A 230,686-nucleotide genomic window follows, 5' to 3' on the forward strand; every position below is an offset into this window, starting at 1 on the left:
GGCACGATGCAGTCGATCCGGCGGTCGACGATCGCCGGCGGTGCCGACGAGATCGTCGTTGCGGCCGGCAGCACGGGTTCAGCCGGCTCGGCCGGTTCGGCATGCGTTTCGTGCGCGGAGGCCGGTGCGACTTCTTCGCCGGCAACCGGCTCGACCGATTCGGCCGGTGTATCGACGCCGGTCGCCTCGGCCTGCAGATCGACCGGCATGTCGGCCGGCGCTGCGCCGCCGAACGTCGGCTCGACGCGCGCGACTTCGGCCGGCGTGGCGGCCGCCGCGGCCGGTGCCGTGGGCTCGCGCCGCACCGGCCGACGCACCGGCTCGATGAACGGCAGTTCTTCCTCGCGTTCGGGGCGGTTCATCGCCTCGACCGCTTCCTCCGGCATCGGGCGCGGCATCCTGCGCCGCACCTTCGCGCCCTGCCATGCGTTGTAGACCACGACGCCGCCCACCACGACGGCGCCCGCGCCGATCAAACCGAGTGTCAACTCGTCCATGCACGCTCCATCAGCAATTCTTGTTCGTCGGAACCGCGAACGGGCGCCCATGCGCCGCGCGAACGCGGTCCGGTTTCGTCAAACGTCAATTCTGGGCAAAACCCGCGGCGGTTTCCATGTCCACCGCGACGATCCGCGACACGCCCTGCTCCTGCATCGTCACGCCGATCAGCTGCTGTGCCATTTCCATCGCGATCTTGTTGTGCGAGATGAACAGGAACTGCGTCTTGTCGGACATCGCGCGCACGAGATTCGCGAAACGCTCCGTGTTCGCGTCGTCGAGCGGTGCGTCGACCTCGTCGAGCAGACAGAACGGCGCCGGGTTCAGCTGGAACATCGCGAACACCAGCGCGGTCGCGGTCAGCGCCTTCTCGCCGCCCGACAGCAGGTGGATCGTTGCGTTCTTCTTGCCGGGCGGCTGCGCCATCACCTGCACGCCGGCGTCGAGAATTTCGTCGCCCGTCATGATCAGCTTCGCCTGGCCGCCGCCGAACAGGCGCGGGAACAGGTCGCTGAAGTGGCGGTTGACCTCGTCGAAGGTGCCCTGCAGCAGCGTGCGGGTTTCCTGGTCGATCTTGTGGATCGCGTCCTCGAGCGTCGTGATCGCGTCGATCAGGTCGGCCGACTGCGCGTCGAGGAACACCTTGCGCTCGCTCGCGGCCTTCAACTCGTCGAGCGCGGCCATGTTCACCGGGCCGAGCGCGTTGATTGCGTTGTTCAGGCGCGTGACCTCGCCCTGCAGGTACGACGGCTTCAGATCCGGCGTCAGCTTCTCGCTCAGCGCGGCCTCGTCGACCTCGGCCGTCGCGAGCTGCTCGGCGAACTGCTCGACCGACAGGCGCGCGGCCTGCTCCTTCAACTGCAATTCGGTGATGCGGTCGCGCAGCGGCTGCAGCGAGCGCTCGGCGACGAGCCGCTGCTCGTCCGACGCGCGCAGTTTTGCAGTCAGGTCGTCGAGTTCGATCCGTGCGGCCTGCAGCGCCTCTTCCTTCACCGCACGAATCTCGAGCGCGTCCTGCAGGCCCGTGTGCGCGGTCTGCTCGTTGATCGTCTCGAGCTCGGCGCGTGCGTCTTCCAGCGACGCGGCAACGCGCTCGCTCTGCTCGTGCGCGACCTGGATGCTGCGCTTGAGCTCGTCGATCCGGGTCACCGCGTTGCGCGCGGCGAAGCGCGCATCGTTCGCGCCGCGCTCCAGATCGCGCGCTTCCTGACGCGCCTGCGTCAGCGATTCGTCGAGCGCTTCGAACGCGAGCTGGTTGTCCTCGAAGCGCGCCTGCAGTTCCGCGAGTTCGCCGTCGAAACGCTCGAAATTCGCTTCCGACTCCGCGCGCATCGCGCGCTGCTCTTCGATCTGCGCGCCGATTTCCTCGAGTTCCTCGCGGATCTGCGTGCTGCGCTGCGTGTAACGTTCGTGCGCCTGCGCGAGCTTCAGCACGTCCATCTGCAGCGCGTGCACGCGCTGCGTCGCACGCTCGGCCTGCGCTCGCACGTCGCCGAGCGCCTGCGTGGCCTGCGTGTGCGCGGCTTCCGCACGCACGGCTGCCGTGCGCGCCTCGTCGGCGAGCAGCGCCTGTGCGCGCACCTGGCGCGTCAGGTTTTCGATTTCCTGCTGACGGGCCAGCATCCCGGCCTGCTCCGAATCGGCCGCATACAGCTGCACGCCGACGCGCGTGACGATATGGCCGGCCTTGACGACGAACGCGCCGCCTGCCGGCAGCTGCGCGCGCGTCGCGAGCGCCTGCGCGACGTCGTCGGCGACGTACACGCTGCCGAGCCAGTCGTTCAGCACCGCGCGGATGCCCGCATCGTCGATGCGCACGAGCGACAGCACCGGACGCAGGCCGGCCACGGCCGCAGGCGGTTCGCCGGCCACGGGCGGTGCGTAGAACGCGAGCTTCGCGGGCGGTGCGTCGGTGGCAAAAGCCTTCACCCAGTCGAGATTCGACACCTCGAGCGCGGCGAGGCGCTCGCGCAGCACGGCTTCGAGCGCGGCTTCCCAGCCCGCCTCGACATGCAGCTTCTTCCACAAACGCGGCAGCGCGCCGAGCTCGTGCTTGTCGAGCCACGGCTGCACCTTGCCTTCGGTCTGCACGTTTTCCTGCAACTGCTTCAGCGCGGCGAGACGCGCCTCGAGCTGGTGGATCTGCGCGGCTTCGGCCTGCACGCGCTCCTGCGCGGCACGCCGTTCGCCATCGAGGCGCGGCACCGTTTCCTGCGCGTCGGCGAGACGCGCCTGCGCTTCGGCCAGGATCTCCTCCTGCTCGGCGAGCTGCATGCGCAGTTCTTCGAGCTGGGCTTCGTCCGGCGCGTCGAGCCCGCCCGCTTCGCTCTTCAGGCGCTCATGGCGCTGCTGAAGCTGCTGGAGCTGCTGGTCGGCGTTGCGCTGGTGCGCGGCTTCGAGCTTCAGCGACTGTTCGGTCTGCGCGATCCGCGCGCGCTCGTCGTTGAGCTGCGCCTGCGCGTCGCGCCACTTCGCCTCGAGCGCCGGCAGCGCGTCGTGCTTCGCTGCCGCGTTGTCTTCGGCGAGCGCGGCCTTCTCGTCGGCCATCGCGCGCGCTTCCTCGGCTTCCTCGAGCTCGTCCTGCGCCTTCTCGGCCTGCGCGCGCCATTGCTCGCGTTGCGCATTGAGCGCGGCGATCTGCGCCTGCACGCGATTGCGCGATTCGACGATGAACTTGATCTCGGCTTCGAGGCGGCTCACCTCGGCGTTCGCCTCGTAGAGCGAACCCTGCGCGCCCTGCATCGCGTCGCTTGCCGAGTAATGCGCGACGCGCAGCGTCTCGAGCTGCGCCTCGACCTCGCGCAGCTTCGCCGTTTGCGCCTCGAGGTCGATCTGCGCCTGCTCGATCGCACGCTGCTGCTTCTGCTGTTCGCCGGCGGCCTCGTTCTTGCGCAGCAGCCATAACAGGCGCTGCTTCTCCTCGCCGTCGGCGACGAGTTCCTTGTACTTGGTGGCGACGACGGCCTGTGCCTCGAGCTTCTCGAGGTTCGCGCCGAGTTCGCGGACGATGTCCTCGACGCGCGTCAGGTTCTCGCGCGTGTCGTGCAGGCGGTTCTCGGTTTCGCGGCGGCGCTCCTTGTACTTCGACACGCCCGCGGCTTCCTCGAGGAACACGCGCAGCTCTTCCGGCTTCGCCTCGATGATCCGCGCGATCATGCCCTGCCCGATGATCGCGTACGCACGCGGCCCGAGGCCGGTGCCGAGGAAGATGTCCTGGATGTCGCGGCGGCGCGCCGGCAGGTTGTTGATGTAGTAACTGGACGTGCCGTCGCGCGTGAGCACGCGCTTCACGGCGATCTCGCCGTACTGGCCCCACTGGCCGGCCGCGCGGCCGTCGGAGTTGTCGAAGATCAGTTCGACACTGGCCCGGCTGCCGGGCTTGCGGGCGGTCGAGCCGTTGAAGATCACGTCCTGCATCGACTCGCCGCGCAGCTCGGAAGCGCGCGACTCGCCGAGCACCCAGCGCACGGCGTCGATGATGTTGGACTTGCCGCACCCGTTCGGGCCCACCACGCCGACAAGCTGGCCCGGAACCTGGAAATGCGTGGGATCGACAAAGGATTTGAAGCCAGCGAGTTTGATCGAGCTCAGACGCACGGCGGTATCGGATGTGAAGAAGGTGTGAAACGGACGGAGCCGCACTGCGCGAGGCCGGACGGCCCATGCGCGCGATGCGCCCCGGAATTCAAAAGCGGGGCCGCGCGCATCCAGCGTTGGGCCCCGCAAACGGCTTCCATCATACCATCGCGCGTGCACCGTCCCGACCGTCGCCGGGTTTGTCCGGTGCAGGCGCGGCGCGATGGACCCGGCTCGACAGCAGCGTCGCCAGCACGATGCACGCGCCGCCCGCCCACTCGCGCGCGGTCGGCAGCTCGTTCGCGAACACCCATGCCGACAGCGCGGTGATCACGATCTCGAACAGCATGATGATCGACGCACGGTTCGCCGGCACGCGCGCCAGCCCGTATTGCACGAGCAGGTTGTTCGACGCCATCGTCACGCCGATCGCGACGATGATCAGCGCGGCCGTGCCAAGCTGGCCGCCCGCCGGCGCCGCAGGAATCCCCTCGAACAGCGACGCGATCGCGCCGAACACGGCCGCGCCGCCGAACAGCGTCGCGGTGCGCATCTCGGCGCGCATCTCCGGCAGTTCACGGCTCGCCTTGATCACGAGCACGTTGCTCATCGCGAAGCTCAACCCGGCCGCGAGACCGGCCCATTCGGCCGGGGTGGCCGGCAGCGGCAGGCCGAGCTTCGGCGACCACAGCATCAGCATCGCACCGCCGATCGACAGCGCCGCGAGCCCGGCGCCGGCCCAGGTCAGCCGCTCGCGCAGCAGGAAGTGCGCGTAGATCGCGGTCCACGCGGGGGTCAGGTAGAACAGCAGCATCACGCGCAGCACTTCGCCGTGGATCGTGCCCCACACGAACCCGAGGTTCGTCACGCCGGCCGTCACCGCGATGCCGGGCAGCACCCAGTGCCAGCGGAGCGTCGAGATCGTGCGGTGCCGCGCGAATATCACGAACAGGAAGGCGACGAGGCTCGTCAGCGCGCTCGCCAGCGTGCCCGTCACGCCCAGCGATGCCAGGATCCGCAGCGGATACCAGATCAGGCCCCATACCGATGCGCCGATCAGGATGGCCAGCGTCGGCAGGCTGCCGCGTACCGCGTTATTCATTTGGTTCAATACCCTTTATTCGACTAGCCCGGCCGCCGTTCCGGCGGGCCGCGACCGCATTCCGTCACGCTATAATCGTTCGTTGCGACCCGCGCGCCATCGGCGCCCGTTCGCAGCCGCGCGGCGCGCCCGCCGCTTCTTTCGCTCCAACCGGCCGCGATGGCCGCTTCGCCCGTGAACCCTCGACTCGACTCGCTCCAGCCCTATCCCTTCGAAAAGCTGCGCGCCCTGTTCAAGGACGTGACGCCCTCCCGCGCCCTCAAACCGATCAGCTTCGGCATCGGCGAGCCCAAACATGCGACTCCCGCGCTGATCCGCGACGCCGTGGTGGCCGCGCTCGACGGTCTCGCATCGTACCCGGCCACCGCCGGCTCGGACGCGCTGCGCACGTCGATCGCGCACTGGCTCGAGCGCCGCTACGGGCTGCCGGCCATCGATCCGGCGACGCAGGTGCTGCCCGTGTCGGGGTCGCGCGAAGCACTGTTCTCGCTTGCGCAGACGGTGATCGACGCACGCCCGTCCGAACAGGGCGAGAAAGCGATCGTACTCTGTCCGAATCCTTTCTATCAAATTTACGAAGGCGCGGCGCTGCTGGCCGGTGCCGAACCCTATTTCGCGAACAGCGACCCGGCCCGCAACTTCGCGTGCGACTACGCGTCCGTGCCCGACGAAGTCTGGGCGCGCACGCAACTGCTGTATGTCTGCTCGCCGGGCAACCCGACGGGCGCCGTGCTGACGCTCGACGATTGGCGCGAGCTGTTCGCGCTGTCCGACCGCCACGGTTTCGTGATCGCATCCGACGAGTGCTATTCGGAGATCTATTTCGACGAAGCGGCGCCGCCGCTCGGCGGCCTCGAGGCCGCGCACCGCCTCGGCCGCGGCTTCGAGCGGCTCGTGATGCTGTCGAGCCTGTCGAAGCGCTCGAACGTGCCGGGCATGCGCTCGGGCTTCGTCGCCGGCGACGCGGCGCTGCTGAAGAAATTCCTGCTGTATCGCACGTATCACGGCGCGGCGCTGTCGCCGGTCTGGCAGCACGCGAGCATCGCCGCGTGGAACGACGAGGCGCACGTGCGCGAGAACCGCGCGCTGTACCTGCAGAAGTTCAATACCGTCACGCCGATGCTGGCCGACGTGATCGACGTGAAGCTGCCGGACGCGGCGTTCTACCTGTGGGCCAACGTGTCGCGCACCGGGCTGTCGGACACCGAGTTCGCCCGCCAACTGTACGCCGACTATAATGTGACGGTTCTGCCCGGCTCGTACCTGGCGCGCGATGCGCACGGCACGAATCCGGGCCGCGATTTCATCCGGATCGCGCTCGTCGCGGGCACCCCCGAATGCGTCGAGGGCGCGCAACGCATCGTCGATTTCTGCCGGTCTCTCGCGCGGTAATCGTCCATCCGATCAATTCCATCCATCTCCTGCGAAAACGAACATGTCGCAACAACTTCAGCAAATCATCGATACCGCCTGGGACAACCGCGCCGAGCTGTCGCCGAAGGCCGCACCGGCCGACGTCCGCGAAGCCGTCGCGCATGCGATCGAGCAGCTCGACAAAGGCGCGCTGCGCGTTGCCGAGAAGATCGACGGCAACTGGACCGTGCACCAGTGGCTGAAGAAGGCCGTGCTGCTGTCGTTCCGCCTGGAGGACAACGCACCGATGCCCGCCGGCGGCTACTCGCAGTTCTACGACAAAGTGCCGTCGAAGTTCGCGAACTACACCGCTGAAGATTTCGCCGCAGGCGGCTTCCGCGTCGTCCCGCCGGCCATCGCGCGCCGCGGCTCGTTCATCGCGAAGAACGTCGTGCTGATGCCGTCGTATACCAACATCGGCGCGTACGTCGACGAAGGCACGATGGTCGACACCTGGGCAACGGTCGGTTCGTGCGCGCAGATCGGCAAGAACGTGCACCTGTCGGGCGGCGTCGGCATCGGCGGTGTGCTCGAGCCGCTGCAGGCGAACCCGGTCATCATCGAAGACAACTGCTTCATCGGCGCGCGCTCGGAAGTCGTCGAAGGCGTGATCGTCGAGGAAAACTCGGTGATCTCGATGGGCGTGTACCTCGGCCAGAGCACCAAGATCTACGATCGCGAAACGGGCGAAGTCAGCTACGGCCGCATCCCAGCCGGCTCGGTCGTCGTCGCAGGCAACCTGCCGTCGAAGGATGGCTCGCACAGCCTGTACTGCGCGGTAATCGTCAAGAAGGTCGACGCCAAGACGCGCGCGAAGGTCGGCCTGAACGAGCTGCTGCGAGGCGACTGATGGCAAAGCCGCACACCGTGGTCGTCTACGGCATTCCGAACTGCGACACCGTGAAGAAGGCCCGCGTGTGGCTCGACGATCACGGCGTCGAATTCGAGTTTCACGACTTCAAGAAGCTCGGTGTCAGCGCGCCGCTCGTCGAGGACTGGCTGAAGGACGTGTCGCTCGACGCGCTCGTCAACAAGCGCGGCACGACGTGGCGCGGCCTGGACGACGCGATGAAGGCGGCCGCCGAAACGAAGGCCGGCGCGGTCGCGCTGATGATCCACAAGCCGTCGGTCATCAAGCGCCCCGTGCTGGTGGTCAACGGCCGGGTGAAATCGCTCGGCTTCACCGCCGATCAATACGCGGCGCTGTTTGCCGCATAGGGTTGCCCGCGCTGCGCGGCGCCCGTTCGCGCAGCGCACGACGTCTCATCGCTGCCGGCCACCGCGCCGGCATTTTTTATCGAAAGTGGTCCGAACCATGTCCGCCACCCTAGCCCTTACCGAACAGCTGATCGCCCGCGCGTCCGTGACGCCCGACGACCAGCATTGCCAGCAGATCATGACCGAGCGCCTCGCCGCGCTCGGCTTCGAATGCGAGACCATCGCGTCGCACGGCGTCACCAACCTGTGGGCCGTCAAGCGCGGCACCGACGGCCGCGACGGCAAGCTGCTCGCGTTCGCGGGCCACACCGACGTCGTGCCGACCGGCCCGCTCGAGCAGTGGAGCTCGCCGCCGTTCATCCCCGCCCATCGCGACGGCAAGCTGTACGGCCGCGGCGCGGCCGACATGAAGACGTCGCTCGCGGCGTTCGTCGTCGCGTCCGAGGAATTCGTCGCAGCCCATCCCGACCACCGCGGCGCGATCGCGTTCCTGATCACGAGCGACGAGGAAGGCCCCGCCACCGACGGCACCGTGAAGGTCGTCGAGCTGCTCGAAGCACGCGGCGAACGCATGGACTACTGCATCGTCGGCGAGCCGACGTCGACCACCGAGCTCGGCGACGTCGTCAAGAACGGCCGCCGCGGCTCGATGTCGGGCGAACTCGTCGTCAAGGGCGTACAGGGCCACATCGCGTATCCGCACCTCGCGAAGAACCCGATCCACCTGCTCGCGCCGGCGCTCGCGGAGCTCGCCGCCGAGCAGTGGGACGCAGGCAACGAGTACTTCCCGCCGACCACCTGGCAGGTGTCGAACCTGCACGCCGGTACCGGCGCGACCAACGTGATTCCCGGCCACGCCGACCTGCTGTTCAACTTCCGCTTCTCGACCGCGAGCACGGTCGAGGGCCTGCAGGCGCGCGTGCACGCGATCCTCGACAAGCACGGCCTCGAATACACGCTGAAATGGTCGGTAAGCGGCCTGCCGTTCCTCACGCCGCGCGGCGAGCTGTCGGGCGCGCTGGAAAACGCGATCCGCACCGAGACCGGCATCGCGACCGAACTGTCGACGACCGGCGGCACGTCGGACGGCCGTTTCATCGCGCGCATCTGCCCGCAGGTGATCGAGTTCGGCCCGCCGAACGGCAGCATCCACAAGATCGACGAGCACATCGAAGTGCGCTTCGTCGACCCGCTGAAGAACGTGTACCGCCGCGTGCTCGAACAACTGATCGCCTGATGGAGCCTCGCATGACGACACCTTTTGCCACTGTTCGCGACCTGCTTCGCTACGCGGTCACGCGCTTCTCGAAAGCGAAGCTCGCGTTCGGCCACGGCTCCGACAATGCGTACGACGAAGCGGCCTACCTCGTGCTGCGCACGCTCGACCTGCCGCTCGACACGCTCGAGCCGTTCCTCGACGCGCGGCTGCTGCCCGACGAAATCGCGGCCGTGCTCGCGGTGATCGAACGGCGCGCGACCGACCGCGTGCCGGCCGCGTACCTCACGCATGAAGCGTGGATGCACGGCCACCGCTTCTACGTCGACGAACGTGTGATCGTGCCGCGCTCGTTCATCGGCGAGCTGCTCGACGACGGGCTGCAGCCGTACGTCGCCGATCCCGAGCAGGTCGGCGCGGTGCTCGAGCTGTGCACGGGCTCCGGCTGCCTCGCGATCCTCGCGGCGAGCGCGTTCCCGAACGCCGAGATCGACGCGGTCGACCTGTCCGACAAGGCACTCGAAGTCGCCGAGATCAACGTGCGCGACTACGGCCTCGAAGACCGCATCGCGCTGCATCGCGGCGACCTCTACGCGCCGCTGCCCGCGTTCCGCACCGACCCGGGCTCACGCTATGACGTGATCCTGACGAACCCGCCGTACGTGAACGCGTCGTCGATGGCCGCGCTGCCGCCCGAGTACCGGCACGAGCCGGAGATGGCGCTCGCGGGTGGCGATGACGGGATGGACATCGTGCGACGCATCGTCGCCGAGGCCCATCGCTGGCTGCACGACGACGGCGTGCTCGTCGTCGAGATCGGCAACGAGCGCGAAAACGTCGAAGCCGCGTTCGGTGGCCTCGAACTCACGTGGCTGCCCACCAGCGCTGGAGACGACGCCGTGTTCCTGATCCAGGCGTCGGACCTGCCGCGCAAGGGCTGAACCTTTCCGGCTTGCCCACCGTGCGGTGCACCGTTGCGCCGCACGGTTGGGTAAGATGCGCGTAGGCGGCCGCCCGGCCGCGCGACCTCAGGAGTCCGTCACGCGCCCATGACCCTCGACTGGCTACATCTCGGTACCCTGATCCTGACCATCCACGTGCTCGGGATCGTCGCGGCGTGCCACGCGATCATGAATACGCGTACGTCGCAAGGCGCGATCGCGTGGGCCGTCTCGCTCGCCGCGATGCCGTACCTGACGCTCGTTCCGTACCTGTTCCTCGGCCGCAGCAAGTTCTCCGGCTATGTCGACGCACGGCGCCACGAGCTGGAATTGTTGCGCACGCACACACCGCGCTCGCCGTGGCTCAGCACCGACGCGGCAGACGCGACCGACGGGCCGGCCGCCGACGCGCTCGGCCAGGCCGCCGTGCTCGCGCTCACGCGGCTCGGCGGCATGCCGTTCCTCGGCGGCAACTCGGTACGCACGCTCGTGAACGGCGACGCGACGTTCTCGGCGATCCTGGCGGCTATCGACGCCGCGCGTGACTACGTGGTGGTGCAGTTCTTCATCGTGCGCGACGATGCGCTCGGCCGGATGCTGCGCGACTCGCTGCTCGCGCGTGCGGCAGCCGGCGTGCGCTGCTGCCTGCTGTACGACAGCATCGGCAGCTTCGACCTGCCGCACAGCTACGTCGACACGCTGCGCCAGGGTGGCGTCGAAGTGCATCCGTTCGCGACCAACCGGAAGTTCGTCAACCGTTTCCAGCTCAACTTCCGCAACCATCGCAAGATCGTCGTCGTCGACGGCAATCGCGCGTTCGTCGGCGGCCACAACGTCGGCGTCGAGTATCTCGGCGCGAAGCCGCGCCTGTCGCCGTGGCGCGACACGCACATCGAGATCCGCGGCCCGGTGGTCGCGAGCATCCAGTACGTGTTCGCCGAAGACTGGCACTGGGCGACGCAGAAACTGCCGCCCCTCGCGCTGCCGCCGCCCGCGCAGCCCGGCGACAACATGCATTGCCTCGCGGTGCCGATGGGGCCGGCCGACAAGCAGGAGACGGGCTCGCTGTTCTTCGTCGAGGCGATCAACGCCGCGCGCGAGCGGGTCTGGATCACCACGCCGTACCTCGTCCCCGACGAAGCCGTGATCTCCGCGTTGAAGCTCGCCGTGATGCGCGGCGTCGACGTGCGCATCCTGATCCCGAGCCGGCGCGATCACTACGTGGTGTTCGAAGCGTCGAAGCTGTATGCACGCGACCTGGTCGATGCGGGCGTCAAGGTGTTCCGCTACCGGCCCGGCTTCCTGCACCAGAAGGTCGTGCTGATCGACCGCATCGCGGCGGCGATCGGCAGCGCGAATCTCGACAACCGCTCGTTCCGCCTCAATTTCGAGATCATGGTGCTGACCGTCGACCGCACGTTCGCCGATGAGGTCGAGACGATGCTGGATGCCGATTTCGCGCAGGCGTACGAGGTCGATGCGAACGAATACCGCCGGTCGCCCGCCTGGCGGCGCATCGCGATGCACGTCGCGCGGCTGTTCGCACCGATCCTCTGACGGCCGGGACGGTGGCGGCGCCCGTGCGATCCGCACCGGCACCGCGAACGCCGCCGGCAGCCGTCACAGCAGCTTGTCGATATCCGCGGCGATTTCGTCGGGCTTGGTCGACGGCGCGTAGCGCTTGACGATGCGCCCTTCGCGATCGATCAGGAACTTCGTGAAATTCCACTTGATCGCCTTGAGGCCGAGGATGCCGGGCGCCTCGTCGGTCAGGTAGCGGTACAGCGGATGCGCATGGTCGCCCTTCACGTCGATCTTCGCGAACATCGGGAAGGTGACGCCGTAATTGCGCTCGCAGAACGCGCCGATCTGCGCGGCGTCGCCGGGCTCCTGCTTGCCGAACTGGTTACACGGAAAACCGAGCACATAGAAGCCGCGTGCCGCGTACTGGTCGTACAGCTTCTGCAGGCCCGCGTACTGCGGCGTGAAACCACACTCGCTCGCGGTGTTGACGATCAGCAGCACCTTGCCGCGATACGCGTCGAGCGAGGCCGGCGCGCCGGCAAGCGTCTCTGCGCTGAACGAATACAGGGTGGACATCGGGCACTCCTCTTACGAAACCGGATCGACGTGAAGTCTAGGCGAAATTGCCCCGTTGCGGCATCCGCCGAACGGCCAATGCCCGGCGCGAGCGGCGCGCAGTCTAGAATAGCGGTTTTGGCCAGTCATCTCCGCCGTGATCCGTTTCAATCAGTTCAGCCTTGCGCGCGGCACCAAGCCGCTGTTCGAGTCGACCTCCTTCGTACTCAATCCCGGCGAGAAAGCCGGCCTGATCGGCGCGAACGGCGCCGGCAAGTCGACCCTGTTCTCGGTCCTGCGCGGCGAGCTGCACTCGGACGGCGGCGATTTCTCGATGCCGCCGTCGTGGCGGATCGCCCATGTGTCGCAGGAAACGCCCGCCGTCGACCGCTCGGCGCTCGACTACACGCTCGACGGCGACGCCGCGCTGCGCGAGATCGAAGCGCGCATCGCCGCCGCGTCCGCCGCGCATGACGGCGCCGCCGAAGCCGATGCGCACGCGGCGTTCGCCGACGCCGACGGCTACACCGCACCCGCCCGTGCCGAGGCGCTGCTGCTCGGGCTCGGCTTCACGCTCGCGCAGACGCGCGAATCCGTCGCCAGCTTCTCCGGCGGCTGGCGCATGCGCCTGAACCTCGCGCAGGCGCTGATGTGCCGTTCCGACCTGCTGCTGCTCGACGAACCGACGAACCACCTCGACCTCGACGCGATCGTCTGGCTCGAAGACTGGCTGCACCGCTACCCCGGCACGCTCGTCGTGATTTCGCACGACCGCGAATTCCTCGATTCGATCTGCAATGTCACGCTGCATCTGGAAAACCGCCAGGTGAAGCGCTACGGCGGCAACTACTCGCAGTTCGAAGTGCTGCGCGCACAGCAACTGGCGTTGCAGCAAAGTGCCTACGAAAAGCAGCAGAAGACGATCGAACACCTGCAGAGCTTCGTCGACCGCTTCAAGGCCAAGGCGACCAAGGCCAAGCAGGCCCAGAGCCGGATGAAGGCGCTCGAGAAGATGGAGTTGATCGCGCCCGCGCACATCGCGTCGCCGTTCACGTTCGAATTCCGTACGCCCGACGCCGCGCCGAATCCGATGATGGTGATGGAAGACGTCCGCTGCGGCTACCGCGCCGACGGCGGAGCAGAGATTCCGATCGTCGAGCGGGTCGCGCTGTCGATCCAGAACGGCCAGCGCATCGGCCTGCTCGGCGCGAACGGCCAGGGCAAGTCGACGCTGATCAAGACGCTGGCCGGCACGCTCGCGCCGCTGTCGGGGCACGTCCGAGACGGCAAGGGGCTGACGATCGGCTATTTCGCCCAGCACCAGCTCGAAACGCTGCGCGAGGACGATTCGCCGCTCGCGCATCTGGCGCGGCTCGCGCCCGACACGCGCGAGCAGGAACTGCGCGACTTCCTCGGCGGCTTCAACTTCTCGGGCGACATGGCGACCACCCCGGTCGGGCCGTTCTCGGGCGGCGAAAAGGCACGCCTCGCGCTCGCGCTGATCATCTGGCAGAAGCCGAACCTGCTGCTGCTCGACGAACCCACCAACCACCTCGACCTCGAAACGCGTCATGCGCTGACGATGGCGCTCGCGCAGTTCGAAGGCACGCTGATCCTCGTCTCGCACGACCGCCACCTGCTGCGCGCAACGACCGACCAGTTCATGCTGGTGGCGAAGCACCGGCTGCAGCCGTTCGACGGCGACCTCGACGACTACCGCGACTGGCTGCTGCAGCACGCGGCCGAGCAGCGTGCCGCCGCGAAGGCCGACAGCGCGGCTTCGCCAGGCGCGGGCGCCGCGACCAACCGCAAGGACCAGAAGCGTCAGGCCGCCGAGGAGCGGCAACGCCTGTCGGTGTTGAAGAAGCCGCTGCAGACGCGCATCACGAAGCTCGAGAAGGAGATGGAGACGCTGCACGCGGAGAAGGCGCGCCTCGACGCATTCGTCGCCGACCCGGCGAGCTACGAAGCCGAGCGCAAGGCGGAACTGACCGATGCGATCCGCAAGCTCGGCGACGTCAACACGCGTCTCGAAACGGTTGAGGCCGACTGGCTCGCCGCGCACGAAGAACTCGAACAGATCGGCTGAACGCGGCCGCTGTACCGCCGGCCGGTGCCGCCAGCCCGGCACGCCGGCGAACGGGTTCTTCGACAAACCATCAGGCCCGCACAGGGCCCGGATGCAACAAGGCCGGACACATTGGCCCGGCCTTGTTATTACCGTCGTTTGCCGGCCGCTCGCCGCGCTGCCAGCTCAGCGTCGCGGCAACGTGTCGCGCGGCGTCTGCTCGTCGTCACTCATCAGGTACCGGCGCCCTTCGGTCGGCCGCCTGATCGCCGCGGCCACTTCTGCTTCCGTCACGTCCTCGGACACGACCTTGCGCGCCAGGCGCCCCTCTTCGTCGATCCATTCGACGATCCGGCATCCGCCGCCCCAGGGTTGGCGAATCGGCTCCGACACGCGACAGCCACGCAGGTTGTAAAGGCGTCCGCTCGGCGCTTCCCCATACGACTTCAACATAGGTTCCCTTCGCATTGCGCGGTTCGACAATCCGGCAAAGGATAGGGAAAAGCGATGTCCGTCGGGTTACAGAACCCTACATCTTCTTTACAGAGAATTACGCGACAGATCGCCCGCACGGATGGTCCGGGCGCCTGCCGGGCCGGTCACTCGAGATCGCGAACGCGGTCGATCGCCTGTTCGAGCCGATCGACGGCCATCACGTTCAGCCCTTCGATCGGCTGCTTCGGCGCATTCGCCTTCGGGATCAGCGCGGACGTGAAGCCGAGCTTCGCGGCTTCGCGCAACCGCTCCTGCCCGCGCGGCGACGGCCGGATCTCGCCTGCCAGCCCCACTTCGCCGAACACGATCAGCCCTTTCGGCAACGCCTTGTTGCGCATCGACGAATGGATCGCGAGCAGCACCGCGAGGTCGGCGGCCGGCTCGGTGATCTTCACGCCGCCAACCGCATTGAGAAAGACATCCTGGTCAAAGCACGCGATACCCGCATGCCGGTGCAGCACCGCGAGCAGCATCGCGAGCCGGTTCTGCTCGAGGCCGACCGCGAGCCGGCGCGGGTTCGGCACGTGCGCCGTATCGACGAGCGCCTGGATTTCGACGAGCAGCGGGCGCGTACCTTCCTGCGTGACGAGCACGCACGAGCCGGGTACGACCTGCTCGTGCTGCGACAGGAACAGCGCGGACGGATTCGTGACGCCGCGCAGGCCGCGCTCGGTCATCGCGAACACGCCGAGTTCGTTGACCGCACCGAAGCGGTTCTTGAACGCGCGCACGAGCCGGAACGACGAATGCGTGTCGCCTTCGAAATACAGCACCGTGTCGACGATGTGCTCGAGCACGCGCGGGCCGGCCAGGTTGCCCTCCTTCGTCACGTGCCCGACCATGATGATCGCGGTGCCCGACTGCTTCGCGATGCGCGTGAGCTGCGCCGCACACTCGCGGACCTGCGCGACCGAGCCCGGCGCCGACGTGAGCGCTTCCGAATAGACGGTCTGGATCGAGTCGATCACGGCCACATCCGGCCGTTCCGTGTCGATCGCGGCCTGGATCTTCTCGAGCTGGATCTCGGCGAGCAGCTTCAGTTCATCCGCCGGCGCGCCGCCGTCGAGCAGCGCAAGCCGTTGCGCGCGCAACGCGATCTGCGCGGCCGATTCCTCGCCGCTGATATAGAGCGCGCGCCGCTCGCTCGCGATGTCCGCGAGCGACTGCAGCAGCAGCGTCGACTTGCCGATGCCCGGGTCGCCGCCGATCAGCACGACGCCGCCGGCAACCAGCCCGCCGCCGAGCACGCGGTCGAATTCGCCGATGCCGGTCGAGAAGCGCGGCACGTCGGCCGCTTCGATGTCGACGAGACGCTGGACGGGCGCCCGCTTCGCGAGCGACTGGAAACGATGGGCCGACGGCGCCTCGGCAACCGATTCAACCAGCGTGTTCCAGGCCTGGCACGACGGGCATTGGCCCTGCCACTTGGGGGTCTGTCCGCCGCACTCGCTGCAGACGTATACCGTTTTCTGTTTGGCCACGCGCGACGCCCTTATTCCGCTCGCACGGGCACGCGGCCGGCGACCGCGCACATCAGCTCGTAACCGATCGTCCCGCAATGGCGGGCGACGTCGTCGATCGGCAGCGCATTGCCCCACAGCTCGACGCGCGCGCCGACACCGGCCTGCGGGCACGGGGTCAGGTCGACGGTGATCATGTCCATCGATACGCGACCGACGATCCGCGTGCGGATGCCGTCGACGATCACGGGCGTGCCTTCGGGCGCGACCCGCGGATAGCCGTCCGCGTAACCGCACGCGACCACGCCGATCCGCATCGGTGCCTGCGCGGAGAACGTCGAACCATAGCCGATGGCCTGGCCCTTCCCGATCGTCTGCACCGCGATCAGCTCGGACGCGAGCGTCATCGCAGGCTTCAGCCCGGTATCGGCGATGTCGGACGACGACCCGGACGGCGACGCGCCGTACAGCACGATCCCCGGGCGCACCCAGTCGAAGTGCGTGTCCGGATGCCACAGCACCGCCGCGGAGTTCGCGAGGCTGCGCGCACCGGCGATGTTTTCCGCGCCGCGCTCGAACGTCGCGAGCTGCTCGGCGACGCCGCGCTCGTTGTCCGCATCCGAAAAATGGGTCATTAACGTGATCTGGCCGATGCCCGGGCACGCGCGGGCGCGCTCCCATGCGGCGCGGTATTTTTCCGGCAGGTAGCCGAGCCGGTTCATCCCGCTGTTCATCTTGAGCTGCACGTTGACGGGCTTCGACAGCCGCGCCGTTTCCAGCATCCGCATCTGCTCGTCGTTGTGGACGGTCGTCGTCAGGCTGTAGCGGTCGATCACGTCGATGTCGGTCGAGCGGAAGAACCCTTCGAGCAGCAGGATCGGGCCGGCCCAGCCGAGCTCGCGCAGCTTGACGGCCTCGTCGAGGTCGAGCAGGCCGAAGCCATCGGTGCCGCGCAGGCCGGGAAACGCACGCGCGAGACCGTGACCGTACGCGTTGGCCTTGACGACCGCCCAGACCTTGGACGGGCCGGCAAAGCGGCGGACGACGGAGAGATTGTTCGCGAGAGCGGCGGTATGGATGGTGGCGGAGATCGGGCGCGGCATGGGAAATTTACGTAAAGACGCTTGCGAATCATCAGCTTACCGCGCCTTTTGAGCACTGAAGCCGACAATTTGCGGAACGATCGGGGAATCTTGCTAGTCCGAACTGGCGTATTTTCATGTTATAAAGCCGTGCGCACAACCCATTTCGAACGGAATAAGCCGATCGCATACCAGGCGGCCTACGCGGCCCTGCCGCAGCGACGAAAGCATCGCATCAGATGAAAAAAGGTTTTTACACCATCATGGCCGCGCAGTTTTTCTCGTCGCTGGCCGACAATGCGCTCCTCATCGCCGCCATCGCCCTGCTGAAAGACCTCCACGCCCCCAACTGGATGACACCGCTGTTGAAGCTGTTCTTCGTGTTGTCCTATGTGGTGCTGGCGGCCTATGTCGGCGCCTTCGCGGATTCGCGTCCGAAGGGCCGCGTGATGTTCATCACCAACTCGATCAAGGTCGTCGGCTGCATGATCATGCTGTTCGGCGCCCACCCGCTGATCGCGTACGGGATCGTCGGTTTCGGTGCGGCGGCCTACTCGCCTGCGAAATACGGCATCCTCACCGAGCTGCTGCCGGCCGACCGGCTGGTCGCCGCGAACGGCTGGATCGAAGGCACGACCGTCAGCTCGATCATTCTGGGCACCGTGCTGGGCGGTGCGCTGATCAGCCCGCACATCGCATCGCACGTGATCGCGCACACGCCCGCCTGGATCAGCACGCCCGCCGAAGCGGCGATGGCGATCATCATGGCGATCTACGTGATCGCCGCGCTGTTCAACCTGCGCATCCCCGATACGGGCGCCCGCTACCCGAAGCAGGAACGCGGCCCGGTCAAGCTCCTCACGGATTTCGCCGACTGCTTCATGGTGCTGTGGCGCGACAAGCTCGGCCAGATCTCGCTGGCGGTCACGACGCTGTTCTGGGGCGCGGGCGCGACGCTGCAGTTCATCGTGCTGAAGTGGGCTGAAGTCTCGCTCGGCATGTCGCTGTCGGAAGGCGCGATCCTGCAGGCCGTGGTCGCCGTCGGCGTCGCGGCAGGCGCAATCGCCGCTGCGGCGCGGATCCCGTTGAAGAAATCGCTGACAGTACTGCCCGTCGGCATCATCATGGGCATCGCGGTGATGCTGATGGCGTTCTACACGCGCGACCTGTTCCCGTCGCACTGGGCCGTGCACTTCGGCCACTTGCGCATGCCCGTGTACCTGATCATCGCTTACATCTTCCTGATCTGCGTCGGGGCGTTGTCCGGCTACTTCGTCGTTCCGATGAATGCGCTGCTGCAGCATCGCGGCCACGTGCTGCTGTCGGCCGGCCACTCGATCGCGGTGCAGAACTTCAACGAGAACCTGTCGGTGCTCGTGATGCTGTGCCTGTATGCGGTGCTCGTGTGGCTCGACGTGCCGGTCGGCGTCGTGATCGTGCTGTTCGGCACGTTCGTCTGCCTGACGATGTGGCTCGTGATGCGCCGTCACCAGGCGAACCAGCGCCAGTTCGACTCGGTCGCGCTGATCGGCGAATCGCGGCACTGACGCTACACTTCCCGTTTCCGTCCGCCGGCGCCGGTCCTCGAACCGGCGCGTTGCCCTCATGACGCACCCGATACCCAACATCCTGACGATCGCCGGCTCCGATTCGGGTGGCGGCGCAGGCATCCAGGCCGACCTGAAGACCTTTTCCGCGCTCGGCGCATATGGCGCGAGCGTGATCACCGCGCTGACCGCTCAGAACACGCGCAGCGTGACGGGTGTGCATGCGCCGGACGCTGCGTTCGTGGCCGCACAACTCGACGCGGTGTTCGGCGATATCCGCATCGATGCGGTCAAGATCGGGATGCTCGCGAATGCCGCGATCGTGCACGCGGTGGCCGACGCGCTGCGCCGTTACGCGCCACGCTTCGTCGTGCTCGACACGGTGATGATCTCGAAGAGCTCGCACGCGCTGCTCGCGCCCGATGCCGTCGACGCGTTGCGCGATGCGCTGCTGCCGCTCGCGACGGTCGTGACGCCGAACCTGCCCGAAGCGGCCGCCCTGCTGAACGATGCGCCCGCAACCACCGAAGACGAGATGGTCCGGCAAGGTCAGGCGTTGTTACAGACGGGCGCGCGCGCCGTGCTGATGAAAGGCGGCCACCTGCCCGACGCGTCCGCGAGCCCCGACTGGCTCGTCGAAGCAGCGCGCACCGTGCGGCTCGACGGCGCACGCGTACCGGTCAGCAACACGCACGGCACCGGCTGCACGCTGTCGTCGGCGATCGCCGCGCTGCTGCCGCAGCAGCCGGACCTCGAAAGCGCGGTGCGCGAGGCCAAGATCTACCTGACCGGCGCGATCGCCGCGAGTGGCCGCCTCGACGTCGGGCACGGCGTCGGCCCCGTCCATCACTTCCATCGCTGGTGGTAAGCGCCGGCTAGCGCGGCGTCAGTGATCCTGCGCCGCGAACGCCTGCGCGCGCGCCGGCCAGTCGTCCGGCACGACGAAGCCGCGCGCCGTCTCGCGCCATGTGCCATCGCCCCCCTTCTCATGGATGCCGATCAGGTCGGGAGCCTGACGCTTCGCCAGCACGGGCGGCAGCTCGAGTGCGGCCGCGAGCGGTTGAGGTTCGAAGCCGGCGTCGGCGGCAGCACGTCGCGGTGCAAGCCACGCCAGCCGCGGCAGCACACCCCACGCAACGCCGGCACGCTGCGCGGCCGCCCAGGCCGGCCACTGCGCGTGCGTGAGCCAGAAACCGCGCGGGTGATCCGGCGCGATTTCGGCGGACACGGGCGGCAAAGGCGCACCGTACGGATAGAACAGCCAGCCCTTGATGAACATCTGCGCATCGGACGGCGCGCCGTAGCCGAGCCGCGCGAACGCGTCGTGATTACCGAGCCGCAACTGGTGCTCAAGTAACCGGCTGCGCTTGCGGTCGAACCGGTCGACGAGATTGGGGCCGACGAAATCGGCGAGCGACGCATCGGCTTGTACCGGCGCGCACAAATAGCACTTCACCGCGAGTTCCCAGTGCAGGCGCTGCCCGTCCGGTGCATCGACGAGAAAATCGACCTCGCCGAGCGTCTTGCCGTTGCTGCGCAGCGGCAGATTGGCCGCGACAAGCCGCAGCGACGGCCCATGCGTCAGGAAATACTCGAGCAGGCATTCGGCGTAGCGGCCGAGCCGGGTCGGCCGGAACCCGTCGAGTGCGCGATGCAGCGGCTCGGGCTGCGCATCGAGCGCGGCGAGCCATGTTTCGACAGCCGATTGCCCGACCGCATCCAGCCACGGGCGCGCAAGCGGCGCGGCCGGCACCGCGGTCAGCAGGCTCGGGCTGGCCAGCAGCCAGCCCAGATCCCGGACCGCGACGTCGTGCAGCGTATCGACGAATGCGACCGCCGCGCCGGTCGTCATTGCCCGGCCGGCCCGTTCGCGTCGCCGCCCTCTGCGCGCCGGAACGTGTCGCGCGCGAGGCACAGGTCGGCCCACGCCTTCGACTTGTCCTGCAGGCTGCGCAACAGGTACGCCGGGTGGTAGGTCACGATCACCGGCACACCTTCGTATGCATGCACGCGGCCGCGCAGCGACGCAATGCTCGCGTCCGTCTTCAGCAGGGTCTGCGCGGCGAAGCGGCCGAGTGCGACGATCAGTTTCGGCTTCACGAGCGCGACCTGGCGCTGCAGATAGGGCTCGCAGCTCGCGACCTCGTCCGGCTCCGGATTGCGGTTGCCGGGCGGCCGGCACTTGATCACGTTCGCGATGTACACGTTGTCGCCGCGCTTGAGCGACAGCGACTGCAGCATGTTGTCGAGGAGCTTGCCGGCCTGGCCGACGAACGGCTCGCCCTGCTTGTCCTCGTTCTCGCCCGGCGCTTCACCGATCAGCATCCAGTCCGCTTCGCGGTCGCCGACGCCGAACACGGTGTTGGTCCGCTTGTCGCACAGCCGGCAAAGTGTGCAGTCCGACACGCGTGCAGCCAGCGCATCCCAGTCGAGCGCGGCAACCGGCGCACCGACGGGACGCGATTCGGCCACCGGCACGGGGTCGCCCGGCGGCGCCGCATCGAACCACGCGAAATCGTCGGGGCCGGCAGGCGGCATGTCGTCGATCGGCGGCATCGTGTCGTTCGACGCGACCGGCGCAACCGGTGCAGGCGCGCGATCGCCATCGTCGACACGCCGCGCCGGAGCGACAGGCTCGCGGGCCAGCGGAGCATCGACGCGCCGCGCCACTGCCGGCGGTGCATCGTCCTGCACCGGCGTACGTGCGGTGCGCGCAGGCCGCTCGGACGCGACGGCCGGCGCCGCGTCCGCCGCACCGGTTTGCGCGGCGGCGTGCGCGTCGATTGCCGCGCCCTCGTCCGCGCCTTCATTCGCGCTTTGCCCGCGCCGCACCCAGATCTGCGCGAGGCCCATTTCCTCAAGCGCCGCTTCAGCCCATGCCATGCGCGTCCCCTTCGTCCTTGTTCAGCGTCAGACGCATCACGATCGCGTCCTCCCGACCGCGATGCTTCGCCGGGTAATAATTCTTGCGCCGGCCGATCGTCAAGAAGCCGAAGCGCTCGTACAGATGAATCGCGCGCGGGTTGGACGGCCGCACCTCGAGCAGCACGCCGCCGAGCCCTTCCGCCCGCGAAATGCGCACGGCCTCGCGCAGCAGCGCCAGGCCCGCGCCTGCGCGCTGCGCGGCCGGCGCGACGCACAGGTTCAGCAGGTGCATTTCGTCGATCACGGGCATCAGCACGCAATAGCCGATCAGCGAACCCGTCACGTGCCGCAGGCACACGCCCAGATAGCCGTTGCGCAACGAATCCTCGAAATTGCCGCGGCTCCACGGAAATTCGTACGCGACGCGTTCGATCGAGACGACCTCGTCGAGATCGGCATCCGTCATCGGCGCCAGATAACGGTCGCTCAACAGTACGCCTGTCATCCCTTCGCTCCGCCCGTCTGCGCGGCCCGTGCCGCGACGCGCTCGGCCGTGGTCTGGGCAACCTTGTCGCGCACGTACTCCGGCGCGGCCTGATCGGCCGGCACCGCGCGGCCGGCGCGAAACGCACGCAAAGCGGCATGGGCGACCGCCAGCGCATGCGGCATCGCGTCACCGTCGATCACGGCCGCGTGCGCCGCGGCCGGCAACTGCGTGCCGAACGCGGCGGCCGCATTGCCCGCGAGCGTGAACGGCGCATCGGGCACGCCGACGGCAGCCGGCGCATCGAGCGAAGCCGGGTGCAGCGTGCGCCAGTCGCCGGCGCTGTCGTCCCACGCGAAATCCGCCCAGTAGGCTTCATCCATCCGCGCATCCAGCGCGGCCAGCACGCGGGTCGTGCCGGGCGCGCGCAGCCGCGCGTGCTCGGCGCACGCGAGCAGCGTGCCGATCGGCACGACCGGCAGCCCGCGCCCGAACGCAAGACCCTGGGTGATGCCCGTCGCGGTGCGCAGGCCGGTGAACGAGCCCGGGCCCGAGCCGAAGGCGATCGCATCGCAATCGGCGAGCGTCAGCCCCGATTCGGCGAAAAGCTCCTGAATCGCCGGCAGCACGCGCGTGCTCGACACGGCGCCCGTCAGTTCGTGGCGGACCCAGGTTTGCGGGGTGGAAACGGCGTCATCGGCATGGGCCGAGCGCAGCAGCGCGACCGAGCAGTATTCGGTCGACGTATCGATGGCGAGGAGCACTGTTTGCGTCATGGGCGACATTGTAATGCGACGCCCCGCTCCCACGGGCGATCGGGCCCGATCCGTGCGTGCACGCGGCACCCGGTGGCGGTTTGGAAGGATCGCTCGACCCCGCGCGGCGGTCCGCTTGTTAAGATCGCCCGACCTGAAACCCTTACGGAGACACCCGATGAGCGAACTCACCGCCCAATTCGACCAGGCCCAGATCGACGTCAAGCAACTGACGGAGCGTCCGGGCAACCTGACCCTGCTGCGCCTTTACGCGCTCTTCAAGCAGGCGACCGACGGCGACGCCCATGGCGACAAGCCGGGTTTCACTGACATCGTCGGCAAATACAAGTACGACGCTTGGGATGCGCTGAAGGGCACGTCGCAGGATGCGGCAAAGCAGCAGTACATCGAACTCGTCGAATCGCTGAAGAACGGCACGGCTTCCTGATCGAACCACGCCCTTCGCAATAGGCAATCAAATCAGTGGCGCAGCGCAGCAAATCTCTTTATAATGCGGCCTGCGTCACCTCCGCGCTCGGCTCGCATGCCGTTCCGGCCCGACGCCTCGTAGCGTTAAGCTCCAATCCGGTTTAGAACCTGTCCCCTCCTGCTTCGACCCTAGCGGTCGTCACTTATCAGGCTGGCGGCCCCGCTCCTGAAGCGCGCCGCACCCAAAACAGCTTCTAATGCCTCATCCGCCGACTGTTCGGCGGATTGCACCCGTTTCCCGATTTGCTCGCTGAATCCGACGACTTGGGTATGCGCGATTGGCGCCGACGTTTCACCCACTGTGTTTCAAGGATTGTTATGACTTCGAGCATCAACTCCAGCCCGCTCAACGCGATCGCCGACCAGGCGCTCGGTCTCGACGACGCCGCCGCACCGGCCGCGGTCGAACCGGCGTCGGACGAGCCGAGCTTCGCGTCGCTCGGGTTGTCGCCGGAGATCGTCTCCGCGCTGCAGGCCGCCGGCTATGTGAAGCCGACGCCGGTCCAGCAGCGCGCGATTCCGGCCGGCATCGCCGGCCGCGACCTGCTGGTGTCGAGCCCGACCGGTTCGGGCAAGACGGCCGCATTCATGCTGCCCGCGATCGAACGTTTCGCGCAGCTCCAGAAGACGCTCGCGCAGCAACCGCGCGCGCCGCGCGAAGCAAGCCAGGGCGACCGCCGCGTGCGCCGCCCGCAACCCGTCGCGCGCCCGGGCCTGCTCGTGCTGACGCCGACCCGCGAACTCGCGATGCAGGTCACCACGGCCGCATCGACCTACGGCAAGCACCTGAAGCGCCTGCGCACGGTCAGCATCCTCGGCGGCGTCGCCTACGGCCAGCAGCTGATGCTGCTCGCGAAGAACCCCGAAATCCTGGTCGCCACGCCGGGCCGCCTGCTCGACCACCTCGAGCGTGGCCGTATCGACCTGTCCGAGCTGAAGATGCTCGTGCTCGACGAAGCCGACCGCATGCTCGACATGGGCTTCATCGACGATATCGAAACGATCGTCGCCGCGACGCCCGCGACGCGCCAGACGATGCTGTTCTCGGCGACGCTCGACGGCAAGATCGGTTCGCTGACGAGCCGCCTGCTGAAGGATCCCGAGCGCATCGAGATCCAGCAGCGCCTCGAGTCGCGCGCGAACATCGCGCAGACCGTGCACTACGTCGACGACCGCGACCACAAGGACCGCCTGCTCGATCACCTGCTGCGCGACGACGCGCTCGACCAGGCGATCATCTTCACGGCGACCAAGATCGACGCCGACCAGCTCGCCGGCCGTCTCGCCGACGCCGGCTTCGAATCGGCCGCGCTGCACGGCGACCTGCCGCAGGGCGCGCGCAACCGCACGATCCGTGCGCTGCGCGAGCGCCGCGTGCGCGTGCTGGTGGCCACCGACGTCGCGGCACGCGGAATCGACATCCCGGGCATCACGCACGTGTTCAACTACGACCTGCCGAAGTTCGCTGAAGACTACGTGCACCGTATCGGCCGCACGGGCCGCGCAGGCCGTTCGGGCATCGCGGTGAGCCTCGTGCACCACGCCGAACAGGGTGCGCTCAAGCGCATCGAACGCTTCGTGCGCGCACCTCTGCCGGTCAACGTGATCGAAGGTTTCGAGCCGCGCAAGGCTCCCCCGCGCAACGGCGGCACCGGCGGCCGTGGCCGTCCGGGCGGCGGTAACAGCGGCGGTCGACGTTTCGGCGGCAAGCCGGGCGGTGGCCATGGCGGCAACGGCCGCAGCTACGGCAGCGGCAATGGCGGCGGCTGGAGCGGCAAGCCGGGCGGCAGCCGTGACGGCGGCCCGCGTCGCGACGGTCAGCGCAGCGGCGGCCCGCGTCGCAGCAACTCCGCGTCGTAAGCACGCACGGGCGGCCACCGGCCGCCCCACGGAGGGCAGACCCGCGGATAGCCGCCCTGCCCATCCAGCCAACCGGCGCATCCGCGCCGGTTTTTTTTCGTCTCGCCCTACATTTCACAATACGGAAAATTTTTTTGTGTCGTAAAAAATCATGCTGCGTGGCACAACCCGAGCGATTGCGGGATGGGAAAGAGCATTTCTTATCCCGAAATAACGATTTCAACACATTGATTTAAAACAACTAAAAATTTACGCCATCCCTCGGAAAGCCCCCTGCCCTGCCTTGGTCGATTTGCCTAGACTCTTATACAAGACATCACGAACCGGAACACACCGCTCCCGGCTTCGAGAACAGCCTCACCACCGTCAGATTCAACCCATCAGGCATCGCACCGCATCAAGGAGCTCATCATGTCGCGTCAGCAACAGGCACAGGAACTGCAAAAGCAATGGGAAACCGATCCGCGCTGGAAAGGCATCAAGCGCAGCTACTCGGCTGAGGACGTGGTCCGCCTGCGTGGTTCGATCCCGATCGAGCACACGCTTGCGAAGCGCGGCGCGGAAAAACTGTGGGGCCTCGTCAACAACGAACCGTTCGTCAACGCACTCGGCGCGCTGACCGGCAACCAGGCGATGCAGCAGGTGAAGGCCGGCCTGAAGGCCATCTACCTGTCCGGCTGGCAAGTGGCCGGCGACGCGAACGTCGCGGGCGAAATGTACCCTGACCAGTCGCTGTACCCGGCAAACTCGGTGCCGCTCGTCGTGAAGCGCATCAACAACACGCTGACGCGCGCCGACCAGATCCAGTGGTCGGAAGGCAAGAACCCGGGCGACGAAGGCTACGTCGATTTCTTCGCACCGATCGTCGCTGACGCGGAAGCCGGTTTCGGCGGCGTGCTGAACGCATTCGAACTGATGAAGGCGATGATCGAAGCCGGCGCGTCGGGCGTCCACTTCGAGGACCAGCTCGCTTCGGTGAAGAAGTGCGGCCACATGGGCGGCAAGGTGCTCGTGCCGACGCGCGAGGCCGTCGCGAAGCTGTCGGCCGCGCGCCTCGCGGCCGACGTGATGGGCACGTCGACCGTGCTGGTCGCCCGCACCGACGCGGAAGCGGCCGACCTGATCACGTCCGACATCGACGACAACGACAAGCCGTTCCTGACGGGCGAGCGCACGGTGGAAGGCTTCTTCCGCACGAAGCCGGGCATCGAACAGGCGATCTCGCGTGGTCTCGCCTACGCGCCGTACGCCGACCTGGTCTGGTGCGAAACGGGCAAACCGGATCTCGAGTACGCGAAGAAGTTCGCGGAAGCGATCCACAAGCAGTTCCCGGGCAAGCTGCTGTCGTACAACTGTTCGCCGTCGTTCAACTGGAAGAAGAACCTCGACGACGCGACGATCGCGAAGTTCCAGAAGGAACTCGGCGCGATGGGCTACAAGTTCCAGTTCATCACGCTGGCCGGCTTCCATGCGCTCAACTACTCGATGTTCAACCTCGCGCACGGCTACGCCCGCACGCAGATGAGCGCGTTCGTCGAACTGCAGCAGGCCGAGTTCGCGGCAGCGGACAAGGGCTTCACGGCGGTCAAGCACCAGCGCGAAGTCGGCACCGGCTACTTCGACGCCGTGACGCAGACGGTCGAGCGCGAAGCATCGACGACCGCGCTGCACGGCTCGACCGAAGACGAGCAGTTCTTCGACGGCAAGAAGGTCGCGTAAGCAGAAAAGCACGACGCGCCACGCGTCATGCCGATGGCCGCCCCGTCTCGCGACGGCGCGGCATCGGCCACCGAACAAAAATCAGGGAGGAGACGGCAGGCGCGCGATACCGATCGCGCGACCGGCCGCGCGGCCTGCGGGCCGCCAGCAACGACGCGCGCCGGCTCCGTCCGGCGCGCCCTTATTCCAGGGCGCCGCCCTACCGATACACGATCACCGGAATTTTCGTATGGGTCAGCACGCGCTGCGTCTCGCTGCCGATCAGCAAGCTGCCGAGCCCGCGGCGTCCGTGGGACGCCATGAAGATCACGTCGCAGCCGCCGCGTTCGGCCGCCTCGATGATGCCGAGATACGGCGACGGATGCACGCTCGTCCAGGTGTCGCAATCGACGCCGGCCGCCTTCGCGGCCGATTCGACCTCGTCGAGGTGCGCGCGCGCCTCGCGCTCGCTGCGCGCCCGGAAATCGGCGGGCGGCTCGATGATCACTTCGGAAAACGGCGAGTACGGATACTGCGGCAGGCACGCGTAGGCGGTGACCCGCGCACCGACCGCGCGCGCCAGGTCGATCGCGCCGTCGATCGCCTTCTGCGACAGTTCGGAACCGTCGGTTGGAACGAGGATGTGCCGGAACATCGCGCCCTCCTTCGTCAATTGCACTCCGCACGTCGCGATCCCGTCCGAGCCAGCCGCGACGCGTCGGACATGCCTGCTACGAGTGTAGTGCGCGAAACCGCCCAACCGGCGCCGTCAGCGGGTTCGCCCTCATATCGGAAACGCGCGGGCACGCGCGGCCTACTCGCCCCAATATCCAGGCTGTTCGTAGGTGTGCTTCAGATAATCGAGAAACAACCGCACGCGCAGCGGCAGATGCCGGCGTTGCGGAAACACCGCGTGGATACCGATCGGCGGTGCGGCGAATGCGTCGAGTACGCTGACGAGCCGGCCGGCCGCGATGTCGTCGCCGACCTCCCACCACGAGCGCCACGCGAGCCCGTGGCCTGCGAGGCACCACTCGTGCAGCACCGCGCCGTCCGAGCACTCCATCGTGCCGTTCACGCGGATCGACACGACCTTGCCGTCTTCCTGGAACGCCCAGCCGCGTTGCTGGTTCGCGTTTGCCGCGAGCGCGAGGCAGTTGTGCCGCGCCAGCTCCGCGAGCGAAGTGGGTGTGCCGCGCCGTGCGAGATACCCGGGAGAGGCGACGCACACGCGGCGATTCTCGCCGAGCTTCAGCGACACGAGCGACGAATCGGGCAGTTCGCCGAGCCGCACCGCGCAATCGAACCCCTCGTTGACGAGATCGACCATCCGGTCGGACAGGTCGAGCGTGACCGACACGTCCGGATGGCCCACGCTGAATTCGGGCACGAGCGGCGCGACGTGCCGCCGGCCGAAACCGGCCGGCGCGGAAATGCGCAGGTGGCCGCTCGCTTTGACGCCGCCGGCGGACACGCTCGCCTCCGCGTTCTGCATATCGTTGATGATGCGCTGGCAATCCTCGAGGAACGCCGAGCCCTCGAACGTCAGCGTGAGCTTGCGCGTCGTGCGCACCAGCAGCTTCACGCCGAGCCGCTCCTCGAGTGCATCGAGGCGGCGGCCGATGATCGCCGGTGCGACGCCTTCCGCGTGTGCGGCCGCCGACAGGCTGCCCTTCGCCGCGACCGCGGCAAACGTTTCGATCTGCTTGAACCGGTCCATCACTCGCAGGGGCGGCGCTGCCGCCCTTCAAATAGCTTGAATCGCTCAAGATTAGGTATATGAAAGTAAAAGATCAAGTGATGTTTAGCGTCTTTTTTAGCACATCCAATCACGAATAGAATTCACCTGACCTCTGAAACTGGAGCGCAAGGCTATGTCGGCCACAACGACACTCTCCTCTCCCGACGCAATCCTCTTCGACGCATTCGGCACGTTGTTCGACGTGCGTGCGGTCCTGGCCGCGGCGGAGCAGATGTTTCCCGGTCACGGGGAACGGTTGTCGCAGCTGTGGCGACGCAAGCAAATCGAATACTCGCAGTTGCGCACGCTCGCCGATCCTGCCGGCGCGCGCTATCGCCCGTTCCGGGACATCACGCTCGACGCGCTGCGGTTCGCCGCGCGCCGGCTCGGGCTCATGCTGAACAGCGCGGCCGAGAAACGGCTGATGGACGAATACGCCTGCCTGTCCACCTATCCCGACACGGTGCCCGCGCTGCGCAAGCTGCGCGCGCTCGATCCGCGCCCGCCGCTCGGGATCCTGTCGAACGGCACGCCGCAGATGCTCGACATCGCGATCAAGAGCGCCGGCATGTCCGGGCTGTTCGATCGCGTGCTGTCGGCCGACACCGTGCGCGCGTACAAGCCGAGCCCGGCTGCCTACGCGCTTGGCACCGACGCGTTCGGACCAAACCGGCGCAGCATCGTGTTCGTGTCGTCGAACGCATGGGACGTCGCCGGCGCCGTCTGGTTCGGCTACACGACGTTCTGGCTCAACCGCACAGGCGCGCCCGCCGAGGAGCTCGGCGCGCCGCCCGACGGCGCCGGCGCCAGCATGGCCGACCTGCTCGCATTCCTCGCCACCCCGGCTCCATCCGGCAGACCCGCAAACCGCACGCGCCCCAGCCCGGGTGCATGACGTTCGCAGCGCTGCCGCCTTCCCCCTTCACCGAAACCGCAACTGACCGACCAAGGAGATGAGACTCATGAGCACCCCGATCACGCTGCCGCAAGGCATGGCGATCACCGGCGAAATCAAGCCGGGTTACGAAGCAATCCTGACGCCCGACGCGCTCGCACTCGTCGCGGCGCTGCACCGCACGTTCGAGCCGCGCCGCCAGGCGCTGCTGCAGGCGCGCGTCGAGCGCACGAAACGCCTCGACGCGGGCGAGCGCCCCGACTTTCTGGCCGAGACGAAGGCGATCCGCGAAGGCGACTGGAAGGTCGCGCCGCTGCCGGCCGACCTGCAATGCCGCCGTGTCGAGATCACTGGCCCCGTCGAGCGCAAAATGATCATCAACGCGCTGAACTCGGGTGCCGATTCGTACATGACGGACTTCGAGGATTCGAACGCGCCGAGCTGGACGAACCAGATCGACGGCCAGATCAACCTGAAGGACGCGGTGCGCCGCACGATCTCGCTCGAGCAGAACGGCAAGTCGTACCAGCTGAACGACAAGGTCGCGACGCTGATCGTGCGTCCGCGCGGCTGGCACCTCGACGAGAAACACGTGACGGTCGACGGCCAGCGCGTGTCCGGCGGCATCTTCGATTTCGCGCTGTTCCTGTTCCACAACGCGAAGGAACTGCTCGCGCGCGGTTCGGGCCCGTACTTCTACCTGCCGAAGATGGAAAGCCATCTCGAGGCGCGCCTGTGGAACGACATCTTCGTCGCCGCGCAGGAAGCCGTCGGCGTGCCGCGCGGCACGATCCGCGCGACGGTGCTGATCGAGACGATCCTCGCCGCGTTCGAGATGGACGAAATCCTGTACGAACTGCGCGAACACAGCTCGGGCCTGAATGCCGGCCGCTGGGACTACATCTTCTCGGCCATCAAGAAGTTCAAGAACGATCGCGACTTCTGCCTCGCCGAGCGTTCGAGGATCACGATGACGGTGCCGTTCATGCGCGCGTACGCGTTGCTGCTGCTGAAGACCTGCCACAAGCGCAACGCGCCGGCGATCGGCGGGATGAGCGCGCTGATCCCGATCAAGAACGATCCGGAAGCGAATGACAAGGCGATGGGCGGCGTGCGCTCGGACAAGCAGCGCGACGCGACCGACGGCTACGACGGCGGCTGGGTGGCGCACCCGGGACTCGTGCCGATCGCGATGGAAGAGTTCGTCAAGGTGCTCGGCGACAAGCCGAACCAGATCGCGAAGCAGCGCGACGACGTGCAGGTCGAAGGCAAGAACCTGCTCGACTTCCAGCCTGAAGCGCCGATCACCGAAGCCGGCCTGCGCAATAACATCAACGTCGGCATCCACTACCTCGGCGCATGGCTCGACGGCAACGGCTGCGTGCCGATCCACAACCTGATGGAAGATGCGGCCACGGCCGAGATCTCCCGTTCGCAGGTGTGGCAATGGATCCGCTCGCCGAAGGGCGTGCTCGATGACGGCCGCAAGGTCACGGCCGAACTCGTGCGTGAATTCACGAAGGCCGAACTGGACAACGTGAAGCGGTCGGTCGGCGGCAACACGCAGCCGTACGAGCGCGCCGCGGCGATCTTCGAGCAGATGTCGACGTCGGAAGGCTTCACCGAATTCCTGACGCTGCCGCTGTACGAGGAAATCTGACGCAGCTGCCCGCCTCGATGAACGCCGGCCCTGCGTCGGCGCCGATCGCAAGCGATCGCGGCATCAAAAAAGCGCCCCTCGGGGCGCTTTTTCATTTGCGTCAGGACCGGCTGCCGCTCATCCGGTCAGACGGCTTCCCGCTCGCGCCGGTGCTGAACCCAGTCGCCCGACGCAATGCGCGGATGCCCGGCGATCGCGTGCGCGGCGACCGGATAGTAAAGGCAGGCGTACTGCCGGCCGCCGAGCTCGACGGTCACGTCTTCCGGCTTGAACAGCGAGTCGACGCCCGGATACACGCGCTCGATCTCGTCGAGCACGGGAACGAGCTGGTCGTCGACCTCGTAGACGTCGCCCCAGACGAGCGACTTGCCGGCCGACCCGGCGATCATCCCCGGATACGTACCGAAATCGTACAGTTCGCCCGGCAGCGCGGCGGCACCGAGCAGCGTCGGCGCGGCAATCCCGTGCCTGGCGGCCGCGTGGCCGATGTCGTTGGCCTCCCCGTTTCTCAAGGTGCCATAGACGAATACGTAACGCATCGTGGTTCTCCTCTTTGATTCGTATGTTGCCGTGTTCGCGCGCAATTCGAGCGAAATCGCCTGAGCATCGATAGACCACGATACCGGCCCGATGGTTCGCACCCGCAAGCGCGCCCGGCCCCCGGGCAGTCCCGAAATCGCCGGGCCCCCACACAAAGTTCATTTGGACGCGGCATGATCGCCCGACAAACCGCCGCATGCGCTTTCGCGGCGCCTTCTACAATAACGGCATCGCCGCCGCGCTGCCCGAATCGTCCATGAACCCGCCGTTCCAAGCCGACGTACCGAACCCGTACGTCATCGACATTCCGCCCGAATTCGCGCCGACCGCCGTCCATCCGATGCGCGTACGCGCAAGGCAGGTCAATACCGGGCACCGCATCCCGCTGCATACGCATGCGTGGGCGCAGCTCGCGTACGCATCGCGCGGTGTGCTGCGCATCGCGACGACCGGCACGACATGGATGGTGCCGCCGTCCCGCGCGATCTGGATACCGCCGCGCGTGACGCACGAGGTCGTGATCGTCGAAGAGGCATATTTGCGCACGCTGTATATCGACGAGTCGATCGTGCCGGGCGGGCTCGACGCGTGCCGCGTCGTGGAAGTGACGGGGCTCCTGCGCGAACTGATCGTCGCGCTCGATGCACGCGACCTGAGCGCCACGCGCGAACGCCTGCTGTGCGGGCTCGTGCTGGACGAGTTGAGCCACGCCGAACCGCTGCCGCTCGCGGTGCCGATGCCCGACGAAAAAAGGCTGCGCATGCTGTGCGAATCGGTCCTCGCACATCCGGCGCACGCGGAGTCGCTCGAGCATTGGGCCGGCGAAGTCGGCGCCAGCACACGCACGATTTCGCGGCTCTTCAAGCAGGAGCTGGGGGTGAGCTTTTCGCAGTGGCGCCAGCAGGCGCTGCTGGCGCGGGCCATTCCGCTGCTGAACCAGGGGCGCCCGCTGTCGCATATCGCGCGCGAACTCGGCTACCAGAGCCAGAGCGCCTTTTCGGCGATGTTTCGGCGCGCATTCGGCGAAAGCCCACGCGCATTCATGCTGCGCGGCTACGAGCACCGCGGCTCGGAAGGCAGCCTCGCGGACGATGAAACCCCGGACGACGATGCGATCGACGCTGTCCGCTGAATATCTGGCTCCGGGTCGTCAGGTCTTCAGACTGGCCTCACCATGTGGCGGATCGAGCCAAGTTGCGCGAGCCGCGACCCGGCAACCTGATAGCCCATGCGCAAGTAGAGACGCGCGGCTGGATTGTCGACGAACACGCGCAGTTGCAGTTCGTGCAGCCCGCGCGCACGTGCCCAGCGGTGCGACATGTCGAGCAGGTAGGTGCCGGCGCCCTGTCCACGATGGCCGGCCGCGATCTGTACGTCGCGGATGTGCAGCGAGTCGTCCTCCTCGGTCACGCGCAGCACGCCGATGCGCTCGCCGTCGGCCTCGAGGATGAAGTTTTCGGATTCGCGCCAGCTCGCGTAGAACAGGTCGCTGCGCCACACGAGCCCATGGCGCTTGTAATAGCCGCCCATGTTGCCGTGCGTCAGCGCTTCGGCAAACGGAAAATCGCCGGCCTCCGCGGGCCGGAGCTGATACAGGAGTCGCAGGTCGGTCGGATCGAGCATCGCACAGGGGTCAAGAACGCATGCCGCCACGATAGCGCAGTCGCGTGCGGATGCAATCGCGGATTTCTCGTAGCGGCCAGATGCCGGATGACCGGAGGTTACGCGCCCGCCAGCGGGCGCAACTGGAAACGAAAATGAAGAAGCCCGCACAAGGCAGGCTTCTTCATTTTTTGGCGGAGCGGACGGGACTCGCCTACATCCCGCAGGCCGCGGATGCGCGTGCACGCGCATCCCTTCGAGTCCCGCCGGAAGCCGCGCAGGCGGCTTCCTCCACTCCACAGCCACGCGCCCGCCAGCGGGCGCAACCGGAAACGCAAATGAAAAAGCCCGCACAAGGCGGGCTTCTTCATTTTTTGGCGGAGCGGACGGGACTCGAACCCGCGACCCCCGGCGTGACAGGCCGGTATTCTAACCGACTGAACTACCGCTCCAGTCTTGCTGCTTGCCTGGCAGGCGTCGGTTGCTTCCTGCCGGCGCATCGTTTGTTCGAACGACGCCGAAATCTGGCGTCCCCTAGGGGATTCGAACCCCTGTACTCACCGTGAAAGGGTGATGTCCTAGGCCTCTAGACGAAGGGGACAACGTACTGCCTACATCCTTAATGCAAAAGCCCGTTCAAAAAACGTTCTTTGAACGGGCTTCGTTCTGGCGGAGCGGACGGGGCTCGAACCCGCGACCCCCGGCGTGACAGGCCGGTATTCTAACCAACTGAACTACCGCTCCAGCTTTCCTACTCCCACCTGCAGGACATCGTCACGTTCCTGCAGGTGATGCGACACTTCTACGAAACGCCGCTGAATCTGGCGTCCCCTAGGGGATTCGAACCCCTGTACTCACCGTGAAAGGGTGATGTCCTAGGCCTCTAGACGAAGGGGACAACGTACTGCCTACATCCTTAATACAAAAGCCCGCTCAAAGACGTCTTGAACGGGCTTCGTTCTGGCGGAGCGGACGGGACTCGAACCCGCGACCCCCGGCGTGACAGGCCGGTATTCTAACCGACTGAACTACCGCTCCAGCTTTCTTACCCTCACCCGCAGGACGTCGGTTACGTTCCTGCAAGCGTTGCGACACTTCTATGAAACGCCGCTGAATCTGGCGTCCCCTAGGGGATTCGAACCCCTGTACTCACCGTGAAAGGGTGATGTCCTAGGCCTCTAGACGAAGGGGACAAAATCTTTTCAGATCTGTCTGACTTTCGCTATTCACTTTTCAGTCAACAGCGAAGGCCGAAATTCTAACTGCTTTGAATCATTTTGTGAAGCATTTATTACTACCACTGCTGCTTCGCAAATCAACTCAGCTTGTTCTGATGGTGGAGGTAAGCGGGATCGAACCGCTGACCTCTTGCATGCCATGCAAGCGCTCTCCCAGCTGAGCTATACCCCCTTGCAGAACAGAAATGAGATTATATGGAGCTACTTTGAACTTGTAAATACCCTTTTTGCGATTCGAGCGAAATTTTTTGCGAAGCTGCCGCGATGTCACGCACGGGCAGCCTCACTCGCCCTCGAGCCTCAGGCCAGCGCGGCCTCGATGCGCGACACCACGACATCGCGACCGAACAGCACGAGCACCGCATCGATCGACGGCGTGTGCGTCGTACCCGCCACCAGCAGACGCACCGGCATCGCGAGTTGCGGCATCTTCAGCTTGTGCGTGCCGAGCGTCGCCTTCAGCGCGGCGGACACGGCCTCCTTCGTCCAGTCGGCCGCCTTCAGCGCAACGACGAGATCGGCCAGCGCCGGACGCACCGCATCGGTCACGTGCTGCGCAAGCGCATCGGCTTCCGGCGCCGGCACACGGTAGAACATCGCGGCGCCTTCCGCGATCTCCTTGACCGTCGTCGCGCGATCCTTCATCAGCCCGACCACCGCTTCGAGCGCGGGGCCCGTCGCGATCGCCGCATCATCGATGCCGAGGGCGGCGAGGAACGGCTTCGCCAGCTCGGCGAGGCGTGCGTTGTCCGCTTCCTTGATGTAATGCGCGTTCAGCCAGCTCAGCTTGCTGTGGTCATACTGCGCGGGCGACTTGCCCAGATGCTCGAGATCGAACCATTCGACGAACTGCTCGCGCGAGAAGATCTCGGCGTCGCCGTGCGACCAGCCGAGGCGCGCGAGATAGTTGACGACGGCTTCAGGCAGGAAGCCCGCGTCGCGGTACGCCATCACGCTCATCGCGCCATGCCGCTTGCTCATCTTCTCGCCCTGCTCGTTCAGCACGGTCGGCAGGTGCGCATAGACGGGCGGCTCGCCGCCGAGCGCGTTCAGGATGTTGATCTGGCGCGGCGTGTTGTTCACGTGATCGTCGCCACGAATCACGTGCGTGATGCCCATGTCCATGTCGTCCACCACCACGCAGAAGTTGTAGATCGGCGTGCCGTCCGGGCGCGCGATCACCAGGTCGTCGAGTTCCTCGTTCGATATCTCGACACGCCCCTTCACGGCGTCGTCCCACACAACCGTGCCCGTCAGCGGATTGCGGAAGCGCAGCACCGGCTTCACGCCAGCCGGCGGCTCCGGCAACACCTTGCCGGGCTCCGGACGCCACGTGCCGTCATAGCGCGGCTTCAGGCCCGCCTCGCGCTGGCGTTCGCGCAGCGCGTCGAGTTCCTCGGCCGACATGTAGCACGGGTACGCGAGCCCCTTCTCCAGCATCTGCGCGAGCACCTCGCGATAGCGGTCCATCCGCTGCATCTGGTAAATCGGGCCTTCGTCGAAATCCAGGCCGAGCCACTGCATCCCTTCAAGGATCGCATCGACCGCTTCCTGCGACGAGCGCTCGACGTCGGTATCCTCGATGCGCAACACGAACGTGCCCTTCATCTTGCGAGCGAACGCCCACGGATAGAGCGCGGAGCGGATGTTGCCGAGGTGGATGAAGCCGGTGGGACTCGGCGCGAAGCGGGTACGGACAGGACGGGTCATAAACGGTAACTCGAACGCCTGGGGCGCATGAATGATTCGACGCGGGATCGACGGCGGCAGCCCGGACAGCAACGGGGCCGGCGACGCCCGGAACGGGAAAGAAGCCGGAATTATACTCGTGCCGGACTGCGCGCCAAGCGCGCCGCTTGCTTTATGATGTGCGCGCCGCGGCCGCCAGCCGGCGCGGCACCGGCCGCCCGGAACCTGCCGCGCGGCCGCTCGGAACCTATCGCCGCCGCGGGCCGTGTAACCCGCCGCCAAGCCGCCGGAGAACCATTCGATGTCGTCCCCTCGCCTGTCGCGCCGCCACTTCACGATCGCCGCCGCGTCCGCCAGCCTCGCCGCCTGCACGTCGTTCGGCGACAAATCCCGCCCGGACAATGCGTCCGGCGCCACGCAGTCGCACGAGAAGCCGGTGAAGATCGGCATCGCGCTCGGCGGCGGCGCCGCGCGCGGCTTCTCGCACATTGGCGTGCTGAAGGCCCTCGAGGCCCGCGGCATCCCGGTCGAAATCGTCGCGGGCACGAGCGCGGGCTCGGTGGTCGGCGCACTCTACGCGTCGGGCATGAGCGCACTGCAGATCAACAAGATCGCGCTCGACATGGACCAGGCGGCGATCAGCGACTGGGCGCTGCCGTTCCGCTCGCGCGGGCTGCTGCAAGGCGTCGCGCTGCAGAACTTCCTGAACAAGACGCTCAACAACCGGCCGATCGAGAAGATGGCGAAGCCGCTCGGCATCGTCGCAACCGATCTGCAGAGCGGTCAGCCGATCCTGTTCCAGCAAGGCAATACGGGACTCGCGGTGCGCGCGTCGTGCAGCGTGCCGTCCGTGTTCGAACCGGTGAAGATCGGCAACCGCGAGTATGTCGACGGCGGCCTCGTGAGCCCGGTGCCCGCGTCGTATGCACGCAAGATGGGCGCGAGCTTCGTGATCGCGGTCGACATCTCGGCCCGGCCGGACGGCGCGGCAACCAACAACCCGATCGAGATGCTGCTGCAGACTTTCACGATCATGGGCCAGACCATCAAGACCTACGAGCTCGACAAGTACGCGGACGTCGTCATCCGCCCGAACCTCAACGCGATGGGGGGCAGCGACTTCAACCAGCGCAACGCGGCAATCCTCGCGGGCGAGGAAGCCGTCGCGCGCATCATGCCCGAACTGCAGCGCAAGCTCGCGGCAGCGCGCGGCGTGGCCGCCGCGTAAGCACGCGATGCGCGCGCCGCCGGCCCGCCAACGGCGGAACGGCTTTCCACTCGCCGCTTGCACCGCCCCAAAACAAAAAACCCTGCCGCCTTTCGGTGACAGGGTTTTTTCGATCCGGCCGGACCGGCCGTCGAACGTCAGTTGTTGCCGTTCGCCGAATCGTCGCCGATCGTCGCGCGCACGCGCTGACGCAGGTCTTCCGGCTTCATCGGAAACTCGGATTCGATCCGGCGCGCGCCGGTGAAACGCTTTTCCCAGTAGCCGCTGTCGAGATCGTCGACGCGGATGGTGCTGCCCGTCGACGGCGAGTGCACGAACTTGTTGTCGCCGATGTAGATGCCGACGTGCGAGAACGTGCGGCGCATCGTGTTGAAGAACACGAGGTCGCCCGGCTTGAGGTTGCTCATGCTCACCTTCTCGCCAACGCGGCTCATCTCTTCCGCACGGCGCGGCAGCGACATGCCGAGCGTGTCCTGGAACACGTAGCGCACGAAGCCGCTGCAATCGAGGCCCGAATCCGGCGAGTTGCCGCCCCAGCGATACCGCACGCCGATCATGTTCAGCGCGCCGACGACCACGTCGCCAGCCTTGCCGGCCATGCCGGCGAGGAACGACTTCGCGCCGCCGCTCGACGGCTGTGCGCTGGTCTGCTGGAGGGAGGAATTCGACGTGTTCTGCGTCGAATTCGTGACATTTTGGTTAAAGCTGCTGACTTCGTCGGCGAACACGCCGGGAGCTGCTGCAAACAGGGCGCCGATGAACAGCCCGGCGATGGTGCGCGCGCATGCCTGGGTCAGGGATCGATGCTGCATTGGTCGATGGAATGTGCTTAAAAATCAGCTGATTGGCGGAAAATTTCGGTCGATACTAGCCAGCGCGTAATCGTTTGTCAAAACAAATTAATAAATACAATCGAGATGGTCAGACCATTGGCGGCCTATCACGCTTTCCAGACCGCTTTCAACAGCTTTTGTGTGTAAGGATGTGACGGCCGGGTGAAGATGTCGGCCACCTCTCCGGACTCGACGACGGCGCCGTCCTGCATCACCGCGACACGGTGAGCCATCGCCCCGATCACCTCCAGGTCGTGGCTGATGAATACGTAGCCGAGGTTGTATTTCTGTTGCAAATTCGCGAGCAGTTTCAGCACCTGCTGCTGGATCGACACGTCGAGCGCCGACGTCGGCTCGTCGAGGATCAGGATGCGCGGCTCCAGCACCAGCGCCCGCGCGATCGCGATCCGCTGGCGCTGGCCGCCCGAGAATTCGTGCGGATAACGGTGCAGCACCGTGCGGTCGAGGCCGACTTCGCGCAGCACCGCGAGCGACTTCGCGCGGCGCGCATCGGGCGTCATGTCCGGGCGATGCAGCTCGAGCCCCTCGCCGACGATCCGCTCGATCGTGTGGCGAGGCGAAAGCGAACTGAATGGATCCTGAAAGACCACCTGCATGTTCGAGCGCAGCGCGGTTTGCTCGCGGCCGCGATAGGTCGACAGTGCGCGCCCCTGGAATTCGATCGTGCCGCCGGCCGTCTTTTGCAGCCCGAGCAGCGCCATCGCGAGCGTCGACTTTCCCGACCCCGATTCGCCGACGATGCCGAGCGTCTCGCCCTGCCGCACCGACACCGACACGTCCGCGACGGCCGTCACCGGCACCGAGCCGAACCAGCCCGCGATGCCCGGCCGCTTGCGCGCGAACTGCACGCTCACGTGGTGCGCGTCGAGCACGACGGGCGCGATCGGCATCACCGGCGTGACCGCGCGGTGCGGCCGGCTGTTCAGCAGCCGCTGCGTATACGGATGCTCGGGTTGCGCGAAGATCCGCTCGACGGACCCGCTCTCGACGAGCCGGCCGTGCTCCATCACCGCGACGCGATCCGCGAAGTGCCGCACGAGATTCAGGTCGTGCGTGATCAGCAGGATCGCCATCCCGCGCTTTTCCGCTTCCTCGCGCTGCAGCTCCAGCAGCAGCTCGACGATCTGCGCGCGGATCGTCACGTCGAGCGCGGTGGTCGGCTCGTCGGCCAGCAGCAGGCGCGGCCGGCAGGCGAGCGCCATCGCGATCATCGCGCGCTGCCGCTGGCCGCCCGACAACTGGTGCGGATAACTGTCGACGCGCCTCTCCGGCTCCGCGATGCCCGTGCGTGCGAGCAGCGCAATCGCACGCTTGCGCGCCTCGACGGCCGATACGCCGTCGTGCAGCACGATCGTCTCGCCGATCTGCACGCCGATCGTATACAGCGGGTTGAGCGCGGTCATCGGTTCCTGGAAGATCATCGCGATGTCCGAGCCGCGCAGCCCGCGCATCTCGCGCTCGCTCTTGGCCGCCAGGTCCTGCCCCGCGAAGCGGATCGCGCCGCTCACGTCGGCGTCGCGCAGCAGCCGCAGGATCGACAGCGCGGTCACGCTCTTGCCCGAACCCGACTCGCCGACCAGTGCGACGCGCTCGCCGCGGCCGATCGCGAGCGTCACGTCGTCCACCGCGACCGTGTCGCCAAAACGTACATGCAGATGCTCGAGCGCCAGCAGCGGCTCTTGCTGCGTCGATACGACCGGTTCGCTCATCGCTGGCCTCCCGCCGCGCGCACCGAATCGGCGATCCGAGTGTCGAGTGCATTGCGCAGCGCGTCCCCCATGAAGGTCAGCAGCAGCAGCGTCGCAACCAGCACGCCGAACGTCGACAGCGAGATCCACCATGCGTCGAGGTTGCCCTTGCCCTGCGCGAGCAGTTCGCCGAGGCTCGGGGTCGGCGGCGGCACGCCGAGCCCGAGGAAATCGAGGCTCGTGAGCGCGAGGATCGAACCGCTCATCCGGAACGGCAGGAACGTGATCACCGGCGTGAGACTGTTCGGCAGCACGTGGCGCCAGATGATCTGCCAGTTCGTGAGGCCCATCGCGCGCGCGGCGCGCACGTAGTCCTGCGTACGGTTGCGCAGGAATTCCGCACGCACGTAGTCGGCGAGCCCGATCCAGCCGAACAGCGACAGCAGCACGATCAGCAGCAGGAAGCTCGGCTCGAAGATCGACGCGAAGATGATCAGCAGGTACAGCTCGGGCAGCGAGCTCCAGATCTCGATCAGCCGCTGCCCGACGATGTCGATGCGTCCGCCGAAGAAGCCCTGCACGGCGCCGGCGGCGATCCCGAGCAGCGTGCCGACCACGGTCAGGATCAGGCCGAACTCGACCGACACGCGGAACCCATACACGAGCCGCGCAAGCAGGTCGCGCCCCTGATCATCGGTGCCCAGCCAGTTCACGCGCGACGGCGGTGCAGGGTTCGGCACGTTCGAGAAGTAGTTCAGCGTGTCGTAGTAGTAACGGTTCGGCGGGTAGACGACGAAGTTGCCGGGCGCCTCGAGCCGTTTGCGCACATACGGATCGAGATAGTCGGCCGGCGTCGGGAAATCGCCGCCGAAAGTCGTCTCCGGATACGCATGGAACATCGGGAAATAGGTCTGGCCGTCGTAACGCACGACGAGCGGCTTGTCGTTCGACCACAGCGGCGCCGCGAGACTGGCGGCGAACGCAATCACGAAGATCACAAAACTCCAGTAGCCGAGCCGCTGTTGCCGGAAGCGCTGCCAGACGCGGCGCATGGGTGACGGCGACACGCGGGCGCGCGCCGCGTCGATGCGGGACGATGCGACGGCCCGGCTCATCGCGCACCTCGCCCGGAGACGCCGGGCATGGGAACGGTCGGTTTCATGTCAGCGCTCCAGGTTGCCGAATTGAATGCGCGGGTCGACCCACACGTAGCAGAGATCGGAGATCAGCTTGGTCGCAAGACCGATCAGCGTGAACACGTACAGCGTACCGAGCACGACCGGATAGTCGCGCCGTACGACCGATTCGTACGACAGCAGCCCGAGGCCGTCGAGCGAAAACAGCTTCTCGATCAGCAGGCTGCCCGTGAAGAACGCGCCGATGAACGCAGCCGGGAAGCCGACGATCAGCGGCAGCATCGCGTTGCGGAACACGTGCTTCCACAGCACGTTGCGCTCGGAGAGCCCCTTCGCGCGCGCGGTCAGCACGTATTGCCGGCGGATCTGGTCGAGGAACGCATTCTTCGTGAGCATCGTGACGACCGCGAAGCTGCCGACGACCGAGGCCGTGATCGGCAGCGTGATGTGCCACAGGTAGTCGAGCACCTTGCCCACGAGCGACAGCTGCGCGAAGTTGTCCGACGTGAGCCCGCGCAGCGGGAACAGCTGCCAGAACGAGCCGCCGCCGAACAGAACGAGCAGCAGCACGCCGAGCACGAAGCCCGGAATCGCATAGCCGACGAGCACGACGAGGCTCGTCGCGACATCGAACGGCGAACCGTTACGCACCGCCTTCGCAATGCCGAGCGGCACCGATATGAGGTACGTGAGGAAGAACGTCCACAGCCCGATGCTGATCGACACGGGCAGCTTCTGCACGACCAGCGACCACACGCTCTGGTGGCGAAAGTAGCTGTCGCCGAGATCGAAGCGCGCGAAGCGCTTCAGCATCAGCCAGTAGCGTTCGAGCGGCGGTTTGTCGAAACCGTACAGCGCCTTGAGCTGCGCGAGCTGCTGCGCGTCGACGCCGGTGTGCGCACGCATCCCGAACGGCACCGCACCCTGCTCCGTCGCGCCCTTGCGCAATTCCTGCACGGCCTGTTCGACGGGGCCGCCCGGCACGAACTGGATCACCGCGAACGTGAGGGTCAGCACGCCGATGAGCGTCGGGATCATCAGCAGCAGGCGTTTGAGGATGTAGCTCCACATGGGCGTCGACTCGCGATCGGTAAGCGGGATTGGACTCGGGGCGGCGTGGCTCAGTGATCGGGCTTCGCCCACCAGGTCGACACGACCCAGCCCTCGGCCGAATAGTACAGCGGCAGCGTCTGCGGATAGGCAAGCGTGCGCTTGTACGCGATCCGGTGCGTCGTGCTGTACCACTGCGGGACCGCGTAGTAGCCGTGCATCAGCACGCGGTCGAGCGCGTGGGTCGCGTCGAGCAGGTCTTCGCGCGTCTGCGCGGTACCCAGCGAGTGGAGCAACGCATCGACGGCCGGCGACTTCAGCCCGATGAAGTTGTCGGAGCCCGGCTCGTCGGCGAACTTGCTCGCGTAACGCGAGTATTGCTCGGCCCCCGGAACCTGCACGCCCGGCAAGCGGATCGTCGTCATGTCGTAGTCGAACGCGTCCAGACGCTTTTGCAGCAGCGCGAAATCGGCCGTACGAAAACGTGCGTCGATGCCGAGCTTCGCCAGATTGCGCTGGTAGGCCGCCACGATCCCTTCCATCGCCGCGCCCGAATCGTCGAGGATCTCGAACGTGAACGGCTCGCCCTTCGCGTTGCGCAGCGCGCCGTCGCGATAGGTCCAGCCGGCCTGCGCGAGCAGCGCGCGCGCCTTCAGCAGGTTCGCGCGCAGCGAGCCCGGCGGGTTCGTGTTCGGCTGCGTGACCATCGGGCCGAACACGGCCGGGTCGAGCTGCGCGCGCAGCGGCTCCAGCAGCCTCAGCTCGCCGGGGCCGGGCGTGCCGGTCGCCTGCAGGTCGGTGTCGGCGAAGTAGCTGTCCAGACGCGTGTAGGCGCTGTAGAACAACTGGCGGTTCAGCCATTCGAAGTCGAACGCCAGGTCGAGCGCCTGGCGCACGCGCACGTCGCGAAACAGCGGCCGGCGCAGGTTCATGAAGAAGCCCTGCATGCCGGCGCCGTTGTGCTGGCGGAATTCGCGCTTGACGAGCTCGCCGTTGTCGAAACGCTTGCCGACGTCGCGGCGCGTCCAGTTGCGCGCGATGTACTCGACGAGCACGTCGTATTCGCCGGCCTTGAACGCCTCGAGCCGCGCGACGCCGTCGCCATACAACTTGTACACGATCCGCTCGAAGTTGTTGGTGCCCACCCGCACCGGCAGATCGGCGCCCCAATACGCCGGGTTGCGCCGGTAAGTAATGGTGCGGCCGTTGTCGTAGCGCTCGATCAGGTACGGGCCGCTGCCGATCGGCTGCTCGAACGCGAGCTGGTCGAACGGGATGCGCGAGCCGTCCGCGCGCAATCCCCACTTGCGCGAGAACACCGGCACGCCGCCGGCGATCAGCGGCAATTCACGGTTCGCGCTGCGGAACTCGAAGCGCACGGTGGCCGGATCGACGACCACGGCCTTCGCGATCTCCGCGAAATACGCGCCGAACTGCGGCGCGGCCTGCTTGCTTTTCAGCGTGTCGAACGAGAACTTGACGTCGTCGGCGGTGACGCGGTCGCCGTTCGAGAAGCGCGCGCGCGGATTCAGGTGGAACGTGACCGAACGGCGGTCCGGCGCGATGTCGATGTCGTCGGCGAGCAGCCCGTACGCGGATGCCGGCTCATCCGAGCTGCCGGTCGCGAGGCTCTCGAACAGCATGTCGATGCCCGGCGCGGGATTGCCGCGCATCGTGAACGGGTTGAACTTGTCGAACGACGTCAGCCGGTTCGGGTTCGCGAGCACCAGCGTGCCGCGCTTCGGCGCGTCGGGGTTGACGTAGTCAAAATGCTTGAAGCCCGGCGGATACTTCGGCTCGCCGTACTGCGCGATGGCGTAGGCCGCGTGCGCAGCGGTCGCGGCCAACGCCGCCTGCAACGCGAACACCACGGCCGTGCGGCCTGCAACCCGTATGGCACGGCGGGCACGCGCGACGGCGGCCCGGGGCGAACCCTTCGTCATAGAGGCCCTGTCGGTCGAATGAGGGTAGTAACGAGGGACGATTCTACCCATTCAAGCCTGCGAGCCAAAAGAAAACCGCCACGCGGGCGGTTTCTCCACGAGCGGATCGGGGGCGCGCATCAGGCGGGCGCCCCCTGCCGATCAGTGCCAACCGTTGTGGCGGCCGTTGTCCCAGTGGCCACGATCGCCGCCCCAGCCGCGACCGTGACGGCGGTACCACTCGTCACGGCCCCAGTAGCGACGGCCGTCCCAGTAGCGGTCGCCATGCCAGCCGATCACGATGGCCGGCGCCGGCGCGTAGACAGGGGCCGGCGCGTAGACCGGCGCAGGCTGATAGACGACCGGCGGCGGAGGCGGCGGCGCATACACGGGTGCGGGCGCGACGTAGACTGGCGCCGGAACGCCGAGATTGATCCCGACATTGACTCCCGCCATTGCTGCGCCCGACACGAGCAAGGCCGTCATACCGGTCAAGAGCGAGGCAACACGCAAGGTCTTCATGGATTCCTCTTCTGGTTGTGTCATGTGTGATTCGACTATAACGGCAAGCGCCGTCTCCGCATATTTCCACTTTGTAAGAACTGATGCGCGGCGTCGCAACGGGAAGCCCGCGCTAACGTCTTGTAACAATCGGCGCCCGCCCTGCCCGTCGCGCCCCGTTCCTAAAACATCCCTCATCCTGCCCCGCGCCCCGCGTCAAGCGGCGCCACGCACACTGCGCGAGCCGAACCGGGCTCCCGCCGCGCTTCGGCAATTCGCTGACAGGCCGGCGCCCCGCGCCGGCGCAGACCTCGCCGATGCTGAAACTCGTCCGACTCGCGCTCGCGCGCCCCTACACGTTCATCGTGCTCGCACTACTGATCCTGATGGCAGGCCCGCTCGCGGCACTGCGCACGCCGACCGACATCTTCCCCGACATCCGGATTCCGGTCATCAGCGTCGTGTGGAATGACGCGGGCCTGCAGCCGGCCGACATGGCCGGGCGCATCGTCACCTACTACGAGCGCACGCTCGGCACGCCGGTCAACGACGTTGCGCACATCGAGTCGCAGTCGTTCCGCAGCTTCGGGATCGTCAAGATCTTCTTCCAGCCGAGCGTCGACATCCGCACCGCGACCGCGCAGGTCACGTCGATCTCGCAGACCGTGCTCAAGCAGATGACGCCGGGCACCACGCCGCCGCAGGTCCTCAACGACAACGCATCGACCGTGCCCTTACTGCAGCTGGCGCTGACGAGCGACACTCTGAACGAACAGCAGCTCGGCGACTACGCGACCAACGTGATCCGGCCTCAGCTGCTGTCCGTCGCGTGAACGGGGCGGTGATCTTCATGCGCGGCATCGCGCACGTACGCGACGGTTATCCGCCGCAAGGCAACATCGTGCGCGTCGACGGCCGTCGCGCGGTGCCGATGAAAAACAAAAAGGCGGCACTTGCGTGCCGCCTTTTTGTTGCATGAAAGCGCATGGATACCGACCGCTGCGCCGCGATGCCGCTCAGCGCGACATCATGTTCATGCTGACGTTGTGCATCACCCACAGCGTGCCGACGATCAGGATCGCCGCGGTCAGCACCGTGTAGCTGAACGCCATCACGTTCCAGCGCTGTCCCGACGAGCCGTTCATGTGCAGGAAGTACACGAGGTGCACGACGATCTGTACGAACGCGAGCACGGCAAGCGCGATCAGCGACGCGTGCGGCGACAGCACGCCGCCCATCACGAGGCCGAACGACGCGGCCGTGAGCAGCACCGACAGGATGAAACCGGCGACGTAGCCGCCGACACTGCCGTGCCCTTCTTCGAGTTGAGACGAATGCGAATGGGCCATTTAGATCACGCTCGCGAGATAGACAAAGGAAAACACGCAGATCCACACGATGTCGAGGAAGTGCCAAAAGAGGCTCAGGCACGTCAGGCGTCGCAGGTCGCGATCGGTCAGGTCGCCGCCGCGCAACACGATCTGCCCGGCGAGCACGATCATCCACAGCAGGCCGGCCGTTACGTGCAACCCGTGCGTGCCGACCAGCGTGAAGAACGCGGACAGGAACGCGCTGCGCTGCGGACCCGCGCCTTCCGCGATCAGGTGCGAGAACTCGCGCAGTTCCATCGCGAGAAACGCCGCGCCGAGCACAAACGTCACCGCGAGCCATGCGAGCAGCGCACCGCGCCGCTGCTTGTACGCGGCGAGCATCGCGAAACCGTAGGTGATGCTCGACAGCAGCAGCGCGGCGGTTTCCACCGCGACGCCCGGAATGTCGAACAGGTCTTTCGCGGTCGGCCCGCCCGCATACTGCTGGCCGAGCACCGCGAACGTCGCGAACAGCGCCGCAAAGATCACGCAGTCGGTCATCAGGTACAGCCAGAACCCGAACACCGAATGCGACGGCGGATGGTCGTCGTGCTCGAGCAGGGTTGCGCTCAAGGTTTTCTGCAACATCAGTTGGCCTCCAGTTCCACGTCGTCGACGCGCGCGGCCACGCGCTTCGTCGGCTGCTTGTCTTCGATCTTCCGCACCGTCGACGCGGGGATGTAATAGCCGTCGTTATCGCGCGAGCTGTAGATCACGAGCGTCGCGACGATCCCGACGAGCCCGCCGATCGCCATCCACCAGATGTGCCACACCAGCGCGAAGCCGAGCACCAGGCTGAAGATCGCCACCACGAGGCCCGCACAGGTGTTCGACGGCATGTGGATGTCGCGAATCGCGGCCGGGTTCGGCCGGCCTTCGCCGCGTGCCTTCATGTCCGCATACGCGTCGAGCGTGCGCACCTGCGGGATCAGCGCGAAGTTGTAGTCGGCCGGCGGCGACGAGGTCGCCCACTCCAGCGTGCGGCCGCCCCACGGATCACCCGTTGTATCGCGGTACTCGGGCAGGTTGCGGTTGCGGATGCTGACCACCAGTTGCAGCAGCTGGCACGCAATGCCGATCGCGATCAGCACCGCGCCGAACGCGGCGACCAGCAGCCACGGATGCCACGCCGGGTTGTCGTAGTGGTTGATCCGGCGCGTCATGCCCATGAAGCCGAGCACGTAGAGCGGCACGAATGCAACGTAGAACCCGATCTGCCAGAACCAGAACGCCGCCTTGCCGAGCTTCTCGTTCAGCTTGAAGCCGAACGCCTTCGGGAACCAGTAGTTGAAGCCTGCAAGATAGCCGAACAGCACGCCGCCGATGATCACGTTGTGGAAGTGCGCGATCAGGAACAGGCTGTTGTGCAGCACGAAGTCCGCACCGGGAATCGCCATCATCACGCCTGTCATGCCGCCGAGCGTGAACGTGACCATGAAGCCGATCGTCCACAGCACGGGAGTCGTGAATTCGATCCGGCCGCGGTACATCGTGAACAGCCAGTTGAACACCTTCACGCCGGTCGGGATCGCGATGATCATCGTCATGATGCCGAAGAACGCATTCACGTTCGCACCCGAGCCCATCGTGAAGAAGTGGTGCAGCCAGACGAGGAACGACAGCACCATGATCGCGCAGGTCGCGTACACCATCGTCTTGTAGCCGAACAGCGGCTTCCTCGCGAACGTCGCGATGACTTCCGAGAAGATACCGAACGCCGGCAGGATCAGGATGTACACCTCGGGGTGCCCCCATGCCCAGATCAGGTTCAGGTACAGCATCGCGTTTCCGCCGGCTTCGTTCGTGAAGAAGTGCATGCCGAGGTAACGGTCGAGGCCGAGCAGCGCGAGCGTCGCGGTCAGGATCGGGAACGACGCCATGATCAGCACGTTCGTGCAGAGCGCCGTCCACGTGAACACCGGCATCTTCATCAGCGTCATGCCCGGTGCGCGCATCTTGATGATCGTCACGAAGAAGTTCACGCCGGTCAGCAGCGTGCCGACGCCCGAGATCTGCAGCGCCCACAGGTAGTAGTCGACCCCTACCCCCGGACTGAATTGCAACTCCGACAGCGGCGGATACGCGAGCCAGCCCGTCTGTGCGAATTCGCCGATCACGAGCGAGATGTTGATCAGGATCGCGCTGACGGCCGTCATCCAGAACGAGAGCGAGTTGATGAACGGGAATGCGACGTCGCGCGCACCGATCTGCAGCGGCACGACCAGGTTCATCAGGCCGACCATGAACACCATCGCCATGAAGAAGATCATGATCACGCCGTGTGCCGTGAAGACCTGGTCATAGTGGTGCGGCGGCAGGTAGCCGGGCCCGTTGTACGCGAGCGCGAGCTGCATGCGCATCATGATCGCGTCGGCGAAGCCGCGCAGCAGCATGATCAGCGCGACGATGATGTACATCACGCCGAGTTTCTTGTGGTCGACCGTGGTCAGCCATTGCGTCCACAGCCATTTCCACTGGCCGGTGATCGTCAGCGCGGCGAGAATGCCCAGCACGACCAGCCCCATGAAGGCACCGGCTCCCATGATGATGGGCTGGTCGAACGGGATCGCCGAGAGTGTGAGTTTGCCGAACATGCGTTACCCCTTCGTGCCGCAGGCGGCGTCCTTCAGGTCGAGGACGTGGCCATCGTTGTATTTCGCGATGATGTTGTGGAAGAGCCGCGGATCGACCGACGAGAAGTAGCGTACGGGCGCCTTCTCGCTCGGCTGCGCGACGGTGCCGTACACGGTCGCGTCGAGCCGCTCCGGCGACGCCTTCACCTTCTGCACCCATGCATCGAACTGCTCGCGCGGCTCGGCGAGCGTGCGGAACTTCATGTCGGAGAAGCCACGGCCGCTGAAGTTGGCCGACGTGCCCGCAAAGTTGCCGGGCTCGTCGGCAATCAGGTGCAGGCGCGTCTGCATGCCGGCCATCGCATAGACCTGGCCGCCGAGCTGCGGGATGAAGAACGAGTTCATCACCGAATCCGACGTGATGCGGAAGTTCACCGGCGTGCCGACCGGAATCGCGAGCTGGTTCACTGATGCGATGCCGAGTTCCGGATAGATGAACAGCCACTTCCAGTCGAGTGCGACGACCTCGACGTCGATCGGCTTCACCGACGACTCGAGCGGCTTGTACGGGTCGAGCTCGTGCGTGGTCTTCCACGTAAGCACGCCGAGGAACAGGATGATCAGCGTCGGCACCGTCCAGATCACGACCTCGATCGCGGTCGAGTGCGACCAGTTCGGCGCGTAGGTGGCATTGCGGTTCGACGCGCGGTAACGCCACGCGAACCACAGCGTGAGCAGAATCACCGGCACGACGACGATCAGCATCGCCCAGGTGGACGTCGCGATCAGCGCCTTTTCGGCAGCGCCCACGCTTCCTTTCGGATTTAGTACATCTAAATTACAGCCTGACAGGCTCAAAGCCGCGCCGATCGACATCAGCGCCGCCCCGCCTTTTGAAGCTTTTCTTTTCATCACACAGCCCGAGGGTCATTGAATCCGTTTGCGTATGCCCGATGCGCATTCGATCCACGAAAGTGGCCGCATCATACGTCGCGCGAGTGCGATGAAAAACCAGCTAATGCGGAAAATCATCATTGCAGAATCTGCTGTGAGACAGATTGTCGCGGGGCAATTTCACGCAGCCGGAAGCCTGCCCGGCGCCGCCTGCGCCGGGCCAGGATCAGATCGATGTGCGTACGACGACCGCACCGCCGTGCGATGCGCCCCGCTCGCGCGACCTGCCGCGATCAGCCGTGCGTCGATGCCATGTACGACGGCTGCGGCTGCGCGGGGCCGTCCCCTGTCGGCAGCTTCGAATGGCTCGCGTCCTCGATCAGCCTGCCGACGGTCGGATCGATCGCGTCGGTGAACGGCTTCGGATCGATGCCGACCGCCAGCACGACCAGCGCGAGCGACGCGAACATCACGACCTCGCGGCGGTTCAGGTCTGCGAGCTTCGCGATCCGCTGGCTCGCGACCTTGCCGAACACGACGCGCTTGAGCATCCACAGCGTGTACGACGCGCTGAGGATCAGCGTGAGTGCCGCGATGGCGCCGATCCAGAAGTTGAAGCGGATCGCGCCCATGATGACCATGAACTCGCCGACGAACCCCGACGTGCCCGGCAGGCCGACGTTGGCCATCGCGAACAGCACCGTGAAGGTCGCGAAACGCGGCATCACGCCCGCGACGCCGCCATACGCGGCAATCTCGCGCTGCTTCGTTCGATCGACGAGCACGTTCACGCACAACAGCATCGCGCCCGCGACGAAGCCGTACGACACGAGCTGCACGATCGCGCCTTCGACACCGATCCGGTTGAACAGGAAGAGCCCGAGCGTGACGATCCCCATGTGCGCGACCGTCGAATACGCGAGCAGCTTGCCGAGATCGGTCTGCGCGAGCGCGATCAGGCTCGCATAGATGATCGCGAACAGCGACAGCGCGATCACGGCCGGCGCGAAGAAGTGGCTCGCATCGGGCGTGACCGGCAGCGCGAAGCGCAGGAACCCGTAGCCGCCGAGCTTGAGCATCGCGAGCATCAGCGCGGCGCCGGTCGGGCCGTCGGTGTAGACGTCGCTCAGCCACGTGTGGACCGGCCACATCGGCACCTTGACCGCGAATGCGGCGAAGAAACCGAGGAACACCAGCAACTGCGGTGCGAAGCCGAGCTGCAGCGTGCGCCATACGGCCATGTCGAACGTATGCGACTGCGCGTACAGGTACAGCATCGCCATCAGCAGCAACAGCGAGCCGGCGAACGAGATGAAGAAGAACTTCACGGCCGCGTACACGCGACGCTCGCGCCCCCACGTGCCGATCAGCAGGTACAGCGGGATCAGCGTCGCCTCGAAGAAGATGAAGAACAGCAGCCCGTCCTGTGCGACGAACACGCCGACCATCAGCCCCGACAGGATCAGGAACGACGCGTAGTACTGCGCGACGCGTACCGTGACCGACTCCCACGACGCCACCACCACCACGAGCGTCGTGAACGCGGTCAGCACGACAAGCCACAGCGACGCGCCGTCGATGCCGACCCGCCATCCGGAATTGAATGCCGCCAGCCAGTTGCGGCTTTCGACGAACTGCATCGCGGCCGAGTGCGCATCGAAACCGGCAACCAGCGGCGCGACCGCCGCAAGCCCCACCAGCGCACCGACGAGCGCGATCAGCCGCGTACGGCGTGGATGATGATCGGAACCGGCGCGCAGCAGGCACGCGCCGCACAGGATCGGAGCCCAGATGGCCAGGCTCAGGAAGGGAAAATCATGCATGTCAACAAGGCCTAGATGAAGTCGCGCACTGCATCGGGGACAGGCGGGACGAAAGGAACGAAATCAATTCGACAGATAGATTTCGTGAATCGCCAGTGTTGGCAAAATGTAAAGCGGCATCACCGGAAAACTTGACGCCGCTCAAACGCGATCGGGTTAACCAGCATAAGGCGATTGATTATTTTCTGCAGCGCAGCAGAGCATCATTTTTTTGCAATAGCCTATGCCGATGATTTTTATGAGTAATTTTTTGTGTTGCTCGACCACGCCGATCATGGAATTCGTCGCAGCGCCGCATTTTTGACACTGGCGGTCTATTCCTGAGGGTCGAAACGAGCGAATTGACGCTCGCCGGGACAGCACGTGTGCGGCTCTCAATCCTTACGCACACACTTTCATTTATATTTCATTTCACCTTGTCCGATGCAGGTCGTGGGAACGGTTGCTCAACCCTCGCCTTCATGTTTCCGACCGCGATCGCTGACGACTCAGGCGATCCCATATGTTCAGCGTCATCCCGCGACGATGATCGCGTTGCGCAGGAAATTGGACGAAGCGGCTGTCGGCTGTCGCGCATGGCATGGACCGGCGCCAAAGCGAGCGTCATCGCTCCGGCGCCATGGAGTTCGCCGATCATGCCGCTTGCGACGAGCTGTGCCGACTTCGATGCGGGCGCCGTGACGAGCGCGTCGTCGCCATGAAGACATCCTGCAACGCGGCGTACGTGTCGAACGCGAGAAGGAACGGCTAGAGCACGAGTTGCAACGCTGGCCGGGCTCCAGCGCGACACGTTGCGCGATGATCTCTCGACACTTGCGCACGATCTGCTGGCGTTCGCCATACGCGTATATGCTGGCGACTGTCGCATGCCGGTACCGAGTGCCGGGCAACGCGCGTATCGCCCCGAACGATCCGAACCGGTCCGTCGGGCGCCTCGGGCATCCGTCGCGGCGCCCCTGCCGGGCCCGCTTCCGTGTTTCCCCTATTTACAGACCGATCCGCGTCCCGTACCATCTGCACATGGTAACGATACCACAAAAGAGATTGACCATTCGCGATATCGCCACGCTTGCCGGTGTGTCGACGTCCACGGTCTCGCGCGTGCTGAACAACTCCGGTTATGTGAAGGCCGAGGTACGCGAGCGCATCGAAACCGTGATATCGCAGACGCACTACACCCCGTCGGAACTGGCGAAGCAACTGAAGTCCCATCGCTCGGGGCTGATCGGCGTGATCATTCCGAAGATCAACTCCTATACCACGGGCGAAATCGTGGCAGGCATCTCGTCGACACTCGAACCACTGCGCTACCAGATGCTGCTGGCCAATACGAACAACTCGGTCGCGGAAGAAGCCGCGGCCTACGATCTGTTCCGCCGGCAGCGGGTCGCGGGCGTCCTGCACCTTGGGACGACCGTCAACGGCGGCCTCGTCGACGCGATCCGCGAAGCGGGCCTGCCGATCGTGATGATCGGGCAGGACGCGAGCCATCTCGGCATCACGAGCGTGATTCAGAACGAGCGCTCGGCGGCATGCCAGATGACCGAGCATCTGCTCGGCCGCGGGCATACGCGCATCGGGCTCGTGACGGTGGGCGAAGAGGATCTCCAGGTCGGCGGCGAGCGAACGGCGGGCTATGGCGACGCATTGCGGGCGCGGGGCATGCCGGTCGATCCGGAGCTGATCGTCCGCGCGAGTTTCCGGGCCGAGGCCGGCGAGGAAGCGGCGGAACGCCTGCTGCGGATGACGGGCGACGCGCGCTGCACGGCGATTCTGGCGGTGACCGACCGGCTCGCGGTCGGCGTGATGGCCTGCCTGCACGACCGCGGCATCCGCGTACCCGACGACATGGCGGTCGCGGGCATGGGCGATAGCGACATGGCGCGCATGGTGCGCCCTGCCCTGTCGACCGTGCATTACGACTACGCCGACACGGGCGCGGAGGCGGCCCGGCTGATGCTGGAAATGCGCGAGACCAAGAACGGCAAGGTGTCGCGTGCCGTGATGCCGTACCGGCTCGTGCTGCGCCGGAGTACCTGACCGGACGCGCAGAACACTGGCGTCCGGCTGAAAGCCCGAGGAACGAACCGATCCGGGCATCGGAGACGATGATGTGGTATCGATACCATATGGCATCGATACCACATTGACACACTCAAGGAGGAGAACATGACTGAAATCGAAACCGCACATGCGTTGCTGCCGCTGATCGGCGGCGCCGCGAACGTCGCGCGGCTCTCGCACTGCGCAACCCGGCTGAGGCTCGTCGTCCACGACGCGGACAAGGTCGACCATGGCGCGATCGGCGCGATCGATCTCGTGAAAGGGTCGTTCAGCGGCGCCGGACAGGTTCAGATCATCATTGGCCAGGGCATCGTGGAGAAAGTGCACGACGCCCTGCAGCCGCTGCTGGGCGCGTCGGCCGCCGGATCGCTCGACGCGCTGAAGCAGGAGGTCGTAGCGCGGCAAAACCCGGCACAGAAGCTGGCGCGCACGCTGTCGAACATCTTCGTACCGATCATTCCGGTGATCGTCGCATCCGGCCTGCTGATGGGTCTGCTCGGCATGCTGAAAAGCATGGGCTGGATCGCCGGCAACAGCGCCGGCTTCCAGATCCTGAATATCTTCGCGAGCACGGCGTTCGTGTTCCTGCCGATCCTGATCGCTTTCTCGGCGGCCCGCGATTTCGGCGTTTCGCCGTTTCTCGCGGCGGCGCTCGCCGGCATCATGATCCATCCCGAGTTGCAGAATGCGTGGACGCTCGGCACCGGCGTCCATGAATACTGGGATCTGTTCGGGCTGCATATCGCGAAGGTCGGCTATCAGGGCACCGTCCTGCCGATCCTGCTGGCCGTCTGGATGATGTCGTGGATCGAGCGGGGCCTGAAGCGGTGCATCCCGGCCTCGATCGACCTGATCTTCACACCGTTCCTGACGCTGCTGATCTCGGGCGCGATCGCGCTGACCGTGGTCGGCCCGATCGGGCGCGCGCTCGGCGACGGCCTGTCGTTCGGCCTGCAGGCGATCTACCAGCACGGCGGCGCGCTTGCGGGAATCCTGTTCGGCGGCCTGTATTCGATGATCGTCATCACGGGCATCCACCACAGCTTCCATGCGATCGAGGCGGGCCTGCTCGCCAGTCCGGCGATCGGCGTCAATTTCCTGCTGCCGATCTGGTCGATGGCCAATGTCGCGCAAGGCGGCGCGGCGCTCGCCGTGTTCTTCACGACGCGCGACGACAAGATCCGCCAGGTTGCGATACCCGCCGCGCTGTCGTGCCTGGCAGGCATCACCGAAGCCGCGATCTTCGGCGTCAACCTGCGGTTCTTCTGGCCATTCGTGTTCGCGGCGATCGGCGGCGCGGTCGGCGGCGGCTGGGTGGTGGCGACGCACGTCGGCATGACGGGCCTCGGCCTGACGGCTTTGCCCGGGCTCGCGATCGTGCGCCCGGATGGCCTGCTCAACTACGTGATCGGCGGCGTGCTCGCGTTTTCGGTCGCATTCGCCGGGACCTGGCTGCGCAGCGTCGGCATGAAGAAGCCCTATGGAGAGCTGTCCGGTGCGTGACATGACCAAGCTCGACATCCGCGACGACCGCTGGCGGCCGTCGTTCCATCTGTGCCCGCCGTACGGACTAATCAACGACCCGAACGGCCTGATTTACTGGCAAGGCGCTTACCACGTCTTCTACCAATGGAATCCGGACGGCTGCGTGCATCAGAACAAGCATTGGGCGCATGTTGTCAGCACCGACCTGATTCATTGGCAGTCCTTGCCGATCGCGCTGGCGCCGGATAGGCCGTACGACGCGCAGGGCTGCTATTCGGGCTGCGCGATCGACGTGGACGACGCGATGCTGCTGATGTACACGGGCAACGTGCGCGACGACTCGGGCGGCCGCGCGAGCCATCAGTGCCTCGCGCGCTCGTCCGACGGCGTGCGGTTCGAGAAGCTCGGGCCGGTGATCGACGGCGCGCCGCCCGGCTACACCGATCATTTCCGCGATCCGAAAGTGTGGCGGCAGAACGGTGCATGGCATGCCGTCTTCGGTGCCCAGCGAAACGACCTGAAGGGAACCGTCGTGCTCGCGACGAGCCCGGACCTGCGTGCATGGCGCATCGTCGGCGAGCTGCTCGCGCCGACCGATGCCTGCTACATGATCGAATGCCCGGATCTGTTCGCGCTGGACGACGAACACGTACTGATCTGCTGCCAGCAGATTGAGGAAGCGCGCAGCGACGCCCCGTACCGCGAGGATCGGGCCGGCTATCTGGTCGGCCGACTCGACGTGAATGCCGCGACGTTCGCGCACGGCGGCTTCCGGATGCTCGACCACGGCTTCGATTTCTATGCGCCGCAGACGCTGCGCGCGCCCGACGGGCGTCGGCTGATGATCGGCTGGATGGGGCTGCCGTCCCAGCCGGATACACCGACCGTCGCGGCCGGCTGGACGCACTGCCTGACGCTCCCGCGCGAACTGCGCGTCGAGAACGGGCAGTTGCGGCAGCAACCGCTGCGCGAACTCGAGCGGCTGCGCGGGCCGCTCGTCGGGGTGCCGGAGACCCGGCTTGCCGCCGGCGAATCGTTGACGCTGCCGCCATCACCGGGCGCGGCGTGGGAGCTGGACCTGTCGATCCGCGCGGAAGCCGGCGCGGACTGGGTACTGCACCTGTTCGACAGCGACGCGCAAGCGTTGCGCGTCGTTCGCGACGGTCGTCGCGGCCGGCTCACGCTCGTCCGGCACTGTCCCGCGGCCGGGCAGTTCGACGAACACGCGGCCTATGAAACCGCATCGGACCTCACCCGGCTGCGGCTGTTCGTCGACGGCAGTGCGGTCGAGCTGTTCGTCAACGACGGCGAAGCGGTCTTCACGACGCGCTGCTACCCGACATCGGCAACAACGTCGCCACGCGTGACCGCCACCCGGCCGCTGACGCTGCACGACACCCGTATGTGGTCCCTACAAAAAAGAGACGCGTAGCAACGCCGTTCTCGCCAATCAATACCCATCAGAGGTTTGGAGACAGACATGAAAACGTGGATCGGCGCGCTGATCGCGTCCGTATCGCTTTACCCGTGCGCAAGCGCATTCGCGGTGGATCTCGGCGACGATTTCCAGTTCAACGGCTATGTCCGCGCGGGCTTCGTATCGGAGCGCAGGACCAACGGCGGCGACGTCAACAAATACGCGCTCGGCAACGGTGGCGAAGAGTTCCGCCTCGGCAACGAAGGCGATACGTACACGGAACTCGGCCTCAGGAAAACATTTCATTTCGACGGCGGCATCACGTGGTCCGCCGCGTATACCGCGACCTACTGGAATCCCGACGCGAACCGCTTCGTGAGCAGCCACGGACAGTACTTCGCCAAGGAGGCGTACGTGACGACGAGCGGCTACGCGTTCTCGCCGTCGACAATCTTCTGGGCCGGCAAACGCTACATCGAGCGCGAGGATGTCCATATCGTCGATCACTTCTTCTATAGCGTCGGCGGCCCGACGATCGATCCCGGCATCGGCGCGACCAACATTCCGCTCGGCACGTCGGCCCGGCTCGGCGTCAGCGTGTTCCGCAGCCAGCAGCATTACAGCCCGACCCTGAACCGGAAGGACGCGACCCGCATGAACGTCGATGTCTACGACATTCCGGTTGGGTCGGAGGGCAAGCTTCGCGTGATCGGCGAGGTGCTGCGCGGCGATTTCCCCGGCGGCTCGTTCGGCAGCGCGCTGACGCTCAAGTACGACAAGGCCAATTTCGTGCTGCCCGGCATCACGAATTCGGTGTGGCTGCAAGGCAGCACCGGCTATGCGTCGCTCGAAACGGGATTCGGCGATCTGACCCAACCGAACGGCACGCGCAGCGTGCGACTGCTCGACTCCGTGACCTGGCAGCTCGGCCGCTTCGGCGGCCAGGCGCTTGCCGAGTACCAGCGCGGGCAAGGCGCGCATGGTTCGGGCAGCACGACGGGCACCTCGTTCGGCGGACGGGTGTCGTACGCGGTCGCGCGCTACGTGAAGCTGTTGTCGGAGTGCGGCTGGTCGACGCTGCGCGTCAACGGCGGCCCGCTGCAGAAGCTCGACAAATATACAGCGGCGATCGCATTCAGCACCGGCCCCGAGTTCATGACCCGCCCCGAACTGCGGTTCTACGCGACCCGTGTTGCGTGGAATCAGGCCGCACTCGACGCGCAGGGCGCGAACTGGGGTTCGTGGTCGGCCGGCCGGCAATCGACAAACATGTTCGGGGTTCAGGTCGAAAGCTGGTGGTGATCCGTCAATGCAGCAGTTTCATATTCACGATGCAATTCATCTGGAGTGCAATATGTCGACTCAACCGAATCACGTCACCGTGCTGGCGCCGCTCTCCGGGACGATCGTCCCGATCGAGAACGTGCCGGATCCCGCCTTCGCGCAAAAGATGGTCGGCGACGGCCTGTCGATCGATCCGGAAACCGACGTCGTCCTGGCGCCGATCGACGGCCGGGTCATCGATCTGCACGCATCCCGGCACGCGGTCGTCATCGAGGGCGACGGGGGCATCAGGATCATGGTGCACGTCGGCATCGACACGGTCATGCTCGACGGCGAGGGTTTCGAGGCGCTCGTGCGCAAGGGCGACGACGTGCGCGCCGGGCAACCCCTGTTGCGCGTCGACTTCGCGCACGTCGCCGCGCACGCGGCGAGCGTGCTCACGGAAATCGTCGTCGTCAACGGCGAATGCGTGTCGCAAATCGACAAACGCGACGGCCTCGTCGAAGCCGGCAAGAGCGTGCTGCTGACGCTGCATCTCGCGGCGCGCGGGAACGAAGGCCCGGCGCCCGAACCGGACGGCGAGTGGCTGTACGCGCCGTTCGTCGAACTGCCGAATCCGGCGGGCCTGCATGCGCGGCCGGCCGCCGTGCTGGCCAGGGAAGCCCGGTCATTCTCCGCGCACATCGTGCTGTCGTGCGGGACGCTCGGCGCGGATGCCAAATCGGCCGTCGAGGTGATGGCGCTCGCGACGCGGCAAGGCGATCCAGTCCGGCTGAGCGCGCGCGGCCCCGACGCCGCGCAGGCGCTCGACCGGCTCGTGGGCGTGCTGCGGGATGGCTGCGGCGAGCGTCTCGAGCGCGTCGCCGCGGCCGGGCCGTCCGGGCTGGCCACGACGCGCAGCGCGGCGGCAGCAACCGATCCGGCGGACGGCGCATTCGCGGGCGTGCCAGCGTCGCCGGGGCTCGCGGTCGGCCGCATCGTGCAGTGGCGCGCCGCCGAACTCGAATTCGACGAGACCGGCGGCACCTTCGACGAAGAACGAGCGCGCCTGTTCGCGGCGCTGCGGCTGGCGGGCGAACAGATACAGGCACTGGTGGCCGGTCACGGCGGAGCCGGCGCCTGTCAGGCCGAGATCATGGAAGCGCATCTCGCGCTGCTCGACGATCCGGCGCTGATCGATGCCGCGGAAGCCGCGTTGCGCGCCGGCTCGAACGCGCCGGGCGCGTGGCACCAGGCCTGCCGGGCGGTGGCCGGGCGGCTGGCCGCGCATGCGAGCCCGCTGCTGCGCGAACGGGCGTCGGACATCCGCGATGTCGGCCTGCGCGTGACGTCCCTGCTGACCGGCGTGCGACGCGCGCTGCCGGTGCTGAACGCGCAGTCGATCGTGCTGGCCGACGACCTGACGCCGTCGGACACGGTCGCGCTGGATCGCGACCGGGTCGTCGGCCTGTGCACGGTATCGGGCGGACCGACCAGTCACGTGGCGATTCTGGCGCGGTCGATGGGAATCCCGGCGATCTGCGGCATCGATACGGCGGCGCTATCGCTGAGCGACGGCGTGACCGCGGTGCTCGACGGCACGGCGGGCACGCTCCGGATCGATCCCGATCCGGAACTGCTCGCCGACGTGACGCGGCGCATGGACGCCGCCGCCGCGCAGCGCAGCGCGAACGAGCGGGACGCACACCGAATCGGCAGCACGCGCGACGGCCATCGCGTGGAGGTCGTCGCGAACGTGCGCGACGCGGCGGACACCAGGCAGGCGCTGGCGGCCGGCGCCGAAGGCGTCGGGCTGCTGCGTTCGGAATTCCTGTTCGAGGATCGGGCGGCCGCGCCGGGCGAGGACGAGCAGGCGGCCGCCTACGAGGCGGTCGCGGCCGAACTCGGCCGGCACCGGAAGTGCGTGGTCCGCACGCTCGACGTCGGCGGCGACAAGCCGCTGCGCTACCTGCCGCTGCCGAAGGAGACCAATCCGTTTCTCGGCCTGCGGGGCATCCGCGTGAGCCTCGCCTACCCGGATCTGTTCCGCAGCCAGTTGCGCGCGATGCTGCGCGCAGCGCCCCATGGGGATCTCCACGTCATGTTCCCGATGGTGTCCGATCTCGACGAGGTGCTGGCGGCGAAACGTATCCTGCGGGAGGAACAGCAAACGTGTCCGCATCCCGTCAAGATCGGCGTGATGGTCGAAGTACCGGCCGCCGTCGCGATCGTCGAGGCGCTGGCGCAGGAGGTCGATTTCTTTTCGATCGGCACCAACGACCTTGCGCAATATACGCTGGCGATCGATCGCGGCCACGCGAAGCTGTCGGCGCAGGTGGATACGCTGCATCCGGCCGTGCTGAAGATGATTGACCTGACGGTGTCGGGCGCGCACGCGCACGGGAAATGGGTCGGCGTCTGCGGCGCGATGGCTTCCGATCCCGCCGCGACCGCGCTTCTCGTCGGACTCGGTGTCGACGAGTTGTCGGTCAGCGTGCCGGCGATCGCCGCGATCAAGGCGGAACTGGCGGCGCTCGATTTCAATGCCTGCCGGAAGCTGGCCCGGCACGCGCTGACGCTCGGCAGCGCTGCACAGGTGCGCCGCGCAATCGCGAGCTGACCGGGCGGACGCGCCACGACGCGCCACGACGCGCGCCTCGCGCGTCCCCTCGCCCCGTTTGTCAAACATGGATTCAATACCTGCACGATGACTACTTCCGCTTCTTCATCCGCGCTCGATCAGCCGCTCGACATGGTGATCTTCGGCGGCGCCGGCGACCTGTCCGCGCGCAAGCTGCTGCCGGCGCTCTACATGGCGCACCTGCACGGCAGCCTGCCCGACGCGACGCGCATCGTCGCGGTGGGCCGCAGCGACTGGTCGCGCGAGCGCTACCTGGACTTCGTCGAGCAGCACTCGCGGCCGTTCGTCGACGATCACGCGCTGAATCCGCAAGCGTGGGACAGCTTCCTGTCGCGCTTCGACTATGCGTGCGTCGACGCCGGCGTCGCGGACGCATATGGCCATCTCGCCGGGAAGATGCGCGGCGACGCGTTGCGTGTGTTCTATCTCGCGACCGCGCCGAGCCTGTTCGAGACGGTGTGCGACAACCTGGCCCGCTGCGGACTGGTCGACGACCGCGCACGGGTCGTGCTGGAGAAGCCGCTCGGACACGACCTCGCGTCGGCGAAGGCCATCAACGCATCGGTCGGGCGCCACTTCCCGGAAGACCGCATCTACCGGATCGACCACTACCTCGGCAAGGAGACCGTGCAGAACCTGATGGTGCTGCGCTTCGGCAACGCGATCTTCGGGCCGCTGTGGCAGACGCCGTATATCAAGAGCGTGCAGATCACGGTCGCGGAATCGGTCGGCGTCGGCAGTCGTGCGGGTTTCTACGACGACACCGGCGCGATGCGCGACATGGTTCAGAACCACCTGCTGCAACTGCTGTGCATCGTCGCGATGGAGCCGCCGGTCTCGCTCGATCCCGATGCGGTCCGGGACGAGAAACTGAAGGTGCTGCGTTCGCTGCGGCCGATGACGCCCGAGACGATCGCCCGCGACACGGTGCGCGGCCAGTACACGGCGGGCGCGGTGGACGGCGAATCGGTCAAGGGATACCCGGACGAGACCGACGTGCCGGCCGGCAGCGGCACGGAAACCTTCGTCGCCCTGCGCGCGCAGATCAACAACTGGCGCTGGGCCAACGTGCCGTTCTTTCTGCGGACCGGGAAGCGCTTGCGCGAGCGGCGTTCGGAGATCGTCATCGAGTTCGCGGACATGCCGTTCTCGATCATTCCGCATGGGCCGTACAGTCACGGAAACCGCCTCGTGATCCAGCTCCAGCCCGAGGAATCGATCCAGTTGCAGATGCTCGCGAAGGAGCCGGGCAGCGGCTTGCAAGTGCTGCCGGTCAGCCTGAATCTCGATTTGCAGCAGGCGCTCGCCGGGCGCCGGGCCGAAGCGTACGAGCGCCTGCTGATCGATGTGATTCGCGGCCGCCTGACGCATTTCATGCGGTGCGACGAACTCGAGGCGGCCTGGGCCTGGGTCGATCCGATCCTCAAGGGCTGGAAGGCACTCGGCGACAAGCCGCGCAGCTATATCGCCGGCACCTTCGGACCGGCGGCATCGTCCGCGCTGATGGCGCGCGAAAACATGGTCTGGTCCGAGGAGATCTGAGCGCGCGGCGACGATGCCGGGGTGGAGGCGGCTCGCGCGGCACGCCGGGTTGTCGGATGCGGCAAGCGGCGGAGCATCGCGCCGCGCGACGCCGCTCCGGGGCACACAGGTGAGCAGAGCCGTCCGCGCCCGCACCGCCGCCGCCATACGCTCTGCCCATGGCGCGACGACGACGCCGACCACCGCATTGCGCCGCGCCGGTCGACCCTACTCCGCCTTGCTCCGCGCACCCTTCTTCACGCTCTTGCCGCGCGGCGCTTCCTTCGCAAGCTCAAGCGGTGAGTTGAAGTTTTTCGCAATTGCGACGGCGCATGACCGTGAATATGGTGTCCCGGACGTGAGAACTTCAGCGTCCCGCCCACCGAACTTGGCCTCTCACCATCGCGCGCTTCTTCCCGAGCCAGCCGGCCGCGCACAGCAAACTCGACAACGACCTGCCGTTCACGCTCAAGCGATGCGTGTCGCCGGAAGCTGATAGGCCGACGCGACCGATGGGCTGAAAAAGAAAAAGCCCCGCAAGTCCGAGAACTTGCGGGGCTTTGTCACCGCTTTTGGCGGAGACGGAGGGATTCGAACCCTCGATCCAGGTTTTGGCCCAGATGCTCCCTTAGCAGGGGAGTGCCTTCGACCTCTCGGCCACGTCTCCCAAACTTTCGCTCGCACCAGGGAGGCAGTGCGACGAGAACGAAATAATATAGGGTTTCGAACCGCCCGTCAATTTCCGTGATGCATTTTCTTCAATGCATCACGAAAAATTCACGATGCCTGGTCGAGTTCGAATGCCTTGTGCAGCGCGCGGACGGCCAGTTCCATGTATTTCTCGTCGATCAGCACCGAAATCTTGATTTCGGACGTCGAGATCATCTGGATGTTGATGCCCTCTTCCGACAGCGTGCGGAACATCTTGCTCGCGACGCCCACGTGCGAACGCATGCCGACGCCGACGACCGACACCTTCGACACCTTCGGATCGCCCTGCACCTGCTCGGCATTCACGTGGCCCTTCACCTGGTTGGTGAGGATGTCCATCGCCTTCTGGTAGTCGCCGCGGCCGACCGTGAACGTGAAGTCGGTTTTGCCCTGGACGCTCTGGTTCTGGATGATCATGTCGACGTCGACGTTCGCATCCGCGACCGGGCCGAGGATCTGATACGCGATGCCCGGCTTGTCGGGCACGCCCATCACAGCAATGCGTGCTTCGTCGCGCTGGAACGCGATGCCGGAAATGACTGCCTTTTCCATGGTCTCGTCTTCTTCAAAAGTAATCAGGGTGCCCGAGCGCATTTCTTCGTCGAGCGCAATCAGCGGATCGGTCAGGCTCGACAGCACACGCGTCTTCACCTGGTATTTGCCAGCGAATTCGACCGAGCGGATCTGCAGGACCTTCGAGCCGAGGCTGGCCATTTCCAGCATTTCCTCGAACGTCACGCGATCGAGGCGTCGCGCCTCTTCGACGACGCGCGGATCCGTCGTGTAGACGCCGTCGACGTCCGTATAAATCAGGCACTCTTCGGCACCCAGCGCAGCCGCGACCGCCACCGCCGACGTATCCGAGCCGCCACGGCCCAGCGTCGTGATGTGACCGTCCGGATCGACGCCCTGGAAGCCCGTGATGATCACGACCTTGCCTGCATTCAGATCGGCCTTCACGCGTTCGTCATCGATCGAGTGAATGCGCGCTTTCGTGAACGCGCTGTCGGTCTTGATCGGCACTTGCCAGCCTGCGTAGCTCACGGCCTCGACGCCGATTTCCTGCAGCGCGATCGACAGCAGGCCGACGCTGACCTGCTCGCCCGTCGACGCGATCATGTCGAGCTCGCGCGGGCTCGGCTGGCTCGAAATCTCTTTCGCAAGACCGAGCAGACGGTTGGTTTCGCCGGACATCGCCGAAGGCACGACCACCATCTGGTGCCCGGCCTGATGCCATTTTGCGACGCGTTTCGCGACGTTCTTGATGCGCTCGACCGAGCCCATCGAAGTGCCGCCGTATTTGTGTACGATGAGTGCCATTGTCGTTCTGAACTGGAGGAGAAACCGCACGGGCGCGCTGGGCAGGCCGCGTAGCCGTTCGGTCACGCGGCTTGTGGCTGTGGACGGACGACGAGGGGGACGGCTGGGACGCAACACGCAAGCGTGACGGATTTTGCCCGGAAGGCCGATCAGGCCGCGCAAACCGGGTACGTCACGCGGAAAACCTGCACAAATCGCTCAAAAATCGAGCCGAGCAAACGACCGAGCGTACCCGATAGAGGCCCACTTGACAAGCCGCTCGCGGCGTCCGGGGCCGTTCCGGCGCTGTTTACCAAATGGTGAAAATGGGCGTGCCATCGGGCCGCAGGCGGCCTGCCGCCGTCATGCGATCAGCAGGTCCGGACGCCACTCGATCCGGCGCCACGCGCCGTCGCCGAGCGCCCCACCACCGGTCACGCCGGCATCGCGGTTCACGCCAAGGCGCGGCACGTAGATCAGCAAGTCGCCAGCGAACAGCAGCGGCACGTCGCGCTGCCAGGCAGGCACGCCGCGCTCCTGGAACAGATTCTTCAGCGTACGGCCCGGGCCGCCCGGCGACGTGCGCATCCGCTCGCCGCCCGCGCGGGCACGCGCCGCGAGCCGCGCGTCGCGCAGCAGCGCCTCCGGCACCGCATCGGCGCTTCCCGGATCGGCCGGCGCGAACACGAACGTGCCGCGCCAACCCGGCAGGTGCCAGACTTCCTGCCCGTCCCACGCGAGCACCGCTTCCGGATACGGGCTCCCGGTGCCGTCATCGGCCGGTTCGCTGCTGTCGCCCGCTTCCCAATAGACGACATCGCGATAAAGGCGCAGGCATTGCCCCGCGTGATCGACGCGCAGCGCATGGGCGACATGTGTGGCACGCAACTGCCGCATCATGTTGGCGAGCCGGGCGGCCGACGCACCCGGCAGACCGAGCCGGCGCATCCAGAAGCGCAGCAGGTTCGCGCCGCGCGTATCGTCGAACGCGACCAGTGCGTCGCGCGACAGCGCCTGCCCGTCATCGCGCGCGGCCACGGCGAAGTCGAGTTCGGCCAGATCGTCGAGCAGTCGCTGTGCGGCCGCCGCATGCTGGGCCGCACGGCCGAGCGCGTCGCGAAAGCCCGGGAAATGCACGGCCAGCGCCGGCAGCACGTCGATGCGCAACGCATTGCGCGCGTAGCGCGTGTCATTGTTCGATTCGTCGTCGATCCATGCCAGGTCGTGCTGCGTCGCATAGCGCTCGAGTTGCGCTCGCAACAGTCGCAGCAGCGGACGCACACGCTCGACGCTCACGCCGTCAGGACGGTAACGCGGCGCCATGGCGGCAAGCCCCGCGATCCCCGCGCCGCGCAACAACTGCAGCAACACGGTCTCGGCCTGGTCGTCCGCATGCTGCGCGAGCCACAGCGCAGCCGCGCCGTGGCGTTCGCACATCTCGTCGAGCGCCGCATAGCGTCGCTCGCGCGCCGTCGCCTCGACACCCAGGCCGCTGTCGCGCGGCACGTCGACGCGCATCGACTCGAATGCGACCCCGAGCCCTGCCGCGCTCGCCTCGGCATGCGCGACCCACGCGTCGGCATTCGCACTCAGCCCGTGATGCACGTGCAGCGCGACACAGCGCGACGCGCCCGCGACGCGCACTGCCGCGTCGAGCAGCACCGTCGAGTCGAGGCCGCCGCTGTACGCGATCGCGATGCGTGCATCGGGCGGCATGCCGGAAAGCGCAACGCCGACCGCGTCGAGGACAACGCGGTCGGCGGAGAATTCGGTTGGCGGAATCACGAGAGGCACGCGCGCACAGCGGCGCGCGAATGGAGGACGCAGCCGGTCATGCGCCCGGCGTGGTTTCCTTGAACTTGCCGTAGGCCATCAGGCGCTCGAAGCGGCGCTCGCGCAGCGCATCGATACTCATGCCCTGGAACTGGCGCAGCGAATCGGCCAGCGCACGGCGCAGCAGCGCAGCCATGCCCTTCGGATCGCGATGCGCGCCGCCGAGCGGTTCGTTGATGATCTTGTCGATCAGGCCCAGCGCCTTCAGGCGGTGCGCGGTCAGGCCCAGCGCTTCCGCTGCTTCCGGCGCCTTCGCGGCACTCTTCCACAGGATCGACGCGCAGCCTTCCGGCGAGATCACCGAGTAGGTCGAGAATTGCAGCATCATCACGGTGTCGGCCACCGCGATCGCGAGCGCGCCGCCCGAACCGCCTTCGCCGATCACCGTCGTGATGATCGGCGTCTTCAGCTCGGCCATCACGTACAGGTTGCGGCCGATCGCCTCCGACTGGCCGCGCTCTTCCGCGCCGATGCCCGGGTACGCGCCCGGCGTGTCGACGAACGTGAAGATCGGCAGCCCGAACTTCTCGGCGAGACGCATCAGGCGTTCGGCCTTGCGATAGCCTTCCGGACGCGGCATCCCGAAGTTGCGCGCGGCGCGCTCCTTCGTGTCGCGGCCCTTCTGGTGACCGATCACCATGCAAGGATGGCCGCCGAAGCGCGCGAGCCCCCCGACGATCGACAGATCGTCCGCGAATGCCCGGTCGCCGTGCAGCTCGTGAAAATCGGTAAACAGTTCCGCAACGTAATCGAGTGTGTACGGGCGCTGCGGGTGCCGCGCGATCTGCGAAACCTGCCACGGCGACAGGTTCGCGTAGAGGTCTTTCGTCAGTTGCTGGCTTTTCTTCGACAGCCGCTCGATTTCTTCCGAAATGTCGACAGCCGAGTCGTCCTGCACGAATCGCAGCTCTTCGATCTTGGCCTCGAGTTCGGCGATCGGCTGTTCGAAATCCAGAAACGTGGTCTTCATGTGTTCGAATCCTTGGGTCTTGCGGCAGCGCGTATTCTACCCGCGCGGGCGACGCTCAAAACCGGCTCTCAACTATTGATGTTTAAAACCCGATAGCCAACGTTCAGGCGTCGCCGTCGGGCGCATCGAGGCTGCGCCACATGTACCAGGTCGCGACGGTACGCCACGGTTCCCAGTTGGCCGCCACCTCGCGCGCCTCGCTGCGCGTAACGGGTTCCCCACTGAAGTAATTGACGCTGATCGCGCGGATCAGGCCAGGATCGTCGAGCGGCAGGACGTCCGGCCGCGACAGGTTGAAGATCAGGAACATCTCGGCCGTCCAGCGGCTGATGCCGCGGATCTGCGTCAGTTCCGCGATCACGTCCTCGTCGTCCATCGACGTCCATTTGTCGACGTGCAGCGCACCCGACACGAAATGCTGCGCGAGATCGAGAATGTATTCCGTCTTGCGCTTCGACAGCCCGCACGCGATCAGCTTGTCCGCGCCGAGCCGGATCACCGGCTGCGGGGCGAGTTTCGGACAGGCATCCCCGATGCGCGCCCACAGCGACTGCGCCGACGGCACCGAAATCTGCTGGCCGACGACCGAGCGTGCGAGCGTGACGAACGGGTCGCCGCGCTTCACGAGATGCGCGGGACCGAACTTCGGAATCAGTTTCTTCAGGATCCGGTCGCGCTTGACGAGGTCGGCGCATGCCTTGTCCCAGTAAGCAGGACGCACGACGACCTCCTCGCGGTCCGCTTCGGACGCACGGGCCTTGCGGGCCGCGTCGGCGGCCGGCTGCGCAGCCGCCGGCTGCGCATGACCGTTGAGCGCGCCGTTCGGCACGGCGCGCGTCGCGTCCGTCTTCTCCGGCGGCACGCGCTTGGCTGCCGGACGCGCGGCGACCGGGGTCGCGCGCCTGACCGGCGCTTTTCTGGCCGTTGCCATCTTGCCTCCTACCTGACGGATCGGTCAGTGGAACGCACCGCGCTCATACGCGACGCCATTCGGTCGATCCGCCCGGTTTGTCTTCAAGTGCGATACCGGTCTCAAGCAGTTCCGCCCGGATCCGGTCCGCTTCGGCATAGTCCTTCGCTTGCTTCGCCGCGACGCGCGCGGCGATCTTCGCTTCGATCTCGTCGGCGGCAAGCCCGCCCGCCTGCGCGGCGCCCAACGCCTGCTGCAGGAACGCGCGCGGTTCGCGGCCCAGCAGGCCGAGCAGGCCCGCCAGCTGTTTCAGTTGCCGCGCGAGCGATGCGTCGCGCGTGCGATTCACCTCGCCCGCCAGCTCGAACAGCGTCGCCACCGCGACCGGCGTGTTGAAGTCGTCGTTCATCGCGGCCGCGAAACGCTGCGCGTGCGGCTCGTTCCAGTCGAGCGCGAGCGGGTCGGCTTCAACATCTTTCAGCGCGGTGTACAGACGCGTGAGCGACGCGCGCGCATCGTCGAGATGCACGTCGCTGTAATTGAGCGGCGAACGGTAGTGCGTGCGAACGATGAAGAAGCGCATGACTTCGGCATCGTAGCGCTCGAGCACTTCGCGGATCGTGAAGAAGTTGCCGAGCGATTTCGACATCTTCTCGTTGTCGACCTGCACGAAGCCGTTGTGCATCCAGTAATTGACGAACGTCTGGCCGGTCGCGCCTTCGCTCTGCGCGATCTCGTTCTCGTGGTGCGGGAATTGCAGGTCCTGCCCGCCGCCGTGGATGTCGAAATGCGCGCCGAGCAGCGTGCAGCCCATCGCCGAGCACTCGATGTGCCAGCCCGGGCGCCCCATCCCGTACTTCGACGCCCAGGACGCGCCTTCCGGATCTTCCGGCTTCGCGCGTTTCCACAGCACGAAATCGAGCGGATCTTCCTTTGCGTCGTTCGCGGCGACGCGCTCACCCGCGCGCAGATCGTCGAGCGACTTGCCCGACAGCTTCCCGTAGTTCGCGAACTTGCGCACCGAGTAATTGACGTCGCCGTCGGTCGCCTGGTACGCGTAGCCGTTCGTCTCGAGCGTCTCGATCATGCCGAGCATCTGCGGAATGAACTCGGTCGCGCGCGGCTCGATGTCGGGCCGCTGGATACCGAGTGCGCTTTCATCGTCGTGCATCGCGCCGATGAACCGGTCGGTCAGCGACTTGATCGTTTCGCCGTTCTCGACCGCGCGGCGGATGATCTTGTCGTCGATGTCGGTAATGTTACGCACATACGTGACCCGGTAACCGATCGCACGCAACCAGCGCTGGACGAGGTCGAACACGACCAGCATGCGCGCGTGGCCCACGTGACAATAGTCGTATACGGTGATTCCGCATACGTACATCCGCACTTCGCCGGACTGGCGCGGCACGAAAACTTGCTTGTCACGCGCGAGCGTGTTGTAGATGCGCAGTGATTCCATAGAGATGAACCGTGAGCCGAAGGAAACCGCCCTGGCGAAGCTCGCCCAGCATGCGAAACGGACGGACCATCTGCTGCGGCACCAGGCCGAGCGTCCTCGATATCACATGGGGCGGTCAGGCTGCAAGCACAGCGGTGACGGCCACGAGAGGCAAAGAAAGACTGTCTGCCGCTCGCCGGAACGCGCAGACGTTTTGTTAGAATGGCTCGGAGTATAACATTCCGATTTACGCCTATGAAACCTCATCGCGGCCGCGCGCAGAGCGCTGCGACCCTCGTTGCGACCACCGTCATGGGCGTCGCGCTGACGCTTTTCGCGGCCCCCGCGGCGCATGCGCAGAAGGCCCCGGCCACCGCCGACGGCACGCCCGAAATCGACTCGTCGATCGCCGGCAAGCAGTGGAAGCAGGCGCTCGCGCAGCTCGACGCGCGCATCGCATCGAACCCGCACGACGTGCAGGCGCAGTTCAAGCGCGGCACCGTGCTGGCACGCCTGAACCGCGATGACGACGCGATCCAGCAGTTCGTCGCGATCACGCAGGCTTACCCCGAACTGCCCGAGCCGTACAACAACCTTGCGGCGCTTTACGCGAAGCATGGCCGTTACGACGAAGCGCGCACCGCGCTCGTCACGGCGACGCAATCGAACCCGAGCTATTCGCTCGCGTACGAAAACCTTGGCGATCTCTACCTGCGCCTCGCGGCCGAGTCGTACAAGCGTGCGCAATCGCTCGGCCGCACGAGCGGCGCGACCGCGCAGCGCCTCGCCGATCTCCAGAAGATCGTGTCGCCGCCGAAGGCCGCACCGAACGCCCGCGCGGCCGCACCGGCCACGCGCGACTACACCGACCGCGCAGCCGCGAACATGGGCACCACCACGCTGCCGATGTCGCCGACGTTCCAGTTCAACGGTCCGTCGGGCGCACTGGCGGCACCGTACGTCGCGCCGTCGCAATAAGCGGCGCGGCCTTCTTTCCCTCCCAACCTGAGGATCGCAATGAAACGTCTGTTGCTGGCGCTTGGCGGCGCCGCCCTTCTCGCGACCGCGACCGCACCTGCGTTCGCGCAATCGGCTACCGCGCACCCCGTCGTGCAGCTGAAGACCTCGCAGGGCGACATCCGCGTCGAGCTCTACCCGGAGAAGGCGCCGAAGTCCGTCGCCAACTTCCTCGATTACGTGAAGGCCGGCCAGTACAACGGCACGATCTTCCATCGCGTGATCAAGGGCTTCATGATCCAGGGCGGCGGCTACAAGACCAACTTCGAGGAGAAGCCGACCCGCGCGCCGATCCCGCTGGAGAGCCGCAATGGTCTGAAGAACCTGACGGGCACGATCGCGATGGCACGCACGAGCGATCCGAACTCGGCCACCGCGCAGTTCTTCATCAACACGGTCGACAACAGCGGCCTCGACTACCCGAACCCGGACGGCAACGGCTATGCGGTGTTCGGCAAGGTCGTGTCGGGTCTCGACGTCGTGAAGAAGATCGAAGGCGTCGCGACGACCTCGCGCGGCCCGATGCAGGACGTGCCTGCGCAACCGATCGTGATCGAATCGGCCAGCATCGTCTCGAAGTAAGAACCTGCCGGCCCGTCCGGCGACTCACGCGGCCGCGTCGCACGACCGGCCGCGTGCCATTTAAACCGCCTCACCGAAGGAATTCATCATGGTTGAACTGCATACGAACCACGGCGTGATCAAGCTCGAGCTCGACGCCGCGAAGGCACCGAAGACGGTCGAGAACTTCCTGAACTACGTGAAGAAGGGCCACTACGACGGCACCGTGTTCCATCGCGTGATCAACGGCTTCATGATCCAGGGCGGCGGCTTCGAGCCGGGCCTGAAGCAAAAGCCGACCGACGCGCCGATCGACAACGAGGCGAACAACGGCCTGAAGAACGACAACTACACGGTCGCGATGGCGCGCACGAACGATCCGCACTCGGCGACCGCCCAGTTCTTCATCAACGTGAACGACAACGACTTCCTGAACCACTCGTCGCCGACGCCGCAAGGCTGGGGCTATGCGGTGTTCGGCAAGGTCGTCGAAGGCCAGGACGTGGTCGACAAGATCAAGGGCGTCAAGACGGGCAACGCTGGTTTCCACCAGGACGTGCCGACTGACGACGTCGTGATCGAGAAGGCCGTCGTAGTCTGACGCGCAGCAAGTAACGGAGGCACTTCGATGTTGCAGGAGAGTCCGCCGCGAAGCGTCTCCGCGGGCGTGCCGGGCGAGCGCGAATACGCGCAAGCCGCACGCCCGTTCCTGTTTCTCTCCGATCTGCACCTGAGCGAAGCGATTCCGAAGACGGTCGCCGCGTTCGAGCATTTCGTGAAATACACCGCCGACAGCGCCGACTCGGTGTTCATCCTCGGCGACCTGTTCGAATACTGGATCGGCGACGACATCCTCGACGACGATCCGTTCGCGGCACGCATGGCCGCGCTGATGCACACGCTCTCGGAACGCGGGATCGCGCTCTACGTGATGCACGGCAACCGCGATTTCCTGCTCGGCAGGCGCTTCATGAAGGCAGCCGGTGCGATGCTGCTGCCCGACCCTTCGCTGATCATGGCGTTCGGCCAGCGCATCGTGCTCGCGCACGGCGACGCGCAATGCACGGCCGACCGCGGCTACCAGGTGTTCCGCCGCTTCGCACGCAACCGCGTCGCGCAATGGCTGTTTCTCGCGTGGCCGTTGCGCATGCGCCGCGCGCTCGCGCAACGCATGCGCTCAAACAGCGAAGCGGGCCGGATGCGCCCCGCTTCGGCGATCTACGATGTCACGCGCGAAGGCGTGGCCGCACTGTTCCGAAAGAGCCGCGCGGCCGTGATCATTCACGGCCATACGCACCGCCCGGCGAGCCACGCCGAACCGGGCGGCATACGCTGGGTGCTGCCCGACTGGGATCTCGACCACGGCAGGCCGCGCGGCGGCTACCTGCGCGTCGACGCGGAAGGCATCCACGCGATGCCGCTCGACTGACGCCGCCCGCCGCTGCCGTCGTACCGACGGGCAGCCGTGGGCGTACTTCGCATTACGCCTGGCGCTCGACCGTCTTTCCTTCCAGCACCGCCGACAGCCGGCGCAGGTCGAGACGCGCCGCATCGGCGCCCTGCAGCGTTTCCAGATGCGTACCGAGCCGCTCGAGCGCGGCGACGATCTCGTCGACGCGGCGACTTTCCTTCGCCGCATGATCGATCAGCCCGTGAATCGCGAGTGACATCGGGTCGTCGGCATTCGGCGTGATCCCGTATGCGCAGAATGCCGCACGTTCAGGCTGCGGCTTCGGCTGCGCCGGCATGACGACGCGCGCCGGATTGCCGACCGCCGTGCCGCCCGCCGGGACCGGCTTCACGACGACTGCGTTCGAACCGATCTTCGCACCCGCACCGACCGTGAAGCCGCCGAGCACCTTCGCGCCCGCACCGACGATCACGCCGGCCTCGAGCGTCGGGTGGCGCTTGGCGCCGCGCGTGAGCGACGTGCCGCCCAGCGTCACGCCCTGATAGATCGTGCAGTCGTCGCCGACGATCGCCGTCTCGCCGATCACGACACCCATCCCGTGATCGATGAACACGCGTCGGCCAATCGTCGCGCCGGGGTGGATCTCGATCCCCGTCAGGAACCGGCCGGCCTGCGACACGAAACGCGCGAGCCAGTAGCGCTTCGCGCGCCAGCAGGCGTGCGCGAAACGATGCAGCACGAGCGCATGCAACCCCGGATAACAGGTCAGGACTTCCCATGCACTGCGAGCGGCGGGATCCCGCTCGCGAATCGTTGCAACGTCTTCGCGCAGTCTCGTGAACATGATTGTGGTCTGGGAAAAGGCCGGCGCGCACCGCCGACAATGACGGGCCGTTATCGCGCCAGGTAATTTATTTATGACGTTCGGCGATTGTAGGGCGAGTCACGAACGGCCGCACGAGCTCGCAAGTTCACCCCGCCGCTGGCGAGGGTATTCGGGCGCAACGCTTGGCTGTTGCGGAGTTTGCGGGGGTGGTCGACCGGGTGGAACGATCGGCCCCGGCGCTTGCGGCGGCCGACGTCGCACCGGCCCGACGGGGCGTTGCCCCGCGCGCCGAGACATCCGGCAACCCGTGCGCCGGCCGCTTACGCGTCGCCGTCGGGCTTGCCCGATTTCAGCAGGATGTGCTTCGCGACGCCGCGCAGGATGTTGACCTCCTCGCGCTCGAGACCCGTGCGCGCGAACAGGCGCCGCAGCCGCGGCATCAGCTTCTTCGGGTTGCGCGGATCGAGGAAATCGAGCGCGATCAGCGCGTTCTCGAGGTGCACGTACATCCGCTCGATCTCGTCGCTCTGCGCAAGCGTGCCGGCTTCGCCCGACGGTTGCGTCGACGGCTCGCTCGCCTGTTCGAGAAACGCGACACGCAGCTCGTACGCGAGCACCTGCACGGCCTGTGCGAGATTCAGCGAACTGTAGGCCGGGTTCGCCGGGATATGCGCCAGCGCGCTGCACTGCTCGACATGCTCGTTCGCGAGACCCGTGCGCTCGTTGCCGAATACGAGCGCGATGTCGCCCGTGCCGACCTGCGCGCACGCCTGCGCGGCAGCGGCACGCGGCGCCAGGCGCGGCGGCCCATATTCGCGCGTGCGCGCGGTCAGCGCGATCGACCAATGAACGCCGGACAGCGCGTCGCCGAGCGTCGGCACGACATGGGCGGACGCGAGGACGTCGTCCGCGCCGCTGGCCATCGCGATCGCCTCGGGATCGCTCTGCACGTGCGGCACGCGCGGCGCGACCAGCACGAGACGCGAAAAGCCCATCGTCTTCAGCGCGCGGGCGGCCGCCCCGACATTGCCGGGATGGCTCGGCTCGACGAGCACGAAACGGGTGGACGTGAAGCCGCCGGACGGCGGCCAGGACGAGGCCGCGCCCGGCTCGGACGGCGCGGCGGTGATCTGCGGGGTTTCCACTACGATACGACTCGGTTCATCAGAATGGCAGTATGGTATCGCCATCGCCGCGGCAAACCCACTCGTCCGGACGGATAGTGGGGGTTTCCCCGTATTCCGGCCGCCTGAAACCGCCGAAAATCGGGTAAAATCATGCCTTTACGCGTCGCGCACCGTGCGGCGCGGGTCGTACCCCGTTCTTTGTCAATTCGCGTCTCACCTCGCCTGCCGCGCTTGCGCCGTGCCGGGCGGTTGTTCCACTTCGTGGCGGCCCATGCCGCCGGCTACAGGATCCAGGCTCATGCATCCCATGCTCAACATTGCTGTCAAGGCTGCGCGCCGCGCCGGACAGATCATCAATCGCGCGTCCCTCGATCTCGACCTGATCGAGATCCGCAAGAAGCAGCAGAACGACTTCGTCACCGAAGTGGACAAGGCCGCCGAAGACGCGATCATCGAGACGCTGAAAACCGCCTACCCCGACCACGCGATCCTCGCGGAAGAATCGGGCGAGTCGGAGAACGAATCCGAATTCAAGTGGATCATCGATCCGCTCGACGGCACGACCAACTTCATCCACGGCTTCCCGTACTACTGCGTATCGATCGCGCTCGAGCACAAGGGCGTCGTCACGCAGGCTGTCGTCTACGACCCGAACAAGAACGACCTGTTCACGGCCACCCGCGGCCGCGGCGCGTACCTGAACGACCGCCGCATCCGCGTCGGCCGCCGCGACCGCCTGTCGGACGCACTGGTCGGCACGGGCTTCCCGTTCCGCGAAAAGGACGGCCTCGATGCCTATGCGCGCCTGTTCACCGAAATGACGCAGGCCTGCACGGGCCTGCGCCGTCCGGGCGCGGCCGCACTCGATCTCGCGAACGTCGCGGCCGGCCGCCTCGACGCATTCTTCGAGCAGGGCATCAACGTGTGGGACATGGCAGCGGGCAGCCTGCTGATCACCGAGGCCGGCGGCCTCGTGGGCAACTACACGGGCGACGCCGATTTCCTGCATCGCCATGAAATCGTCGCCGCGAACCCGAAGATCTACGCGCAGATGATCCCGATCCTGAAAGGTTACACCCACGTGCATCCGGCGGCGGAGTAAGCCCCGGCCGCGCCTGCGTGGCGCGGCTTTCGCGCATACCGCTCGCGGGCACCTTCGTGACGGCGCACCGTTCGCCTCCCGGTTGCCGGGAGGCGGGACAATCTTCCCGTACAAGGGTCGCTTCGTGCGCCTATCCTGAAGTTGCTTGAGTGGTTCGGGCCGGTCGTCGCACTGCCGCTTGCACCGCTTTCCCCGCAATGACAGCGAATGGTTTGCGTCCGGCATGCCCGCACGGCGGAGAACACCGCCGGCCTCCCGGCCCCCGACCGTATCAACACCGCCACGACGCCGTGGCAATCGCATCCGAGTCCCCATGTTACGGCTAAGCGAAATTAAACTCCCCCTCGACCACCCCGAAAGCGCGCTTGAGGCCGCGATTCGCGAGCGCCTCGCGGAGCTTGGCGTGGCCGAGGACGGGCTCCTCCGTTACACCGTGTTTCGCCGTGCGCACGATGCGCGCAAGCGCGCCGACATCAAGCTCACGTACATCGTCGATGTCGAAGTCACCGACGAAGCGGCCGCGATCAAGCGCCTCGCCGGCAAACCGCATTGCGGCGTGACGCCCGACATGGCGTACCACTTCGTCACGAAGGCGCCCGAGCACGGCAATTTCCTGCGCCCGGTCGTGATCGGCATGGGGCCGTGCGGCCTGTTCGCGGGGCTGATCCTCGCGCAGATGGGTTTCCGCCCCATCATCCTCGAACGCGGCAAGGCCGTGCGCGAGCGCACCAAGGACACCTTCGGCCTGTGGCGCAAGAGCGTGCTCAACCCCGAATCCAACGTGCAGTTCGGCGAAGGCGGGGCCGGGACGTTTTCCGACGGCAAGCTGTACAGCCAGATCAAGGATCCCAATCACTACGGCCGCAAGGTGCTGGACGAATTCGTCAAGGCGGGTGCGCCGGACGACATCCTGTACCTGAGCCGGCCGCACATCGGCACGTTCCGACTCGTCAGCATGGTGGAAAAGATGCGCGCGTCCATCCACGAACTGGGTGGTGAAGTGCGTTTCGAAACGCGGGTCGACGACATCGAGATCGATCAGGGCAAGGTGCGCTCGCTGAAGCTCTCGAACGGCGAAACGCTGCGGTGCGACCACGTGGTGCTGGCCGTGGGCCACAGCGCGCGCGACACCTTCCAGATGCTGCACGATCGCGGCGTCTATATCGAAGCCAAGCCGTTCTCGCTGGGTTTTCGCATCGAGCATCCGCAGGGGCTGATCGACCGCAGCCGCTTCGGCAAGTTCGCGGGACACAAGCAGCTCGGCGCGGCCGACTACAAGGTGGTGCACCACTGCAGCAATGGCCGCGCCGTCTACAGCTTCTGCATGTGCCCGGGCGGCACGGTGGTCGCGGCGACTTCCGAGCCGGGCCGCGTGGTCACCAACGGGATGAGCCAGTATTCGCGGGCCGAGCGCAATGCCAATGCGGGCATCGTCGTCGGCATCACGCCGGACGACTATCCGGGCGGCCCGCTGGCGGGCATCGCGTTCCAGCGCAAATGGGAAGAGCGCGCGTTCGAACTCGGCGGCGGCGATTACCGCGCGCCGGGCCAGCTGGTCGGTGATTTCATCGCGGGCCGGCCGTCGACGTCGCTCGGCTCCGTGGAGCCGTCGTACAAGCCGGGCGTGAACCCGACCGATCTCAGCACCGCGCTGCCGGACTACGTGATCGAAGCGATCCGCGAAGCCCTGCCCCAGATCGACAAGAAGATCGCCGGCTTCGCGATGCACGATGCGGTGCTCACCGGTGTCGAGACGCGCACGTCGTCACCGATCCGGATTCGACGCAAGGACGATTACCAGAGCATGAACGTCGAAGGCCTGTATCCGGCTGGTGAAGGTGCGGGGTATGCAGGCGGCATCTATTCGGCAGCCATCGACGGAATCGAAGTCGCGCAGGCGGTGGCGCTCAGCATGACGTCGGCGCACGCGGCCTGATGGACGAAACGAGTCGGCGCGCAAAGGTTCTCGACCTGAGCGGCGCCGACTTTCGCTTGGCCGCTCGTGAGCGCGGTTGGACAGCGGCATGAGAACGACCGCCGCCGGTCGCGCAATCTCCGGCAACCTGGCCGAATGGCGAACTTCGCGCGTGCATGCCGAAGCCACTGGTAAACTCGGGCAACCAAAGCAACAACTTCACGCCTGACTTATGACCACGCTGTCGCCCGACGCCTTCGCCGGCCACACCCCGATGATGCAGCAGTACCTGCGCATCAAGGCCGACCATCCCGACACGCTTGTCTTCTACCGGATGGGCGACTTCTACGAGCTGTTTTTCGAAGACGCGGAGAAAGCCGCTCGCCTGCTCGACCTGACCCTCACGCAACGCGGCGCGTCGGCCGGCACGCCGATCAAGATGGCCGGCGTACCGCACCACGCGGTCGAGCAGTATCTCGCGAAGCTCGTGAAGATGGGCGAGTCGGTCGCGATCTGCGAACAGATTGGCGACCCGGCCACATCGAAGGGCCCCGTCGAACGCAAGGTCGTGCGCGTCGTCACGCCCGGCACGCTGACCGATGCCGCGCTTCTGTCCGACAAGAACGACGTTTACCTGCTTGCGATGTGCACGGGCCACAACAAGCGCGGCGTGGCGGTGAACATCGGCCTTGCGTGGCTCAACCTCGCGAGCGGCGCGTTGCGCCTCGCCGAAATCGAACCCGACCAGCTCGCTGCCGCGCTCGAGCGCATCCGGCCGGCCGAGATCCTGACGCCGGACGGCGCGACCGACGCCTTACCCGCGGGCGCGGGCGCAAGCAAGCGCGTACCGGCATGGCACTTCGACATCGCGTCGGGCACGCAGCGCCTGTGCGACCAGCTCGATGTCGCAAGCCTCGACGGTTTCGGTGCGCATTCACTCACGAGCGCGTGCGGCGCAGCCGGCGCGCTGCTGCTCTACGCAGCGGCCACGCAAGGGCAGCAACTGCGGCACGTGCGCAGCCTGAAGGTCGAGAATGAAACCGAGTACATCGGTCTCGATCCGGCCACGCGCCGCAACCTCGAACTGACCGAGACGTTGCGCGGCACCGAGTCGCCGACCCTGTATTCGCTGCTCGACACCTGCTGCACGACGATGGGCAGCCGTCTGCTGCGTCACTGGCTGCATCACCCGCCGCGCGCGTCGGTCGCCGCGCAGTCGCGCCAGCAGGCGATCGGTGCGCTGCTCGACGCACCGGCAAACGCAAGCCTCGATGCGCTGCGCAGCGCGCTGCGCCAGATCGCCGACGTCGAACGGATCACCGGGCGTCTCGCGCTGCTCTCGGCGCGCCCGCGCGACCTGTCGAGCCTGCGCGACACGTTCGCCGCACTGCCGGCGCTGCGCGAGCGCCTCAGCGCGATCGCCGCGAATGCGGATGCGCTCACGCGTGTCGATGCGGCGCTCGCACCGCCCGCCGAATGCCTCGACCTGCTGACGAGCGCGATTGCACCCGAGCCGGCCGCGATGGTGCGCGACGGCGGCGTAATCGCGCGCGGCTACGATGCCGAGCTCGACGAGCTGCGCGACATCTCGGAGAACTGCGGGCAGTTCCTGATCGATCTCGAAGCGCGCGAACGCACGCGCACCGGCATCGCGAACCTGCGCGTCGAATACAACAAGGTGCACGGCTTCTACATCGAGGTCACGCGCGGCCAGACCGACAAGGTGCCCGACGACTACCGCCGCCGCCAGACGCTGAAGAATGCCGAGCGCTACATCACGCCCGAACTGAAAACCTTCGAGGACAAGGCGTTGTCCGCTCAGGAACGCGCGCTGGCGCGCGAGCGCGCGCTGTACGACTCGGTGCTGCAGGCGCTGTTGCCGTTCATCCCCGAGTGCCAGCGCGTCGCCTCGGCGCTCGCCGAACTCGACCTGCTCGCCGCATTCGCCGAACGCGCCCGCGCACTCGACTGGGTCGCACCGACCTTCACCGACGAGATCGGCATCGAAATCGAACAGGGCCGCCACCCGGTCGTCGAAGCGCAGGTCGAACAGTTCATCGCGAACGACTGCCGCTTCGGCACCGAGCGCAAGCTGCTGCTGATCACCGGCCCGAACATGGGCGGTAAGTCGACGTTCATGCGGCAAACCGCACTGATCGCACTGATGGCGTACGTGGGCAGCTACGTGCCGGCCAAGTCGGCATGCTTCGGCCCGATCGACCGGATCTTCACCCGCATCGGCGCGGCGGACGATCTCGCGGGCGGCCGCTCGACGTTCATGGTCGAGATGACCGAAGCCGCTGCGATCCTCAACGACGCGACGCCGCAAAGCCTCGTGCTGATGGACGAGATCGGCCGCGGCACGTCGACGTTCGACGGCCTCGCGCTCGCGTGGGCCATCGCGCGCCACCTGCTGGCGCACAACGCTTGCTACACGCTGTTCGCGACGCACTACTTCGAGCTGACGCAACTGCCGGCCGAATTCCCGCAAGCGGCCAACGTCCACCTGTCGGCCGTCGAGCACGGCCACGGCATCGTGTTCCTGCACGCGGTCAACGAAGGCCCGGCCAACCAGAGCTACGGCCTGCAGGTCGCGCAACTCGCGGGCGTTCCGGCGCCCGTGATCCGCGCCGCGCGCAAGCACCTCGCGTATCTCGAACAGCAGTCGGCGTCGCAGCACACGCCGCAACTCGACCTGTTCAGCGCGCCGCCGGTGGCCGCCGACGATCTCGAATGCGCGGACGCGCCGGCGCTGCCCGACACGCCGCATCCGGCGCTCGAAAAACTGCGCGACATCGATCCCGACGATCTCAAGCCGCGCGAGGCGCTCGACCTGCTGTACGAATTGCGCACGCTGGTCCGGACGCACGATGTCGACGGACACGCGTAAGCGCGCCCCGCGCGGCGTGCCGGCTCGCACGGCGGCCGCGCTCGTCGCAGCCGTGCTCGCGCTCGCGCAAGCCACCGCTTCGGCCGCGCCGCCGAAGCGCAGCACCGCGCCCTACTCGTTCGCGGTCGTGTCGGATGTGATCAACGCCCCTGCGGACGAACCGGCCGCCCAGCGGCTGCTCGACGCGATCGCGCGCGAGCGCAACCTCGCGTTCGTCGTCTATGCAGGCAATCTCAAGGGTTCGAAGGAAGCATGCCGCGATGCGCTGTATTCGCAGCGCGGCGCGATCCTGGATGCGGCACGCGTGCCGCTCGTGTTCATTCCCGGCCACGACGACTGGGTAACGTGCAACACCGCGACCGGCGGCGGCTACGACCCGGTCGAGCGGCTCGACTTCCTGCGGCAGACGCTGCTCGCCGATTCGGCACTGCCCGGCCCCGGCGCACTGCAGATCACGCGGGAAAGCGAAGTCGCACGGTTCCGGCCGTATCGGGAAAACACCCGCTGGATGCGCGACGACATCGTCTACGTCGCGCTCAACGCGCCGGCGCCGAACAACCACTACCTGACGGCCGGCGGCCGCAACGGCGAATTCGAGGATCGCATCATCGCGAACGGTTTCTGGATCGACCACGCGGCCGAATACGCGAAGCGGCGCGAGGCACGCGCGATGGTGGTGATGTTCGAAGGCGATCCACGGTTCGAACGCTATGAACGCGCGGAACGCTTCGCATGGCTGCACTTCAACCGGCCGCGCGTGCGCGACGGCTTCCGTGAGTTGAAACGAACGCTGGTGAAGGCGGCGGCGACGTTCCGCGGCCCGATACTCGTGATGCACGCAAGCGGCGAACCGCTTGCGAACGGCTTTCTGATCGACCGTCCGCTGCGCGCAGACGACGGTGAACTGGTAGGAAACGTCACGCGCGTCGCGATCGGACCGCGCCATCCGACGAATCAGTGGATCAAGGTGAGCGTGTCGCCGGCACGGCAGACGATCTTCAACGTAAGCCTGCAGGAGGTGCCGAAGAACCTCCCTGTGCCGCCCGCGCTGCCGCTCGTGCCGCATGACGACGTGCCGCTGCCGCAGATGCCGGAAATCCCCGCGTTGCCGGCGCTGCCCGACTCGTCGTCGGTCGCGCCGCCGTTGCAGGGTGACAGCGCCGCACCGGGCGGCGCGTCGGGGCCGGCGCCCGGCCTGCCTGCGAGCTCAGTGCAGGGTGCGCCCTGACGGCGCTTCACCGTCTTCGTCTTCGTCCTCGTCGACGATTTCGAGCCCTTCTGCGCCATGCGCGTGCTCATGCTCGATTTCGTCTTCGGTTGCTTCGCGAACGTCCTTCACGGTCAGTGCGAAACGCAGCGCCATGCCTGCCAGCGGGTGGTTGCCGTCGAGCACGACCTTGTCTTCGGCGATATCGGTGACCGTGTAGATCAGCGAATCGACCTCCTCGTCGCCGTCTTCCGGCGTGCCTTCGAACTGCATACCCACTTCGAGCGGCTCGGGAAAACGGTCGCGCGGCTCGATCTTCACGAGTTCGGGATCGTAGTCGCCGAACGCGTCCTGCGGCTCGAGCTGAACCTGCGCCTCGTAGCCGGGCTCGTGGCCGTCGAGCTGTTCCTCGATCTTGGGGAACGTGCCATCATAGCCGCCGTGCAGATAGACCATCGGCTCGTCGCTTTCCTCGATCAGATTGCCCTGTACGTCCGACAGCTTGTAAGTGACCGACACGACGGTGTTTTTTGCGATTTTCATCCAATTCTCCCAAATACAACTCTCATTATACGATGCGCAACCGGTCTCAAGCCGAACCGCGGGATGCCGCTGCCGCCCCGCTCGGCGCGCCGCCTTCCGATCTTCCCACACCGCTGCTCGGCGGTCTTACGCCGGCGCAATTCATGCGCGGCTACTGGCAGAAGAAGCCGCTCCTGATCCGCCAGGCGATCCCCGGCGTCGCGTCGCCGGTCTCGCGCGACGCACTGTTCGAGCTCGCAGCAGACTATGACGCGGAATCGCGACTGATCACCCATTTTCGTAACAAGTGGCAACTGAAGCACGGCCCGTTCGAGCCCGACACGCTGCCGGCCGTCACGCGCAAGGCCTGGACCCTGCTCGTGCAGGGGCTCGACCTGCACGTCGATGCCGCGCGCGCACTGCTCGACCGCTTCCGCTTCATCCCCGATGCGCGTCTGGACGACCTGATGATCTCGTATGCGACGGACGGCGGCGGCGTCGGCCCGCATTTCGATTCATATGACGTATTCCTGCTGCAGGTCGAAGGCCGGCGCCGCTGGCGCGTCGGTGCGCAGAAGGACCTGTCGCTGCAGCCGGACGTGCCGCTGAAGATCCTCGAAAACTTCGAGCCGAGCGACGAATGGGTGCTGGAACCCGGCGACATGCTCTACCTGCCGCCGCACATCGCGCACGATGGCGTCGCCGAAGGCGAATGCATGACCTGCTCGATCGGCTTCCGGGCCCCGTCCGCCGGCGAACTGGGCGCCCAGTTCCTGTACTATCTCGCGGAGCGTGGCGGCCTGCGCGACGGCTGCGGCGACGACCTTTACCGCGATCCGAAGCAGCCGGCCGTCGACACGCCCGCGCAGTTGCCGCCGGCGATGGTCGAGCGCGTTGCCGAGATCGTCGACGCGATCCGCTGGCGCAAGCGGGACGTCGCCGAATTCCTCGGCTGCTACCTGAGCGAGCCCAAGCCGAACGTCGTTTTCGACCCGCCGGCGCGCCCGCTGTCCGAGGCCGCGTTCGTCACGCAAGCATCACGTCGTGGCGTGTGTCTCGACAGAAGGGCCGCATTGATGTATAACGCGCGCTCGTACTTCATTAATGGCGAAGAAGGATCACTCGAGCAGGCCGGCGAATGGCTGCCCGAACTGGCCAATCAACGCAAGATGGAGGCGAAACGGTTTGTAACACTATCCCGGGTTCCCTCGATGACAGCCTTGTTGCACGAGTGGTATTGTGCGGGCTGGATACGGGTCGGAAGCCGGAATTAGTGTGAGTCGCCCCGTATACCCGTACGGATCAAATTCTGTATGGGAAAGACAACGTATTGACCCCGCATTTGTCGACGGTCGATAGGAAAGTGCATATAATTTCCGCCCAAGCCGTAGGGAAGATTCACGCTCTAGAAGTGCATCTCCACCAGCGGCCCAGGTCGGTGTTGGAGCACATTACCGGTATTGTTTCGCGCTGTTGCTTACCTTTAACCATAAAAGGACGTGATCATGAAGAAATCCCTCCTCGTAGCTTCCCTGTTGGCTGCTGTTGCACTGGCTGCTTGCAACAAGAGCGCTGATCAAGCTGCTTCGTCGGCTGCAAGCGACGCGGCTGCTGCTGCTTCGTCGGCTGCTTCGGCAGTTGCTGGTGCTGCGAGCGACGCTTCGGCTGCTGCTTCGTCGGCAACGGCTGCTGCGAGCGACGCTGCTGCTGCAGTGGCGTCGGCTGCTTCGGCAGCGACGGCTGCTCCGGCTTCGGGCGCAAGCCAGTAAGCCTCAGCGTCAGCTGAAAAAAAACCGGCCCGAGGGCCGGTTTTTTTACGTCTGCCGTTTCCGCGTCTGTCGCACGGCAGCCACACCGGGCCGCCGCAGCGGCCCTGCCCCGCTCATCCCAGCGCCAGCCAGTCGAAGCCCGCGTCCTGCGTGGCCACGACCACGTCTTCCCCGGTCGTCCCCAATACGCCGCCAAACGCCTGACGGACCAGCTCCGGCAGATTGTTCTGCTGGCTCAGGTGCGCCGCGACCAGGTGCTTGAGGCGGCTGCGTTCAAGCGACGCAAGGATGTCCGCCGCCGCGTCATTGCTCAGGTGGCCGTGGTTGCCGCCAATACGTGCCTTCAGCGACTGCGGATAGCGGCTCGCGGCCAGCATCGCGGTGTCGTGGTTGGATTCGAGCACCAGCGCGTCACAGCCGCTCAGCACGGCCGTGATGTGAGCCGTGGCCATCCCGACGTCCGTCAGCACGCCGAGCCGGCTGGAGCCGTCCATAAAGACAAACTGGAGCGGTTCGCGCGCATCGTGAGGGACCGTATAGGGCATCACGGCCAGATCGCGTATCGCGGCCGTCTCGTCGCCCCACAGCACGTGGAGATCGACATCGGCCTCGTCCGCGCCGACCGCGCGCGCGGTACCCCAGCTCATGTAGAGCGGCAGCGATGCGCGACGGGCGAGCGTCAGCGCACTGCCGACGTGGTCGCTGTGTTCGTGGGTAATGAGGATCGCATCGAGATCCCCGATGCAGAGATTCAATCGGCCGAGCCTGCGCTCGACCTCCTTGGCGGAAAAGCCGCAGTCGAGCAGCACGCGGGTGGTCGTCGTGCCGCTCGAGGCCTCGACGACCAGCGCGTTGCCTTCGCTGCCGCTTCCGAGGCTGGAGAATCGCACGCGCTCAGTTCAGCTGCGCGTGGAGCAGCGAAATGATCCGCTGCGCGTCCGACGAGTTGTCGACCTGGCCGTCTGCGCCGACCACTGCGACCAGCGTGCCGCCATTGCCCTGTGCGCGCACGTTGACCAGGAATTCCTTGCCCGGCTTCGCGGCCGACGGGCCGCCGTAGAACAGCTTGCCGAACAGGCCGTCACGCTTGAGCTCTTCCATCGTGTTCGCATAGCGCACGGTGTACACGCCCTTCTCGCGATCGCGATTGTCGACCGCGAAGTTGGTGCGGTCGAGCGCCAGGCCCACACGCAGCCATGCGCGGTCGAACGACTCGGCCAGTTGCAGCGTCGCCCCGCCGCTGCTCGTGTCGCTGACCTGCGCCGGTGCCGTCGCGGGACGTGCATCGGTCAGCAGCTGCTTCGCCTGCGCATCGGTCAGGCCGAACTTCTGCATCAGCTTCGACAGGAATACGGCTTCGAGCACCGGGTTGCGCGGACGCTCTTCCCAGCGCGACGACGTGCCGCCCTGCGGGCCGACCATCATTTCTTCCATCGCGCTGTGCGTGATCGAGATATCGGTGTTGCCGTCCGACGTGCGGTTCACGAGCGTACGGAAACGGTCGCGCGTGCCGGACGAATACGCGAAATCGATGACCTTGCCGATCGTGCGGCGGAACCAGTCGTCGGGAATGTTCGCGCGGTTTTCAGCCCAGTCGGTCGCCATGATGCCCGTCGACGGTGCATCGGTCTTCAGCGAGAAGCCGTTCTCCTGCCAGAACTCCTTCAGGATCGGCCACAACTGCTCGGGTGTCCGGCCATCGACGACGAGCCAGCGGCGATCGCCGTCGCGCTCGATGTGCATGCCGAGCGGATCCTGCGCGCTCGGGATGCCGTCGGTCGCGTTGCCTGCCTGCGTCGTGACGCGCGGCGGCAGCGTGCCGAGCCCGGCGTTGGTCGGCGGCGCGACGAACTGCTGGGTCGTCGGCACCGGCTTCAGGTCGCTCGGCACCGCAAGCGGCGGCGCCGAACCGGTGTTCTTGTAGTTGACCCGGTCAGGGGCCAGGTAGTCGTTCAGCGTATCGCAGCCGGCGAGCGCGCCCAGCGCCAGCACCACCACCGACATCTGGATGGCGCGAGAGGAAAAGGCGAAACGTTTCATGAAATCCTTCGTCTTGCTAGAACGCTCGTCAGGAGCGGCGCCGGACGGAGCCGGCCGGTGCGGGTTGATCAGGGTTCGAGCCGGCGGCCGCAGGACGCGGCCGCCTCGGCATCAGGCGAGGACGCCGGCCTCGGCGAGGGCCGAACGCACGGCGTCGTGGCAGCGCTCGTCGAGCGCCGTGAGCGGCAGCCGGATGCCGCCCTGCATCTTGCCCATCGCCTGCAGCGCCCACTTCACCGGAATCGGGTTCGCCTCGATGAACAGGTTCTTGTGCAGCGACAGCAGCTTCATGTGCAGCGCGCGGGCCGTCTGTACGTCGCCGGCCAGCGCCGCGCGGCACAGGTCGCTCATCGCACGCGGTGCGACGTTCGCCGTCACCGAGATGTTGCCGTGGCCGCCGAGCAGCATCAGCGCGATCGCGGTCGGATCGTCGCCGCTGTAGATCGCGAAATGCTTCGGCGCGGCCTTGATCAGGTGCGCGGCGCGATCGATGTTGCCGGTCGCTTCCTTCACACCGATGATGCCCGGCACGTCCGCGAGGCGCAGCATCGTCTCGTTCGCCATGTCCGCGACCGTGCGGCCCGGTACGTTGTACAGGATCACCGGCAGATCGACCGCTTCGGCGATCGTCTTGAAGTGGCGGTACATGCCTTCCTGCGTCGGCTTGTTGTAGTACGGCACGACCTGCAGCGTCGCGTCCGCGCCGACAGCCTTCGCGTGCTTCGTCAGCTCGATCGCCTCGGCGGTCGAGTTGCCGCCCGCGCCCGCGATGATCGGGATGCGTTTCGCCGCATGCTCGACCGCCGTGCGGATCATCAGGATGTGCTCTTCGACGTTGAGCGTTGCCGACTCGCCGCTCGTGCCGACCACGACGAGCGCATCGGTGCCTTCCGCGATATGCCAGTCGATCAGTTTGCGAAACGCCGGCAGGTCGAGACTGCCGTCTTCGAGCATCGGGGTGACGATCGCGGGGATGCTGCCGCGGATTTGAATGCCGTCTTGGGTGCCGTTAGCCATGAAACGCGATTGAGGTTATGTACCGGTAAACATTGAGATTGTAGCGGATTAGCCGGGCAGTTCGTAACGTGGAATTCCCGCCCCCGCCTTCGGGGTCGCGCCCTCGCGCACTGCGCAGAGACGCTGGACGAACGCCTCGCGCGGCGCGGCGACGAACCCGTCCTCGTACGCGACCACCCGCAGGCGGCCATGCACGGCGTCCAGCAGCTCGCCCGGGGCGAGCAGGAACGCGGGGTTGGACGGTTTCCCGACCGTTTCGTTTCCTTGCGCGAAGGTTTCGTAGATGAGCACGCCACCCGGCGCCACCGCATCGAGCAGATGGGGCCAGAGCGGACGATGCAAATAATGCGTAACGACCACCGCCGCAAACTGCTCGCCGGCCGGCAGCGGCCAAGGCGCGCCTTCTAGATCGGCGTCGCGTGCATCGACGCCCGGCATCGCCCGCAATACGGCCAGTGCGGCCGGATCGCGATCGAGTGCGACGACCGGATGCCCGTGCGACGCGAACCAGCGCGCATGGCGGCCGCCGCCCGCAGCAACATCCAGCACCGCGCCGCCTGACGGCACGAGCCGCGACCATTGCGCGACCCAGCGCGACGGCTCGGCCTGGGCGACGTGGCCGCCCGCGGCGGCGATGACGGATGCACTCATGCGGTCGATCAGTTGTAGGACAGGCCCATCGCGTCGCGCACGTCGCGCATCGTTTCCGTCGCGTACTTGCGCGCCTTGTCGCAACCGTCCGCGACGATCGCGCGCAGCAGCGACGGATCGTCCATGTACTTCTGTGCGCGCTCGAGCATCGGCTGCTGTTCGCGCAGGATGCCTTCGACGACCGGCTGCTTGCAGTCGAGGCAGCCGATGCCCGCCGAGCGGCAGCCCTTCTGCACCCAGTCGTGCGTCGCTTCATCGGTATAGACCTGGTGCAGCTGCCACACCGGGCACTTGTCGGGATCGCCCGGATCCGTGCGACGCACGCGCGCGGGATCGGTCGGCATCGTGCGGACCTTCTTCGTGATCGTCTCGGCGTCCTCGCGCAGGCCAATCGTGTTGCCGTACGACTTCGACATCTTCTGCCCGTCGAGGCCGGGCATCCGCGATGCTTCGGTCAGCAGCGCCTGCGGCTCGACCAGGATGATCTTGCGCGCGCCTTCGAGATAGCCGAACAGGCGCTCGCGGTCGCTCATCGACAGGCTCTGCGATTCCTGCAGCATCGCGCGCGCCTGTTCGAGCGCCTCGTCGTCGCCCTCCTGCTGATACGCGTTGCGCAGCTCGTGATAGAGCTTCGCGCGCTTGCCGCCGAGTTTCTTTGCAGCATCGAGCGCCTTCTCCTCGAAGCCCGGCTCGCGGCCGTACAGGTAGTTGAAGCGGCGCGCGATCTCGCGCGTCATCTCGACGTGCGGCACCTGGTCTTCACCGACCGGCACGAGCGAGCCGCGATACAGCAGGATGTCGGCCGCCATCAGCACCGGATAGCCGAGGAAGCCGTAGGTCGACAGATCCTTGTCCTTCAGCTTCTCCATCTGCTCCTTGTAGGTCGGCACGCGTTCGAGCCAGCCGAGCGGCGTGCTCATGCCGAGCAGCAGCGCGAGTTCGGCATGCTCCGGCACCTTGCTCTGGATGAACAGCGTGGCCTGCGCCGGATCGATACCGGACGCGAGCCAGTCGATCAGCACGTCCCACACGTTCTTCTCGATGACCTCGGGAGTCTCGTAGTGCGTCGTCAGCGCATGCCAGTCGACGACGCAGAAGAAGCACGGGTACTCGGACTGCAGTTTCACCCAGTTTTTCAGCACGCCGTGGTAATGACCGAGGTGCAGCGACCCGGTGGGCCGCATGCCGGAGAAAATACGTTCAGGGAACATGATTGTCGTTAGAGAAGCGAAGCGAATGGGGACAGGATGGCGCTCAGGACGGCATAGCCGACGTTGACGAGCGGGCGCAGCCAGAAGTTCGTCAGCACGCCCGTCGCGACCAGCAGGAGGACGATGATGAAACCGTACGGCTCGATGCGCGACAGCGCGATCGATTGCTTCGTCGGCAGCAGCGCCGCCAGGATGCGGCCGCCGTCGAGCGGCGGCAACGGAAACAGGTTCAGCACGCCGAGCACGAGGTTCGCGCTGACGCCCGCAAACGCCATCCGCGTGAAAAACGGCTCGTCGATGCCGACGGCAGGCAGCACGAGGGTCAGCACGCCCCAGATCAGCGCCTGCACGAAGTTGCAGGCCGGCCCCGCGAGCGATACCCACAGGCTGCCCCAGCGCGGATCGCGCAGGTTGCCGAACGACACCGGCACCGGCTTCGCATAGCCGAACAGGAACGCGCCGCCCGTCAGGAAATACATCGCGAGCGGGATCGCGATCGTGCCGAGCGGATCGATGTGGCGCATCGGGTTGAACGACACGCGCCCCATCATGTAGGCGGTGTTGTCGCCCAGCAGGCGGGCGGCGTAGCCGTGCGCGGCCTCGTGCAACGTGATCGCGAAGATCACGGGCAGCGCGTAGACGGCGATGGTCTGTATCAGGGAAGCATCCATATCGCGTTATTGTAACAAGCGCACTCGCGCAAAAAATGGAACGGCGCGCTTACGCCGCCGAGAGTCCGAACGGTTCGAGCGCGCCACGCCCCGCACGCACGAGCTCGGGCTCGTCGCCGGTCAGGTCGATCACCGTCGACGGCTCGCGCGGGCATGCACCGCCGTCGATCACGAGGTCGACCTGTTTCTCGAGCCGCATGCGGATTTCTTCGGGATCGTTGAGCGGCTCGTCGTCCGGCGGCAGGATCAGCGTCGTGCCGAGCAGCGGCTGGCCGAGCGATTCGAGCAGCGCGAGCGTAATCGCGTGATCGGGCACGCGCAGCCCGATCGTCTTGCGCGACGGGTGCGACAGCCGGCGCGGCACTTCCTTCGTGGCCTGCAGGATGAAGACGTACGGGCCCGGCGTCACCGACTTGATCTGCCGGTACTGGCGGTTGTCGACCATCGCGAAGTTGGCGAGCTCCGACAGGTCGCGCACGAGCAGCGACAGGTGCTGCCTCTCGTCGAGGCCGCGAATCCGGCGCACGCGCTCGACCGCGTCCTTGTCGTCGAGATGGCAAGCGAGCGCATAGCTCGAATCGGTCGGCATCGCGATCACGCCGCCCTTGCTGACGATTTCCACGGCCTGCTTGATCAGGCGCGGCTGCGGATTATCCGGATGAATCCTGAAGAACTGGGACATGGGGGTACGTAAAGGGGGAGAAGTCGGGTGCGCGCGGCCGACAGCAACGCGGGTGGCAGGCCGCCGCCCGGTGTCAGAGCCAGCGCTCCCAGACCGGCGTCAGGTCGGGCGGCAACGGCGGCAGGCTGCCGAGCTCGACACGGCCCTCGCCTGGCGCATGGAAATCCGAGCCGCGCGACGCTTCAAAGCCGAAGCGGCGTGCGACGTCCGCGTATTCGCGGTACTGGTCGGGTGTGTGGCTGCCCGTGACGACCTCGATCGCGCGGCCGCCCAGATCGATGAACTCGCCGAAGAACGCGTCGAATTCGACGGGCGTATAGCGGTAACGGCCCGGATGCGCGACCACGGCTTCGCCGCCGGCCGCCCGAATCCATGCGACGGCGTCGGGCAGCGTCGCCCAGCGGTGCGGGACGAACCCGGGCTTGCCGTCGCCGAGCATACGATCGAACACATCGGACGTCGACGTGGCGTGACCGTTCTCGACGAGAAAGCGGGCGAAGTGCGTGCGCGAGATCAGGTCGGGATTCGACACATACTTCAACGCGCCTTCGTACGCCCCGGGAATGCCGAGCGTGGCGAGCTGCTCGCCGATCGCTACCGCGCGCGCCGCGCGGCCGTGGCGCGTGCGGTACAGGCCGTCGACCAGCACCGGATTCGCGGGGTCGACATTCAGGCCGACGATGTGCACGGTGCGCGACGCCCACGTGACCGAAATCTCGACGCCGCTCAGGTAGCGCATGCCGAGCGCTTCCGCTTCGCTGCGCGCCGCCGCCTGGCCGCCGATCTCGTCGTGGTCGGTCAACGCCCACAGGGTCACGCCGCCGGCATGAGCGCGGCGCGCGACGTCGGCAGGCGGCAGCAACCCGTCGGAAACATTCGAATGGCAGTGGAGATCGGCGTTCATTGTAGGCATGGCAGGTAAGGCTTCATTCTACTGCAACGCGGCAATGCGCCGCCCGCCTGCTCCGCCGCTGCCGCCGTGCGCTTACGCGCAGAACGCCTCGATCAGCGCCGCGATCTGCTCGGGCTGGTCGTGATGCACCATGTGGCCGGCATCTTCGACGAGCTTCTCGCGCCAGTCGGGGAACGCATTGAAACGCGCCTTGAATTCCGGCAGCGGGATGTCACCAGCGATATGTGCCAGCGTCGGCGAATTGACGGCCTCGACGTGCAGCACCTTCGCGCGTACCTGTGCCCAGGTGGCCATCACTTCGTCGAGCCGGTACAACTGCGGGCCCGGCATCTTGTGCGCGGGGTCGGCCAGCAGGTGGTAGAGGCCGTCGTCGCCGCGCGTCGACCAGTGCGCGGCGAGGAACGCCGCACGGCGCGGGTCGAGGCGCGGATTGGTCTTGGTCAGGCGCGCCGCCACGTCGTCGAGTGACGCATAAGGACGCAGGGCGGGCGGTTCGCGCAACTCGTCGAGCCAGGCGCGCAGCCGGCGCGGCGCCTGTTCGGCCCGCGCGGGCGCCAGCCCGAAACCCTCGAGATCGACCACACGCCGCACGCGCTCCGGCCGCGCGCCGGCATACAGGCACACGACGTTGGCGCCCATGCTGTGCCCGACCAGATTGACTTCGCCGGTCGGCGCATAGTGGTCGATGAGCGCATCGAGGTCGCCCAGGTATTCGTGGAACCAGTAGTGACCGCCGCCCTGCCGGGCGACCGGCCAGTCGGACAGCCCGAAACCGCGTGCATCGGGCGCGATCACCTGCCAGTCGCCCGCGAGTGCATCGACGACGAACTGGAACGACGCCGCGACGTCCATCCAGCCGTGCAGCATGAACAGCGTCGGCGCATCGGGCCGGCCCCAGCGCCGGACATGCAGCTGGACGCCGCGCACCGTGACGATATCGGAAACAGAACCCGAGGCACTCATAGCAGCCGCCAGAAAAAAGAATGGTCGTTCGATTATAGCGGCGCCGCCTCCATTTCGGCGGCCGGCAGTCGAGTCCCCTCTCTAGCGTGCGGCGGCTCGAAGGTCCGACGAAACGGCCGGGAAGCGCCATCAGCCGGGTGCGCGGGCCGGCCTGGCGGCAGGCGACACGCAGCTGGACACGATCCGGCTAACGCGCCGCGTTTCCGTCCGCGGCGTCCTGCGCGGCCAGTTCGTCGAGTTCGGCCTGCTCGAATCCGGCATCGCGACGCGCATCGAAATTGAACGGGCCGCGCAGCCGCGGCGCATGGTATTGCTCGGCGAGCTGACGATAGGCCGGCACCGGATCGCGGCCGGCTTCGTCGCACAGTTGCCGGAACCAGCGGTTGCCGATCGCGACGTGACCGACCTCGTCGCGCAGGATCACGTCGAGGATCGCGGCCGACGCCTCGTCGCCCGCCTGCACGAGCCGCGCGCGGATCGGCGGCGAAGCATCGAGCCCGCGGGCCTCGAGCGTGCGCGGCACGAGCGCCATGCGCGCCAGCACATCGCCCTTGGTCCGTTCGCACATCTCCCACAGGCCGTTGTGCGCGGGAAAATCGCCGTACGCATGCCCGAATGCCGCCAGCCGGTCGGACAGCAGCGTGAAGTGATAGGCCTCCTCGGCCGCGACCTTCAGCCAATCCGCATAAAACGCATCCGGCAGGCCCGCGAACCGCCAGACCGCGTCGAGCGCCAGATTGATCGCATTGAATTCGATATGGGCAAGCGCGTGCAGCAGCACGGCGCGCCCTTCGGGCGAACGCATGCTGCGTCGCTCGAGCTGGCGCGGCTCGACGAGCGGCGGCCGCGCCGGGCGCCCGGGCAGATCGGCCGGCTCGGGCAATGCGAGCGACGGGGCGATCGCCGCCTTCCCGGCCAGCAGTGCATCGTGGAGCGCGCGCACTTGTGCGGCCTTGGCCGCGGGTTCGGCGTCACGCAGCGCGGCAAGCGCGGCGCGACGCACGCAGGCACGCGCGTTGCCGGAAGAAGAAGACTCCATGCTCATAAACGGGGACACCCTGCGCGCGCATCGCGGGAGCGCATGCACGCGACGGTTTACAATAGGCGATTGTTCCGCGGCGCATGCGAATGCGCCGGGCAAACCAGACGCGCCATTCTACCGGCGCCCTTCATCGAAGAGACAAGGAGACTCCGTGACGATCTACAAGCTGGGCGATACGGCCCCGACGATCCACGAAAGCGTATTCGTCGCCGATACGGCGGCCATCATCGGCAAGGTCGTGCTCGAGGAGAACGCGAGTGTCTGGTTCGGCGCGACGATTCGCGGCGACAACGAGACGATTAGCGTCGGTGCAGGCAGCAACGTCCAGGAAGGTGCGGTCCTGCACACGGATCCCGGCTTTCCGCTGACGATCGCCGACAACGTGACGATCGGGCACCAGGCCATGCTGCACGGCTGCACGATCGGCGAAGGTTCGTTGGTCGGTATCCAGGCGGTGGTCTTGAATGGAGCGGTGATCGGCCGCAACTGTCTGGTTGGTGCCGGCGCGGTCGTGACGGAAGGCAAGACGTTCCCGGACAACTCGCTGATTCTCGGCGCACCGGCGAAAGTCGTGCGCGAGCTGTCGGCGGAGGACATTGCGCGACTGCGCACGAACGCGAAGACCTACGTCGAGCGGCGTGCGCATTTCAAGGAGCAACTCGTGCGGATCGGGTGATTCGCACGGATTTCAAGGAAGAAGAGTGAGCGACCAGTTACAGAAATTCATGTTCAATGCGGCGCCCGTGCGCGGCGAGATCGTTTCGCTGCGCAATACGTGGCAGGAAGTGCTCTCCCGCCGCGACTACCCCGCCCCCGTGCGCACGGTGCTCGGCGAGATGATGGCCGCGTGCGCGCTGCTGTCCGCGAACCTGAAATTCAACGGCACCCTGATCATGCAGATCTTCGGCGACGGGCCGGTCCAGATGCTGGTCGTCCAGTGCGGTTCGGATCTGTCGATGCGGGCCACCGCGAAGTTCGCCGGCGAGGCCGCCCAGACGATCGGCGACGACACGCGCTTCGCGTCGCTCGTCAATGCGAGCGGTCACGGCCGCTGCGTGATCACGCTCGACCCGGCCGACAAGCTGCCGGGCCAGCAGCCTTACCAGGGCATCGTGCCGCTGAACGGCGTCGACGGCCCGCTCGAATCCGTCTCGCAGGTGCTCGAGCACTACATGCATCACTCGGAGCAGCTCGACACGCGGATGTGGCTCGCGGCCGATCGCGACCGCGCGGTCGGGATGCTGCTGCAGAAGTTGCCGGGCGACGGTGGCATCGTGCCGCGTAACGCCGAAACCGATATCGATACGTGGGAGCGCGTCTGCACGCTAGGCGGCACGTTGTCCGCGCAGGAACTGCTCGAGGTCGAACCGGAAGTCGTGTTCCGCCGGCTATTCTGGCAGGAGAACGTGCAGCACTTCGAACCGGCCGGCACGCGCTTCCAGTGCTCGTGCTCGCGCGAGAAGGTCGGTGCGATGCTGCGCATGCTCGGCCGTGAAGAAGTCGACAGCGTGATCGTCGAGCGCGGCCACGTCGAGATCCATTGCGAGTTCTGCAATCAGCGCTATGAATTCGATCCGGTCGACGTTGCGCAGCTGTTCGCGGCACCCGGCGTCGAGACGGGCATCGCGCCCGCGACCGGGCAGCGCCACTGAGCAGGAGCCCGATGCCCGCCGTCCGGGCACGGGCGCACAATGACGCACGAGCGTCGCACGCACGGCCCCGGCGCCGAAGTCGCGCACTTCGGCGCAAGCCGCTTCCCGTCGTCGGCGCGCTGCAGGAGAAACACATGAATCGCCCGCTTCATCGACCGTTTCGCACCATCGTCCTGACGAGCGTTGCCGCCGGCACGCTCGCGCTTGCCGGCTGCGCGATGCCGCCGCCGACTTCCACGATCCTGAGCCGCCTGCCCGAACCCGCTGCATCGGGCGGCCAGCCGCCCGCGCTGTCGAGCGCCGAACGCAAGCGCTATGACGAGATCGACCAGCAGGTGCTGCGCGAACAGAACAACGCGATGGCGGCCGAGGCCGCCGCGCGCGCGTGGGCCTATTACTCGCCGCCGCCCGTAACCGTCTACGGCGGGTATTACGGCGGATGGGGCAATCGCTGGGGCACAGGCATCAGCTACGGCTACCCGGGATGGTGGTGGTGAGCGTGCATCGCTCAGCCGATTGACTACCGGCAGGAAATGAAAAAGCGCGGCATTTCCCGCGCTTTTTCAATGGATTCGAGCCATCGTGCTCAGTGATGCGCGGCCTTGCCCTTGTCGCCGCCATGATGCCGCGACGGCTTCGCGATCGACTGCGGATTCGGCACGACACGCACCGGTGCCGCCGATACGGCACCGCGCGTCGACGTATTCGACGGCGTGTTGTTCAGCGGTGCGGCAGGCGCATTCGGCGACACGAACTGCACGAATACCTCGCCGTCCTTCACCATGCCCATCTCGTAGCGCGCGCGCTCTTCGATGGCCGCGGTGCCGCTCTGCAGATCCTGCACTTCTCCCGCGGTACGCTCGTTGCGCAGCTTCTCGTCCGCGTTCTTCTGGAGCTGGTCGTCGAGCTGCTGACGCAATTCATGCACCCGCAGCCAGCCGCCGTGTCCCCACCATAGGGGGTACTGAATGAGCGCCAGCAAGGCAATCAGGACGACAGTGACAAGCCGCATGTAAGAACCGCAGATATAAGAAGCGCCGCTCCGCGCACATGCACAGAGCGGCGTCGATATGACGAACCCGATAGTAGCGCGTTAGCGCAGGTTATAGAAAGCCGATTTACCGGGGTAGCTTGCGATGTCGCCGAGATCTTCCTCGATGCGCAGCAGCTGGTTGTACTTCGAAATACGGTCGCTGCGCGACAGCGAACCCGTCTTGATCTGACCGGCGTTCAGGCCGACCGCGATGTCCGCGATCGTCGAATCTTCCGTTTCGCCCGAGCGGTGCGAGATCACGGCCGTGTAGCCTGCGCGCTTCGCCATTTCGATTGCCGCGAACGTTTCGGTCAGCGTACCGATCTGGTTGATCTTGATGAGAATCGAGTTCGCGATGCCCTTCTCGATGCCTTCCTTCAGGATGCGCGTGTTCGTGACGAACAGATCGTCGCCGACCAGCTGAACCTTCTTGCCGAGGCGATCGGTCAGCAGCTTCCAGCCTTCCCAGTCGCTTTCGTGCATGCCGTCCTCGATCGACACGATCGGGAACTTGTCGGCGAGCGTCGCGAGGTAATCGGTGAATTCGGCCGACGACAGTTGCAGGCCTTCGCCCGCGAGCTGGTACTTGCCGTCGTGGTAGAACTCGGATGCCGCGCAGTCGAGCGCGAGCAGCACGTCTTCGCCGGCACGGTAGCCGGCCTTCTCGATCGCCTGCAGGATCGTCGACAGGCACTCGTCGTTGCTGCCGAAGTTCGGCGCGAAGCCGCCTTCGTCGCCGACTGCCGTGCTCATGCCGCGGTCGCTCAGGATCTTCTTCAGTGCGTGGAACACTTCTGCGCCGCAACGCAGGGCTTCACGGAACGTCGGCTGGCTCACCGGGACGATCATGAATTCCTGGATGTCGAGGCTGTTGTTCGCGTGCGCGCCGCCGTTGACGATGTTCATCATCGGCACCGGCAGTTGCATTGCGCCCGAACCGCCGAAGTAGCGGTACAGCGGCAGGCCTGCCTCTTCGGCGGCGGCCTTCGCGACGGCCATCGACACGGCCAGCATCGCGTTCGCGCCGAGGCGCGACTTGTTGTCGGTGCCGTCCAGCTCGAGCAGCGTCTTGTCGAGGAACGCCTGTTCCGACGCGTCGAGGCCCATGATGGCTTCGGAGATTTCGGTGTTGATATGCTCGACTGCCTTCAGCACACCCTTGCCGTTGTAGCGGCCGGCTTCGCCGTCGCGCAGTTCGATCGCTTCACGCGAGCCGGTGGACGCGCCCGACGGCACCGCCGCGCGGCCCATCGTGCCCGATTCGAGCAGCACGTCGCATTCGACGGTGGGGTTGCCGCGCGAATCCAGAATCTCGCGGCCGATGATATCTACGATTGCACTCATGGGTTTCCTCTGAGAATGACGATGGATTCTTCAAACTGCGACGGCGCGCGCGCGTGAACCGCTTTCGCTACTGACGCGCGAAGCCGTCGCAAGGTTCATTCGATCTTTAATTGAAATCGTTTTCCAGGAACGGATTGCGCTTCACCGCCTGGTCGAGCGTGACGAGAGTCTCCAGCAGCGCACCCATCCGGTTCAGCGGCACCGCGTTCGGGCCGTCCGACTTTGCTTCGGCCGGATTCGGGTGCGTCTCCATGAACAGGCCCGCGACGCCCGTCGCGACCGCCGCACGTGCGAGCACCGGCACGAATTCGCGCTGGCCGCCCGAGCTCGTGCCCTGCCCGCCCGGCAGCTGCACCGAGTGGGTCGCATCGAACACGACCGGGGCGCTCGTCTCGCGCATGATCGCGAGCGAACGCATGTCTGACACCAGATTGTTGTAGCCGAACGAGACACCGCGCTCGCACGCCATGAAGCGGTCTTCCGACAGCCCCGCTTCACGCGCCGCTTCGCGCGCCTTGTCGATCACGTTCTTCATGTCGTGCGGCGCGAGAAACTGGCCCTTCTTGATGTTGACGGGCTTGCCCGAGCGCGCGCACGCATGGATGAAATCGGTCTGGCGGCACAGGAAGGCCGGCGTCTGCAGCACGTCGACCACCGACGCGACCTGCTCGATCTCTTCGATCGAGTGCACGTCGGTCAACACCGGCAGGCCGAGCTGGCGCTTCACCTCGGAAAGAATCCGCAGGCCCTCGTCCATTCCAAGGCCCCGAAACGACTTGCCCGAGCTGCGGTTCGCCTTGTCATACGACGACTTGTAGATGAACGGAACGTTCAGCTTCGCGCAGATCTCCTTCAGGCGGCCCGCCGTGTCGATCGTCATTTGCTCCGATTCGACGACGCAGGTACCCGCGATCAGGAAGAAAGGCTGGTCGAGACCGACCTCGAAATCGCACAGCTTCATGCTTGCACTCCGCGCGCTTGCTTGTTGGCAAGCGCAGCTTCGACGAACGACTTGAAGAGGGGATGACCGTCACGCGGGGTGGACGTGAATTCCGGGTGGAACTGGACGCCGACGAACCACGGGTGCATCGAACGCGGCAATTCCATCATTTCCGGCAGATCCTCGCTCGGGGTACGGGCGCTGATGATAAGGCCGCCGGCTTCGAGCTGGGGCACGAAGCGGTTATTGACTTCATAACGGTGGCGATGGCGCTCGTTCACGTCCTTGCCATAGATTTCTTCCGCCATCGTGCCCGGCTTGATCGGGCAGCGCTGCGAACCCAGGCGCATCGTGCCGCCAAGATCGGATTCCTCGGTGCGCGTCTCGACCTTGCCGTCGCGGTCGTACCACTCGGTGATCAGCGCAACCACGCGTTCCGGCGTATCCGGCTCGAATTCCGTGCTGTTCGCCTGCTTCAGGCCGACGACGTCGCGCGCGAACTCGATCACCGCGAGCTGCATGCCGAGGCAGATGCCGAGATACGGCACCTTGGCTTCACGCGCGTAGCGGATCGCTGCGATCTTGCCTTCCGTGCCGCGACGACCGAAACCGCCCGGCACCAGCACGGCGTCGAGGTGCTTCAGGCTGTCGACACCGTTCGTCTCGATCTCTTCCGAGTCGATGTATTCGATGTTGACCTTGGTCGACGTGTGCAGCGATGCGTGGCGCAGCGCTTCGATCAGCGACTTGTACGACTCGGTCAGGTCGACATACTTGCCGACCATGCCGATCGTCACTTCGTGCTTCGGGTTCTCGAGCTTCTCGACGAGCTCCGACCACATGGTCAGGTCGGCGTCCTTCGGCGACAGCTTGAGTTCCTCGCAAATGATGCGGTCGAGGCCCTGGTCGTGCAGCATCTGCGGAATCTTGTAGATGCTGTCGGCGTCCCACACCGAGATCACGGCGTCTTCCGGCACGTTCGAGAACATCGAGATCTTCTTCGATTCGTCGTCCGGAATGCGGCGATCCGCACGGCACAGCAGCACGTGCGGCAGAATGCCGATCTCGCGCAACTTCTGCACGCTGTGCTGGGTCGGCTTCGTCTTCAGTTCGCCGGCCGTCGCGACGTACGGCACCAGCGTCAGGTGCACGAAGCACGCGCTGTTGCGGCCGAGGCGCAGGCTCATCTGGCGCGCGGCCTCCAGGAACGGCAGCGATTCGATGTCGCCGACCGTGCCGCCGATCTCGACGATCGCGACGTCCGGCTCACCGCAGGTGGCCGACGCGGCCCCGCGCTCGATGAACGCCTGGATTTCGTTCGTGATGTGCGGAATGACCTGCACGGTCTTGCCGAGATAGTCGCCGCGGCGTTCCTTGCGGATCACCGATTCGTAGATCTGGCCGGTCGTGAAGTTGTTGGCCTTGCGCATCTTCGTGCTGATGAAGCGCTCATAGTGGCCGAGGTCGAGGTCGGTCTCCGCTCCATCTTCCGTCACGAACACTTCCCCGTGCTGGAACGGGCTCATCGTGCCGGGGTCGACGTTGATGTAGGGATCGAGTTTGAGGAGGGTGACTTTCAGACCGCGCGATTCAAGGATCGCGGCGAGGGAAGCGGCGGCAATACCCTTGCCAAGGGAAGAAACTACGCCGCCGGTGACGAAAACATATTTGGTCATCGCTGGATGCTCGCGGGAAAAACGGATTATACCGTAAAGCCCGCCCTTCTCTCAGCAATTGACTCGATGATCGCGCCCTTTCCCGCCAACCCGAACCGGCCGTGCGCGCCGGGGCCAAGCCGCCCGCCGGCCGGTGCAACCGTGCGTGCCGGGGCGCGCGCCCGGCCGCCGTATCGTGCGTCAGGCGCGCTTCGCGAGCGGGGTGACGCCCTGTGACACCTCACCCTCGGCCGCCTTCAGCGAATTCAGCATCCGCTGCAATGCGCGGGCGGTCTCGAGCGGCCGCTCCATCGGGAACAGGTGACTGCCTTCCAGCCATTCGACGCGGCCGCGCGCCGCGCGGCGCGTCGCATCGAGCCCGACCTGGCGCACCTCGCGCGACCGCGTGCCGGCGAGAAAACCGAGCGGCACCGGCGCGCCGTGCGCGAGCCGCGGGCCGAGCGTGTGCGGCAGCGTCCGGTAGATCAGGTATTCCACCTGCCGGTCGAACGCGAGCGCCCGCTCGCCGTCGGCGCCGGCTTGAGGAATCCCGTAGTCGATATAGTCGGCCAGCATCCGTTCGTCCCAACGCGCGAACGCCGGTTTCTCGCGGAAGTGCCGCCAGGCTTCGTCACGGCTCGCCCAGCGCGTGCGCCGGTTACGCGTCGCGGCAGCCGGCGACAGTCGCTCGTCGAGCCCCGCCCATTGGCTCGCACGCAATGCGCCGGCGCGCCAGCCCGCGATGATCGGCGAATCGATCATCACGACGCCGCGCACCCATTGCGGCTTCTTCAGCGCAGCCATCAGCGACAGGTAGCCGCCGAGCGAATGGCCGACGAGCCACACGGGACGCTCGTAGCGGCTGCCGATGTCGTCGAGCAGTTGCTCGACGAGATGCGGCCAGTCGCGCGTCACCGGGTAGCGGCGGTCGTGGCCGATCCGTTCGATGTAGCGCAGCTCGTAGTCGTCGGCCAGTTCGGCGAAGATCGTCCTGTACGTCGACGCCGGAAAGCCGTTCGCATGCGAGAAATGGAGGATGTCCTTCAAACGCCGATGTCTCCTTTGTCGACCGGAGTGGGTGCTTTAGCGCCTACTCCGGTCTTATGCTTCGCTGTTGGCGGGAGTTGGCGCTTTAGCACTGACTCTCGCCCCCATGCTTCGCTGTCGGCCGGGGTGGCTGCTGTAGCGCTTACTCCGGTCTTACGCTTCGCGGCCTGCCGGGCCCATGCCTCGGCTTCGTGCGCGGATCCCGGGCCGCGTTTCCCGATACGCCCGCTCTCGCCGCGCTCACCGATCCATCCAGTACCGTCGGCGAACGTCGCGATGACGCTCGAACGCAAACCCGCCGTCGGCCGGCACGACGTCGAACCGCACCGCGCCGTCGCGATCGGTGCGCGGCAGCGGAATCCCGCGCGCCGCGTAACGGGCGAGAACCGTGCGGTGCGGATGCCCGAAACGATTGCGATAGCCTACAGGAAATACCGCGACGCGCGGCCCGACCGAATCGAGGAAAGGCTCGACCGACGACGTGCGGCTGCCGTGGTGCGGAACGACCAGGATCTGCGCGGCCAGCGCGTCGCGTGCGGCGTCCACGAGCTGGCGTTCGGCGCGTGCGTCGATGTCCCCCGTCAACAGCGCGGACGTGCCGCCCGCGTCGATGCGCAGCACGCACGATTGCCCGTTCGACGCGCCCGTCCCCGGGCCGCCCGATGGCCAGAGCATCGTGAAGACGACGCCATCCCAGGTCCAGTGCTGCCCGGTCGCGCACGGCAGACGGTCGGCCACGCCAGCGGCCGCCGCCTCGCGCCACAGCCGGCTCTTCGGCGGGATGCCGGCCAGCAACTGGCGCACGTCGGCCGCCGCATAGACGGCCGGTGCGCCGCCCGCGTGATCGGCATCCGCGTGACTGAGCACGAGCGAATCGATCACCGCGATGCCGCGTGCGCGCAATGCCGGCGCGACGATCCGCGCGCCGGCATGAGTCGACTCCGCTCCCGGCCCGGCATCGAACAGCAAGGTTCGCTGCGCGGTCTCCACCAGCACCGACGCGCCCTGCCCGACGTCAAGAACGGTCAGCCGGAAGCCGCCCGGCGGCGGCGCATCGGCTGTCGGCGCGACCAGCGGCAGCCACGTGAGCGGGGCCGCCCAGCGCAAAGGCCAGCCGCGCGGCATCAGCGCCCATGCGACGCCCACGCAGGCGAGCACCAGCACCGGCCAGTCGGGCATGCGCAGCCAGAACACGCCGGCCGGCCAGTCGGCGAGGTGCCCGAGCAGCGTCATCATCGGTTCGAGTGCCGCATGCGCAAGCCGGAACGCGTACGCATCGAGCGGTGCGGGCAGCGCAATGCCGGCCAGCACGACCGGCGTGACGACCGAGCTGACCCAGGGAATCGCGAACGCATTGCCGAACGGTCCCGACAGGGACATCTGCGCGAACCATGCGGCCGTCAACGGCGCGAGACCGATCGTCACCGCGTACTGCACGCGCGCGGCCTCGGCGATACGGCGCCCGGCGCGTGCACCCCACGCACGCAATCGGCTCGACAAACCGGCCGCGCCGGCGTCCTCCTCGCTTTCCGCGTCGGCCTCGCGCGCGGCGCGCCAGCCGGCGACGGCCAGCAAGATCACGGCAACCGCCCCGAACGACAACCAGAATCCGGCCGACAGCACGGCCCACGGATCGGCAAGCAGCACGCCGCCGAGCGCCGTGCACAGCACCGCGGAAGCCGGTACGCTGCGCCCGGCCAGGTACGCGATGCCGCCGGCCGCGATCATCCACCACGCGCGCTGCGCCGGCACGTTGAAGCCGGCAAGCGCCGCGTAGCCGGCCGCGGCCGCCAGCGCGGCGAGCGCGGCCGCGTACGGTGCCGGCAGCACGAGGGTTGCGGCCCGTGCGCGCCAGCGCAGACGGCGCCAGACCATCGACACGAGCCCGCCCGCGATCGCACCGACGAGCCCGACATGCAGACCCGAGATCGCGACAAGGTGGCTCGTGCCCGTGCTGCGCAGCACACGCCAGTCGTCGTCGCCAATGCCCGACTGATCGCCGATCGCGAGCGCGGCGACGATGCCGCGATGACCCGCGTCGTCTCCCAGCGTTTCGCCGATACGCGCGCGCAGCGCGTCGCGCAGCCGATCGATCGACGCACGCCATCCCGATGCGCGCGCATCGAGCAATACCGCCCGCCGGGGCGCGCTGACATAACCGATCGCGCGAATGCCCGCGGCAAGCCACGCCGCCTCGCTGTCGCGCACGCCGGGATTGGCCTCGGCATGCGGGCGCTTCAGGCGCACGACGAAACGCCAGCGCTGCGCGGCGCGCAAATCGGGCAGCGCGTCGCGTGTCGCGGCTGCGCCATAGGCGCGCCACGACAGCCTGATCAACGGCGGAAAGCGGACCAACCCCGCATCGTTCGACTCGACGGCGAACAGCAGCCGCGCGCCTGTCTCGTCGACCACGGGCAGCCCTCGAATCACGCCCGTGACGACGATGTCGCGCCCTTCCCACTCGACGGGCAGGCTGTCGTCCAACCGCCATTCGGCCCGCGCGGCCGCATAGCCGAACCCGACGACGCAGGCCGCGAGCGCGCACAGCATCCATCCGAACGCGACGGCCGTACGCGTGCGCCGGCGGCGCGTGCTCCACGCGCCCAGCACCACGCAGCCCGCGAGCGCGGCCGCACCGATCGTCCATGCGAGCGCACCCGGCAGCGCCGCCTGCCGCTGCAGTACGACCACGCCGAGCGCGAACGCGATCCACCACACGCGCATCGCACCTCCTCGTCGACCCGGCACCGCCATTGAGAATGCGGCGCCTTCCGGCAACGATTATGCGGACGAAAGTGCGAGTCGCGGCAACGCGGCGAGCGCGTTAGCCGAAGTGGATAGGCCAAGTGAACTGGCGTCGATCCCGCGCAATTCGGCAAGCGCGTCGCCGATGCGCGGCACCTGGTCGGGCGTGTTGCGGGATTTGTAGGCCCATTCGGGCGCGATGTCGGGGGCGTCCGTCTCGACGACGATCGCCTCGAGCGGCAACTGCGCCGCGAGCCGGCGGATCTGCAGCGCACGCGTGAAGGTCACGTTGCCGCCGAAGCCGAGATGCAGCCCGTGCGCGAGATACGCTTCGGCCTGCTGGAAACTGCCGTTGAACGCATGCGCGATGCCGCGCCGCACGCCGAAACGGCGCAGCCCGGCGAGCACACGATCCTGCGACTTGCGCACATGGCACAGCACGGGCAAGTCGAATTCGCGCGCGAGCTTGAGTTGCCCCTGGTAAAAGAACTGCTGCCGGTCTTCGTCGAGCCCCGGCACGAAATAGTCGAGCCCGATCTCGCCGATCGCGACAAAGCGCGGATCGTCGAGGCTCGCCTCGATCTCCATGCGCAGCAGGTCGAGATCCTCGTCGCGTGCGCGTGGCGTATACATCGGATGGATGCCGAGCGCATAGGCCGCGCCCGGCGTGCGTTGCGCGAGCTCGCGCACCGTCGTGAAGTTGTCGCGCCCGACGCTCGGGATCACGATGCGCGACACGCCGGCCGCGCGCGCCGCAAGCGCGACCGCGTCGCGGTCGGCGTCGAACTCGGCGGCATCGAGATGGCAGTGCGTGTCGATCCACATGGCGGCAGTCCTGCGCCCTGGCGCCGCACGGGGACGAACCCGGCAGCCGGCCAAGCGCGTTCGCTTCTTACACCGGCAGCACCGGCTCCTCGTGCAGCACGCCGTCGCGCAGCCGCATGATGCGGTCGCAGCGCGCGGCGAGATCGGGATCGTGCGTGACGATCACGAAGCTCGTTTCGAGCGTCTCGGATAGTTCGAGCATCAGGTTGAACACTGTATCGGCCGTCGTGCCGTCGAGGTTGCCGGTCGGCTCGTCGGCGAGCACGCACGCGGGCTTCGTGACCAGCGCGCGCGCGATCGCGACGCGTTGCCGCTCGCCGCCCGACAGCTCGCCCGGACGATGCTTAGCACGCGGGCCGAGACCGACGCGCTCGAGCATCGCCTGGGCCTGCTCGCGTGCGTCCTCGGTCGTCATCCGGCGGATGCGCAGCGGCATCGCGACGTTGTCGAGCGCGGTGAACTCGGGGAGCAGGTGATGAAACTGGTAGACGAAGCCGAGCGCGCGGTTGCGCAGTTCGTTGCGTTCGCGCTCGGCGAGTTGCGTAAACGGCTTGCCGAGCAGCGACACCTCGCCCGCGCTCGGCTCGTCGAGCCCGCCCAGCACGTGCAGCAGCGTGCTCTTGCCGGAACCCGACGCACCGACGACCGCGAGCTTCTCGCCGCGCCGTACCGTCAGCTCGGTATTGTTGAGCACCTGCACGTTGAAGCCGCCCTGCACGAACGCCTTCGTGATCCCGCGCGCCTGAAGCACGTATTCCTGCATACCTGCCGAATCCTGTCTGTTGTGTTGTCGTGAATCCGCGAATGCGGTCGCGCGATCATTCATAGCGAAGCGCCTCCGCCGGCTTCACCTTCGCGCCGCGCCAGCTCGGATAGAGTGTCGCGACCGCCGACAGCGCGAACGCGATCAGCCCGATCCGGATCACGTCGCTCGCGACGAGTTCGGACGGCAGCTCGCTGATGAAGTACACGGACGGCGGCAGGAACTGCACGCCGAACAGGTGCTCGATCATCGGGATCAGCCACGGGATGCTCCATGCGATCAGGCAGCCGAGCGCGACGCCCGACGCCGTGCCGACGAAGCCGATCGTCACGCCCTGCACGACGAAGATCTTCATGATCGATCCCGGCTGCGCGCCGAGCGTGCGCAGGATCGCGATGTCGGCCTGCTTGTTGGTCACCGTCATCACGAGCGACGACACGAGGTTGAACGCGGCCACCGCAATGATCAGCGTGAGGATGATGAACATCATCCGCTTCTCGATCTGCACGGCCGAGAACCACGTCTTGTTCTGCTGGGTCCAGTCGCGGATGTACAGGCTGCCCGACAGCGTATGCGACAGCTCGACCGCCACGTCCGGCGCCTTCTGCATGTCCTTCAGCCGCAGCCGCACGCCGGTCGGCGCCGTCATCCGGAACAGTGCCTCGGCATCGCGGATGTTGATCATCGCGAGCGTGCTGTCGTATTCGTAGTGGCCGGACTCGAACACGCCGACGACCGTGAACTGCTTCAGCCGCGGCATCATGCCGGCCGGCGTGATCGACCCTTCCGGCGCGACCAGCGTGACCTTGTCGCCGACCGTCACGCCGAGGTTGCCCGCGAGCGCATCGCCGAGCACGATGCCGAACTGGCCCGGCACGAGCGCGCCGAGCTGGCCCGCCTTCATGTCCTTGCCGATGTCCGACACCTGCGGCTCGAGCGTCGGCTCGACGCCGCGCAGCATCACGCCGCTCACCGCGTCCTGGCGGGTAAGCAGCGCCTGCGCGTCGACGTACGGCGCCGCGCCGATCACCGACGGATTGCGGCGCGCTTCCTGCGCGGTCAATTGCCAGTCGGGCATCGAGCCCGTCGGCGAGAACACCTCGACGTGCGCGAGCACCGACAGCATGCGGTCGCGCACCTCCTTCTGGAAGCCGTTCATCACCGACAGCACGACGATCAGCGCCGCGACGCCGAGCGCGATCCCGAGCATCGACACGAGCGCGATGAAGGAAATGAAGCCGTTACCGGTCGTGCGTTTGCCGGCGCGCGTGTAGCGCCAGCCGATCTGCCATTCGTACGGAAGTTTCAAGCGAATCCTTTCTGCTGGTTACGGCGGGGAGGCGCCCCGCGGCCGGACCGCCGCCCGGTGGCGGCCACCGGCCCGGGCACAGTCGAAAAACGGCCGCCGGACGCGAACGGGCCGTCAGCCGGCCCGATCACGCGCGCAGTTTGCCATACAATGCGCACCATCATGCACGACCGACGCCTCCATTTTCTCGTTCCGTTCGCGCTGCCGTCGGCGGCCGATGCGGCCTCGTCCCTGCACACGCTGGACAGCCCCGCGCTCGAAAAGTTGCTCGCCCGCGCGAGCCTCGTCGAGCGCGTGACCGGCGAGGACTTCCAGCGCACGCTGCCGCACGAGCGCTGGCTGGCCCGCCAGTTCGGCGCCACCCACGGCAACGCCGCCGACGAGGCGCCGCTCGCGCCCTACATGCTGCTGGCGGACGGCGGCGACCCCGGCGCACACGCATGGGCCTGCGTCGAGCCCGTCCACGTCGAAATCGCGCACGATCACCTGGTGCTCGTCGATCCGGCGGCCCTCGCGCTCGACGACGGAGACGCAGCCGCGCTGCTCGCGGTCGCGCGGCCGCTGATCGAGGAACTCGGCGTCCGGCTCGAGGCGCCGAACCCGTCACGCTGGTACCTGTCGAGCGAGCAGCTCGTCCGCCTCGCCGGCGCCGCGCCGCTGCGCGCGAGCGGCCGCAACATCGAGATCTGGCTGCCGCACGAGGCACATACGGGCGAGCGCTCGCGGATGTGGATGAAACTGCAGAACGAAGTGCAGATGGCGTGGTTCCAGCACCCGGTCAACGAGGCCCGCGAGGCGCGTGGCCTGCCGGCCGTCAATTCGATCTGGTTCCATGCGCAAGGCACGCTGAAGCCGGTCGGCAAGCCGTTCGCGCGTGTGCTGTCCGCCTCGCCCGCGGCGCTCGGCCTCGCGCGCGCCGCGCAAGCCGACGCCGGTGCGCCGCCGGCCGCGTTCGGCACGCTGCCCGCCGCCGATGGCGCGACGCTCGTCGAACTGCCGGCGCTGACCACCCCGTTCATCGCGCAGGACTGGGCGCGCTGGCACGACGGACTCGCCGCGCTCGAGCGCGACTGGTTCGCGCCGGCCCTCGCCGCACTGCGCAACGGCGAGCTCGCGAGCGTCGATTTCACGCTGTGCGGCGACACGAGTTCCGTGACGCTGCACGCGACGCGCGGCGACCTGCGCAAGTTCTGGCGCCGCCGCGCGCTTGCCTCCCTGTTCGAATAACAAGCAGACCCCGTATGACCCGGATCGTTACCCGCCCCGTCGCGCCCGCCGACGCCGAAGTGCTCGCGCGCCACGGCCTGCATCCTGTCCTTGCGCGCCTGTATGCGTCGCGCGGCGTGCAGTCCCCCGCCGACATCGAGACCGCGCTTGCGCGGCTCGTTCCGCCCACCGCGCTGAAAGGCTGCGCCGACGCCGCGTCGCTACTCGCCGATGCAATCGCCGACAAGCGGCGCCTGCTCGTCGTCGCCGACTACGACTGCGACGGCGCGACCGCCTGCGCGGTGGCGGTGCGCGGGCTGCGGATGTTCGGCGCGCAGATCGACTACCTGGTGCCGAACCGTTTCGAATACGGCTACGGCCTCACGCCCGAGATCGTCGAGCTCGCCGCCGCGCGCAAGCCCGACCTGCTGATCACCGTCGACAACGGGATCGCGAGCGTCGCAGGCGTCGAAGCCGCGAACGCACGCGGCATCGACGTGCTCGTGACCGATCACCACCTGCCCGGCGACGCGCTGCCCGCCGCGCGCGCGATCGTCAACCCGAACCAGCCCGGCTGCACGTTCCCGAGCAAGCACCTTGCCGGCGTCGGCGTGATGTTCTACGTGCTGCTCGCGCTGCGCGCCGAGCTGCGCCGTCGCGGCGCCTTCGCGAGCAAGGAAGCCGAGCCGCGCCTCGACGGCCTGCTCGACCTCGTCGCGCTCGGCACCGTCGCCGATGTCGTGCGGCTCGACGGCAACAACCGCGTGCTCGTCGCGCAGGGGCTGCAGCGCATCCGCAACGGCCGCATGCAGCCGGGCGTCGCCGCGCTGTTCCGCGCCGCCGCGCGCGAGGCGCGCACGGCATCGGGCTTCGATCTCGGCTTCGGCCTCGGCCCGCGCCTGAACGCCGCCGGGCGGCTCTCCGACATGTCGCTCGGTATCGAGTGCCTGATCACCGACGACATCGGCCGCGCGTGGGATCTCGCGCAGCAGCTCGACGTGATGAACCGCGAACGCCGCGAGATCGAGGCCGGCATGCAGCAGCAGGCGCTCGCCGATCTCGCCGATGTCGATCCTGCCGACGCGTGCACGATCACCCTCTTCAACCCCGAGTGGCACCAGGGCGTGATCGGCATCGTCGCCGGCCGGCTCAAGGAAAAATTCCACCGCCCGTCGTTCACGTTCGCGCACGCGGACGAGGAAGGCAAGCGGGTCAAGGGTTCGGGCCGCTCGATTCCCGGGTTCCACCTGCGCGACGCGCTCGACCTCGTGTCGAAACGCGAGCCGGACCTGATCGTCGCGTTCGGCGGCCACGCGATGGCGGCCGGCCTCACGCTCGACACCGAGAACGTGCCACGCTTCGCGGCCGCGTTCGAGGCCGTTGCGCGCGAGTGGCTGTCCGACGACGCGCTTGCCCGCGTGATCGAGACCGACGGCGAACTCGAGGACGCGTACTTCACGCCGCAGTTCGTCGGGCTGCTCGACGAGGCCGTCTGGGGGCAGGGTTTTCCGGCCCCGCTTTTCTCGGGCGAATTCGACGTCGTGTCGCAGTCGCTCGTGAAGGAAAAGCACCTGAAGCTGCAGCTTGCACGCGGCCGGCAGCGCTTCAACGCGATCTGGTTCAACCACACGGAGCCGCTGCCGGAGAGCGCACTGGTCGCCTACCGCCTCGTCGCCGACACGTGGAACGGCGTCACGCGCGTCCAGCTGATCGTCGAACACGCAGCCGGCTGAGCGCGGGCCGCCCGGCCCGCGACGCCCGCCGACGCATGCGCACCGCGCCGGACGCCGCCGCGCGCGGGCAGGCACGGTTTGCGCCACCGGGCAACCCTGCCGATCGGCTATAATTCCGCTTTTTTACGAAGCAAGAATAGCGAGCGATCATGGAAGCGGAACGTCTCAACGCGATCGAAAGCTCCCTGCTCGACCTGCGCAACCGCGCGGGCGAGCTCCGGGGGTATCTTTGACTACGACGCCAAAGCTGCGCGTCTGACCGAAGTCAACAAGGAACTCGAAGACCCGAACGTCTGGAACGATTCGAAGAACGCCCAGGCGCTCGGTCGCGAGAAGAAGCTGCTCGAAGGCGTCGTCACGACGCTCACCGCGCTCGATAGCGACCTGCGCGACGCGCTCGACCTGTTCGAGCTGGCCCGCGAGGAAGGCGACGAGGACACCCTCGTCGCGTCGGAAGAAGACGCCGCGAAGCTCGAGGCACGCGTCGGCGACATCGAGTTCCGCCGGATGTTCTCGAACCCGGCCGACCCGAACAACTGCTTCATCGACATCCAGGCCGGCGCCGGCGGCACCGAGGCGTGCGACTGGGCATCGATGCTGCTGCGCCAGTACCTGCGCTACTGCGAACGCAAGGGCTTCAAGGCCGAAGTGCTCGAAGAGTCCGACGGCGACGTCGCCGGCATCAAGAACGCGACGGTCAAGGTGTCGGGCGAATACGCATACGGCTTCCTGCGCACCGAAACGGGCATCCACCGCCTCGTGCGCAAGTCGCCGTTCGACTCCTCGGGCGGCCGCCACACGTCGTTCTCGTCGGTGTTCGTGTATCCGGAAATCGACGACTCGATCGAAGTCGAGATCAACCCGGCCGACCTGCGCATCGACACGTACCGCGCATCGGGCGCGGGCGGCCAGCACATCAACAAGACCGACTCCGCGGTGCGGATCACGCACATGCCGACCGGTATCGTCGTGCAGTGCCAGAACGACCGCTCGCAGCACCGCAACCGTGCCGAAGCGATGGCGATGCTGAAATCGCGCCTGTACGAAGTTGAAATGCGCAAGCGCCAGGCCGAACAGGACAAGCTCGAATCGAGCAAGACCGATGTGGGCTGGGGCCACCAGATCCGTTCGTACGTGCTCGATCAGAGCCGCGTGAAGGACCTGCGCACGAACGTCGAAATGAGCAACACGCGAGCCGTCCTCGACGGCGACCTCGACGACTTCATCAGCGCGAGCCTCAAACAGGGCGTGTAAGCGCCGCGGCGCGACCCAGCCGGGTCGCGCCCCCTTGCCCTTCCCGTTTGCGTTGCCGCACCACTCCGAATTCCGACCATCATGACCGAACCGACCCAAACGCAGCCCGCCGTCACCGCGGACGAAAACCAGATCATCGCCGAGCGCCGCGAGAAGCTGCGCGCCCTGCGCGAGCAAGGCGTCGCCTACCCGAACGATTTCCGCCCGACGCATCACGCAGCCGATCTGCAGACGACATTCGCCGACTCGGACAAGGCCGCGCTCGAAGCGAACCCGGTCGAGGTGTCGGTCGCCGGCCGCATGATGCTCAAGCGCGTGATGGGCAAGGCGAGCTTCGCGACGGTGCAGGACGGTTCGGGCCAGATCCAGTTCTTCGTGACGCCTAACGACGTCGGCGCGGAAACCTACGACGCATTCAAGAAGTGGGACCGCGGCGACATCGTCGCCGCGCGCGGCGTTCTGTTCCGCACCAACAAGGGCGAGTTGTCGGTCCAGTGCAAGGAACTGCGCCTGCTGTCGAAGGCGCTGCGCCCGCTGCCGGACAAGTTCCACGGCCTGTCGGACCAGGAAATGCGCTACCGCCAGCGCTACGTCGACCTGATCGTCACGCCGGAAACGCGCGACACGTTCCGCGCGCGCACCAAGACGATCGCGTCGATCCGCAAGTTCATGGATTCGGCCGACTTCATGGAAGTCGAGACGCCGATGCTGCACCCGATCCCGGGCGGCGCGGCCGCGAAGCCGTTCGTCACGCACCACAACGCGCTCGACATGCAGATGTTCCTGCGCATCGCGCCGGAGCTGTACCTGAAGCGCCTGATCGTCGGCGGCTTCGAACGCGTGTTCGAAATCAACCGTAACTTCCGGAATGAAGGCGTGTCGCCGCGTCACAACCCGGAATTCACGATGATGGAGTTCTACGCCGCCTACACCGACTATCGCTGGCTGATGGACTTCACCGAGCAACTGATCCGCCAGGCGGCGATCGATGCGCTCGGCACCGCGACGATCCAGTACCAGGGCCGTGAACTCGACCTCGCGAAGCCGTTCCATCGCCTGACGATCACGCAGGCGATCCAGAAGTACGCACCGGAGTACACCGACGGCCAGCTGTCGGACGACGCGTTCCTGCGCACCGAACTGAAGCGCTTCGGCGTCGACGTGTCGCAGCCGGCGTTCCTGAACGCGGGTGTCGGCGCGCTGCAGCTCGCGCTGTTCGAGGAAACGGCCGAAGCGCAGCTGTGGGAGCCGACCTTCATCATCGACTACCCGGTCGAGGTGTCGCCGCTCGCACGCGCATCGGATACGGTGCCGGGCATCACCGAGCGTTTCGAACTGTTCATGACCGGCCGCGAAATCGCGAACGGCTTCTCGGAGCTGAACGATCCGGAAGACCAGGCCGCGCGCTTCAAGAAGCAGGTCGAGCAAAAGGATGCGGGCGACGAGGAAGCGATGTTCTTCGACGCCGACTACATCCGCGCGCTCGAATACGGGATGCCTCCGACCGGCGGCTGCGGGATCGGCATCGACCGTCTCGTGATGCTGCTGACCGACAGCCCGACGATCCGCGACGTGCTGCTGTTCCCGCATCTGCGCCGCGAAGACTGATCGCGGCGCCCGCGTGTGCGCCGCGCCCTGCCGCGCGCACGCGTCAGCTTTGTAACGACGCGTAAATCCCGCCAGCCGGCGTCCGCCGGCTTTCGATCCTCCCCCGTTTTATCCCCTCGTTGCGAGGGCCTACCCCGGGTTTTCCCGGTAACGATCGCCCGCGCCCCGCTGCAATTCGTTACACCTTGATACGGCGCGCCCGTCACCGCTCGACGACACTCCTTTTGCGTCACCACGCATGACCACGGGACCAGAACGAGGCGCCGGAACGCCGAGTCTGCTCGACCCCGAAGCGTGGGATCCGGCCCGGCGCCGATGCGCCGATCCGAATCGACATCGGAGAAAAAAATGGACAACCAGAATCAGACCACGCCGCAAAAGCAACGCCTCCACCCGCTCATCGCCACCGCCGCCGGTGCCGTGATCGTCGCCAGCCTCGCGGCGACCGCCGCGATCACCGGTGTGTTCCCGAAGGCCAGCAGCAGCAACGAACAAAGCGGCCAGACCCAGGCCGCGCTGATCGCATCGCAGCCGGCCGTCGATACGGCCGCGGCCGCCAGCGCCGCGCTGGCCGCGCAAGCCCAGCAGCAGGCAGCCGAACAGGCCGCCGCGCAGCAGAAGGCGCTCGCGCAGGCCGAACCGAAGCCCGCCCAGCGCCCGGCGACGACGCACCGCCGTCACACGTCGGCGCCGCAGCCGCCGCAATACGCGCAACAGCCGTCGGCGCCTGCCCAGGCGGCCTACTGCCAGAGCTGCGGCACGGTCGTCGCGATCACGCAGACGCGCACGCCGGGGCAGAGCTCCGGGATCGGCGCCGTTGGCGGCGCGGCTGCCGGCGGCCTGCTCGGCAACCAGTTCGGCCACGGCAACGGCCGCACCGCGATGACGATCATCGGCGCGCTGGGCGGCGGTCTCGCCGGCAACCAGGTCGAGAAGCAGGTACGCGCGGAAACCGATTATCAGGTGCAGGTACAGATGGAAAGCGGCGCGACGCGCACGTTCACGTACCACAACCCGCCGCCGTTCGGTCAGGGCCAGCGCGTGCGGATCGAGAACGGCACGCTGGTCGGCGCGTAAGCCCCCGCTGCCCGCGCGTCGTGCGGGCAAACGACCTGAAAACGAAAACGGCTCGTGAGCGATCGCTCACGAGCCGTTTTCTCATTTGAGCTGGCGTGCGCCCATTGCGGCACACGCCGCGCTCAATCTTCGTCGTCGAAGTCCGATTCGTCGATCCAGTGCGCCTGGATCGCTTCGAGGATCTTCTCGCCGGAATGCTTCGGATCGTCGTCGAAGCCGTCGAGCTCGAGCACCCACTGGCGCAGGTCGACGAAGTTGATCCGCTGCGGGTCGATGTCCGGGTGCTTGTCCGCCAGCGCAATGGCTATTTCACGCGAATCGGTCCATTTCATCGCCTGCCTCCGGTTCCTGTCAGTGGTTTTCCTTCGCGTGGTTGATCGAGTACTTCGGAATCTCGACCACCAGGTCCGAATCTTCCTTCACGATCGCCTGGCACGACAGGCGCGACGTCGGCTCGAGGCCCCACGCCTTGTCCAGCAGATCGTCCTCGTCCTCCTCGGACGGCGTCAGATCGTTGAAGCCCTCGCGGATCACCACGTGGCACGTCGTGCATGCGCACGACTTCTCGCATGCATGCTCGATCTCGATTCCGTGGTCGAGCAGGTTGTCGCAGATACTCTTGCCGGGCGTCGCGTCGATCACTGCGCCATCCGGGCACAGTTCGACGTGAGGCAGCACCACCAGTTGAGGCATGTCCGTTCCGTCAGTCAGGGTGCGGCGCAAGGCGCCGCACGGTTCATTATCGCGCGGGCCGTCGCCGGCCGATGCGCAGTTCGTGAGTTCAGATCTCGTCGAGCCGGCGGCCCGACAGCGCGCGCTTGATGCTCTTGTCCATCCGGCGCGCCGCGAATTCGTCGGTGCCGTCGGCCAGCGCCTTGGTCGCCGCTTCGATCGCGTTCGTATCGTCGCCTTGCGCGACCGCACGCAGCGCCGCAGCCAACGTGTCGACTTGCGTGCGCTCGTCCGCATCGAGCAGTTCGCCGTCGGCCGCCAGCGCAGCCTGCGTCGCCTCGAGCATCCGTTCGGCCTCGACCTGCGCTTCGCGCAGCGCGCGCGCGCGCATATCGATTTCGGCGGTCTTGAAGCTGTCCTCGAGCATCTTCGCGATGTCGTCGTCGGCAAGACCGTACGACGGCTTCACGACGACCGATGCCTCGACGCCCGACAGCTGTTCGCGGGCGAACACCGACAGCAGGCCGTCCGCGTCGACCTGGTACGTCACGCGAATGCGTGCGGCGCCGGCCGTCATCGGCGGAATGCCGCGCAGCTCAAAGCGCGCGAGCGACCGGCAATCGGCGACGAGTTCGCGCTCGCCCTGCACCACGTGGATCGCCATCGCGGTCTGGCCATCCTTGAAGGTCGTGAATTCCTGCGCGCGTGCGATCGGAATCGTCGAGTTGCGCGGAATGATCTTCTCGACGAGGCCGCCCATCGTCTCGACACCGAGCGACAGAGGAATCACGTCGAGCAGCAGCCAGTCGTCGCCGGTGCCGCGATTGCCCGCGAGCAGGTCGGCCTGGATCGCCGCGCCGAGCGCGACGACCTGGTCCGGATCGAGGTTCACGAGCGGCGGCTGGCCGAAATATTTCGCGACCGCATCGCGGATCACGGGCATGCGCGTCGCGCCGCCGACGAGCACGACACCCTTGATGTCGGCCGGCGTCACCTGCGCATCGCGCAGCGCCTTGCGGGTCGGCGTGAGCGTGCGCTGCACGAGCGGCTCGACGAGCGACGCGAACGTATCGTGGGAGATCGTCTGCACGAGATGCGCGCCACCCGACAGCGTGACGTCGAGGGACGCCTGCGGGGCGGACGACAGCGCTTCCTTCAGCACGCGCACACGATCGAGCAGCAGGCGCACGTCCTCGGGCGCGAGCGTCCTCGCATCGATGCCGGCCTGCGCGAGCACGTGATCGAACAGCACATGGTCGAAATCGTCACCGCCGAGCGCGGAATCGCCGCCTGCGGCCAGCACTTCGAACACGCCCTTCGTCAGCTTCAGGATCGACAGGTCGAACGTGCCGCCGCCGAGGTCATAAACCGCGTAGAGGCCTTCGGCCCCGTTGTCGAGACCGTAGGCGATCGCCGCGGCGGTCGGTTCGTTCAGCAGGCGCAGCACGTTGAGGCCCGCGAGGCGCGCGGCGTCCTTGGTCGCCTGGCGTTGCGCTTCATCGAAATACGCGGGCACCGTGATCACCGCGCCGACCAGGTCGTCGCCAAGCGAATCTTCCGCGCGATAGCGCAGTGTCGCGAGAATCTCGGCCGACACTTCGACCGGGCTCTTCACGCCGTCGATGGTGCGGATCTGCACCATGCCCGGCGCATCGACGAATTCGTACGGCGCGTTCGCCGCGCCTTCGACCTCGGCCTTGCCGCGGCCCATGAAGCGCTTGACCGACACGATCGTGTTGCGCGGATCGGTCGCGGCCTGCTCTTTCGCCTCATGGCCGATGCGTCGGCCGCCCTTCTCGAGATAGCGGACCACCGACGGCAGCAGCACGCGGCCCGCTTCGTCCGGCAGGACTTCGGGCACGCTGTTGCGCACCGCCGCGACGAGCGAGTTCGTCGTGCCGAGATCGATCCCGACGGCGAGTCGCCGCTGATGCGGCGCCGGCGCCATGCCCGGTTCGGAAATTTGCAGTAAAGCCATCTTGGTTCGTTCGGGCGCTCGGCCCGTTTGCTGCGCGTGCCGCAAGGCACGCGGTTAAGTTTCGAGGCGCTCGATCTGCGCGCCCACTTCCGACGCGACCCGTTCGATGAACATCAGCTGGCGCACGGCCTCGGCGGCCGCCTGATCGGCGCCGCTGTCGAGCAGCGTGCCGAGGCGCTCCACGCGCACGCGCCGCTCTTCGCGCAACTCGGCGAGCAGCGCGTCGAGCGCGTCGACGTTGCGGGCGGCCGCGGCATCCTCGATGCCCTCGCGCCACTCCATCTGCTGCATCAGGAACGCAGGCTCCATCGCGGTGTTGTTTTCCGCGCCGATGTCGACGCCGCGCAACGACAGCAGATACGACGCGCGCTTCAGCGGATCGCGCAGCGTGCGATATGCCTCGTTCGCGCGGGTTGCCCATTGCATCGCGATGCGCTTCTGCGCGTCGCCGGCCGCCGCGAAGCGGTCCGGATGCACCTGCGTCTGCACCGTCCGATAGGCGGCGTCGAGCGTCGCCTCGTCGAGCGCGAATTGCGCCGGCAGGTGAAACAGGTCGAAGTGGCTGTCTTTCAGCGAGACCATCGTCGCGTTCAATTCCGGTTCGTCGCACGGCAAACGCCGCACATTAAAAAGGCGGCCCGTGCCGCCTCTTGCCCGCATCGCGCGGAGATCCGCGTCGTCACACGCGGAACGATTCGCCGCAGCCGCACTCGTCCTTCACGTTCGGGTTATTGAACTTGAACCCCTCGTTCAGGCCTTCACGTGCGAAGTCGAGCTCGGTGCCGTCGATGTAGGCCAGGCTCTTCGGATCGACGACGACCTTCACGCCATGGCTTTCGAACACCTGATCCTCGGGAGCCAGCTCGTCGACATACTCGAGCTTGTACGCGAGCCCCGAGCACCCGGTCGTGCGAACGCCAAGCCGCAGGCCCACACCCTTGCCGCGACGGACGAGGTATTTCTGGACGTGCTGTGCTGCTTTTTCGGTCAGTGTAATTGCCATGATGTCCTTGCCGCGACGCGCCACAGGGGCCCGCCGCGTTCCTTCACTCGCGTGCTCGATGCCGCTCAGGCCGCTGCCTGATCGCCTTCCTTGGTGTCGTGACGCTTCTTGTAGTCCGCCACGGCTGCCTTGATCGCATCTTCCGCGAGGATCGAGCAGTGAATCTTCACCGGCGGCAGCGCGAGTTCCTCGGCGATTTGCGTGTTCTTGATCGACAGTGCTTCGTCGAGCGTCTTGCCCTTCACCCACTCGGTGACGAGCGAGCTCGACGCGATCGCCGAACCGCAACCGTAGGTCTTGAACTTCGCGTCTTCGATCACGCCGTCCGCGCCGACGCGGATCTGCAGCTTCATCACGTCGCCGCAGGCCGGCGCGCCGACCATGCCCGTGCCGACCGTGTCGTCGTCCTTCGCGAACGAACCGACGTTGCGCGGGTTTTCGTAGTGATCCAGAACCTTGTTGCTGTAAGACATGACTCAGACTCCTTGACTCGTTACGTCTGCGTGCGCGAATCCGCCCGCGGGTATGTTCAATCCGGCGCTCAGTGTGCGGCCCATTCGATCGTCGACAGATCGATGCCTTCCTGGTGCATTTCCCAGAGCGGCGAGAGTTCGCGCAGCTTCGCGATCTTGCTGTTCAGCAGGTTGATCACGAAGTCGACTTCCTGCTCCGTCGTGAAGCGGCCGACCGTGAAGCGGATCGAGCTGTGTGCCAGCTCGTCGTTGCGGCCGAGTGCACGCAGCACGTACGACGGCTCCAGCGACGCCGACGTGCATGCGGAGCCCGACGACACCGCGACGTCCTTGATCGCCATGATCAGCGACTCGCCTTCGACGAAGTTGAAACTGATGTTGAGGTTGTGCGGGACACGGCGCTCCATGTCGCCGTTCACGTACGTTTCCTCGATCTGCGACAGGCCGCGCAGCAGCTTGTCGCGCAGCATGCGGACGCGCTCGTTTTCCGTCGCCATTTCTTCGCGCGCGATACGGAACGCTTCGCCCATGCCGACGATCTGGTGCGTCGCCAGCGTGCCCGAACGCATGCCGCGCTCGTGGCCGCCGCCGTGCATCTGCGCTTCGATGCGCACGCGCGGCTTGCGACGCACGTACAGTGCGCCGATGCCCTTCGGGCCGTAGGTCTTGTGCGCCGAGAACGACATCAGGTCGACCTTCAGCTTCGCGAGGTCGATCCCGACCTTGCCGGTCGACTGGGCGGCATCGACGTGGAACACGATGCCCTTCTCGCGGCAGATTTCACCGATCGTCTCGATGTCCTGGATCACGCCGATCTCGTTGTTCACGTGCATCACGGACACGAGGATCGTGTCCGGGCGCAGTGCGGCCTTGAACACGTCGAGGTCGATCAGGCCGTCATCCTTCACGTCGAGGTAGGTGACTTCGAAACCGTCACGCTCGAGCTCGCGGCACGTGTCGAGCACGGCCTTGTGCTCGGTCTTCACCGTGACGATGTGCTTGCCCTTGCCCTTGTAGAAGTTCGCGGAGCCCTTGATCGCGAGGTTGTCCGACTCCGTTGCACCGGACGTCCAGATGATCTCGCGCGGATCCGCGTTCACGAGCGCGGCCACGTTCTCGCGCGCTTCCTCGACCGCACGCTCCGCGTCCCAGCCATACGCGTGGCTGCGCGACGCCGGGTTGCCGAACTGCTCGCGCAGGTACGGCACCATCTTGTCGACCACGCGCGGGTCGACCGGCGTCGTCGCGCTGTAATCCATATAGATGGGCAGGTGGAGAGTGTCTTGGGTCATCTGTCGCTCCGGGAATTCTGTGCAGGGACTATGTGCGTTATGGGGTATCGCGGCGCCTTCGCGCTCACGAACTCGCGATGTTGAACACCGAATTGGGGCCGAGCGGCATCGTACGCACCGGTTCGGCCGGCGCGGCGACGGGCTCCGGCGTGCGCCGGTCGCGCAGCACCGCAGGGGCGCCCTCGCGAGCGCGCTGCTGATCGACGAGATCCTGCAGCGACACCGAATCGAGGTATTCGACCATCTTCTGGTTCAGCGTCGACCACAGCTCGTGCGTCATGCAATGGCCGTCGGGCTGCTTCGAGCCGTCGCACGTGCCTTTGCCGCCGCACTGCGTGGCGTCGAGCGGTTCATCGACCGCGATGATGATGTCGGCAACGGTGACGTCCTGCGCGCGACGCGCGAGGTTGTAGCCGCCGCCCGGGCCGCGCACGGATTCGACGATTTCATGCCTGCGCAGCTTGCCGAACAGCTGTTCGAGATACGAGAGCGAAATCCGCTGGCGCTGGCTGATGCCTGCAAGCGTCACCGGGCCCTGCTCCTGGCGCAGTGCCAAGTCAATCATCGCCGTGACGGCGAAACGGCCTTTGGTGGTGAGTCTCATGGTGTCTAGGGGACTGCAATCTTGACGATTTTGGTCAAGTATAAATATTTGACGAATTTAGTCAAGTATCCATGTCTTTGAAAGGGTATTCGCAGACCGCTGAATACCGCGCGATCAGCGCTCCGTGCGGGCCCGGAGCGTCTCCAGCAGGCCCGCGCACGCGCGCTCGACCTGATCGAGCACCTGCTCGAAGCCCTGCGCGCCGCCGAAATAGGGATCGGCCACTTCGGTTTCGGTCGAATCCGGCGCGAATTCCATCAACAGGCGCACTTTGTCCTGATACTGCGGCGGACAGCGGCGGCGCAACTCCGCGAGATTCGCCTCGTCCATCGCGAGCAGCAGGTCGAAGCGCTCGAAATCCGCCGCGCTCACCTGTCGTGCGCGCAGCGCCGACAGGTCGTAGCCGCGGCCACGTGCGGCAGCCTGCGCACGCGTATCGGGTGACTCGCCGGCATGCCAGTCGCCCGTCCCAGCCGAATCGATCGCGATCCGGTCCGCCAGCGCGGCCGCGTCGACCCGGTGACGCATCACGCCTTCCGCGGTGGGCGAACGGCAGATGTTGCCGAGACAGACGAAACAGATCGAAACGCGGGTCATCGCACTATCGCAAAGCCGCGGCAAGCCGCGTGGGAGAAGAACGCGCCATTATACAAAGGCGGTCGAAATCGCGCCGCCGCGCAAAGCGACGGCGCCATGCCTTACAGCGCCTTCGGCGCGGCGAGCACGACGTCGCCGGACGCCGCCGGCAGCGGCGTCGCCGCGTCGCCGACCAGCCCGAACGACACCGCGCGCGCCAGCTCGGCGGAAGCCTGGTGAACCGCGAGCGGACCACGCGACGGCGCGTCGGCCATCGCATGAAGATAGGCAGCCGCGGCCAGCGGAACGACGATTGCCAGCGGCCAGTACATCGATATTGTCTTTTTCATGATGCGGACCTCCTTGACCCCGTACCCCGGAACCCAATTCCGGGGACTACAGACAGGATTCTATAGACCGCATCTATCGAGATAAATATGCAAATAGCGAACGCACTGTTGTCGCCGGATGAACAGTCGTCAGCCGAGGTGGCTTTGCGACGCCGCGTACAGTTCGCGGAACGTGCGCCCGGTCGGCGTCGGCATGTCGCGCGTATCCATCCAGCCGCCCATCATCGGCAGGCGTCGCAGCGTGCCGCCGTTGCCGCCCAGCCGCTCGAGGATGCGTACCGCGAGCTTGGTCGTCAGCGCGTACAGCATCGGCCGCCGCGCGACGAAGCCCCAGGTGGCGAGCGCCGCGCGCTCGCGCCACGGCCGCAGATGCCGCTCGACCTGCTTCTCGCGCAGCGTGCGCAACAGGTGCGACAGCGGAATCCCGGCCGGGCACACGCTGTCGCATTCCCCGCATAGGGTCGCCGCCTGCGGCAGGTCGAGCGAGCGGTCGAGCCCGACGTAGCTCGGCGTCAGCACGGACCCCATCGGCCCCGGGTAGACCCAGCCGTACGCATGGCCGCCAACCTTCTGGTAAACCGGACAATGGTTCATGCATGCGCCGCAGCGGATACAGCGCAGCATCTCCTGGAATTCGCCGCCGATCAGCCCGGTGCGGCCGCCGTCGACGAGCACCACGTAGTTGTGCTCGGGACCGTCCTCGTCGTCCGGCCCGCGCGGCCCGGTCAGCAGCGAGAAGTAGTTCGACGTCTTTTGCCCCGTCGCGGAGCGCGGCAGCAGGCGCATCGCGGTCGCGAGATCCTCGAGCGTCGGCAGCACCTTCTCGATGCCCGTCACCGCCACATGCACGCGCGGCATCACCGTGCACATCCCTTCGTTCCCTTCGTTCGTCACGATCGCGACCGAACCGGTCTCGGCGATCACGAAGTTGCCGCCCGTCACGCCCATGTCGGCCGACATGAAATGCGGGCGCAGCACCTCGCGCGCCTCGCGCGTCATGTCCGGAATTTCGGTGAGCCGCTCGCGATGGTGCGTGCGCGCGAACAGGTCGGCAATCTCGTCCTTGTCCTTGTGCACGACGGGCGCAATGATGTGGCTCGGCGGCTCGTTGTCGTTGATCTGCAGGATGTATTCGCCGAGATCCGTCTCGATCGACTGCACGCCCATCTCCGCGAGCACCGCGTTCAGGCGCATTTCCTCGGACACCATCGACTTGGTCTTGATGACCTTCTTCACGTCGTGTCGGCGCGCGATGTCGGCCACGAGCCGCGCGGCATCCGCGGTCGTTTCGGCGAACAGAACCGTCGTGCCGCGCCGCGTCGCCTCGCGCTCGAACGCCTCGAGCCACACGTCGAGGTTCTCCAGCGCGCGGTTGCGGCGGTCCTTCAGTGCGGCGCGCGTGGCCGGGAAGTCGATCGCGGTCATCGCGTCGGCGCGCGCGGACACGAATTTCGTCGACAGCTTCTTCAGGTTCTGCTGCAGGCGCTGGTCGGCCAGCTTCTGGCCGGCGCGCGCCTTGAAATGCATCGATTGGACTTGCATCGCGGTATCGGGGGAAAAGTGAGCGGAACCGGGCGTCAGACGTCGCCCGCCAGCACCTGCGCGACGTGCAGCACGCGCGTGTCGCGGTCGCCGGTGCGGCGCAACCGCCCTTCGATGTTCAGCATGCAGCCGAGATCGCCGAGCACGACGGCGCCCGTACCGGACGCGCGCACGTTCGCGCATTTCTCGTCCGCGATAGCCGCCGAAATGTCGCCGTACTTGATCGCGAACGTGCCGCCGAAGCCGCAACAGTGCTCGCAGTCCTTCATCTCGGTGACCGCGATGCCGCGCTGCGCGAGCAGCGCGCGCGGCTGCGCTTTCACGCCGAGCTCGCGCAGGCCCGAGCACGAATCGTGGTAGGTGACGGGCCCCGTGAATTCGCCCGGCGCGAGCGACACCTTCGCGACGTTCGCCAGGAAGTCGGTCAGTTCGTAGACCTTCTGCTGGAACCGCAGGTAGCGCCCCATCAACTCGGGGTCGTCGCGGAACAGGTCGCCGTAGTGCGCGCGGATCATCCCGCCGCACGAACCCGACGGCGCGACGACGTAATCGAACTGCTCGAACTCGCGCAGCGTCTTTTCCGCGAGATCGCGTGCGAGCGCGCGGTCGCCCGAGTTGTAGGCCGGCTGGCCGCAGCAAGTCTGCGCGGGCGGCACGATCACCTCGTAGCCGGCGTCGCGAATCAGCTTGAGCGCCGAAAAACCGATTTCGGGGCGCATCAGATCGACCAGGCAGGTCACGAACAAACCGACTCGCATACGTGCTCCTTCGAGAAAACGGCTCTCATTATCCGCCGTTTGGCCGGCAAGACCAACGCCGGCTCGCGCGCAAGCCCGGACCGCACGAAACGAGGACTTCCTCGAACGGCGTTCGCTTTTTTCACAATACGAGATACAATCGGCCCAACTCCGCTTGACGCGTCAACCGATTTCTCCCCCGACATGAGCCAACCCACCCCGGATTCAAAAACGTCGATCCAGGTGATCGAACGCATGATGCGGTTGCTGGACGCGCTCGCCGCGCACAGTGACCCTGTCAGCCTGAAGGAGCTTGCGCAGCGCACGGAGCTGCACCCGTCGACCGCGCACCGCATCCTCAACGACATGGTGACCTGCCGTCTCGTCGATCGCTCCGATCCCGGCACGTACCGCCTCGGCATGCGGCTGCTGGAACTCGGCAACCTCGTGAAGGCGCGCCTGTCGGTACGCGACGCGGCGCTGATGCCGATGCGCGAGCTGCACCGTCTCACCGGGCAAACCGTGAACCTGTCGGTGCGCCAGGGCGACGAGATCGTCTACATCGAGCGTGCATATTCGGAGCGCTCGGGGATGCAGGTCGTCCGCGCGATCGGCGGCCGTGCGCCGCTGCACCTCACGTCGGTCGGCAAGCTGTTCCTCGCGGCAGACGAAACGTCGCGCGTGCGCGCCTATGCGACGCGCACGGGGCTATCCGGCCATACGCAGAACAGCATCACCGACATCGCGAAGCTCGAGCGCGAGTTGACGATCGTCCGCCAGCAATCGTGCGCACGCGACAACGAGGAGCTGGAGCTCGGCGTGCGCTGTATCGCGGCCGGCATCTACGACGATTCGGGCAAGCTCGTCGCGGGCCTGTCGCTGTCGGCGCCGGCCGATCGTCTGCAGGATGCATGGCTCGGCCAGTTGAGCCGCACGGCCCTCACCATTTCGGAATCGCTCGGCTACCGGCCGGCGCCCGCGAAGGAGACGGACGGGCTGCAGCGGCAGGCGTAAACCGCTTCCGCGCACCCAACGAAAAAGCCCCGCGATTGCGGGGCTTTTTTTCGGCCGTCGGCGAGGCGGCGAACCGCCGCCCATCGTGCGATCAAGTCCCGCCGTTCGGCGTGTTGGCCGCCGTCAGGCGCTCGCCGCCACCGGCATCGAGCCAGTTGCGCAGGCGCGCCGCATCGGCGAAGCGCGAATACTTGCCGAACGAATCGAGCAGCACCATCACCATCGGCTTGCCGTGAATCGTTGCCTGCATCACGAGACATTCGCCGGCTTCGTTGATGAAGCCCGTCTTCTGCAGACCGATGTCCCACGAGCCGTTGCCGCGGATCAGCGCGTTCGTGCTGTTGTAGACCAGGTTGCGCTTGCCCGTGTAGACCTCGTAGGTGCGATCGGTCGAGAACTGGCGGATCATCGGGTACTGGTACGCCGCATTGACCATCTTCACGAGGTCGCGCGCGCTCGACACGTTCGAGCTCGACAGGCCCGTCGAATTCTCGAAGTGCGTATCGGTCATGCCGAGCGACTTCGCCTTCGCGTTCATCGCGGCGATGAACGCCGGACGGCCACCCGGGTAGTAGCGCGACAGCGCGGCGGCCGCACGGTTTTCCGACGCCATCAGCGCGATGTGCAGCATGTCTTCACGCGACAGCACCGAACCGACCGACAGGCGCGAGCCCGTGCCCTTCTCGTAGTCGCGGTCTTCGTCGGTGACTTCGATCTGGTCGGTCATCGGCGACTTCGAGTCGAGCACGACCATCGCCGTCATCAGCTTCGAGATCGACGCGATCGGCACGACGGCGTGCGAATTCTTGTCGAACAGCGGCTCGCCCGAGTTCTGGTCGACGACATATGCAACGCTCGAACGCAGCGCGAGCGCGTCCGGCGTGTCGTGCAGGCCGAAAGCCTGGCCGACGGTCGGCCGGCGCGGCTGGAACGCGACCTTGCGGACGGCGCCGTGATGGCCACCGTGCACGTTCGACGCGAGCGTCACGCGCTTGCGCGACGCCTTCGCGCGCGGCGCGTCGGCGGCCGCAACCTTCGCGGATTTGTCGGAGCTGGCCTTGGCCGACTTCTTCTTCGCGGACGAAGCAGGAGCGACAGCCTTTTTCTTGGCGGCTTGCTGGGTTTTCGCAGTGGCGGCAAAGGCGTCAGCAGGCGCGACGGACGCGGTGGTCGCCAGCAAGGCGACTGCGACCGACACAGCCGTGCCGAGCGTCATGCTCTGCAACAATCTGCGCGGTGAAAACGATTCGGCTTTCATTGGGGTCTGGACAAAGCGGGCGGGAGGTTTCCGCAAGTGTAGTTAAAGCTGAAAAAAAGAGCAATATTAGGCACTTACCGATCGTCGTTAAACCGGAATGTAAGGGTCGGCCAACCTCTGACCAATGAACCCTCCCGCTCCCATCGAAAAAATTCATGGGTTGCGCTGCCCGACAGTACCCGCCTCCCGATTACACACGGTTAATTGAGATAACGTCACTTCGGAGGCGATTTAAAGCGGGGAAACTACGTATCCGGCGCTCGGGGTGCCAGGGGCGCCGGTCTCGGCCGCGGCGGCGGCACGTCGCCACGGTACGCGCATCGAAACGGCGCGTTTTCGACAGGAACAGAAGGATAACGTTCCACGGGCCTGTCAGGTTTACCTGTGCGTGATCATGGTGCGCCGCGCCTGCCCCGCCGCCGTGCGCACCATCTGGGATCACGCATGAAACCGATTCCGAGCGGGCGCGATAACTTGTTGTTTTATCGATAATTTGTCGCGATTGTGCAACGCACAAAAAATACTTGACAATGGTTTTCTCTGCCCTAAAATAAGCCTCATTGCTGCGTTGCACAAAGCACGCGCATCCGAGGTTCCCCAGCGTAGTGCCCTTTATCCTGCGATCGACGCGATCGCTTTTCAGGAGCTTGACATGTCCTTGCTGACCCCCGAGCAAATCGCCGCCGCCCAGAAAGCCAACCTCGAAAGCCTGTTCGGTCTGACGACCAAGGCGTTCGAAGGCGTCGAAAAGCTGATCGAACTCAACCTGCAGGTCGTGAAGTCGACGCTGGCCGAAGGCCAGGAAAACGCGCAGCGCCTGCTGTCGGTGAAGGACGCACAGGAACTGATCGCGCTGCAAGCCAGCCTGTCGCAGCCGGTCGCGGAAAAAGTGCTGTCGTACGGCCGTCACCTGTATGAAATCGCATCGTCGACGCAAGCCGAGTTCGCGAAGGTTGCCGAAGCGCAATTCGAGGAGCAGAACAAGAAGGTCCAGGCGCTCGTCGACAACGTCGCGAAGAACGCCCCTGCTGGTTCGGAAACGGCTGTCGCTGCACTGAAGTCGGCCCTGAACGCTGCAAACACCACGTACGAAACGGTTCAGAAGGCAACGAAGCAAGCCGTCGAAATCGCTGAAACGAACTTCAACGCTGCTGCTGCCGTCGCAACGAAGGCTGCTACCGCCGCTGCGGCACGTCGTACCAGCAAGCCGGCCGCGTAAGCGTCCCCTGCTCCTGAAAGAGCCGCGCCCAGCGCGGCTTTTTCGTTGGTGATGCCGGAACATGCTGGAACCGGCACGTTGCCGACCGTTCTCGAACGGTCGTTGAGCACCAGCCGCATGCAATAGAAAACGCCGCCGCCCGGATTGCCCGGGAGGCGGCGTTTTTTCATGGCCGGCAGATTGCCGGCCGAGCCGGCCGCGTTACTTCTTGCGTTGCGGCGGCAGGTCCGTACAGACGCCTTCGTACAGCTCGGCGGCCATGCCGACCGATTCGCCGAGCGTCGGGTGCGGATGGATCGTCTTGCCGATGTCTTCCGCGTCCGCGCCCATTTCGACGGCGAGGCACACTTCGCTGATCAGGTCGCCCGCGTTCAGGCCGACGATCGCGCCGCCGATCACGCGATGGGTTTCCTCGTCGAAGATCAGCTTCGTGAAGCCTTCGTCACGGCCGTTCGCGATCGCGCGGCCCGATGCGGCCCACGGGAACACGGCCTTGCCGTACTTGATGCCTTCGGCCTTGCACTGGTCTTCCGTCTTGCCGGCCCAGGCCACTTCCGGATCGGTGTACGCCACCGACGGGATCTGCAGTGCGTCGAAGTATGCCTTCTCGCCGTGTGCGGCTTCCGCTGCGACGTGGCCTTCATGCACGGCCTTGTGCGCGAGCATCGGCTGGCCGACGATATCGCCGATCGCGAAGATGTGCGGGACGTTCGTGCGCATCTGCTTGTCGACGTCGATGAAGCCGCGATCCGTGACCGCGACGCCGGCCTTGTCGGCGCCGATCTTCTTGCCGTTCGGGCTGCGGCCCACCGCGACGAGTACGAGGTCGTAGCGCTGCGCTTCCGCCGGCGCCTTCTCGCCCTCGAACTTCACGTAGATGCCGTCTTCCTTCGCTTCCGCGCCGACCGTCTTGGTCTTCAGCATCACGTTGCCGAAGCGCTTCGCGTTGTACTTTTCCCAGACCTTCACGAGATCGCGGTCCGCGCCCATCATCAGGCCGTCCATCATTTCGACGACGTCGATCTCGGCGCCGAGCGTCGAGTACACCGTTGCCATTTCGAGGCCGATGATGCCGCCGCCGATCACGAGCATGCGTTTCGGCAGCTGGCGCAGTTCGAGTGCGCCGGTCGAATCGACGACGCGCGGGTCTTCCGGCATGAACGGCAGCTTCACGGCCTGCGAGCCCGCGGCGATGATCGCCTGCTTGAACTTCACGACCTTCTTGCCGTTTTCGCCCTGCACTTCCATGTGATACGGATCGACGAATGCGCCGACGCCCGTGACCACTTCGACCTTGCGTGCCTTCGCCATGCCGGCGAGGCCCGTCGTCAGCTTCTTGACGACGCCGCCCTTGAAGTCCCGGAGCTTGTCGAGATCGACTTCCGGCTTGCCGAACGTGATGCCGTGCGACGCGAGCGCCGCGGCTTCTTCGACGACGAGCGACGTATGCAGCAGCGCTTTCGACGGGATGCAGCCGACGTTCAGGCACACGCCGCCGAGCGTCGAGTAGCGTTCGACGAGCACCGTCTTCATGCCGAGATCGGCTGCGCGGAACGCGGCCGAGTAGCCACCGGGGCCGGCGCCGAGCACGAGCATGTCGCATTCGATGTCGGCGGCACCTGCGTAGCTGCCGGCTTGCGGCGCGGGTGCCGGAGCGGCTGCAGCCGGTGCCGGCGCAGCTGCTGCGGGCTTGGCTGCTTCGGGTGCTTTCGCGGGCGCGGCGGCGCCAGCCGTTGCTTCGACGATGGCGATGACGGTGCCTTGCGAGACTTTCTCGCCGGCCTTGACCTTGACTTCCTTGACGGTGCCGGCGACGTCGCTGGGCACTTCCATGGAGGCTTTGTCCGATTCGAGCGTGATGAGCGTCTGCTCTTTTTCGATCACGTCGCCCGGCTTCACATTGACTTCGATGACATCGACGCCGCTGAAATCGCCGATATCCGGAACCTTGACTTCGATGAGACTCATTACTGTCCCCTTCTTGATTAGCTGCAGACAGAGGGGGAGAAACCCGCGATGACCCTGTTACGGCCTGACAAAAGAACGCGAACCGGAGCAGAACCACCTTTGCTGTCCGCTCAAAGACGCGCCTTTCTTTTGGTTACTTTTCTTTGGAAGACAAAGAAAAGTGACCGCCGCCCCGCGCAGGGGCGACACTAGCAGACCGTCAAGAAAGCCAGTTCAACGACGAAGCGTGGATAACAGACAACAAACCCACGCCCCCGCGAGCAAACTCCCCGCTCATCAAAGAATGATGCGACGGAAATCCGCGAGCAACGCGCCGAGATACGCATTGAACCGCGCGGCTTCCGCGCCATCGATCACGCGATGGTCATACGACAGCGACAGCGGCAGCGTCAGACGCGGCACGAACTGCTTGCCGTCCCACACCGGCTTCATCTGGCCGCGCGACAACCCGAGAATCGCCACTTCCGGCGCGTTGATGATCGGCGTGAAGTTCGTGCCGCCGATCCCGCCGAGCGACGAGATCGAGAAGCAGCCGCCCTGCATCTGGTCCGGCTTCAGCTTGCCGTCGCGTGCGGCCTTCGACAACTCGGCCATTTCCTTCGCGATATCGACGAGACCCTTCTTGTCCGCATCGCGGATCACCGGCACGACGAGACCGTTCGGCGTGTCCGCGGCAAAACCGATGTGGTAGTACTGCTTGAACACCAGGTTGTCGCCGTCGAGGCTCGCGTTGAAGGTCGGGAATTTCTTCAGCGCGGCGACCACCGCCTTGATCACGAACGCGAGCATCGTGAACTTCACACCCGCCTTCTCGTGCTCCTTGTTCAGTTGCACGCGCAGTGCTTCGAGCTCGGTGATGTCCGCTTCGTCGTTGTTCGTGACGTGCGGGATCATCACCCAGTTGCGATGCAGGTTCGCGCCCGAGATCTTCTTGATGCGCGACAGCGGCTTCGCCTCGAACGGGCCGAACTTCGAGAAGTCGACCTTCGGCCACGGCAGCAGGTTCAGCTCGCCGCCGCCTGCCGGCGCGGCTGCCGCGGCCGGCGCTGCGCGCTGGCCCGTCATCACGCCCTTCACGAAGCCCGTGACGTCTTCCTTCGTAATGCGGCCCTTCGGGCCCGAACCCTGCACGCGTGCAACCTCGACGCCGAGTTCGCGCGCGAATTTGCGCACCGACGGCGATGCGTGGCTGGCGCGGTATTCGCCCGACGCGGCGGCCGGAGCCGGCGCAGCAGCAGCCGGTGCCGGTGCGGCCTTCGCGGGGGCAGCGGCGGGTGCCGGCGCCGGTGCGGCAGCGGCCGGCGCCGGTGCGCTCGCCTGCGGCGCGGCAGCCGCGCCTGCGGCTTCGAGCAGCACGATCAGCGTGCCTTCCGACACCGAATCGCCCACCTTGACCTTGATGTCCTTCACGACGCCCGCGGCCGGGCTCGGCACGTCCATCGTCGCCTTGTCCGACTCGAGCGTGACGAGCGACTGCTCCTTCTCGACCGTGTCGCCGACCTTCACGCCGATCTCGATCACCGGCACATCCTTGTAGTCGCCGATGTCAGGGACCTTCACTTCGAGCGTGCCGCCGGCTGCAGCCGGTGCGGCCGCCGGTGCAGCAGCAGCCGGTGCCGGCGCTGCCGCCGGAGCCGGTGCGGGCGCGGCCGCGCCGTTCGCCTGCGCCGCGGCGGCGCCTTCGAGCAGGATGATCAGCGAGCCTTCCGACACGGAATCGCCCACCTTGACCTTGATTTCCTTCACGACGCCGCCCACCGGGCTCGGCACGTCCATCGTCGCCTTGTCCGATTCGAGCGTGACGAGCGACTGCTCCGGCTCGACGGTATCGCCGACCTTCACGCCGATCTCGATCACCGGCACATCCTTGTAATCGCCGATATCCGGCACCTTCACTTCGATCGCTTGACTCATCTGTTTCTGTCTCCATGGCCGCGCGCGCCCCTCGCTAAGGCGGCGCACGGCATCACACGGCGTGTGCGTTAAACGGTCATCGGGTTGGGCTTCGACGGATCGAGGTTGTACTTGGCGATCGCTTCCGCGACCACCTTGCGCTCGATCGTGCCCTCGTCGGCCAGCGCATTGAGCGCGGCGACGGTGACCCAGTGACGGTCGACTTCGAAGAAGTGACGCAGCTTCTCGCGGGTATCCGAGCGGCCGAAGCCGTCCGTGCCCAGCACGACGAAGCGGCGATCGATCTGGCCGCGGATCTGGTCGACCAGCGCGCGGACGTAGTCGGTCGATGCGATGACCGGGCCCTGCGTGTCCTTCAGGCACTTCTGCACGTGCGACAGACGACGCTCTTCGGTCGGATGGAGCAGGTTCCAGCGTTCGACCTGGTGGCCTTCACGCGCCAGCTCGGTGAAGCTCGGCACGCTCCACAGGTCGGCGGCGACGCCCCAGTCGTTCTTCAGCAGGTCGGCGGCGGCAATCACTTCGTTGAAGATCGTGCCCGCGCCGAGCAGCTGGACGCGCGGCGCCTTCTTGTCGGCGTCGGCCTTCTTGAACGCGTACATGCCCTTGATGATGTCGGCCGCCACGTGCTCGCCCTGCGGAATCGCCGGGTGCTCGTAGTTCTCGTTCATCACCGTGATGTAGTAGTACACGTCTTCCTGGTCCTGCACCATGCGGCGCAGGCCGTCCTGGACGATCACCGCGAGTTCGTAGCCGAACGTCGGGTCGTAGCTCACGCAGTTCGGCACCGATGCCGCCCACAGGAGCGAGTGGCCGTCTTCGTGCTGCAGGCCTTCGCCGTTCAGCGTCGTGCGGCCCGCGGTACCGCCGAGCAGGAAGCCGCGCGAACGCATGTCGCCCGCGGCCCATGCCAGGTCGCCGATCCGCTGGAAGCCGAACATCGAATAGAAGATGTAGAACGGCACCATGATCTCGCCGTGCGTCGAGTACGACGTCGCCGCAGCGATCCAGTCGCACATGCCGCCCGCTTCGTTGATGCCTTCCTGCAGGATCTGGCCGGTTTCCGATTCCTTGTAGAACATCAGCTGGTCGGAATCTTCCGGCACGTACTTCTGGCCTTCCTGGTTCCAGATACCGATCTGGCGGAACAGGCCTTCCATGCCGAACGTACGCGATTCGTCCGGGACGATCGGCACGACGCGCTTGCCCAGCGCCTTGTCCTTCAGCAGGATGTTCAGGATCCGCACGAACGCCATCGTCGTCGAGATCTCGCGGCCTTCGCCCGTGCCCTTCAGCAGCGGCTCGAATGCGTCGAGTGCCGGCACCGGCAGCGACGTTGCCTTCTCGCGGCGATGCGGCAGGTAGCCGCCGAGGTCCATGCGCTTCTGGCGCATGTATTCGAGCTCCTTCGAGCCTTCCTCGAACTTCAGGTACGGCACGTCGGCGATCTGCTCGTCGGTGATCGGCAGGCGGAACTGGTCACGGAACTTCTTCAGTTGCTCGACCGGCAGCTTCTTCTGCTGGTGCGTGATGTTCATCGCCTGGCCCGACTCGCCCATCCCGTAGCCCTTGATGGTCTTCGCGAGGATGACGGTCGGCGCGCCCTTCGTGTTCGTGGCTTCGTGGAAAGCCGCGTAGATCTTGTGCGGATCGTGGCCGCCGCGGTTCAGCGCCCAGATGTCGTCGTCCGACCAGTCGGCGACGAGTGCCTTCAGTTCAGGCGTGTTGAAGAAGTGCTCGCGCACGAACGCGCCCGATTCCGACTTGTACGTCTGGTATTCGCCGTCGACCACTTCCATCATGCGGCGCATCAGCGCGCCCGTCTTGTCGCGCGCGAACAGCGCATCCCAGCGGCTGCCCCAGATGACCTTGATCACGTTCCAGCCGGCACCGCGGAATTCCGATTCCAGTTCCTGGATGATCTTGCCGTTGCCGCGCACCGGGCCGTCGAGACGCTGCAGGTTGCAGTTGATCACGAACACGAGGTTGTCGAGCTTCTCGCGGCTCGCCATCCCGATCGCGCCGAGCGATTCCGGTTCGTCCGTCTCGCCGTCGCCGAGGAACGCCCACACCTTGCGGCCTTCCGTCTTCGCGATGCCGCGCGCCTGCAGGTACTTCATGAAGCGCGCCTGGTAGATCGCCATGATCGGGCCGAGGCCCATCGACACGGTCGGGAACTGCCAGAAGTCCGGCATCAGCCACGGGTGCGGGTACGACGAGATGCCGTTGCCGTCGACTTCCTGGCGGAAGTTGTCGAGCTGCTCCTCCTTCAGGCGGCCGAGCAGGAACGCGCGCGAGTACACGCCCGGCGACGAGTGGCCCTGCACGAACACGAGGTCGCCGCCGTGCTGGTCGGACGCTGCATGCCAGAAGTGGTTGTAGCCGACGTCATAAAGCGTCGCGGCCGACGCGAACGATGCGATGTGGCCGCCGACGTTCGTATCCTTGCCTGCGCGCAGCACCATCGCCAGCGCATTCCAGCGCGTGTACGAACGGATGCGGTGCTCGATATCCTGGTCGCCCGGGATCTTCGCCTGGGCCTCGACCGGAATCGTGTTGATGTACGGGGTATTCGCGGAAAACGGCAGATGCTCGCCATGCATGCGTGCGAACTCGATCTGCTTTTCGATCAGGTAGTGCGCGCGGCCGGTGCCCACGGAGGAGATCACGCCATCGAGCGACTCCAGCCACTCGACGGTTTCTTGCGGGTCGTCGTCACGTTCGGCGGCGACATATTTCATCACTTCGTTCGGTACAGCGGACATTCTCGTCTCCTGGGTCCTGGAATGTGAGGATCGCTCTCGTGCAGACGACGCGACGCGACCGGCTGCGGGCAAGCTCCGACGGATTGTAATGAGCGTGCGCGGGCGTGCGCAACAAAATTTTCGAATTGTGAGATCTTTTCTCGTAATGCGGAATATTGCTGCGCTGCACCCATATTCCGGGGCTCTCCGGCGCGTCTCCGCTGAACAAATCCGTTTCCGTTCAACATATCCGGTACAGGTTTTCCATGTATTGCGCTGCGCTACAATCCTGCCATGTTGACCGATCGGCTTTTCGCACGCTCGGCGCGACCGTCGGGCCCGCCGGCGGAGTCGCAGCCGTCCCGTTGGCACCACGGACCGTGGTGGTCCAATTCCTATTTGCTGACGCCACTGCTGTCGATCCTCGTGTTCCTGGTGGTGATGAGCCTCATCCTGTGGAGCCTCAATCGTCGCGAGCAGCAACAGCAGGAAGACACCCTCTTCCGTAACGTCGCGTGGGCGCAGCAGCAGATTCGCCTGTCGATGACGGGTGCGCAGGAACAGCTCCAGGCGCTGTCGCGCGATCTCGCAGCCGGCCGCCTCGATCAGAACGCGTTCCAGATGGCCGTCGCGGACGTGATGCAAACGCATCCGGAAATCCTCTACCTGAACTGGTACACGACGCCCGGCGTGCAGCGCTGGCCGACCGTGCATCCGCCGCTGCTCGGCCAGCGGCTCGCGAAGCCCGGCGATGCGCAGATGCAGGACGCCGTGCGCGGCGCCTACGACGAGGCGCGCAGCACGCGCCGCCAGGCCTATTCGCCGCTGCTCTACGACGACTTCGGCAACGGCTTCATCACGCTGCAGACGCCCGTGATGCGCGGCGATCGCGAGTACCTCGGCTCGATCGCCGCGGTGTTCTCCGTCGAAGGCATCCTGAAGCACGATATCCCGCAGGAGCTGTCGTCGAAGTACAAGATCTCGATCACCGACGCGAACAACCGCGAACTGTCGTCCACGTCGACGCGCCCGCGCCTGCCGCGCGACTCGCACTACGACCTGCCGCTGGATCCGCCCGGCCAGGGGCTGACCGTGCGCGTGTACGCATTCCCGCAGCTCACGAACCTGACCAACAACACGCTCGTGTGGCTCGTCGCAGGCCTGTCGTGCTTCGTACTGTGGAGCCTCTGGAGCCTGTGGAAGCACACGCGCCAGCGCTTCGAGGCGCAGCAGGCGCTGTACGCGGAAGCGTTCTTCCGCCGCGCGATGGAAAATTCGGTGCTGATCGGCATGCGCGTGCTCGACATGCACGGCCGCATCACGCACGTGAACCCCGCGTTCTGCCGGATGACGGGCTGGGACGAAACCGACCTCGTCGGCAAGGTCGCGCCGTTCCCGTACTGGCCGCGCGACGCGTACCCGGAAATGCAGCGCCAGCTCGACATGACGCTGCGCGGCAAGGCGCCGAGCTCGGGCTTCGAGCTGCGCGTGCGGCGCAAGAACGGCACGCTGTTCCATGCGCGCCTGTACGTGTCGCCGCTGATCGACAGCTCGGGACGCCAGACCGGCTGGATGTCGTCGATGACCGACATCACCGAGCCGAAGCGCGCGCGCGAGGAACTCGCGGCCGCGCACGAGCGCTTCACGACGGTGCTCGAAAGCCTCGACGCCGCGGTGTCGGTGCTGGCTGCCGACGAGGCCGAGCTGCTGTTCGCGAACCGCTACTACCGCCACCTGTTCGGCATCCGCCCGGACGGCCATCTCGAGCTGTCGGGCGGCGGCTTCGACCGCGCGCAGGCATCGTCCGACTCGATCGACATGGTCGACGCGTTCGCGGGCCTGCCGGCCGCCGCGCTGACGAGCAGCACCGCCGATGCGCAGGAGGTGTACGTCGAAAGCATCCAGAAGTGGTTCGAGGTGCGCCGCCAATACATCCAGTGGGTGGACGGCCACCTCGCGCAGATGCAGATCGCGACCGACATCACGACCCGCAAGAAGGCGCAGGAACTCGCGCACCAGCAGGAAGAGAAGCTGCAGTTCACGAGCCGATTGATGACGATGGGTGAAATGGCGTCGTCGATTGCTCACGAATTGAACCAGCCGCTCGCCGCGATCAACAACTACTGCTCGGGCACGCTCGCGCTCGTGAAGAGCGGCCGCGGCACGCCGGAGACGCTGCAGCCCGCGCTGGAAAAGACCGCGCAGCAGGCATTGCGCGCGGGGATGATCGTCAAGCGGATCCGCGAATTCGTGAAGCGCAGCGAGCCGAAGCGCCAGCCGGCGCGGGTCGCCGACATCGTCGCCGACGCGGTCGGGCTCGCCGAAATCGAGGCGAGGAAGCGCAGGATCCGGATCGTCACGGAAATCCTCGCAAGAATGCCTATTATTTATGTCGACCCCGTGCTGATCGAGCAGGTGCTCGTGAACCTGATGAAGAACGCGGCCGAAGCAATGGCCGACGTGAAGCCGGCGTCGGCGGACGGCGTGATCCGCGTCGTCGCCGACATCGAGGCGGGCTTCGTCGACATCCGCGTGATCGACCAGGGCCCGGGCGTCGACGAAGCGACCGCCGAGCGCCTGTTTGAACCGTTTTACAGCACCAAGTCCGATGGCATGGGCATGGGGCTGAATATCTGCCGTTCGATCATCGAATCGCATCGGGGGCGTCTGTGGGTGGTCAACAACGTCGAGCCGGATGGCCGCATATCCGGCGCAACGTTCCACTGCAGCTTGCCCATTGGGGAACCCGCTGATCTCGGCCAAGGGGGGCGCGAGGCATCGGCATCACATACCGTTACGGGAGAACTATGAATAGCCCTGTCACCACCACTCAGGAAACCGTCTTTGTCGTTGACGACGACGAGGCCGTACGGGACTCGCTGCGCTGGCTGCTGGAGGCGAACGGCTATCGCGTTCAATGCTTCTCGAGCGCCGAGCAATTCCTCGATGCCTACCAGCCGGCCCAGCAGGCCGGCCAGATCGCGTGCCTGATCCTCGACGTCCGGATGTCGGGCATGAGCGGCCTCGAACTGCAGGAGCGCCTGATCGCCGACAATGCCGCGCTGCCGATCATCTTCGTCACGGGTCACGGCGACGTGCCGATGGCCGTCTCGACGATGAAAAAGGGTGCGATGGACTTTATCGAGAAACCGTTCGACGAAGCCGAGCTGCGCAAGCTCGTCGAGCGGATGCTCGACAAGGCCCGAAGCGAAAGCAAGAGCGTCCAGGAACAGCGTGCCGCGAGCGAACGCCTGTCGAAGCTGACCGCGCGCGAGCAGCAGGTGCTCGAACGGATCATCGCGGGCCGCCTGAACAAGCAGATCGCCGACGATCTCGGCATCAGCATCAAGACGGTCGAAGCGCACCGCGCGAACATCATGGAAAAGCTCAACGTCAACACGGTGGCCGACCTGCTGCGCCTCGCGCTGTCGAAGAAGCAGGCCTGAGCGTTCGCGGGCCGCGGCGGCACTGCCCGTCCGGCCTGGCCGCCCCGCGCGATGCGGCCCACTCGCGCGGCGGCGGCCGTTCCTCCCGGCGCGCGAGCGCCGCGGTCATGACGCTTCCTGTTGATTTGCTGTCGGACGGCAGCAGGCGAACGGTATAATCGCGTGCTTTGCTGCGACGCTTCGGGCGCCGCACGACCGCATTCCAACTTCCCGGCAGGACCACCACCATGACAGCCCTCCTCATCGACGGCAACGCCCTTTCGAAGACCCTGCGCGCACAGGCCGCCGAACGCGCCGCCGCCCTGACCGCGCGCGGCCACCAGCCCGGTCTCGCGGTGATCCTCGTCGGCGCCAACCCGGCGAGCGAAGTCTACGTTCGCAACAAGATCAAGGCGTGCGAGGACAACGGCTTCTTCTCGCTGAAGGATGCGTACCCGGACACGCTGTCGGAGGCCGACCTGCTCGCGCGCATCGACGAGTTGAACCGCGATCCGAAGATCCACGGCATCCTCGTCCAGCTGCCGCTGCCCAAGCACATCGACAGCCACAAGGTGCTCGAGGCGATCGCGCCGGAGAAGGACGTCGACGGCTTCCACGTCGCGAACGCCGGCGCGCTGATGACCGGCAAGCCGCTGTTCCGCCCGTGCACGCCGTACGGCGTGATGAAGATGTTCGAGGCACACGACATTGCGCTGCAGGGCGCGAACGCGGTCGTGATCGGCCGCTCGAACATCGTCGGCAAGCCGATGGCGATGATGCTGCTCGACGCCGGCGCGACCGTGACGATCTGCCACAGCAAGACGCGCGACCTCGCCGCGCACACGCGGCAGGCCGACGTCGTGGTCGCCGCGGTCGGCAAGCGCAACATCCTCACTGCCGACATGGTGAAGCCCGGCGCGACGGTGATCGACGTCGGCATGAACCGCGACGACGCCGGCAAGCTGTGCGGCGACGTCGATTTCGCGGGCGTGAAGGAAGTGGCCGGTCACATCACGCCAGTGCCGGGCGGTGTCGGCCCGATGACCATCACGATGCTGCTGATCAACACGATCGAAGCCGCCGAGCGCGCCGCCGACGCGGCCGCCTGAGCGCCTGCCCGTTCAGCCGGCGCGCGATTCCGCGCGCCGGTGCCTCGCCGGCCGCACCGCACCGCGTCGGCCGCGCCATCAGACGCCTCCCCCCGGCATTCGACCCCGCGTCAATCGCATCGTTAGAAACTAACGATTGGAAAGCGCGCGATGCGCCCCAATAATGTCGATATCGGGCGCCGCGTTGCCTTGCGCGCCTTACCCTTTTCACTCCGGTTCATCCGGCAACAGACAGGGAGTCTTATGTCCGCCAGCGCCAACACCAACCCGCTTCTCGATTTCTCGGGGCTGCCCCGCTTCGGCGAGATCCGCCCGGAACACGTGACGCCCGCGCTCGACACGCTGCTCGATGCCGCCAACCGCGCGGTCGAGACGGCAAGCGCGGCCGCGACGCCGGCAACCTGGGCGGAAGTCGTCGAGACGGTCGAGCGCGCAACGGAGCCGCTCGGTCGCGCGTGGGGCATCGTCGGCCACCTGAACGCGGTCGCCGATACACCCGAACTGCGGGCCGCCTACGGCGAGAACCTGCCGCGCGTGACCGAATTCTGGTCGAGCGTCGGCCAGAACCTCGCGCTGTACGAGAAGTACAAGGCGATCGCCGCGAGCGCCGAATACGCGACGCTGTCCACCGAACGCAAGAAGATCCTCGACAACGCGCTGCGCGATTTCCGCCTGTCGGGCGCCGAGCTGCCCGAGGACCAGAAACCGCGCTTCGCCGAACTGCAGGAACAGCAGGCCGCACTGTCGAAGGCATTCTCCGATCACGTGCTCGACGCAACCAACGCGTACGCGTATTTCGTGCAGGACGAAGCCGACCTGGCCGGCCTGCCCGGCGACGCGATCGAGGCCGCCCGCGAAGCCGCGCAAAAGGATGCCAAGGAAGGCTGGAAATTCACGCTGCACTTCCCGTCGTACTTCCCGGTGCTGCAATACGCCGACAACCGCGCACTGCGCGAGACGCTCTACCGCGCCTATGCGACGCGCGCGTCGGAACTCGGGCCGCAGTACGGCGACGGCAAGGCCGAATGGGACAACACGGCGATCGTCGCCGATGCGCTGAAGCTGCGCCGCGAAGAGGCGCTGATGCTCGGCTACCGCAACTTCGCCGAAGTGTCGCTCGCGCCGAAGATGGCCGAATCGCCGCAGCAGGTAATCGCGTTCCTCGAGGATCTCGCGACGCGCGCACGCCCGCACGCGGACAAGGACTGGGACGAGCTGCGCACGTTCGCCGCGAAGGAACTCGGCCTCGCCGAACTCGCGCCGTGGGACGTCGCATTCGCGGCCGAGAAACTGCGCCAGCAGCGCTACGCGTTCTCGGAAAACGAGGTCAAGCAGTACTTCCCCGAGCCGGCCGCGCTGAAGGGCCTGTTCACCGTCACCGAGACGCTGTTCGGCGTGCGGATCAAGCCGGACGACGCGCCGGTGTGGCACAAGGACGTGCGTTTCTTCCGCGTCGAGAACCGCGACGGCTCGCTCGTCGCGCAGTTCTATCTCGACCTGTACGCGCGCGAAGGCAAGCGCGGCGGCGCATGGATGGACGATGCGCGTTCGCGCGCGAAGCGCGGCAGCAGCGTGCAGACGCCGGTCGCCTATCTCACCTGCAACTTCTCGGCGCCGGTCGGCGGCAAGCCCGCCTGCTTCACGCACGACGAAGTCATCACGCTGTTCCATGAATTCGGCCACGGGCTGCACCACATGCTCACGCGTGTCGACGAACTCGGCGTGTCGGGCATCAACGGTGTCGAATGGGATGCCGTCGAGTTGCCGTCGCAGTTCATGGAAAACTTCTGCTGGGAATGGGACGTGCTGTCGTCGATGTCGTCGCACGTCGACACAGGCGCCGCGCTGCCGCGCGAGCTGTTCGACAAGATGATCGCGGCAAAGAACTTCCAGAGCGGGCTCGGCACGCTGCGCCAGATCGTATTCTCGATGTTCGACATGCTGCTGCACGTCGACTTCGACCCCGCGGGCGCCACCGACGTGACCGCATTCGCGCGCGAGATCAACGAACGCTATCACGTGATCCCGCAAGCTCCGTTCTCGCGCTGGCCGAACACGTTCAGCCACATCTTCGCGGGCGGCTACGCGGCCGGCTACTACAGCTACAAGTGGGCCGAGGTGCTGTCGGCCGATGCGTACGCAGCGTTCGAGGAAGCGGCCGCCGCGAGTGGCAGCGTGCTCGACGCGGCGACCGGCACGCGCTATCGCCGCGAAATCCTCGAGGTCGGCGGCAGCCGCCCGGCGATGGATTCGTTCAAGGCGTTCCGCGGCCGCGAGCCGCAGATCGATGCGCTGCTGCGCCACAACGGGATGGCTGCGCCCGCGCACTGAGCGCCGCCCGGCCTGTTCGGCTGCAGGCAAACCAAGGCACCGCTTCGGCGGTGCCTTTTTTCATGGCGCGGGCGATTCATCGTCGAACAGCGAGAATTGCCCGTGGCGCTCGGCCGTATCCTCGTCGATCCGCACGCCCACGCCGAGCAAGCGCACCGCCTGCGCACGCCGTTGCAGCCCCTTCGCGAGTAGCGTGACCGCCGTGTCCGCGTTCGTCGCATCGGCCACGCACTCGACCGTCGTGCGCTGGAAATCGGCGAAGCGGATCTTCACGTAAAGCTTGCGGATCGACCGCGCGGCGCCCGCCCGTTCGATCCGCGCGTCGAGTTGCACGACGAGGCGGCGGATTTCCGCCGCGCACTGCTCAAGCGTCGTCAGGTCGGTCACGTAGGTCGTCTCGACGCTGACCGACTTGCGCTCCTGGTCGGCCTGCACACGCCGCTCGTCGATCCCGCGCGACAGTTCGTACAACCGCCGCCCAAACGCGCCGAATTCGCGATGCAGGTCGATCAGCGGCCAGTCGCGCAACTGCGCGCAGGTCTGGATGCCGAGCCGGTCGAGCCGCGTGGCCGTCACCTTGCCGACGCCGTGCAGCTTGCGCACCGGCAGCGCCGCGACGAACGCGTCGATCTCGTGCGGCCGCACGACGAACAGCCCGTCTGGCTTGTTCCAGTCGGACGCGATCTTCGCGATGAACTTGTTCGGCGCGACCCCGGCCGACACGGTCACGCCGACCGTGTCGAACACGCGCTGGCGGATCTCCCGTGCAATCAGCGTCGCACTGCCCTGGCACCGCTCCGACCCGCTGACATCGAGGTACGCCTCGTCGAGCGACAGCGGCTCGACATCGGGCGTGTAGTCGCGATAGATCGCCATGATCTGCCGCGACGCCGCGCGATACTTGTCCATCGCGGACGGCAGGATCAGCAGGTCCGGGCACTTGCGCATCGCCAGCGCCGACGACATCGCCGAATGCACGCCGTAGCGCCGCGCCTCGTAGTTGCAGGTCGCGATCACGCCCCGCTGGTCGGGCCGGCCGCCGACCGCGAGCGGCCGGTTGCGCAGCGACGGGTCGTCGCGCATCTCGACCGACGCGTAGAAGCAGTCGCAGTCGCAGTGAATGATCTTGCGCATGCGCGGCAGCGCGTCGCCCGGCGGCGGCACGTGCGGGTCGGCGGGCGGAATGATGGTCGGGTTCACGGTGCCGATACTGTACAAAAACACAGTGCTGCTTTCAACTGTCTCGTGCGGCCTCGCCAGGCGGCGCCGTACCGGCCCGCTTTGCGCGGATCGTACCGGCCGGGCGCGGACAGCGGCGCCTATACTCGTCTGCCGCAATACATGAAACGCAAAGGTGACAGATGAAGACGATCGGACTGATCGGCGGGATGAGCTGGGAATCGTCGGCCGAGTACTACCGGATGATCAATCGGCATTCGAAGGCGCTGCACGGCGGGCACCACAACGCGAAGAGCGTGCTGGTCACGGTCGATTTCGCCGAGATCGAAGCGCTGCAGCGCACGCGCGACTGGGCCGCGCTCGGCGAACGGATGGCCGGCGCCGCGCGGCAGCTCGAAGCGGCCGGCGCCGATCTCGTCGTGCTGACCACCAATACGATGCATCGCGTATGTGATGCGATCGAAGCCGCGGTGACGCTGCCGTTCCTGCATATCGCCGATCCGACCGGCGACGCGCTGCGCGATGCCGGCGTCGAGCACGTCGCGCTGCTGGGCACGCGCTACACGATGGAGTTGCCGTTCTATGCTGAACGGCTGCGCGGCAAATTTGGGCTGGACGTGCTCGTGCCGGACGAACGCGGGCGCGACGACGTGCACCGGATCATCTACGACGAACTGTGCCACGGCATCATCTCGCCGGAATCGCGCGCGACGTACGTGACGATCATCGAGGAACTGGCCCGGCGCGGCGCGCAGGCCGTGATCCTCGGCTGCACGGAAATCACGCTGCTGATCGGCGCGAACGACTCGCCGCTGCCGGTGTTCGATACGACCGCGCTGCACGCGAAGGCGGCGGTCGAGTGGGCGGCGCGCTGATCACAGCCGCGCAGAAAACAAAAAACCCGGCACGAGGCCGGGTTCTTGTCGACGAAGCGCGCATCGGTCATATGCGCTGCACATCGTCTGGTGTGCTTGGTTGCGGGGGTAGGATTTGAACCTACGACCTTCGGGTTATGAGCCCGACGAGCTGCCAGACTGCTCCACCCCGCGTCAGAGAAATAAATTATAGGGTGAGGGAGTACTCACGTCAATACTTTTGTCACAATTTCTTCTCGGTCCATCGAAACAGCCGCGCGCGGCCCCTCCCCCGCCCCGCACGATGCGCGCGTTCGCGCCGCGTGCTCGCGGTAAGATGGCGGCCTTCGCATTCACCCCGCACGCACACTCCCGTTCATGAAAATCGCCACCTGGAACGTCAACTCGCTCAACGTCCGCAAGCAGCATGTGCTCGACTGGCTCGCGCAAAGCGGAACCGACGTGCTGTGCCTGCAGGAACTGAAGCTGCCGGACGAGAAATTCCCGCGCGCCGACCTCGAGGCGGCCGGCTACCGCAGCTGGTTCACGGGCCAGAAAACCTACAACGGCGTCGCGATCCTCGCGCGCGACACGCTGCCGTTCGACGAGTCGGACGTGGTGCGCAACATCCCCGGCTTCGACGATCCGCAGCAGCGCGTGATTGCCGCGACGATCGACGGCGTGCGCATCGTGTCCGCGTATTTCCCGAACGGCCAGGCGCCCGACTCCGACAAGTTCGTCTACAAGATGCAATGGCTCGACGCGCTGCAGGCATGGCTGCGCACCGAGCTGCAGCGCTACCCGAAGCTCGCGCTGCTCGGCGACTACAACATCGCGCCGGAAGACCGCGACGTGCACGACCCCGCGAAATGGGAAGGCCAGAACCTCGTGTCGCCGCAGGAACGCGCACACTTCGCGCAACTGATCGAGCTCGGCTTCGTCGATGCGTTCCGCCGCTTCGAACAGCCGGAGAAGACCTTCACGTGGTGGGACTACCGGATGATGGCGTTCCGTCGCAACGCGGGGCTGCGCATCGACCACGTGCTGCTGTCGCCGGCGCTCGCGGAAACCTGCACGTCGTGCGAAGTCGATCGCACGCCGCGCACGTGGGAACAGCCGTCCGACCACACGCCCGTCGTCGCGGTCGTCGGCTGATCGCTCGGGCAGCCCGCGCGCGTTCAGCGCCGTGCGGGCGCCGGCCCGAGATGGGCCCACAGGAATCCGAATTCCGCCGCATCGGCTTCCGCGCGTTCCAGATCGTCGGCGCTGCCGTGGCCGCCGTCGGTGTTCTCCCAGTACCACACCCGTTCATGACCGAGCGCATGCATGCGCGCCGCCATCTTGCGCGCATGCGCGGGATGCACGCGGTCGTCGCGCGTCGACGTCGTCAGCAGTAACGGCGGATACGCGACGCCGTCACGCACGCGGTGATACGGCGAGTACGCGGCCAGCGCCGCGCCTTCGTGCGGATCGTCCGGATCGCCGTATTCGTCGAGCCATGCGGCGCCCGCATGCAGCTTCGGATAGCGCCGCATGTCGAGCAGCGGCACGCGGCAGAGCACCGCGCCGAACAGCTCCGGCCGCTGCACCATGCACGCGGCGACCAGCAATCCGCCGTTGCTGCCCCCCTCGATGCCGAGCTGCGCGGCGGTCGTCACGCCGGTCGCGGCCAGATCCTCGGCCACCGCGATGAAATCGTCGAACGAACGCTGGCGATGTTCGCGCTGCGCATCGACGTGCCAGCGCGGCCCGAACTCGCCGCCGCCACGGATGTGCGCGAACGCCATCACGCCGCCGCGCTCGAGCCATCCGATACCGAACGCATCGCTGTAGCCCGGCAGGTTCGGGATCGCAAAACCGCCATAGCCCGACAGCAGGCACGGCCGCGCAACGCGGGCAGCGCCGTCGGCCACGTCGAGTGCATCGCGCGGCCCGATCAGCGTGTACGGCACCGTCGTGCCATCTCGCGAACGCGCGCTCGCGCGGCGCACGACGAGCCCGGCCGCGTCGAACTGCACCGGCGGCCGGTCGAGCAGCACGCGGCGCGACGGCGCATCGTCCGCGCGATCGGCAAGATCGGCCAGCCAGCATTCGGGCGGATCGAGATAGGTATCGACGTCCACGTAAATCTCGTCGTTCAGCGTCGCTTCGACGGGCTCGACGTCGATCTGCGCATCGCCCGGCCCCGGCCACTCGAACGGCCGGGCATCCCACGTCCACGTGCCGTCGTCGGCCTGGCTCGGCTGCCACAGCATCGTGCGGTTGTGCACGTCGTCGAGCCAGCTCGCGATCAGCGTCGTGCGCGTGTTCGTCCACGTGCACGCGGACGTCGACGGTTGTGGCGCGAACAGCGTCGTGAATTCGCGCGACCCGGCCAGGAACGCCTGCTCGCGGATCGCGAGCAGCGAACCGCCCGCATGGCGCACGCCGTCGCAATCCCAGTCGAGACGCGGCTCCAGCACGAGCCAGCCTTCCCAGAACCCGACCTCGACATGGGGCGGTACGTCGTAGCGCGCCCACTCGCCCGTCTCGGTCAGCCGGTACGCATGGGCATCGAAGAAATCGACGCTGCGCCACGCGACGTGGCGGTTGTCGATTGGATCGAAGCCCGCACCCGCGCTGATGTCGTCGGGTTCGCCACGGAACACGACGGGCGCATCGGCAAGCGCGGTGCCGCGCACCCAGCGCCGCGCTTCATACGGATAACCGGCCGCGGTCGCATGCGCTTCGCCGCGATCCCAGCTTACGTAGACGGTATCGCGGTCGATCCAGCCGACCGTGTGATGCCCCGGCTCGTCGATCGTGAAGCCGCCGTCGACGAAACGCCGTTCGACGAGATCGAATTCGCGCACGACGACCGCGTCGGCGCCGCCCGGCGACAGCGACAGCAGTGCGCGATCGCCGTCCGGATACAGGATCGAGTCCTGCTCGAACACCCACGACTCGCCCTCCTCCACACCGAGCGCGTCGACGTCGAGCAGCGTTTCCCACGCCGGTTTTCCCGCGCGCCAGTCGTCCCAGCGCGTGCGGCGCCACAGCCCTTTCGGATGGAGATCGTCCTGCCACAGGTCGTAGGCCCAGTCGCGCCAGCGGGTCGGAATCACCGGGCGCTCGCGCGGCAGGTACGCTTTGGCAAGGCGCGCCGTCAGCGCGCGATAGGCGTCGTCGTCACGCAGCGCGGCGCGCGTGCGCGCATTCTGCTCGTCGACCCACGTGCGGGCGCGCTTGCTGTCGAGGGCTTCGAGGAAACGGAACGGGTCGGCCCCGGCGGGCCAGCGGAAGGAATCGGACATTGCGGATGGGCGGAATGGCAAGCTGCGTGCAAACCGCGATTATGTCCGATCGCGGCATGCGCGATGCCCGCGCATGCCGCAAATCGTGCTCAGGGCTCCAGATGGAGTTCCTGGATCTTGCGCGTGATCGTGTTGCGGCCGATGCCGAGCCGTTCCGCGGCTTCGACCTTGCGGCCACGCGTGAAGTCGAGCGCCTCGCGAATCACGGCCGCCTCGAAGCGGCGTGCGAGTTCGTCCATCACGTCGGCCGAGTTCTCGCGCAACAATCGTGCAACCTCGGTGCGCAGGCCATGCTCCCACAACGGATAGCCGGCCGGCGCGCTGCCGTTCGGCGCCGACGTGACAGGCGCTGGCACCGCCGGTGCCGCACCGATCGCCGGCGGCGAGAACGCCGTATCGCCACCGACGTGCGCCTCCACACCGTCGCCCGACGCGGCCACCGGCGCACCGGCCGGCACGAGGTCGGGCGGCAGGTCCTTGATCTCGACCGTTTGCGCGGGCGCCATCACCGTCAGCCAGTTCGCGAGATTCTCGAGCTGGCGCACGTTGCCGGGAAACGCCAGCGACGTGAGGTAAGCCAACGCTTCGTCGGACACGCGCTTCGGCTCGACGCCGAGATCGCGTGCGCTCTTCTGCAGGAAGTGGCGCGTGAGCAGCGCGATGTCCTCGCTGCGTTCGCGCAGCGGCGGCAAGCGCAGCCGGATCACGTTGAGCCGGTGGTAAAGATCCTCGCGGAACAGCCCCTGCCGCACGCGCGACTCGAGATTCTGGTGCGTCGCGGCGATCACGCGCACGTTCGCGCGCAGCGGGTTGTGCCCGCCGACCCGATAGAACTGCCCGTCCGACAGCACGCGCAACAGGCGCGTCTGAAGGTCGAACGGCATGTCGCCGATTTCGTCGAGGAACAGCGTGCCGTTCTCGGCCTGCTCGAAGCGGCCCTGCCGCGTCGTCTGCGCGCCGGTGAACGCGCCGCGCTCATGGCCGAACAGCTCGGATTCGAGCAGGTCCTTCGGAATCGCCGCGGTGTTCAGCGCGATGAACGGCCCGTTCGCACGCGGGCTGTGACGGTGCAGCGCACGCGCGACGAGCTCCTTGCCGGTGCCCGATTCGCCGGTGATCAGCACGGTCGCGGCCGAGTGCGACAGGCGGCCGATCGCGCGGAACATGTCCTGCATCGCGGGCGCCTGGCCGAGCATCTCGGGCGCCTCGGCCACGCGCTCGTCCAGCGGCGCGCCGCCGCGCAGGCTTTCCTCGACCGCGCGGCGGATCAGCTCGACCGCCTTGTCGACGTCGAACGGCTTCGCGAGATATTCGAACGCGCCGCCCTGGAACGCCGCAACCGCGCTGTCGAGATCGGAGAACGCCGTCATGATGATGACGGGCAGGCCCGGCAGGCGCTCGTGCATCGCCTGCAGCAACTCGAGGCCCGAGCCGCCCGGCATCCGGATGTCGGATACGAGCACCTGCGGTGTCTCGTGGTCGAGCGCGGCCAGCGCATCACGCACGTTCGCGAAGCTCTTCGTCGCGAAGCTGTCGCGGGCGAGCGCTTTTTCGAGCACCCAGCGGATCGATTGGTCGTCGTCTACTATCCAGATCGGCTTCATAGGTCGGTCAGATATTGGTGAATCTGGTGAATCGCCATGCCGCCGCTCAATGGTCGAGCGGCAGCAGGATCTGAAATTCGGTACGTCCGGGCCGGCTTTCGACCTCGATCATCCCGTCGTGCTGCTGCACGAACGTCTGCGCGAGCGTCAGGCCGAGACCGCTGCCGTCGTCGCGCCCGGATACGAGCGGGTAGAAGATCCGGTCGCGGATTTCCTCCGGAATGCCGGGCCCGTTGTCGATCACGTGCAAGTCCAGTGCCAGCCGGTACAGGCGCTTCGCGATCGTCACCTTGCGCGCGATGCGCGTGCGCAGCTCGATCTTCGCGTCGCCCTGCGCGATCCGTTCGCGCAGCGCCTGCGCGGCGTTGCGCACGATGTTCAGCAGCGCCTGGATCAGTTGCTCCTTGTCGCCACGCAGGTCCGGCACACTCACGTCGTAGTCGCGCTCGATCGTGAGCCCGCGCGGGAATTCCGCGAGCATCACCGCGCGCACGCGTTCGCATACTTCATGGATGTTCACGTCGCCGACGATGTGCGGATGCCGGTGCGGCTCCAGCAACCGGTCGACGAGCGTCTGCAGGCGATCGGACTCCTTGATGATCACCTGCGTGTATTCGCGCAACTCGCCGCGCTCGCGCTCGCCGAGCTCGAATTCGAGCAGTTGGGCCGCGCCGCGGATGCCGCCGAGCGGGTTCTTGATCTCGTGCGCGAGGTTGCGGATCAGTTGCTTGTTGACCGCGGTCAGGTCGTGGATGCGCTCCTCGCGATCGGTGCGCGACTGCCGCTCGTTCTCGAACAACTCGACGAGCACGAAATCGGGCGCGGTCTCGAGGAAGCCGACGATCGCATGCACATGCAGCGGTTCGCGGCCGGGCCGGTCGAGCACGGTATCGAGGTGCGTCGCGTGAAAGCGTTCCTCGCCGATCGCGGTGATCGTCGACGCAAGCTCGTTCGCATTCGGAAAAATCTCGCCCCACGGCCGCTGCGCGAGCTGCCGGCGCGAAATGTCGAGCATCGCCTCGGCAGACGGGTTCGCGAACGCGATCCGCAGCGTCTTGCGGTCGAGCACGATCACGACCGTCGGCAGCGCTTCCAGCCCCGCCAGCAGGCCCGAGCGTGCGAGCCGATCGTCGTCCGTCAGTCGCTCGGGCTGCCCCGTTTTCGCCTTGATCAGATTCTTCAGAACCATCTGCGTGCTTGTCGCGCCTCTACGGGCCAGAAAAGGAAAATCACCGGAACAAAAAAGGGACGGCTGGACGCCGCCCCTTTCAGACTCCGCCGTTCCCGCCGCAGGCCGCGCGACGGGAACGAACCGGCATGACGGCGCTGAATCGAAGCGCCATCCATCGCCGATTAGAGCGAGTAGTACATCTCGAACTCGATCGGGTGCGTCGTCATGCGGAACTTCGCCAGCTCCTGCTCCTTCAGCGCAAGGTACGCGTCCAGCATGCCGTCCGTGAACACGCCGCCGCGCGTCAGGAACTCGCGATCCTTGTCGAGTGCTTCGAGCGCCTGGTCGAGGCCCGCGCACACGGTCGGGATCTTTGCATCTTCTTCCGGCGGCAGGTCGTACAGGTTCTTGTCCGCTGCTTCGCCCGGATGGATCTTGTTCTGGATCCCGTCGAGGCCGGCCATCATCAGCGCCGTGAAGCACAGGTACGGGTTCGCCATCGGATCCGGGAAGCGCGTTTCGATGCGGCGACCCTTCGGGTTCGACACGTGCGGAATGCGGATCGATGCCGAACGGTTGCGCGCCGAGTAGGCCAGCTTGACCGGTGCCTCGAAGTGCGGGACCAGACGCTTGTACGAGTTCGTCGTCGGGTTCGTGATCGCGTTCAGCGCACGGGCGTGCTTGATGATGCCGCCGATGTAGAACAGCGCCAGTTCCGACAGGCCGGCGTAGCCGTTGCCCGCGAACAGGTTCTGGCCGTCCTTCCAGATCGACTGGTGAACGTGCATGCCCGAACCGTTGTCGCCGACGACCGGCTTCGGCATGAACGTCGCCGTCTTGCCGTACGAGTGCGCGACGTTATGGATGATGTACTTCGACCATTGCGTCCAGTCGGCGCGCTGCACGAGCGTCGAGAACTTCGTGCCGATTTCGTTCTGGCCCTGGCCCGCCACTTCGTGGTGGTGCACTTCGACCGGGATGCCGAGCTGTTCGAGCAGCAGGCACATTTCCGAACGGATGTCCTGGAACGTGTCGACCGGCGCGACCGGGAAGTAGCCGCCCTTCGTGCCCGGACGGTGGCCCGTGTTGCCGCCTTCGAATTCCTTGCCTGCCGACCACGGTGCTTCTTCCGAGTTGATCTTCACGAAGCAGCCCGACATGTCCGTGTTCCACTGGACCGAGTCGAAAATGAAGAATTCCGGCTCCGGACCGAAGTACGCCGTGTCGCCGATGCCCGTGCTCTTCAGGTACGCTTCGCCGCGCTTCGCGAGCGAACGCGGATCGCGCTCGTAGCCCTTGCCGTCGGCCGGCTCGACCACGTCGCAGGTCAGGACCAGGGTCGACTCTTCATAGAACGGGTCGACGAATGCGGCGTTCGGATCCGGCATGAGCAGCATGTCCGACGCCTCGATGCCCTTCCAGCCCGCGATCGACGAGCCGTCGAATGCATGGCCGCTTTCGAACTTGTCTTCGTCAAACGCCGAAACCGGCACCGACACGTGCTGTTCCTTGCCGCGCGTATCCGTGAAGCGGAAATCGACAAACTTGACGTCCTCGTCCTTCACGAGCTGCATGACGTCGGCGACGGTTTTACTCATAACCTCTTCTCCTGATTGAACAATTCCGGCGGACTGGGAACCGCCTCGTTTATCGAGCTGATCGGGATCTTGCTTTGGCGCAGCGCGCCCCGATTCGACCGAATCCTATAAAGCAGCTTCCGTGCCACCTATGCGCAAGATTGGCGCGAATCGCGCCGGCGCTCGTCGCGACGGGGCTGGGCTGCGCAATTCCGGGGCTCGGCTTCGCCCCGCCTGCCAACCGAAGGCACCGTGATGGTGCAATCGTTGCAACGTGCCGCGCCAACCGAATCATTCTGGTGCATGCGTGCCATTCTGCACTTATTTGGTGAACGCGTGTGAGGCGCGCGCACCGTACCGCCACGGACATCCGTGCCGCGACGCCGCGCTAGAATGTTCGTTTGACCGATAGGAGACTCCCTGCCATGAGTACGCTCGACCAGCTTTACGCGAAGGCCGACGAACGCCGCGCACAAGCCGCGCTCAACTACGCCGGGGCGCTGCTGCCGGCCGAGGCCTTCGAACTGCTGCAGCTCGATCCGTCGGCGCGCCTCGTCGACGTGCGCACCCGCGCCGAACTCGACTGGATCGGCCGCCCGCTCGTCGGCGACGGTCAGTACCTGCATCTCGAATGGACGCGCTACCCGGGCGGCGTGCCGAACGCCGAATTCGTCAACGAACTGAAGGCGGCCCTCCCGGCCGATACGCCCATCCTGTTCCTGTGCCGCAGCGCTGCGCGCTCGAAGCTCGCCGCGGTCGCCTCCGCGCAAGCCGGCTTCACGAAGGCGTTCGATCTGCTCGAAGGCTTCGAGGGCGCAAAGGACGCCGAAGGCCACCGCAAGACGGTCGACGGCTGGTGCTTCCGGAAACTGCCGTGGATCGGCGCCTGACGGCACGCCGCTCCCGCCGGTGACGACAACCCCATCGTCGAGCCGGGCGATGACATGCCGATGACGGGCCGCGTTGCGCGGCCCGTGGCTTTTGTACGGCTGATTGAGGAGGCGCTCAGGCGCGCGGCGTATCGGGTTCGACGACGTCGCCGCCGAGCAGGTGCACGCCTTCGCGCAGCTTCACGTAGGCAGCCGCGACCGCTTCCGGCTCGCCCTTCACGCCGAGGTCGATGTGACGGCGTGCATAGATCCCGCCGCGCTCCGCATCGCCGACGCTCGGCAGGCTGAACACGCGCACGCCCGGGAAATCGCGCTCGATGCGCTCCATCAGCGGCGTGAGCGTCGATTCCGGCAGTTCGAACACGTACAGCGAGCGCTCCGCGTGCGGCGTCGCGTGATGCAGGTGCGCGTACTTCGTATCGAGCACCCATTCGATCATCGGCCACGCCATCACCGGGAAGCCCGGCACGAAGTGCAGGTCGCCGACCGAGAAGCCGGGAATCCGGTTGTAGCCGTTCGGGATGATCGTCGCACCCGCCGGGAACACACCCATGTTGAAGCGGTGCTGGTTCTCCGGCGAATCGAAGTCGACCGGCGTGGCCGGATCGGTGTGCGTTTCGCGGATCCGTTCCGAAATCAGCACCTTCGCTTCCGGATGCAGCTCGAGCGGCACGCCGAGCGCGGCGGCCGCGCACTGGCGCGTGTGGTCGTCCGGCGTCGCGCCGATGCCGCCCGTCGAGAACACGATGTCGCCCGACGCGATCGCGCGTGCGAGGGTCGCCGTGATGCGCGCCGGATCGTCGCCGACGTATTCGGCCCAGTCGAGCGTGAGGCCGCGCGCGCCGAGCAACTCGATGACCTTCGCCAGATGCTTGTCCTGCCGGCGGCCCGAAAGGATTTCGTCGCCGATGATGATGATGCCGATGCTCATGCCTGCCCCATGTCGATTGCGGTGGCGCGCGAACTCGCACGCAGGTCCTCCAGCGCGCGCAGGCAGTAATGCCCGAACCACAGCGCCGAGAAGACGAGGATGAAAGCGTAAACCCAGATCATGGCCGCCGCGACGAACGGGAACAGCACCATCATCCAGACCGACGATACCCATACGAAGGTCGGCACGGTGCCGAGCAGCCCGGTCGCGACGCCGATGCCGATCAGCGGCCAGCGGTGCTGCCGCACGAGCGCCCGGCGCTCGTCGCGGCTCGCGTGCAGCGCGAGCGCGTCGTAGGTCATCACGCGGTACGTGAGCCAGCCCCAGATCACCGGCGGCAGCAGCGCGAAGAACGGCGGAATCAGCCACAGCGGGATCGTGACGACCAGCACGACGACGCCGGCCAGCGCCGCCCCCAGCGAATTGAACACGCTGCCGAAGAAGGTGCCGCCCCGCTTCGGCTCGAGCGCGGCGAACTGCCGGTTCGACAGGTGCTTGATCACGACCGGCATCGAGATCGTCGCGATCAGCAGCAGCACGGTCAGCACGATGAGCGGAATCGCGAGCGACACGACCACGAACGGCGCAACGACCGCGTGCAGCTGCGACATGCCGATCGCGTCGAACGCGCGGTACAGCATGGCCGTCAGCACGAAGCCGTCGAGCGCGCCGCGTGCGAGATCCAGCAGCGTCTGCCACGAGAACCACAGCACGACGCCCCACAGGACGGCCGAGACGAGAAACGGCATCAGGGTGAGCCAGAGCATGCGCGGATGCAGTGCGCTCGCCAATGCCCGGACGAAGGAACGCAGCAAGTCGTTCATGCCAGCCTGTATCGACGGAGAAAAACGGGGAAAGGATAAACCACGCGGCCCGCATGCGCCAAAGCACATGCGGGCCGCGTGGGAGAGCCGCTCAACGTGAAAATGGCCGGATCAGGCCGACGCCGCGCCGCGCTTGGCGGGGAACAGGCGCCGGAAGATCCGCACGAACGCGAGGCCGTGCTGCGCCCAGAAGCCTTCGCCGTAGGACACGCCTTCGACCTGGTCGCGGATGCCGGTCGGCTCGACCGTGCGGTTCCACGACGCGGTGCCGAACATCATGTCCCACCACGGGAACAGCACGCCGAAGTTGCAGCCGTACTTCGTGCCTTCGTGGCCATAGCCGACCGCGTGGTGGCGGCGGTGGAAGATCGGGCTCACGAACAGGCGCTCGCCGAGCCAGCCGAACGGCAGCCGCGCATTCGTGTGCTGAATGCTCTGCATGAAGTTCGTGAACGCGGTCAGCACGACGAACTGCGACGGCGTCACGCCGATCACGAGCGCGATCGCCGCGAAGAAGCACGACTGGATCACGTCGTCGAGCACGTGGTTGCGGTCGTCGCACCACAGCGACATCTGGCGCTGGCTGTGATGCACCGCGTGCAGCTCCCACCAGATGCCGAACTTGTGCTGCCAGCGGTGATACCAGTAGCCGGCGAAATCGAGCACGACGAGATAGATCGCGAACGTGACGATCGGCTTCGAGGTCACGCCCGGCCACAGGTAGTCGAGGTTGAGGTTCGCAACGCCGTGCAGGCGCAGCCACGCCTGGAAGTTGTCGAACAGCGGTTGCAGCGCGAAGAAGAAGAACAGCGAGTAGATGCCGAGCTTCGCGATCGCCGTGTAGATCACGTCGACCCGCACGGCACGGCGGTTCGTCCAGCGCTCGACGGGCAGCAGCGCCTCGAGCGGGCGCAGCAGCACGAACATCAGGACCATCTGCAGCGCGCCGACGATCACCCAGTACAGCGCGTCGTAGGTGTCCTCGTCATAGTCCATCAGGTTGAACTTGAAGAGGAGCGGCTGCACGACGTCGACGTACAGCCAGGTCTGGATGTCCGATACGAATGCATCGATCAGGTGCAGCATCGTTCCCCCTCGCCCGTCACGCGCCGTTCGCGGCGCGCCACGGCGCGCGGTCGTAGAAATAGATGCCGTGCGGCGAGCGGCCGACGGAAATCGTCTGCACCAGCTTGCGCGACGGCAGGTCGATGATCCCGACCTTCTTCGCGAAGCGGAACGTCACCCACAGCGTCTTCTTGTCGGCGGACAGTTCCATGTCGTCCGGGCCCGGCAGCAGGCCGGTGATGTCGCCGACGTTGGTGAGCGTGTTCTCGTCGATGATGCTGATCGTGTTCGCGACCCGGTTCGTCACCGCGACATGCGTGCCGTCGGCGAGCGAACGGAAGTTGTGCGCGCCCTTGCCCGTGACGATCTGCTTGACGACCTTCTGGTTGCGCCAGTCGACCACCGCGACGTAATCCGAGCCCGTCATCCCGACGAGCAGGTACTTGTCGTCCGGCGTGAGCCACAGGCCGGCCGGCACCTTGCCGACCTTCATCTTCCATTTGACCGTCTGCGTCGGCAGGTCGATCGCCGCGATCTCGCCGGAGACCTGCAGCGATACGAGCAAGGTCTTGCTGTCCTTCGTGAACGCGAGGTGGCTCGGCATCACCTCGAGCGGCACGCGCTTCACGAGCTTCAGGTCGCGGCCGTCGTAGCCGTAGATGTCGACGCGGTCGAGGCGCAGGCCCGCCGCCGCGAACCACTTGCGGTCGGGCGAGAAGCCAAGTTGGTAAGGATCGTCGATCCCTTCGACGGTGCGCTGCAGCTTGCCCGTCTTCGGATCGAGGAACATCAGGCTGTTCGAGACCGAATTCGCGACGATCAGCGACGAATTGTCGGGCGTGATCATCAGGTGATGCGGTTCCTTGCCGGTTGGCATCGTGCCGACGACCTGGCGGGTCTGCTGGTCGATCAGGGACAGCGTCGCTTCGGCCGAATTGAGAATGATCACGTTATTCGCGTGGGCGGCGGGCGCCAGCACGGCGGCGGCCAGCGCGAGCGTGCGGCCGAGGGAAAGGAAAGTGCGCATGAAGACTCACGTCGTGGAACAACCGTCATTGTAAAACGTTCAACCGGCCCGGCCGGTTGACCGAAGCCGGCATTGCGCCACTTCGACGCACGCCGCGGCGGCCCGGTCGGCCGGCGCGGCAGGCGCCGCGCGGCCGACCGGGGCCAGCCGCCGGTGCGGGCCCGGGCAGTCGATGTTGCGCTAGCGCTGCATCGACTCCCAGACCTTGTGCAGACGCTTGACAGAGACAGGCATCGGCGTGCGCAGTTCCTGCGCGAACAGCGAAATCCGCAGTTCCTCGAGCAACCAGCGGAATTCCGCGAGCCGCGAATCGGCGACGCCGCCGCGCTGCGACACCGCGCGCTGGTACTGCTGGGCGAGCGGCAACAGGTCGGCCGACTGCTTCGCGTCGCGCGCCGGATCGGCCTTCAGCTTGTCGATCCGCAGCGCGATGCCCTTCAGGTAGCGCGGGAAGTGCGCCAGTTGCGCGTAGGGCGTATCGATCACGAAGCGCTTGCCGACCAGCGCGGCGAGCTGCTGCTGCAGGTCCGCATGCGCCTGCGCGAACGGCTTCGCCTGCGCGAGCTTCTTCAGGAGCCCCGCGTATTCGGCCAGGATCTGCCCGACCAGCCGCGCGATTTCCTGCGCGAGCAGGTTCAGGCGGCTCCGGCCCTCGTCGCGGCGCGCGTGGAAGCTCGCGTCGTCGTCGGGCAGCGGGTCCTGCAGGCACGCGCGGTCGAGCGCCGTGTCGATCAGCTGGTCGCGCAGCTCGTCCTGCGTGCCGAGCGACATGTACTGCATCGCCATCTCGCGCAGGCCCGGCAGGTTCTTCTCGAGGAACTTGATCGGCTCCTTCAGCTGCAGCGCGAACAGCCGCCGCAGGCCGGCCCGATGGATGCGCGCGGCCTCCTCCGGCGAATCGAACACTTCGACGTCGCAATGCGTGCCGCGATCGACGAGCGCCGGGTAGCCGTACAGCGTCTGGCCGCGCCGGCGAATCTCCAGCAGCTCGGGCAGCTTGCCGAAATTCCACGTCGTCAGGTTCTCGTACAGCGCCGTCGCGCCGGCTTCCGCCGCAGCGGCCGTCTGCGGCACCGCGCCCTTGCCGGCCTTCGCGTTGCGGGCGGCGGTACCGGTCGCGGCAGCCGTCGCCGGCGCCTGGCCCATGGCCTGGCCGTCATCGGCATCGCCGCCGGCCGCGATCGTCGACGCCGCCGCGATCTTCTGGAACTGCTGCTGCGCCTGCGCGCCGAGCTCCTGGCGAAGCTGCGCGAGATTGCGCCCCATCGCGAGCTGGCGGCCGTGCTCGTCGATCACCTTGAAGTTCATGAACAGGTGCGCGGGCAGCGTCTCGAGCTTGAAGTCGGCCGTTTTCATCGCGACCTGCGTCTCGCCGCGCACGTCGGCGATCAGCGCCTCGACCAGCCCGCCCGCACCGAAGCGCTCGCGGCCCATCCGCTCGACGAAGCCGGCCGCGTATTCAGGCAGCGGCACGCAATGCCGGCGCAGCTTCTGCGGCAGCGACTTCAGCAGCAACTGCACCTTTTCCTTCAGCATCCCGGGCACGAGCCACTCGCAGCGGCGCGCGTCGACCTGGTTCAGCGCATACAGCGGCACCGCGAGCGTCACGCCGTCGCGCGGCGTGCCGGGCTCGAAGTGGTACGTGAGCGCCATCTCGACGCCGGCCATCGTCGCGCGCTTCGGGAACAGCTCGGTCGTCACGCCGGCCGCCTCGTGGCGCATCAGGTCGTCGCGCGACAGGTACAGCAGCCGCAGCTTGTCCTCGGGCTGGCCGCCCTGCTTCACCTCGTCGCGATACCAGCGCTCGAACGCGGCGCCCGTGTGAATGCCCTCCGGAATCGCCTGGTCATAGAACGCGTAGATCAGCTCGTCGTCGACCAGCACGTCCTGCCGGCGCGACTTGTGCTCGAGCTGCTCGATGTCGGCGAGCAGCTTGCGGTTGTGCGCGAAGAACGCGAGCTTCGTGTCGAACTCGCCTTCGACCAGCGCGCCGCGGATGAACAGCTCGCGCGCACGCGACGGATCCTGCTTGCCGAACGCGACGCGCCGGCGGTGATAAATCGGCAGCCCGTACAGCGTCGCGCGCTCGTACGCGCTGACCTGCGCCGGGCGCTTTTCCCAGTGCGGCTCCGACAGCGACTTCTTCAGCAGGTGCGCACCGATCTTCTCGACCCATTCGGGCTCGATCTTCGCAAGGCAGCGCGCGTACAGTCGGCTCGTCTCGACGAGCTCGGCCGCCATCACCCAGCGGCCGGCCTTCTTCGCGAGCACGGAGCCCGGCCACAGGTAGAACTTGATCCCGCGCGCGCCGAGATAGTGCGGATCGTCGTCGGCCTTCAGGCCGAGGTTGCCGAGCAGGCCCGTCAACAGCGCCAGATGGATCTGTTCGTAGGTCGCCTCGACTTCGTTCAGCCGCCAGCCGTGCTCGCGCACGACGGTCAACAGCTGCGAATGGACGTCGCGCCACTCGCGCAGCCGCAGGTGCGACAGGAAGTTCTGCCGGCACGCGTCGACCAGCTGGCGGTTCGACTTCTTGTGCGCGACGGCCTCTTCGAACCACGCCCAGATCTTCAGCCACTGCAGGAATTCGGAACGTTCATCGGCAAACCGGCGGTGCGCCTGGTCGGCTTGCTCCTGCGCTTCGATCGGGCGGTCGCGCGGGTCCTGCACGGACAGCGCGCTCGCGATGATCAGCACCTCGCGCAGCGACTGCTGGTCGCGCGCGGCAAGAATCATCCGGCCGACGCGCGGGTCGAGCGGCAGCCGCGCGAGTTCGCGGCCGAGCGGCGTCAGCGCGTTGTCGTCGTCGACCGCGCCGAGCTCGTTGAGCAACTGGTAGCCGTCCGCGATCGCGCGGCCGGGCGGCGGTTCGAGGAACGGGAACGATTCGATCGCCGTCAGGTGCAGCGACTTCATCCGCAGGATCACCGACGCGAGCGACGAGCGCAGGATTTCCGGATCGGTGAAGCGCGCGCGCGCCTGGTAATCGCTTTCCTCGTACAAGCGGATGCAGACGCCGTCGGCCACGCGGCCGCAGCGGCCCGCGCGCTGGTTCGCGGCTGCCTGCGAGATCGACTCGACCTGCAGCTGCTCGACCTTGTTCCGGTACGAATAGCGTTTCACGCGCGCGAGGCCCGTATCGACGACGTAGCGGATGCCCGGCACCGTCAGCGACGTCTCGGCCACGTTGGTCGCGAGCACGATCCGGCGCGCGTTCGACGCCTTGAACACCTTGTCCTGGTCGGCCGCCGAGAGCCGCGCGAACAGCGGCAGGATCTCGGTGTGCGGCGGGTGGTGCTTGCGCAGCGCCTCGGCCGCCTCGCGGATCTCGCGCTCGCCGGGCAGGAACACCAGCACGTCGCCGGGGCCTTCGCGGCACAGCTCGTCGACGGCGTCGACGATCGCGTCCATCAGGTCGCGTTCGGCTTCGCGCGCGGTCTTCACGCGGTCGCGGCCGGCCGTGCCCTCGGCGTTCTTCACGGCCGGGCGATCCTCGGCCACGGGCCGGTAGCGCATCTCGACCGGATACAGCCGCCCGCTCACCTCGATCACGGGCGCGGGACGCTCGTCGGTGCCGAAATGGCGCGCGAAGCGATCGGCGTCGATCGTCGCGGACGTGACGATCAGCTTCAGGTCCGGCCGCCTCGGCAGGATTTCCTTCAGGTAGCCGAGCAGGAAGTCGATGTTCAGGCTGCGCTCGTGCGCCTCGTCGATGATCAGCGTGTCATATGCCTTCAGCAACGGGTCGGTCTGCGTCTCGGCGAGCAGGATCCCGTCCGTCATCAGCTTCACGGACGCGCCCGGCGCGAGGTTGTCGGTAAAGCGCACCTTGTAGCCGACCACTTCGCCGAACGGCGTGCCGAGCTCCTCGGCGATCCGGCGGCCGGTGGACGACGCGGCGAGGCGGCGCGGCTGCGTATGGCCGATCAGGCCCGTGCCGCCGGCGCCGAGGCCGCGACCGAGATCGAGACAAATCTTCGGCAGCTGCGTGGTCTTGCCCGAACCGGTTTCGCCGCAGACGATGACAACCTGATGACCGGCGATCGCGCGCGCGATTTCGTCGCGCTTGCCCGACACGGGCAGGCTTTCGGGGTACGTGATCGGCGGGACCGGGTTCGGTGCGACGACGGCGCGCGGCGCACGCTCGCGGCGCGGCGCGCGCTCGCCCGTCGCAGCGGACGCGTCCTTCGCGGCCGGCTGGCGCGCGTCGCCGCGCGATTCGTCGCCGCGCGGACCGCGCGGCGCTTGCGCAGGCTGGCCCGCCTGCTGTTGCTGCGGCCGGCGCGGCGGCTGGCCCTGCTGCTGGCCCTGCTGCTGGCGTGCATCGGCCGCACCATCCGGGTGCCGGGCCGACGGCGCTTTGGCCCGCGTCGGCGCGGGACTTTTAGGTACATTCGACATGGGGGCGCATTATAATCCCGCCCATGAATTCCCAAACCGACCTCCCTCCCGCCCAGACCGGCGCCGCGACGCCGCCGGCCGCCGACGATTCGGCCGCCAGCCACGCGCAGTTCGTCGACTGGATGCGTTCCGTCGCGCCCTATATCCACAAGTTCCGCAACAGCACGTTCGTCGTGGGGTTTGGCGGTGAGGTGGTGCAGCAGGGGCTGCTGAACGCGCTCGTGTCCGACATCGCACTGCTGCAGGCGATGGGTATCCAGATCGTGCTGGTGCACGGTTCGCGCCCGCAGGTCGAGGAGCAGTTGAGCCTGCACGGTGTCGAATCCGAGTTTTCGCACGGCCTGCGCATTACCGATGCGCGCGCGCTCGAATCCGCGAAGGAAGCGGCCGGTGAAGTGCGTCTCGACATCGAGGCGGCGATCAGCCAGGGTCTGCCGAACTCGCCGATGGCGCACGCGCACATCAGCGTCGTGTCGGGCAACTTCGTGACCGCGCGGCCGGTGGGGATTCTCGACGGAGTCGATTTCGCGCATACGGGCATCGTGCGCAAGATCGACGCCGAGTCGATCCGTCATTCGCTCGCGAGCCGCAAGCTCGTGCTGCTGTCGCCGCTCGGCTTCTCGCCGACCGGCGAAGCGTTCAACCTGTCGATGGAAGACGTGGCGTCGGCCGCCGCGATCGCGCTGCGCGCCGACAAGATCGTGTTCCTGACCGACGGCCCCGGCATCGTCGACGACGAAGGCGGGCTAATCCGCGAAATGTCGCTCGACGCGGCGGCGGAGCTGCTCGATTCCGGCAACATCCAGGGCGACGACGCGTTTTTCCTGAAGCATTCGATCCGCGCGTGCCGCGGCGGCGTGACCCGGGCGCACCTGATCCCGCAATCGCTCGACGGCAGCATGCTGCTCGAACTGTTCCTGCACGACGGCGTCGGCACGATGATCTCGTACGAGAACCTCGAAAGCCTGCGCGAAGCGACGCCGGACGACGTCGGCGGCATCCTGTCGCTGATCGAGCCGCTCGAGTCGGACGGCACGCTGGTGCGGCGCGGCCGCCACCAGATCGAACGTGACATCGACCACTTCTCGGTGATCGAGCACGATGGCGTGCTGTTCGGCTGCGCGGCGCTGTATCCGTACCAGCAGGAGAAGATCGGCGAGATGGCGTGCCTGACGGTCGCGCCGGAAGCGCAGGGCTCGGGCGACGGCGAACGCCTGCTCAAGCGCATCGAGCAGCGCGCACGCGCGCGCGGCCTCACGCATATCTTCGTGCTCACGACGCGCACCGAGCACTGGTTCCTCAAGCGCGGCTTCGTCAAGGTCAGCGTCGACGACCTGCCGGAAGACCGCCGCAAACTCTATAACTGGCAGCGCAAGTCGCTCGTGCTGATGAAACAGCTCTGAGCGGCGCAAGACGCCCGCCCTCCCCCAGTCCGATTACAGGAGAAGTACACGATGGCCCGTATGATTCAATGCGCGAAGCTCGGCAAGGAAGCCGAAGGTCTCGATTTCCCGCCGCTGCCGGGCGAACTCGGCAAGCGCATCTATGAAAGCGTCTCGAAGGAAGCGTGGCAAGGCTGGTTGAAGCAGCAGACGATGCTGATCAACGAAAACCGCCTGAACATGGCCGATCCGCGTGCGCGCCAGTACCTGATGAAGCAGACCGAGAAGTACTTCTTCGGCGACGGCGCGGACCAGGCGTCCGGCTACGTGCCGCCGACGGAAGGCTGATGACGCGATGCGCGCGGCCGGCAGCCCGCCGGCCGCGCACTCCGGGAAAGACGGCATCGTGTTTCGCACGATGCCGTTTTCTTTTGGGGATGCGCGTTAGGCGTGTTCCGGCCTCGCGCGGGGCGGTATTCCGTGCGGCTCAGCCGGCCGGCTTCAGCGCGCCGCCCTCACCCGGCTGCGCGCGCCCGTCGGCCGCGGCTTCCGCGTTGCCGCCTTCGGTGCCCCATTCAGCCGCGTCGCTGCGTTCGGCGGTCGACAGTTCGTCCGCGCGATACCCGGTGCGATTCAGCAGCGCCAGCATGCAGACGAGCGACACGAACGCGTAAAGCCCCGATGCGACCGCGACGCCGACGATGCTGCCCGTCGAATTGAGGATCGCCTGCGCGAGCACGGGCGTGCCGCCGCCGACGACGAGCGCGCTCAGTTGGTACGCGAGCGACAGGCCCGTGTAGCGAATGTTCGCCGGGAACACGCGTGCGAGCACGCCGCCGACCGCGCCGTAGAACATCGCTGACGGAATCGTCGAGATGCACATGCCCGCGACGGCCACCCAGTACGAACGTGTCGCGAGCGCATGAAACATCACGGGCATCAGCACGATTTCCGGAATCAGGATCCAGCACATCGCGCGACGCATGTCGACCTTCGACACGAACCACGCGCCGACCGGCTGCATCAGGAACTGCACGACGAGCGAGATCGACAGGATGCCGAGGAACGTGCCCTGCGCGTAGCCGAGCTCCTTCGTCGCCCACGACAGCGCGAACGTGCTGCGGAAGTACGTGACGTTGATCACCGGCAGCGTGCCGGCCGCGAGCAGCACGACCACCCAGTGATCGCGCACGACATCGCGCAGCGGCAGCTTCACCGTGCGCTTGCGCGCGAGCACGCGCTGCATCTCGACCGATTCCTCGAGCTTCAGCCGGATCACCATGCCGATGATCACGAGCACGGCCGACAGCAGGAACGGAATGCGCCAGCCCCACATCAGGAACGACGGTGTCGGCAGCGCGCTCAGCGCGAAGAACGCGGCCGTGGCGAGCAGATTGCCGGTGGGCGAGCCCTGCTGCGCGAACGCCGCATACAGGATGCTGCGATGCTTCGGCGCGTTCTCGCTCGCGATCAGCACCGCGCCGCCCCATTCGCCGCCGACCGCGATGCCCTGCAGTACGCGCAGCACGACGAGGCCGGCCGGCGCCCAGACGCCGATCTGCGCATAGCCGGGCAACAGGCCGATGCCGGTCGTGGCCAGCCCCATCATCACCAGCGTGATCACGAGCGCGGTCTTGCGGCCGACACGATCGCCGAGATGCCCGAACACGATGCCGCCGAGCGGCCGCGCGGCGAAGCCGGCCCAGAACGTGACGAACGCGAGCAGCGTCGCGACGCCGGGATCCATCGTGCTCGCAAAGAACACCTTGCCGAACACGAGCGCCGCGGCCGTGCCGTAGATGTAGAAGTCGTACCACTCGATCGTGGTGCCGACGAACGCCGCGAAGGCGGCACGGCCGGGCCGCGGTTGCGGCGCGGCGGTCGGGGATTGCTGACGGCTCATCGATGTCTCCATGTTGGGTTTCGGGGGCGCGACTGTCGCGCGCCTTTCCCGGTGGCCGGCATGACGCCGCCGGCCGGCGGCGTCATGTCAGTCGGGGGGCGCATGGCCGGGCGCCGTTTTCAGCACGCCGGCATCGAGCAGTTGCTGCTGGAGCGCGGGATCGACGCCGAGCCGGTCGAGCACCGCGCGCGTGTCGCCACCGAGCGCGGGCGGTGGCGAACGATAGGTGGCCGGCGTGCGCGACAGCTTCACCGGCGACGCCGTGCCGCGATACGCGCCGATCTCGACGAACAGGTTCCGGTGCAGCGCATGCGGATCGTGCGCGACGTCGGCCACCGTTCGCACGGGGCCGCACGGCACGCCGGCCGCCATCAGGTCGCGCGCGAGCGGCTCGCAGGCGTGCGCGGCGAGCCGTGCCTCCAGTTCGGCCTTCAGCTCGGGCCGGTGCGCGCAGCGGCTGCGGTTGTCGACGAAGCGCGGATCGCTTGCGAGCGCCGGCACGCCGAGATGCGCGACGAGCCGCGCGAACTGCCGGTCGTTGCCGATCGCGAGGAAGATCGGCACGGTCGCCGTGCGGTAGCTGTCGTACGGCGCGATGTTCGGATGCGCGTTGCCGCTGCGCGCCGGCACGCGTCCGGAACCGAAGAAGTTCGGCAGGTGCGGATGCAGCAGCGACACGCCGCAGTCGTACAGCGCGATGTCGATCGACTGCCCGCGCCCGCTCTTCTCCCGCTCCGCGAGTGCCAGCAGGATGCCCGCGAGCGCGTTGAGCCCCGTGACCATGTCGACGATCGGCAGGCCGATCCGCATCGCGTCGCCGTCGCGCTCGCCGTTCACGCTCATCAGCCCCGCCATCGCCTGGATCACCGCGTCGTAGCCGGGCAGCCCGCCGAGCGGGCCGTCCGCGCCGAAGCCCGTCACCGCGCAGTGGATCAGCCACGGGAAGCGCGGTTGCAGGTCGCGCGCATAGTCCATCCCCCAGCGCGCGAGCGTACCCGGCTTGAAGTTCTCGACAAGCACGTCGGCTTCGTCGAGCAAGCGCCACAGGATCGCGCGCCCTTCGTCGCGCGACAGGTCGAGCGCGAGCCCTTGCTTGTTGCGGTTCACGCCCATGAAGTACCACGCGGTATCGCCGAGGAACGGCGGCCCCCAGCCGCGCGTCTCGTCGCCGTCCGGCGGCTCGATCTTGACCACCGTCGCCCCGTGGTCGGCAAGCGCCTGCGTGCAGTACGGACCGCCGAGCACGCGACTCAGGTCGACGACCTTCAGGCCGTCCAGTGCGCCACGCGTCGTGCTCATCGTTCGACCTCCGGCAGCAGGTCGAGCGCGGTATCGAGCGCGATCGGCGTGCCGCGCAGCAGCGCGTCATAGGCGACCGATTCGTCGTCGCGCGATGCCGGCGCAAGCGGATCGACCGGCAGCAGCTTGTGGCGCAGGATCAGGTGCGCGAGCGCGAGCCGCCGGAAATCCGGCGCGAGCCGCACGCCCTCGCACGCCATCAGCACCGCAGCGCTCGCGTAGTACAGCGCGGACGCGGCCTGGCGCACGCGAGCGTCGTCGCCTTCGGCTGCGACCCGCATGAGCGCGTCGCAAGCGCGCGCGAGAATGCGCCGCAGCGCCGCGCGGCTCGCATCGGGCAGCGGCGCCCCGCCGAGCCGGTCGCCGAGAAACGCGCGCAGCGCATCGAGCGACTGTTCGCGCTGCGCGGCCCGCGCGACGTCGAGCGCGACGATGTTGCTCGTGCCCTCCCAGATCGAGCCGAGATGCGCGTCGCGCACGACGCGCGCGTCGCTCCATTCCTCGATGTAGCCGGTGCCGCCGCGCACTTCCATCGCATCGCCCGTCACGCGCCTCGCATCGCGGCACGCGCGGAACTTGATCAGCGGCGTCAGTATCCGCACGCAGCGCGCGGCCTGCTCGTCGCCCGCATCGGCCTGCGGCAGCAGCAGCGCGATCTGCATGAACATCGCGCGCGCCGCCTCGGCCGGCAACAGCATCTTCAACAACTGGCGCTGCATCAGCGGCATCTCGATCAGCTTGCGACCGAAGGCCTCGCGATGCGCGGCGACGTGCAGCGCTTCGTTCAGCGCGCGCCGCATCAGCCCCGCCGCGCGCACGCCGTTCGACAGTCGCGACATGTTGATCATGTCGGCCATCTGGTGAAAGCCGCGGCCGATCTCGCCGATCAGGTACGCCTGCGCACCTTCGAGCGCAATCTCGCCGCTCGCCATCGAACGGCTGCCGAGCTTGTCCTTCAGGCGCACGATCCGGTAGCGGTTGCGCGTGCCGTCCGGCAGCGTCTTCGGCAGCAGGAACAGCGCGAGACCCTTGATGCCGTCCGGCGCGCCGTCGGGCCGCGCGAGCACCATCGCGAGATCGGCATCCGCGTTCGAGCAGAACCACTTGTCGCCGGTCAGGCGCCAGACGGTCTCACCGTGCGCGTCCGTCTCGCGCGTCGCCCGCGTCGAGATCCGGCCGACGTCGGAACCGGCCGCCTGCTCGGTCATGAACATCGCGCCCTGGTACAGCGTGTCGAAGTCGCGCGACGCCAGCATCGGCAGGTAGCGCGCGACGAGCGCCGGATCGCCGAAACGGCGCAGCGTGCGCGTCAGCGAATCGGTCATGCTGACCGGGCAGCACAGCCCGAATTCCGCCTGCACGAACAGGAACGTCAGCGCGTACTTGACGAGCGGCGGCACCGATCCGGATCCGTGGCTCAGCGACGCGAGCCCGAGCTCGGAATACGCGACGCGTTCGAGCGCGACATACGCGGGATCCTTGTCGATCCGCTGCACGGCCTCGCCGCGCCGGTTGCGAGGCTCGAGCACGGGCGGGTGCTTGTCCGCGCGCGACGCCCATTCGTCGAGCTCGCCCGACACGCGTGCGCCAAGCGCGCGCAGTTGCGGCTCCAGACCGGCATAGTGCGCATCGCCGAGATGCAGCTTCAGCAACGCGCCGAAATCGGGATCGACCGTGAAGAAATTGATGCCCCGGCTGTCGGGGATGTTGGATGCGCCGGCGTCCGGCGCACGAGCGGTGTCGTTCATGCGTGCGTCTCCTGGGTTGCCTGCAAGTCGGCTGGAGGAAGCGCCGCGGCGCCCGGCCAATCCCGTGCAAAGCCTTCCGCAGAGCGTAGGCGCGCGTTCGATAAGCGTCCAATACAGGATTTATCCGGTACGATAGATATCGCTTATCGATACCGATGCCGCGAGGAGACCCCATGGAACTGAGGCAGTTGCGCTATTTCGTGGCGGTCGCCGAGGAGCTGCACTTCGGGCGCGCGGCGAAGCGCCTGTTCATCTCGCAGCCGGCGCTGAGTTTCGACATCCGCAAGTTCGAGGACGCACTCGGCGTCCAGCTGTTCTCACGCACCAACAAGACCGTCGCACTGACCAACGCGGGCGAGGTACTGCTCCGCGAAGCGCGCCGGCTGCTGCTGCAGGCGGCCGAGGCCGAACGCCTGACGGTGCGCTCCGCATCGGGTCTCGCGGGCCGGCTGCGGATCGGCTTCGTTCATTCGATGCTGTATCGCGGGCTGCCCGACGCCGTGCGGCGCTTCGAGGCCGACTATCCGGGCGTCGAGGTCGTGCTGAGCGAAATGAACACACAGGCGCAGGTGCAGGCGATCCAGCGCGGCCAGATCGATCTCGGCTACGCGCACTGGGGCCATTTCCCGCCCGAGGTCGAATCGACGCCCGTCTATGCGGAACCGTTCGTGTGCTGCCTGCCGGCCGCGCATCCGCTCACGCGGCGCAAGCAGGTCGCGCTCGCCTCGCTGGCCGCCGAACCGTTCATCCTGTTCCCGCGCGAAGCGGCGCCGCACTATCACGACCTGATCATCGCGCAGTGCGTGAACGCCGGTTTCAGCCCGCTGATCCGTCACGAGGCGCGGCTGTGGCAGACGATCCTGTCGATGATCGAGTTCGGGATGGGCATCGCGCTGGTGCCGCGCGTGCTGCAGCAGGTGAAGAGCGACCGGCTCGCGTTCCGGCCGCTGAAGGATGCGTCGCTCGAATCGCGCACGCTCGCGCTGAAGCGTAGCGGCGCCACTGAACCGGTTGCGCTGCGCTTCGCGGATTACGTCCGCGCGTCGATCGACGCACTGCCCGCGCTCGCGGGCTGAGCGCACGCCCCCGCCGCTCCGTCACAACTTCGCGTCGGGCTGGAGTACCGGCTGCGCACGGCGATACCACACCGCGTACACGACCGACAGCGCAACCAGGAACGGAATGCCGAAGATCAGCGTCATGTGGAATTCCGCCGTGAAGTAGGTCGTCACCATCACCGCGAGCATCAGGCCCGCGCCGAGCAGCGTCAGCAGCGGAAAACCGCGCATCCGGAACGCGGGCGCCGGCAAGCCGAGCGCCGCCCGGCGACGCCGGAAACAATAGTGCGTGACGAAGATCATCATCCACGTGAACAGCGCGCCGAACATCGACACCGCCATCATGATCGTGAACGACGCGTCCGGATACAGCACGCTCAGCACGGTCGCCAGCGCGATGCCGAGCGTCGACAGCATCAGCGCGCCGAACGGCACGCCGCGCGCGTCCACTTCGCCGAGCGCCTTCGGCGCATGGCCCGCACGCGACAGGCTGAACATCATCCGCGTCGTGATGTAGAGCTGGCTGTTCATCGCGGACAGTGCGGCGATCAGCACGACGAAGTTGATCAGCCCGGCCGCGCCCGGCAAGTGAATCGCCTCCATCACCTTCACGAACGGGCTTTCGTCGCGCCCTGCCGCCGTCCACGGCACGATCGCGAGCATCAGCGCGAGCGTGACGAGGTAGAACAGCACGAGGCGCACGATCGTCGAGCGGAACGCACGCGTGACCGCGCGCTCGGGATCCTCGGCTTCACCGGCCGCGACCGCGATCATCTCGATGCTCAGGTAGCTGAAGATCGACACGATCACCGCGACCCACGTACCCCACGCCCCCTTCGGAAAGAAGCCGCCGTGATCGGTGTAATGGTGGAATCCCGCGCGCGCGGCGCCGTCGCCGACCAGCCCCGGATTGCCGAACACGACATAGGCGCCGAGCAGGATGAAGGCGACGATCGCCGCGATCTTCACGACCGAGAAGCCGTACTCGACCGCGCCGAACACGTCGACGCTGCGCGCATTGACGAACACCAGCAGCGCGGAGAACCCGACGATCCACAGCCAGCCCGGCACGCCCGGGAACCAGTACTTCATGTACAGCGCGATCGCGGTGACCTCGGTGCCGACCGCGAGCACGATGCACGCCCAGTACGCGTAGCGCACGAGGAATCCGGCCCACGGGCTCACGTAATGTTCGGCATACGCGCCGAACGAACCGGAGGTCGGGTGCGCGACCGTCATCTCCGCGAGACAGCCCATCAGCAGCAGCGAGATGAACGCGCCGATCGCGTAGCTGACGAGTACGCTCGGGCCCGCGAAGCCGATCGCGAAGCCGCTGCCGAGAAAGAGACCGGTGCCGATGGCGCCGCCGATCGCGATCATCGCCATCTGCCGTGCGGAAAGCGTGCGACGCAGGCCTTGCTCGCGCGCCGCGATATGCTGGAATTGCCGTTCTGGTTGCATCGAATGACCTCGTTCGAAAGCGATTGTCCGGTCGGAACGTCGACGGCGCGCGGGCCGGTGCCGGACCGGCCGGCCGCTGCGCGCCGCGTGCTCAGAACAGGTGGCGCAGGCCGGCCGCCACGCCGGTCTGGTTGCCGCGTCCGGGCAATTCCGTGAACGCGCCGCCCGTCACGCGGTTGTAGTCGAGCGTCGCGTAGACCTGCGTCGCCTTCGACAAAGCGTACTCGGCCTCAAGCACGCCCGTATAGCGCTTGCCGCCGTTGCCGGCGACGCCGTTGACGTTGCGGATGTCGTCGTAATACGCGACGCCCGTCACCGACACGGCCGGCGTCACCTTGACGCTCGCGCCCGTGTAGAAGATCGCGTCGCGACGCGGGTTGTCCGCGAACGCACCGTAGGTCACGTCGCGGCCCGGCGCGTTCAGCAACTGCTGGTCGAGCATGCCCGTGCGGTCGATGCCGCCGAGATAGCCCGCGTACAGGGTCGCCGCGCCGAACGCGTAGCGTGCGCCCGCGCCCCACGCCTGCTGCGCGCGGCTGTTCAGGTCGCGCACCTGCTGGTACGTCGCGCCGACCATCAGCCCGCCCTGCGTGTACGACACGTGCGTGCCCCAGTACGCATTCGCGCCGAGGCTGCCCGCGACGCCACCGAAGCCGTAGCTCGCGCCGACGTTCAGCCCGCCGAACGTGCCGTCGTAGCTGACGACGTTGCTCGCACGCCCTTGCGTGAGGAAATACGGCCACATGTTGGCCATGTAGTTGCCGACCGTCAGCGGATCGAGATCGCCGAACAGGTTGAACGCCTCGGTCGCCTGGCGGCCGAGCTTCACGGTACCCCAGTCGCTCGCGAGTCCGACATACGCGTAGCGGCCGAACAGCGCGCCGTCGAGCTGCCCGTTCTGCGGCTCGAAGCCGCTCTCCAGCCGGAAGATCGCCTGCAGCCCGCCGCCGAGCGCCTCGCTGCCCTTCAGCCCCCAGCGGCTGTTCGTGATCGCGCCGTTGGTCATCTGCACGCTCGCATCGTTCGACGCGTCGGCATGCGTCGTATAGCGAATGCTCTGGTCGACGATCCCGTACAGCGTCACGCTGCTCTGCGCCATCGCACCGCTCGCGGCAAGCGCACCCGCTATCATTGGCAGTGCGAATTGATTGATTGTCCTCATGTTCTCCTCCAGTCCTGCTCTTGTTTATCGATGATTGCGTGAATGCACACCGCGCAATGCGGTGTTCCTGCTAGGTGCGCGCCGCGGGCAGCGCGACGTACGCGACGAGTTCGACGCGCATCGCCGGATGGGCGAAACCCTGCACGCCGACGCACGTCCGGTTCGGATACGGTTCGCGGAAGTGGCGCCGGTATTCGGTATCGAATTCGGGCATGGCCTTCACGTCGGACAGGTAGACAAGCACCTGCGCGACGTCGTCCATCGTCGCGCCGGCCGCCGCGACGGCCTTCGCGAGATTCGCGAGCGTGATGCGCGCCTGTTCGCCCATCGTGTCGCCGGCAATCGCACCGGACGCGTCGACCGGCCCGTGCCCCGTAAACATCAACCCGCCCGCGCGGGTCGCCCACGAGAACGGTTGCGCGAGTTGCGGCAGGTCGACCGGGATCGTTTCCGCCATCGTGTCCTCCTTTGGGATCGGGATCGGGAAATTCAGGCGGCCTGCCGCGACGCGCCGCCGAGCACGTCGGCGATCGCGTTCGCGACGTGGTCGACGTTCGCATCGTTCAGGCCCGCGATGCACATGCGCCCTGAGCGCAGCAGATAGACGCCGTGCGATGCACGCAACCGGTCGACGTCGGTCGCGGCCATGCCCGTGTAGCTGAACATCCCGCGTTGCGTGACGAGTGCGTCGAACGCGCGGTCCGGCAGCCGCGCGTCGAGCCGGGCCTTCAGTTCGCCGCGCATCCGCTTGATGCGCGCGCGCACCTGCGCGACCTCGTCGTCCCAATGCGCGCGCAATGCGTCGTCGTTCAGCACCGTCGACACGAGTTGTGCGCCGAACAGCGGCGGGCTCGAATAGGTGCGGCGCACGCCGGCCTGCAACTGGCTCAGCACGGTCGCGGCCTCGCCCGCGTTCGCGCAGACGACCGACAGCCCGCCGACGCGCTCGCCGTACAGCGAGAAGTTCTTCGAAAACGAATTGCCGACGATCGCGGGCAGCCCGGCATCGACGATCGCGCGCACGGCCCACGCGTCGTCGGCGAGACCGTCGCCGAACCCCTGGTACGCCATGTCGAGGAACGGAATCAGCCCGCTCCGCGCGAGCACGTCGATCACCGCGCGCCATGCATCGCGGTCGAGGTCGAGCCCCGTCGGGTTATGGCAGCACGGCTGCAGCAGCACGATGCTGCGCGCCGGCAACGCATCGAGCGTGGTGAGCATCGCGTCGACGCGGATGCCGTTGCGCGATGCGTCGTAATACGGATACGTGTGCACGTCGAGGCCGGCGGCCGAGAAGATCACGCGGTGGTTGTCCCACGTCGGGTCGCTGATCCAGATCGCGCTGTCGGGAAAATAACGCTTCACGAATTCCGCGCCGAGCCGGATCGCGCCCGATCCGCCGAGCGTCTGCAGCGTCGCGATGCGCCCTTCCGCGAGCGCCGTGCAGTCGTCGCCGAACACGAGGCGCTGCACACCGTGCCGGTACGCGGCGAGCCCTTCCATCGGCAGGTACGTGTGCGGCGCACCGGCCTCGCGTAGCCGCGCGGCCGCGATGCCGGTACTGTCGAGGACCGGAATCCGGCCCGAGTCGTCGTAGTAGAGGCCGATGCTCAGGTTGACCTTGTGCGGATGCGCATCCTGCTGGAATGCCTGGAACAGCGACAGGATCGGATCGCCCGGGTAGGCGGGAACGTGTTCGTACATGGCGGAATGACGGTAAAGGTTGAAGGCGGCGGGACAACCGGAGGCATCACGTTGCGTCGGGATGAGCGGCCAGGACATGGGGCGCATGTTATCGAGGACGAAATAGAATTAGCTTCACTTTTCGATGACGAACCAGCCAGATTTCAGTAGAGTCTGCGGATCTCATCTAAAAATTCACCGGATTCTGCGAAATGACCCTGGATCGAACCGACATGCGGATCCTCCGGCACCTCGAACGGGACGGACGCATCAGCAATCAAGACCTCGCGAACGCGGTCGCACTGTCGCCGTCGGCATGCCTGCGGCGCGTGAAACTGCTGGAGGAACGTGGTGCCATCGCCGGGTATCGCTGCGCGATCGAGCCGAAGAAGGTCGGTGTCGCGTTCGAGGCGCTCGTGCATGTGTCGATGCGGCCGGACGTACCCGAGTGGCACGACCGGTTCGTGGAGGCGATCCAGCAGTGGCCGGAGGTCATCGCGGCGCAGATCGTCACGGGCGGGTCGAACTACGTGCTGACGGTGCGCGCGCGCGATCTCGATCACTATTCGGATTTCGTGATCAACCGGCTGCACCGCGCCGCGGGCGTGATGTCGATCAACTCGAGCATCGTGCTCGCGACGCTCAAGCGCGACGGGTCGATCCTCGATCTCGTCGAGCCATCCACGGCCGGTTGACCGATCGTTGCGCGGGTCTGAAAAAAATTTGCAGAAAGGGCTTTACGAACCCCAAAAGCTCTGACATAATTTCAGCTTCTTTGGGCGGTTAGCTCAGCGGTAGAGCACTGCCTTCACACGGCAGGGGTCACTGGTTCGATCCCAGTACCGCCCACCAAAGAATTCAAGGCCCTGCGTCTCACGACGCAGGGCCTTTTCGTTTTGGCGCGCCGGATTCACCACTCACCTGCGCAGACTCGCCTTGACCGGCAGCCATCGCCTCCTCCACGAATCCGTCGCCTCGATCTCGATCAACCTGCCCCTTCGTTACCGCGTGTCGATTTGCGTCTGCAGGCAATCGATGTCGGTCCGGCTAACGCACTGAAGCGCTGCGCGGCTTTCCGACGATAAAGCCGCACTACCAATCGGACGCCGGTGCAGGAGCATTGCCCTCAAGCGTTACCTGGCCATTGACGCGCGTCGATTCACCAAACACCATTAACGTGTATTGGCCGATGCAAATCGGATAAATCCGCCTGCAGCAACAAAATCTTCCATTTCTTCGCGCATCCAGCCCCGTCGGCTCAATGCCGTCTCCCGGTTCGGCGCACGAACAATGTTCAGACATTTCATTCGGGTCATTAACATCCTTTCATGACGAAAGAAAGCAAATTGCCAGTGTAATTTTTGGTAATTGTTATGTAACATTTGTAGAAATCCAGATGCATAGAATCCTTACACCAAATAACAGCCGGCCGAATCGGCATCGCATTTAGGCACGAAATCATGACTTGCGATGGCGAGAGTTGGCGATAGAGATTGCACACCCATGTCCCCAGAGCATAACGACTACACACTCTGGCTTACCGGTCTGAGCGGCGCCGGCAAGTCAACCCTCTCTCGCGAAATTGCGGCGCAGTTGCGCGCACGCAATATTCCGACGTGCATCCTTGACGGCGATGAATTGCGGGCAGGTGTTTCTCCCGATCTCGGCTTCTCGCGGGAAGATCGTACCGAGAACTGCCGCCGCACCGCCGAGATCGCCAGGTTGCTCAATAGTCAGGGCTTCATGGTGATCGTCGCGCTGATCTCGCCTTACGAGGCCGACCGGCAGCGGGCACGACAGATCGTGGGGGCGGACCGGTTTGTCGAGGTCTACCTGAAAACCGATATCGCCACTTGCTCCGCACGTGATCCGAAGCAGCTTTACGCGAAGGCGATCACCGGCCAGACAACGCAATTCACCGGCATCTCGGATCCCTATGAAGTACCGACCGCGCCTGATCTCGTCGTCGACACGGGATCGATGGATATTGCATCGTCGGTCGCGCTCGTCATGAATTTCGAACGGCAGCGATTCGCGCACGCGTAATCCCGCCCCTTCGTTACCACGCATCCGAACAACGACGCACTGTGCTCCGTTGATCGTGCCACCTCAAAGGTCGACACGATTGACGGACATCCTCCGTGCCCGGGAACGTCACGCCCCGTCGCAAGAAAACCGCTCGGCGGTCGGGCGGCGCGCGTCAGATCCCGATCGGGACACATTCCACATGCGTTCCGCGCCATTGCGGCCGCACGAACCCTGGGCGACGTGTCGCACGACTACCCCACCCGCTCCGCCGTCGCATCGAACGCGCGCTTCGCCTTGTCGACGATCTCGTCGACCTCCGCCTCGCGAATCACGAGCGGCGGCGACAGCAGCATCCGGTCGCCGGTCGCGCGCATGATCAGGTTGCCGTTGAAGCAGAAGTCGCGGCAGATCGTGCCGATATCGACGTTCGCACCGAACCGCTCGCGCCGATTCCGGTCGCGCGCAAGCTGAACGCCCGCGACCAGCCCCGCTCCCGCAATCTCACCAACGATCGGATGGCCGCCCAGCGCATCGCGCAGCCGGCGCTGGAAGTACGGCCCGATATCGTTCTTCACGCGCTCGACGATCCCTTCGTCGCGCAGCAGCTTCAGGTTCGCGACCGCGACGGCCGCGGCAACCGGGTGGCCCGAGTACGTGAGGCCGTGGTTGAATTCGCCGTTGTCGATGATCGGTCGCGCCACGCGCTCGTGAATGCCGACGGCGCCCATCGGCACGTAGCCCGACGTGAGGCCCTTCGCCATCGTGATCAGGTCCGGCTCGAAACCGAAATGCTGGTGTGCGAACCATTCGCCGGTGCGGCCGAAGCCGCCGATCACTTCGTCGGCCACCAGCAGGATGTCGTACTTGCGGCAGATCCGCTGGATTTCCGGCCAGTACGTCGACGGCGGGAAAATCACGCCGCCCGCGCCCTGGAACGGCTCGCCGATGAACGCGGCGACGTTCTCCGCGCCGAGTTCGAGGATCTTCGCTTCGAGCTGCTGCGCGCGGGCCAGGCCGAACGCTTCCGGCGTTTCACCGGCCGCTGCCTCGCCGAAGAAATACGGCTGGTCGATATGCACGATGTGCTCGACCTTCGACGGCATCTGCTCGTGCATGTAGCCCATCCCGCCGAGCGTGCCGCCGGCGATCGTCGAGCCGTGATAGCCGTTCTTGCGCGAGATCACATATTTCTTCTGCGGCTGGCCCTGCACGCGCCAGTACTGGTGCACGAGGCGCAGCACGGTGTCGTTGCCTTCCGAGCCGCTGTTGCAATAGAAGAAGTGGTTGAAGCCGGCGGGCGTGACTTCCGCGAGCATCGCGGAGAGTTCGATCACCGGCGGGTGCGTGGTCTTGAAGAACGTGTTGTAGAACGGCAGTTCCTGGATCTGGCGATACGCGGCGTCGGCGAGTTCCTTGCGGCCGTAGCCGACGTTCACGCACCAGAGGCCGGCCATCCCGTCGATCACCTTGTTGCCGTCCGAATCCCACAGGTAGACGCCATCGGCCTTCACGATCACGCGGCTGCCCGCGCGGTTCAGCGCGCCCATGTCGGAGAACGGGTGAATGTGGTGCGCGGCATCGAGCGCGCGGTATTCGGCGGTCGTGCGCGCCTGCGTCGCGCGGGGCGCTGCGGCCGTGGCGCTCGGCGCGGCCGGCTGGATCCAGGCAGATTCGTTGCGGTAAGTCATGTTTCCTCCGTGATTCCGTATTCGGTTGTGTGCACGCTCACACGTGCAGCAGCAGATGGCGGCGTTCCCAGGAGCTGATCACGCGGAAGAACGCTTCGTATTCGGTTTCCTTCAGCGCCAGGTAGGCCTTCACGAACTTGTCGCCGAGAATGCCGGCCAGCGGTGCGCAGGCCGCCATCAGCGAGATGCCCTCCTCGAGATTGCGCGGCAGCTGGTACGGCAGGTTGTAGCCGTCCGACGCGATCGGCTCGGTCGGTGCGAGCTGCTGGATCAAGCCGAGATAGCCGGCCGCGAGCGTCGCGGCGAACGCAAGGTACGGGTTGCAGTCGACGCCCGGGATCCGGTTCTCGATACGGCGCGCCGACGGGTCCGACTGCGGGATGCGGAAGCCGACCGTGCGGTTGTCGTAGCCCCACTGCACGTTGATCGGCGCGGCCATGAAGCGCGACAGGCGGCGATACGAGTTGATGTACGGCGCGAAGATCGGCATCAACGCGGGCGTGTACTTCTGCAGCCCCGCGAGATAGCTGTGGAACATCGGCGACACGGCGCCGTCCTCGTCGGAGAACAGGTTGCGCCCCGTGCGCGCATCGGCCAGGCTCTGGTGGATATGCATCGCCGAGCCCGGCTCGTCCTGCATCGGCTTCGCCATGAAGGTCGCGTACATATTGTGACGCAGCGCCGCCTCGCGCACGGTGCGCTTGAACAGGAACACCTGGTCGGCGAGCGACAGCGCATCGCCGTGCATGAAGTTGATCTCCATCTGCGCGGCGCCGACCTCGTGGATCAGCGTGTCGATGTCGAGCCCCTGCATCTCGCAGTATTCGTAGATGTCCTCGAACAGCGGATCGAACTCGTTCACGGCCTCGATCGAATACGACTGCCGGCCGGTCTCCGCACGCCCGGTGCGGCCGACGGGCGGACGCAGCGGCAGGTCGGGATCGGCGTTCATGTCGACGAGATAGAACTCGAGTTCGGGCGCAACGACCGGCTGCCAGCCCTTCGCCTTGTACAGGTCGATCACGCGGCGCAGCACGTAGCGCGGCGAGATCTCGACCGGCGAGCCGTCGAAGTGCACGCAGTCGTGGATCACCTGCGCGGTCGGATCGACGGCCCACGGAATCAGGCAGATCGTCGACGGATCGGGCACGCACACCATGTCGGGATCGGTCACGCCGGTCAGCGTGCCGTCTTCCGGATAGTCGCCGGTGACGGTCTGCACCATCACGGCCTGCGGCAGGCGCATCGATTCGCCGGATTCGAACTTGTTGCGCGGAATGATCTTGCCGCGCGCAATACCGGCCATGTCGGGAATGATCGCCTCGACCTCGGTGATGCGGTGCTGTCGCAGGAATTCGCTCAGTTCGGGTTGCATGATCGGCCTCTATCAGTCGACGTCGGATGCGGCCGGCGACGAAATCGCGCCACCGGCTGCATGAATGCGATGCGTCATGCGCGCGCGGCACGCCGCGCCGAATGCCGCGAAGATGTCGCGCGACAGCGGCTGTTCCGCGTAGCGCCATTCGGGATGCCACTGCACGCCGAGCGCGAACGCGCGTGCGCCGCGCACGCTGACGGCCTCGACCAGCCCGTCGGGTGCGCTGGCTTCGACGACGAGCTCCGCGCCGAGCTGCGCGATGCCCTGGTCGTGCAGCGAATTGACCGTCGCCTCCTGCGCGCCGTGCGCGACCCGCTGCAGCAGGCCGCCGGGCGCGAACCGTACGGCATGCGCGGGACCGTACTGCCGTTCGAGCGGATCGGCGGGCCGCTCGCGGTGATCGTCGAAGCCGGTCGTCGCGTGCAGCCGCTGATGCAGCGTGCCGCCGTAGGCGACGTTCAACTCCTGCATGCCGCGACAGATCGCGAGCACGGGCACGCCCGCATCGATCGCCGCACGGATCAGCGGCAACGCGGTCGCGTCGCGCGCGGGATCGTGCAGCGTGTCGGGCGCGCTCGCGGCGCCGCCGTAGTGATGCGGTTCGACGTTCGAATAGCTGCCGGTCAACAGCAACCCGTCGATCGCCGCGACGATCGCGTCGGCCGGCTGGCGCGCGCCGAGCGCGGGCAGCACGAAGGCGAGCGCGCCGGCGCCGTCGACGAGTGCGGCCAGGTACTTCTCCCCCGCTGTGTGGTTCGGATGCGCACCGCGCAGGATGCGGTCGGCGGTGACGGCTACGATCGGGCGCGCACGCATGGGTGTCTCTCCGGAAATCGCGCGCGATAAGTCCGCACGCGGGAGGATGATGGGTCGCGCCGGCGCCGCACGCGCGCACCACGACGCGGCGCATGCCCATGCGCGATCCTGCCGCGCGGACGATGCGGCAACAGGCGGTGCGACTCGGAACGGAAGCGGAAAACGACGCTAGGGCAACAACGATGCGCTGCCGTCGCACTGCACCGCGCTGAATACGTGCGCGGTCACGAGATTGAAGCGGCGCAAGCCGCGATGGGAAATGGCGAAGCAACGAGGCTTGCGCAAAGGGGCGGCACGCGTGCCGCGATCAGCATGCCGGATCGGCCCGGCCTGAGGCGGCGCGCCCGCCGACGGACTTCGCGTCCGGCGTATCGAAGGGCTGGCGGCTTTCACGATCGTACTCGACTGACTGATGAATGCAGGACACGTGTCGCGATGAAGCGCAAGCGGCAATGCCGCGCGGCGACACGTCGGCGAGGTGTCTCGCAGCGCATTCCGGCGCGGTACAGCCACGATCGATGGCCCCGCCGCAAGTGCGCGTGACGATTTCCTGACATTCAGCTTATATCACCTAAAAATGGCGTCAAATTTTCAGGTGCCGATGACGGCATCGGTCAGACGAAAGCCACACGAAAAAAACGGCATCGATCCCCTGGATCGATGCCGTGTGATGCATTGCATCGGTGCGGCAGGCTGCGTGCCGGCGGGCTGCGGCGCACCTGCGCCACCGCGCTGCCGCATCCGAGCGGCCCGCGTTCAACGATACGCGAGCGCGGTCTCGACGAGCGTCTGCAATAGCGGCACAATCCGCGCCGCACGCGTTTCGTCATACGTGTAAGGACGCGTCTCTTCCATGTAGGTGATCTGCGAGAGCTCGAGCTGCACGGCCTCGACGCCGGTATCGGGCACGCCATAGTGACGCGTGATGTAACCGCCCTTGAAGCGCCCGTTCGCGACAGCCGTGTAGCCGCCATGTTCGAGCACGCGTGCGGCCAGCGCCTCTGCCAGGCCCGGCGCGGCACTCGCGCCGCTCGACGTGCCGAAGTTGAAGTCAGGCAGGCGGCCGTCGAAGAAGCGCGGCACGTGCGAGCGGATCGAATGCGCTTCCCACACGAGCACGCGGCCATGCTCGCGCTTCAGGCGCGCCACCTCGCTTTGCAGCGCCTCGTGATACGGCAGCCAGTAGCGGTCGCGGCGACGCATGATCTCGTCGTTGCCGGGCAGCGCGTTCGCCGGATATAGCGGCACCTTGTCGAACGTATCGACCGGCACGAGCCCCGTCGTGTCCTGCCCCGGGTACAGGTTCTCGTTGTCGGGCGGACGATTCAGGTCGACGACGTAACGCGCGTGCGACGGGACGAGGATCGATGCGCCGAGGTCGGCCGCGAATCCGTACAGCCGTTCGAGATGCCAGTCGCAATCGTCGACGAAACGCGCGTCGGCCGTCATCGTCGCGGCGATGTCGGCGGGGATGTGCGTGCCCGCGTGCGGAATCGAGATCAGCAGCGGCAGCGTGCCCTGCTTCAGCGTGAATACAGCCGGTTGTTCAATCATGTCGCATCACCGTTGGAGGTCTGCCGGCGCACGCTTGCGGCGTGCGCCGGTTGCGCGCGTCAGCGCAGCAGTTGCGCCAGCGCGGCGCGGTAATCGGCATACGCGAGCGCTTCGTCGCGATGACGGCGGCCGCTCACGACGCACTCGCCGCCCGTGTAGACGTCGAGTACCGGCGTCTCGCCGTGTTCCGCGAACACGATACCCGACAACCACGACGTGCTGTCGTGTTCGGCGATCGCCGGATGATCGGGATCGAGCACGAGCCAGTCGGCGCGGCACCCTTCGCGCAGCGCACCGACGCGCCGCCCGCTGGCCTGCGCGCCGCCCGCAAGCGAAGCGTCGAACAGGCGATCGGCGACATGCGCCTGCGTATCGCTCGCCAGCACGTTGCGCGCGCGATGCACGAGCCGTTGCCCATATTCGAGCAGGCGCAATTCCGAGCGCCAGTCGACCGACGCGTGGCTGTCCGAACCAACGCCGATCACGCCGCCCTGCGCGAGATAGTCGACGGCCGGGAACACGCCGTCGCCGAGGTTCGCTTCGGTCGTCAGGCACAGGCCCGCGACCGCGCGACGCTTCGCGAGCGCTGCCGTTTCGGCGGCGTCGACGTGCGTCGCGTGCACGAGACACCAGCGCGCATCGACGTCGAAGCGATCGAGCAGCCATTGCACGGGGCGCGCACCGTAGGCGCGCACGCAGTCGTCGACTTCGGCCGTCTGCTCGGCGATATGGATGTGCACGGGCGCATCGACGGGCAGCCCATTCAGCAGCACGCGCAACCCGTTCTCGGATACTGCGCGCAGCGAGTGCGGGGCAACGCCGTAGCGCAGCCCGCCGTGCTCCGGTGCCACGCGACGCATCGCGTCGAGCAGCTCGAGCAGGCCGTCCGGCGTGTTGATGAAGCGGCGCTGGTCGTCACGCGGCGGCCTGTCGCCGAAGCCGGCGAACTGGTACGACACGGGCAGCATCGTGATGCCGATGCCGGCCGCGCGCGCGGCGTCGATCACGCGCGTGCCGAGTTCCGCGATCTGCGGATAACGCGAGCCGTCCTGCGTGTGATGCACGTAGTGGAATTCGCACACCGACGTGTAGCCGCACTTGAGCATCTCGACATACAGCCAGCGCGCGATTGCAGCGAGCGCGTCGGGCGTGATTTTCAGCGCGAAGCGGTACATCAGGTCGCGCCAGCTCCAGAAGCTGTCGGCCGGATTCGCACGGTATTCGGTGAGCCCCGCCATCGCGCGCTGGAACGCGTGCGAATGCAGGTTCGGCATGCCCGGCAGCACCGGCCCGGCCGCGCGCGCGACGCCCGCCGGCGCGTCGGTATCGGGCGTCACTTCGGTCAGCGTGCCGGCCGCGTCCCAGCGCAGCAGCACATTGCGGCGCCAGCCATCGGGCAGGTACGCATGGTCAGCAAACAACGTGGTGTCGGTCATGAGGCTATCCATTCATCCGGCGAAACACGGTCGTGCCGCCGCGTACGACCTGCTCGCACAGCGGCCGGCCGATCCAGTAGGCGAGCTCCGCCAGCGAGCCCACCGACCACGCGGCGAAGTCGGCCTGGCGACCGACCTCGAGCGCGCCGTGGCGATCCGCGCGGCCGAGCGCCGCGGCCGCATGGCGCGTGACGCCTTGCAGCACCTCGGGCACCGTCATGCGGAACAGCGTGCAGCCCATGTTCAACGTCAGCAGCAGCGATTCGAGCGGCGACGTGCCGGGATTGTGATCGGTCGCGAGCGCGATCGGCACGCCGTGCTTGCGCAGCAACTCGATCGGCGGCAGTTGCGTCTCGCGGATGAAGTAATACGCGCCGGGCAGCAGCACGGCGACCGTCCCCGCCGCCTTCATCGCCTCGATGCCGGCTTCGTCCAGAAATTCGAGGTGGTCGGCGGACAGTGCGCGATAACGCGCGGCAAGCGCCGTGCCGCCCGCGTTCGACAGTTGCTCCGCATGCAGCTTCACGGGCAACCCTCGCCACGTCGCGGCCTCGAACACGCGCTCGGTCTGCGCGAGCGAAAAGCCGATGCGCTCACAGAACACGTCGACCGCGTCGACGAGGCCTTCGTCGGCCAGCGCCGGCAGCATCCGGTCGCACACTTCGTCGATGTATGCATCCGCGCGGCCCGCATATTCGGGCGGCAGCGCATGCGCGCCGAGGAACGTCGTGTAGACGGTGACCGGAAAGCGCTCGCCGAGCTGGCGTGCGACGCGCAGCATCTTGCGTTCGCTCGCGAGGTCGAGCCCGTAGCCCGACTTGATCTCGATCGCGCTCACGCCTTCGGCGAGCAACGGCTGCAGGCGTGCGGCGGCCTGCACGAACAGCGTCGTCTCGTCGGCCGCGCGCGTCGCGCGCACCGTCGACACGATCCCGCCGCCCTGCCGCGCGATTTCCTCGTAGCTGACGCCCGCGAGACGCTGCGCGAATTCGTCGGCGCGCGTGCCGCCGTATACGAGGTGCGTATGGCAGTCGACGAGGCCCGGCGTCACCCACGCGCCGTGCAGATCCTCGCGCTGCCAGTGGGCATAACCGTGCGGCAGCGCGGACAGTGCGCCGAGCCAGACGATCGTGCCGGTTTCGTCGACGGCGATCGCCGCGTCGTCGATCGTCTCGTCAGGATGGCCGTGCGGACACAGCCTCAGGTGATGCCAGACAGTCGGTTTCATGCGTTCAGTCTCGTTCGCCGATGGCGAGCGACACGGCGAGCAACGCGCCGCTGCCGCTCACGACGACGTCAAACGCACGCCGCGGCCCGTCGAGCCGCAACGTGTCCATTTCTTCCAGTGTGTAGTGCGTGCCGTCGATTTCAACGCCGACCGCACCGGCCGCGCAAAACAGCAGCACGGTATCGGCATGCTCGATGCGGTGCGCGCCTGCGCGCCACACGTCGAGCGCGCCGTGCGCGGCCGACCGGCGCGTCATCAGGTTGAAGTCGCGCGTCGCGCCGTCGTGCAGCGTCGCGTCGATCGCCGCCTCGCCCGCAAAATCCGCGCGGGTCAGCGGTGCGTCGAGCACGTGGCGGGCGCCGCCTTCCTCGGCGAGCGTCATGCCCGCGCCGGACAGCAGCACCAGCGTGCGGTCGATGCCGTCGAAACGCGAGAACGGCCCGGCCGTGCCGACGTCGGCGACGCTCACGCGCCACGCGAACGTGTCGAGCGCGGCGCCCGGCGGGAACGCGCCGATTTCGCGCGTCACGCCACCGCCGTTCTTCCATGGCGACGTGACGAGATCCGCGGCGCGGATCAGCATCGCGTTCACCGGCGCCTGGTGGAGCGCCGTCATGCTCAGCGGCCGAGCATCGGCAGCTTCAGGCCGGCTTCGCGGGCCGTCTGCTGCGCGAGTTCGTAGCCGGCATCCGCATGGCGCATCACGCCCGTCGCCGGATCGTTCAGCAGCACGCGGCCAAGACGCTCGTGCGCTTCGGCGGTACCGTCGGCGACGATCACGACGCCCGAGTGCTGCGAGAAGCCCATCCCGACGCCGCCGCCATGGTGCAGCGACACCCACGATGCGCCGCCTGCCGTGTTCAGCAGTGCGTTCAGGAGCGGCCAGTCGCTGACTGCGTCCGAACCATCCTTCATCGATTCCGTCTCGCGGTTCGGGCTGGCGACCGACCCCGTATCGAGGTGGTCGCGGCCGATCACGATCGGCGCCTTCAGTTCGCCGTTCTTGACCATCTCGTTGAACGCCTGGCCGAGGCGATAGCGATCCTTCACGCCGACCCAGCAGATCCGTGCCGGCAAGCCCTGGAACGCAATGCGCTCACGCGCCATGTCGAGCCAGTTGTGCAGGTGCGGATCGTCGGGGATCAGTTCCTTCACCTTCTGGTCGGTCTTGTAGATGTCTTCCGGATCGCCGGACAGCGCGACCCAGCGGAACGGCCCCTTGCCTTCGCAGAACAGCGGGCGGATGTAGGCCGGTACGAAGCCCGGGAAGTCGAATGCGTTCTCGACACCCATTTCCAGCGCCATCTGGCGGATGTTGTTGCCGTAGTCGAGCGTCGCCGCGCCGCGTTCCTGCAGCGCCAGCATCGCGCGCACCTGGACGGCCATCGACTGCTTCGCGACCTTCACGATGCTCTGCGGATCGACCTTCTGCGCTTCGCGCCATTGCGCGACGCTCCAGCCTTGCGGCAGGTAGCCGTTGATCGGGTCGTGCGCGCTCGTCTGGTCGGTCACGCAGTCCGGCGTGATGCCGCGCGTGACGAGTTCCGCGAACACGTCGGCCGCGTTGCCGAGCAGGCCGACCGACACCGGCTTGCCGGTGCGCTTCGCTTCCTCGATCATGCCGAGCGCCTCGTCGAGCGTCGTCGCCTTCTTGTCGACGTAGCGCGTCTTCAGGCGGAAGTCGATGCGGGTCTCGTCGCATTCGACCGCGATCATCGAGAAGCCGGCCATCGTCGCGGCCAGCGGTTGCGCGCCGCCCATGCCGCCCAGGCCGCCCGTCAGGATCCAGCGGCCCGACGGATCGCCGTTGAAGTGCTGGTTCGCGACCGAGAAGAACGTTTCATAGGTACCCTGAACGATGCCCTGGCTGCCGATGTAGATCCAGCTGCCGGCCGTCATCTGGCCGTACATCATCAGGCCCTTGCGATCGAGCTCGTGGAAGTGATCCCAGTTCGCCCAGTGCGGCACGAGGTTCGAGTTCGCGAGCAGCACGCGCGGCGCATCCTTGTGCGTGCGGAACACACCGACCGGCTTGCCCGACTGGATCAGCAGCGTCTCGTTCTCTTCGAGATCCTTCAGCGACGCGAGGATCTGGTCGTAGCATTCCCAGTTGCGCGCCGCGCGACCGATGCCACCGTACACGACGAGCGCATGCGGATGCTCGGCGACTTCCGGATCGAGGTTGTTCTGGATCATCCGGTAGGCCGCTTCGGCCAGCCAGGTCTTGCAGACTTTCTCGCTGCCGCGCGGCGCGCGGATCGTGCGCGTGGGATCGAGACGGGGATCGATGTGTTTCGGATGGTTCATGACGACTGCTCCCGAAGGAAAATGAATATCAAATAGGAATCAGAAATGCCCGGTGAAGCGATAACGGCTGCCGGGATGCCACAGATTCGCCACCGAGGCGACGACGCCCTGCGACCAGGTGCGTCGATGTAAAACCAGACACGGCTCGACGTCGTCCATCCGCAGCTGCTCGCGCCGCTCCGGCGCCGGGGCCGCCGCTTCGATCCGGTACTCGACACGCTGCAGCGGAGCCGCGCGCATCAGGTACAGGTTCGGCGTCGTGTTCGTGAAATCCTGCTCGGCGTAATCCGGCGCGACCGCCGGATTCACCCATCGTTCTTCGAGCTGCACGGGTTCGTCATTCTCGAAGTGCAGCACCTGCGAATGAAACAGCTTCGTGCGTACGGCCACCTGCATCTCGTCGGCGAGCGCGTCGTCGGCGCGGATCGTGTCGAGGCCGAGCACGCTGGCGTGATACGCATGCCCGCGTGCACCGACTTCCTCCGAGATGCTGCGGATCGCCACCAGCGTCGACTCGTACTTCGGCCGCGCGACGTAGGTGCCCGCCCCCTTCATGCGCGTGAGCACCTGCTCGGCCGTCAACTCGCGCAGCGCGCGGTTGACGGTCATGCGCGCCACCTTGAATTCGCGCGCCAGCTCGTTCTCGGACGGCACCTGGTCGCCCTCCTCCCACTCGCCGGCGTGGATGCGGGCCAGGATGAAATCCTTGATCTCCTGGTAGACCGGCGCGCTCATTGGCTTACTGTTCCGATGCGAACGAGAACGGTGCGACCTTCGCGAACGCGCGCTCGCCGACGAGCTTCGCGACCGCCGCGATGTCCGGCGCGAAGTAGTGGTCGAGTTCGTAGTGCGCCACCTTGCTGCGGATCGTCTCCATCACCGGCGCGAGCTTCGGGCTCGTGTGGTGCGGCGCACGCAGGTCGACGCCTTGCGCGGCGGCCAGCAGTTCGATGGCGAGGATGTGCTTCGTGTTGTCCGCGATGTCGGCGAGCTTGCGCGCGGCGAACGTCGCCATCGACACGTGGTCTTCCTGGTTTGCCGAGGTCGGCAGCGAGTCGACCGATGCCGGGTGCGCGAGCGTCTTGTTTTCCGATGCGAGCGCGGCCGCCGTCACGTGGGCGATCATGAAGCCCGAGTTCACGCCGCCGTCCCTCACGAGGAACGGGGGCAGGCCCGACAGCGTCGCGTCGATCAGCAGTGCGATGCGGCGTTCGGCCAGCGCGCCGATTTCCGCGGCGGCGAGCGCGAGGTTGTCGGCCGCGAATGCGACGGGTTCCGCGTGGAAGTTGCCGCCCGACAGCACTTCGCCGGTATCCGGGAAGATCAGCGGGTTATCCGACACGGCGTTCGCTTCGATCAGCAGCACGTCGGCCGCGTGACGCATCTGGTCCAGGCACGCGCCCATCACCTGCGGCTGGCAGCGCAGGCTGTACGGATCCTGCACCTTGTCGCAGTCGCGGTGCGACTGGTTGATCGGCGAGCCGTCGAGTAGCTCGCGATACGACGCGGCGGCGTCGATCTGGCCTTGATGGCCGCGCAGTTCATGAATGCGGGCGTCGAACGGCTTCACCGAGCCGGCAGCCGCGTCGACCGACAGCGCCCCCGCGACGAGCGCGGTGCGGTACAGGTCTTCGATCGCGAACATGTTGTCGAGCGCCAGCGCGGTCGAGGCCTGCGTGCCGTTCAGCAGCGCGAGGCCTTCCTTCGCCTGCAGCGTCAGCGGCGCGAGGCCCGCGACGCGCAGACCGTCGAGCGCGCTCGCACGCTCGCCGCGGATGAACACTTCGCCGACGCCCAGCAGCACGGCCGACATATGCGCGAGCGGCGCGAGGTCGCCCGATGCGCCGACCGAGCCCTTCACCGGGATCAGCGGCAGCACGTCCGCGTTGAACAGCTTGATCAGCGCGTCCATCACTTCGCGACGGATGCCCGAGTGGCCGCGGCCGAGGCTCGACAGCTTCAGCGCCATCAGCAGACGAACCGACGAGCGCGCCATCGGCTCGCCGACGCCGACCGCGTGCGACAGCACGAGGTTCTTCTGCAGCAGTTCGAGCTGGTCGTGCGGGATGTGCGTGCTGGCCAGGCGGCCGAAGCCCGTGTTGATGCCGTAGGCCGGCTCGCCCTTCGCGGCGATGTCGGCGACGGCCTTCGCGCCGGCGTCGATCTTCGCGAAGCTGGCCGGATCGAGCGTCAGCTGCACGGATTCGCGTGCGATCTGGCGCAGTTGCGGGAGGGTCAGGCGGCCGGGGGTCAACGTAATCATGTGAGCAATCCTGTCTAGACAAGTTCGGAATGGATTGAAGTGTAGCCACGCCAACTTGTCTAGACAACCCGTTTTTCATCGATTTCGACTTGGGAGTTTCCCTGATGTCCGGCGCGCCCCGCCGCATCGGTCCGCGTGATCCGGCCCTTAACATTTGCTTCACTTGTTTCGCATCTTTCAACAGATGGATCGCCATTCGCCACGCAGACCGTCATGTCATTCCCATGACGATTCGCCACCCGGTTCGGCCGCCCCCCTGCTCTTCATCGCGTGCACACTCGCATGCGGCGCGTCGCTCGCCGCGGAGCCGCTCCCGGGTACGCTCGATAAGATCCGGCAGCGCAACCTGATCTCGATCGGCCACCGCGAAACGTCGATGCCGTTCTCGTGCGCCGACGCGAACGGCAAGGTCGTCGCTTCTCGCAGGACCTGTGCGACCGCGTGATCGCCGCGGTTAAGGCGCGCACTGGCAAGCCCGACCTGCAGGTGCGCTTCGTCCCCGTCACGTCGCAGAACCGCATCGTGCTCGTGCGGAACGGCACCGTCGAGCTCGAATGCGGTGTCACCACGAACCTCGCCGCACGTCACGCGCAGGTCGCGTTCTCGACCGTCGGCTTCGTTGCGGCGACGCGCTCGCTCACACTCATGCGCTCGGGCATCCGCGACTTTCCCGACCTCGACGGCAAGACGGTCGTAACCGATCAGCGCACGACGTCCGGGCGCCTGCTGCGCAAGATGAACGAGGAAAAGAAGATGAACATGCGGATCATCAGCGCGAAGGACGCGTCACGCTCGAATCCGGCCGCGCGGCCGCGTACATGACGGACGACGTGCTGCTCGCGGGCGTGCGCCAGCTCGCCGTGGAGCCGGCCGACTGGCAGATCGTCGGCACGCTGAAATCGTCGCAAGCCTGCGGGTTCATGCGGCGCAAGGACGATCCGCCGTTCAAGGCGCTCGTCGACGGCGTGCTTACGCAGTTGATGAAGGCGAGATCGACGCGCTGTACGACACGTGGTTCACGAAGCCGGCGCCGCCGAAGGGGCTGTCGTTCGACTTCGCGATGAACGACGTGATCAAGGCGCGCGACGCGGCGCCGAACGACGCGCCGCTCGAATGAGCGCCGCGCGCTGATCCCGGCTCACGCACGCGTCCACGCGACGCACGCCGCGTAGCCGGACGCCGCGTCGAGCCATGCCGCCTCAAACGCCGCGACACCGGCGGCGGGCGCTGCCGGATCGACGATCGTCGTCGCCGGAGTCGCGACATCGCGCGGCGGCACGACCGCGAACGCGCTCAGCCCGCCGACGATGCCCGTGCCGAGTGCCTTGAGCAGCGCCTCTTTCGCACTCCAGACGCGCATGAATTCGCCGGCGCGCGCGGCCGCCGGCAGGCTGTCGAGATAGGCGGCCTCGGCCGGTGCGCAGACTTCGCGCGTCAGCGCGCGCCAGTCGGCCGCGCGATTGCAGCTCTCGATATCGACGCCGACGCGGCCCGCGGGTGCCCACGCAAGCAACGCATGGTCGCCCGCATGCGACACGTTGAAGTCGAGCGATGCGCGATGCGCGCTGTCCAGCGACGGCCGCCCCGATGCATCGATGGCGATCGCCACCGCCTGCGGCGCGATGCCGAGGGCCGTGCCGAGCACGTCGCGCAGCGCGGCGCGGGTCGTGGCGCTGCGCACCGCATCTTCATGCCGCATGAAGCGCGCGGCCCGTGCCCGCTCGTCATCGCTGAGTGCCGCATACGCGGGCGATGCAAGCGGCACGCGCCAGTCGAAATCGACACGTGCGAGCCGCACGCCGGCGCGCGCCGCAGCAGGCGGCACATCAAGTTCGTGCACGCTCCAGGCACGAGGTGTGTCGGACGGGGAAGCGAAATCGGGCGGGACGGGCATCGACATGCGGCGGCCTGTGGAACGAAACGTCCGATGTTAATCGATCACGCGGTACGGCGAGCCGTTGCGACCCGCCGGCGTCAATGGTGCCGGCACCGTGCACCGCGCTGACGTTTGTCCTCCCGGCATGCGCCCGCGTTAGGCGGCCGCCCTCTGTCACCCGTTCGCGGCAACGCCTGGCACACCGCTGCCGTGCCCACGCCCGCGCGATGCTGGGTGAATCGCATGCACGTTGCCCGGTGCATCGGCCGGCAGCACGCCGTGTTGCAGCCAGTAGAGTGCCAGCGGCCACAACGTGTCGTTGAAGCGGCTGTGGAAAAACGCGAAATGGCCGATCGCTTCGGCGCCGATGTCGGCCGGCGCGATCCGCAGATGCGTGACGTCGCTGCCCGTGTAATAGCCGACCAGCCGCTCGATCGCCTCGACCGTGCCGAACCCGTCGTCGTCGAGGCCGATCGCGAGCATCGGCGCCGACAGTCCCGCGAAGCGGGCGGGCAACGCGGCGCGACTCGCGGCGGGTTCGGCGAGCGGGCCGCTCGTATAGCCCTCCTCGAAGCGCGCTTGCGAGTGCACCCACGACAACGCGATGCCGCGCGGCGTGTCCTCCATCCAGCCGAGCCGCTTCGCGGGCACATAGCCGAACACGGCCGCGAGCGCCGGCATCGCGACATGCCACTTCCACCACATACGTCGCCGTTCGGCCGGCAAGTAATCGCGCCAGTACGCATACTGCGCGCCGACCGTTACCGCATGTCGCACGTGAACGTTCGAGGCGGCGAGCCCGAGCGCGAACCCGCCGATGCTGTGCGCGACGACGTCGATCGGCTGGCCCGCAAACGCGTCACGCGCGTATTGCAGCGCGGCTTCGCAATCGAGCCGCCCCCAGTCGAGCCAGTTCGCGCGCAGCTTCGCGAGCTGCGCCGGGCGCGACCCGCCGATGCCGCGATAGTCATAGACGAGCACGTCGCGCCCCTGTGCGAACAGCCAGGCTGCAAAACGAAAGTAGTAGTCGCAACGCACCGAAGTCGCGCAATTGATGACCGTCACGGGCCGCGCGACGCTGCCACCGCGATGGCGCCACACATGGCCGCGCAATGCATAGCCGTCGGCCGCGTGCAACGTCACCGGCTCGGGTGGCAATGCGTCCGCCGCGCGGGTGTCCTGTGCCATCTCGCTGCCTTCGTTCGAAATTGTCATCTTGTCTCCTGTCGACCGCAGTTAGCGCTTTAGCGCTTACTGCGGTCCCATGGCGTGGCTGGGTGGAGTTAGCGCTTCAGCGCTTACTCCACCCCCACGGCGGTCGACCGCAGTTAGCGCTTTAGCGCTTACTGCGGTCCCATGGCGTGGCTGGGTGGAGTTAGCGCTTCAGCGCTTACTCCACCCCCACGGCGGTCGATCGCAGTTAGCGCTTTAGCGCTTACTGCGGTCCCATGGCGCGGCTGGATGGAGTTGGCGCTTCAGCGCTTACTCCCCCCCACGGCGGTCGACCGCGGTTAGCGCTTTAGCGCTTACGTCGGTCCCATGGCGTAGCTGGGTGAAGTTAGCGCTTCAGCGCTTACTCCATCCCCACGCCCCACAATCCATCCAGGTCAACGCCTCAGGCCAACTCACGCCCATGCTTCACAGCCCAGCCGGGGCGTCAACCGACCAACACCTGCCCCATCCCCCACGCCTGCCTCCATTGAACTTGACGCGGCCCGCGTTCTCAACCAATCTTGCTGCTCCGTTCGCATGAGTCACGCGCATGTCAACGCCGCTCGTCCGTCTCCCATCGCTCGACCTCGTCCGCGGTTTCGTCGCCGTCGGTCGCCGCATGAGCATCACGCTCGCCGCGCAGGACCTGTGCGTCACGCAATCGGCGGTCAGCCGCCAAGTGCACGCGCTCGAAGCGCATCTCGGCGTCGCGCTGCTGCAGCGCGGCTACCGGAAGATCGCATTCACGCCGGAAGGCGAGCGGCTGTTTCGCGTCGCGGATGCGGCACTGCACGGCCTGCAGGACACCGTCGCGTCGCTCGCCGCCGCGCGCGAGCGCCAGCCCGTCACGATCACCGCGAGCATCGGCGTCACCGCACTGTGGCTGCTGCCGCGGCTCGGGCGGCTGCAGGCGCGCCTGCCCGAGATCGACCTGCGCGTCGCCGCGAACGACAAGGTACTCGATTTGCGCACCGAAGGCATCGACCTCGGGATCCGCTATTGTCCGCGCGACCGCGCGCCGGCCGGCGCACTGCGCCTGTTCGACGAGATCGTCGTGCCGGTCGCGCATCCGGCGCTCGCCGCGCGGCCCGTCACGAACGCAGCCGCGATCGCCGACCACGTGCTGCTCGAATTCGACGGGCCGCCGCAGCCGCAATTGCAGTGGCGCGCGCACCTGCACGCGGCCGGGCTCGGCGACGCGCGCCCGAAAGGCGTGCTGCGCTTCAACCAGTACGACCAGGTGATCCAGGCCGCGATCGCGGGCCAGGGCGTCGCGCTCGGCCGGCTCGCGCTCGTCGCGCCGATGCTCGCGGACGGGCGGCTCGCGCTGCTCGGGCCGCACACGCAGGCACTGTCGGATGCGTATGGCTACTGGCTGTTCCAGCACGATCCGGCCCCGCGCCGCGAAGTGGCCGACGTCCGCGACTGGATGCTCGCCGAAGCGGCCGAATGCGATGCCGCGATGCGTGCGCACGACACGGCGTCGGCGTAAGCGGGCGCGGTCCTTGCAAACAAGCCTGGCCGTTTCCGAGCGCTCCCGCCTCGCATTCCCTGCACGCATGCCAACCTGACCGAATGATTGCTTGAGCGACGACGGGCCCGATCGTCTAATCGGATCGAGCGCGGCCGTTTTGCCGCGCGCCCTCATCCGGAGACACGCATGACCCCGATCGAGCAGGAAGTTCGCCGCCGCTGGCTGCCCGTCCTGGCAGGTGGCCTGATCATGGGCGCCGCGCTCGGCATCCGCCACGTGCAGGGCCTGTTCCTCGCGCCGGTGTCGCTCGACCACGGCTGGTCGCGCGAAGCGTTCGGACTCGCCCTGGCGCTGCAGAACCTGATCTGGGGCATCGCGCAGCCGTTCACGGGGATGGTCGCCGATCGCTTCGGCTCGCTGCGCGTGATCGTCGCCGGGATGCTGCTTTACGCGGCCGGGCTCGTCACGATGGCCCATGCGGCATCGGCCGGCATGTTCACGATCGGCGCGGGGCTCGTGATCGGCATCGCACTGTCGGGCTCGGCGTTCGCGTCGATCTATGGCGCGCTGAGCCGCCTGTTTCCGCCCGACCGGCGCGGCTGGGCGCTTGGCGTCGCCGGCGCGATCGGCGGGCTCGGCCAGTTCTGCATGGTGCCCGTCGCGCAGGAGCTGATCGGCGGCATCGGCTGGCGGCATGCGTTCATCGCGCTGGCGCTCGTCGCGGTGCTGCTCGCGCCGCTTTCCGTGCTGCTGCGCGACCGGCCCGCGCAGGCTGCCGGCGCCACCGCCGGCCCCGACCAGTCGATCGGCGAAGCCGTGCGCGAGGCGTTCGCGCATCGCGGCTTCTGGCTGCTGAACGCGGGCTTCTTCGCGTGCGGCTTTCAGCTCGCGTTCATCGCGACGCATCTTCCCGCCTACCTGCTCGACCACGGGCTGGCGGCACGCCACGCGAGCGTCGCGCTCGCGCTGATCGCGCTGACCAACGTGGCCGGCACCTATGCGTGCGGCCATCTCGGCGGGCTGCTGCGGCGCAAGTACGTGCTGTCGGTGCTGTACCTCGTGCGTGCGCTCACGATGGCGGTGTTCGTCGCCGCGCCGCTGTCGCCCGCGAGCGTCTATGTGTTCGCAGCCGTCATGGGGTTCACGTGGCTCGGCACCGTGCCGCTGACGAACGGCGTGATCTCGCAGGTGTTCGGCGTGCGCTACATCGCGACGCTGTTCGGCTTCGTGTTCTTCGGGCACCAGCTCGGCAGCTTCTTCGGCGTCTGGCTGGGTGCGCTCGTGTACGACGCGACACACTCGTACATGCCGCTGTGGATCGGCTCGATCGCGCTCGGCGTGCTCGCGGCGTTGCTGCACCTGCCGATCGACGACGCGCGCGTCGCGCGTCCGGCATCGGGCAACGCGGCATGGGCATGATCCGCGCGGCGCTGGCTGCCGTCACGCTTGCATTCGTCGCGTGGTGCGGCGCGGCCTATTTCGGTTCTGGCGTCGCGTACGCGCTGCTCGAACACGTCGCGTTCTGCAATTGATGCGGCAACCCGGAGCACGAGGTCAGCGGCGCTTCGGCAACGCGGCCAGCGCATCGAGCGCACGGGCACGCGCGGCCGCATGCTCGACGAGCGGTTCCGGATAGTCGACGCCGAGCCGCACGCCAGCCGCGTCGAGTTCCAGCGGCGAGGCTTCCCACGGCGCATGGATCGATGTGTTGTCGAGGCCGGCGAGTTCGGGCACCCAGCGCCGTACGTACGCGCCGTCGGGATCGAACTTCTGCCCCTGCGCGACCGGATTGAAGATGCGGAAATACGGCGCGGCGTCGGCGCCGCAACCGGCCACCCACTGCCAGCTCGCCGCGTTGTTCGCGGGATCGGCGTCGACCAGCGTGTCCCAGAACCACGCTTCGCCCGCGCGCCAGTCGATCAGCAGATGCTTGATCAGGAACGACGCGACGACCATCCGCACGCGGTTGTGCATCCAGCCGGTCGTCCACAGTTCGCGCAGGCCCGCATCGACGAGCGGATAGCCGGTCAGCCCGCGCTGCCATGCGTGCAACGCGGTGGAATCGTCGCGCCACGGCATCGCATCGAACTGCGCGCGGAAATTGTCGGTCGCGAGCGCCGGGAAGTGGTACAGGAGCGTGTAGCTGAACTCGCGCCAGCCGAGCTCGCTCAGGAATTTGTCGGTGTCCGCGGCGACCGCCGCGCCGCCTGCACTCGCAGCGCCCTGCACCGCGTGCCACACCTGTCGCGGCGACACGTTGCCAAAGCGCAGGAACGGCGAAAGCCGGCTCGTCGCGGGACGGTCGGGAAGGTCGCGCGCGTCCGCATAACCGGCGAGCGATGTCGTCAGGAACGCGTCGAGCCGGGCGTGCGCCCCGGCTTCGTCGGGCGCGGGCCACGCATCACGCAGGCCGCCGGCCCAATCAGGCACCGGCGGACGCAAAGCCAGCGCGTCCAGTGCCAGAGCGCGGTCACGCACGGCTTTCGGCCAGGGATGAAACGCGATCCGCTCGGGCTCCGGCAACGGCGCGGCGACCGTGCGGTCGCGGCGCGCCGCGCGCCAGTACGCGGTGAACACCTGGTACGGCCCGCCGCTGCCCGTCAGCACCTCCCACGGCTCGTTCAGCAGGCTGCCGTTGCTGCTCTCGACCGTGACGCCGCGCGCCTTGAGCGACGCCTTCAGCGCCGCGTCGGCGTCGCGCTGCGGCTGCGCATAGCGGCGGTTCCAGTACACGGCTTGCGCGCCCGTGTCGTGCACGATGCGTTCGATCTCGCGCGGCGCGTCGCCGCGCAACAGCAGCAGGCGTCCGCCATGACGCACCAGCGCCGCGTCGAGCCCGGCCAGCGACCCGTGCAGCCACCAGCGCGCCGCGCCGCCCGGCGGGCGCCCCGCGCCGTCGCCCGTGTCGTCGACGAATACGCACACGAGCGGCCGGCCCGACGCCACCGCGCGCGTCAGCGCGGGCTGGTCGGTCACGCGCAGATCGTCGCGGAACCAGACGATCGCGGGAGCAATGGACGACTTGGCGGGCACAGGCACCTCGATGACGAAAGCGGAAAGAAACGCGTATTGTCGCGGCTGCGCTGCGCGGTGTCGATGTTCGACGAGCACGACGCGGTGTTCACACCCGATGCCGCGATCGACTATCGCGCGATGGGCGGCATCGCCGGCCGCTATCCGGAGGTGAAGGCGTGGCTGCGCACCGTGCTGCCGCCGTTTCCGCAATACCGGCACATGGTCGGCAACCTGTCGATCCGACTCGACGGCCATACCGCGCGCGGCCGCACGATCTGCTTCAATCCGATGGAGGTCGCGCTGCCGGACGGCGGCACGCAGGTGAAGTTTCTCGGGCTGTGGTACGCCGACCAGTTCGTGCGCACCGCACGGGGTTGGCGCATCGCCGAGCGCGTCGAGGCGCGCTGCTACGGTCACAACGTGCCGGCCGCGCTCGCGGGCGCGACCGGTTGATCCGGCCACGATGCGCACGCTGCGCGATGGCTGCACGGCGTGCGCATCATCGCAGCCGGCCGCCGCGTCAATCGAGCCGGAACGCTGCCTCGAATCGCTCGGCGAACGCGTCGAACTCGGCTTCCGGCAGATGGTTGATGCCGCCCGCGCGCTTGCGCCCACCGCCGGTCGGAAAGCCGCGACAGAACTCGTCGGCACCGAGCGGCCGACCATCCGGCACGCGCACGCTCACGACGAGCCCGCCGTCCGCGCGCGGAGACAGCACCGCGAGCGCCGCATGCGGCGCGTTGCGCATCCGCTCGTTCGCGAGCATGCCGGTCGCGCGCCGCGCCCATGGATGATCAGGCATCCGGACCAGCGTCGCGCCGGGCACTTCGCGCAACGGCGCGAGTGCGCACGCGCGCGCCATGTCGTCGCGGTAGCCGTCGCGCAGCGCGGCGAACACGGCCGTCTCGCGCACGAAATCGAGCGGGTCGATGCAAGGCAGCATCGCGTCCGCGAGCGCGGCCGGGTCGAAATGCAGATCGCCGACGCACTCGCCGTACGCGTTGTAGTTCAGGTAGAGCCCGAGTTCGGCGAGCGTGTCGCGCTCGGCGTCGCCCAGCCCATGCTCGCGCGCGAGCACATTGCCGAGCGCCGGCAACTCGTCGCCGAACGCCGCGACAATCGCCCAGCGCGCGTGCCGGCCGCCGAGATAACGGTTCACGATCGCGCTCGTGCAGACGTCGGCCGTCGTATCGATATGCGCGTCGAAGCGCGCATCGTCGGGCAGTTCGCCCGCGAAGTGATGGTCGAAATAACGGACCGTCACGCCATCGCGCAGCAGCCGCGCGCAAGCGTCGCGATTCTGGTCGTGCGACACGTCGAGCACGGTGACGATGTCGCCCGCGCGCGCGTCGACCCGCTCGAGCAGTTTGATGTCGCGCTTCACGCCGGTCACGAGCGTGCCATGCTCGCCCTCCGCGAGCCGCAGTTGCTGAAGCGCGCACAGGCCGTCCGCATCGCCATTGAACGCGAAGAAATGCCGCGCGTGTTGATTGTCCTGCATGATCCATTGCTCCATCGTCAAGGCATGAAATCGCCGCCGTTCGCGCCGAGCGTCGCGCCCGTCACCGCGTTCGCGTCGACCGACACAAGGAACGGCGCGACCCGCGCGCAATCGTCGTCGGTCGGCAGCTTCGCGAGCGCGAGGTTCAACGCGATCGGCGCGATGATCTGCTCCTCCGTCATGCCGTACTCGGCGGCCGCCTGCTGGAAATACGTCCGGGTCGGCACGCCCCACATCCCCCCATGTGGATGCTGTTCGCGCGAATGCCGTGCACGCCGAATTCGCGTGCCAGGTATTTTGCCGCAACCGTGAGCGCGCCCTTCGATACAGCGTAGCCGCCTTCCCCTGCAAACGGCTTGCGGGTCGCCTGCGTGCTGATCATCACGATCGCGCCGCGCTTGTGCCGCTTCACATGCGGCACGACTTCCCGCGTGAGCGCCATCGTACCGGACACGTTGGTGTCGAACACCGCGCGCCAGCCATCCAGGTCGGCCTTCTCCACCGGCTCCGGAAACGTGCCGTGCACGAATGCGCTGTTCACGAGCGCGTCGATCCGGCCGAAGCGTTCGACCGCATGCGTCGCGAGCTGCCGGCATTGTGCGCGGCCGGTGATGTCGATCTTCAGCTTCAGCACGTCGCAGTCGACGCCGAGCGCGCGGATCCGCGTGTCGACGTCGTCGAGCCTTTCCATCGTGCGCGCCGCGACGACCACCCCGCGCGCGGCCTCGCGCACGGCCTCGACGGCGAGCTTCACGCCGAGCCCCGGCCCGATCCCTGATATCACGACGATCTTGTCCTTCAGCAACATGGGTTGTCCTGGTTCTCGTTGGTCCCGCGAGCCCGGCCGTCAGCCGGCCGCCCGCAGGTGCCGTGCGCGATACACGGCGAAGTCGCGCGCGGGCGGCGATCGGGTATCCCGTGATTGGCGTACGCTCATTCCATGTCATACGTCATCAGACATGAATGAACACTCGACGAGTGCCAAGAAATTCCCCTTTTCCAGAGAAACTGCCGGGTAAACCCGTGACGTCTTCCTCGGCGCTCAGGCGTACTATGTCATACGACGACATACTACAAACACCACCACCCGGACGCAGAAGCGAGCAACCGCCCCGTCCGCCGCCGCCCGACCGGAGACACGCTTGAACCCGCCGTCGCCCGCTTTGCCCGGACCCGACCCGCTCGCGTCCGCCGTCTCGAAAGTGAAGTGGCACGTGCTGCCGCTCGTGCTGATCATGTTCATCGCGAACTACATCGACCGCGTGAACGTCGGCTTCGTCGATCGCCACCTCGAGGCATCGATCGGCATCGGCGCGGCCGCGTATGGCCTCGGCGCCGGGCTGTTCTTCGTCGGCTACGCGCTGTTCGAGGTGCCGTCGAACCTGCTGATGCAGCGCTACGGCGCACGCGTATGGCTTGCCCGGATCATGGCGACGTGGGGCATCGTCGCGGCCGCGATGGCGTTCGTGTGGAACGACACGTCGTTCTACGCGCTGCGCTTCCTGCTCGGCGCGGCCGAGGCCGGCTTCTTCCCCGGCGTCGTGCTGTACCTGTCGCAATGGCTGCCGCCGCAGGAGCGCGGCAAGGCGATGGCGATCTTCCTCGGCGGCTCCGCGTTCGCGTCGGTGCTGTCCGGGCCCGTCACCGGTGCGCTGTTGTCGATCCGCGGCTTCGGGCTCGAAGGCTGGCAATGGATGTTCCTGATCGAAGGGCTGTTCTCGGTCGCACTGTGCGGCGCGAGCTGGCTGCTGCTGAAATCGCATATCCGCGACGCGACGTGGCTCACGGCCGAAGAACGCACGGCGCTGCAGAACGCGCTCGACGAGGAGCGCGCGACGCGCGACGTCCGCTCGAACGTGCCGGTGCGCGCCACCGCACTGCTGCGCGATCCGCAGATCATGCTGTTCTGCTTCCTGTATTTCTCGATCCAGCTGACGATCTACGCTGCCACGTTCTGGCTGCCGACGATCATCCGCAAAATGGGCGGGCTCACCGATTTCCAGGTCGGCCTGTACAACACGATTCCGTGGATGATCGCGATCGGCGCGATGTACGGCTTCGCGGTGCTGTCGTCGAAGTGGAAGCATCCGCAGCGCTGGCTCGCGGTCGCGCTCGTGCTCGCCGCATGCGGGCTGTTCGCGTCGACGTCGCACGAGCCGGTCTGGTCGTTCGCGTCGATCTGCTTCGCCGCGCTCGGCTTCAAGGCCGCGTCGTCGCTGTTCTGGCCGATCCCGCAGGGCTATCTCGACACGCGCGTGGCCGCGGCCGTGATCGCGCTGATCAACTCGGTCGGCAACCTCGGCGGCTTCGTCGCGCCGACGGCCTTCGGCTATCTGAAGCAACATACGGGTTCGATCACGGGCGGGCTGTATGCGCTCGCGATCGCCTCGCTCGTCGCCGCGGTCGCCGCGCTGTTCGCGCGCACCCATCGGCGCAGCGACCCGCCGCGCGGCCTGCCGGCCGATGAATCCTTCACGAACGCTTCGATGCTCCGCCATGCCGAACACTGACCGCCTGACCGTCGTCGTCTCGAATGCCGCCGACGGCGACCTCGCCACGTTCTCCCTCACGACTGACGGCACGCTCGCGCCGCTCGCCCGCTACCCGGCGGCCGACGTTGCAATGCCGATCGCCGTGCAGGCCGATCGTGCGCGGCTGTACGTCGCGACGCGCGGCGAACAGCCGACGATCGTCGCGTTCCGCATCGTCCCGGCCACGGGCGCGCTCGTACGCATCGGTGCGACCGCGATCGACGCCAGCCACGCCTATCTGTCGCTCGACCGCAGCGGCCGCTGGCTGCTCGGCGCGTCGTACGGCGGCAATTCGCTGAGCCTCTACGACGCCGCGCGCGTGCGCGACGGCGACGGCACGCCGCTGCAGGTCGCGGGCGGCATCGCGAACGCACATTCGGTGATCGTGTCGGCGGACAATCGTTTCGCCTATGTCAGCTCACTCGGCTCGGATCGCGTGTTCAGCTTCGCGCTCGTCGAGGACGCGGCCGGCCTGCGCGCGCTCGAACACGGCGAAACGCGCGTGCCGGCCGGGTTCGGCCCGCGTCACCTGCAATTTGCGGAAGACGGCCGCAAGCTCGTCGTCGTCAGCGAATTCCAGGCCACGCTCGCGACGTTCGCGCGCGACCCCGACACCGGCCGGCTGGGCGATGCACACGTGAGCGCACGCCATCCGGCCGTCGCCGAACTCGCGCAAGGCCACGCACGGCCGCCCGCGCCCGCCGAGCCGTCCGTCTGGGCCGCCGACCTGCACCTGACGCCCGACGAGCGTTTCGCCTACGTCAGCGAACGCACGTCGAGCCGCCTGATCTGCTATCGCCGCACCGAAGACGGAACGTTCGAGCCCGCACACGCGACGACCACCGAGACGCAGCCGCGCGGGTTCGCAATCGACCCGTCGGGGCGCTGGCTCGTCGCATGCGGCGAACAGTCGGAACACGTGTCGGTGTATGCGATCGCGCCGGACGACGGCGCGCTGTCGCTGCACGCGCGCGTGCCGGGCGGCCGCGGCGCGAACTGGGTCGCGATCGTCTGAAGCCGTGACACGCGGAGCATGACTCGGCAGGCCCGCCACGCAGGCGCGCGCTTGCCCGCGCTCAGCGCCGCTCGCTCGGCGCGACGCCCGTCCAGCGCTTGAACGCACGCGTGAAATTGGCGCGATCCGTATAGCCGACCCGCGCGGCGATCTCGTCGACCGGCAGCCGCGTCCCCTCAAGCAGCCGCAGCGCGTCGCGCAGCCGGATCTCGTCGAGCAGTGCCGAATAAGTCGCGCCGTACTCGGCGAGCTTGCGCTTGAGCGTACGCGCCGATACATGCAGTTCGCGCGCGACGTCGTCGACCGACGGATAGCCGCCCTCGCCGCAGATCAGCAGGTTGCGCACGCGCTCGACGATGCTTTCCGCGTAGCCGAGTCGCGCGAGTTCGGCCTCGCACTGCTGCACGATCATCTGCGCGGTGTGCGCATTCGCGGTGCCGATCGGTTCGTCGAGCAGCGCGGCGTCGCAGCGGATGCGGTTCGCGCTCGCGTCGAAATGGCAGCGCGGCAGCCGCCCACGATAACGCTCGAACCACGGCGGTTCAGGCCATTCGAAATGGAGTTCGGCACGCGACTGCAGCGTGCGCCCCGGCACCGGATACAGCAGCGAATTGAACAGGATCGCCGTCTCGACCAGGAAGTTCTCGACCGCGAACTGCCGCAGCCGGCCAAGCGGAAACGCTTCGAACACGTCGATGTCGACGGTCCCGTCGAGGTGCGTGAGCCGCACCGAAAAGAACGGCACGCGCGTCGGCAGATAGCGGATGCCAAGCGAGATCGCCTCGCCGAGCGTCGCGCAGCTCATCAGCCCGAAGCCGATCAGTCCCGCTTTCGTCAGGCTGCTGCGCAGGCCGATCTCGATCGCGATCGACGGGTCGTCCGTCGCGTCGAGCAGGTTGAATACGATCGCCGCCTGCTGCAGCGGCGTGATGCGCGCATCGGGCTGCGCGAGCCGCTCGCGCTCGACGCCCGAGCCGGCAAGAACGCGACTACCGTCGATGCCGCGCTCCTCCGCCAGCATCAGCATGAACAGCGCATACGCGGACGACACCGTCGCCTTGTTCAGCTGGCGCGCGGCATCCGGGACGGACAGGACCATGCGGCGGACTCCGGAGCGGTTTCGGCGGATTGTAGCGTCGCTGGCCCGCAATGACACCGGGGCGAGACTCTAGCCGCGCCGGCCGGCCATCGTGGCCCGAAATGACACCACCATTGGCACCCGCGGCCCTCGCGTGTGGTCCGGTGCACGCCTATGCTTGTCACATCGGCATTGCGCCCCACTCTTTCCGCAGGAATCCCGGTCGATGAGCCAACCCGCACGAACCGCCTTTCGCAACGACGCGGACAAGGTCGCGTACGTCCGCCGCGAGGTCAACGCCGCGAGCGACGCGATCCGCGCTCGCTTTCCGCTGCTCGACAACCAGAACCTCGTCGGCGCGACCGTGATGGCCGTCTCGGTCGCCGCGATGCTCGCGATCGCGTGGCTGTATGCGCGCGGCGCGATCGCATGGTACGTCGCGCTGCCGTTCGCCGCGTTCGTCACGTCGCTGATCCACGAGCTCGAGCACGACCTGATCCACCTGATGTATTTCAAGAAGACGCCGTGGGCCTATCACCTGATGATGGCGCTGTGCTGGCTCACGCGGCCCGGCACGATCAATCCGTGGACGCGGCGGCGCATGCACCTGCATCACCACAAGGTGTCGGGCGGCGAATCGGATCTCGAGGAATTCGGCATCACGAACGGCGAGCGCTGGGGCGTGAAGCGCCTGCTGATGATCGCGGACGGCATGCTCGCCGTCGTGCTGAGGCCGGCCGCGATGCGCCGCAAGGTGAAGCAGTATGTGGCCGCGCAGCCGGTGCAGGATCCGTCCGAGCGCCTGCAGTTGCGCGTCGAGCAAGTATCGTCGTACATGCCGGTCGGTCACGTGTATTACGTGCTGTGGCATGCGTTCATCGTCTATCACGTCGGCCTGTTCGCGCTGCATGCGTTCGGCTTCCCGGTGACGGTGCCGGCCGTCGTCGAGCGCGTGATGCGCGTCGTCGATTTCCTGGCCGTGGTGTGGCTCGGGCCGAACTTCGTGCGCAGCTTCTGCATCAACTTCGTCAGCTCGAACATGCATTACTTCGGCGACATCGATTCGCGCAACGTGATTCAGCAGACGCAGGTGCTCAACCCGTGGTGGATGCTGCCGTTCCAGCTGTTCTGCTTCAACTTCGGCAGCACGCACGCGATTCATCACTTCGTGGTGCGCGACCCGTTCTACATCCGCCAGCTGACCGCGCGCACCGCGCATGCGGCGCTGCGTGAAGTCGGCGTGCGCTTCAACGATACCGGCACGTTCGCGCGGGCGAATCGCTGGGGCGGTTATCGCCCGGCGCGTGATACGCGCCAGGCTCGGGCCGACGCGTAACGCGCCGCCTCAACCGCCAATCGGCGGCATCGGCCCTTGTCCGCGGATCCACGACCAGTTCGCGAGCTCGGCCATTTCCTTGTCGCCACGGCTGTCGCCATACGCGAACAACTGTTTCGGCGGCCGGTTGCCCCACCACCCGCGCAGCCGCACGACCTTCTGCGGCCCCCAGCAGTTTTCGCCGTCGAGCCGCCCGGTGAAGGTGCCGCGCTCGAACGCGAGCCGCGTCGCGAGCACCGCATCGAAGCCGGCCGTCTTCGCCCACTTCTCCAGATACAACGACGGCGACGCGCTCACCAGCACGACTTCGTGCCCACGGGCCCGATGCTCGCGGATGCGCTCGAGCATTTCCGGACGCACGAGGCTCGGCAGATAGCTGTCGACGAAGGTGCGCGCCTGCGCATCGAGCGCGTCCTCGCGCACCGGCCCGAACGCGAACGACGCGAACTTCGCCTTCGCGTCGCCGCGCGACATCAGGCCGGCCTTCATCGCGACGATCCACGGCAGTGCGCGCAATCCGGCCCACGCGAAGCGCGGCGTGCCGACCGCATAGCGGACGAAATGGCGAAAGCTGTCGGTCGTCGTGATGGTGCCGTCGAAATCGAATGCGGCAACGATGCGGTCAGTCATGGAGAATCGGCGGGAAAGCGATGAGATGCCCGGGAAGATAGCAGACTCGCGCCGGTGCACGTGAAATGACGTGATGCAGCGCGGCCTGCGCTGCGAACGCGCGCGCCGCCACGGCGCACGCGTTCGTACCCTTCGCGCCGTTCCCTCAGCGCTGCGGCCGCGCCGCCAATGCCGCCGGCAGCACGACGTTCATCAGGTGATCGGCGCGCGACAGCAGATCGGTCACGCGCTCGTCGAGCCCGCGCAATTGCGTGGGTTGCATGCGGATCTGCTGCACCGCCTGCCCGACGATGTTGCGGCGGTCGAACAGCGTGCGCTCGACACCCGCATCGTCCGACGCGCGCACGACATCCGACACCGCGCTCAGCGCCGCGAGCACGACCACGAGGTTTTCTTCCGCGTGGCGAACCTTCGCGGCAAGCTCCTCGGTACGGCGCGGGAAAAAACCGAGCGACTGCTTGAGCGCCCCGATCGCCGCACGGTAGTCGACATGGCCCGTCGCCGCGCCGAACCAGCGCTCGAACATGCCCGCCTTGCGTGTCGCCTGCGCGAGCATGCCAGCCATCATGTCGGCCGCGCCGAGTTCATTGAATTCGCGCGTCGTTGCCGCGACGGCTTCGACGAGGTTGCCCGCCGTCTCCAGCGCGCCGTCGCCGATCGTCGCGACCGTCGCGAGCTTGAGCGGCACCAGTTGCCGGATGTGCCGCTCGATGCGCGGCGCGTAGTCGGGATAGAGATTCGGGAAGCGGGCCTGCGCGGCGCGGAAGCACGCCTCGAGCTGCGGATGGTTCGACTCGCCGAACACCGCCCGGCCGACCGCCTCGGCCGGCGCCATGCGCACGGCTTTAACGGACGCGGACGCGGGCGTGGGCCCGAAGTCGAGCGCCTGCGGCGCGGGCCGCTCGGGCCCGCGCGCAACCGGCGCCGCGGACGCGGGCGGCGCGTCGAACGCAAGACGCCCGGGCGTGCGCTCGGGCGTCGTATCGAACTCGAGCCGCTTCGGCTCGTCTGACGGATTCGTCATCGCTGCTTCCTGCCCGGCGCGGCGGTATCCCGCCAGCCGGGCTGCCGCCAGTCAGACCGCGCCGCCGTACGCGCGCACGAAGTCGCCCAAGCCCCGGTTGTAGCCGGCGCCAACCGCCTTGAACATGAAGTGGCCGTCGCGGCGATAGAAGCTGCCGACCTGCACCGACGTCTCCATCGAGAAATCTTCCTCGAGCGCGTACTTCGCGATCACCGCGCCCGACACTTCGTCGGCGATCTGGATGTAGCTGTTGCGCACCTGGCCGAAATTCTGGCGACGCGCTTCGGCCTGGTCGATCGTCACGACCACCGAGATTTCCTCGACGTCGGCCGCGAGCTTCGTCACGTCGATGAAGATCACCTCGTCGTCGCCGTCGCCGCTGCCCGTGCGGTTGTCGCCGCTATGCACGACACCCAGGCACTTCGACGCAGGCATCCCGCGCTTCGGGAAATCGTCGCCCGGCTGGATAAAGGTGTCCTTGCGCTCCATCGTGCGCACTTCGCTGTTGTAGAACACGAAGTGCTGATCCGAGATCAGCTTCGGGTTGCTCTGCGCGTCGTACTTGCACAGGAACACCGACACGTCGAGATCGAAGTCCGTACCCGTGTCCGTCGCGTTCGCGTCCCAGCCGAGACCGATGCGGAACTTCTGCGTGCCGGGCGCTTCCTTCGACAGGTTGACGCGACCGCCTTTCGACAAATTGATCATTTGAACCTCTTCTGCTGGAACCGCCGTTGCGCCGGCGGCAATGCCGGGCCGCCCTGCGCGACCCCTCGTTGATGGTGTTCGACCCGCGCGTCGCGCGTGATTACTCGCCCGCCACGGCCGTCCGGTTTTCCCTGCGTTGCACGACGATCGACGACCACACGGCCGCAGCGATCATCGCCGCGCCGATCAGGCCGGTGACGACCTCGGGCACCTCGAACTTCACGCCGAGGAACATGATCGTTGCGAGCGCACCGATCGCCCAGAAGGCGCCGTGCTCGAGAAAGCGGTACTGCGCGAGCGTGCCCTTCTTCAGCAGCACGAGCGTCATCTCCCGGATGTAGGCCGCGCCGACGCCGAGGCCCAGCGCGATCAGGAAGATGTTGTTCGACAGCGCGAATGCGCCGATCACGCCGTCGAAGCTGAACGACGAATCGAGCACTTCGAGATACATGAAACCCGCGACGCCTTCGCGCACCACGCGCGTGCCCGTCTCCTCGCCACCGATGAGGTCGCCGATGCCGTGCGCGATCACGAAGCTGATCACGCCGAACGCACCCGCGAGCAGGAAGCCCACCTGCTCGACCGCCGGCACGTAGAGCGACGCAATGATGATGATCGCGAGCGTCAGCGCCACTTCCAGCGCCGTGATGCGGCCGAGGTGGCTCATCGGGCCTTCCAGGAAGCCGATCCAGTGCTCGTCCTTCTCGGTGTCGAGCATGAACTTGAAGAACACCATCAACAGGAACGCGCCGCCGAATGCGGAGACCTGGTGATGCGCGGACGTGAGGATCGCCGCGTACTGCTCCGGCGACTCGATCGCGAGCTTCAGCGCGTCCCACATGCCGATGTGGCCGATCACGGCAACGATCAGCAGCGGGAACACGAGCCGCATGCCGAACACGGCGACCGGCAGGCCGAACACCATGAAGCGGTTGCGCCACTTCTCCGACCAGTTCTTGAGCACCGATGCATTGACGACCGCGTTGTCGAGCGACAGCGAGATTTCCAGCACGGACAGGACCGCGACGATCAGCATGTCCTTCACGCCGCCGAGGAGATAGGCCGCGACGAGCGCGAGCACCGTGAGCGACAACGGGATCTTGAAGTCTTTCAACATGATAGGGGGTAGTCGAGTTCCGGATAAAAGGCGTGCGGGCCGCGCTTACTTCGCGCGCACCCAGTCGCAGAATTCCTGCGTGATCAGCTGTTCGTAGATCTGTTCGTCGCTGATGTCGAGCGATTCGAGATGCAGGAAGCCGACGTTCGGCATCTCGTCCGCGACTTCCGCGAGGAAGCCGAATTCGCTCGGATCGCCGACGCCGACGAGTGACCAGTACAACGGGTAGTGCTGCGACTCGGCCAGCAGCTGGCGCACGCGCTTGCGATCGTTCTTCGGGTTCTGGCCGTCGGTGACGAACAACACCCACGCGGGCAGATGGCCGTTCACCGGCGCGGAAGCGGCCGGCGCGGGCGTCTCGTCCGCACCGCCGAACAGCCGGCTCAGGAAGCCGCGCTTCTCTTCGCGTTTCGGCGACGGCTCCGGCGCGCGGAAGAAGAAGTCGACGATGTCGTTCATCACCGGCGCGTACTGCGTGCCGCCCCACTTGTCGATCCGCGCGTTGAGCACGTGATCGGAGATGTACGAGCCGTAGTTGTCCGGCGTCGCGGTCGGCAGGCGATCGTAGCCCTCGGTGAAGGTCCACGTGTCGACTTCGCCGTTGTCGTCGAACTTCAGTGCGATGCCGAGGATCCGGTCGTGCGTGTCCTGGATCACGCCCGACTGGTACAGCGGCTTCGCGGAGCCGGAGATGTCGAGCGCCGCGCCGACGCGCACGACGGGCGGCTTCAGGATCTGGCGTTTTTCGAGGACGATCGCGACCTTCGCCGCGCGTTTCTCAAGCGTAATCATGCGGTGTTCTCTCGGTTCTTTCAGTTGTGCTTCGGAGCGAATCGGGTGATCAGGTCCTGTTCGAGCTGGCGCAGGCGCGGCGCGTCCTGCTCGCGCTGGCGCTTGCCGTCAGCGATGATCTGCGTGATGTCGTCGAATGCGCCGAACAGCTGCTGCTGCGCGTATTCGAACGTGTCGGTCGAGATCACCGGGCGCTGGCCGAGCTTCGCGACTTCCTGCGCGTTCTGGCGGTTCAGGTCGGCCTGCGCGCGGATCGCCTCGTCGGCCGCGTCGTACGTCGCGTTCGCGAGCGCCGCCGCGCGCTTCGTGCTGAGCTGCTCGAGGTAGAGCGCGAACGCGTTGGTCCACGCGGGGATCAGCACGGTCTTGATCGTCATGAACTTCGACGTCAGCGTGCGTTTCTGGTCCTGCTCCATCCGGATCTGCGGCGCGAGCTGCTTCGACATCAGCATCGCGCGATCGAGGTCGTCGAGCTTGCTTTCGAGCGCGTCGACCTTGCGCTTCACGTCGAGCAGGCGTTGCGCGGCGAACGCGTCGTCCACCGGCTGCTGGCCGGCCGCGAGATGCGCGCGCAGCGTCGCGAGCGCGGCTTCGCCGTGCGCTTTCGACTGCGCCAGCTCCTGGTGCAGCGCGTAGTTGTCGTTGTACATCCGCTCGAGCTCGTCGATGCCGGCCTTCTGGCGCTGCGCATGGTTCTCGAGCTCGACGACGAGCGTGTCCATCCGCTTGCTCACCGACTCGTATTGCGACAGCAGCTTCTCCTTGGTCGAACGGAACAGCCGCGTGACCTGTGTGAGCAGCCCGCCCTTGTCGGCGCCGCGCGGATCGAGCCCCTTCGCGGTCGCGATCAGTTCGTTGAGCTTGTCGCCGAACTGGTCGGCATCCGACGCGCGCACGCTCGCGAGAATCTGCTGGGAGAAGGCGGCGATCCGCGTGCCCTGCGTCGCGCCGAGCTGGTCGATCTCGTCGACGGTGATCAGGCGAACGTTCTCCGCCAGGCGTCCCGCCGGCACGGCAACAGCGGCGGCAGGCATGACGACGGGAGACGAAGACGGGGTGGAAGGACGATCGCTGACCGCATTGGCGTTCTTGTCGTCGAATAGCGGCTTCATGTGGCTACCACGTTTCCTTTTCTGCTTTTTGCTGCGTGTTGTCATGCGCGCAAGGCGCGCATCCGCGATTGCCGCCGTGCTCTCTCACGGGCGGCAGACGGACAATAAATGGCTCGAGCGCCTTGCGTCAAGGGAAGGAATTCTTTCGATTTCCATTCATTTTGTAATGTGCCGAGTGAGCGCAATGCCCGACCGTCGCCGTTCCTGCCGCCGTGCGTGTTGGTCGTGCAGGATTCGGACACGTCAAAACTTACATGTCCGATCAATGCGAAAGAGAAATGAAACCGCCCGTTTCGTCTGGTTTCAGACGGCGCACACGCTCGGGCAACGCACTCGCAAGCGCCGATCGCGCGTTACCGGTCCTGCACGTGATTCATCCCGAGCCGCGGCAACACGAACGGTACCGATCGGTCAAGAATCCTGAAATCCCGTCACCCGTCGATGTCGACGAACTGTCGCGCTGAAATGACGGTCGTCGGCCCACGTCATGTCGTCCAGATAGCACGACGCGTACATCGAGTCGACCGTGTGCCGTGCGAGTTGCTTCAACGGGTCCTTCGACACGAGCGTGAACGTGACGGCCTTCTCGAACGGGTAGTCGTAGGCGATGACGAGCAGATAGGCGGCCGGCGTCTCGAACTGGCGAAGCAGCACATAGCCGGAAACAGTGAGGCCGCGCAACGCTCGCCGTTCACGAGCACATGAGTGCGCAATGTCACGAACAAGTCGTACTGGTCGTCGACGACCGGCGGATACTTGACGCAGGGCGATCCGCGCTCGGCGTGGCTGTCGATGACGACGGATTTTTGACGATCACGGAAGGGAGTGGCGGGCTGTCACCAGAGTTTGCTATACTCTCGGTCTTCCGGAGAGATGGATGAGTGGTTTAAGTCGCACGCCTGGAAAGCGTGTATAGGTTAATCGCCTATCGGGGGTTCGAATCCCCCTCTCTCCGCCAGGACACCCAAAAAATCCCCGTAAAGTCAATGACTTACGGGGATTTTTGTTTTTTAACTATCAAAGCAACTATCAAATGCATCGCAGTCCTTCGGTGCATCGTATCGGCATTGATGGGCAGACCCACTGCCATCGCCAATCGGGCACCGGGCACCGGGCACCGGGCACCGCGTCGAGTATTACCTTGATTGAGGGACGACCGATCGCTCGACGGACTCTGCACCCGAGATATAGCAACCCATGCGAAGCGTCGATTGTAGTTTCGAATGTGGATGCCCCCTCGTCGCTGCCGGTGACTCAAAGCGCAGTCGGCTTCTCCCCTTTCCTAGCTTATTCAGATAAAGTTACGCATGAGCGACGAGCGACGTGGTAGCCAGTTCTCAGCCAGAGGCTGTCGGCAAAGCTCGCAGGCTCCCGTGCAAAAATATCGATGTTCGAGTAAAGCGAAGGCCTTTATCGTGCAAATTGTTGCTCAATATCTGCAGCTCGAAACACAAAACCGAAGCGACGTGATGGAACGCGATCTCTTTGGCCGCTCTGCATTTAATCGATATTATTATGCGACATTTCTGGAGGTCAAAAAAGGCCTCGGAAGCCTAAAGACGGAATGGGCGACAATGGCTCACGCTGGTGTCCCGGAAGTGTTGAGGGGAACAGTTCAGCGAGAGCTCAAGCAAGGTATGCGGAAGGCGCAAAAACTTTCCGACAGCGACGTCGTAAGCTTGTGCGAGCGAGCAAAATCGGCCGTGTTGGACTTGGCTGACCTGATGGAACGCGGTTACGCTATCCGAGTCGCCGCAGATTACCATCCCGAAATATCCGTGGATTTTTCAGATGGCCCAAACTTCAAGCTCAACACAGTTGCTGTACGAGATGCACGGACGTGGCCATCTCGCGCGGAGGTGTTCATGGCTGTAATTGTCTCCGCATGGAAACAAGTACATGCTTGACGCCATCCAAATTTCGCGACGGCTCGAAGAGTTGCAGATTCAAACAGTGGGCGAGATCATTCAACCGAGTGGCCCAGGGGAAAGCTATTTCGTATTTGTTCCCGTAACGCGGGATTCAGACAATCGACAAGTACCAACAAACCGCCGACTTCAGGAAGCTAAGACTGCACTACTTGATGCGGGTGCGACAGTGGAGTTCTTGCTGACTGATGCACAATCGCATGACATCGAAGCAGGGCTGCGTGCAACGCTACTTCACTCGTTTTCGAATGATGTGCGCAATGTATTCTTGTCGCTAGAAGCTGACAGCGCCCGTGTATGGATCGAACCCAAAAGGGCACTCGACAGCTCCGTAATAGCTGAGATGCGCACGAAAGCACAAGTCTTTCTCAACGAACTGGATTGCCGGCTCGATTCGATTGATACAACCACCGGAGAAAACCTGCCCAGCGTTCTCGCGTGCCTACGTGCCATCCGTCACACTGCCCCTGTCACTGCAACTGAACTCAGAGATGAATTGATTCGGCGTGGGTTCTCGATCCCATCTCCCGACTGGCTGGTCCGTCGCCTAGACATAATGAGACGGAGCGGGAAGATCATCTGGATTAATCATGGTAAGTATGCTCTTTCGTTGCAGGCATTGCAGGAACTCGGAACTGTCAAGGGGCGCTCTAGTCCGGACATTTCGAGGTTGCTTGCATTGGCGCGCAACCACCAGTAGACTTGTTGTTGCGGGAGCTTCGGCGCGGGTATGCATCATACCCACTCGCCAAGATCATGGACAGAAGGATTCCGACGAAATGGCCGGTGATCCTTCGAATCCCCGACCATTTCGTCGGCTCTAAACGAAAGAAAACTTTGCTAAATGAGGCTCCCGCACCCTCTCCTTGAGTCACAGTACTTCTTATATTCGAGCTTTGGCGAGTTGAGCAGAGCGCTCGGCGACGGCGCTCGGCCTGAAGAATTGGCAGAAATTGAGAGGCTAGTGCTACTCGATCTGCCTCCAGTGACCTCACGCCTTCAACTGGCAACCATCTTTGGCATAAATCCGGGACTTATTTGGTCGTTCGAAAATCGAACCCGAAAGTACTATCGATCCTTTTCAATTCCCAAAGGCCGGACTACGCGCCAGATCGACGCACCAAAGGTCGCACTCAAAATCATTCAGAAGTGGCTGTCGGTCCATCTCTCCCGAGGTTTCAAACCTGCGAATCACGTGTTTGGTTTTGTTAGTGCTAGGTCGCACATACAAGCCGCTGCGCTGCACGTAGATGCGCAATGGGTATTTTCAGTCGACATCCAAGATTTCTTTCCTTCAACGCCAATCCAATTAGTTATGGATTCGCTTGAAGCTATTGGTTTTGGTCGAGAGGGAGCCATGCTTGTCGCCCGCCTCTCGTGCCTCGCAGGCTTTCTCGCTCAAGGCGCACCAACCAGCCCGGTCCTTTCCAATATCTGTTTTCGCCGTACCGATGAAGCATTGACGGAAATCGCGATTCGATACGGCGCTCGGATGACGCGCTATGCTGACGACATAGTTTTTTCCGGGATGAATGAATATCCGGAGCAACTTGAGGCTGATGTTAGAGCGCTATTCGCCACTGGGCCGTGGACTTTATCTGAGCATAAGGTGCGACTCGACAAATTACCAGCACGCTTAAAAGTCCATGGTTTACTGGTACATGGTTCAAAAATACAATTAACGAAAGGCTATCGCAATAGGCTCCGCGCTTATCGCCACCTTATGGCACACGAGCAAATTGCTGACGCTGACCTTGCTAAGATAAGGGGCCATCTTAATTATGCGGCGTCTGTGGACAAAGTCCGCGAGACATCGGAAGACTAGGAATCAATTACCCGAGTGGCCGTAGTGCTGGATGTGCCTCTGGCAGATACGTTTTACAGAATCAGTTAGCGGCGGCGTTCTTCAGCGCATGCTCGCTTCACGGTCGCTGTTCCGACGCCGAAATGCTCAGCAGTCTCGCGGATACTCGCACCGCTTTCTACACGCCATGCTTTGATCGCCGCGTAGTCGTGTGACCGTGCACGGCCCCTGTATTTCCCTTCCGCCTTCGCGATCGCCACCCCGCGGCGCTGCATCTCAGCGCGGTTGAGGTAGTCGGCTTCGCCCTGCGCCGCCATGAACGCCAGAATCGCGTCGCGCGTCGCTTTCTCGATGGGGTCCTTTGCCTTCCCGTCGAACACCATTCCGTTGAGCGTGCATTCAACACGCACGCCCAGCTCCATAAGTCGGCGCATGGTCGAGTGTAGCTCGTCATAGCGGCGGCTAATCCGGTCCAACCAGCGCACGATGAGAATGCCGCCGTGTCGCAGATCGTGTTCGGCTTTGCTCCACTGTTCTCGTGCATCAGGAGCCACGTGATAGCCGCTCACGCCCTCGTCAATGAAAACGTCCTTGTCCTGCACACCGTGAGCTTTGGCGTCGTCGTACTGGCTGGCTGAGGACTGGCCGTCCGTGGTGGAAATCCGACCGTAATAGAGCTTGCGCATGGTTTAGATTGGATCATTAGGATATATAGATCAATTATAGCATGGCTCAAATTGACGGTTGATCCTGTTGATCCAAGCGCCAGCACCCGTGCCCCTGGCCCATTACGGTGTACCCAAAAGAGCCAACATTGGCATGATGGTGTTCTGCGCGGAACTCCTGTACCGCACACTTCGCCATGCACGTAAGTCTCGGCACAAGCAAATAACCGGGGGCTTGGCCGGCGCGCGGACTTCGCGATCCAGCCGCTTCATAAGTCAGTACAAATCGATCTTCAATATTCCTGACATTTCTGCACGTGTGCCTTTGAGAAGCTTTGTGGTATATGTCTTATCTAATCGCGGCACGGCGGGGACCGACACAAGCACTGTTGTCCCCACTTTGCTGGCGCATTCCAGGGCTAACGGGCGGCCCAATGGTATTTCGCGCCCGGATCAAGAGACAAAAAACAATGCAAAACACGGCACAAGCCCTGAGAGACCTTGCGCTGGGGCCGCAGCACAACCGGCAAGTGAAATTAAGCTTTCCGGACAATAACGCACCTTACAAAATCCTATTGCCGAACGCATTTGAGGCGGTTGAAACGATATCGAAAGATTTTGCATACACGATCGAAATTCTTTCAGATAACGACCACCTTGCACCAAAGGATTTTATCGGCAGGCGTGTGACGATCAGTCTGCTACGCGGCGACGGTAGTCAGCGATATTTCAACGGTTATATCTTTGCATTCCGGCACGTCCGAACCGATGGCGGCTGGGTGTTCTACGAGGCGCATGTCGGTCCGTGGCTGCGCTATCTGGAGTACAGCCAGCACAATCGCCTGTTCCTTGACCAGAACCTGCACGACCAGACAGCGACGGTTTTCCAGGACTACGGCGTGTTGCCCGAATGGGCCTGGCAGGTCGGCGAAGACGATCCGCGCATGACGATGGCCTGTCAGTTCGATGAAGACGACCACAATTACGTTCATCGGCGCTGGGAACACGCAGGCTATCTCTACTGGTACGAGCACACGGCCACGTCGCACAAGCTCACTGTCTCCGATCCGACGCGTCCTGCGCCTGCGATCGATGGCAAGATTCACGAAATCCGCTTTCACAATGGCATGGGCGCGTCGGAATCGGACAGCATTCTGAGTTGGTCCCCGTTCCAGCAAACCACGTCGACGCATGCGGAACTCTCCCGTTTCGACTTCAAGAACCCAACGCCGACCCACGTTCAAACGAGCCTGGCGAACCCGGAGGTCGCGGCGCCGCAGCTTGAATGGAACGAGTACGCCGGCGCGTACGGGTATCGGAACATGGAGCATGGCTATCAGGTCGCCAATCGCCGGATGGAGGAAATCGAAGCGACGATCAAGCGTTTCGATGCGAAGGGCAACAATCGTTTCGTGCAGCCAGGTCGCTGGTTCCGACTGACGGACCGTTATGGTTCCGCGCTGAGCCGTGATCCGAGCGACGACGAGTACCTGATCATCGCGGTCCGGCACGTAGCGACCAACAACTACCTGCAGGACACGGGCGTGCTAGCGGAATACCGCAATGAATTCACGTGTATCCCCAAGGCGACGCCGTGGCGCCCCGGGCGCGGCTACAACAGCGTCGACACAAAGATTCTCGCGCCACAGACGGCGACCGTTGTCGGCCAGTCCGGCACGAGTATTCATACCGACGAGCATGGCCGCGTCCTAGTTCAATTCCATTGGGATCGCGATGGCAAGTACTCGACATGGGTGCGGGTCGCGAGCGGTTGGGCCGGGGGCGGTCAGGGGATGGCTGCACTCCCCCGTATCGGTTCCGAAGTCATCGTGCAATGGCTCGACGGCAATCCGGATCACCCGATCATCACGGGCCGCGTGATGAACGCGCGCAACGTGCCGTCGTGGAAACTGCCAGACCAGAACGCGCTGATGGGTATCCGCAGCCGGGAACTGGTCGGCGCGGACGGCAATGCCTCGTCCGGCCGCAGCAATCAGCTCATTTTCGACGACACAGCGAACGCCATTCAGACGCAATTGCGGTCCGACCATGCGGCGAGCCAGCTCTCGCTCGGCAAGATCACGCGAATCGAGGACTGGCAGGGACGCAAGGACGCTCGGGGAGAAGGCTTCGAACTGCGTACGGATGAGGTCGGTGCGATTCGTTCGGGCAAGGGGATGCTGATCAGCACCGAAGTTCAGGCGATGGCAAAGGGCCATCTGTCGGACGTAGGCATGCCGGCATCACGCCTGACAAAAGCGCAAACGTTACACGCGCAATCGGCCAAGCTCGCGCAGCACTATCAAGCGCAGGACGCCGGAGCAGATCAGACACCTATCGCCGATGCGCTGAAGTCGCAGGTGGACGGCATCCAGGGCGCGGGCACGACGGGGAGCAGCGACAAGGGTGATTTCCCGGAGCTCGACGAAGCGCACCTGCTGTTGGCCGGCGCGGCCGGCATTGCCGTTACGACGCCCGCGACGGCGCACGTTACGGGCGGGCAACACGTGGCAGTCACTGCAGGCGACAGCGTTTCGGTAGCGACAGGAAAATCGTTCTTCGCCAGCGTATCGGACAAGTTTTCATTGTTCGTCCACAAGATGGGGATGAAGCTGATCGCGGCGAGCGGCAAGGTGCAGGTGCATGCGGAGAACGACGAGCTGGAGCTGCTGGCGAAGAAGGTCCTATCGATTATCAGCACAACCGACTGGATCAACATCACGGCGAAGCAAGGCATCCGTCTGACTGCCGGCAACAGCCAGTTCGAAGTCAGTGCAAAGGGCATTGTCGGTTACACGCCCGGCGAGAACAAGGTTCATGCGGGCAGCCACGATACGGTGGGGCCGCAGAGCATTCCAGCCAAATTCCCCGGCTCCGATCTCTGCGCACCGGTTGCTCAGGATGCCGCGCAGAGCGGACAGGCATCCGTCGCGCTCTCCTAAGTCGATGAACTCCACTGCCACTCCCATGTTGCCCGTTGACGAATCCGCACCGCCGCTAACGCGAGGCTTTCTGCTGGTTGAACCGACCATGCTTGTCCACACGCCGGACCTCGCAGCGCTGGATATGCGTCCGTGTACGCCGCGTATGCTGGCCCATCGTGAAGAATTGATGCCGCACCTGATCGATCTCGCGGCGCTCGATGCGCAAGGCCGGGATATCGCCCTGACTCGGTGGCAAGAGGAAGTCACGACCGAGCGTCCGCCGGTCGTGTGCGCGTGGCTCGATACTGAAGCCAGCTCCGATACGGCTGTCGAGCATATCGCTCGCCATCTGGTCGGCCCCGGCACACACGGTCGCAACGTGTTCTGGCGGTATTACGACCCACGCGTTCTCAGTCTGACGCTCGTGGTTCTCGAACCGGACCAGCGACACGCCTTGCTCGGGCCGATCGACGCTTGGCAGTTTGCATGGGCGGGTCATCGTTGGTCGGTCGACGGGCCAGGAACGAAGGCCGATCCGGAGGACCAACCGACCGGCTGGCCTCGCCCGGACCAATGGTCGCGCCTCAATCTCAGCGAAGTTGCCGAGCAGGTGCGTCAGCGACTGCCCGCGCTAACGCTTGATCAGGCCGCACGGCTTCCGGCCGTGATCGATCGGGCGTTGCATACTTTTGCCGATCAAGATGTCCCAAGCGCCGATGCGCTGGTGGAGCACACGGTACAGCACATACAGCAAGATTTGTTAGTCGAATAACACCGGCATCCCAATACGAATATTTCGAGGCTCAAGGATCACACTATGGCGACCATCCCAGGCTGTCCGATCTGCGATCGCGACTCACTGTTGATCTACCCTGTCCGCTACGCAATTGCGTGTCCACGCGGTGCGGCCAAAGCGCCCGCGCTGTCTGGTAATTTTCGGATCGACGCGCGCGCGCCTCAGGCCGTCGCGACAGCCAAGTACACCTTGCGGTCGCTGCGATCAGGCTATCTGTACACCTATGACGAGAAGCGTAAAAAGCTGCGTGCTTTCATGGTGCTGGATGACGGTGTCCTGTACCAATTCGCACCCGGTATCGTGCCACCGCCTGGCGATGCTGCCGAAAACATGACCCAGAATATTTGTCCACTCAGCGATATGGCGCGCGAGTCCTATGGTCGTTGCGTGGGCGTTCAACATACGCCGGGCAGCGATGAAGCCACAAATTTTTGGATTGGCTGGTCAAATGTACGTTGGACCCGCGATACGGTCTTCAACAAAATCGGTGACGCTGCATGGCGCAAGCAGCATATGCAATGCATCAACGTTCCGGCGATGGTAGCCGGTGGCGCGGTCGACACGGGCGAGTTTCAAGCGACACGCGGCAAGATCGCGCACTTCGCGATGGACGATCGTGCGATGAAAGAGGCGTTCGGCTTTAGCAATCGCTCCCCGAAGGATGAAACCAAGCAGCGTCAGCGTCATGCCGACGAGCGCATCGGTGAGGCAATGACTGAATCGCCGCTCAAGAAAGGCTTCGTCATCGCGATTAACGATCCTGTCGGAATCACCAACGATCTGTCTGAACTCACGGTCCCGAATCTGAACAATGGTTTTGACGCCGGGATGTACTGGAAGTACGTGTCGGCGCAACTCCTCGAGCGTGCCGAGGCGGGCATTCGGGCCAACGCGAAAATGGAGACCCAGACTAGTTACGCTGTATCGGCAGCGATCAACGTGGGCAATGAGTCCGCAGCGCCGCCAACCCCAATGTCAGGTGGCGAATCGATAGATTTTGGCTATCTTTATCGGGTCACGAAGGGATGGATCAAGACTGGGAGTTTGGAGAAGGCCGCCGACGAGGATAGCAAGCGTTCGAAAAATGTACCGGAGGCGGCGAACGAATCCGCCAACGAAGCATGGGACGACGCGTATTACAAGAAGGGGCCGGACGGCAAGCCGCAGATCGGCCCGGACGGTAAACCCGTGACCGTGATTGATACCCAAGCTCTGCAACGCTTCCGCGATAACGAGTACCCGCTTGCGCTCGACGCGTTCAAGCCGAAATGGGCGCCGCTTGTGCAGGCGCACGCCGACTGGCTCAAATCACAGTTGCTTGCCGACTGGATGGCCGGCAATCACGACTCGAAGGACCTGCGCAGCGGCTACGCATACAGCGAATCGTGTGCGCAGTCGATCGGGGCCGCGGCTGGCACGGAAGCGTGCCAAAAGGTGCTCAACGACTGGCTGAACGGTCAGGCATCGGATGCCCGTAATCTGTATGTGCGTGCGCTGATGTTCAATCAGGAAACCCTGATGAAGGCGGCCGATGCGCAGGTACACGGGTCCGACATCCAGTACGAGAACATCCTGAACCTGTACAAGGAAGCGTTCAAGCAGATCGAGAAACTGGGTAACGCCGCAAACCTGCGTGATCGGCTCGTCGTGACGACCGCCAACACGATCGTCAATGTGCTGGTGAAGGGCGGGAAAAGCGTGGCCATCGGATTTGCGACGATCCGGTTGTCGTTGCATGCGGGCGTGTCGATCAAGGCCGCCCACATCACGCCGGCCGAGATGCGTAACTGGGTGTTCAAGCAGGGCGACGCGTTGGGCTTGAATATGGACGGTGACCGGCTTGAACGGCAGGCCGCTGCCGCGAATATCCGTCGCGAGGTCTTCAAGGCTGCGCCGCCGTCTGACTCGGCTGTGTTTGCCTATGCGATCGATACCGATGCGTGGGTGAAGTCGGGCAAGCTGGAGGCCAGTGACGTTAAAGCGATCAAGCTTCCGGGCGTGGAGATGACTCGCAAATGGCTTGGGTCGTCGTCTCCTGTCGAATTCAATCAAGGCATCGCTACCGCAATCTTCCAGCTCGCGACGCTGAGATTCGCGTACAAGGATTTCGACGGCAGCGATCGCTTTAACAATAACGAAACTCTGCTCAAATTTTCTGGCGCGGTCGTCTCGGCCATCGGTAATCTCGTCGAGACAGTCTCCGAAACCGTCACCAAGGCCCCCGAGCACCCGCTCTCGGCTTTCCTCATGAAACATTGGGCTTGGTTCAATCACGATACGGCTGAAGTTGCCGCCAAGGTCGGTCGATGGTCCGGAGCAGTTGCGGGAGTTATCCTTTCAGGTTACGACCTATTCAAAAACGCCCCGGAAGCTTGGCGAAATAATGAGAAAGGGCTTTCGCGACTTTATGCCATTGGCGGGGTTCTAGGTATATATATCGCCATCTCCCCACTTCTCTCGACAGTTCCGTTTATCGCCGCATGGATGCCGCCCCTTTGGCCAATTCTGGTGATTTCCATCGTGATCGGTTTCGTGATCGTATATTTCAAATCGGCGGCCATTAACGATTGGGTATCGCGGTGCAAGTTCAGCAAGGCACCGGGGTATCAATCGATGGACGAAGAGTTGCGCGCCTTCAATTCGGCGATGGCGGGCTGACGTATGGACGAGCGCTTAATGAAGAAGTGTGTCGGTGCGCCGATCCCCGAATGGGACCGTGCTCACCGCTTGTCCATCAGCCAACCGGCTAGCCCAGAAATTAAGGACCTTGGAACAGTTTTTAGCATCAACTCGACCTTCATGGACGTAATTGACCCTGGGTTTCTGGATAAGCAGTGGGTCATCATGGCGGTTTTTATTGCTTTTCTGGCAATGGGAGTCGGCCCATGGATTTATTACTTCACTCATAGCGATGGGTCGTCCGGCGATTTCGTGATGAACGGCATCGCGATTTTTGCCGTCGTTCTTTTTGGCTCGATCGTCTGGAATCTCGGCAGGGGGTTATTTTTTGGGCTGCTCTATCGACCGATACGGTTCCACCGCGCGTCTCGCACGCTCTACTCGATCCGCGCACGGCGGTTCTTTGCGAAGGCTGGCGAAGGCGATGTCGTGTGGGAAGCACCGTGGAATGATGATGCGATCTTTTGCCTGCATCAAGAAGTCACACCTTTCGGCACGGTGTTTCACATCCGGCACTACACGGTAGACGACCAGGGCAACGTGACGCGGGTATTCTCGATCGGCCGCGAATGGACCAGTTCGCAAACCCGGCTGGCGCTGGCGCAATGGAACTACTGGTGCATGTACATGAACAATGGTCCGCATGGTCTTCCCAAACCGATGCTGTTCCATACTCAGCATGAAACGCCGCGCGAATCATTCTTGTTTGCGTTGTACAACTTCGGCATGAACGTGCCCCTGTTTATGCGGCTGATCGCAATGCCGGCGGTTCTGACGTTCACGGTTATGCGGATCATCGCAAATGTGACGTGCCGTGCGCCGGTTTGGCCGGATACGATCACGCGCCTCTCTGCAATTGCACCCGATGATCCCTACGCACAACCGCGCGCGGGCACGCCGGTTGGCTGGGGCGAGACGGTGCTGGCCCAGCAGCGCGGTGACTATCCGGACGACGATAATGCGCGGGTCCCAAACTGGGCGCGCGAGCCGGATGGTCTCAAGTACGCTGCCGCCTGGCTCAAGGACCCCGCCACGGCTGCTACCGCACCGCGAGACGAAACATGAAAGACGAAAGCGGACGCGGCGCGATCCGTCTGCACGACAAGACGACCCACGGCGGCGAAGTGATTACCGCGAGCGACGATCTGACGGCGCTTGGAATTCCGGTTGCGCTGAAGGATCACCTGACATGGTGCCCGAAGTGTGGCGGGCAGTTCAGAATCATCCCGCAAAACAGTACCCGCAACCATCACGGTACACCGGTCGCCTTTCACGACGACCTGACGGAGTGCGGCGCGCGATTGATTTCGTCTCTCGGATAAGGGCATCGCGTATGAGTGGGCCGACGGATCGGATGAAGGAAATTGCATTGATCGGCACATCATCACGCGATACCACTTTAGTCTCCGAGGCTCAGCGTCAAGCGCTGCGCGCCGATATTCGTCTGCGGCTCGTTTCCGCGCTGATGCGTTCGGGCGATGCCATCGCCGATCCGAAGCTCGCGCGCTTACCTGGGCCGATCCGCTATCGGGTCACGGGTGCGCTCGCCGCGTGGGATGCGCTGCGAACTGCAACGGATAGCGTGGCGTCGCCGACGCTGACCGAGATGTTGCGCTCGTACGGCATCCTGCGTCTGACGCGCTATTTCGATCGTTTTACGCGGGACCTCCTACCGCACGGTGCTGACGGCCGCTCGGCCGACACGCTCGCGGGGGTGGCCCAGTACAGCGCTGTATGGCTAGCGTTCGAGGTTCGACAAGGGGCTTTTTACGAGCCGACCCCACCGCTGCACCGCCTACTTGACGCCGCCTATATCGCGGAGGACGTGCCGATCGGCATGCTGAAGATGCCGACCGATACGCTATGCATCATTCCCGAACCCACTCGCTGGAAACAAGCCGGCGACATTGAGGCGATCGCGATCTTCAAGAACGAACGATCGATCGGATTTGCGACGTGGTTAATGGCGGGTGGTCCCAGTGACGGCGCAGCAATGGATTCAATCACGCTGCCGCTGCAGGCCCCCGACAAGACGATCAGTGAACTGGTGGATGAGTTGTTCCAGCAGCCCCCGGCTGATGGATTGCCTGATTTGCCCGACTCGCAGCAGTTCTGGCGTAACGCCCTGAACTACGCGATCAAGATGTTGTTGTATCTCAACGCGCGCGACGCACAGGTCGTGAATGACCGCGCTTATTCGAGCGCGCCGCGCCACTTTCCAGGACTCGGCAAGCGCAAACGCACGGAACGACTCGCGGAAATAGAACAGCTCTACGATCGACACGTCGTCGGCCCCGCGATTCTTGATGCAGAGGCGGCTGAAACGGTCCCATCAGACGGCGTGCAGCGCGAGGTGAGCGGTCATTGGCGGCGGCCGCACTTCCGAATGCAACCGTATGGCCCGCAAGCAACTTTGCGCAAGCTGATCTTCGTTGGTCCAACGCTTGTGCGTCCCGACCGACTGGGGCTGTAGACGGATGGATCATTTGCTGTCGCATTACGAATACGAACTCGGATTGTTCGCGCGAGCGCTCGGGGACTTCGCTATTCGGTATCCGAAAATCGCCGCCCGACTCGGTATCCAGAGCGGTCGAAGCGACGACCCGCATGTCGAACGCCTGGTCCAGACGTTTGCGTTCCTCGCGGCGCATCTCGATTCGAAACTGGCCGACGACTATCCCGAATTTACCGAGGCGCTACTTGAGGTCGTACATCCGCACTATCTGCGTACGGTGCCGTCCTGCGCGATCGCCCGATTCGTGCCGCAGGCAATCGTCGGTCAGTTGACAGAGCCGGTCATCGTACCGCGCGGCACAGCCCTGAATGCGCGCACGGCCCCGGTGCGGTTCCAGTCGGCCTATGACGTGACCGTCTCGCCATTACAGATTCGGTCCGCGCGGTACACACCGACGACGCTGGCGCCGTCGGTGGTGAGATTACCCACCGACGCGACCGGCGTGCTGTCGATTAGCTTCACGTCGGCCGCCGGTCGGTTCGCGGCGGCTATTCCGGACAACCCAATACGCATCTACCTTGCAGGCGAGCGACCATTTGTCTCGTCGCTGCTGGACGCCTTGCTGCTGCGCGCGGCGGCTGCGTTCGTCGAGGTTGATCGATGCGGGCGCTGGCAGACGTTGTCGAAAGTACCCTTCGAAGCAGTGGGTTTCGCCGACGACGAGCGCTTGTTGCCGGAAGGCCGAACCGCAAGTCGGACCGCGACGACCTTCCGTTACTTGCTGGAATATTTCGCGTTTCCGGAACTGTTCGACTTCGTTGATCTCGACATGAGCCGCGTACAGCGCACGGCACGCGCACCTGACGCCCGGGAACTGACCTTGCATGTCGTGGTGCGCGACACCCCCGCCGAATCGCTCGCTGCACAAATGCTCGCATCGCTCGACGAGACGGCGATCAACCTGTTTTGCACGCCTGTCGTGAATCTGTTCCCGCGACCAGCCCAGCCCATCGTGCTGAAAGGGCAGGAAGCCTATCCGGTCCAGCCTATGCGTCTTGCCAACCATTCGGAGCTCGGTGTGTATTCGATCGACACGGTCTATCTGGGGGAGTTGTCCAAGAAAAACGACAAGGACGAGGATATTCCGCTTGAAAACGAGAAGCCCAGAATTCCGGTGCCCCCGTATCAGGCATTCAGCCACGATCAACGCCGCCATCGATCAGCCGTCTACTGGATCGCATTCCGCGAGCGTGATGCAGGTACGCCTGTTCGTCAGAACATGATGCTATCGCTGGTCGGACTAGACGGACAGTCAACCCAGCCGAAGCTGCCGCAAATCGACGTGATGACGACCGTGACGAATCGCGATCTGCCGGCGCGCCTCCCAATAGGCAATCCGCTGGGCGATCTGCTGCTCGAAGGTAAGGCGCTGGATTGCCCGATTCAGTTGATCACGAGGCCGACGTTGACGGCGGAACCGACGCGCGGCAATGGCGCGTTGTGGCGCGTGCTGTCAACGTTGTCGCCGCATCCACTGGACCTGACGCGGGACGGGCTGTCGGCCCTGAAAGCGTTCCTGCGGCTCCACGCAGTGCGCACGACACCGCTCGCGCAACGCTGTATCGACGCGATCACTGATCTGGACTACAAGCCCGCAATCAAATGGATGTCGCTGGACAATCAGTTCCCGTCGTTCGTGCGCGGTACCGAAATCGTGCTGTCGCTCGACGACACCGTTCTGCGGGAGGTTAGCCTGGTCGTGTTCACGAAACTGCTCGAACGGTTCTTCGCGCCGTACGGGCCGATGAATAGCTATGTTCAGTTGATAGTCCGTTCGGCGCAGACCGGCAAGGAACTGACGCGAGGCGCTGCCACGCCCGGTATGCAGCCGCTAATATGATCCGGCGCGCGTCCAATCCTCTGTGTCGCTAGCTAGGGAGAAAAGTGAATACGTGCCCCTACTATATGCCGCGCTAGCTACAGGCGAATTCGAGGTGACCCATTAAGACGTAGCCAAGCCTTATATTTCGGCCTGCAAAACATATGAAATATTCTATTTTGCTCAAAAAATGAGCAAAATTGATCACTTTTTGCCCCCGCAACGATCCGATTGAGCAGTTGCTGCGCCGCGCAAACATTACATAATTCTTTCAATACAAAAATTGCGCCCATAGCGCCGCCGCACGGTCTCACCCATGCCAACCCATATCCGGGGGGAATCAGAGCCCCTGACGGGCCGGAAAATGAGTCAGAGGGTCATTCCCGGTATCGGCGGAGCGTTCGAGACCGGCCCGAAGACGCTGAGAAGTAAAAATTACCGCCCCGAACGCCGCAATCGATCCCTTTTATCGATTTTGGCCGGTTTGTGTTACATTTTTCCTGCCGAAGAGTCGCTCTGGGGTGTTTTTCGTCGATTTTTAGCAAAAATCCCTAGTTTTGCCTCTCTGCCTCACGGTTGCCTGACGTTTTCCGGCTCTGCCTGGGCATCGCGCCTTCAGCGGCTCCCGCGATCCTCTTCATCGCACCTCGCTTTCCTGAAACGCCCCTGTATCGCCTCGCGTTTCAGTTATTTCCACCCTTGAGCTTGTTCCCGAACATCAGTTCGGCGCCTTCGCTCGCCTTAATTATTCTGGATGCCTAACTATGGATGCGCATCGTCGTGAACTTTTGTTCCCTCTTGGCTTGATTGCAGTCACACCCGGTGCGCTCGATCTTCTCGACCGAACCGGCACCAACGCCGATGGCTACTTCGGCGGCACGGCAGTGGTGATTGGGGTTTCGTCTGCGCGGCCGATGCTCGCTCGAATGATCTCGCCGCGACGAATCGAACGCGGCTGCTGTCGGCATACGAACTTGGTGACAGTCGCGAACGGCTGTGGATCATCACAGAAGCCGATCGCCGAGCAACAACGCTCTTGTTGCCATGCGAATACTGACCCGATGGAGTTCACCGTGCAGAAACTCCATCCGGCTCTTCAACCCGGTCGACGCCTCACGCTTGTCGGCTCGAATACCCCGGCATTCAGTTTTCAAGGCTGTTGGGACGGCGGCTGCGCGTTGCATGCGACGGCGATGGCGCTCGCGATGCTTGGCTGCTTGTCCGATCCTCTGAATGTGCCATCGCGCCGTCGCGCCCCCGAATCGGAATTCTGGCGTCGCGCGCAGCCGTTCTACTTGTCGGGAGTATCGCTCGAAGAGTTGCAAGCGCTGATTGGGGGACTCGACTGGGGACTGCGCACAGCCTCCTTTGAAGGGGCGCACGCAGACGTGCACCGGTTCAGCAAACGAGAAGTGATGCGTGGCCGTCCGGTGGTCCTGACGTTTCGGCAGTCGCGTGCGGTCTTACATGCAGTGCTGGTCGTCGGCATCGAGGGGCGAAAGATCGGCCGGACCTTCGACGGACACACGTTACTGGTGGTCGACTCTGCCGAAGCTGAACCTGTTCTGGCGACTTACAACGCGCGGCTCACGCGAACGGCAACCGGCCGCGGCAGGTTGGGCGGACACGCGCAGTACGTCACCGGGTTCGATCAACGGAAAGTCGTGCTCACCGGCGCGATGTCGATCCGATCATCCGCGACGACAGCGGTCCGGAAAGCGAAGCCGCCATAGCAGCGGCGTCAACGTAACCTCGAGCGTTCGATCTTGGGCGGCTTGGCGACATTGATGCGCCGCGTATCTAGGTCTTCTAGGGACATGGTCAACGGCGCGAACAACTCCGCCAGTGAAATGCCGAGCGGCCCGCACAACGCCGCCAGCGTCAGCACCGTCGGGTTCGTCATACCCGACTCGATCGAACTGATCGCGGCGCGGCCGACCGACGCCTCATGGGCAAGGTCTTCCTGACTCTTCCCAGCCTGGCGACGGACTTCCTTGAGCCTCTTTCCGACGGCGACGGTGATGGGGTTGCGTTCTTCAGTGGGCGGGGCGGGTGCTTTCATGACCGAGAGGATGCCGCCTCAACACAGCAAATGCCATCGCTCAAACCATTCATTATTTGATATGTTAACCGTACAAACAGACCAAGGGCACGTGCCTGTGGCCATCCGGGGAAACAGAAAAATGTCTGCAACCACCATACAGAAGTGCACTACAACGGACGGAATCCAATTCGAGAGATGGCCCGCGCGGCGTTCAATCGACCACGGGCACGGCCACTCGCCGGTCCATATTGTTGGCGTAGGAGACGTTGGGGGCGGACTGGCCGCTGGCCTCTACTACCGACTCGGCGTTGATGACGGCATCACATTCCAGCAGGTCGCAGCAACGAACGGGTCTTTGTCCGGCGACGGGCAACTCGTTGCCGGTCACGTGCCGTTCGAGGGGGCCAGCGCCGTAATCGTCATTGCGGCCACAGGCGAACCAGATGCGCTGCAGGTCTCGGCGGTTGTCAGCGAAGCCGCACGAGCGGCTGGTGCGCGCGTCGTTGCGCTGCTGGCTCAACCACCAATGCCTCCAGGCAATCTTGTTCGAGCCGTCACGACGGAACTCGCGCGCTGTGCCGACGCTGTCGTGTTTGTTCCCGAATCTCCTCACCCTTCCGTTCTGCATTGTCTGGTCGACGTCTACCTGATGACGATGCATGGGGCGCGGTCGCCGTCGCAGAAATGGAAGATGCCAACAGGGAGCGATTTTCTCGACGTGCGCGAAGCGTTCAGCGGTGCGACCGGCGCAGTGATCGGTGTCGGCGAAGGAAGTGGCCCCGACCGCATCAAGGGCGCAGCGCAACAGGCGATAGACGATATCGGCTCTGCACGACTCTCAATGGCGGCTGGGTTGCTCTTGATGGTTTCAGGTGCGGCAACCCTTCGATTGCGGGAAGTCGCGGCGGCTGCCTACGCCGTTTGCGAGATGACCACGGGAGATGCCGCTTCTGTTCTCGCCGCGCATTACGACGATCGACTCGGAGAGACGGTGCGCGTCACCGTGATCGCGGCCGAACGAGACGAATGCGATGGTGCGTCATGACGAGCCCCGATCAACAGAGGCGACGGAAAAGAACCGCAGCCATTACCGCAGAGGCCGGCGTCTCGGCTGCGGTGCTTCGCCCCGGTGTTCGCCTGTCGGCTTAAGCGCCATTTTCAGCGGCTCGAATAGGTCTGCGAGGGTAATCCCAAGCACGTAGCAGATGGTCGCCAACGTCTCCACCGTGGGATTACCGATGCCTCGTTCGATGGCGCTGACGCGGGTCCGGTCGAGACATGCCTCGTAGGCCAACTCTTCTTGAGACTTCTCGGCCGCGATCCGGCACGCCTTCACTCGCTTGCCGATAGCGGTCGCCACGGCGTTACGCCGATCACGGGTTCTCGGTTTCGTACTCATGGCGTACAGCATGCTGTTCTGACGCCTTTAGAAACACGTCTTACAAACCACTATTAAATGAATCTTATAAGCAACATGTTTACGCTACACTTCCGGCCGCTGGATGACGGTAGGCCAGCATGAGCGAAGCGGAATTTCATGAAACAGTCGCCCTGCGTCGCGTTGACAGCGGGCATCAATTCAAAACTGCAAAGGGGCTTTCAATGAATACTTCTGGAGACCAGACGGGCAGCGCCACGACCACTCAAGCTCAAACCGCCACACCGACTCGAAGAAGCAAATTGGGAACAGCAGCATGGATCATCGTTGCTCTGTTCGTCGCGCTCTTGGCGACGGGCGTGTACATGCCTCAACATCTAAGCCACCCGGCACTCAAGTTTCTCTTTCTCTGGCTCGGCGGAGCGTGGCTTGGCTACATCGGCGTGAGGCTGGGTGACGGCGTGCGGAGAATCTTCCGACCGGACATCATCGTGACGACGGGTGGAATCTCCGATGCGATTTGGGCGAGGATGTGCTGGGCGATTGGCCCACAATGCGTCGGACTGTTCTTGGGCGCGGTCACGGGCACCAGCATCTTGGCCGGCTGGATTAGCTGAGTTTCACAAGACAAGTTTGCTCGGATACACGGTCGCTACTGCCAGCCAACAAGGAAAGAGATTTAGTCTCAACCATGCCCCGCCTATAAGGGGGCGGGGCATTTTTATCCGTTCACAACAGTAACTTGCTCTTCATAGCGCCAGTGCAACTCTCGATGCGACCGCAGATGTGCAACGGAAACGAACGGCAAATCCCGTTCATGTATCGCTTAGATCATTGCTGAGCGTTGAGGCCGAACGCACAGACCGGATATCGCCGTGCCCATTTCGGAAACTCGGGGCGAAGATTTTCCCGAGACAGGATGCTGGCGACAGGTAATGCAGTCTCCATTGGCACATCATCTACGATGTCAATCCCCGTGGCCTGCCGCACCCTCGAACGACAACGAGCGAGGGTTGACGCGGGATAGATCGTGCGGAGTTCTCGACCACTGGCCCACAGTTCGAGTGCGTGCCGTAGAGGCCGATCGAGGACGCGATTGATAACTGGCCGTAATATATTGAGCGGCACATGGGAGTCGAATCGAAGCTTCGCCATCTCCCTCCAATACACATCGTCGACCATCTTGCGCGTCCACTCCGAGCCGCGCGTGAGGCGGTTGCGCGTCAAATATTCCTTCGGCACTTTCAGTTCAGCACGGATGCTTTTGCTGGCGATCGTTGTCAGTCCCTCCCAAACGCTAGCTGCGTCATCTTCCCCGACCACTGCCTTCAGATGGCGAAATGAGCGCGTGCGACGATCAGTCAGTTCTCGCGCCTTGTCGTACATTACTAGCACTGGCCCGCTTTGATGTTTCGCCAAACGGATACCGGTTCCCTGATTCAAGCAACTAGGCCGGAATTCCCAAGAGGCATTCCTCAATACGTGTCGATAAAACTGCTGTTGCTCCATTCCGTCCGGCAAGCCAAAACGTTGAGTGACATGAATCTCTGCGACATCGAATTCGCCTGCGAACCACGCCGCACGCTGCTCGTTGGCATACGTGATATCGAGCGCATCCAGCACAGCACAGATCAGCGTGCCGCCCAGCAAGCAAACATCACTCGATCCGAATGTATTGTGCCCCTGCAATGGCTTGAGGGGACAACCGCGAATTCGAATCGCCGTGCCGGCATGCAGGGACACTACATCGACAGAGGCACCGCGAGTCTGCAAGAAGACCTTTTTGCTGTACCGTGAGAAGACCGGAGCGGTATCCAAATCCTCATACCGCTTTCCCCGCTCGTTACCGAACTCTTCATGCGGGTGAAGGATAGTCACATCCAATAGATCAATCATTCGTTAACCTAATCAATATTTTCGAGTTCATATCGACCGTAGAATTTGCTATTTACAGGATCGGGAATCTCATTATGAGAGGGGATAGATTAGTATCTCGGGTAGATGGCCGTCCGGCCGGGCCGCACGTATTTCTGGACTTATGTGCCTCTCCGCAGCTGGCGACCACCCCACTGTCCTGTTGCGACTGTTGCGTTCATCCGAGAGGTCTGAATTTAAGCGCAACAGCCGACTGGACAAACTAAGCTCTGTGATTGACTCGATCGGTTGATAGCCCCGCAGGCATCATTGATACAGTTCCGATGCTGTTCAATCGCGTCGGTAACCTGCTGACGGGTGCGCGACGGCGGGGCTATATTCCAACGAGCGCGCGCCGGTTCCTACTTCACGTCAGGGTTATCCGCTGCCAAGTCATAACGGCACGCCCAACGAGTACGCCAGTCAGCCGGAGGCGCGAGGCTAGCGGCGTTCTTCGGTTGGATCAACAATGACTGGAAGCCACGCGAAATGTTCGACGCGGCGATGCCGGCAATTTTCGCGATGTCGCGGAGCTTCATGCCTTCGTGGGCGAGGTACCACGCTAGGCGGATGACGGCGCGCTCCGCGATAAACGGCTCAGGCTGGTAGGTCCAGCCGCCGTCCGGGGCGCGGAATACTTCGATCGTGACACGGCCGACACCGAGCATGTGATCGCTCGCGAGAGTCAAGTTGTCCAGCGTGATCGCGACAGGTGCGCCCGGACCCGGCTCACATTTGCGAACCTCAACTGCTGCCATGCAGTAATCGCGGAGCCACGTCACATCCTGCTTCTTCGTATGCTGGACGTAGATAACGACGAGCGCGCCGCACTCGACCGCCTCTGCATTGAGATCGACGAGTGCAGCAACCGCGTCGTCGCGCGTCAGGTCTCGATAGTCCACCATCGCGAGGACGCAGGTTCCGGAATTCACGTGGCGCATCATATGAGGAACGCCGCTGGAACACAGCGGATTGAAACGCCTGCAGTGTCTGATCGACAGGATTTGCAGTTTTCCCGCTTGCACGTCCTTGCTTGCATACGACTTCACCGAGTTGGCGTCGCGCAAACCGGGCGAATGCAGGAACTCGATCTCGGAAACGGGACCAATCGGCAGATTGGCGATGGTGCCGTTGGTATGAATACCGTTGACGATGGCTGCAACTGCAACGGCAGCGAGAGTCGGATCGGCGCACGTTACCAGCAATACGCCTTTGCAGCGTTCTTTGCTGTGGTCGGTTGCTCTCTCTTTCTCCGTCACGGCGTCGGAGACCGCTGCATTCGGGATAGCTTCGGCGGGCGGTTTTGCCGGACTGGCGCTCGCAAGCGGCGGGTCGACCGATCGCGGCACGGAAGATTTTTGCTGCTCCATTTACTTCGCCTCCTTCGATGCGAGGAATGCCTCGATCGTGGACAGGGGCCACACCCGGATGCGAGCGGTGATGCGCAGAGGTACGAGTTGATCCGACTTCACGAGCTTGTGCAGAGTCGTTCTGCCGATTTTGAGTATCTGGCAGACTTCGTGCGCGAGAAAGTTGGGTTCGACGCCGGGCGCGCTCGGATTGACCACGCCCGTGTCCGAAGACGGCACGGTGACCGTATGCTGCACGATCGGTGAATTGGTCGTGACTAGACGGCCGTCCGAAAGGGCGGCAGTCAGAGACGACGGGGTGGGAGATTTTTTGCGTGAGTCCATTTGCGTACTGGAATCAAATTGCACCATAAGGGTGCGTCCAGACGCAGAACGGGTTTACCCAATCTGTTCACGCACGCAACGGCAATTCGCCAAAGCATGCGCTGCGCTGGACGCGCAAACATAAACAGATACAAGCAAACCCCGCTCACGCAGTGTGACGGGCGTTTGACGGCCCCGACGATCGGCTAACGACTCCGACTCGGGTACTACACCGCTTTAGTAGATGTTGGTAGTTGATTTGTCAGAACCAACCCGGCTCACGGCTCCGGACCAGAACACTTCGGCAAACTGACTGACTGATCTACAAGGCAAGAAATCTAGCACGAGAAGTCTAGATTGTCATCTTCGTAGCTGTTCCTTGGCATCATGTGTAAAAGGTTGAACTAGATCAAACAGGCAGCGACAGATTGGCCGACTCAGTTCGGCCAATATGAGTCTTTTGCGCGATCGCTCAAGTGGCCTGTCCAGTGACCGCTTCACCGGCAAGACCTGCCCGCCATGCTGTCCCGTGAACGTATTCACTCCTTCATTCAAGACGCGTGCGCCGCAATCACCCTAGCCACGGTCCCCAGCGATCGCTTGCGCTCAACCGTGCCGCACGGAGTGAGATTGCGTCGTTCGCTGATATCATCGACGCGAAAGATGAGGGCGCTCGTCGCTTTTATGAGCGGGAGAGTCTCCTCGCATTGCCCGATCAGCCCATAAAGCTATTTCGGCCGATAACAGACATCCGGCGGCTCTTCTGATGATGCGCGACCTGACCGAGGAATGCCTTCGAATCCTGAACAAGGGCTTTTTCGAGATCACCGATCCCGGCCCACTCCATCAGCCAATTCGTAGCTTTTCAATCCGCCGGGACGAAAAGCTGAACCTTATCTTGGAGACTGAGGCCGCCCCCAATGCGACGTCGGCAGCGATCAATCTGCCGCCAGGCACGGTTCGTTTGACGAACGAGCGGGCGCTCCTCCGGAGCGTGGGTGGTCTCGAAGGGGAATTCTTTGGGCTGATGCCCTACAGTCAGAATCGCCAGACCCTCGGTGTGACCGAGCAGCCCCTCAAGGAGCTGGCTCAGGTCCATGTCGCCAAGACAAACAACCCGTCCGGGGCACCCGCGGCATATGTCATCGACTGGCTCGAAAACCTGCCCACGAGCCCATACGTTTGGCCAGCGGCTTCCAACGTGGTTACCAGAACCATCACCACTCGAAGAATTTCTCTGAACGACGGCATCACTATCGCGAGCGATACCGACCGTTCCAGCACCTCGTGGAACTCCGCCAAGGTTACGGTGGACGGCGCGACCTTCTACGTTTGCGCGCTCGACAGAGAAGACCGCCCCGGCGCCATCAAGCCGGGGTGCATCGTCTACGATGGCGCCCCAGACGACCAGTTTCGAAAGAAGGTCCGAACAGGCCTTTCTTTCGCGATGGGCGTGTACTTGGTCGATCTCGGCACATCCCACTACGATGCCGAATGGAACGTCGTGTCCACGCTCGCACGGAGCGCCTACAGCCTGCGCCGCCATGCCTTCGACATTGAAACTCTCCAGCTCGCGCCGCTCGGCGACCGCTTCCTGAATGAGCTTGGTGCCCCACAACTGTCAAAGGCGATCCAGGCATTTGTGACGGCGTTCGACTCCCTAGATCTTGCGAACCTGCACTGGGCCTTCTGGCATGCGTGCGCCGCCACTCCGCACATCGCGCCCGCTCACTTCGGCGCGGCGATCGAGGGCTTGCAGAGTGCCTACATCAAAGCCAACCCCGGAAAGGTGCAAGAGGGCTGGGCCACCCGAGACGAATGGAAGATCCTCAAGACTGCACTCAGCGCCGTCATCGACGGCGGCAACATCTCCCTTGAGGCGAAGATGGCCTTGAAGAATAAGCTGCCTACCTTCAATGGCATCGATCAGCGTCAGCGGCTGAAAGACGTGATGGCTGCCTTGAACCTTGAGCTGGGCGATGACGAGGACGCCGCGTGGCGCCGACGGAACAAGGCCGCCCATGGCACGCCGATCCCACAGGGTCAGGAGGTGGCTGCGATCCGGGACATGAAGCTGCTGAGGGGGCTGTTCCAGCGCCTACTGCTCCGGATGACCAACGCGGCTGATCAGTACATCGACTACGCCTCGCCGAACCACGAATACCGGCCTTTGCGTCAAGCGCCGCCGACCATCGGTTAAGCGTCGGTGAATTCGCTGTCGGAACCGATGTCCGCCACGGGCTGGGTCAGAGCGTGGTCTTCGAGCGCACTGTGGAAGTAAGTGCTCTGCGAGGCGCGGATGCGGCGGCAGCACTCCAGAAGCGGCCGTTGCAGTCGGACAAGTGCGAGCGGCGGCTAAGGGTCGATCACCGCCATTGGCGACGAGCTGTTGTCCGAGATCTACTCTGACGTTGTCTGACCGGTCAGGTGTTGGCCTATACAGACATGCGCGTTCGTCTGACGCCGGTACGTGATCAGGTTCTGTCAGCGCGGATGGCGTTGCTACCCGTCGGTTTGTCGCCGCAGTACTTATCCCAGTCTTGCATCAACGCTGCACGCTTTACGAACAGATCACCGCGAGCATATGCCGCTTCCGCCTTGTCCTTGATCCCGTGAGCCAGCGCGGCCTCGCAGACTTCGCGCGGATAGTGTGTCGTTTCGCCAGCCCAATCGCGGAACGTCGACCGAAAGCCGTGAACCGTAATGTCGTCGCGCTTCATGCGCTCCAGCAGTTGCAGCATCGCCATGTTGGACAGCGGTTTCTTGTCACGCGCTCCCGGAAAAACATAGTCGCCGCGCTTCAGCGTCTGCTGGGCCTTGACGAGTGCAATCGCTCGTGCCGAGAGCGGTACGCGATGTTCCTTGCGCATCTTCATGCGCTCGGCCGGGACGGTCCAGATGCCTTCGTCCAGATCAAATTCCTGCCACGTCGCACCAATCGTCTCATTTGTTCGAGTGGCGGTCAGGATAAGGAACTCGAGTGCGCGCGCGGCAGTGCCTTCCGCGGCTCGCAGCTCTGTCATGAAATCAGGAAGGTCCGCGTATGGAAGGGCCGGGTGATGCTCCACCTTTTGGACGCGGGAGCGCTTCGGCAACAACGTGTCCAGATGCCCCTTCAAGCGGGCAGGATTTTCGCCAACTCGGTAGCCGCGAACTGTGGCCCAGTCGAGTACCGACTCGATTCGGCCTCGAACACGAGACGCCGTCTCGGTTTTCGTCGTCCAGATTGGCTCCAGTACCTTCATGACCAAAGCAGTATCGATAGCGGAGACGGCCAGCGAATCGAAGATCGGATACGCGTATGTGGTGAGCGTGTTCGTCCACTGATCCGCGTGCTTGGCGTTCTTCCACGAGGCCCGGTGCGCATCGATGTACTTCTCGGCGCAATGCTGGAATGTCACCGCATTGGCTTGTGCGATCCCCTGCGCCGCTCGTTCAGCGTTACGCGAGTCGATGGGATCGATGCCGTCGAGCAACTGGCGGCGGCAGTCGAGGGCGCGTGCTCGGGCGTCAGCAAGACCGATCGTATGTACAGGTCCGAGACCCATTCCGCGTGCTTTGCCGCTCCGCATGTAGCGGAAGAGCCACGACTTGACTCCGGCGGTAGTGATCTGCAGATACAAACCACCGCCATCGGCGTACAGCCCAGGCTTGGTTGTCTTGGTGACGGTCAGTGGACTCAGTCTGTTTATGGCTCTCGGCATAGATCAACTATCAATTCGACTATCAAATGATAGCGCGATTGTAGCGCAGTTCGTTTGCGTTCATTTGACGGCGAATTTCCGTGAAACCCCGTACAGACAACGATCTCAGCGATATTTCGTGAACTTCGCTGAACGCCGATGGATTCAATACTGACGGACCCTCTCTCCGCCAGACAATGGCAAAAAACCCCGCAAAGTCAATGACTTGCGGGGTTTTTTGTTTTTCGACCCATCATACAACCCATCATCCAGCAGAAATTCGCCAGCGCCGCTGAATTTCGCTGCGCCTCCCTGCCGTCACGAAATGTCGGTGACATCGGCACCACGCGGAGGCGTTCCGTTCCCGGCATGCCACGCACCATAAAGTACGATTCACCGACAGGTGCGGTGCGCTGCGCAACTCAGCGACTACGCGCGGCCAACAACTGACATACGCCAAACCAGCGTTCACGATCGCTATGAAGCCCCGC

195 protein-coding genes, 11 tRNA genes and 2 pseudogenes (1 of these 208 only partly in view) are annotated in these 230,686 nt (G+C 65.8%); 80 read left to right on the plus strand and 128 right to left on the minus strand.

From position 1 onward, the window contains the following. The 3 genes from ACPTTC_RS11830 to ACPTTC_RS11840 all read right to left on the minus strand — a co-directional run. Window positions 1–497 carry the start of a cell division protein ZipA C-terminal FtsZ-binding domain-containing protein gene (locus tag ACPTTC_RS11830; protein WP_423392587.1) on the minus strand. It extends 778 nt beyond the left edge of the window, so 497 of the gene's 1,275 nt are visible here — the first part of the coding sequence; its start codon is at window positions 495–497; its stop codon lies off the left edge, out of view. Window positions 498–582: 85 nt separating this feature from the next. Next, on the minus strand, window positions 583–4,095 hold the full coding sequence (gene smc, locus ACPTTC_RS11835) for a chromosome segregation protein SMC (RefSeq protein ID WP_175953398.1): 3,513 nt from the start codon (window positions 4,093–4,095) through the stop codon (window positions 583–585). Window positions 4,096–4,234: 139 nt separating this feature from the next. After that, the gene (locus ACPTTC_RS11840) at window positions 4,235–5,176 is read right to left on the minus strand and encodes a DMT family transporter (protein WP_423393353.1); all 942 of its coding nucleotides are present in this window, start codon (window positions 5,174–5,176) and stop codon (window positions 4,235–4,237) included. A gap of 159 nt (window positions 5,177–5,335) precedes the next feature. Between ACPTTC_RS11840 and dapC the strand changes: the two genes are divergently transcribed. The 6 genes from dapC (at window position 5,336) to cls (ending at window position 11,521) form a co-directional block, all read left to right on the plus strand. After that, the gene (dapC, locus tag ACPTTC_RS11845; RefSeq protein ID WP_423392588.1) at window positions 5,336–6,568 is read left to right on the plus strand and encodes a succinyldiaminopimelate transaminase; all 1,233 of its coding nucleotides are present in this window, start codon (window positions 5,336–5,338) and stop codon (window positions 6,566–6,568) included. A gap of 43 nt (window positions 6,569–6,611) precedes the next feature. Further along, on the plus strand, window positions 6,612–7,439 hold the full coding sequence (gene dapD, locus ACPTTC_RS11850; protein ID WP_014896723.1) for a 2,3,4,5-tetrahydropyridine-2,6-dicarboxylate N-succinyltransferase: 828 nt from the start codon (window positions 6,612–6,614) through the stop codon (window positions 7,437–7,439). Continuing rightward, the gene (locus tag ACPTTC_RS11855; RefSeq protein WP_423392589.1) at window positions 7,439–7,807 is read left to right on the plus strand and encodes an ArsC family reductase; all 369 of its coding nucleotides are present in this window, start codon (window positions 7,439–7,441) and stop codon (window positions 7,805–7,807) included. The genes dapD and ACPTTC_RS11855 overlap by 1 nt, the downstream gene beginning before the upstream one ends. A 97-nt stretch (window positions 7,808–7,904) precedes the next feature. Next, window positions 7,905–9,044, plus strand: a complete 1,140-nt coding sequence (gene dapE, locus ACPTTC_RS11860; protein ID WP_423392590.1) for a succinyl-diaminopimelate desuccinylase — start codon at window positions 7,905–7,907, stop codon at window positions 9,042–9,044. Window positions 9,045–9,055: 11 nt separating this feature from the next. Beyond that, window positions 9,056–9,964, plus strand: coding sequence for a 50S ribosomal protein L3 N(5)-glutamine methyltransferase (gene prmB / locus ACPTTC_RS11865; protein WP_226196750.1), 909 nt, complete (start codon window positions 9,056–9,058; stop codon window positions 9,962–9,964). A gap of 108 nt (window positions 9,965–10,072) precedes the next feature. Continuing rightward, window positions 10,073–11,521 (plus strand): cardiolipin synthase, encoded by a 1,449-nt coding sequence (gene cls, locus ACPTTC_RS11870; RefSeq protein WP_423392591.1) that lies wholly within the window; start codon window positions 10,073–10,075, stop codon window positions 11,519–11,521. Window positions 11,522–11,584: 63 nt separating this feature from the next. Here cls and ACPTTC_RS11875 read toward each other — a convergent pair whose 3' ends face one another. Beyond that, a complete protein-coding gene (locus ACPTTC_RS11875; RefSeq protein WP_027787077.1) occupies window positions 11,585–12,064 on the minus strand; it encodes a glutathione peroxidase in 480 nt (159 codons plus the stop codon). Window positions 12,065–12,200: 136 nt separating this feature from the next. Between ACPTTC_RS11875 and ACPTTC_RS11880 the strand changes: the two genes are divergently transcribed. After that, window positions 12,201–14,132: an ATP-binding cassette domain-containing protein gene (locus tag ACPTTC_RS11880; protein ID WP_423392592.1), complete on the plus strand. Its 1,932-nt coding sequence runs from the start codon at window positions 12,201–12,203 to the stop codon at window positions 14,130–14,132. A gap of 165 nt (window positions 14,133–14,297) precedes the next feature. Here the strand turns inward: ACPTTC_RS11880 and ACPTTC_RS11885 are convergent, their stop codons facing one another. From ACPTTC_RS11885 to alr, 3 genes are all read right to left on the minus strand, one after another. Further along, window positions 14,298–14,564: a DUF2866 domain-containing protein gene (locus ACPTTC_RS11885; protein ID WP_423393354.1), complete on the minus strand. Its 267-nt coding sequence runs from the start codon at window positions 14,562–14,564 to the stop codon at window positions 14,298–14,300. A 146-nt stretch (window positions 14,565–14,710) separates the two neighbouring features. Continuing rightward, window positions 14,711–16,087 carry a DNA repair protein RadA gene (gene radA, locus ACPTTC_RS11890; RefSeq protein ID WP_175953404.1) on the minus strand — a complete coding sequence of 459 codons (1,377 nt, stop codon included), beginning with the start codon at window positions 16,085–16,087 and terminating at the stop codon, window positions 14,711–14,713. Between the two features lie 11 nt (window positions 16,088–16,098). After that, a complete protein-coding gene (gene alr, locus ACPTTC_RS11895; protein WP_175953405.1) occupies window positions 16,099–17,169 on the minus strand; it encodes an alanine racemase in 1,071 nt (356 codons plus the stop codon). Window positions 17,170–17,387: 218 nt separating this feature from the next. Here alr and lplT point away from each other — a divergent pair, with 218 nt between their 5' ends. Next, entirely contained in the window at window positions 17,388–18,695 is a 1,308-nt protein-coding gene (gene lplT, locus ACPTTC_RS11900) for a lysophospholipid transporter LplT (protein ID WP_423392593.1), read from the plus strand. A 58-nt stretch (window positions 18,696–18,753) separates the two neighbouring features. Next, on the plus strand, window positions 18,754–19,563 hold the full coding sequence (thiD, locus tag ACPTTC_RS11905) for a bifunctional hydroxymethylpyrimidine kinase/phosphomethylpyrimidine kinase (RefSeq protein ID WP_423392594.1): 810 nt from the start codon (window positions 18,754–18,756) through the stop codon (window positions 19,561–19,563). A gap of 18 nt (window positions 19,564–19,581) precedes the next feature. Here thiD and ACPTTC_RS11910 read toward each other — a convergent pair whose 3' ends face one another. Genes ACPTTC_RS11910 through tsaB form a run of 4 tightly spaced genes read right to left on the minus strand, consistent with a single transcriptional unit; the run spans window position 19,582 to window position 22,829 of the window. Continuing rightward, a complete protein-coding gene (locus ACPTTC_RS11910) occupies window positions 19,582–20,547 on the minus strand; it encodes a DUF1853 family protein (RefSeq protein WP_423392595.1) in 966 nt (321 codons plus the stop codon). After that, window positions 20,544–21,578, minus strand: a complete 1,035-nt coding sequence (locus ACPTTC_RS11915; RefSeq protein ID WP_423392596.1) for a uracil-DNA glycosylase family protein — start codon at window positions 21,576–21,578, stop codon at window positions 20,544–20,546. The genes ACPTTC_RS11910 and ACPTTC_RS11915 overlap by 4 nt, the downstream gene beginning before the upstream one ends. Then, window positions 21,565–22,065, minus strand: coding sequence for a ribosomal protein S18-alanine N-acetyltransferase (rimI, locus tag ACPTTC_RS11920; RefSeq protein WP_175969496.1), 501 nt, complete (start codon window positions 22,063–22,065; stop codon window positions 21,565–21,567). The genes ACPTTC_RS11915 and rimI overlap by 14 nt, the downstream gene beginning before the upstream one ends. After that, window positions 22,062–22,829, minus strand: a complete 768-nt coding sequence (gene tsaB / locus ACPTTC_RS11925; RefSeq protein WP_423392597.1) for a tRNA (adenosine(37)-N6)-threonylcarbamoyltransferase complex dimerization subunit type 1 TsaB — start codon at window positions 22,827–22,829, stop codon at window positions 22,062–22,064. Before tsaB ends, rimI begins: the two co-directional genes overlap by 4 nt. Window positions 22,830–22,977: 148 nt before the next feature. Between tsaB and ACPTTC_RS11930 the strand changes: the two genes are divergently transcribed. The 3 genes from ACPTTC_RS11930 (at window position 22,978) to aceA (ending at window position 26,867) form a co-directional block, all read left to right on the plus strand. Continuing rightward, a complete protein-coding gene (locus tag ACPTTC_RS11930; RefSeq protein ID WP_011352486.1) occupies window positions 22,978–23,247 on the plus strand; it encodes an acyl-CoA-binding protein in 270 nt (89 codons plus the stop codon). A 359-nt stretch (window positions 23,248–23,606) separates the two neighbouring features. Beyond that, window positions 23,607–25,148 carry a DEAD/DEAH box helicase gene (locus tag ACPTTC_RS11935; protein WP_226196728.1) on the plus strand — a complete coding sequence of 514 codons (1,542 nt, stop codon included), beginning with the start codon at window positions 23,607–23,609 and terminating at the stop codon, window positions 25,146–25,148. A 411-nt stretch (window positions 25,149–25,559) separates the two neighbouring features. Further along, complete coding sequence (gene aceA, locus ACPTTC_RS11940; RefSeq protein WP_423392598.1) at window positions 25,560–26,867, plus strand: isocitrate lyase; 1,308 nt, start codon at window positions 25,560–25,562, stop codon at window positions 26,865–26,867. Window positions 26,868–27,066: 199 nt separating this feature from the next. Here aceA and ACPTTC_RS11945 read toward each other — a convergent pair whose 3' ends face one another. Further along, window positions 27,067–27,501, minus strand: coding sequence for a universal stress protein (locus ACPTTC_RS11945; RefSeq protein ID WP_031399397.1), 435 nt, complete (start codon window positions 27,499–27,501; stop codon window positions 27,067–27,069). A 159-nt stretch (window positions 27,502–27,660) separates the two neighbouring features. Then, entirely contained in the window at window positions 27,661–28,566 is a 906-nt protein-coding gene (locus ACPTTC_RS11950) for a LysR family transcriptional regulator (protein ID WP_226196726.1), read from the minus strand. A 154-nt stretch (window positions 28,567–28,720) separates the two neighbouring features. Here ACPTTC_RS11950 and ACPTTC_RS11955 point away from each other — a divergent pair, with 154 nt between their 5' ends. Both ACPTTC_RS11955 and aceB read left to right on the plus strand, forming a co-directional pair. Further along, on the plus strand, window positions 28,721–29,482 hold the full coding sequence (locus tag ACPTTC_RS11955) for a haloacid dehalogenase type II (RefSeq protein ID WP_423392599.1): 762 nt from the start codon (window positions 28,721–28,723) through the stop codon (window positions 29,480–29,482). A gap of 67 nt (window positions 29,483–29,549) precedes the next feature. After that, complete coding sequence (aceB, locus tag ACPTTC_RS11960; RefSeq protein WP_423392600.1) at window positions 29,550–31,142, plus strand: malate synthase A; 1,593 nt, start codon at window positions 29,550–29,552, stop codon at window positions 31,140–31,142. Window positions 31,143–31,267: 125 nt separating this feature from the next. Here the strand turns inward: aceB and ACPTTC_RS11965 are convergent, their stop codons facing one another. Further along, window positions 31,268–31,681 (minus strand): gamma-glutamylcyclotransferase family protein, encoded by a 414-nt coding sequence (locus tag ACPTTC_RS11965; RefSeq protein ID WP_423392601.1) that lies wholly within the window; start codon window positions 31,679–31,681, stop codon window positions 31,268–31,270. A 257-nt stretch (window positions 31,682–31,938) separates the two neighbouring features. On the opposite strand from ACPTTC_RS11965, the gene ACPTTC_RS11970 reads away from it, so the two are divergent. Continuing rightward, on the plus strand, window positions 31,939–32,814 hold the full coding sequence (locus ACPTTC_RS11970) for an AraC family transcriptional regulator (protein WP_423392602.1): 876 nt from the start codon (window positions 31,939–31,941) through the stop codon (window positions 32,812–32,814). A gap of 26 nt (window positions 32,815–32,840) precedes the next feature. Here the strand turns inward: ACPTTC_RS11970 and ACPTTC_RS11975 are convergent, their stop codons facing one another. The 9 genes from ACPTTC_RS11975 to gltX all read right to left on the minus strand — a co-directional run bounded on the left by ACPTTC_RS11975 (window position 32,841) and on the right by gltX (window position 36,232). Continuing rightward, complete coding sequence (locus ACPTTC_RS11975) at window positions 32,841–33,305, minus strand: GNAT family N-acetyltransferase (RefSeq protein WP_175953419.1); 465 nt, start codon at window positions 33,303–33,305, stop codon at window positions 32,841–32,843. A gap of 354 nt (window positions 33,306–33,659) precedes the next feature. Beyond that, window positions 33,660–33,736, minus strand: a tRNA-Asp gene (locus tag ACPTTC_RS11980). Window positions 33,737–33,809: 73 nt separating this feature from the next. Continuing rightward, window positions 33,810–33,885 (minus strand) — tRNA-Glu (locus tag ACPTTC_RS11985). Between the two features lie 66 nt (window positions 33,886–33,951). After that, window positions 33,952–34,028, minus strand: a tRNA-Asp gene (locus tag ACPTTC_RS11990). 78 nt (window positions 34,029–34,106) lie between these two features. Beyond that, window positions 34,107–34,182, minus strand: a tRNA-Glu gene (locus ACPTTC_RS11995). A gap of 63 nt (window positions 34,183–34,245) precedes the next feature. Continuing rightward, window positions 34,246–34,322: transfer RNA gene (locus ACPTTC_RS12000), tRNA-Asp, on the minus strand. Between the two features lie 79 nt (window positions 34,323–34,401). After that, window positions 34,402–34,477: transfer RNA gene (locus ACPTTC_RS12005), tRNA-Glu, on the minus strand. A 141-nt stretch (window positions 34,478–34,618) separates the two neighbouring features. Next, a tRNA-Ala gene (locus tag ACPTTC_RS12010) sits at window positions 34,619–34,694 on the minus strand. 128 nt (window positions 34,695–34,822) lie between these two features. Next, entirely contained in the window at window positions 34,823–36,232 is a 1,410-nt protein-coding gene (gene gltX, locus ACPTTC_RS12015) for a glutamate--tRNA ligase (RefSeq protein WP_423392603.1), read from the minus strand. A gap of 280 nt (window positions 36,233–36,512) precedes the next feature. On the opposite strand from gltX, the gene ACPTTC_RS12020 reads away from it, so the two are divergent. Continuing rightward, on the plus strand, window positions 36,513–37,439 hold the full coding sequence (locus ACPTTC_RS12020; protein ID WP_175969484.1) for a patatin-like phospholipase family protein: 927 nt from the start codon (window positions 36,513–36,515) through the stop codon (window positions 37,437–37,439). A 137-nt stretch (window positions 37,440–37,576) separates the two neighbouring features. Here ACPTTC_RS12020 and ACPTTC_RS12025 read toward each other — a convergent pair whose 3' ends face one another. The 6 genes from ACPTTC_RS12025 to ACPTTC_RS12050 form a co-directional block, all read right to left on the minus strand. Next, a complete protein-coding gene (locus ACPTTC_RS12025) occupies window positions 37,577–38,251 on the minus strand; it encodes a C40 family peptidase (protein ID WP_423392604.1) in 675 nt (224 codons plus the stop codon). 128 nt (window positions 38,252–38,379) lie between these two features. Beyond that, window positions 38,380–40,002, minus strand: coding sequence for an ABC transporter ATP-binding protein (locus ACPTTC_RS12030; RefSeq protein ID WP_423392605.1), 1,623 nt, complete (start codon window positions 40,000–40,002; stop codon window positions 38,380–38,382). After that, window positions 39,999–41,096 (minus strand): ABC transporter permease, encoded by a 1,098-nt coding sequence (locus ACPTTC_RS12035; protein WP_423392606.1) that lies wholly within the window; start codon window positions 41,094–41,096, stop codon window positions 39,999–40,001. Before ACPTTC_RS12035 ends, ACPTTC_RS12030 begins: the two co-directional genes overlap by 4 nt. 48 nt (window positions 41,097–41,144) lie before the next feature. Then, on the minus strand, window positions 41,145–42,188 hold the full coding sequence (locus ACPTTC_RS12040) for a microcin C ABC transporter permease YejB (protein WP_423392607.1): 1,044 nt from the start codon (window positions 42,186–42,188) through the stop codon (window positions 41,145–41,147). Between the two features lie 50 nt (window positions 42,189–42,238). Next, window positions 42,239–44,110: an extracellular solute-binding protein gene (locus tag ACPTTC_RS12045; protein ID WP_423392608.1), complete on the minus strand. Its 1,872-nt coding sequence runs from the start codon at window positions 44,108–44,110 to the stop codon at window positions 42,239–42,241. 141 nt (window positions 44,111–44,251) lie between these two features. Beyond that, entirely contained in the window at window positions 44,252–44,611 is a 360-nt protein-coding gene (locus ACPTTC_RS12050) for a hypothetical protein (protein ID WP_175969478.1), read from the minus strand. 296 nt (window positions 44,612–44,907) lie between these two features. Between ACPTTC_RS12050 and ACPTTC_RS12055 the strand changes: the two are divergent. Further along, window positions 44,908–45,557 (plus strand): annotated as a pseudogene (locus ACPTTC_RS12055) (efflux RND transporter permease subunit); the annotation flags it as partial. Window positions 45,558–45,606: 49 nt separating this feature from the next. Here the strand turns inward: ACPTTC_RS12055 and cyoD are convergent. The 5 genes from cyoD to ACPTTC_RS12080 form a co-directional block, all read right to left on the minus strand. Continuing rightward, on the minus strand, window positions 45,607–45,939 hold the full coding sequence (gene cyoD, locus ACPTTC_RS12060) for a cytochrome o ubiquinol oxidase subunit IV (RefSeq protein WP_011352504.1): 333 nt from the start codon (window positions 45,937–45,939) through the stop codon (window positions 45,607–45,609). Then, complete coding sequence (cyoC, locus tag ACPTTC_RS12065; RefSeq protein ID WP_423392609.1) at window positions 45,940–46,548, minus strand: cytochrome o ubiquinol oxidase subunit III; 609 nt, start codon at window positions 46,546–46,548, stop codon at window positions 45,940–45,942. Further along, window positions 46,548–48,554 (minus strand): cytochrome o ubiquinol oxidase subunit I, encoded by a 2,007-nt coding sequence (gene cyoB / locus ACPTTC_RS12070; protein WP_423392610.1) that lies wholly within the window; start codon window positions 48,552–48,554, stop codon window positions 46,548–46,550. Before cyoB ends, cyoC begins: the two co-directional genes overlap by 1 nt. A 3-nt stretch (window positions 48,555–48,557) precedes the next feature. Then, window positions 48,558–49,445, minus strand: coding sequence for a ubiquinol oxidase subunit II (cyoA, locus tag ACPTTC_RS12075; RefSeq protein ID WP_175953431.1), 888 nt, complete (start codon window positions 49,443–49,445; stop codon window positions 48,558–48,560). A 275-nt stretch (window positions 49,446–49,720) separates the two neighbouring features. Further along, window positions 49,721–51,250: a complex I subunit 4 family protein gene (locus tag ACPTTC_RS12080; protein WP_423392611.1), complete on the minus strand. Its 1,530-nt coding sequence runs from the start codon at window positions 51,248–51,250 to the stop codon at window positions 49,721–49,723. A gap of 1,044 nt (window positions 51,251–52,294) precedes the next feature. On the opposite strand from ACPTTC_RS12080, the gene ACPTTC_RS12085 reads away from it, so the two are divergent. From ACPTTC_RS12085 to zwf, 6 genes are all read left to right on the plus strand, one after another. Beyond that, window positions 52,295–53,290, plus strand: a complete 996-nt coding sequence (locus ACPTTC_RS12085) for a LacI family DNA-binding transcriptional regulator (RefSeq protein ID WP_244136445.1) — start codon at window positions 52,295–52,297, stop codon at window positions 53,288–53,290. 129 nt (window positions 53,291–53,419) lie between these two features. Beyond that, window positions 53,420–54,817: a sucrose-specific PTS transporter subunit IIBC gene (locus tag ACPTTC_RS12090; protein WP_423392612.1), complete on the plus strand. Its 1,398-nt coding sequence runs from the start codon at window positions 53,420–53,422 to the stop codon at window positions 54,815–54,817. A gap of 1 nt (window position 54,818) precedes the next feature. Continuing rightward, window positions 54,819–56,231: a glycoside hydrolase family 32 protein gene (locus ACPTTC_RS12095; RefSeq protein WP_423392613.1), complete on the plus strand. Its 1,413-nt coding sequence runs from the start codon at window positions 54,819–54,821 to the stop codon at window positions 56,229–56,231. Between the two features lie 48 nt (window positions 56,232–56,279). Then, entirely contained in the window at window positions 56,280–57,518 is a 1,239-nt protein-coding gene (locus tag ACPTTC_RS12100; RefSeq protein WP_423392614.1) for a carbohydrate porin, read from the plus strand. 52 nt (window positions 57,519–57,570) lie between these two features. Continuing rightward, window positions 57,571–60,099 (plus strand): phosphoenolpyruvate--protein phosphotransferase, encoded by a 2,529-nt coding sequence (ptsP, locus tag ACPTTC_RS12105; protein ID WP_423392615.1) that lies wholly within the window; start codon window positions 57,571–57,573, stop codon window positions 60,097–60,099. Window positions 60,100–60,186: 87 nt separating this feature from the next. Continuing rightward, window positions 60,187–61,662, plus strand: a complete 1,476-nt coding sequence (zwf, locus tag ACPTTC_RS12110) for a glucose-6-phosphate dehydrogenase (protein ID WP_423392616.1) — start codon at window positions 60,187–60,189, stop codon at window positions 61,660–61,662. Window positions 61,663–62,214: 552 nt separating this feature from the next. On the opposite strand, the gene ACPTTC_RS12115 is transcribed toward zwf, so the two are convergent. From ACPTTC_RS12115 to cysS, 6 genes are all read right to left on the minus strand, one after another. After that, window positions 62,215–62,308, minus strand: a tRNA-Ser gene (locus tag ACPTTC_RS12115). Window positions 62,309–62,418: 110 nt separating this feature from the next. Continuing rightward, window positions 62,419–63,672: an aspartate kinase gene (locus ACPTTC_RS12120; RefSeq protein WP_027787050.1), complete on the minus strand. Its 1,254-nt coding sequence runs from the start codon at window positions 63,670–63,672 to the stop codon at window positions 62,419–62,421. Between the two features lie 342 nt (window positions 63,673–64,014). After that, complete coding sequence (tilS, locus tag ACPTTC_RS12125; RefSeq protein ID WP_423392617.1) at window positions 64,015–65,436, minus strand: tRNA lysidine(34) synthetase TilS; 1,422 nt, start codon at window positions 65,434–65,436, stop codon at window positions 64,015–64,017. A gap of 46 nt (window positions 65,437–65,482) precedes the next feature. Continuing rightward, window positions 65,483–66,454, minus strand: a complete 972-nt coding sequence (locus tag ACPTTC_RS12130; RefSeq protein WP_006478433.1) for an acetyl-CoA carboxylase carboxyltransferase subunit alpha — start codon at window positions 66,452–66,454, stop codon at window positions 65,483–65,485. 103 nt (window positions 66,455–66,557) lie between these two features. Beyond that, a complete protein-coding gene (locus tag ACPTTC_RS12135; protein WP_423392618.1) occupies window positions 66,558–67,385 on the minus strand; it encodes a DNA-3-methyladenine glycosylase family protein in 828 nt (275 codons plus the stop codon). A 43-nt stretch (window positions 67,386–67,428) separates the two neighbouring features. Further along, on the minus strand, window positions 67,429–68,826 hold the full coding sequence (gene cysS / locus ACPTTC_RS12140) for a cysteine--tRNA ligase (RefSeq protein WP_423392619.1): 1,398 nt from the start codon (window positions 68,824–68,826) through the stop codon (window positions 67,429–67,431). Between the two features lie 234 nt (window positions 68,827–69,060). Here cysS and ACPTTC_RS12145 point away from each other — a divergent pair, with 234 nt between their 5' ends. From ACPTTC_RS12145 to ACPTTC_RS12160, 4 genes are all read left to right on the plus strand, one after another. Next, window positions 69,061–69,783 (plus strand): tetratricopeptide repeat protein, encoded by a 723-nt coding sequence (locus ACPTTC_RS12145; protein ID WP_423392620.1) that lies wholly within the window; start codon window positions 69,061–69,063, stop codon window positions 69,781–69,783. 39 nt (window positions 69,784–69,822) lie between these two features. Then, window positions 69,823–70,404 carry a peptidylprolyl isomerase gene (locus tag ACPTTC_RS12150; protein WP_011352517.1) on the plus strand — a complete coding sequence of 194 codons (582 nt, stop codon included), beginning with the start codon at window positions 69,823–69,825 and terminating at the stop codon, window positions 70,402–70,404. Window positions 70,405–70,492: 88 nt separating this feature from the next. Then, a complete protein-coding gene (locus tag ACPTTC_RS12155) occupies window positions 70,493–70,984 on the plus strand; it encodes a peptidylprolyl isomerase (protein WP_006478428.1) in 492 nt (163 codons plus the stop codon). A gap of 27 nt (window positions 70,985–71,011) precedes the next feature. Then, a complete protein-coding gene (locus ACPTTC_RS12160) occupies window positions 71,012–71,812 on the plus strand; it encodes a UDP-2,3-diacylglucosamine diphosphatase (protein WP_226196686.1) in 801 nt (266 codons plus the stop codon). A 52-nt stretch (window positions 71,813–71,864) separates the two neighbouring features. On the opposite strand, the gene cysE is transcribed toward ACPTTC_RS12160, so the two are convergent. Beyond that, the gene (gene cysE, locus ACPTTC_RS12165; RefSeq protein ID WP_319000818.1) at window positions 71,865–72,638 is read right to left on the minus strand and encodes a serine O-acetyltransferase; all 774 of its coding nucleotides are present in this window, start codon (window positions 72,636–72,638) and stop codon (window positions 71,865–71,867) included. A 302-nt stretch (window positions 72,639–72,940) separates the two neighbouring features. Next, window positions 72,941–73,765, minus strand: a complete 825-nt coding sequence (locus ACPTTC_RS12170; RefSeq protein ID WP_423392621.1) for an RNA methyltransferase — start codon at window positions 73,763–73,765, stop codon at window positions 72,941–72,943. A 280-nt stretch (window positions 73,766–74,045) separates the two neighbouring features. Here ACPTTC_RS12170 and ACPTTC_RS12175 point away from each other — a divergent pair, with 280 nt between their 5' ends. The 4 genes from ACPTTC_RS12175 to ACPTTC_RS12190 all read left to right on the plus strand — a co-directional run bounded on the left by ACPTTC_RS12175 (window position 74,046) and on the right by ACPTTC_RS12190 (window position 80,882). Beyond that, the gene (locus ACPTTC_RS12175) at window positions 74,046–74,849 is read left to right on the plus strand and encodes an inositol monophosphatase family protein (RefSeq protein ID WP_039364710.1); all 804 of its coding nucleotides are present in this window, start codon (window positions 74,046–74,048) and stop codon (window positions 74,847–74,849) included. A 313-nt stretch (window positions 74,850–75,162) separates the two neighbouring features. After that, the gene (locus tag ACPTTC_RS12180; RefSeq protein ID WP_423392622.1) at window positions 75,163–76,785 is read left to right on the plus strand and encodes an NAD(P)/FAD-dependent oxidoreductase; all 1,623 of its coding nucleotides are present in this window, start codon (window positions 75,163–75,165) and stop codon (window positions 76,783–76,785) included. Window positions 76,786–76,996: 211 nt separating this feature from the next. Beyond that, the gene (gene mutS / locus ACPTTC_RS12185) at window positions 76,997–79,654 is read left to right on the plus strand and encodes a DNA mismatch repair protein MutS (protein ID WP_423392623.1); all 2,658 of its coding nucleotides are present in this window, start codon (window positions 76,997–76,999) and stop codon (window positions 79,652–79,654) included. After that, window positions 79,635–80,882: a hypothetical protein gene (locus ACPTTC_RS12190; protein WP_423392624.1), complete on the plus strand. Its 1,248-nt coding sequence runs from the start codon at window positions 79,635–79,637 to the stop codon at window positions 80,880–80,882. The genes mutS and ACPTTC_RS12190 overlap by 20 nt, the downstream gene beginning before the upstream one ends. Here the strand turns inward: ACPTTC_RS12190 and ACPTTC_RS12195 are convergent. Then, window positions 80,862–81,404 (minus strand): FKBP-type peptidyl-prolyl cis-trans isomerase, encoded by a 543-nt coding sequence (locus tag ACPTTC_RS12195; RefSeq protein ID WP_175953461.1) that lies wholly within the window; start codon window positions 81,402–81,404, stop codon window positions 80,862–80,864. The genes ACPTTC_RS12190 and ACPTTC_RS12195 overlap by 21 nt on opposite strands. A gap of 32 nt (window positions 81,405–81,436) precedes the next feature. Between ACPTTC_RS12195 and ACPTTC_RS12200 the strand changes: the two genes are divergently transcribed. Genes ACPTTC_RS12200 through ACPTTC_RS12210 form a run of 3 tightly spaced genes read left to right on the plus strand, consistent with a single transcriptional unit; the run spans window position 81,437 to window position 83,152 of the window. Next, window positions 81,437–82,657: a JmjC domain-containing protein gene (locus tag ACPTTC_RS12200; RefSeq protein ID WP_423392625.1), complete on the plus strand. Its 1,221-nt coding sequence runs from the start codon at window positions 81,437–81,439 to the stop codon at window positions 82,655–82,657. A 56-nt stretch (window positions 82,658–82,713) separates the two neighbouring features. Then, the gene (locus ACPTTC_RS12205) at window positions 82,714–82,959 is read left to right on the plus strand and encodes a hypothetical protein (protein ID WP_075122947.1); all 246 of its coding nucleotides are present in this window, start codon (window positions 82,714–82,716) and stop codon (window positions 82,957–82,959) included. Beyond that, window positions 82,889–83,152 (plus strand): hypothetical protein, encoded by a 264-nt coding sequence (locus ACPTTC_RS12210; protein ID WP_021162672.1) that lies wholly within the window; start codon window positions 82,889–82,891, stop codon window positions 83,150–83,152. The genes ACPTTC_RS12205 and ACPTTC_RS12210 overlap by 71 nt, the downstream gene beginning before the upstream one ends. 113 nt (window positions 83,153–83,265) lie before the next feature. On the opposite strand, the gene ACPTTC_RS12215 is transcribed toward ACPTTC_RS12210, so the two are convergent. The 10 genes from ACPTTC_RS12215 to ACPTTC_RS12260 form a co-directional block, all read right to left on the minus strand. Further along, the gene (locus ACPTTC_RS12215; protein WP_423392626.1) at window positions 83,266–84,042 is read right to left on the minus strand and encodes an MBL fold metallo-hydrolase; all 777 of its coding nucleotides are present in this window, start codon (window positions 84,040–84,042) and stop codon (window positions 83,266–83,268) included. 4 nt (window positions 84,043–84,046) lie between these two features. Next, window positions 84,047–85,192 carry an outer membrane protein assembly factor BamC gene (gene bamC / locus ACPTTC_RS12220; RefSeq protein WP_226196674.1) on the minus strand — a complete coding sequence of 382 codons (1,146 nt, stop codon included), beginning with the start codon at window positions 85,190–85,192 and terminating at the stop codon, window positions 84,047–84,049. A gap of 111 nt (window positions 85,193–85,303) precedes the next feature. Then, window positions 85,304–86,209, minus strand: coding sequence for a 4-hydroxy-tetrahydrodipicolinate synthase (gene dapA, locus ACPTTC_RS12225; RefSeq protein ID WP_423392627.1), 906 nt, complete (start codon window positions 86,207–86,209; stop codon window positions 85,304–85,306). A 48-nt stretch (window positions 86,210–86,257) separates the two neighbouring features. Further along, window positions 86,258–86,860, minus strand: a complete 603-nt coding sequence (locus tag ACPTTC_RS12230) for a class I SAM-dependent methyltransferase (protein WP_423392628.1) — start codon at window positions 86,858–86,860, stop codon at window positions 86,258–86,260. Between the two features lie 8 nt (window positions 86,861–86,868). Then, a complete protein-coding gene (locus ACPTTC_RS12235) occupies window positions 86,869–88,071 on the minus strand; it encodes a tryptophan--tRNA ligase (RefSeq protein WP_011352534.1) in 1,203 nt (400 codons plus the stop codon). A gap of 8 nt (window positions 88,072–88,079) precedes the next feature. Next, the gene (locus tag ACPTTC_RS12240) at window positions 88,080–88,742 is read right to left on the minus strand and encodes a site-2 protease family protein (protein WP_175953476.1); all 663 of its coding nucleotides are present in this window, start codon (window positions 88,740–88,742) and stop codon (window positions 88,080–88,082) included. Window positions 88,743–88,791: 49 nt separating this feature from the next. Further along, window positions 88,792–89,424: an L-threonylcarbamoyladenylate synthase gene (locus tag ACPTTC_RS12245; protein ID WP_175953478.1), complete on the minus strand. Its 633-nt coding sequence runs from the start codon at window positions 89,422–89,424 to the stop codon at window positions 88,792–88,794. A gap of 73 nt (window positions 89,425–89,497) precedes the next feature. Then, window positions 89,498–90,328: a 3',5'-nucleoside bisphosphate phosphatase gene (locus ACPTTC_RS12250; protein ID WP_423393355.1), complete on the minus strand. Its 831-nt coding sequence runs from the start codon at window positions 90,326–90,328 to the stop codon at window positions 89,498–89,500. Between the two features lie 81 nt (window positions 90,329–90,409). After that, window positions 90,410–91,300 (minus strand): alpha/beta fold hydrolase, encoded by an 891-nt coding sequence (locus tag ACPTTC_RS12255; protein WP_423392629.1) that lies wholly within the window; start codon window positions 91,298–91,300, stop codon window positions 90,410–90,412. 187 nt (window positions 91,301–91,487) lie between these two features. After that, complete coding sequence (locus ACPTTC_RS12260) at window positions 91,488–92,345, minus strand: ferritin-like domain-containing protein (RefSeq protein WP_423392630.1); 858 nt, start codon at window positions 92,343–92,345, stop codon at window positions 91,488–91,490. A gap of 148 nt (window positions 92,346–92,493) precedes the next feature. Here ACPTTC_RS12260 and ACPTTC_RS12265 point away from each other — a divergent pair, with 148 nt between their 5' ends. The 3 genes from ACPTTC_RS12265 (at window position 92,494) to ACPTTC_RS12275 (ending at window position 94,491) form a co-directional block, all read left to right on the plus strand. Beyond that, a complete protein-coding gene (locus ACPTTC_RS12265) occupies window positions 92,494–93,018 on the plus strand; it encodes a gamma carbonic anhydrase family protein (RefSeq protein WP_175969450.1) in 525 nt (174 codons plus the stop codon). A 25-nt stretch (window positions 93,019–93,043) separates the two neighbouring features. Beyond that, window positions 93,044–93,994 (plus strand): Hsp33 family molecular chaperone HslO, encoded by a 951-nt coding sequence (hslO, locus tag ACPTTC_RS12270; protein ID WP_423392631.1) that lies wholly within the window; start codon window positions 93,044–93,046, stop codon window positions 93,992–93,994. Window positions 93,995–94,128: 134 nt separating this feature from the next. Then, entirely contained in the window at window positions 94,129–94,491 is a 363-nt protein-coding gene (locus tag ACPTTC_RS12275; RefSeq protein WP_175953488.1) for a hypothetical protein, read from the plus strand. An 89-nt stretch (window positions 94,492–94,580) separates the two neighbouring features. On the opposite strand, the gene ftsB is transcribed toward ACPTTC_RS12275, so the two are convergent. The 9 genes from ftsB to ACPTTC_RS12320 all read right to left on the minus strand — a co-directional run bounded on the left by ftsB (window position 94,581) and on the right by ACPTTC_RS12320 (window position 105,655). After that, a complete protein-coding gene (ftsB, locus tag ACPTTC_RS12280; protein ID WP_043190303.1) occupies window positions 94,581–95,006 on the minus strand; it encodes a cell division protein FtsB in 426 nt (141 codons plus the stop codon). A gap of 81 nt (window positions 95,007–95,087) precedes the next feature. Beyond that, window positions 95,088–96,371: a phosphopyruvate hydratase gene (eno, locus tag ACPTTC_RS12285; protein WP_011352544.1), complete on the minus strand. Its 1,284-nt coding sequence runs from the start codon at window positions 96,369–96,371 to the stop codon at window positions 95,088–95,090. A gap of 106 nt (window positions 96,372–96,477) precedes the next feature. Next, window positions 96,478–97,332: a 3-deoxy-8-phosphooctulonate synthase gene (gene kdsA, locus ACPTTC_RS12290; protein WP_175969447.1), complete on the minus strand. Its 855-nt coding sequence runs from the start codon at window positions 97,330–97,332 to the stop codon at window positions 96,478–96,480. Further along, complete coding sequence (locus ACPTTC_RS12295) at window positions 97,329–98,987, minus strand: CTP synthase (RefSeq protein WP_175953495.1); 1,659 nt, start codon at window positions 98,985–98,987, stop codon at window positions 97,329–97,331. The genes kdsA and ACPTTC_RS12295 overlap by 4 nt, the downstream gene beginning before the upstream one ends. A 180-nt stretch (window positions 98,988–99,167) precedes the next feature. Further along, window positions 99,168–100,013: an alpha/beta fold hydrolase gene (locus ACPTTC_RS12300; RefSeq protein ID WP_175969445.1), complete on the minus strand. Its 846-nt coding sequence runs from the start codon at window positions 100,011–100,013 to the stop codon at window positions 99,168–99,170. Between the two features lie 240 nt (window positions 100,014–100,253). Then, window positions 100,254–102,737 (minus strand): DNA internalization-related competence protein ComEC/Rec2, encoded by a 2,484-nt coding sequence (locus ACPTTC_RS12305; protein ID WP_423392632.1) that lies wholly within the window; start codon window positions 102,735–102,737, stop codon window positions 100,254–100,256. Between the two features lie 57 nt (window positions 102,738–102,794). Beyond that, window positions 102,795–103,583 (minus strand): TatD family hydrolase, encoded by a 789-nt coding sequence (locus ACPTTC_RS12310; RefSeq protein ID WP_423392633.1) that lies wholly within the window; start codon window positions 103,581–103,583, stop codon window positions 102,795–102,797. Between the two features lie 67 nt (window positions 103,584–103,650). Beyond that, the gene (gene lolD, locus ACPTTC_RS12315) at window positions 103,651–104,409 is read right to left on the minus strand and encodes a lipoprotein-releasing ABC transporter ATP-binding protein LolD (protein ID WP_423392634.1); all 759 of its coding nucleotides are present in this window, start codon (window positions 104,407–104,409) and stop codon (window positions 103,651–103,653) included. Continuing rightward, on the minus strand, window positions 104,402–105,655 hold the full coding sequence (locus tag ACPTTC_RS12320) for a lipoprotein-releasing ABC transporter permease subunit (protein WP_089461262.1): 1,254 nt from the start codon (window positions 105,653–105,655) through the stop codon (window positions 104,402–104,404). The genes lolD and ACPTTC_RS12320 overlap by 8 nt, the downstream gene beginning before the upstream one ends. Before the next feature lie 162 nt (window positions 105,656–105,817). Between ACPTTC_RS12320 and ACPTTC_RS12325 the strand changes: the two genes are divergently transcribed. The 5 genes from ACPTTC_RS12325 to ACPTTC_RS12345 all read left to right on the plus strand — a co-directional run bounded on the left by ACPTTC_RS12325 (window position 105,818) and on the right by ACPTTC_RS12345 (window position 112,533). Beyond that, on the plus strand, window positions 105,818–106,882 hold the full coding sequence (locus ACPTTC_RS12325; protein WP_423392635.1) for a regulator: 1,065 nt from the start codon (window positions 105,818–105,820) through the stop codon (window positions 106,880–106,882). 14 nt (window positions 106,883–106,896) lie between these two features. After that, window positions 106,897–108,594: a single-stranded-DNA-specific exonuclease RecJ gene (recJ, locus tag ACPTTC_RS12330; protein ID WP_423392636.1), complete on the plus strand. Its 1,698-nt coding sequence runs from the start codon at window positions 106,897–106,899 to the stop codon at window positions 108,592–108,594. Window positions 108,595–108,743: 149 nt separating this feature from the next. Continuing rightward, window positions 108,744–109,848 (plus strand): peptide chain release factor 2 gene (prfB, locus tag ACPTTC_RS12335; protein WP_105392842.1). Its coding sequence is split into 2 segments (ribosomal slippage): window positions 108,744–108,824 and window positions 108,826–109,848, totalling 1,104 coding nucleotides; the frame shifts between segments, so codons are not numbered across the junction. Window positions 109,849–109,929: 81 nt separating this feature from the next. Next, window positions 109,930–111,456 carry a lysine--tRNA ligase gene (gene lysS, locus ACPTTC_RS12340; protein WP_423392637.1) on the plus strand — a complete coding sequence of 509 codons (1,527 nt, stop codon included), beginning with the start codon at window positions 109,930–109,932 and terminating at the stop codon, window positions 111,454–111,456. A 348-nt stretch (window positions 111,457–111,804) separates the two neighbouring features. Further along, a complete protein-coding gene (locus ACPTTC_RS12345; protein ID WP_423392638.1) occupies window positions 111,805–112,533 on the plus strand; it encodes a glycine zipper 2TM domain-containing protein in 729 nt (242 codons plus the stop codon). A gap of 122 nt (window positions 112,534–112,655) precedes the next feature. Here the strand turns inward: ACPTTC_RS12345 and iscX are convergent, their stop codons facing one another. From iscX to ACPTTC_RS12405, 12 genes are all read right to left on the minus strand, one after another. Next, window positions 112,656–112,865, minus strand: coding sequence for a Fe-S cluster assembly protein IscX (iscX, locus tag ACPTTC_RS12350; protein WP_021157676.1), 210 nt, complete (start codon window positions 112,863–112,865; stop codon window positions 112,656–112,658). A gap of 19 nt (window positions 112,866–112,884) precedes the next feature. Beyond that, entirely contained in the window at window positions 112,885–113,226 is a 342-nt protein-coding gene (gene fdx / locus ACPTTC_RS12355; protein ID WP_006478392.1) for an ISC system 2Fe-2S type ferredoxin, read from the minus strand. 88 nt (window positions 113,227–113,314) lie between these two features. Beyond that, window positions 113,315–115,183 carry a Fe-S protein assembly chaperone HscA gene (hscA, locus tag ACPTTC_RS12360; RefSeq protein WP_175953517.1) on the minus strand — a complete coding sequence of 623 codons (1,869 nt, stop codon included), beginning with the start codon at window positions 115,181–115,183 and terminating at the stop codon, window positions 113,315–113,317. Between the two features lie 54 nt (window positions 115,184–115,237). Further along, window positions 115,238–115,765 carry a Fe-S protein assembly co-chaperone HscB gene (gene hscB / locus ACPTTC_RS12365; protein WP_423393356.1) on the minus strand — a complete coding sequence of 176 codons (528 nt, stop codon included), beginning with the start codon at window positions 115,763–115,765 and terminating at the stop codon, window positions 115,238–115,240. A 97-nt stretch (window positions 115,766–115,862) separates the two neighbouring features. After that, window positions 115,863–116,186 carry an iron-sulfur cluster assembly protein IscA gene (gene iscA, locus ACPTTC_RS12370; RefSeq protein WP_011885413.1) on the minus strand — a complete coding sequence of 108 codons (324 nt, stop codon included), beginning with the start codon at window positions 116,184–116,186 and terminating at the stop codon, window positions 115,863–115,865. A gap of 65 nt (window positions 116,187–116,251) precedes the next feature. Next, window positions 116,252–116,659: a Fe-S cluster assembly scaffold IscU gene (gene iscU, locus ACPTTC_RS12375; protein WP_006481982.1), complete on the minus strand. Its 408-nt coding sequence runs from the start codon at window positions 116,657–116,659 to the stop codon at window positions 116,252–116,254. A 68-nt stretch (window positions 116,660–116,727) separates the two neighbouring features. Then, window positions 116,728–117,951: an IscS subfamily cysteine desulfurase gene (locus ACPTTC_RS12380; RefSeq protein ID WP_423392639.1), complete on the minus strand. Its 1,224-nt coding sequence runs from the start codon at window positions 117,949–117,951 to the stop codon at window positions 116,728–116,730. 64 nt (window positions 117,952–118,015) lie between these two features. Next, window positions 118,016–118,555, minus strand: coding sequence for a Fe-S cluster assembly transcriptional regulator IscR (gene iscR / locus ACPTTC_RS12385; protein ID WP_009691731.1), 540 nt, complete (start codon window positions 118,553–118,555; stop codon window positions 118,016–118,018). Window positions 118,556–118,669: 114 nt separating this feature from the next. Beyond that, a complete protein-coding gene (locus tag ACPTTC_RS12390; protein WP_423392640.1) occupies window positions 118,670–119,152 on the minus strand; it encodes a low molecular weight protein-tyrosine-phosphatase in 483 nt (160 codons plus the stop codon). Window positions 119,153–119,253: 101 nt separating this feature from the next. Further along, window positions 119,254–119,481, minus strand: coding sequence for a hypothetical protein (locus tag ACPTTC_RS12395; RefSeq protein ID WP_114177466.1), 228 nt, complete (start codon window positions 119,479–119,481; stop codon window positions 119,254–119,256). Between the two features lie 129 nt (window positions 119,482–119,610). After that, complete coding sequence (locus ACPTTC_RS12400; RefSeq protein ID WP_423392641.1) at window positions 119,611–121,023, minus strand: lactate utilization protein B; 1,413 nt, start codon at window positions 121,021–121,023, stop codon at window positions 119,611–119,613. Between the two features lie 35 nt (window positions 121,024–121,058). Further along, window positions 121,059–121,781 (minus strand): (Fe-S)-binding protein, encoded by a 723-nt coding sequence (locus ACPTTC_RS12405; protein ID WP_226196629.1) that lies wholly within the window; start codon window positions 121,779–121,781, stop codon window positions 121,059–121,061. 183 nt (window positions 121,782–121,964) lie between these two features. On the opposite strand from ACPTTC_RS12405, the gene ACPTTC_RS12410 reads away from it, so the two are divergent. Then, window positions 121,965–122,774, plus strand: coding sequence for an IclR family transcriptional regulator (locus tag ACPTTC_RS12410; RefSeq protein WP_175969433.1), 810 nt, complete (start codon window positions 121,965–121,967; stop codon window positions 122,772–122,774). 91 nt (window positions 122,775–122,865) lie between these two features. Here the strand turns inward: ACPTTC_RS12410 and pbpG are convergent, their stop codons facing one another. Next, window positions 122,866–124,032 (minus strand): D-alanyl-D-alanine endopeptidase, encoded by a 1,167-nt coding sequence (gene pbpG / locus ACPTTC_RS12415; RefSeq protein WP_226196627.1) that lies wholly within the window; start codon window positions 124,030–124,032, stop codon window positions 122,866–122,868. A gap of 652 nt (window positions 124,033–124,684) precedes the next feature. On the opposite strand from pbpG, the gene ACPTTC_RS12420 reads away from it, so the two are divergent. Beyond that, window positions 124,685–125,251: a phasin family protein gene (locus ACPTTC_RS12420; protein ID WP_039364780.1), complete on the plus strand. Its 567-nt coding sequence runs from the start codon at window positions 124,685–124,687 to the stop codon at window positions 125,249–125,251. A 201-nt stretch (window positions 125,252–125,452) separates the two neighbouring features. Here ACPTTC_RS12420 and lpdA read toward each other — a convergent pair whose 3' ends face one another. The 3 genes from lpdA to aceE all read right to left on the minus strand — a co-directional run bounded on the left by lpdA (window position 125,453) and on the right by aceE (window position 131,898). Beyond that, entirely contained in the window at window positions 125,453–127,219 is a 1,767-nt protein-coding gene (gene lpdA / locus ACPTTC_RS12425) for a dihydrolipoyl dehydrogenase (RefSeq protein ID WP_226196624.1), read from the minus strand. 276 nt (window positions 127,220–127,495) lie between these two features. Next, entirely contained in the window at window positions 127,496–129,133 is a 1,638-nt protein-coding gene (gene aceF, locus ACPTTC_RS12430; RefSeq protein WP_423392642.1) for a dihydrolipoyllysine-residue acetyltransferase, read from the minus strand. Between the two features lie 68 nt (window positions 129,134–129,201). Beyond that, entirely contained in the window at window positions 129,202–131,898 is a 2,697-nt protein-coding gene (gene aceE, locus ACPTTC_RS12435) for a pyruvate dehydrogenase (acetyl-transferring), homodimeric type (protein ID WP_226196618.1), read from the minus strand. A 273-nt stretch (window positions 131,899–132,171) separates the two neighbouring features. Between aceE and fixL the strand changes: the two genes are divergently transcribed. The 4 genes from fixL (at window position 132,172) to ACPTTC_RS12455 (ending at window position 138,742) form a co-directional block, all read left to right on the plus strand. Continuing rightward, a complete protein-coding gene (gene fixL / locus ACPTTC_RS12440) occupies window positions 132,172–134,688 on the plus strand; it encodes an oxygen sensor histidine kinase FixL (protein ID WP_175953542.1) in 2,517 nt (838 codons plus the stop codon). Further along, window positions 134,685–135,323 carry an oxygen response regulator transcription factor FixJ gene (gene fixJ / locus ACPTTC_RS12445; protein WP_006493245.1) on the plus strand — a complete coding sequence of 213 codons (639 nt, stop codon included), beginning with the start codon at window positions 134,685–134,687 and terminating at the stop codon, window positions 135,321–135,323. The genes fixL and fixJ overlap by 4 nt, the downstream gene beginning before the upstream one ends. 227 nt (window positions 135,324–135,550) lie before the next feature. Next, window positions 135,551–136,411 carry a bifunctional methylenetetrahydrofolate dehydrogenase/methenyltetrahydrofolate cyclohydrolase FolD gene (gene folD / locus ACPTTC_RS12450; protein WP_226196616.1) on the plus strand — a complete coding sequence of 287 codons (861 nt, stop codon included), beginning with the start codon at window positions 135,551–135,553 and terminating at the stop codon, window positions 136,409–136,411. 243 nt (window positions 136,412–136,654) lie between these two features. Next, the gene (locus ACPTTC_RS12455; RefSeq protein WP_175953546.1) at window positions 136,655–138,742 is read left to right on the plus strand and encodes a M3 family metallopeptidase; all 2,088 of its coding nucleotides are present in this window, start codon (window positions 136,655–136,657) and stop codon (window positions 138,740–138,742) included. A 60-nt stretch (window positions 138,743–138,802) separates the two neighbouring features. Here the strand turns inward: ACPTTC_RS12455 and dinB are convergent, their stop codons facing one another. Continuing rightward, complete coding sequence (gene dinB / locus ACPTTC_RS12460) at window positions 138,803–139,966, minus strand: DNA polymerase IV (RefSeq protein WP_423392643.1); 1,164 nt, start codon at window positions 139,964–139,966, stop codon at window positions 138,803–138,805. Window positions 139,967–140,103: 137 nt separating this feature from the next. Here dinB and ACPTTC_RS12465 point away from each other — a divergent pair, with 137 nt between their 5' ends. Next, the gene (locus ACPTTC_RS12465) at window positions 140,104–140,796 is read left to right on the plus strand and encodes an aspartate/glutamate racemase family protein (RefSeq protein ID WP_423392644.1); all 693 of its coding nucleotides are present in this window, start codon (window positions 140,104–140,106) and stop codon (window positions 140,794–140,796) included. 97 nt (window positions 140,797–140,893) lie between these two features. Here ACPTTC_RS12465 and ACPTTC_RS12470 read toward each other — a convergent pair. After that, a tRNA-Met gene (locus ACPTTC_RS12470) sits at window positions 140,894–140,970 on the minus strand. 183 nt (window positions 140,971–141,153) lie between these two features. On the opposite strand from ACPTTC_RS12470, the gene xth reads away from it, so the two are divergent. Continuing rightward, window positions 141,154–141,930, plus strand: coding sequence for an exodeoxyribonuclease III (gene xth, locus ACPTTC_RS12475; protein ID WP_175953552.1), 777 nt, complete (start codon window positions 141,154–141,156; stop codon window positions 141,928–141,930). Window positions 141,931–141,953: 23 nt separating this feature from the next. Here xth and ACPTTC_RS12480 read toward each other — a convergent pair whose 3' ends face one another. From ACPTTC_RS12480 to glnA, 4 genes are all read right to left on the minus strand, one after another. Further along, complete coding sequence (locus ACPTTC_RS12480; protein WP_423392645.1) at window positions 141,954–144,068, minus strand: prolyl oligopeptidase family serine peptidase; 2,115 nt, start codon at window positions 144,066–144,068, stop codon at window positions 141,954–141,956. Window positions 144,069–144,157: 89 nt separating this feature from the next. Beyond that, a complete protein-coding gene (gene ntrC / locus ACPTTC_RS12485) occupies window positions 144,158–145,672 on the minus strand; it encodes a nitrogen regulation protein NR(I) (protein ID WP_423392646.1) in 1,515 nt (504 codons plus the stop codon). Window positions 145,673–145,718: 46 nt separating this feature from the next. Then, window positions 145,719–146,861 carry a nitrogen regulation protein NR(II) gene (gene glnL / locus ACPTTC_RS12490; RefSeq protein ID WP_226196599.1) on the minus strand — a complete coding sequence of 381 codons (1,143 nt, stop codon included), beginning with the start codon at window positions 146,859–146,861 and terminating at the stop codon, window positions 145,719–145,721. A gap of 164 nt (window positions 146,862–147,025) precedes the next feature. Then, the gene (gene glnA, locus ACPTTC_RS12495; RefSeq protein WP_175953558.1) at window positions 147,026–148,441 is read right to left on the minus strand and encodes a type I glutamate--ammonia ligase; all 1,416 of its coding nucleotides are present in this window, start codon (window positions 148,439–148,441) and stop codon (window positions 147,026–147,028) included. Between the two features lie 404 nt (window positions 148,442–148,845). Between glnA and ACPTTC_RS12500 the strand changes: the two genes are divergently transcribed. Continuing rightward, window positions 148,846–149,310, plus strand: coding sequence for a rhodanese-like domain-containing protein (locus ACPTTC_RS12500; RefSeq protein WP_423392647.1), 465 nt, complete (start codon window positions 148,846–148,848; stop codon window positions 149,308–149,310). Window positions 149,311–149,425: 115 nt separating this feature from the next. Here the strand turns inward: ACPTTC_RS12500 and ACPTTC_RS12505 are convergent, their stop codons facing one another. From ACPTTC_RS12505 to hrpA, 5 genes are all read right to left on the minus strand, one after another. After that, complete coding sequence (locus ACPTTC_RS12505; RefSeq protein ID WP_175969420.1) at window positions 149,426–150,241, minus strand: competence/damage-inducible protein A; 816 nt, start codon at window positions 150,239–150,241, stop codon at window positions 149,426–149,428. Beyond that, a complete protein-coding gene (locus ACPTTC_RS12510) occupies window positions 150,238–151,065 on the minus strand; it encodes an EI24 domain-containing protein (protein WP_175953564.1) in 828 nt (275 codons plus the stop codon). The genes ACPTTC_RS12505 and ACPTTC_RS12510 overlap by 4 nt, the downstream gene beginning before the upstream one ends. 111 nt (window positions 151,066–151,176) lie before the next feature. Next, window positions 151,177–152,151: a sterol desaturase family protein gene (locus tag ACPTTC_RS12515; RefSeq protein ID WP_046546076.1), complete on the minus strand. Its 975-nt coding sequence runs from the start codon at window positions 152,149–152,151 to the stop codon at window positions 151,177–151,179. Between the two features lie 16 nt (window positions 152,152–152,167). After that, entirely contained in the window at window positions 152,168–153,157 is a 990-nt protein-coding gene (locus tag ACPTTC_RS12520) for a beta-propeller fold lactonase family protein (RefSeq protein ID WP_423392648.1), read from the minus strand. Between the two features lie 180 nt (window positions 153,158–153,337). Beyond that, a complete protein-coding gene (gene hrpA, locus ACPTTC_RS12525; protein ID WP_423392649.1) occupies window positions 153,338–157,558 on the minus strand; it encodes an ATP-dependent RNA helicase HrpA in 4,221 nt (1,406 codons plus the stop codon). Between the two features lie 23 nt (window positions 157,559–157,581). Here hrpA and argA point away from each other — a divergent pair, with 23 nt between their 5' ends. Both argA and ACPTTC_RS12535 read left to right on the plus strand, forming a co-directional pair. Next, window positions 157,582–158,961 carry an amino-acid N-acetyltransferase gene (argA, locus tag ACPTTC_RS12530; RefSeq protein WP_175941547.1) on the plus strand — a complete coding sequence of 460 codons (1,380 nt, stop codon included), beginning with the start codon at window positions 157,582–157,584 and terminating at the stop codon, window positions 158,959–158,961. Between the two features lie 51 nt (window positions 158,962–159,012). Continuing rightward, window positions 159,013–159,288, plus strand: coding sequence for an oxidative damage protection protein (locus ACPTTC_RS12535; RefSeq protein WP_006478357.1), 276 nt, complete (start codon window positions 159,013–159,015; stop codon window positions 159,286–159,288). 139 nt (window positions 159,289–159,427) lie between these two features. On the opposite strand, the gene ACPTTC_RS12540 is transcribed toward ACPTTC_RS12535, so the two are convergent. The 3 genes from ACPTTC_RS12540 to ACPTTC_RS12550 form a co-directional block, all read right to left on the minus strand. Beyond that, window positions 159,428–160,843, minus strand: coding sequence for an MFS transporter (locus tag ACPTTC_RS12540; RefSeq protein WP_423392650.1), 1,416 nt, complete (start codon window positions 160,841–160,843; stop codon window positions 159,428–159,430). A gap of 87 nt (window positions 160,844–160,930) precedes the next feature. Further along, window positions 160,931–162,142 carry a CaiB/BaiF CoA transferase family protein gene (locus ACPTTC_RS12545; RefSeq protein WP_423392651.1) on the minus strand — a complete coding sequence of 404 codons (1,212 nt, stop codon included), beginning with the start codon at window positions 162,140–162,142 and terminating at the stop codon, window positions 160,931–160,933. Then, complete coding sequence (locus tag ACPTTC_RS12550) at window positions 162,139–163,890, minus strand: acyl-CoA dehydrogenase family protein (RefSeq protein ID WP_423392652.1); 1,752 nt, start codon at window positions 163,888–163,890, stop codon at window positions 162,139–162,141. The genes ACPTTC_RS12545 and ACPTTC_RS12550 overlap by 4 nt, the downstream gene beginning before the upstream one ends. Window positions 163,891–164,063: 173 nt before the next feature. Between ACPTTC_RS12550 and ACPTTC_RS12555 the strand changes: the two genes are divergently transcribed. Next, window positions 164,064–164,966 carry a LysR family transcriptional regulator gene (locus ACPTTC_RS12555; RefSeq protein WP_423392653.1) on the plus strand — a complete coding sequence of 301 codons (903 nt, stop codon included), beginning with the start codon at window positions 164,064–164,066 and terminating at the stop codon, window positions 164,964–164,966. A 21-nt stretch (window positions 164,967–164,987) separates the two neighbouring features. On the opposite strand, the gene ACPTTC_RS12560 is transcribed toward ACPTTC_RS12555, so the two are convergent. From ACPTTC_RS12560 to ACPTTC_RS12575, 4 genes are all read right to left on the minus strand, one after another. Next, complete coding sequence (locus tag ACPTTC_RS12560; protein WP_423392654.1) at window positions 164,988–166,409, minus strand: amino acid permease; 1,422 nt, start codon at window positions 166,407–166,409, stop codon at window positions 164,988–164,990. Between the two features lie 91 nt (window positions 166,410–166,500). Continuing rightward, entirely contained in the window at window positions 166,501–167,571 is a 1,071-nt protein-coding gene (locus ACPTTC_RS12565) for a porin (RefSeq protein ID WP_423392655.1), read from the minus strand. Between the two features lie 70 nt (window positions 167,572–167,641). Beyond that, window positions 167,642–168,028 (minus strand): RidA family protein, encoded by a 387-nt coding sequence (locus ACPTTC_RS12570; RefSeq protein ID WP_423392656.1) that lies wholly within the window; start codon window positions 168,026–168,028, stop codon window positions 167,642–167,644. 32 nt (window positions 168,029–168,060) lie between these two features. After that, entirely contained in the window at window positions 168,061–169,275 is a 1,215-nt protein-coding gene (locus ACPTTC_RS12575) for an amino acid aminotransferase (protein ID WP_423392657.1), read from the minus strand. A 191-nt stretch (window positions 169,276–169,466) separates the two neighbouring features. Here ACPTTC_RS12575 and ACPTTC_RS12580 point away from each other — a divergent pair, with 191 nt between their 5' ends. Together ACPTTC_RS12580 and ACPTTC_RS12585 are read left to right on the plus strand one after the other, a co-directional pair. After that, complete coding sequence (locus ACPTTC_RS12580) at window positions 169,467–169,949, plus strand: Lrp/AsnC family transcriptional regulator (protein ID WP_174917730.1); 483 nt, start codon at window positions 169,467–169,469, stop codon at window positions 169,947–169,949. A gap of 82 nt (window positions 169,950–170,031) precedes the next feature. Continuing rightward, a tRNA-Val gene (locus ACPTTC_RS12585) sits at window positions 170,032–170,106 on the plus strand. Between the two features lie 320 nt (window positions 170,107–170,426). On the opposite strand, the gene ACPTTC_RS12590 is transcribed toward ACPTTC_RS12585, so the two are convergent. After that, window positions 170,427–170,636: a hypothetical protein gene (locus ACPTTC_RS12590; protein ID WP_423392658.1), complete on the minus strand. Its 210-nt coding sequence runs from the start codon at window positions 170,634–170,636 to the stop codon at window positions 170,427–170,429. Window positions 170,637–170,757: 121 nt separating this feature from the next. On the opposite strand from ACPTTC_RS12590, the gene cysC reads away from it, so the two are divergent. Beyond that, the gene (cysC, locus tag ACPTTC_RS12595) at window positions 170,758–171,300 is read left to right on the plus strand and encodes an adenylyl-sulfate kinase (protein WP_423392659.1); all 543 of its coding nucleotides are present in this window, start codon (window positions 170,758–170,760) and stop codon (window positions 171,298–171,300) included. Window positions 171,301–171,533: 233 nt separating this feature from the next. Here cysC and ACPTTC_RS12600 read toward each other — a convergent pair whose 3' ends face one another. The 10 genes from ACPTTC_RS12600 to hutH all read right to left on the minus strand — a co-directional run bounded on the left by ACPTTC_RS12600 (window position 171,534) and on the right by hutH (window position 183,952). Beyond that, window positions 171,534–172,970: an aspartate aminotransferase family protein gene (locus ACPTTC_RS12600; protein ID WP_423392660.1), complete on the minus strand. Its 1,437-nt coding sequence runs from the start codon at window positions 172,968–172,970 to the stop codon at window positions 171,534–171,536. Between the two features lie 37 nt (window positions 172,971–173,007). Beyond that, the gene (locus ACPTTC_RS12605; RefSeq protein WP_423392661.1) at window positions 173,008–174,345 is read right to left on the minus strand and encodes a glutamine synthetase family protein; all 1,338 of its coding nucleotides are present in this window, start codon (window positions 174,343–174,345) and stop codon (window positions 173,008–173,010) included. Window positions 174,346–174,357: 12 nt separating this feature from the next. Beyond that, window positions 174,358–175,164: a gamma-glutamyl-gamma-aminobutyrate hydrolase family protein gene (locus ACPTTC_RS12610; protein WP_423392662.1), complete on the minus strand. Its 807-nt coding sequence runs from the start codon at window positions 175,162–175,164 to the stop codon at window positions 174,358–174,360. A gap of 756 nt (window positions 175,165–175,920) precedes the next feature. Then, window positions 175,921–176,718: an N-formylglutamate deformylase gene (hutG, locus tag ACPTTC_RS12615; RefSeq protein WP_423392663.1), complete on the minus strand. Its 798-nt coding sequence runs from the start codon at window positions 176,716–176,718 to the stop codon at window positions 175,921–175,923. 59 nt (window positions 176,719–176,777) lie between these two features. Continuing rightward, entirely contained in the window at window positions 176,778–178,154 is a 1,377-nt protein-coding gene (locus tag ACPTTC_RS12620) for a formimidoylglutamate deiminase (RefSeq protein WP_423392664.1), read from the minus strand. 4 nt (window positions 178,155–178,158) lie between these two features. Next, entirely contained in the window at window positions 178,159–179,382 is a 1,224-nt protein-coding gene (gene hutI / locus ACPTTC_RS12625; protein WP_423392665.1) for an imidazolonepropionase, read from the minus strand. Between the two features lie 4 nt (window positions 179,383–179,386). Beyond that, window positions 179,387–179,998: a HutD family protein gene (locus ACPTTC_RS12630; RefSeq protein WP_423392666.1), complete on the minus strand. Its 612-nt coding sequence runs from the start codon at window positions 179,996–179,998 to the stop codon at window positions 179,387–179,389. A 2-nt stretch (window positions 179,999–180,000) separates the two neighbouring features. Beyond that, complete coding sequence (hutU, locus tag ACPTTC_RS12635; protein ID WP_175972018.1) at window positions 180,001–181,689, minus strand: urocanate hydratase; 1,689 nt, start codon at window positions 181,687–181,689, stop codon at window positions 180,001–180,003. 39 nt (window positions 181,690–181,728) lie between these two features. Next, a complete protein-coding gene (gene hutC / locus ACPTTC_RS12640; RefSeq protein ID WP_069248398.1) occupies window positions 181,729–182,424 on the minus strand; it encodes a histidine utilization repressor in 696 nt (231 codons plus the stop codon). Window positions 182,425–182,428: 4 nt separating this feature from the next. Further along, window positions 182,429–183,952, minus strand: a complete 1,524-nt coding sequence (gene hutH, locus ACPTTC_RS12645) for a histidine ammonia-lyase (protein WP_423392667.1) — start codon at window positions 183,950–183,952, stop codon at window positions 182,429–182,431. Window positions 183,953–184,208: 256 nt separating this feature from the next. On the opposite strand from hutH, the pseudogene ACPTTC_RS12650 reads away from it, so the two are divergent. Next, a pseudogene (locus ACPTTC_RS12650) lies at window positions 184,209–185,069 on the plus strand (transporter substrate-binding domain-containing protein); the annotation flags it as partial. 21 nt (window positions 185,070–185,090) lie between these two features. Here ACPTTC_RS12650 and ACPTTC_RS12655 read toward each other — a convergent pair. After that, a complete protein-coding gene (locus ACPTTC_RS12655; protein WP_423393357.1) occupies window positions 185,091–185,846 on the minus strand; it encodes a 4'-phosphopantetheinyl transferase family protein in 756 nt (251 codons plus the stop codon). A gap of 156 nt (window positions 185,847–186,002) precedes the next feature. Beyond that, the gene (locus ACPTTC_RS12660; protein WP_423392668.1) at window positions 186,003–187,043 is read right to left on the minus strand and encodes an alpha/beta fold hydrolase; all 1,041 of its coding nucleotides are present in this window, start codon (window positions 187,041–187,043) and stop codon (window positions 186,003–186,005) included. Window positions 187,044–187,590: 547 nt separating this feature from the next. Here ACPTTC_RS12660 and ACPTTC_RS12665 point away from each other — a divergent pair. The 3 genes from ACPTTC_RS12665 to ACPTTC_RS12675 all read left to right on the plus strand — a co-directional run bounded on the left by ACPTTC_RS12665 (window position 187,591) and on the right by ACPTTC_RS12675 (window position 190,046). Beyond that, on the plus strand, window positions 187,591–188,532 hold the full coding sequence (locus ACPTTC_RS12665; protein WP_423392669.1) for a LysR substrate-binding domain-containing protein: 942 nt from the start codon (window positions 187,591–187,593) through the stop codon (window positions 188,530–188,532). 168 nt (window positions 188,533–188,700) lie between these two features. Continuing rightward, entirely contained in the window at window positions 188,701–189,933 is a 1,233-nt protein-coding gene (locus ACPTTC_RS12670) for an MFS transporter (RefSeq protein WP_423392670.1), read from the plus strand. Further along, window positions 189,924–190,046: a hypothetical protein gene (locus ACPTTC_RS12675; RefSeq protein ID WP_279613124.1), complete on the plus strand. Its 123-nt coding sequence runs from the start codon at window positions 189,924–189,926 to the stop codon at window positions 190,044–190,046. Before ACPTTC_RS12670 ends, ACPTTC_RS12675 begins: the two co-directional genes overlap by 10 nt. A 22-nt stretch (window positions 190,047–190,068) precedes the next feature. On the opposite strand, the gene ACPTTC_RS12680 is transcribed toward ACPTTC_RS12675, so the two are convergent. After that, on the minus strand, window positions 190,069–191,547 hold the full coding sequence (locus tag ACPTTC_RS12680) for a cryptochrome/photolyase family protein (protein ID WP_423392671.1): 1,479 nt from the start codon (window positions 191,545–191,547) through the stop codon (window positions 190,069–190,071). Between the two features lie 36 nt (window positions 191,548–191,583). Here ACPTTC_RS12680 and ACPTTC_RS12685 point away from each other — a divergent pair, with 36 nt between their 5' ends. Then, entirely contained in the window at window positions 191,584–191,982 is a 399-nt protein-coding gene (locus ACPTTC_RS12685; protein ID WP_423392672.1) for a nuclear transport factor 2 family protein, read from the plus strand. 67 nt (window positions 191,983–192,049) lie between these two features. Here ACPTTC_RS12685 and ACPTTC_RS12690 read toward each other — a convergent pair whose 3' ends face one another. The 3 genes from ACPTTC_RS12690 to ACPTTC_RS12700 are packed head-to-tail and all read right to left on the minus strand — an operon-like array spanning window position 192,050 to window position 193,838. After that, window positions 192,050–193,030 carry an acetyltransferase gene (locus tag ACPTTC_RS12690; RefSeq protein WP_423392673.1) on the minus strand — a complete coding sequence of 327 codons (981 nt, stop codon included), beginning with the start codon at window positions 193,028–193,030 and terminating at the stop codon, window positions 192,050–192,052. Between the two features lie 17 nt (window positions 193,031–193,047). After that, window positions 193,048–193,212, minus strand: a complete 165-nt coding sequence (locus tag ACPTTC_RS12695) for a hypothetical protein (protein ID WP_423392674.1) — start codon at window positions 193,210–193,212, stop codon at window positions 193,048–193,050. Further along, window positions 193,209–193,838, minus strand: a complete 630-nt coding sequence (locus tag ACPTTC_RS12700) for an SDR family NAD(P)-dependent oxidoreductase (RefSeq protein WP_423392675.1) — start codon at window positions 193,836–193,838, stop codon at window positions 193,209–193,211. Before ACPTTC_RS12700 ends, ACPTTC_RS12695 begins: the two co-directional genes overlap by 4 nt. A gap of 334 nt (window positions 193,839–194,172) precedes the next feature. Here ACPTTC_RS12700 and ACPTTC_RS12705 point away from each other — a divergent pair, with 334 nt between their 5' ends. Both ACPTTC_RS12705 and ACPTTC_RS12710 read left to right on the plus strand, forming a co-directional pair. Then, complete coding sequence (locus tag ACPTTC_RS12705; protein WP_423392676.1) at window positions 194,173–195,540, plus strand: MFS transporter; 1,368 nt, start codon at window positions 194,173–194,175, stop codon at window positions 195,538–195,540. Continuing rightward, window positions 195,527–196,576: a lactonase family protein gene (locus ACPTTC_RS12710; RefSeq protein ID WP_423392677.1), complete on the plus strand. Its 1,050-nt coding sequence runs from the start codon at window positions 195,527–195,529 to the stop codon at window positions 196,574–196,576. Before ACPTTC_RS12705 ends, ACPTTC_RS12710 begins: the two co-directional genes overlap by 14 nt. A 61-nt stretch (window positions 196,577–196,637) precedes the next feature. Here the strand turns inward: ACPTTC_RS12710 and ACPTTC_RS12715 are convergent, their stop codons facing one another. Then, complete coding sequence (locus ACPTTC_RS12715; protein ID WP_423392678.1) at window positions 196,638–197,675, minus strand: AraC family transcriptional regulator; 1,038 nt, start codon at window positions 197,673–197,675, stop codon at window positions 196,638–196,640. A 205-nt stretch (window positions 197,676–197,880) separates the two neighbouring features. Between ACPTTC_RS12715 and ACPTTC_RS12720 the strand changes: the two genes are divergently transcribed. Further along, the gene (locus tag ACPTTC_RS12720; RefSeq protein WP_423392679.1) at window positions 197,881–198,990 is read left to right on the plus strand and encodes a fatty acid desaturase; all 1,110 of its coding nucleotides are present in this window, start codon (window positions 197,881–197,883) and stop codon (window positions 198,988–198,990) included. A 9-nt stretch (window positions 198,991–198,999) separates the two neighbouring features. Here the strand turns inward: ACPTTC_RS12720 and ACPTTC_RS12725 are convergent, their stop codons facing one another. From ACPTTC_RS12725 to ACPTTC_RS12755, 7 genes are all read right to left on the minus strand, one after another. Next, complete coding sequence (locus tag ACPTTC_RS12725) at window positions 199,000–199,620, minus strand: HAD family hydrolase (RefSeq protein ID WP_226196502.1); 621 nt, start codon at window positions 199,618–199,620, stop codon at window positions 199,000–199,002. A gap of 145 nt (window positions 199,621–199,765) precedes the next feature. Then, window positions 199,766–200,644 (minus strand): hypothetical protein, encoded by an 879-nt coding sequence (locus ACPTTC_RS12730; protein ID WP_423392680.1) that lies wholly within the window; start codon window positions 200,642–200,644, stop codon window positions 199,766–199,768. Window positions 200,645–200,695: 51 nt separating this feature from the next. Then, the gene (locus tag ACPTTC_RS12735) at window positions 200,696–201,352 is read right to left on the minus strand and encodes a TerD family protein (protein ID WP_174941756.1); all 657 of its coding nucleotides are present in this window, start codon (window positions 201,350–201,352) and stop codon (window positions 200,696–200,698) included. Between the two features lie 100 nt (window positions 201,353–201,452). Continuing rightward, complete coding sequence (locus ACPTTC_RS12740) at window positions 201,453–202,469, minus strand: DUF475 domain-containing protein (protein ID WP_226196497.1); 1,017 nt, start codon at window positions 202,467–202,469, stop codon at window positions 201,453–201,455. Window positions 202,470–202,514: 45 nt separating this feature from the next. Next, window positions 202,515–203,261 carry a VWA domain-containing protein gene (locus tag ACPTTC_RS12745; RefSeq protein ID WP_175953648.1) on the minus strand — a complete coding sequence of 249 codons (747 nt, stop codon included), beginning with the start codon at window positions 203,259–203,261 and terminating at the stop codon, window positions 202,515–202,517. Between the two features lie 20 nt (window positions 203,262–203,281). After that, window positions 203,282–204,373, minus strand: coding sequence for a toxic anion resistance protein (locus ACPTTC_RS12750; protein WP_423392681.1), 1,092 nt, complete (start codon window positions 204,371–204,373; stop codon window positions 203,282–203,284). A gap of 411 nt (window positions 204,374–204,784) precedes the next feature. Next, entirely contained in the window at window positions 204,785–205,054 is a 270-nt protein-coding gene (locus ACPTTC_RS12755; RefSeq protein ID WP_423392682.1) for a hypothetical protein, read from the minus strand. A gap of 186 nt (window positions 205,055–205,240) precedes the next feature. Here ACPTTC_RS12755 and ACPTTC_RS12760 point away from each other — a divergent pair. The 4 genes from ACPTTC_RS12760 to ACPTTC_RS12775 all read left to right on the plus strand — a co-directional run bounded on the left by ACPTTC_RS12760 (window position 205,241) and on the right by ACPTTC_RS12775 (window position 208,126). Then, window positions 205,241–205,331, plus strand: a tRNA-Ser gene (locus ACPTTC_RS12760). A gap of 349 nt (window positions 205,332–205,680) precedes the next feature. Then, window positions 205,681–206,280, plus strand: a complete 600-nt coding sequence (locus ACPTTC_RS12765) for a hypothetical protein (protein ID WP_423392683.1) — start codon at window positions 205,681–205,683, stop codon at window positions 206,278–206,280. After that, window positions 206,273–207,001 carry a hypothetical protein gene (locus ACPTTC_RS12770; protein ID WP_423392684.1) on the plus strand — a complete coding sequence of 243 codons (729 nt, stop codon included), beginning with the start codon at window positions 206,273–206,275 and terminating at the stop codon, window positions 206,999–207,001. Before ACPTTC_RS12765 ends, ACPTTC_RS12770 begins: the two co-directional genes overlap by 8 nt. Window positions 207,002–207,265: 264 nt before the next feature. Then, complete coding sequence (locus tag ACPTTC_RS12775; protein WP_423392685.1) at window positions 207,266–208,126, plus strand: reverse transcriptase family protein; 861 nt, start codon at window positions 207,266–207,268, stop codon at window positions 208,124–208,126. 65 nt (window positions 208,127–208,191) lie between these two features. Here the strand turns inward: ACPTTC_RS12775 and ACPTTC_RS12780 are convergent, their stop codons facing one another. Further along, window positions 208,192–208,791, minus strand: coding sequence for a recombinase family protein (locus ACPTTC_RS12780; protein ID WP_423392686.1), 600 nt, complete (start codon window positions 208,789–208,791; stop codon window positions 208,192–208,194). A 449-nt stretch (window positions 208,792–209,240) separates the two neighbouring features. Between ACPTTC_RS12780 and ACPTTC_RS12785 the strand changes: the two genes are divergently transcribed. The 8 genes from ACPTTC_RS12785 to ACPTTC_RS12820 all read left to right on the plus strand — a co-directional run bounded on the left by ACPTTC_RS12785 (window position 209,241) and on the right by ACPTTC_RS12820 (window position 221,236). Further along, window positions 209,241–211,712 carry a type VI secretion system Vgr family protein gene (locus ACPTTC_RS12785; RefSeq protein ID WP_423392687.1) on the plus strand — a complete coding sequence of 824 codons (2,472 nt, stop codon included), beginning with the start codon at window positions 209,241–209,243 and terminating at the stop codon, window positions 211,710–211,712. Between the two features lie 88 nt (window positions 211,713–211,800). Continuing rightward, window positions 211,801–212,466, plus strand: a complete 666-nt coding sequence (locus ACPTTC_RS12790) for a DUF4123 domain-containing protein (protein WP_423392688.1) — start codon at window positions 211,801–211,803, stop codon at window positions 212,464–212,466. A gap of 45 nt (window positions 212,467–212,511) precedes the next feature. Next, window positions 212,512–215,148, plus strand: a complete 2,637-nt coding sequence (locus tag ACPTTC_RS12795; RefSeq protein WP_423392689.1) for a T6SS effector BTH_I2691 family protein — start codon at window positions 212,512–212,514, stop codon at window positions 215,146–215,148. 18 nt (window positions 215,149–215,166) lie between these two features. Continuing rightward, on the plus strand, window positions 215,167–216,234 hold the full coding sequence (locus ACPTTC_RS12800) for a DUF6708 domain-containing protein (protein WP_423392690.1): 1,068 nt from the start codon (window positions 215,167–215,169) through the stop codon (window positions 216,232–216,234). After that, entirely contained in the window at window positions 216,231–216,491 is a 261-nt protein-coding gene (locus ACPTTC_RS12805; protein ID WP_423392691.1) for a PAAR domain-containing protein, read from the plus strand. Before ACPTTC_RS12800 ends, ACPTTC_RS12805 begins: the two co-directional genes overlap by 4 nt. Window positions 216,492–216,523: 32 nt before the next feature. After that, window positions 216,524–217,642, plus strand: coding sequence for a hypothetical protein (locus tag ACPTTC_RS12810; RefSeq protein WP_423392692.1), 1,119 nt, complete (start codon window positions 216,524–216,526; stop codon window positions 217,640–217,642). A gap of 4 nt (window positions 217,643–217,646) precedes the next feature. Continuing rightward, the gene (tssF, locus tag ACPTTC_RS12815) at window positions 217,647–219,524 is read left to right on the plus strand and encodes a type VI secretion system baseplate subunit TssF (RefSeq protein WP_423392693.1); all 1,878 of its coding nucleotides are present in this window, start codon (window positions 217,647–217,649) and stop codon (window positions 219,522–219,524) included. Window positions 219,525–220,267: 743 nt separating this feature from the next. Further along, a complete protein-coding gene (locus ACPTTC_RS12820) occupies window positions 220,268–221,236 on the plus strand; it encodes a hypothetical protein (protein ID WP_423392694.1) in 969 nt (322 codons plus the stop codon). Between the two features lie 8 nt (window positions 221,237–221,244). Here ACPTTC_RS12820 and ACPTTC_RS12825 read toward each other — a convergent pair whose 3' ends face one another. Beyond that, the gene (locus ACPTTC_RS12825; protein WP_423392695.1) at window positions 221,245–221,565 is read right to left on the minus strand and encodes a helix-turn-helix domain-containing protein; all 321 of its coding nucleotides are present in this window, start codon (window positions 221,563–221,565) and stop codon (window positions 221,245–221,247) included. A gap of 121 nt (window positions 221,566–221,686) precedes the next feature. Between ACPTTC_RS12825 and ACPTTC_RS12830 the strand changes: the two genes are divergently transcribed. Next, entirely contained in the window at window positions 221,687–222,592 is a 906-nt protein-coding gene (locus tag ACPTTC_RS12830) for a cell division protein FtsZ (protein ID WP_423392696.1), read from the plus strand. Window positions 222,593–222,634: 42 nt separating this feature from the next. On the opposite strand, the gene ACPTTC_RS12835 is transcribed toward ACPTTC_RS12830, so the two are convergent. Continuing rightward, on the minus strand, window positions 222,635–222,958 hold the full coding sequence (locus tag ACPTTC_RS12835) for a helix-turn-helix transcriptional regulator (RefSeq protein WP_301847336.1): 324 nt from the start codon (window positions 222,956–222,958) through the stop codon (window positions 222,635–222,637). A 107-nt stretch (window positions 222,959–223,065) separates the two neighbouring features. Between ACPTTC_RS12835 and ACPTTC_RS12840 the strand changes: the two genes are divergently transcribed. Continuing rightward, window positions 223,066–223,542 (plus strand): hypothetical protein, encoded by a 477-nt coding sequence (locus ACPTTC_RS12840; RefSeq protein WP_423392697.1) that lies wholly within the window; start codon window positions 223,066–223,068, stop codon window positions 223,540–223,542. Window positions 223,543–223,756: 214 nt separating this feature from the next. Here ACPTTC_RS12840 and ACPTTC_RS12845 read toward each other — a convergent pair whose 3' ends face one another. From ACPTTC_RS12845 to ACPTTC_RS12855, 3 genes are all read right to left on the minus strand, one after another. Continuing rightward, entirely contained in the window at window positions 223,757–224,821 is a 1,065-nt protein-coding gene (locus ACPTTC_RS12845; protein ID WP_423392698.1) for a phage/plasmid replication protein, II/X family, read from the minus strand. Between the two features lie 380 nt (window positions 224,822–225,201). Then, window positions 225,202–226,209, minus strand: coding sequence for a hypothetical protein (locus ACPTTC_RS12850; RefSeq protein ID WP_423392699.1), 1,008 nt, complete (start codon window positions 226,207–226,209; stop codon window positions 225,202–225,204). Next, entirely contained in the window at window positions 226,210–226,533 is a 324-nt protein-coding gene (locus ACPTTC_RS12855) for a helix-turn-helix transcriptional regulator (RefSeq protein WP_423392700.1), read from the minus strand. It abuts the gene before it with no gap. Between the two features lie 745 nt (window positions 226,534–227,278). Here ACPTTC_RS12855 and ACPTTC_RS12860 point away from each other — a divergent pair. After that, on the plus strand, window positions 227,279–228,712 hold the full coding sequence (locus ACPTTC_RS12860; RefSeq protein WP_423392701.1) for a hypothetical protein: 1,434 nt from the start codon (window positions 227,279–227,281) through the stop codon (window positions 228,710–228,712). A gap of 274 nt (window positions 228,713–228,986) precedes the next feature. Here the strand turns inward: ACPTTC_RS12860 and ACPTTC_RS12865 are convergent, their stop codons facing one another. Continuing rightward, window positions 228,987–230,216: a tyrosine-type recombinase/integrase gene (locus ACPTTC_RS12865; protein ID WP_423392702.1), complete on the minus strand. Its 1,230-nt coding sequence runs from the start codon at window positions 230,214–230,216 to the stop codon at window positions 228,987–228,989. Window positions 230,217–230,686 lie beyond the last annotated feature (470 nt).

The organism is Burkholderia mycopellens, assembly GCF_964265025.1.
Taxonomy (GTDB): Bacteria; Pseudomonadota; Gammaproteobacteria; order Burkholderiales; family Burkholderiaceae; genus Burkholderia.

Bases quoted from the DNA above. Each gene is read 5' to 3' on its own strand.
- xth (WP_175953552.1), top strand. From the start codon at position 141,154: ATGAAAATCGCCACCTGGAACGTCAACTCGCTCAACGTCCGCAAGCAG.
- ACPTTC_RS12805 (WP_423392691.1), top strand. From the start codon at position 216,231: ATGAAAGACGAAAGCGGACGCGGCGCGATCCGTCTGCACGACAAGACG.
- ACPTTC_RS12515 (WP_046546076.1), bottom strand. From the start codon at position 152,151: ATGCTGCACCTGATCGATGCATTCGTATCGGACATCCAGACCTGGCTG.
- ACPTTC_RS12710 (WP_423392677.1), top strand. From the start codon at position 195,527: ATGCCGAACACTGACCGCCTGACCGTCGTCGTCTCGAATGCCGCCGAC.
- eno (WP_011352544.1), bottom strand. From the start codon at position 96,371: ATGAGTGCAATCGTAGATATCATCGGCCGCGAGATTCTGGATTCGCGC.
- ACPTTC_RS12400 (WP_423392641.1), bottom strand. From the start codon at position 121,023: ATGCAAGTCCAATCGATGCATTTCAAGGCGCGCGCCGGCCAGAAGCTG.
- dapA (WP_423392627.1), bottom strand. From the start codon at position 86,209: ATGGCTAACGGCACCCAAGACGGCATTCAAATCCGCGGCAGCATCCCC.
- ACPTTC_RS12865 (WP_423392702.1), bottom strand. From the start codon at position 230,216: ATGCCGAGAGCCATAAACAGACTGAGTCCACTGACCGTCACCAAGACA.
- cysS (WP_423392619.1), bottom strand. From the start codon at position 68,826: ATGGAATCACTGCGCATCTACAACACGCTCGCGCGTGACAAGCAAGTT.
- ACPTTC_RS12735 (WP_174941756.1), bottom strand. From the start codon at position 201,352: ATGATCAATTTGTCGAAAGGCGGTCGCGTCAACCTGTCGAAGGAAGCG.
- ACPTTC_RS12565 (WP_423392655.1), bottom strand. From the start codon at position 167,571: ATGAGGACAATCAATCAATTCGCACTGCCAATGATAGCGGGTGCGCTT.
- ACPTTC_RS12800 (WP_423392690.1), top strand. From the start codon at position 215,167: ATGAAGAAGTGTGTCGGTGCGCCGATCCCCGAATGGGACCGTGCTCAC.
- ACPTTC_RS12030 (WP_423392605.1), bottom strand. From the start codon at position 40,002: ATGAGCGAACCGGTCGTATCGACGCAGCAAGAGCCGCTGCTGGCGCTC.
- ACPTTC_RS12600 (WP_423392660.1), bottom strand. From the start codon at position 172,970: ATGACTTACCGCAACGAATCTGCCTGGATCCAGCCGGCCGCGCCGAGC.
- ACPTTC_RS12550 (WP_423392652.1), bottom strand. From the start codon at position 163,890: ATGAACGACACCGCTCGTGCGCCGGACGCCGGCGCATCCAACATCCCC.
- ACPTTC_RS12180 (WP_423392622.1), top strand. From the start codon at position 75,163: ATGTTACGGCTAAGCGAAATTAAACTCCCCCTCGACCACCCCGAAAGC.
- ACPTTC_RS12655 (WP_423393357.1), bottom strand. From the start codon at position 185,846: ATGCCCGTCCCGCCCGATTTCGCTTCCCCGTCCGACACACCTCGTGCC.
- cysE (WP_319000818.1), bottom strand. From the start codon at position 72,638: ATGTTCACGAGACTGCGCGAAGACGTTGCAACGATTCGCGAGCGGGAT.
- ACPTTC_RS12175 (WP_039364710.1), top strand. From the start codon at position 74,046: ATGCATCCCATGCTCAACATTGCTGTCAAGGCTGCGCGCCGCGCCGGA.
- aceF (WP_423392642.1), bottom strand. From the start codon at position 129,133: ATGAGTCAAGCGATCGAAGTGAAGGTGCCGGATATCGGCGATTACAAG.
- ACPTTC_RS11970 (WP_423392602.1), top strand. From the start codon at position 31,939: ATGAACCCGCCGTTCCAAGCCGACGTACCGAACCCGTACGTCATCGAC.
- ACPTTC_RS12130 (WP_006478433.1), bottom strand. From the start codon at position 66,454: ATGAAGACCACGTTTCTGGATTTCGAACAGCCGATCGCCGAACTCGAG.
- cyoD (WP_011352504.1), bottom strand. From the start codon at position 45,939: ATGGCCCATTCGCATTCGTCTCAACTCGAAGAAGGGCACGGCAGTGTC.
- ACPTTC_RS12825 (WP_423392695.1), bottom strand. From the start codon at position 221,565: ATGAAAGCACCCGCCCCGCCCACTGAAGAACGCAACCCCATCACCGTC.
- folD (WP_226196616.1), top strand. From the start codon at position 135,551: ATGACAGCCCTCCTCATCGACGGCAACGCCCTTTCGAAGACCCTGCGC.
- iscR (WP_009691731.1), bottom strand. From the start codon at position 118,555: ATGAGACTCACCACCAAAGGCCGTTTCGCCGTCACGGCGATGATTGAC.
- ACPTTC_RS11910 (WP_423392595.1), bottom strand. From the start codon at position 20,547: ATGACGACCGGCGCGGCGGTCGCATTCGTCGATACGCTGCACGACGTC.
- ACPTTC_RS12695 (WP_423392674.1), bottom strand. From the start codon at position 193,212: ATGACGGAGGAGCAGATCATCGCGCCGATCGCGTTGAACCTCGCGCTC.
- ACPTTC_RS12670 (WP_423392670.1), top strand. From the start codon at position 188,701: ATGACCCCGATCGAGCAGGAAGTTCGCCGCCGCTGGCTGCCCGTCCTG.
- hutI (WP_423392665.1), bottom strand. From the start codon at position 179,382: ATGAAACCGACTGTCTGGCATCACCTGAGGCTGTGTCCGCACGGCCAT.
- ACPTTC_RS12795 (WP_423392689.1), top strand. From the start codon at position 212,512: ATGGCGACCATCCCAGGCTGTCCGATCTGCGATCGCGACTCACTGTTG.
- ACPTTC_RS12845 (WP_423392698.1), bottom strand. From the start codon at position 224,821: ATGATTGATCTATTGGATGTGACTATCCTTCACCCGCATGAAGAGTTC.
- dapE (WP_423392590.1), top strand. From the start codon at position 7,905: ATGTCCGCCACCCTAGCCCTTACCGAACAGCTGATCGCCCGCGCGTCC.
- ACPTTC_RS12715 (WP_423392678.1), bottom strand. From the start codon at position 197,675: ATGGTCCTGTCCGTCCCGGATGCCGCGCGCCAGCTGAACAAGGCGACG.
- ACPTTC_RS12190 (WP_423392624.1), top strand. From the start codon at position 79,635: ATGTCGACGGACACGCGTAAGCGCGCCCCGCGCGGCGTGCCGGCTCGC.
- ACPTTC_RS12155 (WP_006478428.1), top strand. From the start codon at position 70,493: ATGGTTGAACTGCATACGAACCACGGCGTGATCAAGCTCGAGCTCGAC.
- recJ (WP_423392636.1), top strand. From the start codon at position 106,897: ATGACCCGGATCGTTACCCGCCCCGTCGCGCCCGCCGACGCCGAAGTG.
- ACPTTC_RS12260 (WP_423392630.1), bottom strand. From the start codon at position 92,345: ATGAGCATGGAGTCTTCTTCTTCCGGCAACGCGCGTGCCTGCGTGCGT.
- ACPTTC_RS12700 (WP_423392675.1), bottom strand. From the start codon at position 193,838: ATGTTGCTGAAGGACAAGATCGTCGTGATATCAGGGATCGGGCCGGGG.
- ACPTTC_RS12150 (WP_011352517.1), top strand. From the start codon at position 69,823: ATGAAACGTCTGTTGCTGGCGCTTGGCGGCGCCGCCCTTCTCGCGACC.
- iscU (WP_006481982.1), bottom strand. From the start codon at position 116,659: ATGTCTTACAGCAACAAGGTTCTGGATCACTACGAAAACCCGCGCAAC.
- fixJ (WP_006493245.1), top strand. From the start codon at position 134,685: ATGAATAGCCCTGTCACCACCACTCAGGAAACCGTCTTTGTCGTTGAC.
- hutC (WP_069248398.1), bottom strand. From the start codon at position 182,424: ATGAGCGCGCCGGTCTACCAGGAGATCAAGGATTTCATCCTGGCCCGC.
- cyoA (WP_175953431.1), bottom strand. From the start codon at position 49,445: ATGAAAAGAAAAGCTTCAAAAGGCGGGGCGGCGCTGATGTCGATCGGC.
- iscA (WP_011885413.1), bottom strand. From the start codon at position 116,186: ATGGCAATTACACTGACCGAAAAAGCAGCACAGCACGTCCAGAAATAC.
- ACPTTC_RS12545 (WP_423392651.1), bottom strand. From the start codon at position 162,142: ATGAGCACGACGCGTGGCGCACTGGACGGCCTGAAGGTCGTCGACCTG.
- ACPTTC_RS12850 (WP_423392699.1), bottom strand. From the start codon at position 226,209: ATGGAGCAGCAAAAATCTTCCGTGCCGCGATCGGTCGACCCGCCGCTT.
- ACPTTC_RS12395 (WP_114177466.1), bottom strand. From the start codon at position 119,481: ATGAAAAAGACAATATCGATGTACTGGCCGCTGGCAATCGTCGTTCCG.
- ACPTTC_RS12410 (WP_175969433.1), top strand. From the start codon at position 121,965: ATGAGCCAACCCACCCCGGATTCAAAAACGTCGATCCAGGTGATCGAA.
- ACPTTC_RS12820 (WP_423392694.1), top strand. From the start codon at position 220,268: ATGGATGCGCATCGTCGTGAACTTTTGTTCCCTCTTGGCTTGATTGCA.
- ACPTTC_RS12090 (WP_423392612.1), top strand. From the start codon at position 53,420: ATGACTGAAATCGAAACCGCACATGCGTTGCTGCCGCTGATCGGCGGC.
- ACPTTC_RS12830 (WP_423392696.1), top strand. From the start codon at position 221,687: ATGTCTGCAACCACCATACAGAAGTGCACTACAACGGACGGAATCCAA.
- ACPTTC_RS12240 (WP_175953476.1), bottom strand. From the start codon at position 88,742: ATGGATGCTTCCCTGATACAGACCATCGCCGTCTACGCGCTGCCCGTG.
- ACPTTC_RS11930 (WP_011352486.1), top strand. From the start codon at position 22,978: ATGAGCGAACTCACCGCCCAATTCGACCAGGCCCAGATCGACGTCAAG.
- cyoC (WP_423392609.1), bottom strand. From the start codon at position 46,548: ATGTTGCAGAAAACCTTGAGCGCAACCCTGCTCGAGCACGACGACCAT.
- lplT (WP_423392593.1), top strand. From the start codon at position 17,388: ATGAAAAAAGGTTTTTACACCATCATGGCCGCGCAGTTTTTCTCGTCG.
- lysS (WP_423392637.1), top strand. From the start codon at position 109,930: ATGACCGAACCGACCCAAACGCAGCCCGCCGTCACCGCGGACGAAAAC.
- ACPTTC_RS12250 (WP_423393355.1), bottom strand. From the start codon at position 90,328: ATGAACGCCGATCTCCACTGCCATTCGAATGTTTCCGACGGGTTGCTG.
- ACPTTC_RS12725 (WP_226196502.1), bottom strand. From the start codon at position 199,620: ATGACTGACCGCATCGTTGCCGCATTCGATTTCGACGGCACCATCACG.
- ACPTTC_RS12040 (WP_423392607.1), bottom strand. From the start codon at position 42,188: ATGTGGAGCTACATCCTCAAACGCCTGCTGCTGATGATCCCGACGCTC.
- hscA (WP_175953517.1), bottom strand. From the start codon at position 115,183: ATGGCTTTACTGCAAATTTCCGAACCGGGCATGGCGCCGGCGCCGCAT.
- ACPTTC_RS12120 (WP_027787050.1), bottom strand. From the start codon at position 63,672: ATGGCACTCATCGTACACAAATACGGCGGCACTTCGATGGGCTCGGTC.
- ACPTTC_RS12200 (WP_423392625.1), top strand. From the start codon at position 81,437: ATGCGCAACCGGTCTCAAGCCGAACCGCGGGATGCCGCTGCCGCCCCG.
- ACPTTC_RS11885 (WP_423393354.1), bottom strand. From the start codon at position 14,564: ATGTTGAAGTCGTATGGGGAAGCGCCGAGCGGACGCCTTTACAACCTG.
- ACPTTC_RS12560 (WP_423392654.1), bottom strand. From the start codon at position 166,409: ATGCAACCAGAACGGCAATTCCAGCATATCGCGGCGCGCGAGCAAGGC.
- ACPTTC_RS12230 (WP_423392628.1), bottom strand. From the start codon at position 86,860: ATGAGTGCATCCGTCATCGCCGCCGCGGGCGGCCACGTCGCCCAGGCC.
- hutH (WP_423392667.1), bottom strand. From the start codon at position 183,952: ATGATTACGTTGACCCCCGGCCGCCTGACCCTCCCGCAACTGCGCCAG.
- aceA (WP_423392598.1), top strand. From the start codon at position 25,560: ATGTCGCGTCAGCAACAGGCACAGGAACTGCAAAAGCAATGGGAAACC.
- ACPTTC_RS11945 (WP_031399397.1), bottom strand. From the start codon at position 27,501: ATGTTCCGGCACATCCTCGTTCCAACCGACGGTTCCGAACTGTCGCAG.
- ACPTTC_RS12745 (WP_175953648.1), bottom strand. From the start codon at position 203,261: ATGATTACGCTTGAGAAACGCGCGGCGAAGGTCGCGATCGTCCTCGAA.
- ACPTTC_RS12480 (WP_423392645.1), bottom strand. From the start codon at position 144,068: ATGTCCGATTCCTTCCGCTGGCCCGCCGGGGCCGACCCGTTCCGTTTC.
- ACPTTC_RS12465 (WP_423392644.1), top strand. From the start codon at position 140,104: ATGAAGACGATCGGACTGATCGGCGGGATGAGCTGGGAATCGTCGGCC.
- ACPTTC_RS12045 (WP_423392608.1), bottom strand. From the start codon at position 44,110: ATGACGAAGGGTTCGCCCCGGGCCGCCGTCGCGCGTGCCCGCCGTGCC.
- ACPTTC_RS11955 (WP_423392599.1), top strand. From the start codon at position 28,721: ATGTCGGCCACAACGACACTCTCCTCTCCCGACGCAATCCTCTTCGAC.
- ACPTTC_RS12730 (WP_423392680.1), bottom strand. From the start codon at position 200,644: ATGACGAATCCGTCAGACGAGCCGAAGCGGCTCGAGTTCGATACGACG.
- ACPTTC_RS12455 (WP_175953546.1), top strand. From the start codon at position 136,655: ATGTCCGCCAGCGCCAACACCAACCCGCTTCTCGATTTCTCGGGGCTG.
- thiD (WP_423392594.1), top strand. From the start codon at position 18,754: ATGACGCACCCGATACCCAACATCCTGACGATCGCCGGCTCCGATTCG.
- fixL (WP_175953542.1), top strand. From the start codon at position 132,172: ATGTTGACCGATCGGCTTTTCGCACGCTCGGCGCGACCGTCGGGCCCG.
- ACPTTC_RS12740 (WP_226196497.1), bottom strand. From the start codon at position 202,469: ATGTTGAAAGACTTCAAGATCCCGTTGTCGCTCACGGTGCTCGCGCTC.
- ACPTTC_RS11915 (WP_423392596.1), bottom strand. From the start codon at position 21,578: ATGGCATGGGCTGAAGCGGCGCTTGAGGAAATGGGCCTCGCGCAGATC.
- ACPTTC_RS12785 (WP_423392687.1), top strand. From the start codon at position 209,241: ATGCAAAACACGGCACAAGCCCTGAGAGACCTTGCGCTGGGGCCGCAG.
- ACPTTC_RS11975 (WP_175953419.1), bottom strand. From the start codon at position 33,305: ATGCTCGATCCGACCGACCTGCGACTCCTGTATCAGCTCCGGCCCGCG.
- ACPTTC_RS12765 (WP_423392683.1), top strand. From the start codon at position 205,681: ATGAGCGACGAGCGACGTGGTAGCCAGTTCTCAGCCAGAGGCTGTCGG.
- ACPTTC_RS12505 (WP_175969420.1), bottom strand. From the start codon at position 150,241: ATGAGCATCGGCATCATCATCATCGGCGACGAAATCCTTTCGGGCCGC.
- tsaB (WP_423392597.1), bottom strand. From the start codon at position 22,829: ATGTCGCCCATGACGCAAACAGTGCTCCTCGCCATCGATACGTCGACC.
- hrpA (WP_423392649.1), bottom strand. From the start codon at position 157,558: ATGTCGAATGTACCTAAAAGTCCCGCGCCGACGCGGGCCAAAGCGCCG.
- ACPTTC_RS12575 (WP_423392657.1), bottom strand. From the start codon at position 169,275: ATGTACGAACACGTTCCCGCCTACCCGGGCGATCCGATCCTGTCGCTG.
- argA (WP_175941547.1), top strand. From the start codon at position 157,582: ATGAATTCCCAAACCGACCTCCCTCCCGCCCAGACCGGCGCCGCGACG.
- ACPTTC_RS12840 (WP_423392697.1), top strand. From the start codon at position 223,066: ATGAGCGAAGCGGAATTTCATGAAACAGTCGCCCTGCGTCGCGTTGAC.
- ACPTTC_RS12210 (WP_021162672.1), top strand. From the start codon at position 82,889: ATGAAGAAATCCCTCCTCGTAGCTTCCCTGTTGGCTGCTGTTGCACTG.
- lolD (WP_423392634.1), bottom strand. From the start codon at position 104,409: ATGAATGATCGCGCGACCGCATTCGCGGATTCACGACAACACAACAGA.
- mutS (WP_423392623.1), top strand. From the start codon at position 76,997: ATGACCACGCTGTCGCCCGACGCCTTCGCCGGCCACACCCCGATGATG.
- ACPTTC_RS12835 (WP_301847336.1), bottom strand. From the start codon at position 222,958: ATGCTGTACGCCATGAGTACGAAACCGAGAACCCGTGATCGGCGTAAC.
- ACPTTC_RS12160 (WP_226196686.1), top strand. From the start codon at position 71,012: ATGTTGCAGGAGAGTCCGCCGCGAAGCGTCTCCGCGGGCGTGCCGGGC.
- lpdA (WP_226196624.1), bottom strand. From the start codon at position 127,219: ATGAGTCTCATCGAAGTCAAGGTTCCGGATATCGGCGATTTCAGCGGC.
- aceB (WP_423392600.1), top strand. From the start codon at position 29,550: ATGAGCACCCCGATCACGCTGCCGCAAGGCATGGCGATCACCGGCGAA.
- ACPTTC_RS12535 (WP_006478357.1), top strand. From the start codon at position 159,013: ATGGCCCGTATGATTCAATGCGCGAAGCTCGGCAAGGAAGCCGAAGGT.
- ACPTTC_RS12345 (WP_423392638.1), top strand. From the start codon at position 111,805: ATGGACAACCAGAATCAGACCACGCCGCAAAAGCAACGCCTCCACCCG.
- ACPTTC_RS12275 (WP_175953488.1), top strand. From the start codon at position 94,129: ATGAATCGCCCGCTTCATCGACCGTTTCGCACCATCGTCCTGACGAGC.
- ACPTTC_RS12665 (WP_423392669.1), top strand. From the start codon at position 187,591: ATGTCAACGCCGCTCGTCCGTCTCCCATCGCTCGACCTCGTCCGCGGT.
- ACPTTC_RS12380 (WP_423392639.1), bottom strand. From the start codon at position 117,951: ATGACCCAAGACACTCTCCACCTGCCCATCTATATGGATTACAGCGCG.
- dapC (WP_423392588.1), top strand. From the start codon at position 5,336: ATGGCCGCTTCGCCCGTGAACCCTCGACTCGACTCGCTCCAGCCCTAT.
- kdsA (WP_175969447.1), bottom strand. From the start codon at position 97,332: ATGAAGCTGTGCGATTTCGAGGTCGGTCTCGACCAGCCTTTCTTCCTG.
- iscX (WP_021157676.1), bottom strand. From the start codon at position 112,865: ATGAAATGGACCGATTCGCGTGAAATAGCCATTGCGCTGGCGGACAAG.
- cyoB (WP_423392610.1), bottom strand. From the start codon at position 48,554: ATGTTCGGCAAACTCACACTCTCGGCGATCCCGTTCGACCAGCCCATC.
- ACPTTC_RS12295 (WP_175953495.1), bottom strand. From the start codon at position 98,987: ATGACCAAATATGTTTTCGTCACCGGCGGCGTAGTTTCTTCCCTTGGC.
- gltX (WP_423392603.1), bottom strand. From the start codon at position 36,232: ATGACCCGTCCTGTCCGTACCCGCTTCGCGCCGAGTCCCACCGGCTTC.
- ACPTTC_RS12720 (WP_423392679.1), top strand. From the start codon at position 197,881: ATGAGCCAACCCGCACGAACCGCCTTTCGCAACGACGCGGACAAGGTC.
- ACPTTC_RS12810 (WP_423392692.1), top strand. From the start codon at position 216,524: ATGAAGGAAATTGCATTGATCGGCACATCATCACGCGATACCACTTTA.
- ACPTTC_RS12690 (WP_423392673.1), bottom strand. From the start codon at position 193,030: ATGCAGGACAATCAACACGCGCGGCATTTCTTCGCGTTCAATGGCGAT.
- ntrC (WP_423392646.1), bottom strand. From the start codon at position 145,672: ATGAAGCCGATCTGGATAGTAGACGACGACCAATCGATCCGCTGGGTG.
- ACPTTC_RS11950 (WP_226196726.1), bottom strand. From the start codon at position 28,566: ATGGACCGGTTCAAGCAGATCGAAACGTTTGCCGCGGTCGCGGCGAAG.
- ACPTTC_RS12855 (WP_423392700.1), bottom strand. From the start codon at position 226,533: ATGGACTCACGCAAAAAATCTCCCACCCCGTCGTCTCTGACTGCCGCC.
- ACPTTC_RS11875 (WP_027787077.1), bottom strand. From the start codon at position 12,064: ATGTCCACCCTGTATTCGTTCAGCGCAGAGACGCTTGCCGGCGCGCCG.
- ftsB (WP_043190303.1), bottom strand. From the start codon at position 95,006: ATGCGGCTTGTCACTGTCGTCCTGATTGCCTTGCTGGCGCTCATTCAG.
- ACPTTC_RS12750 (WP_423392681.1), bottom strand. From the start codon at position 204,373: ATGAAGCCGCTATTCGACGACAAGAACGCCAATGCGGTCAGCGATCGT.
- ACPTTC_RS12500 (WP_423392647.1), top strand. From the start codon at position 148,846: ATGAGTACGCTCGACCAGCTTTACGCGAAGGCCGACGAACGCCGCGCA.
- aceE (WP_226196618.1), bottom strand. From the start codon at position 131,898: ATGTCCGCTGTACCGAACGAAGTGATGAAATATGTCGCCGCCGAACGT.
- hscB (WP_423393356.1), bottom strand. From the start codon at position 115,765: ATGGTCTCGCTGAAAGACAGCCACTTCGACCTGTTTCACCTGCCGGCG.
- ACPTTC_RS12675 (WP_279613124.1), top strand. From the start codon at position 189,924: ATGGGCATGATCCGCGCGGCGCTGGCTGCCGTCACGCTTGCATTCGTC.
- hutU (WP_175972018.1), bottom strand. From the start codon at position 181,689: ATGAACCATCCGAAACACATCGATCCCCGTCTCGATCCCACGCGCACG.
- ACPTTC_RS12245 (WP_175953478.1), bottom strand. From the start codon at position 89,424: ATGTCCCAGTTCTTCAGGATTCATCCGGATAATCCGCAGCCGCGCCTG.
- dapD (WP_014896723.1), top strand. From the start codon at position 6,612: ATGTCGCAACAACTTCAGCAAATCATCGATACCGCCTGGGACAACCGC.
- tssF (WP_423392693.1), top strand. From the start codon at position 217,647: ATGGATCATTTGCTGTCGCATTACGAATACGAACTCGGATTGTTCGCG.
- ACPTTC_RS12310 (WP_423392633.1), bottom strand. From the start codon at position 103,583: ATGTGGATCGACACGCACTGCCATCTCGATGCCGCCGAGTTCGACGCC.
- ACPTTC_RS12195 (WP_175953461.1), bottom strand. From the start codon at position 81,404: ATGAAAATCGCAAAAAACACCGTCGTGTCGGTCACTTACAAGCTGTCG.
- ACPTTC_RS12630 (WP_423392666.1), bottom strand. From the start codon at position 179,998: ATGACGGCGCTCCACCAGGCGCCGGTGAACGCGATGCTGATCCGCGCC.
- ACPTTC_RS12255 (WP_423392629.1), bottom strand. From the start codon at position 91,300: ATGAGTGCCTCGGGTTCTGTTTCCGATATCGTCACGGTGCGCGGCGTC.
- pbpG (WP_226196627.1), bottom strand. From the start codon at position 124,032: ATGAAAGCCGAATCGTTTTCACCGCGCAGATTGTTGCAGAGCATGACG.
- ACPTTC_RS12540 (WP_423392650.1), bottom strand. From the start codon at position 160,843: ATGAGCCGTCAGCAATCCCCGACCGCCGCGCCGCAACCGCGGCCCGGC.
- ACPTTC_RS12080 (WP_423392611.1), bottom strand. From the start codon at position 51,250: ATGCATGATTTTCCCTTCCTGAGCCTGGCCATCTGGGCTCCGATCCTG.
- ACPTTC_RS12405 (WP_226196629.1), bottom strand. From the start codon at position 121,781: ATGCGAGTCGGTTTGTTCGTGACCTGCCTGGTCGATCTGATGCGCCCC.
- ACPTTC_RS12020 (WP_175969484.1), top strand. From the start codon at position 36,513: ATGTCGTCCCCTCGCCTGTCGCGCCGCCACTTCACGATCGCCGCCGCG.
- ACPTTC_RS11935 (WP_226196728.1), top strand. From the start codon at position 23,607: ATGACTTCGAGCATCAACTCCAGCCCGCTCAACGCGATCGCCGACCAG.
- ACPTTC_RS12135 (WP_423392618.1), bottom strand. From the start codon at position 67,385: ATGGCAACGGCCAGAAAAGCGCCGGTCAGGCGCGCGACCCCGGTCGCC.
- prmB (WP_226196750.1), top strand. From the start codon at position 9,056: ATGACGACACCTTTTGCCACTGTTCGCGACCTGCTTCGCTACGCGGTC.
- ptsP (WP_423392615.1), top strand. From the start codon at position 57,571: ATGTCGACTCAACCGAATCACGTCACCGTGCTGGCGCCGCTCTCCGGG.
- fdx (WP_006478392.1), bottom strand. From the start codon at position 113,226: ATGCCTCAACTGGTGGTGCTGCCTCACGTCGAACTGTGCCCGGATGGC.
- ACPTTC_RS12590 (WP_423392658.1), bottom strand. From the start codon at position 170,636: ATGTTACATAACAATTACCAAAAATTACACTGGCAATTTGCTTTCTTT.
- ACPTTC_RS12780 (WP_423392686.1), bottom strand. From the start codon at position 208,791: ATGCGCAAGCTCTATTACGGTCGGATTTCCACCACGGACGGCCAGTCC.
- ACPTTC_RS12660 (WP_423392668.1), bottom strand. From the start codon at position 187,043: ATGACAATTTCGAACGAAGGCAGCGAGATGGCACAGGACACCCGCGCG.
- hutG (WP_423392663.1), bottom strand. From the start codon at position 176,718: ATGATTGAACAACCGGCTGTATTCACGCTGAAGCAGGGCACGCTGCCG.
- zwf (WP_423392616.1), top strand. From the start codon at position 60,187: ATGACTACTTCCGCTTCTTCATCCGCGCTCGATCAGCCGCTCGACATG.
- ACPTTC_RS12520 (WP_423392648.1), bottom strand. From the start codon at position 153,157: ATGCGCACTTTCCTTTCCCTCGGCCGCACGCTCGCGCTGGCCGCCGCC.
- ACPTTC_RS12620 (WP_423392664.1), bottom strand. From the start codon at position 178,154: ATGACCGACACCACGTTGTTTGCTGACCATGCGTACCTGCCCGATGGC.
- glnA (WP_175953558.1), bottom strand. From the start codon at position 148,441: ATGAGTAAAACCGTCGCCGACGTCATGCAGCTCGTGAAGGACGAGGAC.
- alr (WP_175953405.1), bottom strand. From the start codon at position 17,169: ATGCCGCGCCCGATCTCCGCCACCATCCATACCGCCGCTCTCGCGAAC.
- rimI (WP_175969496.1), bottom strand. From the start codon at position 22,065: ATGACAGGCGTACTGTTGAGCGACCGTTATCTGGCGCCGATGACGGAT.
- ACPTTC_RS12325 (WP_423392635.1), top strand. From the start codon at position 105,818: ATGCACGACCGACGCCTCCATTTTCTCGTTCCGTTCGCGCTGCCGTCG.
- ACPTTC_RS12580 (WP_174917730.1), top strand. From the start codon at position 169,467: ATGACCCTGGATCGAACCGACATGCGGATCCTCCGGCACCTCGAACGG.
- cls (WP_423392591.1), top strand. From the start codon at position 10,073: ATGACCCTCGACTGGCTACATCTCGGTACCCTGATCCTGACCATCCAC.
- ACPTTC_RS12790 (WP_423392688.1), top strand. From the start codon at position 211,801: ATGCTTGTCCACACGCCGGACCTCGCAGCGCTGGATATGCGTCCGTGT.
- ACPTTC_RS11855 (WP_423392589.1), top strand. From the start codon at position 7,439: ATGGCAAAGCCGCACACCGTGGTCGTCTACGGCATTCCGAACTGCGAC.
- ACPTTC_RS12235 (WP_011352534.1), bottom strand. From the start codon at position 88,071: ATGTTCCCTGAACGTATTTTCTCCGGCATGCGGCCCACCGGGTCGCTG.
- ACPTTC_RS12100 (WP_423392614.1), top strand. From the start codon at position 56,280: ATGAAAACGTGGATCGGCGCGCTGATCGCGTCCGTATCGCTTTACCCG.
- ACPTTC_RS12555 (WP_423392653.1), top strand. From the start codon at position 164,064: ATGGAACTGAGGCAGTTGCGCTATTTCGTGGCGGTCGCCGAGGAGCTG.
- ACPTTC_RS12860 (WP_423392701.1), top strand. From the start codon at position 227,279: ATGATGCGCGACCTGACCGAGGAATGCCTTCGAATCCTGAACAAGGGC.
- ACPTTC_RS12035 (WP_423392606.1), bottom strand. From the start codon at position 41,096: ATGAGCCGGGCCGTCGCATCGTCCCGCATCGACGCGGCGCGCGCCCGC.
- ACPTTC_RS12605 (WP_423392661.1), bottom strand. From the start codon at position 174,345: ATGCAACCCGAACTGAGCGAATTCCTGCGACAGCACCGCATCACCGAG.
- ACPTTC_RS12420 (WP_039364780.1), top strand. From the start codon at position 124,685: ATGTCCTTGCTGACCCCCGAGCAAATCGCCGCCGCCCAGAAAGCCAAC.
- ACPTTC_RS12510 (WP_175953564.1), bottom strand. From the start codon at position 151,065: ATGAACGACTTGCTGCGTTCCTTCGTCCGGGCATTGGCGAGCGCACTG.
- ACPTTC_RS11840 (WP_423393353.1), bottom strand. From the start codon at position 5,176: ATGAATAACGCGGTACGCGGCAGCCTGCCGACGCTGGCCATCCTGATC.
- ACPTTC_RS12770 (WP_423392684.1), top strand. From the start codon at position 206,273: ATGCTTGACGCCATCCAAATTTCGCGACGGCTCGAAGAGTTGCAGATT.
- bamC (WP_226196674.1), bottom strand. From the start codon at position 85,192: ATGAAACGTTTCGCCTTTTCCTCTCGCGCCATCCAGATGTCGGTGGTG.
- ACPTTC_RS12305 (WP_423392632.1), bottom strand. From the start codon at position 102,737: ATGCGCGTGTGGTGGATCGCGTTCGCGCTCGGCGTGGTCGTACTGCAG.
- ACPTTC_RS11965 (WP_423392601.1), bottom strand. From the start codon at position 31,681: ATGCGTTACGTATTCGTCTATGGCACCTTGAGAAACGGGGAGGCCAAC.
- ACPTTC_RS12025 (WP_423392604.1), bottom strand. From the start codon at position 38,251: ATGCAGCATCGATCCCTGACCCAGGCATGCGCGCGCACCATCGCCGGG.
- ACPTTC_RS12095 (WP_423392613.1), top strand. From the start codon at position 54,819: ATGACCAAGCTCGACATCCGCGACGACCGCTGGCGGCCGTCGTTCCAT.
- ACPTTC_RS12610 (WP_423392662.1), bottom strand. From the start codon at position 175,164: ATGCGTGCGCGCCCGATCGTAGCCGTCACCGCCGACCGCATCCTGCGC.
- ACPTTC_RS12390 (WP_423392640.1), bottom strand. From the start codon at position 119,152: ATGACCCGCGTTTCGATCTGTTTCGTCTGTCTCGGCAACATCTGCCGT.
- glnL (WP_226196599.1), bottom strand. From the start codon at position 146,861: ATGGTTCTGAAGAATCTGATCAAGGCGAAAACGGGGCAGCCCGAGCGA.
- ACPTTC_RS12050 (WP_175969478.1), bottom strand. From the start codon at position 44,611: ATGAAGACCTTGCGTGTTGCCTCGCTCTTGACCGGTATGACGGCCTTG.
- ACPTTC_RS12145 (WP_423392620.1), top strand. From the start codon at position 69,061: ATGAAACCTCATCGCGGCCGCGCGCAGAGCGCTGCGACCCTCGTTGCG.
- cysC (WP_423392659.1), top strand. From the start codon at position 170,758: ATGTCCCCAGAGCATAACGACTACACACTCTGGCTTACCGGTCTGAGC.
- ACPTTC_RS12570 (WP_423392656.1), bottom strand. From the start codon at position 168,028: ATGGCGGAAACGATCCCGGTCGACCTGCCGCAACTCGCGCAACCGTTC.